The 225,571-nt window shown below is 71.0% G+C and carries 221 protein-coding genes, 1 tRNA gene and 1 pseudogene (2 of these 223 cut by a window edge); 129 read left to right on the forward strand and 94 right to left on the reverse strand.

Going from position 1 to position 225,571, the window contains the following annotated elements; genetic code table 11:
* Window positions 1-115, forward strand: partial view of a sigma-70 family RNA polymerase sigma factor gene (locus QK288_RS03720; RefSeq protein ID WP_281266463.1) — the 3' end only. The gene continues 947 nt to the left of window position 1, outside the view; 115 of the gene's 1,062 nt are visible here — the last part of the coding sequence; the start codon falls outside the window, past its left edge; the stop codon is at window positions 113-115.
* Between the two features lie 141 nt (window positions 116-256).
* On the opposite strand, the gene QK288_RS03725 is transcribed toward QK288_RS03720, so the two are convergent.
* Complete coding sequence (locus QK288_RS03725; RefSeq protein ID WP_281266464.1) at window positions 257-1,189, reverse strand: NAD(+)/NADH kinase; 933 nt, start codon at window positions 1,187-1,189, stop codon at window positions 257-259.
* Between the two features lie 71 nt (window positions 1,190-1,260).
* On the opposite strand from QK288_RS03725, the gene QK288_RS03730 reads away from it, so the two are divergent.
* Window positions 1,261-1,740 (forward strand): Clp protease N-terminal domain-containing protein, encoded by a 480-nt coding sequence (locus QK288_RS03730; protein WP_281266465.1) that lies wholly within the window; start codon window positions 1,261-1,263, stop codon window positions 1,738-1,740.
* Window positions 1,741-1,905: 165 nt separating this feature from the next.
* Window positions 1,906-4,428, forward strand: a complete 2,523-nt coding sequence (locus tag QK288_RS03735; RefSeq protein ID WP_281266466.1) for an ATP-dependent Clp protease ATP-binding subunit — start codon at window positions 1,906-1,908, stop codon at window positions 4,426-4,428.
* 72 nt (window positions 4,429-4,500) lie between these two features.
* Here QK288_RS03735 and QK288_RS03740 read toward each other — a convergent pair whose 3' ends face one another.
* Window positions 4,501-4,953: an SRPBCC family protein gene (locus QK288_RS03740; RefSeq protein WP_281266467.1), complete on the reverse strand. Its 453-nt coding sequence runs from the start codon at window positions 4,951-4,953 to the stop codon at window positions 4,501-4,503.
* A gap of 74 nt (window positions 4,954-5,027) precedes the next feature.
* On the opposite strand from QK288_RS03740, the gene QK288_RS03745 reads away from it, so the two are divergent.
* The gene (locus QK288_RS03745) at window positions 5,028-5,570 is read left to right on the forward strand and encodes an amino-acid N-acetyltransferase (RefSeq protein ID WP_281266468.1); all 543 of its coding nucleotides are present in this window, start codon (window positions 5,028-5,030) and stop codon (window positions 5,568-5,570) included.
* A 64-nt stretch (window positions 5,571-5,634) separates the two neighbouring features.
* On the forward strand, window positions 5,635-6,306 hold the full coding sequence (locus QK288_RS03750) for a hypothetical protein (RefSeq protein ID WP_281266469.1): 672 nt from the start codon (window positions 5,635-5,637) through the stop codon (window positions 6,304-6,306).
* Between the two features lie 18 nt (window positions 6,307-6,324).
* Here the strand turns inward: QK288_RS03750 and QK288_RS03755 are convergent, their stop codons facing one another.
* The gene (locus QK288_RS03755; protein WP_281266470.1) at window positions 6,325-6,753 is read right to left on the reverse strand and encodes a hypothetical protein; all 429 of its coding nucleotides are present in this window, start codon (window positions 6,751-6,753) and stop codon (window positions 6,325-6,327) included.
* 116 nt (window positions 6,754-6,869) lie between these two features.
* A complete protein-coding gene (locus QK288_RS03760) occupies window positions 6,870-7,076 on the reverse strand; it encodes a cold-shock protein (protein ID WP_056126521.1) in 207 nt (68 codons plus the stop codon).
* Between the two features lie 282 nt (window positions 7,077-7,358).
* Between QK288_RS03760 and QK288_RS03765 the strand changes: the two genes are divergently transcribed.
* Window positions 7,359-7,742 carry an SseB family protein gene (locus QK288_RS03765; RefSeq protein ID WP_281266471.1) on the forward strand — a complete coding sequence of 128 codons (384 nt, stop codon included), beginning with the start codon at window positions 7,359-7,361 and terminating at the stop codon, window positions 7,740-7,742.
* A 146-nt stretch (window positions 7,743-7,888) separates the two neighbouring features.
* Here QK288_RS03765 and radA read toward each other — a convergent pair whose 3' ends face one another.
* Both radA and QK288_RS03775 read right to left on the reverse strand, forming a co-directional pair.
* Complete coding sequence (radA, locus tag QK288_RS03770; protein ID WP_281266472.1) at window positions 7,889-9,250, reverse strand: DNA repair protein RadA; 1,362 nt, start codon at window positions 9,248-9,250, stop codon at window positions 7,889-7,891.
* Window positions 9,251-9,259: 9 nt separating this feature from the next.
* Entirely contained in the window at window positions 9,260-10,285 is a 1,026-nt protein-coding gene (locus QK288_RS03775) for an SGNH/GDSL hydrolase family protein (protein ID WP_281266473.1), read from the reverse strand.
* Window positions 10,286-10,428: 143 nt separating this feature from the next.
* Here QK288_RS03775 and QK288_RS03780 point away from each other — a divergent pair.
* Window positions 10,429-10,518 (forward strand) — tRNA-Ser (locus QK288_RS03780).
* A 499-nt stretch (window positions 10,519-11,017) separates the two neighbouring features.
* Here the strand turns inward: QK288_RS03780 and QK288_RS03785 are convergent.
* The gene (locus QK288_RS03785) at window positions 11,018-11,857 is read right to left on the reverse strand and encodes a hypothetical protein (protein WP_281266474.1); all 840 of its coding nucleotides are present in this window, start codon (window positions 11,855-11,857) and stop codon (window positions 11,018-11,020) included.
* Window positions 11,858-12,088: 231 nt separating this feature from the next.
* Between QK288_RS03785 and QK288_RS18850 the strand changes: the two are divergent.
* Window positions 12,089-12,472, forward strand: a pseudogene (locus QK288_RS18850) (barstar family protein).
* A 241-nt stretch (window positions 12,473-12,713) separates the two neighbouring features.
* Window positions 12,714-13,091, forward strand: coding sequence for a hypothetical protein (locus QK288_RS03795; protein WP_281266476.1), 378 nt, complete (start codon window positions 12,714-12,716; stop codon window positions 13,089-13,091).
* 22 nt (window positions 13,092-13,113) lie between these two features.
* Here QK288_RS03795 and QK288_RS03800 read toward each other — a convergent pair whose 3' ends face one another.
* Window positions 13,114-13,377, reverse strand: coding sequence for a hypothetical protein (locus QK288_RS03800; RefSeq protein WP_281266477.1), 264 nt, complete (start codon window positions 13,375-13,377; stop codon window positions 13,114-13,116).
* 141 nt (window positions 13,378-13,518) lie between these two features.
* On the opposite strand from QK288_RS03800, the gene QK288_RS03805 reads away from it, so the two are divergent.
* On the forward strand, window positions 13,519-14,745 hold the full coding sequence (locus QK288_RS03805; RefSeq protein WP_281266478.1) for a hypothetical protein: 1,227 nt from the start codon (window positions 13,519-13,521) through the stop codon (window positions 14,743-14,745).
* Between the two features lie 297 nt (window positions 14,746-15,042).
* On the opposite strand, the gene QK288_RS03810 is transcribed toward QK288_RS03805, so the two are convergent.
* The 4 genes from QK288_RS03810 to QK288_RS03825 all read right to left on the reverse strand — a co-directional run bounded on the left by QK288_RS03810 (window position 15,043) and on the right by QK288_RS03825 (window position 18,049).
* Window positions 15,043-15,984 carry a sce7725 family protein gene (locus QK288_RS03810; protein ID WP_281266479.1) on the reverse strand — a complete coding sequence of 314 codons (942 nt, stop codon included), beginning with the start codon at window positions 15,982-15,984 and terminating at the stop codon, window positions 15,043-15,045.
* Between the two features lie 48 nt (window positions 15,985-16,032).
* Window positions 16,033-16,917 (reverse strand): sce7726 family protein, encoded by an 885-nt coding sequence (locus QK288_RS03815; protein ID WP_281266480.1) that lies wholly within the window; start codon window positions 16,915-16,917, stop codon window positions 16,033-16,035.
* 149 nt (window positions 16,918-17,066) lie between these two features.
* Complete coding sequence (locus QK288_RS03820) at window positions 17,067-17,411, reverse strand: YciI family protein (protein ID WP_281266481.1); 345 nt, start codon at window positions 17,409-17,411, stop codon at window positions 17,067-17,069.
* A 110-nt stretch (window positions 17,412-17,521) separates the two neighbouring features.
* Window positions 17,522-18,049: a MarR family transcriptional regulator gene (locus QK288_RS03825; RefSeq protein ID WP_281266482.1), complete on the reverse strand. Its 528-nt coding sequence runs from the start codon at window positions 18,047-18,049 to the stop codon at window positions 17,522-17,524.
* 56 nt (window positions 18,050-18,105) lie between these two features.
* Between QK288_RS03825 and QK288_RS03830 the strand changes: the two genes are divergently transcribed.
* Window positions 18,106-19,302: an FAD-dependent monooxygenase gene (locus QK288_RS03830; protein ID WP_281266483.1), complete on the forward strand. Its 1,197-nt coding sequence runs from the start codon at window positions 18,106-18,108 to the stop codon at window positions 19,300-19,302.
* Between the two features lie 193 nt (window positions 19,303-19,495).
* On the opposite strand, the gene QK288_RS03835 is transcribed toward QK288_RS03830, so the two are convergent.
* Together QK288_RS03835 and QK288_RS03840 are read right to left on the reverse strand one after the other, a co-directional pair.
* Window positions 19,496-21,817 (reverse strand): fibronectin type III domain-containing protein, encoded by a 2,322-nt coding sequence (locus QK288_RS03835; RefSeq protein ID WP_281266484.1) that lies wholly within the window; start codon window positions 21,815-21,817, stop codon window positions 19,496-19,498.
* A 191-nt stretch (window positions 21,818-22,008) separates the two neighbouring features.
* Window positions 22,009-24,234 (reverse strand): helix-turn-helix domain-containing protein, encoded by a 2,226-nt coding sequence (locus tag QK288_RS03840; RefSeq protein ID WP_281266485.1) that lies wholly within the window; start codon window positions 24,232-24,234, stop codon window positions 22,009-22,011.
* A gap of 114 nt (window positions 24,235-24,348) precedes the next feature.
* Between QK288_RS03840 and QK288_RS03845 the strand changes: the two genes are divergently transcribed.
* From QK288_RS03845 to QK288_RS03870, 6 genes are all read left to right on the forward strand, one after another.
* Complete coding sequence (locus QK288_RS03845) at window positions 24,349-25,068, forward strand: alpha/beta hydrolase (protein WP_281266486.1); 720 nt, start codon at window positions 24,349-24,351, stop codon at window positions 25,066-25,068.
* A gap of 69 nt (window positions 25,069-25,137) precedes the next feature.
* Window positions 25,138-25,974: an alpha/beta hydrolase gene (locus QK288_RS03850; protein ID WP_281266487.1), complete on the forward strand. Its 837-nt coding sequence runs from the start codon at window positions 25,138-25,140 to the stop codon at window positions 25,972-25,974.
* Window positions 25,975-26,212: 238 nt separating this feature from the next.
* Window positions 26,213-26,422 carry a hypothetical protein gene (locus QK288_RS03855; RefSeq protein WP_281266488.1) on the forward strand — a complete coding sequence of 70 codons (210 nt, stop codon included), beginning with the start codon at window positions 26,213-26,215 and terminating at the stop codon, window positions 26,420-26,422.
* Window positions 26,423-26,451: 29 nt separating this feature from the next.
* Window positions 26,452-26,994 (forward strand): VanZ family protein, encoded by a 543-nt coding sequence (locus QK288_RS03860; RefSeq protein WP_281266489.1) that lies wholly within the window; start codon window positions 26,452-26,454, stop codon window positions 26,992-26,994.
* Window positions 26,995-27,106: 112 nt separating this feature from the next.
* Complete coding sequence (locus tag QK288_RS03865; RefSeq protein WP_281266490.1) at window positions 27,107-28,123, forward strand: NADPH:quinone reductase; 1,017 nt, start codon at window positions 27,107-27,109, stop codon at window positions 28,121-28,123.
* A gap of 79 nt (window positions 28,124-28,202) precedes the next feature.
* Complete coding sequence (locus QK288_RS03870) at window positions 28,203-28,850, forward strand: hypothetical protein (RefSeq protein ID WP_281266491.1); 648 nt, start codon at window positions 28,203-28,205, stop codon at window positions 28,848-28,850.
* Between the two features lie 143 nt (window positions 28,851-28,993).
* On the opposite strand, the gene QK288_RS03875 is transcribed toward QK288_RS03870, so the two are convergent.
* From QK288_RS03875 to QK288_RS03885, 3 genes are read right to left on the reverse strand one after another with little or no spacing between them, the layout of a single operon-like run.
* Window positions 28,994-29,845, reverse strand: a complete 852-nt coding sequence (locus QK288_RS03875; RefSeq protein WP_281266492.1) for an NlpC/P60 family protein — start codon at window positions 29,843-29,845, stop codon at window positions 28,994-28,996.
* 5 nt (window positions 29,846-29,850) lie between these two features.
* Complete coding sequence (gene murQ / locus QK288_RS03880) at window positions 29,851-30,813, reverse strand: N-acetylmuramic acid 6-phosphate etherase (protein WP_281266493.1); 963 nt, start codon at window positions 30,811-30,813, stop codon at window positions 29,851-29,853.
* Entirely contained in the window at window positions 30,803-31,762 is a 960-nt protein-coding gene (locus QK288_RS03885; RefSeq protein WP_281266494.1) for a BadF/BadG/BcrA/BcrD ATPase family protein, read from the reverse strand. Before QK288_RS03885 ends, murQ begins: the two co-directional genes overlap by 11 nt.
* A 105-nt stretch (window positions 31,763-31,867) precedes the next feature.
* Between QK288_RS03885 and QK288_RS03890 the strand changes: the two genes are divergently transcribed.
* The 7 genes from QK288_RS03890 (at window position 31,868) to QK288_RS03920 (ending at window position 39,254) form a co-directional block, all read left to right on the forward strand.
* A complete protein-coding gene (locus QK288_RS03890; protein ID WP_281266495.1) occupies window positions 31,868-32,767 on the forward strand; it encodes a MurR/RpiR family transcriptional regulator in 900 nt (299 codons plus the stop codon).
* Between the two features lies 1 nt (window position 32,768).
* A complete protein-coding gene (locus tag QK288_RS03895; RefSeq protein ID WP_281266496.1) occupies window positions 32,769-33,923 on the forward strand; it encodes a DUF1343 domain-containing protein in 1,155 nt (384 codons plus the stop codon).
* Complete coding sequence (locus QK288_RS03900) at window positions 33,920-35,065, forward strand: serine hydrolase domain-containing protein (RefSeq protein WP_281266497.1); 1,146 nt, start codon at window positions 33,920-33,922, stop codon at window positions 35,063-35,065. The genes QK288_RS03895 and QK288_RS03900 overlap by 4 nt, the downstream gene beginning before the upstream one ends.
* Complete coding sequence (locus QK288_RS03905; protein ID WP_281266498.1) at window positions 35,056-35,856, forward strand: serine hydrolase; 801 nt, start codon at window positions 35,056-35,058, stop codon at window positions 35,854-35,856. The genes QK288_RS03900 and QK288_RS03905 overlap by 10 nt, the downstream gene beginning before the upstream one ends.
* Before the next feature lie 83 nt (window positions 35,857-35,939).
* A complete protein-coding gene (locus QK288_RS03910) occupies window positions 35,940-36,827 on the forward strand; it encodes a carbohydrate ABC transporter permease (RefSeq protein WP_281266499.1) in 888 nt (295 codons plus the stop codon).
* A gap of 55 nt (window positions 36,828-36,882) precedes the next feature.
* A complete protein-coding gene (locus QK288_RS03915) occupies window positions 36,883-38,247 on the forward strand; it encodes an extracellular solute-binding protein (protein WP_281266500.1) in 1,365 nt (454 codons plus the stop codon).
* A gap of 98 nt (window positions 38,248-38,345) precedes the next feature.
* Window positions 38,346-39,254, forward strand: coding sequence for a sugar ABC transporter permease (locus QK288_RS03920; protein WP_281266501.1), 909 nt, complete (start codon window positions 38,346-38,348; stop codon window positions 39,252-39,254).
* Window positions 39,255-39,360: 106 nt separating this feature from the next.
* Here QK288_RS03920 and QK288_RS03925 read toward each other — a convergent pair whose 3' ends face one another.
* From QK288_RS03925 to QK288_RS03935, 3 genes are read right to left on the reverse strand one after another with little or no spacing between them, the layout of a single operon-like run.
* Entirely contained in the window at window positions 39,361-40,659 is a 1,299-nt protein-coding gene (locus QK288_RS03925) for an amidohydrolase family protein (RefSeq protein WP_281266502.1), read from the reverse strand.
* Window positions 40,660-40,716: 57 nt separating this feature from the next.
* Window positions 40,717-41,661 carry a PDR/VanB family oxidoreductase gene (locus QK288_RS03930; protein WP_281266503.1) on the reverse strand — a complete coding sequence of 315 codons (945 nt, stop codon included), beginning with the start codon at window positions 41,659-41,661 and terminating at the stop codon, window positions 40,717-40,719.
* Window positions 41,658-42,287: an XRE family transcriptional regulator gene (locus QK288_RS03935; RefSeq protein WP_281266504.1), complete on the reverse strand. Its 630-nt coding sequence runs from the start codon at window positions 42,285-42,287 to the stop codon at window positions 41,658-41,660. Before QK288_RS03935 ends, QK288_RS03930 begins: the two co-directional genes overlap by 4 nt.
* A gap of 153 nt (window positions 42,288-42,440) precedes the next feature.
* On the opposite strand from QK288_RS03935, the gene QK288_RS03940 reads away from it, so the two are divergent.
* The 7 genes from QK288_RS03940 to QK288_RS03970 all read left to right on the forward strand — a co-directional run bounded on the left by QK288_RS03940 (window position 42,441) and on the right by QK288_RS03970 (window position 49,545).
* Window positions 42,441-43,718 (forward strand): amidohydrolase family protein, encoded by a 1,278-nt coding sequence (locus tag QK288_RS03940; protein ID WP_281266505.1) that lies wholly within the window; start codon window positions 42,441-42,443, stop codon window positions 43,716-43,718.
* Between the two features lie 52 nt (window positions 43,719-43,770).
* A complete protein-coding gene (locus QK288_RS03945; protein ID WP_281266506.1) occupies window positions 43,771-44,538 on the forward strand; it encodes an ABC transporter ATP-binding protein in 768 nt (255 codons plus the stop codon).
* Window positions 44,538-45,401, forward strand: a complete 864-nt coding sequence (locus tag QK288_RS03950) for an ABC transporter permease (protein WP_281266507.1) — start codon at window positions 44,538-44,540, stop codon at window positions 45,399-45,401. Before QK288_RS03945 ends, QK288_RS03950 begins: the two co-directional genes overlap by 1 nt.
* A gap of 66 nt (window positions 45,402-45,467) precedes the next feature.
* On the forward strand, window positions 45,468-46,661 hold the full coding sequence (locus QK288_RS03955) for an ABC transporter substrate-binding protein (protein ID WP_281266508.1): 1,194 nt from the start codon (window positions 45,468-45,470) through the stop codon (window positions 46,659-46,661).
* Between the two features lie 111 nt (window positions 46,662-46,772).
* Window positions 46,773-48,134: an FAD-binding oxidoreductase gene (locus QK288_RS03960; RefSeq protein ID WP_281266509.1), complete on the forward strand. Its 1,362-nt coding sequence runs from the start codon at window positions 46,773-46,775 to the stop codon at window positions 48,132-48,134.
* Window positions 48,131-48,919 (forward strand): creatininase family protein, encoded by a 789-nt coding sequence (locus tag QK288_RS03965; RefSeq protein WP_281266510.1) that lies wholly within the window; start codon window positions 48,131-48,133, stop codon window positions 48,917-48,919. The genes QK288_RS03960 and QK288_RS03965 overlap by 4 nt, the downstream gene beginning before the upstream one ends.
* Window positions 48,916-49,545 carry a pyridoxamine 5'-phosphate oxidase family protein gene (locus QK288_RS03970; RefSeq protein WP_281266511.1) on the forward strand — a complete coding sequence of 210 codons (630 nt, stop codon included), beginning with the start codon at window positions 48,916-48,918 and terminating at the stop codon, window positions 49,543-49,545. The genes QK288_RS03965 and QK288_RS03970 overlap by 4 nt, the downstream gene beginning before the upstream one ends.
* 159 nt (window positions 49,546-49,704) lie before the next feature.
* Here QK288_RS03970 and QK288_RS03975 read toward each other — a convergent pair whose 3' ends face one another.
* The 4 genes from QK288_RS03975 to QK288_RS03990 all read right to left on the reverse strand — a co-directional run bounded on the left by QK288_RS03975 (window position 49,705) and on the right by QK288_RS03990 (window position 54,286).
* A complete protein-coding gene (locus tag QK288_RS03975; protein WP_281266512.1) occupies window positions 49,705-50,955 on the reverse strand; it encodes an MFS transporter in 1,251 nt (416 codons plus the stop codon).
* 110 nt (window positions 50,956-51,065) lie between these two features.
* A complete protein-coding gene (locus tag QK288_RS03980) occupies window positions 51,066-52,382 on the reverse strand; it encodes a sugar ABC transporter substrate-binding protein (RefSeq protein WP_281266513.1) in 1,317 nt (438 codons plus the stop codon).
* Between the two features lie 43 nt (window positions 52,383-52,425).
* Window positions 52,426-53,355, reverse strand: a complete 930-nt coding sequence (locus QK288_RS03985) for a carbohydrate ABC transporter permease (RefSeq protein WP_281266514.1) — start codon at window positions 53,353-53,355, stop codon at window positions 52,426-52,428.
* A complete protein-coding gene (locus tag QK288_RS03990) occupies window positions 53,348-54,286 on the reverse strand; it encodes a sugar ABC transporter permease (protein ID WP_281266515.1) in 939 nt (312 codons plus the stop codon). Before QK288_RS03990 ends, QK288_RS03985 begins: the two co-directional genes overlap by 8 nt.
* A 176-nt stretch (window positions 54,287-54,462) precedes the next feature.
* Here QK288_RS03990 and QK288_RS03995 point away from each other — a divergent pair, with 176 nt between their 5' ends.
* The 5 genes from QK288_RS03995 (at window position 54,463) to QK288_RS04015 (ending at window position 60,893) form a co-directional block, all read left to right on the forward strand.
* Window positions 54,463-55,515 carry a LacI family DNA-binding transcriptional regulator gene (locus QK288_RS03995; protein WP_281266516.1) on the forward strand — a complete coding sequence of 351 codons (1,053 nt, stop codon included), beginning with the start codon at window positions 54,463-54,465 and terminating at the stop codon, window positions 55,513-55,515.
* 125 nt (window positions 55,516-55,640) lie between these two features.
* Window positions 55,641-56,816, forward strand: a complete 1,176-nt coding sequence (locus QK288_RS04000; protein ID WP_281267653.1) for a Gfo/Idh/MocA family oxidoreductase — start codon at window positions 55,641-55,643, stop codon at window positions 56,814-56,816.
* Window positions 56,813-58,033, forward strand: a complete 1,221-nt coding sequence (locus QK288_RS04005) for a DUF993 family protein (protein WP_281266517.1) — start codon at window positions 56,813-56,815, stop codon at window positions 58,031-58,033. The genes QK288_RS04000 and QK288_RS04005 overlap by 4 nt, the downstream gene beginning before the upstream one ends.
* Window positions 58,030-58,938, forward strand: coding sequence for a sugar phosphate isomerase/epimerase family protein (locus tag QK288_RS04010; protein WP_281266518.1), 909 nt, complete (start codon window positions 58,030-58,032; stop codon window positions 58,936-58,938). Before QK288_RS04005 ends, QK288_RS04010 begins: the two co-directional genes overlap by 4 nt.
* The gene (locus QK288_RS04015) at window positions 58,935-60,893 is read left to right on the forward strand and encodes a DUF6807 family protein (RefSeq protein ID WP_281266519.1); all 1,959 of its coding nucleotides are present in this window, start codon (window positions 58,935-58,937) and stop codon (window positions 60,891-60,893) included. Before QK288_RS04010 ends, QK288_RS04015 begins: the two co-directional genes overlap by 4 nt.
* Window positions 60,894-60,900: 7 nt before the next feature.
* Here the strand turns inward: QK288_RS04015 and QK288_RS04020 are convergent, their stop codons facing one another.
* A complete protein-coding gene (locus QK288_RS04020) occupies window positions 60,901-61,554 on the reverse strand; it encodes a TetR/AcrR family transcriptional regulator (protein WP_281266520.1) in 654 nt (217 codons plus the stop codon).
* Between the two features lie 92 nt (window positions 61,555-61,646).
* Here QK288_RS04020 and QK288_RS04025 point away from each other — a divergent pair, with 92 nt between their 5' ends.
* Window positions 61,647-61,994, forward strand: a complete 348-nt coding sequence (locus QK288_RS04025) for a DoxX family protein (protein WP_281266521.1) — start codon at window positions 61,647-61,649, stop codon at window positions 61,992-61,994.
* A 22-nt stretch (window positions 61,995-62,016) separates the two neighbouring features.
* Here the strand turns inward: QK288_RS04025 and QK288_RS04030 are convergent, their stop codons facing one another.
* Window positions 62,017-62,580, reverse strand: a complete 564-nt coding sequence (locus tag QK288_RS04030; RefSeq protein WP_281266522.1) for a dihydrofolate reductase family protein — start codon at window positions 62,578-62,580, stop codon at window positions 62,017-62,019.
* Window positions 62,581-62,914: 334 nt separating this feature from the next.
* On the opposite strand from QK288_RS04030, the gene QK288_RS04035 reads away from it, so the two are divergent.
* From QK288_RS04035 to QK288_RS04060, 6 genes are all read left to right on the forward strand, one after another.
* On the forward strand, window positions 62,915-63,544 hold the full coding sequence (locus QK288_RS04035; protein WP_281267654.1) for an ATP-binding cassette domain-containing protein: 630 nt from the start codon (window positions 62,915-62,917) through the stop codon (window positions 63,542-63,544).
* A complete protein-coding gene (locus QK288_RS04040; RefSeq protein WP_281266523.1) occupies window positions 63,541-65,031 on the forward strand; it encodes a hypothetical protein in 1,491 nt (496 codons plus the stop codon). Before QK288_RS04035 ends, QK288_RS04040 begins: the two co-directional genes overlap by 4 nt.
* A 414-nt stretch (window positions 65,032-65,445) precedes the next feature.
* Window positions 65,446-66,747: a sensor histidine kinase gene (locus QK288_RS04045; protein ID WP_281266524.1), complete on the forward strand. Its 1,302-nt coding sequence runs from the start codon at window positions 65,446-65,448 to the stop codon at window positions 66,745-66,747.
* Window positions 66,729-67,400, forward strand: a complete 672-nt coding sequence (locus tag QK288_RS04050; RefSeq protein WP_281266525.1) for a response regulator transcription factor — start codon at window positions 66,729-66,731, stop codon at window positions 67,398-67,400. Before QK288_RS04045 ends, QK288_RS04050 begins: the two co-directional genes overlap by 19 nt.
* 153 nt (window positions 67,401-67,553) lie before the next feature.
* The gene (locus QK288_RS04055) at window positions 67,554-68,435 is read left to right on the forward strand and encodes an ATP-binding cassette domain-containing protein (protein WP_281266526.1); all 882 of its coding nucleotides are present in this window, start codon (window positions 67,554-67,556) and stop codon (window positions 68,433-68,435) included.
* Window positions 68,432-69,505 carry an ABC transporter permease gene (locus QK288_RS04060; protein WP_281266527.1) on the forward strand — a complete coding sequence of 358 codons (1,074 nt, stop codon included), beginning with the start codon at window positions 68,432-68,434 and terminating at the stop codon, window positions 69,503-69,505. The genes QK288_RS04055 and QK288_RS04060 overlap by 4 nt, the downstream gene beginning before the upstream one ends.
* Here QK288_RS04060 and QK288_RS04065 read toward each other — a convergent pair.
* The 6 genes from QK288_RS04065 to QK288_RS04090 form a co-directional block, all read right to left on the reverse strand.
* Window positions 69,477-70,553, reverse strand: a complete 1,077-nt coding sequence (locus tag QK288_RS04065) for a Gfo/Idh/MocA family oxidoreductase (protein ID WP_281266528.1) — start codon at window positions 70,551-70,553, stop codon at window positions 69,477-69,479. The genes QK288_RS04060 and QK288_RS04065 overlap by 29 nt on opposite strands.
* The gene (locus QK288_RS04070) at window positions 70,550-71,569 is read right to left on the reverse strand and encodes a Gfo/Idh/MocA family oxidoreductase (RefSeq protein WP_281266529.1); all 1,020 of its coding nucleotides are present in this window, start codon (window positions 71,567-71,569) and stop codon (window positions 70,550-70,552) included. Before QK288_RS04070 ends, QK288_RS04065 begins: the two co-directional genes overlap by 4 nt.
* Before the next feature lie 68 nt (window positions 71,570-71,637).
* A complete protein-coding gene (locus QK288_RS04075) occupies window positions 71,638-72,852 on the reverse strand; it encodes a hypothetical protein (protein ID WP_281266530.1) in 1,215 nt (404 codons plus the stop codon).
* Entirely contained in the window at window positions 72,849-73,649 is an 801-nt protein-coding gene (locus QK288_RS04080) for an HAD-IIB family hydrolase (protein WP_281266531.1), read from the reverse strand. The genes QK288_RS04075 and QK288_RS04080 overlap by 4 nt, the downstream gene beginning before the upstream one ends.
* A gap of 72 nt (window positions 73,650-73,721) precedes the next feature.
* Complete coding sequence (locus QK288_RS04085) at window positions 73,722-74,345, reverse strand: class I SAM-dependent methyltransferase (RefSeq protein ID WP_281266532.1); 624 nt, start codon at window positions 74,343-74,345, stop codon at window positions 73,722-73,724.
* Window positions 74,335-74,883: a hypothetical protein gene (locus QK288_RS04090; protein WP_281266533.1), complete on the reverse strand. Its 549-nt coding sequence runs from the start codon at window positions 74,881-74,883 to the stop codon at window positions 74,335-74,337. The genes QK288_RS04085 and QK288_RS04090 overlap by 11 nt, the downstream gene beginning before the upstream one ends.
* Before the next feature lie 163 nt (window positions 74,884-75,046).
* Between QK288_RS04090 and QK288_RS04095 the strand changes: the two genes are divergently transcribed.
* Window positions 75,047-75,577 (forward strand): nucleotidyltransferase domain-containing protein, encoded by a 531-nt coding sequence (locus tag QK288_RS04095; RefSeq protein ID WP_281266534.1) that lies wholly within the window; start codon window positions 75,047-75,049, stop codon window positions 75,575-75,577.
* Between the two features lie 20 nt (window positions 75,578-75,597).
* Window positions 75,598-76,011 carry a hypothetical protein gene (locus QK288_RS04100; protein ID WP_281266535.1) on the forward strand — a complete coding sequence of 138 codons (414 nt, stop codon included), beginning with the start codon at window positions 75,598-75,600 and terminating at the stop codon, window positions 76,009-76,011.
* Window positions 76,012-76,138: 127 nt separating this feature from the next.
* On the opposite strand, the gene QK288_RS04105 is transcribed toward QK288_RS04100, so the two are convergent.
* The 5 genes from QK288_RS04105 to QK288_RS04125 all read right to left on the reverse strand — a co-directional run bounded on the left by QK288_RS04105 (window position 76,139) and on the right by QK288_RS04125 (window position 81,717).
* The gene (locus QK288_RS04105) at window positions 76,139-77,587 is read right to left on the reverse strand and encodes an MATE family efflux transporter (protein WP_281266536.1); all 1,449 of its coding nucleotides are present in this window, start codon (window positions 77,585-77,587) and stop codon (window positions 76,139-76,141) included.
* A gap of 104 nt (window positions 77,588-77,691) precedes the next feature.
* Window positions 77,692-78,135, reverse strand: coding sequence for a MarR family transcriptional regulator (locus QK288_RS04110; RefSeq protein ID WP_281266537.1), 444 nt, complete (start codon window positions 78,133-78,135; stop codon window positions 77,692-77,694).
* A 141-nt stretch (window positions 78,136-78,276) separates the two neighbouring features.
* Entirely contained in the window at window positions 78,277-79,005 is a 729-nt protein-coding gene (locus QK288_RS04115) for a copper homeostasis protein CutC (protein ID WP_281266538.1), read from the reverse strand.
* Entirely contained in the window at window positions 79,002-80,540 is a 1,539-nt protein-coding gene (locus QK288_RS04120) for a M81 family metallopeptidase (RefSeq protein WP_281266539.1), read from the reverse strand. Before QK288_RS04120 ends, QK288_RS04115 begins: the two co-directional genes overlap by 4 nt.
* A complete protein-coding gene (locus tag QK288_RS04125; RefSeq protein ID WP_281266540.1) occupies window positions 80,533-81,717 on the reverse strand; it encodes an ROK family protein in 1,185 nt (394 codons plus the stop codon). The genes QK288_RS04120 and QK288_RS04125 overlap by 8 nt, the downstream gene beginning before the upstream one ends.
* Before the next feature lie 196 nt (window positions 81,718-81,913).
* On the opposite strand from QK288_RS04125, the gene QK288_RS04130 reads away from it, so the two are divergent.
* The 7 genes from QK288_RS04130 to QK288_RS04160 all read left to right on the forward strand — a co-directional run bounded on the left by QK288_RS04130 (window position 81,914) and on the right by QK288_RS04160 (window position 89,993).
* The gene (locus QK288_RS04130) at window positions 81,914-83,710 is read left to right on the forward strand and encodes a peptide ABC transporter substrate-binding protein (RefSeq protein ID WP_281266541.1); all 1,797 of its coding nucleotides are present in this window, start codon (window positions 81,914-81,916) and stop codon (window positions 83,708-83,710) included.
* A 97-nt stretch (window positions 83,711-83,807) separates the two neighbouring features.
* Window positions 83,808-84,767 (forward strand): ABC transporter permease, encoded by a 960-nt coding sequence (locus tag QK288_RS04135; protein WP_281266542.1) that lies wholly within the window; start codon window positions 83,808-83,810, stop codon window positions 84,765-84,767.
* Window positions 84,764-85,660 (forward strand): ABC transporter permease, encoded by an 897-nt coding sequence (locus tag QK288_RS04140; RefSeq protein WP_281266543.1) that lies wholly within the window; start codon window positions 84,764-84,766, stop codon window positions 85,658-85,660. Before QK288_RS04135 ends, QK288_RS04140 begins: the two co-directional genes overlap by 4 nt.
* A complete protein-coding gene (locus QK288_RS04145; protein ID WP_281266544.1) occupies window positions 85,657-87,354 on the forward strand; it encodes an ABC transporter ATP-binding protein in 1,698 nt (565 codons plus the stop codon). Before QK288_RS04140 ends, QK288_RS04145 begins: the two co-directional genes overlap by 4 nt.
* On the forward strand, window positions 87,351-88,274 hold the full coding sequence (locus QK288_RS04150) for an ROK family protein (protein ID WP_281266545.1): 924 nt from the start codon (window positions 87,351-87,353) through the stop codon (window positions 88,272-88,274). The genes QK288_RS04145 and QK288_RS04150 overlap by 4 nt, the downstream gene beginning before the upstream one ends.
* A 206-nt stretch (window positions 88,275-88,480) precedes the next feature.
* Entirely contained in the window at window positions 88,481-89,065 is a 585-nt protein-coding gene (locus tag QK288_RS04155) for a hypothetical protein (protein WP_281266546.1), read from the forward strand.
* 40 nt (window positions 89,066-89,105) lie between these two features.
* On the forward strand, window positions 89,106-89,993 hold the full coding sequence (locus tag QK288_RS04160; protein WP_281266547.1) for an SDR family oxidoreductase: 888 nt from the start codon (window positions 89,106-89,108) through the stop codon (window positions 89,991-89,993).
* A 101-nt stretch (window positions 89,994-90,094) separates the two neighbouring features.
* Here the strand turns inward: QK288_RS04160 and QK288_RS04165 are convergent, their stop codons facing one another.
* Window positions 90,095-90,937: a helix-turn-helix transcriptional regulator gene (locus tag QK288_RS04165; RefSeq protein ID WP_281266548.1), complete on the reverse strand. Its 843-nt coding sequence runs from the start codon at window positions 90,935-90,937 to the stop codon at window positions 90,095-90,097.
* Window positions 90,938-91,038: 101 nt separating this feature from the next.
* Between QK288_RS04165 and QK288_RS04170 the strand changes: the two genes are divergently transcribed.
* Complete coding sequence (locus tag QK288_RS04170; protein WP_281266549.1) at window positions 91,039-91,722, forward strand: SDR family NAD(P)-dependent oxidoreductase; 684 nt, start codon at window positions 91,039-91,041, stop codon at window positions 91,720-91,722.
* A 66-nt stretch (window positions 91,723-91,788) separates the two neighbouring features.
* On the opposite strand, the gene poxB is transcribed toward QK288_RS04170, so the two are convergent.
* Window positions 91,789-93,513, reverse strand: coding sequence for a ubiquinone-dependent pyruvate dehydrogenase (poxB, locus tag QK288_RS04175; RefSeq protein ID WP_281266550.1), 1,725 nt, complete (start codon window positions 93,511-93,513; stop codon window positions 91,789-91,791).
* A 100-nt stretch (window positions 93,514-93,613) separates the two neighbouring features.
* Here poxB and QK288_RS04180 point away from each other — a divergent pair, with 100 nt between their 5' ends.
* Window positions 93,614-94,372 carry a phosphatase PAP2 family protein gene (locus tag QK288_RS04180; RefSeq protein ID WP_281266551.1) on the forward strand — a complete coding sequence of 253 codons (759 nt, stop codon included), beginning with the start codon at window positions 93,614-93,616 and terminating at the stop codon, window positions 94,370-94,372.
* 61 nt (window positions 94,373-94,433) lie between these two features.
* Here the strand turns inward: QK288_RS04180 and QK288_RS04185 are convergent, their stop codons facing one another.
* A complete protein-coding gene (locus QK288_RS04185; RefSeq protein ID WP_281266552.1) occupies window positions 94,434-95,687 on the reverse strand; it encodes a multidrug effflux MFS transporter in 1,254 nt (417 codons plus the stop codon).
* Between the two features lie 68 nt (window positions 95,688-95,755).
* Here QK288_RS04185 and QK288_RS04190 point away from each other — a divergent pair, with 68 nt between their 5' ends.
* Window positions 95,756-96,193: a MarR family winged helix-turn-helix transcriptional regulator gene (locus QK288_RS04190; protein ID WP_281266553.1), complete on the forward strand. Its 438-nt coding sequence runs from the start codon at window positions 95,756-95,758 to the stop codon at window positions 96,191-96,193.
* Here the strand turns inward: QK288_RS04190 and soxR are convergent.
* Together soxR and QK288_RS04200 are read right to left on the reverse strand one after the other, a co-directional pair.
* Window positions 96,182-96,667 (reverse strand): redox-sensitive transcriptional activator SoxR, encoded by a 486-nt coding sequence (gene soxR / locus QK288_RS04195; RefSeq protein WP_281266554.1) that lies wholly within the window; start codon window positions 96,665-96,667, stop codon window positions 96,182-96,184. The genes QK288_RS04190 and soxR overlap by 12 nt on opposite strands.
* A gap of 22 nt (window positions 96,668-96,689) precedes the next feature.
* On the reverse strand, window positions 96,690-97,736 hold the full coding sequence (locus QK288_RS04200) for a YdcF family protein (RefSeq protein WP_281266555.1): 1,047 nt from the start codon (window positions 97,734-97,736) through the stop codon (window positions 96,690-96,692).
* Window positions 97,737-97,908: 172 nt separating this feature from the next.
* On the opposite strand from QK288_RS04200, the gene QK288_RS04205 reads away from it, so the two are divergent.
* On the forward strand, window positions 97,909-98,076 hold the full coding sequence (locus QK288_RS04205) for a hypothetical protein (protein ID WP_281266556.1): 168 nt from the start codon (window positions 97,909-97,911) through the stop codon (window positions 98,074-98,076).
* Between the two features lie 114 nt (window positions 98,077-98,190).
* Here QK288_RS04205 and QK288_RS04210 read toward each other — a convergent pair whose 3' ends face one another.
* Window positions 98,191-99,231 carry an aldo/keto reductase gene (locus QK288_RS04210; protein ID WP_281266557.1) on the reverse strand — a complete coding sequence of 347 codons (1,041 nt, stop codon included), beginning with the start codon at window positions 99,229-99,231 and terminating at the stop codon, window positions 98,191-98,193.
* Window positions 99,232-99,424: 193 nt separating this feature from the next.
* On the opposite strand from QK288_RS04210, the gene QK288_RS04215 reads away from it, so the two are divergent.
* From QK288_RS04215 to QK288_RS04235, 5 genes are read left to right on the forward strand one after another with little or no spacing between them, the layout of a single operon-like run.
* Window positions 99,425-101,107, forward strand: coding sequence for an ABC transporter substrate-binding protein (locus QK288_RS04215; protein ID WP_281266558.1), 1,683 nt, complete (start codon window positions 99,425-99,427; stop codon window positions 101,105-101,107).
* Window positions 101,107-102,045 carry an ABC transporter permease gene (locus QK288_RS04220; RefSeq protein ID WP_281266559.1) on the forward strand — a complete coding sequence of 313 codons (939 nt, stop codon included), beginning with the start codon at window positions 101,107-101,109 and terminating at the stop codon, window positions 102,043-102,045. Before QK288_RS04215 ends, QK288_RS04220 begins: the two co-directional genes overlap by 1 nt.
* The gene (locus QK288_RS04225; RefSeq protein WP_281266560.1) at window positions 102,042-102,950 is read left to right on the forward strand and encodes an ABC transporter permease; all 909 of its coding nucleotides are present in this window, start codon (window positions 102,042-102,044) and stop codon (window positions 102,948-102,950) included. Before QK288_RS04220 ends, QK288_RS04225 begins: the two co-directional genes overlap by 4 nt.
* A complete protein-coding gene (locus QK288_RS04230) occupies window positions 102,947-104,656 on the forward strand; it encodes an ABC transporter ATP-binding protein (protein WP_281266561.1) in 1,710 nt (569 codons plus the stop codon). Before QK288_RS04225 ends, QK288_RS04230 begins: the two co-directional genes overlap by 4 nt.
* Window positions 104,653-105,864, forward strand: a complete 1,212-nt coding sequence (locus QK288_RS04235; RefSeq protein ID WP_281266562.1) for an acyl-CoA dehydrogenase family protein — start codon at window positions 104,653-104,655, stop codon at window positions 105,862-105,864. The genes QK288_RS04230 and QK288_RS04235 overlap by 4 nt, the downstream gene beginning before the upstream one ends.
* A gap of 327 nt (window positions 105,865-106,191) precedes the next feature.
* On the opposite strand, the gene QK288_RS04240 is transcribed toward QK288_RS04235, so the two are convergent.
* Window positions 106,192-107,007, reverse strand: coding sequence for a hydrolase (locus tag QK288_RS04240; protein ID WP_281266563.1), 816 nt, complete (start codon window positions 107,005-107,007; stop codon window positions 106,192-106,194).
* 156 nt (window positions 107,008-107,163) lie between these two features.
* On the opposite strand from QK288_RS04240, the gene QK288_RS04245 reads away from it, so the two are divergent.
* The 3 genes from QK288_RS04245 to QK288_RS04255 all read left to right on the forward strand — a co-directional run bounded on the left by QK288_RS04245 (window position 107,164) and on the right by QK288_RS04255 (window position 110,857).
* Window positions 107,164-108,387, forward strand: coding sequence for an MFS transporter (locus QK288_RS04245; protein ID WP_281266564.1), 1,224 nt, complete (start codon window positions 107,164-107,166; stop codon window positions 108,385-108,387).
* Window positions 108,388-108,552: 165 nt separating this feature from the next.
* Window positions 108,553-109,641, forward strand: coding sequence for an N-formylglutamate amidohydrolase (locus QK288_RS04250; RefSeq protein ID WP_281266565.1), 1,089 nt, complete (start codon window positions 108,553-108,555; stop codon window positions 109,639-109,641).
* A 67-nt stretch (window positions 109,642-109,708) separates the two neighbouring features.
* Entirely contained in the window at window positions 109,709-110,857 is a 1,149-nt protein-coding gene (locus QK288_RS04255; protein WP_281266566.1) for an AAA family ATPase, read from the forward strand.
* Between the two features lie 21 nt (window positions 110,858-110,878).
* On the opposite strand, the gene QK288_RS04260 is transcribed toward QK288_RS04255, so the two are convergent.
* A complete protein-coding gene (locus QK288_RS04260) occupies window positions 110,879-112,222 on the reverse strand; it encodes an anaerobic C4-dicarboxylate transporter family protein (RefSeq protein ID WP_281266567.1) in 1,344 nt (447 codons plus the stop codon).
* 130 nt (window positions 112,223-112,352) lie between these two features.
* Between QK288_RS04260 and QK288_RS04265 the strand changes: the two genes are divergently transcribed.
* The 4 genes from QK288_RS04265 to QK288_RS04280 are packed head-to-tail and all read left to right on the forward strand — an operon-like array spanning window position 112,353 to window position 116,611.
* Window positions 112,353-113,036: a response regulator transcription factor gene (locus tag QK288_RS04265; RefSeq protein WP_281266568.1), complete on the forward strand. Its 684-nt coding sequence runs from the start codon at window positions 112,353-112,355 to the stop codon at window positions 113,034-113,036.
* The gene (locus QK288_RS04270; protein WP_281266569.1) at window positions 113,033-114,370 is read left to right on the forward strand and encodes a HAMP domain-containing sensor histidine kinase; all 1,338 of its coding nucleotides are present in this window, start codon (window positions 113,033-113,035) and stop codon (window positions 114,368-114,370) included. The genes QK288_RS04265 and QK288_RS04270 overlap by 4 nt, the downstream gene beginning before the upstream one ends.
* A 49-nt stretch (window positions 114,371-114,419) precedes the next feature.
* The gene (locus tag QK288_RS04275) at window positions 114,420-115,628 is read left to right on the forward strand and encodes a glycosyltransferase (RefSeq protein WP_281266570.1); all 1,209 of its coding nucleotides are present in this window, start codon (window positions 114,420-114,422) and stop codon (window positions 115,626-115,628) included.
* Entirely contained in the window at window positions 115,625-116,611 is a 987-nt protein-coding gene (locus QK288_RS04280) for an SDR family NAD(P)-dependent oxidoreductase (RefSeq protein ID WP_281266571.1), read from the forward strand. Before QK288_RS04275 ends, QK288_RS04280 begins: the two co-directional genes overlap by 4 nt.
* Here QK288_RS04280 and QK288_RS04285 read toward each other — a convergent pair.
* The 7 genes from QK288_RS04285 to QK288_RS04315 form a co-directional block, all read right to left on the reverse strand.
* Window positions 116,608-116,964 (reverse strand): monovalent cation/H(+) antiporter subunit G, encoded by a 357-nt coding sequence (locus tag QK288_RS04285; protein WP_281266572.1) that lies wholly within the window; start codon window positions 116,962-116,964, stop codon window positions 116,608-116,610. The genes QK288_RS04280 and QK288_RS04285 overlap by 4 nt on opposite strands.
* A complete protein-coding gene (locus tag QK288_RS04290) occupies window positions 116,961-117,299 on the reverse strand; it encodes a sodium:proton antiporter (RefSeq protein ID WP_281266573.1) in 339 nt (112 codons plus the stop codon). The genes QK288_RS04285 and QK288_RS04290 overlap by 4 nt, the downstream gene beginning before the upstream one ends.
* Entirely contained in the window at window positions 117,296-117,883 is a 588-nt protein-coding gene (locus QK288_RS04295; RefSeq protein ID WP_281266574.1) for a Na+/H+ antiporter subunit E, read from the reverse strand. Before QK288_RS04295 ends, QK288_RS04290 begins: the two co-directional genes overlap by 4 nt.
* Complete coding sequence (locus QK288_RS04300) at window positions 117,880-119,532, reverse strand: Na+/H+ antiporter subunit D (protein ID WP_281266575.1); 1,653 nt, start codon at window positions 119,530-119,532, stop codon at window positions 117,880-117,882. Before QK288_RS04300 ends, QK288_RS04295 begins: the two co-directional genes overlap by 4 nt.
* Window positions 119,529-119,981 (reverse strand): Na(+)/H(+) antiporter subunit C, encoded by a 453-nt coding sequence (locus QK288_RS04305; protein WP_348639037.1) that lies wholly within the window; start codon window positions 119,979-119,981, stop codon window positions 119,529-119,531. The genes QK288_RS04300 and QK288_RS04305 overlap by 4 nt, the downstream gene beginning before the upstream one ends.
* Window positions 119,978-122,878 (reverse strand): Na+/H+ antiporter subunit A, encoded by a 2,901-nt coding sequence (locus QK288_RS04310; protein ID WP_281266576.1) that lies wholly within the window; start codon window positions 122,876-122,878, stop codon window positions 119,978-119,980. Before QK288_RS04310 ends, QK288_RS04305 begins: the two co-directional genes overlap by 4 nt.
* A 110-nt stretch (window positions 122,879-122,988) precedes the next feature.
* Window positions 122,989-123,933 (reverse strand): zinc-binding alcohol dehydrogenase family protein, encoded by a 945-nt coding sequence (locus QK288_RS04315; protein ID WP_281266577.1) that lies wholly within the window; start codon window positions 123,931-123,933, stop codon window positions 122,989-122,991.
* A gap of 73 nt (window positions 123,934-124,006) precedes the next feature.
* Between QK288_RS04315 and QK288_RS04320 the strand changes: the two genes are divergently transcribed.
* The 6 genes from QK288_RS04320 to QK288_RS04345 all read left to right on the forward strand — a co-directional run bounded on the left by QK288_RS04320 (window position 124,007) and on the right by QK288_RS04345 (window position 129,877).
* Window positions 124,007-124,420 (forward strand): MarR family transcriptional regulator, encoded by a 414-nt coding sequence (locus QK288_RS04320; RefSeq protein WP_281266578.1) that lies wholly within the window; start codon window positions 124,007-124,009, stop codon window positions 124,418-124,420.
* A gap of 363 nt (window positions 124,421-124,783) precedes the next feature.
* Window positions 124,784-125,902, forward strand: a complete 1,119-nt coding sequence (locus tag QK288_RS04325; protein WP_281266579.1) for a PQQ-dependent sugar dehydrogenase — start codon at window positions 124,784-124,786, stop codon at window positions 125,900-125,902.
* 60 nt (window positions 125,903-125,962) lie between these two features.
* Window positions 125,963-126,784, forward strand: coding sequence for an aldo/keto reductase (locus QK288_RS04330; protein WP_281266580.1), 822 nt, complete (start codon window positions 125,963-125,965; stop codon window positions 126,782-126,784).
* A 54-nt stretch (window positions 126,785-126,838) separates the two neighbouring features.
* On the forward strand, window positions 126,839-127,714 hold the full coding sequence (locus tag QK288_RS04335; protein ID WP_281266581.1) for an SMP-30/gluconolactonase/LRE family protein: 876 nt from the start codon (window positions 126,839-126,841) through the stop codon (window positions 127,712-127,714).
* Between the two features lie 7 nt (window positions 127,715-127,721).
* A complete protein-coding gene (rlmC, locus tag QK288_RS04340; RefSeq protein WP_281266582.1) occupies window positions 127,722-128,873 on the forward strand; it encodes a 23S rRNA (uracil(747)-C(5))-methyltransferase RlmC in 1,152 nt (383 codons plus the stop codon).
* 338 nt (window positions 128,874-129,211) lie between these two features.
* Window positions 129,212-129,877: a transglycosylase family protein gene (locus QK288_RS04345; protein ID WP_281266583.1), complete on the forward strand. Its 666-nt coding sequence runs from the start codon at window positions 129,212-129,214 to the stop codon at window positions 129,875-129,877.
* A 67-nt stretch (window positions 129,878-129,944) separates the two neighbouring features.
* Here QK288_RS04345 and QK288_RS04350 read toward each other — a convergent pair whose 3' ends face one another.
* Complete coding sequence (locus QK288_RS04350) at window positions 129,945-130,931, reverse strand: LCP family protein (RefSeq protein ID WP_281266584.1); 987 nt, start codon at window positions 130,929-130,931, stop codon at window positions 129,945-129,947.
* Between the two features lie 42 nt (window positions 130,932-130,973).
* Window positions 130,974-131,372, reverse strand: a complete 399-nt coding sequence (locus QK288_RS04355; protein WP_281266585.1) for a MarR family transcriptional regulator — start codon at window positions 131,370-131,372, stop codon at window positions 130,974-130,976.
* A gap of 76 nt (window positions 131,373-131,448) precedes the next feature.
* Between QK288_RS04355 and QK288_RS04360 the strand changes: the two genes are divergently transcribed.
* Together QK288_RS04360 and QK288_RS04365 are read left to right on the forward strand one after the other, a co-directional pair.
* The gene (locus QK288_RS04360) at window positions 131,449-133,584 is read left to right on the forward strand and encodes an efflux RND transporter permease subunit (RefSeq protein WP_281266586.1); all 2,136 of its coding nucleotides are present in this window, start codon (window positions 131,449-131,451) and stop codon (window positions 133,582-133,584) included.
* Window positions 133,585-133,588: 4 nt separating this feature from the next.
* A complete protein-coding gene (locus tag QK288_RS04365; RefSeq protein WP_281266587.1) occupies window positions 133,589-134,239 on the forward strand; it encodes a GntR family transcriptional regulator in 651 nt (216 codons plus the stop codon).
* 52 nt (window positions 134,240-134,291) lie between these two features.
* Here the strand turns inward: QK288_RS04365 and QK288_RS04370 are convergent, their stop codons facing one another.
* From QK288_RS04370 to QK288_RS04380, 3 genes are all read right to left on the reverse strand, one after another.
* Window positions 134,292-135,068, reverse strand: coding sequence for an IclR family transcriptional regulator (locus tag QK288_RS04370; RefSeq protein ID WP_281266588.1), 777 nt, complete (start codon window positions 135,066-135,068; stop codon window positions 134,292-134,294).
* A gap of 446 nt (window positions 135,069-135,514) precedes the next feature.
* Window positions 135,515-136,957 (reverse strand): hypothetical protein, encoded by a 1,443-nt coding sequence (locus tag QK288_RS04375; protein WP_281266589.1) that lies wholly within the window; start codon window positions 136,955-136,957, stop codon window positions 135,515-135,517.
* A 39-nt stretch (window positions 136,958-136,996) separates the two neighbouring features.
* Window positions 136,997-139,258: an FAD-dependent oxidoreductase gene (locus QK288_RS04380; RefSeq protein ID WP_281266590.1), complete on the reverse strand. Its 2,262-nt coding sequence runs from the start codon at window positions 139,256-139,258 to the stop codon at window positions 136,997-136,999.
* Window positions 139,259-139,345: 87 nt separating this feature from the next.
* On the opposite strand from QK288_RS04380, the gene QK288_RS04385 reads away from it, so the two are divergent.
* The 3 genes from QK288_RS04385 to QK288_RS04395 all read left to right on the forward strand — a co-directional run bounded on the left by QK288_RS04385 (window position 139,346) and on the right by QK288_RS04395 (window position 143,124).
* A complete protein-coding gene (locus tag QK288_RS04385) occupies window positions 139,346-140,698 on the forward strand; it encodes an MFS transporter (RefSeq protein WP_281266591.1) in 1,353 nt (450 codons plus the stop codon).
* 112 nt (window positions 140,699-140,810) lie between these two features.
* Window positions 140,811-142,331 (forward strand): LCP family protein, encoded by a 1,521-nt coding sequence (locus QK288_RS04390; RefSeq protein WP_281266592.1) that lies wholly within the window; start codon window positions 140,811-140,813, stop codon window positions 142,329-142,331.
* A gap of 10 nt (window positions 142,332-142,341) precedes the next feature.
* Entirely contained in the window at window positions 142,342-143,124 is a 783-nt protein-coding gene (locus tag QK288_RS04395; protein WP_281266593.1) for an endonuclease/exonuclease/phosphatase family protein, read from the forward strand.
* 9 nt (window positions 143,125-143,133) lie between these two features.
* Here the strand turns inward: QK288_RS04395 and QK288_RS04400 are convergent, their stop codons facing one another.
* The gene (locus QK288_RS04400) at window positions 143,134-143,847 is read right to left on the reverse strand and encodes a hypothetical protein (RefSeq protein WP_281266594.1); all 714 of its coding nucleotides are present in this window, start codon (window positions 143,845-143,847) and stop codon (window positions 143,134-143,136) included.
* Window positions 143,848-143,969: 122 nt separating this feature from the next.
* On the opposite strand from QK288_RS04400, the gene QK288_RS04405 reads away from it, so the two are divergent.
* The 5 genes from QK288_RS04405 (at window position 143,970) to QK288_RS04425 (ending at window position 149,255) form a co-directional block, all read left to right on the forward strand.
* On the forward strand, window positions 143,970-144,683 hold the full coding sequence (locus QK288_RS04405; protein WP_281266595.1) for a GntR family transcriptional regulator: 714 nt from the start codon (window positions 143,970-143,972) through the stop codon (window positions 144,681-144,683).
* A complete protein-coding gene (locus QK288_RS04410) occupies window positions 144,680-145,726 on the forward strand; it encodes an ADP-ribosylglycohydrolase family protein (RefSeq protein ID WP_281266596.1) in 1,047 nt (348 codons plus the stop codon). Before QK288_RS04405 ends, QK288_RS04410 begins: the two co-directional genes overlap by 4 nt.
* Before the next feature lie 75 nt (window positions 145,727-145,801).
* Window positions 145,802-147,289, forward strand: coding sequence for a cytosine permease (locus QK288_RS04415; protein ID WP_281266597.1), 1,488 nt, complete (start codon window positions 145,802-145,804; stop codon window positions 147,287-147,289).
* Window positions 147,289-148,221, forward strand: coding sequence for a PfkB family carbohydrate kinase (locus QK288_RS04420; protein ID WP_281266598.1), 933 nt, complete (start codon window positions 147,289-147,291; stop codon window positions 148,219-148,221). Before QK288_RS04415 ends, QK288_RS04420 begins: the two co-directional genes overlap by 1 nt.
* Before the next feature lie 122 nt (window positions 148,222-148,343).
* The gene (locus QK288_RS04425; RefSeq protein WP_281266599.1) at window positions 148,344-149,255 is read left to right on the forward strand and encodes an SDR family oxidoreductase; all 912 of its coding nucleotides are present in this window, start codon (window positions 148,344-148,346) and stop codon (window positions 149,253-149,255) included.
* Between the two features lie 139 nt (window positions 149,256-149,394).
* On the opposite strand, the gene QK288_RS04430 is transcribed toward QK288_RS04425, so the two are convergent.
* A complete protein-coding gene (locus tag QK288_RS04430) occupies window positions 149,395-149,718 on the reverse strand; it encodes a hypothetical protein (RefSeq protein WP_281266600.1) in 324 nt (107 codons plus the stop codon).
* A 166-nt stretch (window positions 149,719-149,884) separates the two neighbouring features.
* On the opposite strand from QK288_RS04430, the gene QK288_RS04435 reads away from it, so the two are divergent.
* Window positions 149,885-150,559, forward strand: coding sequence for a TetR/AcrR family transcriptional regulator (locus tag QK288_RS04435; protein ID WP_281266601.1), 675 nt, complete (start codon window positions 149,885-149,887; stop codon window positions 150,557-150,559).
* 28 nt (window positions 150,560-150,587) lie between these two features.
* On the opposite strand, the gene QK288_RS04440 is transcribed toward QK288_RS04435, so the two are convergent.
* Entirely contained in the window at window positions 150,588-152,096 is a 1,509-nt protein-coding gene (locus tag QK288_RS04440; RefSeq protein ID WP_281266602.1) for a threonine/serine exporter family protein, read from the reverse strand.
* A gap of 70 nt (window positions 152,097-152,166) precedes the next feature.
* Between QK288_RS04440 and QK288_RS04445 the strand changes: the two genes are divergently transcribed.
* On the forward strand, window positions 152,167-152,871 hold the full coding sequence (locus QK288_RS04445) for a hypothetical protein (protein ID WP_281266603.1): 705 nt from the start codon (window positions 152,167-152,169) through the stop codon (window positions 152,869-152,871).
* Between the two features lie 76 nt (window positions 152,872-152,947).
* Here the strand turns inward: QK288_RS04445 and QK288_RS04450 are convergent, their stop codons facing one another.
* A complete protein-coding gene (locus tag QK288_RS04450; RefSeq protein WP_281266604.1) occupies window positions 152,948-153,388 on the reverse strand; it encodes an OsmC family peroxiredoxin in 441 nt (146 codons plus the stop codon).
* A 119-nt stretch (window positions 153,389-153,507) separates the two neighbouring features.
* Here QK288_RS04450 and QK288_RS04455 point away from each other — a divergent pair, with 119 nt between their 5' ends.
* Entirely contained in the window at window positions 153,508-154,131 is a 624-nt protein-coding gene (locus QK288_RS04455; RefSeq protein WP_281266605.1) for a DUF805 domain-containing protein, read from the forward strand.
* Here QK288_RS04455 and QK288_RS04460 read toward each other — a convergent pair.
* Window positions 154,083-154,922, reverse strand: a complete 840-nt coding sequence (locus QK288_RS04460; protein WP_281266606.1) for a sulfite exporter TauE/SafE family protein — start codon at window positions 154,920-154,922, stop codon at window positions 154,083-154,085. The two genes, QK288_RS04455 and QK288_RS04460, sit on opposite strands and share 49 nt — an antisense overlap.
* Window positions 154,923-154,999: 77 nt before the next feature.
* Here QK288_RS04460 and QK288_RS04465 point away from each other — a divergent pair, with 77 nt between their 5' ends.
* From QK288_RS04465 to QK288_RS04475, 3 genes are all read left to right on the forward strand, one after another.
* Window positions 155,000-155,755: a helix-turn-helix transcriptional regulator gene (locus QK288_RS04465; RefSeq protein ID WP_281266607.1), complete on the forward strand. Its 756-nt coding sequence runs from the start codon at window positions 155,000-155,002 to the stop codon at window positions 155,753-155,755.
* 212 nt (window positions 155,756-155,967) lie between these two features.
* Entirely contained in the window at window positions 155,968-157,128 is a 1,161-nt protein-coding gene (locus QK288_RS04470) for a peptidoglycan DD-metalloendopeptidase family protein (RefSeq protein ID WP_281266608.1), read from the forward strand.
* A 73-nt stretch (window positions 157,129-157,201) separates the two neighbouring features.
* A complete protein-coding gene (locus QK288_RS04475; RefSeq protein ID WP_281266609.1) occupies window positions 157,202-157,918 on the forward strand; it encodes an NYN domain-containing protein in 717 nt (238 codons plus the stop codon).
* Between the two features lie 72 nt (window positions 157,919-157,990).
* Here the strand turns inward: QK288_RS04475 and QK288_RS04480 are convergent, their stop codons facing one another.
* The 6 genes from QK288_RS04480 to QK288_RS04505 are packed head-to-tail and all read right to left on the reverse strand — an operon-like array spanning window position 157,991 to window position 165,714.
* The gene (locus QK288_RS04480) at window positions 157,991-158,776 is read right to left on the reverse strand and encodes a GntR family transcriptional regulator (protein ID WP_281266610.1); all 786 of its coding nucleotides are present in this window, start codon (window positions 158,774-158,776) and stop codon (window positions 157,991-157,993) included.
* Entirely contained in the window at window positions 158,736-160,388 is a 1,653-nt protein-coding gene (locus QK288_RS04485) for an ABC transporter ATP-binding protein (RefSeq protein WP_281266611.1), read from the reverse strand. The genes QK288_RS04480 and QK288_RS04485 overlap by 41 nt, the downstream gene beginning before the upstream one ends.
* On the reverse strand, window positions 160,372-162,228 hold the full coding sequence (locus QK288_RS04490) for a gamma-glutamyltransferase (protein WP_281266612.1): 1,857 nt from the start codon (window positions 162,226-162,228) through the stop codon (window positions 160,372-160,374). Before QK288_RS04490 ends, QK288_RS04485 begins: the two co-directional genes overlap by 17 nt.
* 5 nt (window positions 162,229-162,233) lie before the next feature.
* Window positions 162,234-163,109, reverse strand: a complete 876-nt coding sequence (locus QK288_RS04495; RefSeq protein WP_281266613.1) for an ABC transporter permease — start codon at window positions 163,107-163,109, stop codon at window positions 162,234-162,236.
* Window positions 163,106-164,059 carry an ABC transporter permease gene (locus tag QK288_RS04500; protein WP_281266614.1) on the reverse strand — a complete coding sequence of 318 codons (954 nt, stop codon included), beginning with the start codon at window positions 164,057-164,059 and terminating at the stop codon, window positions 163,106-163,108. The genes QK288_RS04495 and QK288_RS04500 overlap by 4 nt, the downstream gene beginning before the upstream one ends.
* Window positions 164,056-165,714 carry an ABC transporter substrate-binding protein gene (locus QK288_RS04505; RefSeq protein ID WP_281266615.1) on the reverse strand — a complete coding sequence of 553 codons (1,659 nt, stop codon included), beginning with the start codon at window positions 165,712-165,714 and terminating at the stop codon, window positions 164,056-164,058. Before QK288_RS04505 ends, QK288_RS04500 begins: the two co-directional genes overlap by 4 nt.
* 422 nt (window positions 165,715-166,136) lie before the next feature.
* Here QK288_RS04505 and QK288_RS04510 point away from each other — a divergent pair, with 422 nt between their 5' ends.
* The 3 genes from QK288_RS04510 to QK288_RS04520 all read left to right on the forward strand — a co-directional run bounded on the left by QK288_RS04510 (window position 166,137) and on the right by QK288_RS04520 (window position 167,959).
* Window positions 166,137-166,424, forward strand: coding sequence for a hypothetical protein (locus QK288_RS04510; RefSeq protein WP_281266616.1), 288 nt, complete (start codon window positions 166,137-166,139; stop codon window positions 166,422-166,424).
* A gap of 108 nt (window positions 166,425-166,532) precedes the next feature.
* Window positions 166,533-167,336 (forward strand): sulfite exporter TauE/SafE family protein, encoded by an 804-nt coding sequence (locus tag QK288_RS04515; protein WP_281266617.1) that lies wholly within the window; start codon window positions 166,533-166,535, stop codon window positions 167,334-167,336.
* Complete coding sequence (locus tag QK288_RS04520; protein WP_281266618.1) at window positions 167,333-167,959, forward strand: DNA alkylation repair protein; 627 nt, start codon at window positions 167,333-167,335, stop codon at window positions 167,957-167,959. Before QK288_RS04515 ends, QK288_RS04520 begins: the two co-directional genes overlap by 4 nt.
* Before the next feature lie 35 nt (window positions 167,960-167,994).
* On the opposite strand, the gene QK288_RS04525 is transcribed toward QK288_RS04520, so the two are convergent.
* Entirely contained in the window at window positions 167,995-168,840 is an 846-nt protein-coding gene (locus QK288_RS04525; RefSeq protein ID WP_281267655.1) for a polysaccharide deacetylase family protein, read from the reverse strand.
* Between the two features lie 95 nt (window positions 168,841-168,935).
* Between QK288_RS04525 and QK288_RS04530 the strand changes: the two genes are divergently transcribed.
* The 5 genes from QK288_RS04530 (at window position 168,936) to QK288_RS04550 (ending at window position 173,504) form a co-directional block, all read left to right on the forward strand.
* Window positions 168,936-169,823 (forward strand): aminoglycoside phosphotransferase family protein, encoded by an 888-nt coding sequence (locus QK288_RS04530; protein WP_281266619.1) that lies wholly within the window; start codon window positions 168,936-168,938, stop codon window positions 169,821-169,823.
* 166 nt (window positions 169,824-169,989) lie between these two features.
* A complete protein-coding gene (locus QK288_RS04535; RefSeq protein WP_281266620.1) occupies window positions 169,990-171,177 on the forward strand; it encodes a zinc-dependent alcohol dehydrogenase in 1,188 nt (395 codons plus the stop codon).
* A complete protein-coding gene (locus tag QK288_RS04540; RefSeq protein ID WP_281266621.1) occupies window positions 171,174-172,202 on the forward strand; it encodes an NAD-dependent epimerase/dehydratase family protein in 1,029 nt (342 codons plus the stop codon). The genes QK288_RS04535 and QK288_RS04540 overlap by 4 nt, the downstream gene beginning before the upstream one ends.
* A 157-nt stretch (window positions 172,203-172,359) precedes the next feature.
* A complete protein-coding gene (locus QK288_RS04545; RefSeq protein ID WP_281267656.1) occupies window positions 172,360-172,797 on the forward strand; it encodes a DUF6314 family protein in 438 nt (145 codons plus the stop codon).
* A 29-nt stretch (window positions 172,798-172,826) separates the two neighbouring features.
* Window positions 172,827-173,504 carry a pentapeptide repeat-containing protein gene (locus QK288_RS04550; RefSeq protein WP_281266622.1) on the forward strand — a complete coding sequence of 226 codons (678 nt, stop codon included), beginning with the start codon at window positions 172,827-172,829 and terminating at the stop codon, window positions 173,502-173,504.
* Here the strand turns inward: QK288_RS04550 and QK288_RS04555 are convergent.
* Complete coding sequence (locus QK288_RS04555) at window positions 173,489-174,478, reverse strand: NAD(P)/FAD-dependent oxidoreductase (protein WP_281266623.1); 990 nt, start codon at window positions 174,476-174,478, stop codon at window positions 173,489-173,491. The genes QK288_RS04550 and QK288_RS04555 overlap by 16 nt on opposite strands.
* A gap of 66 nt (window positions 174,479-174,544) precedes the next feature.
* Between QK288_RS04555 and QK288_RS04560 the strand changes: the two genes are divergently transcribed.
* The 4 genes from QK288_RS04560 to QK288_RS04575 all read left to right on the forward strand — a co-directional run bounded on the left by QK288_RS04560 (window position 174,545) and on the right by QK288_RS04575 (window position 176,992).
* Complete coding sequence (locus tag QK288_RS04560; RefSeq protein WP_281266624.1) at window positions 174,545-175,159, forward strand: XRE family transcriptional regulator; 615 nt, start codon at window positions 174,545-174,547, stop codon at window positions 175,157-175,159.
* A 110-nt stretch (window positions 175,160-175,269) separates the two neighbouring features.
* Window positions 175,270-175,992 (forward strand): hypothetical protein, encoded by a 723-nt coding sequence (locus QK288_RS04565; protein ID WP_281266625.1) that lies wholly within the window; start codon window positions 175,270-175,272, stop codon window positions 175,990-175,992.
* The gene (locus tag QK288_RS04570) at window positions 175,989-176,423 is read left to right on the forward strand and encodes a phage holin family protein (protein ID WP_281266626.1); all 435 of its coding nucleotides are present in this window, start codon (window positions 175,989-175,991) and stop codon (window positions 176,421-176,423) included. The genes QK288_RS04565 and QK288_RS04570 overlap by 4 nt, the downstream gene beginning before the upstream one ends.
* Window positions 176,420-176,992 carry a DUF3618 domain-containing protein gene (locus QK288_RS04575; RefSeq protein ID WP_281266627.1) on the forward strand — a complete coding sequence of 191 codons (573 nt, stop codon included), beginning with the start codon at window positions 176,420-176,422 and terminating at the stop codon, window positions 176,990-176,992. The genes QK288_RS04570 and QK288_RS04575 overlap by 4 nt, the downstream gene beginning before the upstream one ends.
* A gap of 85 nt (window positions 176,993-177,077) precedes the next feature.
* Here the strand turns inward: QK288_RS04575 and QK288_RS04580 are convergent, their stop codons facing one another.
* Window positions 177,078-177,749 (reverse strand): hypothetical protein, encoded by a 672-nt coding sequence (locus tag QK288_RS04580; RefSeq protein WP_281266628.1) that lies wholly within the window; start codon window positions 177,747-177,749, stop codon window positions 177,078-177,080.
* A 142-nt stretch (window positions 177,750-177,891) separates the two neighbouring features.
* On the opposite strand from QK288_RS04580, the gene QK288_RS04585 reads away from it, so the two are divergent.
* From QK288_RS04585 to QK288_RS04610, 6 genes are all read left to right on the forward strand, one after another.
* Window positions 177,892-178,320 (forward strand): MarR family transcriptional regulator, encoded by a 429-nt coding sequence (locus QK288_RS04585; RefSeq protein WP_281266629.1) that lies wholly within the window; start codon window positions 177,892-177,894, stop codon window positions 178,318-178,320.
* A gap of 72 nt (window positions 178,321-178,392) precedes the next feature.
* Window positions 178,393-179,094, forward strand: coding sequence for an HAD family hydrolase (locus QK288_RS04590; protein ID WP_281266630.1), 702 nt, complete (start codon window positions 178,393-178,395; stop codon window positions 179,092-179,094).
* Window positions 179,091-179,603 (forward strand): VOC family protein, encoded by a 513-nt coding sequence (locus tag QK288_RS04595; RefSeq protein WP_281266631.1) that lies wholly within the window; start codon window positions 179,091-179,093, stop codon window positions 179,601-179,603. Before QK288_RS04590 ends, QK288_RS04595 begins: the two co-directional genes overlap by 4 nt.
* A 51-nt stretch (window positions 179,604-179,654) precedes the next feature.
* Window positions 179,655-180,137, forward strand: a complete 483-nt coding sequence (locus QK288_RS04600; protein WP_281266632.1) for a GNAT family N-acetyltransferase — start codon at window positions 179,655-179,657, stop codon at window positions 180,135-180,137.
* Window positions 180,138-180,183: 46 nt separating this feature from the next.
* A complete protein-coding gene (locus QK288_RS04605) occupies window positions 180,184-180,804 on the forward strand; it encodes a TetR/AcrR family transcriptional regulator (RefSeq protein ID WP_281266633.1) in 621 nt (206 codons plus the stop codon).
* Window positions 180,801-182,498 carry an MDR family MFS transporter gene (locus QK288_RS04610; protein ID WP_281266634.1) on the forward strand — a complete coding sequence of 566 codons (1,698 nt, stop codon included), beginning with the start codon at window positions 180,801-180,803 and terminating at the stop codon, window positions 182,496-182,498. The genes QK288_RS04605 and QK288_RS04610 overlap by 4 nt, the downstream gene beginning before the upstream one ends.
* A gap of 338 nt (window positions 182,499-182,836) precedes the next feature.
* Here QK288_RS04610 and QK288_RS04615 read toward each other — a convergent pair whose 3' ends face one another.
* Window positions 182,837-183,835 carry a LacI family DNA-binding transcriptional regulator gene (locus tag QK288_RS04615; RefSeq protein WP_281266635.1) on the reverse strand — a complete coding sequence of 333 codons (999 nt, stop codon included), beginning with the start codon at window positions 183,833-183,835 and terminating at the stop codon, window positions 182,837-182,839.
* A gap of 149 nt (window positions 183,836-183,984) precedes the next feature.
* Between QK288_RS04615 and QK288_RS04620 the strand changes: the two genes are divergently transcribed.
* Genes QK288_RS04620 through QK288_RS04635 form a run of 4 tightly spaced genes read left to right on the forward strand, consistent with a single transcriptional unit; the run spans window position 183,985 to window position 188,249 of the window.
* Entirely contained in the window at window positions 183,985-184,980 is a 996-nt protein-coding gene (locus QK288_RS04620; RefSeq protein ID WP_281266636.1) for a nucleoside hydrolase, read from the forward strand.
* 5 nt (window positions 184,981-184,985) lie between these two features.
* On the forward strand, window positions 184,986-186,425 hold the full coding sequence (locus QK288_RS04625; RefSeq protein ID WP_281266637.1) for an MFS transporter: 1,440 nt from the start codon (window positions 184,986-184,988) through the stop codon (window positions 186,423-186,425).
* Entirely contained in the window at window positions 186,422-187,279 is an 858-nt protein-coding gene (locus tag QK288_RS04630; protein ID WP_281266638.1) for a ribokinase, read from the forward strand. Before QK288_RS04625 ends, QK288_RS04630 begins: the two co-directional genes overlap by 4 nt.
* A 31-nt stretch (window positions 187,280-187,310) precedes the next feature.
* Window positions 187,311-188,249, forward strand: a complete 939-nt coding sequence (locus QK288_RS04635; protein ID WP_281266639.1) for a Ppx/GppA family phosphatase — start codon at window positions 187,311-187,313, stop codon at window positions 188,247-188,249.
* Window positions 188,250-188,255: 6 nt separating this feature from the next.
* Here the strand turns inward: QK288_RS04635 and QK288_RS04640 are convergent, their stop codons facing one another.
* A complete protein-coding gene (locus tag QK288_RS04640; protein WP_281266640.1) occupies window positions 188,256-188,798 on the reverse strand; it encodes an antibiotic biosynthesis monooxygenase in 543 nt (180 codons plus the stop codon).
* Window positions 188,799-188,946: 148 nt separating this feature from the next.
* The gene (locus QK288_RS04645; protein WP_281266641.1) at window positions 188,947-189,711 is read right to left on the reverse strand and encodes an SDR family NAD(P)-dependent oxidoreductase; all 765 of its coding nucleotides are present in this window, start codon (window positions 189,709-189,711) and stop codon (window positions 188,947-188,949) included.
* Window positions 189,712-189,733: 22 nt separating this feature from the next.
* Between QK288_RS04645 and QK288_RS04650 the strand changes: the two genes are divergently transcribed.
* Window positions 189,734-190,456, forward strand: coding sequence for an SDR family NAD(P)-dependent oxidoreductase (locus QK288_RS04650; RefSeq protein WP_281266642.1), 723 nt, complete (start codon window positions 189,734-189,736; stop codon window positions 190,454-190,456).
* Window positions 190,453-191,109, forward strand: coding sequence for an FCD domain-containing protein (locus QK288_RS04655; protein WP_281266643.1), 657 nt, complete (start codon window positions 190,453-190,455; stop codon window positions 191,107-191,109). Before QK288_RS04650 ends, QK288_RS04655 begins: the two co-directional genes overlap by 4 nt.
* A gap of 84 nt (window positions 191,110-191,193) precedes the next feature.
* On the opposite strand, the gene QK288_RS04660 is transcribed toward QK288_RS04655, so the two are convergent.
* Window positions 191,194-192,147: a Ku protein gene (locus QK288_RS04660; protein ID WP_281266644.1), complete on the reverse strand. Its 954-nt coding sequence runs from the start codon at window positions 192,145-192,147 to the stop codon at window positions 191,194-191,196.
* A 62-nt stretch (window positions 192,148-192,209) separates the two neighbouring features.
* On the opposite strand from QK288_RS04660, the gene QK288_RS04665 reads away from it, so the two are divergent.
* The 6 genes from QK288_RS04665 to QK288_RS04690 all read left to right on the forward strand — a co-directional run bounded on the left by QK288_RS04665 (window position 192,210) and on the right by QK288_RS04690 (window position 197,645).
* Window positions 192,210-193,100, forward strand: coding sequence for an SDR family oxidoreductase (locus QK288_RS04665; RefSeq protein ID WP_281266645.1), 891 nt, complete (start codon window positions 192,210-192,212; stop codon window positions 193,098-193,100).
* Window positions 193,097-195,622, forward strand: coding sequence for an ATP-dependent DNA ligase (locus QK288_RS04670; protein ID WP_281266646.1), 2,526 nt, complete (start codon window positions 193,097-193,099; stop codon window positions 195,620-195,622). Before QK288_RS04665 ends, QK288_RS04670 begins: the two co-directional genes overlap by 4 nt.
* Window positions 195,623-195,770: 148 nt before the next feature.
* Window positions 195,771-195,926 carry a hypothetical protein gene (locus QK288_RS04675; protein ID WP_281266647.1) on the forward strand — a complete coding sequence of 52 codons (156 nt, stop codon included), beginning with the start codon at window positions 195,771-195,773 and terminating at the stop codon, window positions 195,924-195,926.
* Window positions 195,927-196,126: 200 nt separating this feature from the next.
* Window positions 196,127-196,741: an RNA polymerase sigma factor gene (locus QK288_RS04680; protein ID WP_281266648.1), complete on the forward strand. Its 615-nt coding sequence runs from the start codon at window positions 196,127-196,129 to the stop codon at window positions 196,739-196,741.
* The gene (locus QK288_RS04685; protein ID WP_281266649.1) at window positions 196,738-197,319 is read left to right on the forward strand and encodes a hypothetical protein; all 582 of its coding nucleotides are present in this window, start codon (window positions 196,738-196,740) and stop codon (window positions 197,317-197,319) included. The genes QK288_RS04680 and QK288_RS04685 overlap by 4 nt, the downstream gene beginning before the upstream one ends.
* A complete protein-coding gene (locus QK288_RS04690) occupies window positions 197,316-197,645 on the forward strand; it encodes a hypothetical protein (protein ID WP_281266650.1) in 330 nt (109 codons plus the stop codon). The genes QK288_RS04685 and QK288_RS04690 overlap by 4 nt, the downstream gene beginning before the upstream one ends.
* A gap of 30 nt (window positions 197,646-197,675) precedes the next feature.
* On the opposite strand, the gene QK288_RS04695 is transcribed toward QK288_RS04690, so the two are convergent.
* From QK288_RS04695 to QK288_RS04720, 6 genes are all read right to left on the reverse strand, one after another.
* Window positions 197,676-197,855 carry a hypothetical protein gene (locus tag QK288_RS04695; protein WP_281266651.1) on the reverse strand — a complete coding sequence of 60 codons (180 nt, stop codon included), beginning with the start codon at window positions 197,853-197,855 and terminating at the stop codon, window positions 197,676-197,678.
* A 10-nt stretch (window positions 197,856-197,865) separates the two neighbouring features.
* Window positions 197,866-198,813: a TIM barrel protein gene (locus QK288_RS04700; RefSeq protein WP_281266652.1), complete on the reverse strand. Its 948-nt coding sequence runs from the start codon at window positions 198,811-198,813 to the stop codon at window positions 197,866-197,868.
* A 177-nt stretch (window positions 198,814-198,990) separates the two neighbouring features.
* On the reverse strand, window positions 198,991-199,674 hold the full coding sequence (locus QK288_RS04705) for a fumarylacetoacetate hydrolase family protein (protein ID WP_281266653.1): 684 nt from the start codon (window positions 199,672-199,674) through the stop codon (window positions 198,991-198,993).
* 28 nt (window positions 199,675-199,702) lie between these two features.
* The gene (locus tag QK288_RS04710) at window positions 199,703-199,915 is read right to left on the reverse strand and encodes a hypothetical protein (RefSeq protein ID WP_281266654.1); all 213 of its coding nucleotides are present in this window, start codon (window positions 199,913-199,915) and stop codon (window positions 199,703-199,705) included.
* Window positions 199,890-200,150, reverse strand: a complete 261-nt coding sequence (locus QK288_RS04715) for a hypothetical protein (protein WP_281266655.1) — start codon at window positions 200,148-200,150, stop codon at window positions 199,890-199,892. The genes QK288_RS04710 and QK288_RS04715 overlap by 26 nt, the downstream gene beginning before the upstream one ends.
* A gap of 76 nt (window positions 200,151-200,226) precedes the next feature.
* Window positions 200,227-202,626: a phosphoketolase family protein gene (locus QK288_RS04720; RefSeq protein WP_281266656.1), complete on the reverse strand. Its 2,400-nt coding sequence runs from the start codon at window positions 202,624-202,626 to the stop codon at window positions 200,227-200,229.
* A gap of 200 nt (window positions 202,627-202,826) precedes the next feature.
* On the opposite strand from QK288_RS04720, the gene QK288_RS04725 reads away from it, so the two are divergent.
* Complete coding sequence (locus tag QK288_RS04725) at window positions 202,827-203,507, forward strand: hypothetical protein (RefSeq protein WP_281266657.1); 681 nt, start codon at window positions 202,827-202,829, stop codon at window positions 203,505-203,507.
* Window positions 203,508-203,619: 112 nt separating this feature from the next.
* Here QK288_RS04725 and QK288_RS04730 read toward each other — a convergent pair whose 3' ends face one another.
* The 5 genes from QK288_RS04730 to QK288_RS04750 form a co-directional block, all read right to left on the reverse strand.
* A complete protein-coding gene (locus QK288_RS04730) occupies window positions 203,620-204,216 on the reverse strand; it encodes a DUF1992 domain-containing protein (RefSeq protein ID WP_281266658.1) in 597 nt (198 codons plus the stop codon).
* Between the two features lie 10 nt (window positions 204,217-204,226).
* Entirely contained in the window at window positions 204,227-206,044 is a 1,818-nt protein-coding gene (locus tag QK288_RS04735) for a glycoside hydrolase family 15 protein (RefSeq protein ID WP_281266659.1), read from the reverse strand.
* Window positions 206,045-206,186: 142 nt separating this feature from the next.
* Window positions 206,187-207,050, reverse strand: coding sequence for a hypothetical protein (locus tag QK288_RS04740; RefSeq protein WP_281266660.1), 864 nt, complete (start codon window positions 207,048-207,050; stop codon window positions 206,187-206,189).
* An 88-nt stretch (window positions 207,051-207,138) separates the two neighbouring features.
* Window positions 207,139-207,804: a response regulator transcription factor gene (locus tag QK288_RS04745; RefSeq protein WP_281266661.1), complete on the reverse strand. Its 666-nt coding sequence runs from the start codon at window positions 207,802-207,804 to the stop codon at window positions 207,139-207,141.
* Window positions 207,805-207,809: 5 nt separating this feature from the next.
* Window positions 207,810-209,201: an ATP-binding protein gene (locus tag QK288_RS04750; RefSeq protein WP_281266662.1), complete on the reverse strand. Its 1,392-nt coding sequence runs from the start codon at window positions 209,199-209,201 to the stop codon at window positions 207,810-207,812.
* A 102-nt stretch (window positions 209,202-209,303) separates the two neighbouring features.
* Between QK288_RS04750 and QK288_RS04755 the strand changes: the two genes are divergently transcribed.
* On the forward strand, window positions 209,304-210,161 hold the full coding sequence (locus QK288_RS04755) for a DUF1206 domain-containing protein (RefSeq protein WP_281266663.1): 858 nt from the start codon (window positions 209,304-209,306) through the stop codon (window positions 210,159-210,161).
* Between the two features lie 116 nt (window positions 210,162-210,277).
* On the opposite strand, the gene QK288_RS04760 is transcribed toward QK288_RS04755, so the two are convergent.
* Window positions 210,278-210,850 (reverse strand): hypothetical protein, encoded by a 573-nt coding sequence (locus QK288_RS04760; RefSeq protein WP_281266664.1) that lies wholly within the window; start codon window positions 210,848-210,850, stop codon window positions 210,278-210,280.
* Window positions 210,851-210,904: 54 nt separating this feature from the next.
* On the reverse strand, window positions 210,905-212,617 hold the full coding sequence (locus QK288_RS04765; protein ID WP_281266665.1) for an alkaline phosphatase family protein: 1,713 nt from the start codon (window positions 212,615-212,617) through the stop codon (window positions 210,905-210,907).
* A gap of 119 nt (window positions 212,618-212,736) precedes the next feature.
* On the opposite strand from QK288_RS04765, the gene QK288_RS04770 reads away from it, so the two are divergent.
* Entirely contained in the window at window positions 212,737-213,819 is a 1,083-nt protein-coding gene (locus QK288_RS04770) for an alpha/beta fold hydrolase (RefSeq protein WP_281266666.1), read from the forward strand.
* A 137-nt stretch (window positions 213,820-213,956) separates the two neighbouring features.
* On the opposite strand, the gene QK288_RS04775 is transcribed toward QK288_RS04770, so the two are convergent.
* The 5 genes from QK288_RS04775 to QK288_RS04795 form a co-directional block, all read right to left on the reverse strand.
* Window positions 213,957-215,150 (reverse strand): FAD-dependent oxidoreductase, encoded by a 1,194-nt coding sequence (locus QK288_RS04775; protein WP_281266667.1) that lies wholly within the window; start codon window positions 215,148-215,150, stop codon window positions 213,957-213,959.
* Window positions 215,151-215,162: 12 nt separating this feature from the next.
* Window positions 215,163-215,963, reverse strand: coding sequence for an SDR family oxidoreductase (locus QK288_RS04780; protein WP_281266668.1), 801 nt, complete (start codon window positions 215,961-215,963; stop codon window positions 215,163-215,165).
* A 13-nt stretch (window positions 215,964-215,976) separates the two neighbouring features.
* On the reverse strand, window positions 215,977-216,483 hold the full coding sequence (locus QK288_RS04785) for a DNA starvation/stationary phase protection protein (protein ID WP_281266669.1): 507 nt from the start codon (window positions 216,481-216,483) through the stop codon (window positions 215,977-215,979).
* A gap of 130 nt (window positions 216,484-216,613) precedes the next feature.
* A complete protein-coding gene (locus QK288_RS04790; protein WP_281266670.1) occupies window positions 216,614-217,135 on the reverse strand; it encodes a MarR family transcriptional regulator in 522 nt (173 codons plus the stop codon).
* 119 nt (window positions 217,136-217,254) lie between these two features.
* Window positions 217,255-217,812, reverse strand: coding sequence for an NADPH-dependent FMN reductase (locus QK288_RS04795; RefSeq protein ID WP_281266671.1), 558 nt, complete (start codon window positions 217,810-217,812; stop codon window positions 217,255-217,257).
* Between the two features lie 108 nt (window positions 217,813-217,920).
* Between QK288_RS04795 and QK288_RS04800 the strand changes: the two genes are divergently transcribed.
* The 5 genes from QK288_RS04800 (at window position 217,921) to QK288_RS04820 (ending at window position 224,019) form a co-directional block, all read left to right on the forward strand.
* Window positions 217,921-219,558, forward strand: a complete 1,638-nt coding sequence (locus QK288_RS04800; RefSeq protein ID WP_281266672.1) for a glycoside hydrolase family 13 protein — start codon at window positions 217,921-217,923, stop codon at window positions 219,556-219,558.
* Window positions 219,559-219,654: 96 nt separating this feature from the next.
* Window positions 219,655-221,541, forward strand: coding sequence for a hypothetical protein (locus tag QK288_RS04805; RefSeq protein WP_281266673.1), 1,887 nt, complete (start codon window positions 219,655-219,657; stop codon window positions 221,539-221,541).
* Window positions 221,542-221,673: 132 nt separating this feature from the next.
* A complete protein-coding gene (locus tag QK288_RS04810; RefSeq protein ID WP_281266674.1) occupies window positions 221,674-222,315 on the forward strand; it encodes a DUF308 domain-containing protein in 642 nt (213 codons plus the stop codon).
* The gene (locus QK288_RS04815; protein WP_281266675.1) at window positions 222,312-222,575 is read left to right on the forward strand and encodes a hypothetical protein; all 264 of its coding nucleotides are present in this window, start codon (window positions 222,312-222,314) and stop codon (window positions 222,573-222,575) included. The genes QK288_RS04810 and QK288_RS04815 overlap by 4 nt, the downstream gene beginning before the upstream one ends.
* Window positions 222,576-222,606: 31 nt before the next feature.
* A complete protein-coding gene (locus tag QK288_RS04820) occupies window positions 222,607-224,019 on the forward strand; it encodes an MFS transporter (RefSeq protein WP_281267657.1) in 1,413 nt (470 codons plus the stop codon).
* Window positions 224,020-224,025: 6 nt separating this feature from the next.
* Here QK288_RS04820 and QK288_RS04825 read toward each other — a convergent pair whose 3' ends face one another.
* Window positions 224,026-224,907: a LysR family transcriptional regulator gene (locus QK288_RS04825; RefSeq protein ID WP_281266676.1), complete on the reverse strand. Its 882-nt coding sequence runs from the start codon at window positions 224,905-224,907 to the stop codon at window positions 224,026-224,028.
* Between the two features lie 82 nt (window positions 224,908-224,989).
* Here QK288_RS04825 and QK288_RS04830 point away from each other — a divergent pair, with 82 nt between their 5' ends.
* Window positions 224,990-225,571, forward strand: the start of a protein-coding gene (locus tag QK288_RS04830; protein ID WP_281266677.1) for an MFS transporter. Its footprint extends 678 nt past the window's final position; the window shows 582 of its 1,260 coding nt (coding positions 1-582); it begins with the start codon at window positions 224,990-224,992; the stop codon falls past the right edge of the window.

Here is a 225,571-nt window from a genome sequence, read left to right on the forward strand (position 1 = left end):
CTCGAAGATCGTGCACACGACGCGCCAGGCGGTCAGCCGCGTGGAGTCGCGAGCCAAGCTGCGCCTGTTCGCCAAGGCGGTCTCGCAGGACATGCAGCTCTACCTGACCGAGTAGGTCAGCAGCACTTCGGCCGACGCCCGCAACGGCGTCGGCTCGGGGAACCGGGTCGTTCTGTGGGAAGGCGATCCGGTGGGGTGATGGGACGGCCCGTTCGAGCACTGCTCGGACGGGCCACACTCATGTCGGCGGGTGTGCTCAGTCCTCGGCCTCGCGACGCAGCTTCTGCCGGAGGTCGCTCGGGATGAGCTCGACGAGCTGGTCGGGGCGGACGGGCAGGTCGAGCAGGCTGAGCTTCAGGCGCCCGGTGCGCCCGTGTCGCTCGGCGTCGAGCCGGACGACGCTCCCGGCGTCCTTCCGGAGGCGCATGTCGATCTGCGCCCCGGTGGCGACCTCGCCGACGACGAGCCCGTCGACCTCGAGCGCCGCGCTCCTGGTGCCCTCTGCGATCTCGAACCGGTAGCGCTCCCGCGCGGCGAGGACCACCGCGCGGTCGATGCCCGCCATGGGGGCGACCGGGGTCACGACGGAGCCGGAGAGCGCGGGGGAGAGGACGGGTCCGCCGGCCGCGTAGTTGTAGGCGGTGGACCCGGCCGGCGTCGCTGCCACGATGGCGTCCGCTCGGTAGTACCCGTACCCGAGCCCGCCGACACTGAGGTCCGCGGACACCTGCCCGGCTCCAGGACGCCGCACGATGGTGAGGTCGTTGAACGCCAGGTACTCGGTCCGTGCGCCGCTCCAGGACAACCGGGCCTCGAGCGCGTGGTGCGGCTCCAGCTGGTAGTCGCCGTTCGACAGCCGTTCGAGCGCCGCTTCGAGCTCCGGCGGCTCGATCTCCACGAGGAACCCGACGTTGCCGTAGTTCACGCCGAGCACCGGCACCGGGCGCTTCGCGACGAGCCGCATGGCGCCGAGCATCGTGCCGTCCCCGCCCAGTGCAACCACGAGGTCCACCGTGGCGGTGAAGTCGTCGTCCTCCACCACGTCGATCGTGCCGCCGATGCGGGCTGCGTCGATGCGCCGCGCGACGAGGCGGCCGGCACCGGAGGAGTTCCAGCGCTGCAGGGTCGTGACGGACTCCTGCACGTTCTTGGTCGGGTGGACGACGAGGCCGACGACGGGCTGCTCCATGTGCCGGATCGTACCGGGCGGACCTGATTCGAGCCCTTCTCAAGACGTCCCCAATGAGATATTCTGCATACATGCAGACCGCCGCGCTCTCCGTCGCCGTCACCGACCTCCGTCACGGTCGCGAGATCGTCCTGCTCGCCGAGCACGAGTCCCGCCAGTCCGGCTTCGGCTTCGTCGACGCCGAGCACCTGCTCGTCGCCTCGGTCGTGCTCTGCTCGGGCATGCCGCGGTTCAGCGACGTCCTCCGGCGTCACGGCGTCACGGCCGATGTCCTCCGCGACGCCATCCGTGTGTTCGTCGGCGCCGGGACCGAGCCGTACCCGTCCGAGGCCGACCGCATCACGTGCACCCCGGCCGGAGCGCGGCTCCTGGCGCATGCATCGCAGATCGCCGGCCCCCACGAGCGCGTCCGTCCGCATCACGTGCTGCTCGCCGTGCTGGACGGCATGGACGACCCGTTCATGGGTGCTGCACACGACGTCCTCGACCAGGTCGGCGTCGACCCCCGTCGCTTCCGGCGTGCCCTCCGCCGCGCCGCCCGCCGCAGCTGACGACGTGGGCCCAGCCGCTGGGCGCACCCAGGACAGCAAGGTCACGCCCACGGCGAACAGGGGCAGACCAGCCCCGATGTGCTCGTTACTCTCGAAGTACTTGGCCGGACTCACACGAGACCGGCACAGCTGTCGGCTCCGATCGCAGGGGCCAAGGGAGAGCACATGTTCGAGAGATTCACCGACCGAGCCCGTCGTGTTGTCGTCCTCGCTCAAGAAGAAGCGAAGATGCTCAACCACAACTACATCGGCACCGAGCACATCCTCCTCGGCCTCATCCACGAGGGTGAGGGCGTCGCCGCCAAGGCGCTGGAGTCGCTCGGCATCTCGCTCGATGCCGTCCGCGAGCAGGTCCAGGACATCATCGGGCAGGGCCAGCAGCAGCCGACCGGGCACATCCCGTTCACGCCGCGCGCCAAGAAGGTGCTCGAGCTGTCCCTGCGCGAGGCGCTGCAGCTCGGTCACAACTACATCGGCACCGAGCACATCCTCCTCGGCCTCATCCGTGAGGGCGAGGGTGTCGCAGCCCAGGTGCTCGTCAAGCTCGGGGCCGACCTCAACCGCGTCCGCCAGCAGGTCATCCAGCTCCTGTCCGGCTACCAGGGCAAGGAAGCGGTCGCCGTCGGCGGCGAGCAGCAGCAGAACGCCCAGCAGGGTTCGCAGGTCCTCGACCAGTTCGGTCGGAACCTCACCCAGGCCGCGCGCGACGGCAAGCTCGACCCGGTCATCGGGCGCGAGAAGGAGATGGAGCGGGTCATGCAGATCCTCTCCCGCCGCTCCAAGAACAACCCCGTCCTGATCGGTGAGCCCGGCGTCGGCAAGACCGCCGTCGTCGAGGGCCTCGCCCAGGCGATCGTCAAGGGCGACGTGCCCGAGACGCTCAAGGACAAGCAGCTCTACTCGCTCGACCTCGGCTCGCTCATCGCCGGGTCCCGCTACCGCGGTGACTTCGAGGAGCGCCTCAAGAAGGTCACGAAGGAGATCCGCACCCGCGGCGACATCATCGTCTTCATCGACGAGATCCACACCCTCGTGGGAGCCGGTGCAGCCGAGGGCGCGATCGACGCGGCCTCGATCCTCAAGCCGCTCCTCGCCCGTGGTGAGCTCCAGACCATCGGTGCCACCACGCTCGACGAGTACCGCAAGCACTTCGAGAAGGACGCCGCACTCGAGCGTCGCTTCCAGCCGGTGCAGGTCAACGAACCGTCGCTCCCGCACGCGATCAACATCCTCAAGGGCCTCCGCGACAAGTACGAGGCGTTCCACAAGGTGTCCATCACCGACGGCGCCATCGTCGCCGCGGCGAACCTCGCGGACCGCTACGTGCAGGACCGCTTCCTGCCCGACAAGGCCATCGACCTGATCGACGAGGCCGGCGCTCGCCTGCGTCTGTCGATCCTGTCGGCGCCGCCGGAGCTCCGCGAGTTCGACGAGAAGATCTCGACGGTCCGCGGGTCGAAGGAAGCCGCCATCGAGGAGCAGGACTTCGAGAAGGCAGCGAGCCTGCGCGACGAGGAGAAGAAGCTCCTCGGCGAGCGGCTCCGTCTCGAGAAGCAGTGGCGTGCCGGTGACGTCGCCGCGTCTGGCACCGTCGACGAGGGCATCATCGCCGAGGTCCTGGCGCAGGCCACCGGCATCCCGGTGTTCAAGCTCACCGAAGAGGAGACCTCGCGTCTCGTCTTCATGGAGAAGGCCCTGCACCAGCGCGTCATCGGTCAGGAAGAGGCCATCTCGGCCCTGTCCAAGACGATCCGCCGCACCCGCGCCGGTCTCAAGGACCCGAACCGCCCCTCCGGCTCGTTCATCTTCGCCGGCCCCACCGGTGTCGGGAAGACCGAGCTCGCCAAGGCGCTCGCGGAGTTCCTGTTCGACGACGAGGGCGCACTGATCTCCCTCGACATGTCGGAGTTCGGCGAGAAGCACACCGTCTCGCGCCTGTTCGGTGCCCCTCCCGGGTTCGTCGGGTTCGAAGAGGGCGGCCAGCTCACCGAGAAGGTGCGCCGCAAGCCGTTCTCCGTGGTCCTCTTCGACGAGATCGAGAAGGCCCACCCGGACATCTTCAACTCGCTGCTGCAGGTCCTCGAAGAGGGTCGACTGACCGATGGTCAGGGCCGCGTGGTCGACTTCAAGAACACCGTCATCATCATGACCACGAACCTCGGTTCGCAGGGCATCGCCGGTGGCCCGGTGGGCTTCCAGGTCGAGGGTGACTCGGGCGTCGGCTACGACCGCATGCGCTCGAAGGTGAACGAGGAGCTCAAGAAGCACTTCAAGCCCGAGTTCCTCAACCGCGTCGACGACACGATCGTGTTCCCGCAGCTCTCGCAGTCCGAGCTGCTGCAGATCGTGGACCTGTTCGTGAAGCGTCTGTCCGACCGCATGCTCGACCGCGACATGACCGTCGAGCTGACGCTGCCGGCGAAGGAGCAGCTCATCAAGGTCGGGTTCGACCCCGCCCTCGGTGCCCGCCCGCTCCGTCGTGCCATGCAGCACGAGGTCGAGGACCAGCTGTCCGAGCACATCCTGCAGGGTGAGCTCACCGCTGGCGACCACGTCAAGGTCGACTTCATCGACGGCAAGTTCGAGTTCGAGACCGGGCGTCAGCCGGGCCGCGAAGAGGTCCTCGCCGGCGCAACCGCCGTGGAGTCCGGAACGGAAGCCGCTCCGCAGGGCGAGATCGAGTCCTAGGGCCCAGCCACAGACAGACGGGAGGCCCGGTGCCAGCTGGCACCGGGCCTCCCGTCTGTCTTCGGCCGGGTCTCAGGCCTGGACGTCACCACGCCAGCCGGCGTCCGTGGGAGCCGACTCGACGTGTTCCTTGTAGTTCTGCAGGTCCTTCTTGATGGCGTGGCCACCGATGCCGACGGCGGAGCCGAGCTTCTCCAGGAAGCCGGAGGGCTGCCAGTCGATCTGCGCGGTCACGCGCGTCTCGGTGTCGGACAGCTTGTGGAACGTGACGACGCCGGCGTGGTCGGTCTCGCCGTCCTTGACCGCCCAGGCGACCCGCTCGTCGGGGTGCTGCTCGGTGATCTTCGCGCGGAACTCGCGCTCCTGGCCCGCGACCTTCACGGTCCAGTCGGTGGTGGTGTCGTCGACCTGGACGATCTTCTCCACCTCGCTGAGGAACTCGGGGAACTCCTCGAAGCGGGTCCACTGCCCGTAGGCAGCGCTGACGGGGACGTTGACGTCGATGGTCTCGATGATCTGGGGCATGTCCTGGACGGTAGGCGGCGGCGCATGTGCACGGCCCAGGGAGCCCGTACCCCGTGAGCACTATGGTTGGGGAGATGACTGAGCACGGGAAGCACGCGTTCCACGAGCGGGACGACCACGGCATCCTCGTGCGACCGGCACTGGCGTCGGACGTGCCGCACATCCAGCGCCTCATCGCCCCGTACGTCGACCGGCGCATCCTGCTCGGCAAGGAGAACGTCGCGCTCTACGGTTCGATCCAGCAGTTCCGGATCGCCGAGGGTCCCGACGGTGTGCCGATCGGCTGCGGAGCGCTCGCGGTGTTCTGGGACGACATCGCCGAGGTGCGCACGCTCGCCCTCGACGCGGACTGGATCCACAAGCGCGTCGGGCACCGGATGCTCGAAGCGCTCGAGCACGACGCCCGTGAGCTGGGTGTCGCGCGGATCTTCTGCCTGACGTTCGAGGTCGACTTCTTCACGAAGCACGGGTACCTCGAGATCGGCGAGAGCGTCGTGTCGCCGGACGTCTACGCGGAGCTCGTCCGGTCGTCGGACGAAGGCGTGGCGGAGTTCCTCGACCTCGCCAGGGTCAAGCCGAACACCCTCGGCAACACCCGCATGCTGAAGATCCTCTGACGCTTTCGGGTCCTCCTCGGCGGGGTTCCGTCGCGCCGTGCCGGGCGTTGTCTACCCTGTGCGCATGTCCTCGTTCCGTCACCCCGTCGGCCCGCAGAAGCCGGGCGTCTACTGGCGCCGCCGTGCGACCGTGGCCGGAGTGATCCTGCTCATCGTGGTCGTCATCGTGCTCATCGTCGTGGGGCGCGGGAACGGGGCGTCGTCCGCCGCTGCCCCGTCGGCGTCGCCGTCTTCGTCTCCTGCCGCATCGTCGTCGTCGTCTTCCTCGTCTGCCGGTGCGTCGTCGCCGTCAGCGTCCGCGTCCGCTTCGGCGCCTGCTTCCGCCGCCGACGGGTCGACGTGCTCGAAGGACCAGATCACGCTCAAGCCCGTCCTCGACAAGAGCGCGTACGGGCCCACCGAGGACCCCAAGATCGCGATGTCGATCGAGAACACCGGTTCGAACTCCTGCCACATGGACCTCGGGTCGTCGCAACAGGTCCTGACGATCAGCTCCGGCGAGGAGCAGTACTGGTCGTCGAAGGACTGCCAGACCGGCGGGACGAACCAGGACGTCACGATCAAGGCCGGGCAGACCCTGACCACGCCGGCGATCGCGTGGGACCGGACCCGGTCGTCGACCTCGACGTGTGATGCCTCTCGCCCGTCCGTGACCGGTGGGGGAGCGAGCTACCACCTGCAGGTCGCGGTGGGGAACATCACGGCGAAGGACTCGGCGCAGTTCATCCTGAACTGAGGCGGGCCGGCCCGGGCGTCAACCGAACTTCGGGGTCGTCGCCTTGCAGCGCACGATCTGACCGACGCCGCCGTGCTCCTCGGCGATGACCTTCTTGCCGTCGAGCAGGATGCGGCAGCTCGCCGTCCGGTCGGCCGGGGGAGTGGCCCGCACGGATGCATCGTCCTCAGCGAGCACGATCGAGTCGTGCGTCCAACTGGTGTTGTCGCCCTCGGTCGCCTTGGTCGACGTCGACCCGGCGGTGTGGGTCTCGGGGGCATCGCCACGGCTCTCGGCGCCCACGTAGCTGACGTCGTGGAGCGGGGTCGCGTCCGGAGAGTCGACGGTGACCTCGTACGTGACGGACCATGCGTCGCCGACCTGCTGCTGGATCTGCGCACACCCCGTCATGGCGATCGCGACGAGGGCGGCGGCGGAGATGGCTGCTGTTGTCCGGGTTTTCGTCATACAAACACAATCGCGGCCGGCCGATCGAACTTCGTCATGACGAAGGCTCGATCGAGTCCGACCGCGGTCGTGTTCGGGGTCAGCCGACCGGATGACGGTCAGCGTTCCCCTGGGGTTCAGCCGATGACGGTGATGTTCTCCGCCTGCGGGCCCTTGCGGCCCTCAGTGATCTCGAACTCCACCTTCTGGTTCTCTTCGAGACCGCGGTAGCCGCTGCCCGAGATCGCCGAGAAGTGCGCGAAGACGTCCGCGCTGTTGTCGTCCGGGGCGATGAACCCGAAGCCCTTTTCGTTGTTAAACCACTTGACGGTTCCAGTTGCCATGATGGCGTTTCCTTAACTGTTCTTGCTTTCCATCGCGGTATGACACGCAGACGGAGCCTCGTCGTATGTCGACGAGGATGATGCGCCACGCGGGCAGGTGCCGGCGGGACGGGTTCGGGGTCAGGCCTGAGCCAGTGACCCTGTGCAGTCCGGTCGGGGGAGTGTCACCACCCCGCCCGGACGTTGGGCGCCGCAGAAGCGGTTCCCTCAACCTACAGGGTCTTTGGCCCCACGACCAGACAGTTCGCCTCCTTGGGGCGAAATCTGATGAACTTGATGGTGATGGCAGACAAGGAACAGCGCTTCCGGAGCGAACAGCTCGAGGAAGCCCTCGCGAAGCAGGACGTGGCGGCGGTGGCGTTCGCGCTGCGGAACGACATCGTGATCGTGCCCCGGCTCGTCACGGGCAAGAAGGACATGCAGGTCCGCGTCTTCGGGCGTGAGGGGTCGGAGAAGCGCATCCTGCTGCTGTTCTCGTCGGCTGACGCGTACACGGCGATGGTGCCGGACGAGAAGATCCGGCAGGTCATGGTCTACGACGCAGCTCGTCTGGAGGAGTTCCTCGCCGCGCACCTCGACTCGCTCGAGGGCGTCTTCTTCGACATCGCCGGCCCGAACACGATGCAGGCGGACCCCGCTGATCTGTTGGATGCCCTTCGCGCCTGACCGTCCTCATCTCGGAGGGAGTGCGCTCAGCGGACAGCCCCGCGTGGCCGGGTGCTGAAGACGCGTTGCGCCCACGCCACACGGGAGGCTCGGCTCACCCCGGGTGCGCTGGTCCGGTCAGCGCGGTGACGCTTCAAGGCCGTGATTCAGAACGCTGCGTCGAGCTCGCGTTCGCGCACCGACTTCGTCAGCGAGAACGCGACGCGGAGTGCTTCGCGCAGGTGCTCTGCGTCCGCGCCGAGGACGGTCGTGAAGCCGAGACGCTTCGCTTCGTTCGCGCGCTGCTTGGCTCCGGTCGCCGGTCGGATCTCGCCAGCGAGGCTGATCTCACCGATGGCCGCGAGCGTGTGCGGGTACGGACGATCGCGAGCGGCACTGGCCAGGGCGAGGACGATCGCCAGGTCGGCTCCGGGCTCGGTGAGCTTCATCCCGCCGACGGTGGAGACGTAGACGTCGGCATCGGAGAGCTTGATGCCCGCACGGCGTTCGAGTACCGCGAGCAGCATCGCCACGCGTGAGGAGTCGACGCCGTTCACGACGCGCCTGGGCTGCGGAGCGGAACTCGGTACGACCAGCGCCTGGACCTCGACCGGCAGGGCGCGGCGGCCTTCCATCGCGACGGTGATGCACGTGCCGGAGACGGGGGCGCCGTTGCGGGACATGAACAGTCCGCTGGGATCGGGGACCTCGTGGATGCCGTCGCCCGCCATGTCGAAGCAGCCGACCTCGTCGGTGGGGCCGAAGCGGTTCTTCAGTGCACGGACGAACCGGAGCGCGGTCTGCCGGTCGCCCTCGAAGTGGCAGACGACGTCGACGAGGTGTTCGAGCAGCCGCGGACCGGCGATCGATCCGTCCTTCGTCACGTGGCCGACGATCAACACGGGCAGGTTGCGCTGCTTGGCTTCGCGGATGAGGGTCGATGCGACCTCCCGCACCTGGGACGTGCCACCCGCGATGCCGTCGACCGTGGCGGAGGAGATCGTCTGCACGGAGTCGGCGATGAGCAGGTCTGGCTGGACCTGGTCGATCTGACCGAGGATGACGCCGAGGTCGACTTCACTCGCGAGGTACAGGTCGTCGTGCATCGCCCCGGTGCGCTCGGCGCGGAGCCGGACCTGGTCGACGGACTCTTCCGCGCTGACGTAGAGCACCCGCTTGCCGGACGCGGCAGCGCGCGAGGCAACCTCGAGCAAGAGCGTCGACTTCCCCACGCCCGGCTCGCCGCTCAGCAGTACCGCGGCACCGGGGACGATCCCGCCGCCGAGGACACGGTCGAACTCGCCGATGCCGGACCGCCAGCGTGGCACTGCGCCGACCCGAGCCTGCGTGATGGGCTGCGCGACACGGGTGCCCGTCACGGCGACCGCGCTCGTGCCGCGGACGCTGGCCGTCGTGGCGGTGGTGTCCTCGACGGTGCCCCACGACTGGCATTCGCCGCAGCGCCCGACCCACTTGATGGTGGTCCAGCCGCACTCGGAGCAGCGGTAGGAAGACTGGGGGCGGGCCATGGGACGAGGTTAGGCCGCGCCGCCGACATCCCCCGGGCGGCGGTCCGGTGCGTCCGGTGCGTTCGGCCCGTCGTTCTCGCCGCGCTCGTCGTGCGCGCCGCCGGCGTACTCGCCGGGCAACGGGACGGACCCGGTCATGCGCTGCCGGAGGCGGTCGATCCGGCCCGGACGGTGCGCGTGGTCCAGATCGTCCGCCCCGCCGGTGTCCTGCTCCGCACGCGCGTTCGCGACCGCGCCGGCTTCTCGCCCCAGGTCCTCTGCTTCCCGCACCGACAAGTAGTGCCGGATCGCCGCGACGGTGTCGACCCTGGCATCGATCGCCGGCTCGAACGCGCTCGCCCAGATCTCGTACCCGCGGTCGTTCGGGTGGAACAGGTCCCCGTACGTATTGAAGAAGGTCCGGCGCAGCCCGACCCGCTTCGTGATCGCGTGCAGCGGCGCCACCGTCAGCCCGAGCTCGTCCGCGACCCGGTGCACGATCTCGTTCGCCACGGCGACCTTGCGCTCGCGGTCGGGCACGAACATGCACGGCAGCTCAGCCACGATCGCGTGCGACGGCACCGCGGCGTAGATCTCGCGGAGGTTCCGCTCGAACTTGTCGGGGTTGAAGTCGGCGATGTCGTTCGCGCCGATCGACACCGTGCAGATGTCGGGAGTGAACGTACGGAGTTCGGGGAGCTGCTGCTTCTTGGCGCCCCAAGTCGTCGCACCGGAGATGCTGAGGTTCACCACGCGGACGGTGCTGCGCGACCGGTGCTTGATCCGTCGGGCGAGGAGCCCGACGTAGCCACGGGACGGGACCGTCGCACCGACGCCCTGCGCCGCGGAGTCGCCGATCGCCAGGTACGTGATCTGTCCTTCGTGGTGGAGCCGTTCGCGCCACCAGTCCGCGTGTGTGGGGAGCATCTCGACCACGCGTTGGGCTGCCGCGCGCTGTCCCTTGACGCCGGCCCGGGCGCCGAATGCCGCGCCGCCGGCGACCGCGAGGCCGCCGGCGATCGAGGAGATCAGTGCGATGAGTGTGCGGGACTTCATGCCGCTGACGGTACGCCCGCTGGCCATGACGGATCGGAGTGGGATCTGTGGTTGTGGGAAGTGCCCCGGACGTGACCACCTGTGGAGGGTGGGCCGGCCCGCGGTGTCGCGAGGGGCCTCCCGGATCGTGTAAACTCTTCCCCGGTACCGTGTCCGAGCGGCCGAAGGATCATGTCTCGAAAACATGTGTGGGGGCAACTCCACCGTGGGTTCAAATCCCACCGGTACCGCCACACCACAGGGTTGATTGCAGGTCTGGTCTCCAGCATTTGCAGGTCCGACCCAACGAGAGAGCCCCCGGCTTCGGCCGGGGGCTTTTCTGGTTCTCGGGGGCTGTTCGGCGATCGATCGGTCATCGCCAGTTACCGTAGCGCGGCATGGTCCGCCTCAGTGCACAGCTGACCCCTTGTTCTTGGTCGCCGGTTGGGTCGCCGACTTTCATCCTCGCTGGCCCTATGCGCGGATAGCCGACGTTGATAGAAGATGCAGCGACCCCCGCTCCGCAGGACCGTCTCGATCGACGCTCAACGCGTCGTCAGGGTCCACGACGTGTTACGGCATGGCGGGACGAACGGTAACAACGCTTTGCCGGCGCGTACCTCAGACATCGACAAGAGCACGGGCAGCTCGACCTCGCCAGCTTAGACAGCGGACAGGGAAACAACGGATGGTAGCCAGCTTCGGAGTGGTCCGGCGCACGCTGCCGGCGAGTGCCGGGCGTGGTGGGCACTATCAGCGGATGGCTTCCTGTGTCAGCGTCGCCAGAGACCGATGACTGGCCCAGTCGAACCCGTCGTACCTACCGGTCGACGGGGTAGGCGCGTAGACACCGTCGACCGGTGTGTACGTGGCCACGGGCGTGTCCGCTGTTGGGCCAGTGTGGGTGTCCCGCAGCGCACGAAGCGCCGTGGCGAGGTCGCTTCGGGTCGGTGTCTGTGCGGCACCGTCTGGGAGAGCTCCGGTGCGAAGTAGGAATTGCGCGCCCCAGGTATCGTCGCCGCAGGACTCCATATGTGCCCAGAAGTCGCGCCACGCGAGCTGCGGGGCGGTCTGCAGCGCAGGGCCGACCGGGCGGAGTGCTCCGTTGGTGATCGCGCCGATGAGATGCTGCTTCTTCTTCCCCGGTGCCAGCGCAGCCATCTCGGCGTGCAGATGTTGGCGCAACGCCCAACCGGGCACAACCCGTGTCCAGTGCACAAACCACTGTTCGCCGCTCCATGACTCGTACGCCAGACGCTCCCGCCCCGTTGCGAGCCATTGGTAGCTGGATGGGTCGCCGAGCACTCCGTCCCACGGCGGAACGGGGAACACGTAATAGTCGGGGATCGGCTGCTGACCGTACGCAGCGAGCTGCGCCAGGTCGATCCGTAGTTCGTGACGGGCCTTCGTGCCGTTCCACTCCGTCGTTTTGAGCTCCAGCCAGAACCGTTTTCCCCACATCCCAGCCGGCTGCGTGATCTCGATGTCGGCGGTGACCGCCGGCCACCACATCAGCAACTTCGCCCGATACCGGTAGGTGAGATGGATGGAGCACCAATGCTCCAGCGTCTTCTCCGGGAACGACCTCGTCATCCCAGCCCCCTCTTGCTGGTCGTGCGTCGCGTCCCTATACGCGATCCCCGGCCACGCTAGCGGCGCGTGGATTGAGTCCGCGGCCCGTGTTCGGGGGGTGATGCGCCTGACTACTGTCGGATGGAACATCCGAGGATGCCGGCGACCGTCGTCCTGAGTCATTGCCGGACCGACGGCTCCGCATCAGCGGCGACGCGGCGGTAAGCTCCCAGATTTGTTCAGGTGAAAGTGATGAAAAAGCTGAAGGTCGAGATTGGCGCTCCGATCGAGCCCGTCGGGGACGTCTCCGTACGACTCGATGGGAACCGCTGCCGCTCGCGTGCCGAGTTTCTCGGGGAGATCGGCGTCGCTCTTCGGTTCCCGTCTTACTATGGCGAGAATTGAGATGCTCTTGAAGAGTGCATTCATGATCTGGAATGGTCGCCGGATGCGCAAATCAACCTGATCGTGGAGAACGCGGACCAGTTGCTCGCAAGCGAGCCTGAGCGGCAGTTGGAGATCTTCGTCGATATCCTTCGAGCCGATACGGGGCGGGAGCGGGCGCTAACGATTCGCCTCGACCGCGTTTCGGAAGGCGGCGCGTTGACGGCGTTTGCTCCGCTCGTCAAGAGGTGAGCAGGCCACAGTGGTAGGTGATGCGTACGCTCTGATAGTGCTGAGGAAGGCCCGGATTCGGTTTCCCGCTGCTCGCGCAAGTCAATGCCGACAGTGCAGCAAGCAGGGGAGACCGTTAGATGGCTGAATACTCGTTCGTACTCGCTAGCGTCGTCGGGGAACGAGACGGCATGGCCCTCGAACTGCGCGACAGCTCGGGCGACGTGGTCGCGGAGGTGTTCGAGGCGGATGCGACCGGTGCGTGCACGTTCTCGATGCAGAGCGGGGCTTCTGTGCCGGTAGCTTAGTCCGCCGTCTGCTGGCGCATCACACGCCGCGAAGCGCGCAGCGGGACGACATAGACCTGTCCACTGTGCTGGTCACCCGCTACGACGAGTCAGAATGCCTACGCTTCATGCGGCCAGCCTCATCAGACGCCGGAGGATTCAACTCCGACATGTACACGTTCGACGACCACGACGGCGTGCAGATCATCGCGTTCCTGACCTTCGATCCCGAGGGGAATATCCAGGAACTCGATCTTTGGAAAGCCGACGACACTCCGATTCTCGGTCTCGGTCTAGGTCTAGCGGGTTCAAGTAGCAGCGCCACCTTCAGCAGAAGCTGCCTCGCCCGTTAGCGTGAGCCCGGTGAGGCCCGCCCTACCGGAGCTGGACCACCGGTACGACCCACGTCCCGTCCTCGTCCCGCCGGCCGCCGGGTACCGGGCGGACAGAACGGTCGGCGAGGTGTACCGCCGCGCGCAATTCGCCGTCCGGGTCGCGGATGATTTCGCCGCATCCGACGAGGTCACCAGCTATGTCGCCGACGCCGGACGTGGTGCGGTCCGGCCGGAAGTGCCGGAAGCAGGGATCGCGATGCGGGGGAGGGGCAGGCGCGATCGCCGCCTCAGAGACGTCAGTCATCGCCTGTACGCTTCGAGCCGTCGAAGAACCTGAAAGGGGACCTTTATGGGCGGGACGGGGACGTTGAAGCCGGTGACGGTTCTTGACGCGCTTGACGGGGCGATCGGAGAGCGTCGAGGGACACGCCTCCAGAGGCTGTCCTTGCGCGAACTCGACAACATCGCAGAGCTACTCGATGCGTTCTGGTCAGCCCAGCATGAGTCGGCGCCCGACCCAACCGCGTCACGTTCGGCATTCGTTGGCGGCTGGATGGGGCCTTTCTTCAGCGAACCGATGCTCCGACACGACCTCGCGGATGCGCTCCTCTACTACCCAAAGCTGTTGGTCCTTGACCCACTCGCCGACTTTTTCAGCCGTGGGGAAGGTCTTCCGGGACTATGGACGGTCGGCTACGTCCGACCGGACCGTGAGATCAACAAGGTCGCATCTGGACCAGCGATGTGGCGGAACCACGGCAACTACGAGTCGTTCCGCAACGATGCCGAAGGCGCGGCGCGACGTTTCGCCAGCATCGTCGACAATCTCTACCTACTTGAAGGGCCAATCCGCGCCGGTGTCATCGAGGTCCGCAGCCAATGGCCGATCATCAGTGGAAGAGCTCGCCAACTGGAGACCGCGCTTCGCTTCGACGTGCGGAACGCGGCGCTTCAGGATTACCTTGCCACCGCCGACGCCAGCGGCTTGCATGTCTGGGACAGCATCACAGGGCTGCAGGTCAGCATGGATCTGCCAGTCGTGCGTCGGGACGCGCCGATGCGGGCGGCCCCGATTCTCTACTACCTTGCGAAGACCCTCGCCGTTGCTGATGCCGGCAACGCGCAATACGTCCCGACCAACGAAGCTTCGCTCGGTCTGCTCCGAACCAAGTACAACGACGCCGTTGCCCGCACCCATCCGGCTGCCATGCTGCGAGAGGTCGCACGCATCGCTGTCCCTTCGGCCGACGTCGCGCTGCGCGAGGCGGTCGCAATCCGCCAGTCATCCGACAACTTCGAAGACTGGCGGCTCAGCCTGCAGGCTCTGCACCGTGCAACTGCCTCGGATGACTCTCACACCCTCCGAGAGCGGGTGGAGGAGACGCTGGTGCCGAAAGTGCACAGCGTCGAGCGTGAACTTGGAAGCTCGTCGCTCGGGAGCTCGTTCCGAAAAGCTGGCGCCGACGTCGTCATCGACGGAGCGGTCGGAGCGGCCACAGGAGCTATCGCCGCAGGAAGCGTAGACCCAGGAGCCGCCGCGCTCCTCGGCGTCGGCGGGGCAGCCGCAGCAGGAGCGCTCAGATGGCTGCTTCGGCAGTACGCTCCCGCACCCATCGAAGGCGACCAAGCGGTCCTCGCAACCCTGATCAAGGCACAACAGATAGCCGAGTGACCGTCGCCAGTCCGCGGGCGATCCGCACCTGCGTGTGCTGCCTTCACGGTTGCTCCCGCCGTGCCTCGCTGATCAGCGATGCTCTTCGCAGCAAGCATCAGTCGTCGAGATTGCGCCACGACCTGGGCTTTCTTGAAGAAGGGGAAAATCGAGCCCACCCCAGGGGAAAAGCGGCCAACGAACCGAGCAGGAACGTCTTCGCGCTGGCGAGCTGCGTACTTGCCCGGACCTGCACCGCACGCACATGCGCGAGCTGCCGGTCCAACTCGGGAGCTGCCGATCTGCGGGTGAACGCGGTCAGAGAGCGTCGGCGACGGTGAACAGGTGGTGGCACAGCTGCTGATGTTTCGACTTCGCCAGGTTCGTCTCATGACCATCGACCCGGTACTGGTGCAGCGTCCGGAACCCCGGCGAGCTCCTGAACCGGCCAGGCGTGGTTCTTGCCTGCTCCGTATCGATGTGCGCGATCGCTTGCAGCAGCTTCACACCGACCGGCGGTGCGCCGGCGGTCCGGTCGTCGGAGAGGAAGTGCTGGACACGTAGTTCTTTCGATGCCGGATCCTGGTAAGTCATGTGTACGGCGACGGCGCCAGCAGAGCCGCCGCCGCCGGATGGGTACCGCGGCGGCTTCGGGTCGAGGATGGTGAAGTCGGCGAACCCGTCCGGACTGTACGATCGCGGGTCGAGGCTGAACGGCGATCCGGCGGGATAGAGAGCATTGGTGACCGCGGTGAACCGGGACTCGAGTGCGATGACGGGCACGCCAGTCAGCGCGGTCCTGTAGTCGGTGACGTTTGCGGCTGAGCCAACGAATACCCGCGCGGTGCGAGTGCCGAGCGCGGTCGCGAAGTCTTTCGGTGGGAGGCCGACGCCGAGGACGACGAACGCAACGTCACGGTTCGGGTAGGCGGCGAGGAACGCCGCTACGTCCGACGCGGTGGTGGTCGCGAACATGTGCATCGTCGGGGTGATCAGCGTCGGCTGCGCGACGTAGCCGGCCATCCCCGTGGTCCACGACGTCTGCGCCGCGTTCGTCTGCAAAGCACCGCGGGTCGGGTTGACGACAAGGTGTGCTCTCACCCCGGTGCTGCGGAACGTGTCGAGCAGCTTCGTCAGGTCCTTCGCCGGTGAATACGGTTCAAGAATCGGCTGCACCTTCTGCGGTCCGCCGAGGTGCGGTGCGACGTCGATCAGCGCGTCGCGTTCGGATTGACGTGCGTACAGATACGGGAAGTACAAATGGAGCCCCCAAAGTCCCTCCCATGGTTACCCGGACCCGACGGATGCTCAATCACCCCAAACTGGGGGGATAGGTTGCTGCATCCGTTTGAGAAGCCGCGCCCCGGCGGTTTTCGACAGTGCCGCGGAATACGCCAACGCTCTGGCTGATTGTGGGAGGTCTGCGTGCGCGGCAACGGTGGCCGCCTGCATGCCGCGATGGCGGAGCGCCGTGACGGCACCGGAGTGCGCCCTCGTCGAGTCCAATGCTGCGAACGCGGAGCGGAGTGCTTCCCACCGCTCGGCGGGCCCGCCAGCGGTGTCGAGCGCGGCGGCGCCAACCACGCACTCGGCTTCCGCGCGTCGCAGCATTCCGAAGATGTGATCAGACCGCAGCCGGTCACGGTTCGAGTGCGGTGGGCGGATCTGCGTGAACGAGCCGTTTCGTCGGAGTGCGAGGAGACCGACGTGCGCGGGCACGTGACGTTCCGCGGCGGATGCGCGGGCGTCGGAGACCACCACGTTCACGAACTCCACGCGGGTGCTGTAGTCGGCGACTTGTGAGTCCAGCCGCGCGAAGGAGTCCAGGTCCGTTTTGATCTCGTAGACCGTTGAGGTGCCGTTGAACACGGCGACGTCGGCGAACGAAGCGCCGACTGGGAGTTCCAGGATCGCGGACGCGGTCGTGGGACGGTGCCGACCGAACACGACCGAGGAGACGACCGCGTTCTTGAACACGTATTCGTTGCGGTAGTCGCGGCGGAGCGTCGCGTACGCGGCGTTGAACACGTCCGCCATCGTTCGTGCGCCCCCTGCTGCCGCCGCCGGGGCAATGCGCTCCAGCCGGGTCATCGCATCCAGCGGCTGCTGCGTCGAGAGGTTGCGGAACGTCGCCGATGACAGGACGGCAGCGACGTGCGTGATCTCTTGATCGACCATCACTTCCGTGCGCACCGCAGCAGCATACGCATCGAAGACGGGGTCGGTGGCTGAAGACGAGGTGGCTGACCACCAACGACTGAGTCTCGGAGCGCGCGTGCGGCGTTGTGGATTTCGCGCCAGACGCCCCGCGCACGGCCCAGTCGGCACTGATCCGCAAGCCCTCAGAGGACCGGACGGATCTCGAGCCTCCGGTTGCAAGCCTTCGACGCCTCTGCCGCCAACTGGAGGGCGACGTCGGCGTCGGGAACGTCCCAGATCCACACACCGGCGACGAATTCGGTCGTCGCGACGTACGGGCCGTCCGTGACCAAGGCGGCGTCGTCCCGGTTGTCGACGACCGTCGCGAGCTCGGGCGCCGCCAGGCCGGCGGCGAACACCCAGTGCCCGTCGGCGCGGAGCCGGTCGTTGAACGCATCGATGGCGGCCATCTCGGCGTCGGTGGCGCGCCCGGATGTCTGCCCGCCCGTGGTCGGGCTGCCGTCGAGGACGTTGACGAGGTACTGCATCGTTGTCTCCTTCGGTCGTCGACCGCTCGTGCGGTCTCACGTACACGGCATACACGGTGCTTCGCCGAAACGGACGTCTTCGGCCATCGACCTCGGCAGAGCCCCGAGTGTCACCGGCGCCGGACGGGCTCGGCGCCGGTGCGCGGCGCCGCCGGCGTCTCCCTCAGGCGCCCGGCCGCCGTGGTCGCGGCGTCGGTGATGGTGTGGAGGAACGTGGTGACCTGGCGGAGATCGTCGGCGCCTGTGCGTCGGAGGACCGTGGCGATCTCCTCGCTCGACCGTTCCGCGAACGCGCGCGCCCGGTCCTCCGCCGCGGCGGTCGGGCGGAGCGTCACGCGCCGTCGGTCGGTGTGCTCCCGGCTCCGGACGATCAAGCCCGCTCCCTCGAGGCGGTCGACCAGTACCGTGACCGACCCGGAGGTCATGCCGATCAGTTGCCCGAGCCGTGCGGGGGACAGCGGTTCCCCGGCAGAGGCCGCCCAGAGCACCTGTCCGAGCGCGTGCGCGTCGTTGGTCGGCAGGTCGAGCCAGACCGCCATCTGCTGGTTCAGCTCCGTGAAGGCCACGGCCCAGTCGCGGAGCGCCTGCATCACGTCGACTTGGGGGACAGACCAGGTCGTGTCGAAGATGTTCTCCATCAGACTCCTTCAATGTGCAGTCGCTTTACTGTAAAGACATCATCGAGGAGGAGCCCATGGAACAACGCACCGCGATCGTCTCGGGAGCCAGTATCGCCGGACTCTCGGTGGCCTACTGGCTGCGGCGCACGGGCTGGCAGGTCACGGTCGTCGAACGCGCCGACTCCTTCCGGGACGGCGGCCAGAACGTCGATGTCCGCGGCGTCGCGCGGGACGTCCTCCGTCGCATGGGCCTCTTCGATGCCGTGAAGGCGAAGAACACCACCGAGACAGGCACGGTCCTCGTCGACGCCGACGGAAAGGTGACGGCCGAACTGCCCTCGGATGGGACGGACGGCGCGACGGCGGAGCTCGAGGTGCTCCGCGGCGACCTCGCCCGGGTGGTGCTCGACCACCTGCCGGACGGCGTCGACTTCGTGTACGGACAGACCATCACCGCTGTCGAGGACCGCGGTGACGCGGTCACGGTGCGCCTCGCGGACGGCCAGGCGCTCGACGCGGACCTGCTCGTCGTCGCCGAGGGTGTTCGGTCGTCCACACGTCCGCTCCTCTTCCCTGGCGACGACGTCGAGGAGCGCGATCTCGACGTCACGATGGTCTTCGGGACGATCCCCCGGACCGACGGTGACGACGACCGCTGGCGTTGGCACAACTCCGTCGGCGGCCGGCAGGTGCATCTCCGGCCCGACCCGTACGGAACGATCCGCGCGATCCTCGCGTACTCGCCGGGCGGCGACCTCCTCGGCCTGACGCGGGCCGAGATGCTCACCGCCGTGCGGGAGCGGTACGACGGAGCGGGGTGGGAGGCACCGCGCATCCTGGAGGCGCTCGAGACGTCCGACGACGTCTACGTCGACCAGCTGCAGCAGGTGCGAATGCAGACCTGGCACCGCGGCCGGGTCGTGATGGCCGGCGACGCAGCGTGGTGCGTGACGCCGATGGGCGGTGGTGGTGCATCCCTCGCGCTCACCGCCGGGTACGTGCTCGCCGCCGAACTCGCCGGAGCACCCGACGATCAACCTGGCGCGCTCATCGCCTACGAGAGGTGGATGCGCCCACTGGTCGACGACGTCCAGCACCTGCCGCGCGGCATCACGGCCTTCGCGTACCCGCAGACGCGCGTCGGTCTCGCGGTGCGCGGGGTCGCGGACAAGGTCCTGCTCTCCCGGCCCTTCCGCCCACTCGCGGCGAAGCTGACCCAGGTCGCACAGACCGAGCGCGACCTGCCGCCGCTCCATGACGAACGACGGTGACGGCGAGGTGGTGCTCCGCGCGTTCGTCGTCGGTCTGCCGGAGCGCTCGCGCGAGTTCGAAACGTCGCCGCGCTCGGCAACCTGACCTTCACTGACGACGAGTTTGCGCCGGTGTCGAGCAGCGGTGCGTCGATGGCCTGGCGACGGCGTGCAGCGTTCCGCGCACGTCGTCGCCAGGCCGTCAGGTCAGCCCTCAGGCGCGGCGGCGCCGCACCACGATCAGGCCGACACCGAGCAGGACCGCGAGCGCAGCACCGCCGACGATCAGTGGTGAAATCGTCGCCCCGGTGAAGGCGAGTTCCGCGACGGCCTGACGAGCGACCGCGGTCGTCGTGGCGGCGACGGTGGCGGGAGCGACCGTGAACGCGTACGAGGCGGTGACGGGGTCCGCGCCGGTGCCGTCCAGCGTCAGGATCAGCTCGTGGGCACCTGCGGCAGTGCCGGCCGGGATGATCACGTCGGTGTCGAGCACGCCGTCGTCGCCGATCGTCACCGTCGCCAGGCGGACCGGCGTCGAGTGCAGGTCGATCGTCACGGTGGCACCCGCGGGCAGGTCGGTCGCACCGAGGTGGACGCGGGCACCGACGGACAGCGTGGTGCCGTCGATCGAGTCCCCGTCGATGCGCGCGGTGGGATCGAACACGAACGGCGTGGTCGAGACGCTGGCACTCGGGGTGCCCGGCCCGACGGGTGTGACGGCACGCACGCGGAACTCGTAGCGGGTCCCGTTGTCCAAACCACTGATCGTGACCGGGGAGGTCGATGCGTCGACGACGGTCCAATCCGCGCCAGCGGCACGGTACTCGACGCGGTAGCCGCCGACGGGCGCCCCGCCGTCGTCCGAGGGGGCGGTCCACGCGAGGACGGCCGCGCCGTCAGTGGGGACCACAGCCAGATCGTTCGGAGCGCTCGCGATGGTGACGGGCGTCGCGGTGGCGAGTTCGCTCCAGGGGCCGGTGCCGGCTGCGTTCACGGCGGCGACGCGGAAGGAGTACTCGGTGCCGTTGGTGAGGCCCGTGACGTGCGCGGATCCGGTGGCGGCGGCGATGGGCTCACTCCATGTGGAGCCGTCGCTGCTGTACTCGACCTGGTACCCGGTGACCGGGGCGCCGTTCGCGTTGGCCGGCGCCGACCAGGTGAGCGAGACTGACTCGTCGTCACCGGTTGCCTTGACCGCCTGCGGCGATCCGGCCACGCCGAACGGGGTGGTCGGGTTGCTCGACGCGGCGGGCCCGGTGCCCGCAGCGTTGGACGCGACGATCCGGTACTCGTAGGTGGAGCCGTTCTGCAGCCCGTCGATGACGGCGCTGGTGTCGGCCGCGGCCGGCGTGGCGACGTCGGCCCATGGTCCGCCGTCGACGCTCTGGGAGATGGTGTAGCCGGTCAGCGGGCTGAAGCCGTCGCTCGCGGGCGCTGCCCAGTTCAGCTCGACCGATCCGTCACCGGGGGTCATGCGGAAATCGAGCGGAGCGGACGGCGTCGTGTAGGGGGTCACTGCGGTGCTCGGGCCGGACGCGGCACCGGTGCCGGAGGCGCTCGTGGCGGCGACCTGGAACGTGTAGGCGGTACCAGGGGTCAGGCCGTCGATCGTCGCGCTGGTGGCGGCGGTCGTCGCCGTCACGTTGCCAGGGGTCGACGTGACGGTGTACCCGGTGACGGGGTCGTCGCCGGCGTCGGTGGGTGCCGACCATGACACCGTCGCGGAACCCGCGCCGGCGGCTGCGGTGACGTCACCCGGAGCCGACGGCACCGCCGCCGGTCGGACGACGATGGTCGAGGTGACGTCCTGCTGTCCCTTGTCGTTCGCGGAGCGGATCGTGAACGTCGAGGAGCCGACCTCGGTCGGCGTGCCGGAGAGCCGGCCGGACTGCGAGAGGGTGAGGCCCTCGGGGAGCGTGCCGTCGACGACCGAGAGTGTCGGAGCGGGGTAGCCGTTGACCGCGTAGTCGTAGGAGTAGGGGTGGTCGACGGGGGTGTTCGACGTCGGGGTGCCCGAGATCGTGCCACCGGCGACGACGTACTCGCGGAAGGCGAGGTCGTAGCTTGAGGCGTAGCTCTGGCCTTGGTAGATCGCGCCGCCGCCGGGGTAGACGTTGGTGTCGCAACCCACGTACGCGTTCGACGGGCCCTGGAACGAGATCGCGTACGAACCCCCCGCGGTGACGGGGGCGGTGGACGTGATCGGGACCGAGAACCATCCGACACTGGAGACGGTCGCCGAGCCGGTACCGAGGACCGGGCCGGTGGGGAGTCCGTTCTGCGCTGCGCGGATGGTCACGTCGTACGTGGCAGACCCGGAGATCCGCGCCTCGTACAGGTCGATGCCTGACACGAGCCCGCTGATCGCCGGCGTGAACGTCTGGCCGTTGTCGCCGTTCGACCACGGGCCGAGGCGGTACGTCTCACTCGCCTGGTCGAGCGTGCCCTGCTGGGCAGCCTGGGCGGCGCCCACGGAGAGCAGCGCCGGTGCGAGTGCTGCCGCGAGGACTGCGGCGCTCGCGATGGCCTTCCGCATCGGCCGGACGGTTCGGGTTGGAGACGGAGCGGTGCGTGCGCGCAAGAGCGTTCCTTCGGGAGAGGCTCCCTCCTGCAGGGAGCAGGCCGATCATATGAGCCCTCTTCGCTTCGTTACGCCGCGATGCTCACCCCAGTTCGGGGTCTCGAGCGACGCCCGAAGGGGGAGACCATCCCCGTCCTGGCCCTCCGCTACCTCTCGGCCCGGAGCCGCTCGACGTCCGGCAGGACGGCGAGCAACCGGTTCTCGGAGGCGATCTGCTCGGCGACGGCGAGATGGTGCTCCGCGGGTTCGGCTTCGTCGGTCTGCCGGAGTGCTCGCGCGAGTTCGAGGTGCGCCCTGGCAAGACCTTCGGCGTAGTTCGCCGCCGCGGCTTCCTCGATGACGCCCGGCATCGTCTCCAGGGCGTACGCGGGGTTGCCGGACCGGGTGAGCACATCCGCGAGCACGGTCCGTGTGCTGACACCGGTGACCAGCATGAGGTTCGGCTGGACCCGGTCGCCACGGTCGGCGAGGAGCCGGAGGATCTGCTCGTAGTGGGCGGCTGCACCGGCGAGATCGCCGGAGTGCATGAGGAAGTTCGCGGTCATCGAGAGCGTCTGTGTGACGCCCTCCTGATCACCGGCGACGGTGAGGAGTTCCATCGCCCGGCCCGCTTCACGGAGCGCCGTGTCGAAGTCGAGGAGACGGCCTCGCGTCCACGCGAGGTAGAACAGCGCCCAGCCCTGTTCCTTCACGTCGTCCGTGCGTTCGGCGGCGTCCACCGCGATGACGGCGGCGCGGTGCGCGGCATCGAACTCGTGCTGTGTGAGGTGCAACCACGCCGCGTACCCGTGGTGCACGGCGATGTCCCGGTCGGTGCCGGATCGGGTGGCAGCGCCGGCGGCGGTCAGGAAGAGGATGCGCCAGAGATCCCATGCCGGCCACGTGTCGGAGAACCAGTGCAACGCCTCAGCGACGTCGAGGACGAGCTGGTCCTCGCCGAGGGCGTACGCCTGTTGGATCGCGCTGGCCCACTGCGCGCCCTCGATACGCAGCCAGGTCTGTGCGTGGTCCGCCGAGGAGAAGTGCCGTCCGGGGGACGCTTGATCAGGCTCGCGGTCGGGCTCGAACCAGAGGCCGGCGTTCTGGGCGGTCTGCAGCACCCAGTGTCGGAGTGCTCGTCGTTGGTGCGCGACTGCCGGCTCGTCGCGTCTGGACAGGGCGGCGGCGAAGAGCCGCACCAGATCGTGGAGGTGGTAGCGGTTGCTGCCCCGGGCTTCGACGAGACCGAGGTCGGTCAGTTCGTCGAGCCGGTCGGCAGCGTCGTCGGGGTCGGTGGCGGTCGGTGCTGCGGCGAGGTGCGCATCGAAGGTGGCACCGTCGATCAGCGACAGGCTCCTGAACAGCTGTTGCGAAGCCGCGTCGATCTGGTCGTAGGAGAGCGTCAGCGCCGGCTCGACGGCGAGGTCTCCTGCGACGAGTGCGCTCAGCGGGTTGTGGCGCGCGGACATCTTGTCGAGGAAGTCACCGACCGTGGAGCGCGGCTGCGCCGCCACGCGGTTCGACGCGATCCGCAACGCGAGCGGCAGATCGCCACACGCCGCAGCGAGCGCGTCGGTGTCCCGGTCGGTGCGCTGGGCGGCTGGGACGATCCGACCGATGAGCTGCGTGCTCTCGGCACGGCTGAGGGACTCGAGCGTGATGCGTTGCACGTTCACCAGTCCGGCGAGGCTCCTGCGTGAGGTGACGATGACGACGATGTTGGTCGCCGTCAGGACCGGCCTGATCTGGTCCTCGTTCGCGGCGTTGTCGATCACGATCGCGACGCGCTGCGCATCGGTGATCCGACGCCAGTGCGCGATGGCCTCGTCCATGCTCGAGATGTCACGGATCTCGGACGTCTGCGCGATGAGTGACGCCAGCACTCCGAGCGGCGACAGCGGCAGCGAGTTCATGCCGTTGAGGTCGATGAACGCACGTCGGCAGTCGTCGTGTTCGTGGCGGCGGAGTGCCTCCAGCGCGACGGTGGTCTTCCCGACGCCGGCAGGGCCACAGATGACGAGGACCGGCGCGGCCAGACCGCCGTCGGTGCCGTGGAGGAACGCCGCGACCGACGCCATCACGTCGGGCCTTCCGGTGAAGTCCGTCACGAGCGGAGGGGCCAGCATCGCGGAACGACGAGAGCTCCCCGAGACGACACGAGGGGCGCGTGCCAGACGCAGCAGCTCCTGTTGCTCGGCGTCGTCGAGGCCGAGCGCGTCGAAGAGCGCGGTGAGGGTCCGCCGCTGTGGTGCGGCGCTGATGCCGCGTTCGATGTTGCTGATGGTCCGGTCGCTGATGCCGGATGCGTGCGCGAGGCTCTCCAAGGTGAAGCCCGACAGCAGGCGATGCCGGCGCAGCCGGTCACCCAGCGGTTCTGCGTGCGGTTTCTTCATGCTTTCTTCCTGGCGTCGGGGCACCCGGTGGCCCTTTCATGAGGGGCATCACCATGGTGCCTGACCGTCCGATCAGACGCGAGAGGACCGCACCACGGGGAAGGGGAACTGCTCATGCCGACGCCCACCATCATCCTCGTGCACGGCGCCTTCGCCGACTCCGCGAGCTGGGCTCCCGTCACCAGGGAGCTCCTCGACCGCGGTCACACCGTGCTCGTGCCGCCGGTCTACAACCGCAGTCTCGCCGAGGACGCCGCCTCCGTCCGGGCCGTCGCCGAACACGTCGACGGCCCCGTGGTCCTCGCCGGCCACTCCTACGGTGGCGCGGTCATCACGGTCGCCGGCGCCGCGGAGAACGTCGTCGGGCTGGTGTTCGTCTCCGGCTACGTCCTCGAGGTCGGTGAGAGCCTCGGGCAGCTGCAGGGCGGTTTCCCGGACTCCGACCTCGCCGCGAACCTGGTGTACACGCCGTACCCGATCGCCGGCGCAGAGGACGGCACCGACGTGTCCGTGAAGGTCGACGCGTTCCCGCCCGTGTTCGCCGACGGAGTCGACCCGAAGACCGCCGAGGTCCTCGCGGTGTCCCAGCGGCCGCTGACCGGAGCAGCGTTCGGGGAACCGGGGTCGACGGCGGCGTGGAAGACCACGCCGGGGTGGGGCATCGTCTCCACGAACGACCACACCATCAACCCCGACGTCGAACGCTTCGGGTACGAACGCGCCGGCCTCCGGGACGTCGTGGAGCTCCCCGCCCCGCACCTGGTGATGCACACCCACCCGGCCGAGGTCGCCGACGTCATCGAGACCGCCGTCCGCGAGACCACCACCGACTAGCGCCGCGCCCGACTACCGACCCACCAGCGACGACCATCCACCACCCACGACCACGTACAGGAGAACACCATGGGTTTCGTGACCACCGACGACGGTGCAGAGATCTACTTCAAGGACTGGGGCAGCCACGATGCGCAGCCGATCGTGTTCCACCACGGCTGGCCGCTGTCCTCCGATGACTGGGACGCACAGATGCTGTACTTCCTGGCCGAGGGCTACCGGGTCGTCGCGAGCGACCGTCGCGGGCACGGCCGTTCGTCGCAGATCGGCACCGGCCACGACATGGACCACTACGCCAGCGACGTGTCCGCGGTGGTCGAGCACCTGGACCTGCACGACGCGATCCACATCGGCCACTCGACCGGCGGCGGCCAGGTCGCTCGGTACGTCGCCCGGTACGGTCAGCCGCAGGGCCGCGTCGCGAAGGCCGTGCTGGTGTCCGCGGTCCCGCCACTGATGGTGAAGACCGACGCGAACCCCGACGGCACCGACATCTCGGTCTTCGACGGGTTCCGGGAGGCACTCGCGGCGAACCGCGCGGAGTTCTTCCAGGACGTCGCCGCCGGACCGTTCTACGGCTTCAACCGCGACGGCGTGACGCCGTCGGAGCCGGTGATCGCGAACTGGTGGCGGCAGGGCATGACGGGCAGCACCCTCGCGCACTACGAGGGCATCAAGGCGTTCTCGGAGACCGACCAGACCGAGGACCTGCGCGCGATCACGGTCCCCGTCCTCGTCCTGCAGGGCGACGACGACCAGGTCGTGCCGTACCGCGACGCCGCACTGAAGCAGGACGAGCTCCTCAGTGACTCGACGTTGAAGATCTACGAGGGGTACCCGCACGGCATGCTGACGACCCATGCTGACGTGATCAACCCCGACATCCTCGCGTTCATCCGCAGCTGACCGGACCTGATCGGCTCGAAGACGGTCGCCGGAGTCGTCCAGCGGTTCCGGTGGCCGACACGCGAAGCCGCGAGCATCCCGTCGGCGTGAACCGCGAGCGGCATCGCGGCGGACGAGGATCGCCCATCGGACGCGGTGGGTCGCCCGGTGTTCTCCGCCGCGTTGACGCTGTCGGCAGAGATGGAGGCGTCGCTGGCGGAGCCCACGGGATGACAGACTCGGTCCCGGAGGTTCGACGATGGTGACCGAGCAACAAGCCGAGGAGACGCAGCGCGGTTTCGTGGGTGGCGGAATCGTCATCGCGGCAGTGCTGAGTCTGGCGGCGGCGGCGGCGATGCTGCTCGGGGAGACGTGGGCCGTCTGGCCCCTCATCCCCCTGGTGGCGCTGGAGATCGTGTTCGTCGCGCTGTGGGTTCGACGTCGGCGATCGAGCGGAGCCCGTCGATGAGGTCCATCGAAGTCCCCATGCTCCCGATCGTGATTGCTCTCGGGGTCGTCATCTTCCTCGTCCTGCTCTGGACCCTCCGCGCCCGTGGCCGCGTCACACTTCCCAGGGCGAGCGTCGCCGCCGTCCTCGCGCTCTACGCCGGGGGCGTGATCGCGAACACGGTCTTCCCGATCTTCATCCACGTCGGGACCTGGCCGGATCGCGGGCCGCGCCCCCTGTCCCTCTGGCTCGTCCCGTTCGTGGACTACGGGCGCGAGGACGCGCTCATCAACGTCGCGGTGTTCGTCCCGCTCGGCGTGCTCATCCCCCTGCTCCTCGCGCGGCCGAGCTGGTGGCGGGTGACGGCGATCGTCGCCGGCGCGAGTCTCGCGATCGAACTCACGCAGATGGCCACCGCAGGGCTCGCGTTCGGCGGACACATCGCGGACATCAACGACTGGATGACCAACATCGTGGGCGGCGTCATCGGCTTCGGCTTGTTCGTCCTCGTGACACGCTCGAAGACGGTCGCCGGAGTCGTCCAGCGGTTCCGGTGGCCGACACGCGAAGCCGCGAGCTTCCCGTCGGCGTGAACCGCGAGCGGCATCGCGGCGGACGAGGATCGCCCATCGGACGCGGTGGGTCGCCCGGTACGTTTCCCCTCGGCGAGAGGACGTGGAGTCCTCGGCGAGAGGATGTGGAGTCATGAGGGCTGCTTGGTACGACGAACAAGGTCCGGCGAGCGAGGTGCTGCGAGTCGGAGAACGACCTGATCCCGCTCCCGGCGAGGGGGAGGTCCGGGTCCGGGTCGCGTTCTCCGGGGTGAACCCTGGTGACACGAAGAAGCGCGACGGGTGGCTGGGGTCGGCGATGCCCTACCCGGTGGTGATCCCGCACAGTGACGGTGCGGGCGTCGTTGACCGGGTCGGCGCGGGCGTCGACGATGGCCTGCTCGGCCGCCGCGTCGCCGTGCACGGCGCGCAGTCGTACCGGCAGTTCGGCACGGCCGCCGAGTACACCGTCGTCCCGACGGACCTCATCACCCCGCTGCCCGACACGGTCAGCGACGAGATCGGCGCGCTCCTCGGCATCCCCGGGATCACGGCTCACCGAGCTGTGTTCGGCGACGGCCCGGTGACCGGGAAGGTCGTCCTCGTGCACGGCATCCGCGGCGGTGTCAGCGGGATCGCCGCGCAGCTCGCGCAGTGGGGCGGTGCGACGGTCATCGGCACGGTCCGCCGATCGTCGGATCTCGATGCGGCAGGGCTCCCCGACGTCGATCACGTCATCGCACTCGACGACGACCCGGCGGCCGCTGTCCGACGCATCGCACCGGACGGCGTCGACCGGATCGTCGAGGTGGCGCTGGACGCCAACGGGGACCTGGACGCGTCCGTGATCGCGAACGACGGGGTGATCGCGACGTACTTCGCGCGCGGAGACCGCGTCTCGCTGCCGTTCCCACCGTTGCTCTTCGCCAACGTCACCGTCCGGTTCCTCGGCAGCGACGACTTCCCACCGGCCGCGAAGCGCGCCGCGATGGACGACCTGGTCACCGCCGTGGACGCGGGTGTGCTCCGCCTCTCGGTCGGGCAGGTGCTTCCCCTCGACCAGATCGCGCAGGCGCACGACGACGTCGATGCCGGTCGTACCGGCCGCGTCCTGGTGCGGGTCGCTCCGTCGTGGCCGGCACGCGACGGCGCGAGCATGCCGTCGGCGTGAACCGCGAGCCGCATCGCGGCGGACGAGGATCGCCGTCGTCGTCGGTGAGTACGCTGGCGACTGTGATGGGCGAGGCATCGTGAGCGACGGTCGGTCGACCCGGCTCCGTGGCGTCGATGCCGTCTCGGTCGGAGCGATGGTGTTCACCGCAGCCGGCCTGTGCACCTGCGCCACGCTCCTGATCGACGTCAGTCACGAGGTCGCGTCCACGGCGTCGCTGTTCGCCGGCCCCCTGACACTCGCCGGCCTGCTCATCCTGGGCTTCGGTGCGTCGGACGAACGTCCGTTGCGGGCGGTCCCCGCCGCGCAGGTGCTGCTCCTGGTGGCCGCGGTCGCGGGGGTGGTCCAGACGACGGCCCTGCGGGTCCGGGTACCCGACGTCTTCTCCGAGCCGTTCCTCCGGCTGGTCGTCCCGGGGATCGGTGTCGTCGGTGGCACGGCGGTGGCTGTCGCGTGCATCCTGCTCGCGCTGCACCGCGCGAGGCGCGTCGTCCCCGCCGCGGTCTTCGTCGGCCTCGGCCTCATCGCGATCTCGGCCCTGGTCACGAACGGCACGGCGATCCTCGCCGATCGCCTGCTCCTCACGGCGAGATCCGGCATCGACGTCGCGTCGATGTCGATCCACCTCTCCGTGCTCGGGAGTGGCATCGGGCTGCTCGTCATCGCCGTCGGGCTCCTCCTGTCGTCCCGGTCGGCGACACGGCAGACCGAGCGCCGTCCCGTCTGAGGACGAGTCGCGATGCCGCGCCCTGTCCGTCTCCACGGTCCGCGTCCGGCGCGCGTCCCGGTGACCCACCGCTGACGGGAGGCTCGTGGCGACCCCGCCACGAGCCTCCCGTCCGTCGTCGAGGATGCTCTGACGACGCTCGCTCAGCGGACGCGCGCCGCGGTCACCGTCTCGGTCGCCGGAACCGTGTCGAATCGCCCCGCACCGACGAGCTGCCCCGTCCGTGGTGCGTGGAAGGTCGCGCCGCCGCCGGTCGCCAGGGCGACGTGGTGGATCCCGTGCTCGTTCGCGAAGAACACCGGATCGCCGGGTCGGGCGTCCTCCGGCGCGACCGGGTCGAGTGCCGCTGCCTGGTCGTCGGCGTCACGCGGGACGACGATCCCGAGGGCGCGGTAGGACACGTGGACGAGGCCCGAGCAGTCGACACCGGCGGCCGATGACCCGGCCCAGAGGTACGGCATCCCCGTGAAGGTGCGGGCGACCGCGAGCGCATCGGCGGGGTCGACGGCTCCCGGCGAGGGCGAGGGCGAGGGCGAGCGCAGCGCCGTGACCGCGGTCGCTGCGAGGTCGTGCACGACGCCGTCGGGGCCGAGGTACCCGCCCGCTGCACGGCGGTCGAGGATCGCGCCGAGGAGCGGCCCGCTCCGCACGACGACCGGGTCGGTCCGGGGGCTCTCGAGCGGCAGGAGGTGCGCCGTCGGCAGGAATCCGGGGTACCCGGCCGGGTGCTTCGACGACGGTTGGAGCGGCAGGCGGACCTCCACCCACCCGTCGGCCTCGGCGACGACGATCACCGGCTCGCCCAGGACGGCGTGGGTGTCGGCGCGGTCGAGCAGTCCGAGCCGTGCGTCGTCGTCGAGGCCGGCTGCCCACGCGACGAGGTCCGGCGCGTCGGCCACGGCGGCGGCGTCGATCGGCCGTGGAGCGGTCGGGGCGTTCCAGAGCACCGTCGCGGGGACCCCGACGACCGTCGGGGTGGCCAGCAGGTCGAGCATGCGCGTCATCGTGCGAGGCCCGTCGAGGAGGACGCCCGGTCAAGTGCGATCCGCAGGTGCCCGTCGGCAGCGGCGAGCGCGGACGTCGCGGTGGCGGGGCTGCTGCCGGTCAGGAGTGCGAAGACCGCCTCCTTGACCGAGCCGTGCGCCGCGTCGAGTGCGGTGGCCGCCGTCGCGGTGTCGACGCCGGTGACCGAGACGACCGTGCGGCGGCTGCGGGCGACGAGCTTGGCGTTCGTCGCGCGGAGGTCGACCATGACGTTGCCGTAGGTCTTGCCGAGCCGCACCATCGTCAGGGTCGAGAGCATGTTGACCACCAGCTTCTGGGCGGTCCCGGCGTTGAGCCGGGTCGAGCCGGCGATGAACTCGGCGCCCACCGGGGCCTCGATCGCGATCGCCGCCGTCGCGCCCGTCCTGGAGTGCTCGTTGCCGGCGACCGAGACGGTGAGCGCACCGACCTCGTTCGCGGCACGGAGCGCGCCCAGCACGTACGGGGTGCGGCCGGAGGCGGAGAGTCCGACGACGGTGTCCTGCGCGGTGAGCCCGACGGCGGCGAGGTCGGCTGCTCCTGATGCCTCGTCGTCCTCGGAGCGTTCGACGGCAGAGCGGATCGCGCGCTCCCCGCCGGCGATGATCCCGACGACGAGCGACGGATCCGTCCCGAACGTCGGTGGGCACTCGCTCGCGTCGAGGACACCGAGGCGGCCGGACGTCCCCGCGCCGATGTAGATGAGCCGGCCGCCGCCGGCCATCCGCGAGCTGATCGCGTCGACGGCGCTGGCGATCGCGGGGAGCGCGGTGCCGACGGCGTCGAACGCGGCGCGGTTCCCGTCGTGCATGGCGGCGACCAGGTCGGCGGTGTCGAGGAGGTCGACGGAGCTGCGGCGCTCGTCGACGGACTCGGTGGCGAGCGTGCTGAGCTCGTCGCCGATGGCGTCGAGGAGCGCGTCGTCTGGGTCACGGGGCATCGACACGGGACACCTGCCTCTCATGGGGGAGATCGGGGTTGTCGAGGATGAGTGCGGCGCCGTCGAGGGCGTCACCGAGCGGCTCGACGACGTCGAGGTCGTCGTCGACGAGCGCTTGCCGGAGCCGCGCCGCGAACCCGTCGTGCGCGACGAGTCCACCGGTGATCGCGACCACGTGCGCCGCAGGGTCGGCTGGAGCCACCGCGCGGGCCGTCGTGACGAGGTGCCCGATCGCCCGCTCGACGATGTCCGACGCGACGGCGTCGCCGTCGGCCGCGTGCGACAGGACGACGGGCGCGAAGGCGGCCAGGGTGCGCTCGGGGGTCGCGGACCCGCCGACGACGGCGGGCAGTGCGTCGAGCGACGGCGCCAGCGACATCGCGGCCTCACGGAGGGCGGTGTCGCGTCCGCGTCCGTCGTGCGCGCGGAGGGCAGCACGCAGGCCCTGTTGTCCGATCCAGCGCCCGGACCCGTCGTCGCCGAGCCAGATGCCGGAGCCGTCCGCGCGTCGGATCCGTCCGGTCGGGTCGATCCCGATCGCGACGGCTCCGGTGCCGGCGACCAGCACGGTCCCGGGTGCGCCGCCGAGGGCACCGGCGTGCGCGGTCACGACGTCACTCGTGACGACGGCGCGCCCGCCGGAGGCCGTGGCGACACGGTCGGCCAGCTCGCGGGCACGATCGGGCACCGTCGCCGCCCCGGCTGCACCGATGGCGACACCGCCGACGAACGCGGCGAGCGACGCGGGCGCGGGTCCGGGCCGGGGTCCGGGTCCGGGTCCGGGTCGGAGCTCGGCCAGTGCGTCGGTGATCGCGGCGATCGCGTCCTCGAGCCCGTCGTGCTCCGCGAGGCCGGCGCTCCCGTGCCCCGAGGCGGACCGGTCGCCGACGCGCACACGGCACGTCGTCTTCCCCAGGTCGACGAGGGCAGCGGGCTCGGCTGGTGCCATGGTGGGTAATTTACCTGATCGTCATGCCGGATGAAAAGCATTGACGCGACGACATCCCGCTCCGTAGCATGACGACCAATCGGAACGCGTTCGGAGAGGTTGTCCATGACCGTGCTGGAATCGCCCAATAGTGTCATCAGGGTGAGCATCCGGACCTCGATCCAGTCGCGACTCGACACCTACCCTCCCTCGACGAGGCGTGTCGCCGAGGCGATCCTCGAGCGTCCGCAGATCGTGCTCGAGCAGACGATCACCGAGCTGGCCCGCAACTGTTCCACGAGCGAGACGAGCGTCGTCCGGTTCTGCCGCACGATCGGGTTCACCGGGTACGCCCCGATGCGGTTGCAGATGGCCACCGAGCTCGCGACCGAGTCCGCGCAGTTCGGCCAGGTCGGCGAGTACGGCTCCGACATCACCGACGCGGACTCCCTCGCCGAGATGATCGCGAAGATCAGCAGGTCCGAGATCGTCGGGATCCAGGAGACCGCGGCGTCGCTCGACCTCGACGTGCTGCAGTCCGTCATCGACCGGGTCGCCGCCGCGGACACCGTCATCGTGTTCGGTGTGTCCGCGAGCAACGCCGGCGCCCGCGACCTCGCGCAGAAACTCCTCCGCGTCGGTCGGACGGCGCTGTCGTTCGCGGACGCGCACGACGCGCTGGTCCCGGCGACGCTGCTCGGCCCGAACGGCGTCGCGATCGCGTTCTCGCACAGCGGCCGGACGCGCGAGGCGATCGAGTTCCTCCGCGCCGCGCACGACAGCGGCGCCGCGACGGTGGCGATCACGAACGCCGCGGACTCGCCACTCGGCGGTGTCGCGGACGCCGTGCTCCGGACCGCAGTCCGTGAGACCGCCTTCCGCTCCGGCGCGATGGCGAGCCGGATCGCGCAGCTCACCGTCGTCGACTACCTCTTCGTCGGGGTCGCCCGCGCCGACCACGACCGGAGCGTCGCCGCCATCCGGCGCACCCACTCGGCCGTCCGACCGCTCCGCGACGGTGCGTGACGTGGCGGTCGCCGCGATCGACCGACTGCTCGCCGACCCCGGGCTCCGCGCGTCCGTGATCGGGGACGCCCGCGTCGGCCTGGTCACGAACGACACCGCCGTCACCGCGGGCTTCGAGCGCACCGCCGACGCCCTGCAGCGCATCGGTGTGCGTCTCGCCCTGTTGTTCGGACCGGAGCACGGCATGCACGGCACCGGGCAGGCGGGGGAGTCCGAGGCCCTCGAGCACGACCGCGCAACCGGCCTGCCCGTCGTCGACACGTACGAGCTCGACCCCGATCGACTGGCCGAACGGATGGCCGCGTCGGGCATCGACCTCCTGCTCGTCGACCTGCCGGACGTCGGGACGCGGTTCTGGACGTACCCGTGGACGATGATCGACTGCCTCGTCGCCGCGGACCGCGCCGGCGTCCCGGTGGTCGTGCTCGACCGCCCGAACCCGATCGGCGGGACCCTCGTCGAGGGTCCAGGTCTCGATCCGGCGTTCGCGAGCTTCGTCGGCCGGGTGGACGTCCCGATCCGGCACGGGCTGACCCTGGGCGAGCTCGCCAGGACGGCGGTCGCCACGGGCACCGGCGGCCTCCGGACGACCACGGCGCTCGAGGTCGTCGAGGTCGCGGAGTGGGACGACCGCGCACCGTGGCCGCTCGACGGTGGGCCCTGGGTCACGCCGTCGCCGAACCTGCCGACACCGGACACCGCGTTCGTCTACCCGGGCACCGGGCTCGTCGAGGGCACCAACCTCAGCGAGGGGCGCGGGACGACCCGACCGTTCGAGACCGTCGGCGCGCCGTGGCTCGACGACCGGTTCGTGCCGGCACTCCGCGAACTCGAGCTCCCCGGCGTCCGCTTCCGCGAGACCCGCTTCCGTCCGACGTTCCACAAGTACGCAGGGGAGGTCGTGCGCGGGGTTGTCCTCCACGTCACGGACCGCGACCGATTCCGGCCGGTCCGGACCGGCCTCGCGATCATCGGGACCGCCGCGCGGCTGCACCCGGACGCGTTCGCCGTGCGGCCACAGCCCGCGGACGCCCCGCCGGAGCCCGGCTGCCCGCTCGACCGCCTCTGGGGGTCCGACCGGCTGCGGCTCGCGCTCACCGCGGGTGACGACGTGGTCGGGTTCGCGGACGCGACTGACGACCGGGTGACCGCATGAGCCTGGAGGCTCGGCTCACCACGCTCCTCGACGTCGCGGTGGACGGCGGGGTCGCCTCCGCAGCGGCCGCCGTCGTGGTCGTCGACGGGAGCGTCGCGGCGCGGAGCGTCCGTGGCACGGTCGCGACCGTCGACGACGACGGCGCCGCGATCCCCGCCGAGGCGCGCACCGCGGTCGCCGACGGAGCGCGCTTCGACCTGGCGTCCGTGACGAAGACGTACTCGGCGTACACGCTCCTCCGGCTCGTGGAGTCCGGTGTGCTCGGCCTCGACGACCCGATCGCGGAACACCTGCCGGACTACCGGACCGACCCGGACCGACGTGCCGTCACCCTCCGTCACCTGCTGACCCACACCTCCGGGCTGCCGGCGACCTGGGGCGGCTGGCGGGCTCCCTTCGATGCGGCGCTCGCCGCGCTGCCGGACGGCGCTCCGACCTTCCGGGCGTCGCCGCTGTCGGACCGGGCCGCTCTCCGGGCGGACCTGGCGCGCACGACGCTCACCGAGCCTCCCGGCCGGCACTGGGAGTACGCGTGCACCGGGTTCAACACGGCCATGCTCGTGGCGGAGGCCGCGACCGGCGAGCCGTGGGCCGACCTCGTCTCGCGCGAGACGCTCGTCCCGCTCGGGCTCGCGGACACGCGCTACCGACCGAACGATGCCGGGCCGCGGGACGACGTCGTCGCGACCGAGTACCAGCCGGAGCTGCACCGCGGCGTCGTGCGCGGCGACGTGCACGACGAGTCGTCGTGGTCACTCGGCGGCGCGACCGCGAACGCGGGGCTCTTCGCTGACGTCGACGACGTCGCGCGCTTCGGCGAGGTGCTCCGTCGTGGCGAGACCGAGGTCACCGCGCGGTGGATGTGGGACGACCAGTTGCCCACGGTGACCGGACGGCCGGATCCACGCGGCGACGGGACGGGAGCCAGTCTCGGGCTCCGCGTCGGCGAGACGTCGTGGATGGGCGCCTCCGGCGCGGCCTCGCGCGGGCACACCGGGTTCACGGGCACGTCGGTCCAGGTCGACCGGGATGCCGGACTGACGATCGTGCTGCTGACGAACCGGGTGCACCCCACACGGCACGGCTCGGGTGTCACGGCGCTGCGTCGCGACGTCGCCGACCTGGCGTTCGCGTGCCGGTGAGCGTGGCCGGTGACGGCGGACCGCTCGTCACCTGGGTGCTCCTCGACCCCACCGGTGGCACGGTGTCCGAACGGGACGCCGACGTGGTGCTGCCAGCGGCCTCCACCATCAAGCTCGTCGTGCTCCTCGCCCTGCTCCTGGAGGTCGACGACGGCACGATCGCGCTGGACCGATCGGTCACGGTGTCCTCGACCACGGCGTCGGCGGCGGGCGGCGGCATCGTCGTCCGACCGGATCCCGAGGACGCCGACCCGGAGTTCCCGCCGGACGGCGCGGAGGCGACCGTCGCGGCGCTCGCCGGGATGATGATCGAACGGTCCTCGAACGAGGCGACCAACGTGCTCCTGGACCTGCTCGGTCCCGAACGGATCGCGGAGACCATCCGTGCGGCGGAGCTCGGCCGCACGGTCCTCGCCCGCAAGCTCGGCGACGTGCCGGCGCAGCGTGCGGGGCTCGAGAACCGGTCGTCCGCGTCCGACCTCGCCCGCACGATGCACCTGCTCGTGTCCGGTCGCATGCTCGCCGCGTCGAGCGCCGCGTTCGCGCGTGCGGTGCTCGCACGACAGCGTTTTCCGCACATCGCGCGCGAGCTGCCACCCGGTCGGTGGTGGGGGTCGAAGAGCGGGTGGGTCCCGGGGGTCGTGCACGACGTCGCCGCGTTCGCGACCACTGCGGACGCCGATGACGCGTCCGTCCTGGCGGTCTGCACGCGCGGCTTCGACGAGGCGCAGGGCGATGCGGTCATCCGGTCCGTGGGGAGCGTGTTGCGATCGTGTTTCCTGATCACGTAAACCATTGACGCAATTGCGTCGCGCTAGGTAACCTTCCGACAACTTCGCTCCCGAGACGAAGAACCACGGAAAGGATGCCGCTCATGACCGCCATCCCCACTCGGCCCGCTCGCCCCGCAGGAGCAGCACCGACGCGGCACCGCGGCCGGCGGGCCGGCGCCGCTCCGGTCGTGAGCCACGTCGTCCTCGTCATCGCGTCGATCGTCGTGCTGCTGCCGCTGCTGTTCGTCGTGTTCCTGTCGTTCAAGGACATCCCCGGCATCCTCGGCACCCCGCTGTCGTGGCCGGACGTCTTCCACGTCGAGAATTACCCGAACGCCTGGAACGAGGGCGACATCGGGCGCTTCCTGGCCAACACGATCATCGTCGCGTGCGTCACCGTCGCCGCGATCCTCGCGTTCTCGTCGCTCGCCGCGTTCGTGATCGCGCGCTACCGGTTCACGGGCAACCAGCTGCTGTACCTGTTCTTCGTGTCCGGTCTCGCGCTGCCGATCCAGATCATCGCGCTGCCGATCTTCATCCTCATCAAGAACCTGCACCTGCTGAACACGCTCACGTCGCTGGTCATCGTGTTCGCGTCCGGTGGGATCTCGTACAGCGTGTTCATCCTCGTCAACTTCATGCGGACGATCCCCTTCGAGCTGCAGGAGGCCGCGGTGATGGACGGTGCCGGCCCGCTGCGGATCTACTGGCACATCGTGCTGCCGCTGATCCGCCCGGCGCTCGGCATCGTCGCGATCTTCCAGTTCCTGTCGGCGTGGAAGGAGTTCTTCCTCCCGCTGCTCCTCGTGCAGGACCCGTCGAGCATGACCGTGCCCGTCGGCATCCTCTCCTTCGTCGGCGAGCACTCCACGGAGTGGCAACTCCTCCTCGCCGGGCTCGTCATCATCAGCCTGCCGACCCTCATCGGGTTCCTGCTCGTCGCGAAACAGTTCCGACGGAACCTCGTCGGCGGCGGCGTCAAGGCCTGACCGCTTCCCCGACCGACCCCGAAAGCCGACCGACCCCGAAAGGACGTCCGGAGCCATGCAACGAACGCACACCACCCGACACCGTCGCGGCAGGACCCTCGCGGTCGTCGGCGCCGTCGCCGCAGCCGCCATCGCCCTCGCCGGGTGTTCAGCGGGCGGGTCCGCCGCCGGTGCCGACAGCGGGGACTCGAGCGGGCCGACCGTGTCCGTCTGGTCGTGGCGCTCCCAGGACAAGCCCCTGTGGGAGAGCGTCCAGAAGAACCTCCGCGCCGAGGGCACCGACCTCACGATCAAGTTCCGGTCCATCTCCGCGACGTCCTACGACTCCGTGCTGAAGACCGCGATGAACGGTGGGAGCGGGCCGGACATCTTCTACGACCGCGCCGGCAACGGCACCCAGACGTACGCGGCGGCGGGGCTCGTCAAGCCGATCGACGACGTCGCCGACACCTCCGGCATGAAGCCGGCGTCGCTCGCGGCCGCGCAGTACCAGGGCAAGACGTACGGCGTCCCCTTCGCGGTCCAGACGATGTCGATGTTCTACAACAAGAAGATCCTCAAGGACGCCGGCATCGAGAAGCCGACCACGTGGAAGCAGTTCATCGCCGCGATGAAGAAGCTCAAGTCCAAGGGCACGACCCCGATGTACACGATGGGCGTCCAGCAGTGGCTGATGTCGCTCCAGCTGCAGGCGGTCGGCGCGTCCACGGTGAGCAACACCACCGCGCAGGCGATCACGGACAAGAAGTCGGACTACACGGACCCGGAGTTCGTGCAGTCGCTCGCCGCGTTCCAGGACCTCGCACCGTACCTGCAGGACAACTGGCAGGCGACGGGTTCGGCCGGCAACGAGCAGGAGACGGCCTTCGCGCTCGGCAAGGCGGCGTTCATCATCGACGGCATCTTCGACACGGCGACGATCGACCAGGTGAACCCCGACCTCGACTACGGGCAGATGCTCGTCCCGTCGCCGAACGGCCAGAAGCCGAAGATCACCTGGTACGTCGACGGCAACATCTCGATGAACGCGAAGATCGGTGACTCGGCCGTGGAGAAGGCGTCCGAGAAGGTCATCGCCTACACGGCGACGAAGAAGTTCGGCAACGCGTTCTCGGACGTCGCGGGTGAGATCTCCCCGATCGCCGGCGTGACGATCCCGAAGAAGTACCCGCTCAGCCGACAGGCCGCGGCGTGGTTCGACAGCCAGGCGGCGAACCCGATCATCGGGATCCGCTCGCCGATGGACACGCCGGACCCCGACCCGACGTCGCTCTCGAAGAAGAAGACGGTGTCGACGACCTCGGGCGTGTACACGGCCGAGCAGGACGTCGTCGTGCCGCTCCTCGAGGGCAAGACGACCCCGCAGGAAGCCGCCGAGCACATCAACGGCAAGCTCGACTGGTACTTCGGGGCCAAGTGACCATGGCCACCATCACCGATTCCGGGAGGCGGGGCGGCACGCCGGCCCCGTCTCCCGCGGCTCCCTCGGACCAGCCAGCACCGCGGGTTCCCCGCGGGATGCCGAAGCGCCAGGTCGCGATCCTCGCCGCCTTCGTCGCCCCGGCGTTCCTGCTCTTCGCGGTCTTCGTGGTGTTCCCGCTGCTCGACGGCGTCCGGTACAGCTTCTACAACTGGAACGGCACCGGCCCGCTGTCGAACTTCATCGGCCTCGGGAACTACACGTTCACGCTCTTCGACCCCTCGTTCGCCCCGGAGTTCTGGCGGGCGGTCGGCCACAACCTGTACTTCTTCGCCATCTCGATGGTCCTGACGCTCGTGTTCGGCATCGGGCTCGCGTACATGATGATGATCGTCAACGAGCGGGCGTCGCAGCGCTACTCGATCATCATGATGCTGCCGTTCACGCTGCCCCCGGTCGCGATCGCGTACATCTGGACGATCTACCTCGAACCGAACAGCGGCGTGCTGTACTCCGTGCTGCACGCGCTCCACCTCGACGCCCTCGCGCTGCCGTTCCTCGGATCGACGACGCTCGCGCTCCCGACGATCGCCGTCATCACGGCGTGGGTCGGCATGGGCTTCCCGGTGCTGGTGTTCCTCGCGTCGCTGACCGAGGTGCCGCAGGACACGATGGACGCCGCAGCGCTCGATGGTGCCGGGCGGTTCCGGATCCTGTGGTCGGTCCTCATCCCGGCGATCCGGCCGACGATCCTGCTCATCACGACGATGAACTTCATCGGCGCCTTCGGGACGTTCGACCTGATCTACATCATGCAGGGGAGCCAGGCCGGGCCGAGCGGCTCGACGGACGTCCTCGGCACGCTGTTCTACCGGACCGGCTTCGGTGGGTTCGGGACGACGGCGCAGTCGATGGGGCTCGCGACGGCGCTCGCCGTCGTCGGGTTCGTCATCGTGGTCGGCGTCTCGGCGGTCTTCCTCCGGCTGCAGAAGCGGTTCGCGGACTGAGCCGACTGCGCGGACTGACCCGACTGCGCGGACTGAGCCGACTGCGCGGACTGACCCACCACTGGACGGGAGGCTCGTGGCGGCACCGCCACGAGCCTCCCGTCCGTCACGTCGTGACCGGCGTCCGTGCCAACCGGTCCCGCAGCCGGGTCGCGAGCTCGCGCTCGTCGGCGGCCACGAGCGCGAAGTCCCTCACCACCACGCGCCCACCGACGACGACGTGCCGGGGCCGGCGCCCCGGTGACGCCCACAGCAGGCCGGCCACCGGGTCGTCGACACCGGCGTCGGCGACCCCGGACACGTCCCACACGCAGAGGTCCCCGGCGGAACCGGCACCGAGGTGGCCGAGTTCCGGTCGGCCGAGTCCGAGGGCGGAGCCCTCCGTCGCCATCCCGAGCACCTGCCGGGCCGGGAGCTGCGGTCCGACCAGTGCCGACACCTGCATCGCGAGCCGGGCGTCCGCGAGCAGGTGCCCGGCGTCGTTGCTGCCGCCACCGCTCGTCCCGAGTCCGACCCTGATCCCGGCGTCCGTGAGCCGTGCGACCGGGGCGATGCCCCACCCCATCGGCACGTCGCACCCCGGCGCGTGCGTCGCGGTCACGCCGGCGGCGGCGAGCCGGGCGATCTCGTCGTCGGTCACGTCGCACAGGTGCGCGATGGTCACGTCCGGCGCGAGCCAGCCCCAGTCCTCGAGCAGGTCGATCGGCCGTCGGCCGTACCGCTCGAGCGCGATGGCGGTGTCGACCTGCTCGTTCGCCTGCGTCCGGCGGCGGAGCCCGTGGCGTGTGGCCACGTCGCCGAGCGCCCGGAACGTCGCTTCACCGTCGGAGTGCACGCCCGCCGGTCCGACCGCGACCTGGAGCAGACCGTCGGGGTCGACACCACCGACGGCGTCGGGGTGGAGCAGACCGGTCACGATCGCCTCGGCCGACGCGGCCGCGCGGTCCGGGTCGTCCCGCGCGGAGCCGCGGACGAACGCCAGGCGGCCACCGAGCGCTCGGACCGCCCCGGCCGTCGCGGCCGCCAGCGCGACCGTGTCGTCCGCGGACGCCGCGGCCGGCCAGTTCAGGTGGTGGTCGGCGATCGTGGTGACCCCGGACAGGAGGCCCTCCGCGGCTCCGACGGTCGCGGCGAGTCCGTAGAGCTCGGGATCGTGGCCGACCCGGCCGTACGCATCGGCCATCGTCGGCAACCACGCCGACATGGGCACGCCACGCGTGCCCGGGAGGGTCCGGAAGGCCGTCTGCAGCAGGTGGTGGTGGGCGTTGACGAGGCCGGGGGTGACGACGCAGCCGGAGGCGTCGAGGGTCGCGCGGTCCGGCGAGCCGTCGTCGACGAGGACGTCTCCGTCCCGTTCGGTCCTGGGGTCGACGAGGACGCGGCGTGCGCCGGAGACGGTGAGCATGGACCGGTTCTAGCAGCGGTGCGTTTCGGGGCGGTTTCGGGTGCGGGCCGTTTCGGGCTAGAGGTCGAGGACCAGGCGCGGGCAGCCCCGTGCCGCGCGGGACACGCAGATCATCATGGTGTGGTCGCCGGCCTGTTCCGCGGCGCTCAGCACGGCGTCGCGGTGGTCGACCGAGCCCTCGAGCACCGGCGTCTCGCAGGTGCCGCACGTGCCCTCGCGGCAGGACGACAGGACGAACACCCCGGCGTCCTCGGCGACCTCGAGCAGCGTCCGGTCCGCCGGCACGGTCAGGGTCATCCCGGACACGGCCAGTTCGGCCTCGAACTCCGTGCCGGGGAGCGTGGCGGCGTCGGACGCCTCGAACCGTTCGACCCGGACGCTGCCGTCCGGCCAGTGCGCCGCCGCCGCCTCGACCGCGTCCATCAGGCGCCGCGGGCCGCAGCAGTACACGACCGCGTCACGTGGCGCGGCGAGCAGTGCCTCGACGTCGAGTCGTGTGCCCTCGTCGGCGACGGCGAGCGACACCCGGCCCGGGTGGTCGGCCACGAGGTCCTCGGCGAAGGCCATCGCGTCCCGCCGGCGACCCGCGTAGTGCAGCTCCCACGGGGTCCCACGGAGCTCGGCCTCGGCGATCATCGCGGCGATCGGGGTGATGCCGATGCCGCCGGCGACGAACACCGCGGGTCGATCGGGATCGAAGGCGAAGTGGTTGCGCGGGCCGCCGACCGTCACGGTGCTCCCGACCTCGAGCGTGTCGTGGACGGCCACCGAGCCACCGCGGCCGCCGTGCTCGCGGAGGACGGCCACCCGCCAGTGCCCGTCGTCCGTGGTGGTGACGAGCGAGTACTGCCGCTCGACGCCGGGTGCGACCTCGACGTCGAGGTGTGCGCCCGGCTGCCAGGTGGGGAGCGGCTCGGGGCCGACAGCGGCGAGGTCGATCGCGACGACGTCCGCCGCGACGGTCCGGCGGGCGGCGATCCGGAGGGGGAACCGAGCGCTCATGCGCCGCCCTCCACGCCGACCGGGCTCTGCTTGACCACGACGAGCTGGAACCGGTCGCCGTCCGGGCTGCACCACCGGTGCGGTGTGCCGCCGCGGTAGTACGCGGAGTCGCCCGGTTCCAGGTGCTGCACGCCGGAGCTGCCGAGGTCGAGGAGCAGGGAACCGGACAGCACGTAGAGGAACTCGTCCTCGCGGTGCTCGTAGTACTCGCCGGGGTCGGTGTTCATGCCGGTGAACTCGAGCGGTTCGAACGCGTGCCGGCCACCGTGCACGAGCAGGCGCGCCTCGCCCTTCGAGAACGGACCGCGGGCACCGTCGGCGGCACGCAGGACGTCGGGGGAGCGGTCGTCGGGTTCGCGGTGCTGCGCGTCCCCGGCCGCGAGCAGCTCGACCTGGCTCGTGCCCAACGCGATCGCGATCTTCTCGAGCGAGACCATGCTGGCGCGGGAGTGCCCGCGTTCGAGCTGGCTGAGGAACGGGTGCGACAGCCCGGTGCGTTCGGCGAGCTGGACGAGGGTCTGGCCGTGCGACCGGCGCAGCGCGCGGATGTGCTCGCCGGTGCGGAGCGCCTGCTCGTCGACGACGCGGGTGTTCGTCGAGCCGGGCTCGATGAGGTCGGTGGGCACTGTTCCTCCGTCGGTCGGTCACGGGCGGGGTTTCACCGGGACGCGACCGTCACACATGGCAACCGCCGCGAAATACGTGGGAAACGTGGTCCTCATAGCATCACCAATGTTGATGCGATCAACATTCTGACACACGATCGAGAGGGCGTTCCGATGCGGCCATCCCTGCCGAACGCACTTGCCCTGCTGCGCGGAGCGACACTGCCGGACGGGCGCACCGTCGACGTCCGGATCGACGGCGAGACCGTCGTCGAGGTCGCTGCGGCCGGCTCCCTCACCGCCGACGCAGCGGCGACGTTCGACCTGCAGGGCCGGCTCCTGCTCACCGCGCCCGCCGAACCGCACGCGCACCTCGACAAGGCCCTGAGCTTCGACCGCATCCAGCCGCCGCTCGGCGACCTCGGGTCCGCGATCGAGGCGTGGGTCGACCACGCCGACGACATGACCGTGGCCGACATCGCGGATCGGGCACGGACGCAGGCCCTCGCGATGCTCGCTGCCGGGACGACCTCCATCCGGACCCACGTCGACGTGTTGAGCGCCCGCGGGACCGCCGACGCGCAGGCGGCCACCCGTGGTGCGCGGGCGCTCGTGCAGGTCCGTCGCGAGCTCGCCGGGCTCGTCGACCTGGAGCTCGTCGCGCTCGCCGGACACCACGCGCCGGACGAACACGTCGAGGCGGTCCTCGACCTCGGCGTCGACCTGGTCGGTGGTGCCCCGCACCTCGCCGACGACCCGGAGGCCGACCTCGTCCGGCTCCTCGCCATCGCCGAGCGGCGGGGCCTCGGCGTCGACCTGCACGCGGACGAGAGCCTGGACGGCCCCGTCACCCTCGACCGGTATGCGCAGATCGTGCGCGACTGGCCCCGCGACCGCCAGTACTCCGCTGGGCACTGCGTCCGGCTCGGCACGCTCGAACCCGGCCGTCTCGCCGAGGTCGTCGCGGACGTGCTCGCCGCCGACATCGGGGTGATCTCCCTCCCGATCACGAACCTGTACCTGCAGGGCTGGCAGCACCCGGTGTCGACGCCCCGCGGACTCACCGCCCTGCGCGCCCTGCTCGACGCCGGCGTCCGCGTCGCCGCCGGCGCGGACAACGTCCGCGACCCGTTCAACCCCGTCGGCCGGTCCGACGCGTTCGAGACGGCATCGCTCCTGGTCAGTGCCGGGCACCTGACGCCGGACGAGGCGTACGCGCTCGTCAGCGACGGCGCTCGCAGCGTGATGGGCCTGCCCGTCGCCGGCGTCGTGCCAGGAGCGCGCGCGGACCTCATCGCGGTGGACGCGACGAGCGTCGTCGACGCCGTGGCGAACGCCCCCGCCGACCGGGTGGTCATCGCGCACGGCCGACTCGTCGCCGTCACCGAGGTCCACCGCAGCGTCGCGGCACCCGCGCTCGGAGCGCCCGTCGCCCCCGAGCTCGTCCCCTGACCGGGCTCCCCGGCACGACCCGCCCGCCCCACCCCACCGAAACGAGGTACACGTGACCACCACCGCACCAGCGCCCGTCACGTCGACGGACACGCTGCTCGACTTCGGCAACGTCGAGATGACGTTCCCGAACGGCACCGTCGCCCTGCAGGGAGTCGACCTCACCGTGGACCGCGGCGAGTTCGTCTCCGTCGTCGGCCCCTCCGGCTGCGGCAAGTCGACCCTGCTCCGTATCGCCTCCGGCCTCGAGACCGCCTCGGACGGGACCGCCCAGGTCACCGCGGACCGGATCGGCTACGTCTTCCAGGACGCCACGCTGCTGCCGTGGCGTTCGGTGCAGGGCAACGTCGAGCTGCTCGCCGAGCTGCAGCACGCACCGAAGGCCGACCGGGCCGAGAAGGCACGACGGGCGATCGACCTCGTCGGGCTCAACGGCTTCGAGTCGAACCTGCCGAAGCAGCTCTCCGGCGGCATGCGGATGCGCGTCTCGCTCGCCAGGTCGCTCACCCTCGACCCGCAGCTGTTCCTGTTCGACGAGCCGTTCGGCGCCCTCGACGAGATCACCCGCGAGCGCCTCAACGACGAGCTCCTCCGGCTCTTCGTCGCGCAGCGCTTCGCGGGGCTGTTCATCACGCACTCGGTGTCCGAGGCCGTGTACCTGTCCACCAAGGTCATCGTGATGTCCGGTCGCCCCGGCAGCATCGTCGGCCGCTTCGACGTCCCGTTCCCGATGCCACGCGACCCCGACATCCGGTTCACCCCCGAGTTCGCCGAACTGGTCGGCGAGGTCTCCCACGCACTCCGAGAGGGGCACCGCTGATGGCGACCCTGCAGCAGGCCACCGAGGCCAGGGCGGCGAGACTCGCCACCCGCCGCTCCCGACCGCGTCGCGCCGTCACGTGGTGGCAGCCGGTCGTCGTCTTCGCCGTCCTGATCGGCGTCTGGTACGCGGCCGCCGCCTACTACGACCACGTCAGGAACCTCGCGTTCCTGGTGCCGTACCCGCACCTCGTGCTCAAGGCGATCGTCTGGGACACCGGCGTGAACGGTGCCCCCACGACGTTCGACAGCGACCTGTGGAAGGCGCTCGGTCGCACGTCGGTCGTGTCGCTCACCGGGCTCGCGTTCGCGATCGTGATCGGCGTCGTCTGGGCGATGCTGATGGCGCAGGCGAAGTGGCTCGAGAACTCGCTCTACCCGTACGCCGTCGTCCTGCAGTGCGTGCCGATCCTGGCGCTGGTGCCGCTCATCGGCGCCCTGTTCGGCTACGAGTTCACCAGCCGGGTCATCGTCACGGTGATGATCGCCCTGTTCCCGATGGTCTCCAACACGCTCTTCGGACTGCAGTCCGCCGACCGGGCGCAACGCGAGCTCTTCCGCCTGCAGCGGGCCGGGCGCGGCGCGCAGCTCGTGAAGCTCCAGGTCCCCGCCGCGCTGCCGTCGATCTTCGTCGGTCTGCGGACCTCCGCGGGGCTGTCGGTCATCGGCGCGATCGTCGGCGACCAGTTCTTCCAGCGCGGCAACCCCGGGCTCGGCGTCCTCATCCAGGTCACCGCCTCACGCCTGATGGGCCCGGAGCTCTACGCGACCATCATCATCGCCTCGCTCTACGGCGTCGCCGTCTTCCTGCTCTTCGGCCTGATCGGTCGCCTCGCCGTCGGGCGCTGGCACGACTTCGGCTGAGCCCCCCCGACCATTCCTCCCATCATCCCGACGCACCACGTGAACAGCACCACGAACGGAGCACCCATGCGCATCAAGACCCGCCTCGGCATCGCGACCGCCGCCCTCGGCGTCACCGCGATCGCCCTCACCGGCTGTGCGAGCGGATCCGGCGCCGCGACCGGCGACAGCACGTCGACCGCATCCACGGCGAGCGGCCCGGCCGTCGACCTGTCGGACGTCTGCCCGGCGACCGTCGTCGTCCAGACCGACTGGAACCCCGAGGCCGACCACGGCCACCTGTACCAGATGCTCGGACCGAACCCGAAGATCGACGCGAGCGGGAAGTCCGTCACCGGCGACCTGTACGCCAACGGCAAGTCGACCGGCGTGCAGCTCGAGGTCCGTGCAGGCGGCCCGGCGATCGGCTACTCGACCGTCAGTTCGCAGATGTACCAGGACAAGGACATCACCCTCGGCTACGTCTCCACCGACGAGGCCGTGCAGTTCTCCGACAACCTGCCGACCACCGCGGTGTTCGCCGAGAACGACCAGTCGCCGATGGTGCTCATGTGGGACCCGTCGAAGTACAAAGACGTCGACTCGATCAAGTCGCTCGGCAAGGCGCTCGAGAAGAACGACGGCGTCGTGCGCTACTTCAGCGGCGCCGCGTACATGACCTACCTCGAGCAGTCCGGCAACCTGCCGAAGAGCGTCCTCGACGGCAGCTACGACGGCACCCCGTCGAAGTTCGTCTCGGCCGGCGGCAAGGACGCCCAGCAGGGCTTCGCCACCGCCGAGCCGTACATCTACCAGAACGAGGTCGCCGCCTGGGGCAAGAAGGTGGACTACTCGCTCATCTCCAGCACCGGGTGGAACCCGTACCCCGAGACCATGTCGGTCCGCAGTGGTGACCTCGAGAAGCTGAGCCCGTGCCTCGAGAAGCTCGTGCCGGTGATGCAGCAGGCCGACGTCGACTACTTCAAGGACCCGACGCCGACGAACGACCTGATCGACCAGCTCGTCCAGCAGTACAACAACGGCTGGACCTACGACGCCCAGGTCGGCGCGTTCGCCGTCAAGCAGATGAAGAAGCTGAAGGTCGCGACCGACGGCGACAACGCCTACGTCGGCGACATGGACGCCGACCGGATGACGGACTTCATCGCGAAGGCGAAGCCGATCTTCGACGCATCCGGCGGACACGTGAAGGCCGACCTCACGGCCGACGACCTCTACACCAACAAGTTCCTCGACGACAAGATCGGGTTCGGCTTCTAGCCGGCCACGGGGCCGGCCGCCATCGCGGTGGTCGGCCCCACCCACCGTTCTGGAGGCTCGGTGCCGGACCGTCACCGAGCCTCCCGTCCGACCACCCCACAGGAGCCCCCAATGCCCGCCACCCAGGAATCCCTCGACACCCTGCGGGTCGCGCTCGTCGACCTGCTCGGCGACCGCGGCGTCAGCACCGACCAGCGGACGCGCGAACGCGCGTCCGTGGACGAGGCGACGATGAGCCCGATCCTCACCGAACAGCTCCCCCTCGGCCTCGCCGACCTGGTCGCGTACCCCGCGAGCGCCGACGAGATCGCCGCCGTCCTGCAGCTCGCGGCGCGGCACGGCGTCCCCGTCACCACCCGGGGCAAGGGAACCGGCAACTACGGCCAGGGCATCCCCCTGCACGGCGGTGTGGTGCTCGACACCTCGCGGGCCCGCGCCGTCGTCGAGGTCGGCGACGGGTACGTCACGGCAGAGGCCGGCGCCTCGATGGTCTCGCTCGAACAGGCCGCAGCGGCCGCCGGGCAGCAGCTCTGGATGTACCCGTCCACCGCGCAGTCGACGATCGGCGGCTTCCTGTCCGGCGGCTCCGGCGGCACCGGATCGATCTCGCACGGATCGAACTGGGAGGGCTTCGTCACCGCGCTCGACATCGCGCTGCCCGGCGAGGACGGACTGCTGCACGTCGAAGGTGCCGAAGCGCAGACGTTCGTGCACACCTACGGCACCGCCGGGGTCATCGCGCGCGCCACCGTGCGGCTCGAGCCCCTGCAGGACTGGCGGGCCGTGTACGCGACGTTCCCCACCTTCGAGCAGGCGCTCACCGCGGTCCGCACGCTCCGAGGGACGACCCCGGCACCACGCCTCGTGAGCGCCGACCGAGCCGAGATCGCGGCGAAGCTGCCGAAGGACCCCGCCATCGCCGTCGACCGGGCGAGCCTGCGCGGGATCATCGACGGCGTCGTGCTCGAGGAGTCGCGGGACCTCATCGAGGCAGCGGGTGGCACCGTCGAGGACGTCCGCGAGGGCCTCCAGCAGACGACCAAGGTCTCGATGCTGTCCTACAACCACCCGATCTGGTGGCTCAAGCGGAACTCGCCGGACACCGTCTGGTTCCACGTCGAGGTCGGCGGCGAGGCGCTGATCGACCGCATCGCCGAGGTCGAGGCGGTGTACCCGGGCGCCTTGCTGCACATCGAGGCGGCGCACATCGGGCCGATCGGCATGCTGACCGCGCCGTACACCGGCGCCGAGGACGTCTACGCCGGCTACCCGGCACTCCGCGACCTCGGCGTCCGCGTGCACAGCCCCCACCAGTACTACGTCGACCACGGCGTCGAGGAACTCGTCGCGCTCAAGCAGCGCACCGACCCCGCCGGATTGCTGAACCCCGGGCACGTGATCGACCCCGCGCTGGTCGAGTCCGGCGGGTCCACGGCGTCGGCGCAGCCGAGCATCCCGGGATTCGGCAAGTGAGCGGGACGAGGAACCTCGCCGAGCTGTCCGGCCCCGAGGTCGCGGCACGGTTCACGCCCGACACGATCGTCGTCCAGCCCACCGGCGCCGTCGAGCACCACGGACCGCACCTGCCGCTCCTGACCGACTTCCTGCTCGCGGACCACATCGGCGGCGCGGCCGTCGAGCGCGCGGCGACCGAGGGGCTCGACGTGTGGCGGCTCCCGACCCTGGCGTTCACGAAGTCGGACGAGCACAGCTGGGCGCCGGGGACCGTGTGGCTCGACGAGGCGACGATGTTCGACACCGTCGTGCAGGTCGGCCGCGCCGTCGCCCTCACCGGTGCCGGCACGCTGGTGTTCGCCAACGGGCACGGCGGGAACGTCGCGCTGCTGCAGGTCGCCCTGCGCGAGATCCGGAAGCGGTTCGGGCTGAAGACGTTCCTGATGCCGACCCTGGCGCGCGTGCCTGGGCCCGGTGGCGAGGACGCCGACGAGCGCGGCCTCGGGATCCACGGCGGTGCGGCGGAGACCTCGATGATCCTGCACCTGCGTCCGGACCTCGTCGACATGACGAAGGCCGAACGGTGGGTGCCGGACCACCTCGCCGAGTTCGAGCGCATCCGGTTCAACGGCGGCCCGGTCAGCTTCGGGTGGCTGTCGAACGACTTCGGGACGCCGGGTGTCATCGGGGACGCGAGCCGCGCGACGGCGGAGTACGGCAAGGCGCTGTGGGACGTCTCGCTCGACGAGGCGGTCGCGTCGCTCCACGAGATCGCACGGTTCGACCCCGCCGTCCGGCGGTGACGTCGGTGCTGCCGGGCGAGGTCACCGCGGACGGTTCCGGTTCCGGTTCTGCTTCTGCGGCGCCGGCGGACCCCCTGGCGCTCGCCGCGTCGTGGCTCCCGGGCACGGGTGCGCCGGTGACGATGACGCTGTCGACGATCGGTCTCGACGGCTACCCGTCGGCGAGGACCGTGCTGCTCTCCGCGTTCGACGGGGAGCGCCTGCACTTCCACACCGACTCCAGGAGCCGGAAGGCCGCCGAGGTCGCGGCGGTCCCCAGGGCGACCGCCACGATCGTCTGGCCGGAGACCGCGCGGCAGCTCGTCGTCACCGGGGACGTCGCGCCGGTCACCGACCAGGAAGCTCGGGCCGCCTACGCCGCGAGGACCCATTACCTGCAGGTGCTCGCCTGGGTCAACGACCACCCGCTCGCCGCTGCGGAGGACGACGTGCGGCGCGCGACCTGGGCGGCGTTCATCGCGGAGCACGAGGACGCCGTACTCGATCCGCCGGACACCTGGGTCGGGTACGCGATCACGCCGGTGCGGATGCTGTTCTGGCGTGGTGCGACGGACGCGCCGAGCAACCGGCTCGCGTTCGAACGGGACGGGGACGGCACGTGGACCTCGGAGCGCTGGCCGGGCTGACGGGCCGACCACGACCCTCCCGTCCGTCGTCACCCCGCTCGCGCGGAGCGAGTGCGCAGACGATGCGTTCTCGGGAGCGATCTGCTCGCCGTTTCCGCGCACTCGATGCGGCGGGCGGAGGGCGGCGGGCGGCGACCGCGCGCGATGGGCGCGGCCGGGTCAGGCCCCGGTCGGGCAGACGGTCTGGACGGGGCCGGTCGACTCGGGCGCGACGTCGACGACCACCGCAGACGGCTCCACCGGCACCGCGTTCCCACGGCGCAGCCCGAGGCCGACCAGCACGACGGCCCCGACGACCGCGATGCCACCGGCGAACCAGAAGTCCGCGGCGATCCCGAACGACGTCACGGCGACGCCGCCGAGGACCGATCCCGCGGCGATCGCGAGCTGGATCGTGGTGACGAAGAGCGCGAGACCGGTCTCCGAACCGCCGGGTGACGCGGTGGACATCCAGGTCTGCATCCCGAGCGGGAGTGCGCCCCACACGAGGCCCCAGACGACGAGCAGGGCGAACACCCCCACGACCGAGTGGGCGAGCAGCGGCAGCGCGATCACGGCTGCAGCCAGGACGATCTTGGACGCCCCGATCGTGCCGAGCACGTTCCGGCTCAGCGTGACCCCCGCCACGAAGTTGCCGACGATGCCGGCCACGCCGAACACCAGGAGCGCGAGGGTGATCGTCTCCGGCCCGACGCCGACGAGCTCCTGCAGGTACGGCGCGACGTAGGTGTACGCCGCGAACTGCGCCGCGAAGACGAACGCGGCGCCGATGAGCCCGACCCGGGCCCTCGGCACGCGGAGCAGTGCGCCGAGCGTGGCGAACCGCACCCGCTGCACCGCCGGGATGCTCGGCAGCATCGCCAGCTGGAGCACCAGCGCGACCAGCCCGAGCGCGCCGCCGATCACGAACCCGAGGCGCCAGCTGCCGAGCGCGGAGACGAACGCGCCGAGCGGCAGGCTGACCACGGTGGCGACCGAGACGCCCGCGGTGATGAAGGAGGTCGCGCGGATGACCGACGGGGCCGGGACGAGCCTCCCGGCGATCCCGGCACCGATCGCCCAGAAGCCACCGATCCCGACCCCGAGCAGCATGCGTGCGGCGAGGAGGACCGCGAACGTCGGCGCGACGGCTGCCAGGCCGTCGGCGACGACCAGCAGCACCGTCAAGGCGACGAGGACCACACGACGGTCGAGGCGCGAGGTCGCGACCGTCACGACGGGGGCGGCGACGGCACCGACGAGTCCGGTCGCGACGACCATCAGGCCGGCGGTCCCGACCGGGACGTCGAGGTCGGCGGCGATCGCGGGGAGGAGCCCGATGGGCAGGAACTCGGAGAGGACGAGCACGAAGGAACCGAGTGCGACGGAGAGGACGCTGAGCCACCCACGGCGCTGGGCTGACGATGTCATGGAGGGGTCAAACCCGGGGACGCGGGTTCCATTCCCGCGGTCGGCAGTGTGACGGACGGGAGGCACGGTGCCAGCTGGCACCGTGCCTCCCGTCCGGTCTGCGGTCGCGCCTACTGCGCGTCCTGGATGGCCTTCTTCAGCTGCGACACGTACTGCTCGGCCCCCGCCTTCGGCGTGGTCTTGCCGAACTGGACGTTCTGCCAGATCTGGGCCAGCAGCGTGTCCGCGTCCTGTGCGCCGACCGGCGTGATCGGTGCTGGCGGACCGGACTCCGCGGTGACCTGCTTCACGTAGTCCATGACGATCTTGTCCGAGCCGCTGAGGTCCGGCGTGATCTGCTTCTGGAACACGGGGTTCGCGGGCATGCCGCGTTCGGCGCCGAAGATCTTGCCGACCTTCGGGCTGGTCGTCAGGAAGTCGATGAGCTCCGCCGCTTCCGCCGGGTGCTTCGACTTGCTCGAGATCGACCAGTACATCGAGGACTTGAGGTACTGCCAGCCCTTCTTCGCATCGGCGGCTGCCGGCATCGGGAGCATGTCGAGCTTCTGCGACGGCGCTGCGACCTGGTACGCGCTCAGGTTGGAGGGGATGAACGTCATCGCGACCTTGCCGGTGGCGATGTCGGACTGGTCGAGCGCGGCGTTCGTGCCCTCGGCGAGCTGCGACGGACTCGGCGTGACCCCGGCGTCGATCTGGTCGAGCGCGTACTGCCAGTAGTCGGCGAGCATGGACGGCTTCAGGACGACCTTGCCCTTGTCGTCGAAGACCGCGCCGCCGTGCTGGCGGGCCCAGAGCGTCAGCGACGGGGTGTCGCCGCCGAACGGGTCGAGGCCCTTGACCTTGCCGCCGGACTTCTCGGTGACCTCCTTCGCGACCGTGTTCATCTCGTCCCACGTCCACCCCTTCGCGGAGGGCATGTCGATGCCGTACTCGTCGAGGACGGTCCGGTTCACGGCGACGCCGATCGAGTTCAGCCCGATCGGGACGGCGTAGAGCTTGCCGTCGTACTGGCCGGTGTCGCGGACGTTCTTCGTGAGGTCCGAGGTGTCGAGGTACTTGCTGTACTGCCCGAGGTCGGCGATCGCGCCGCGCTGGGCGTACGAGGCGACGTAGATCTGGTCGAACTGCATGACGTCCGGCGCGCTGCCGCCAGCGACGGTGGTGGCGAGCTTGTCCCAGTAGCTGCCCCAGTCGGTGGACTGGGTCTTCACGGTGATGTTGGGGTGCTCCTTCTCGAAGGCCTTCACCGCCTCTTCGGTGGCGGTGACGCGGGCCCCGGCGCCCCACCAGTTCAGGGAGATGGTGACGGGGTCCTTGCTCAGCTCGGCTCCACCGCCGTTCGAGTTGCCGACGGCGCAGCCGCCGACGGCGAGGACGGAGGCGGTGGCGATCGCGACGGCGCCGATGACGCGTGATCTCAGGTGCATGGTCTTCCTTGCTCTGGTGAGTGGATCGATCGGGTGGGGCGGTTCACTTGCCGCCGGTGGTCGCGATGCCCCTGAGGAGGAACCGCTGGCCGAAGAGGAACGCGAGGAACACGGGGACGAGCGTGACGACGCTCATCGCGAAGAGGGCGCCGAAGTCGGACTGCCCGGTCGGGTCGATGAACTGGCGGAGGGCGACGGACGCCGTGTACTTGTCCGGTGCGGTGACGAACACGAGCTGGCTGAAGAAGTCGTTCCACGTCCAGATGAAGGTGAAGATCGCCGCCGTCGCCAGCGCTGGCTTCATGAGCGGCAGGATCACCTGGAAGAAGATCCGTGCGTGCCCTGCGCCGTCGATGCGCGCGGCCTCGTCGAGCTCCCGCGGGATCCCGCGGATGAACTGGACCATCAGGAAGACGAAGAAGCCGTCCGTGGCGAGGAACTTCGGCACGATGAGCGGCAGGAACGTGTTGATCCAGCCGAGCTGCGAGTAGATGACGTACTGCGGGATGATGAGCACCTGGATGGGCAGCATCATCGTCACGAGCATCGCGCCGAACGCGAGCCGCTTGTACCGGAAGCTCAGCCGGGCGAACGCGTAGGCCGCGAGGGAGCAGCTCACGAGGTTGCCGATGATGGCGCCGATCACGATGATCGCCGAGTTCGCCAGGTACACGCCGAACGGGCGTTGCAGTGCGCTCCAGCCCGTCGTGTAGTTCTCGGTGTCGAAGGTGTTGAGCACGAGGCTCGGGTTGTCGAAGATGTGTCCGTCGGGGCGGAGCGAACTCACCACCATCCAGAGCACCGGGTAGAGCATCACGAGGCTCAGCAGGATGAGGACGGTGTGCTTGGCGATGCTGCCGGCGCGTGAGCCGCGGGCCTTCGCGACGCGGACCGTCTCGGGTCGGGGATCGGGTCGGCGGTCCGCCGGGGGCGTCGCCGGTGCTGGACGCAGCGCGGTCGAGTGATCAGTCATCGTAGAAGACCCAGTACTTCGAGGCCCAGAAGTTGAGCGCGGTGGCGGCGCCGACGATGAGCAGGAGGAGCCACGCGATCGCGGAGGCGTATCCCATCTGCAGGCTGCCGAACGCCTTCTGGTAGAGGTAGAGCGTGATGAAGAGGGTCGAGTTCGTCGGCCCTCCTGTGCCGTTCGAGATCACGTAGGCCTGCGTGAACGACTGGAAGGCCCCGATGATCCCGAGCACCAGGTTGAAGAACACGATCGGGCTGAGCAGCGGCAGCGTGATCGACCGGAACTGCCGCCAGCGGGTCGCCCCGTCGGTGGAGGCCGCCTCGTAGTACTGCCGGGGGATCTGCCGGAGCCCGGCGAGGAAGATCACCATCGGCGCCCCGAACGTCCAGACGTGCAGGATGATCAGCGTCCCGAGGGCCGTGTTCGGGGACCCGATCCAGGACTGTCCCTGGATGCCGAAGACCGCCAGGAGTGCGTTGAGCAGTCCGTCGCCGCCGAACACCAGACGCCAGAGCACCGCGATCGCGACACTGCCGCCGAGCAGGGACGGCAGGTAGAGGACCGACCGGTAGAAGGACAGCCCCCGCATCCCGCGGTCGAGCAGCACGGCGACGAGGAGGGCGGCCGCGAGCTGCAGCGGCACGGAGACCACCGTGTAGACGAGCGTCACCACGAGCGAGCTGCCGAGGTTGGTGTCCTCGACCATCCGCTGGATGTTGGTCAGGCCGGTGAACGTCGGGTTCTGCAGGAGGTTGTAGTTGGTGAAGGACAGGTAGAGCGAGGCGAGGATCGGGCCGAGGGTGATCCCGACCATGCCGATCAGCCACGGGGCGAGGAAGACGGCCGCGGCCTTGTCGTCCCGCCGGGAAGCGGGGATGCGTTTCCCCTGGGCGTCTCGTGCGCGGAGTGCACGGAGTTCGCCGAGCGCACTCACCGGGAGCTCGCCGTCATGGAGTTGCTGCGTTGCACGATTCCCATCTCCTTTGATGGTGGTGTCGGTGACTGGGCGCCACCGTAATCGTTGTAACGGACCTTGGCAAGCGCTTTCCGCAAGTGTGCCGGTGGCCTGCCGGGGCCGGTGTGGACGGCAACGCCTGGCATGCTGTGACCGTGTCCGCGAACGCGCGGCCGGGACGGAGCGTCGAGGTGGTCGAGCGCAGCAGTGCGACCCTGGAGGACGTCGCCCGTGCGGCCGGCGTCTCGCTCGCGACGGCGTCCCGAGCGCTCAACGGCAGCACCCGCCGCGTGCGTCCCGAGTACGTCGAGCGGGTGGAGGCGGCGGCGCGGGAGCTCCGGTACATGCCCAACGTGCAGGCGCAGGCCGTCGCGCGTGGGGCGACGACGGTGGTGTCGCTCGTCGTGGGTGAGATCACGGACCCGTACTTCGCACAGATCGCCGCGGGGGCGATGCGGGCGGCCGACCGGGCCGGCCTCGTGCTCGTGATCACCTCCACCGCGGGGGACGCGGAGCGCGAGGCGTCGGTGTTGCAGAGCGTCGCGGGACTCCGGCCGCGCGCGGTCGTCCTCGCTGTGAGTCGCAGGACCAGCAGCGCGGTCGGAGCGGGCGTGGAGCTCCTGCGCGGTGGTGGCGCCTCGGTCGTCGCCCTGGTGTCGGACGAGGGTGCCGCGTCGCCGACCGCCGTCATCCCGCTCGTGATCGGGAACCGCGCGGGAGCGGCTGCGCTCGCCGAGGCGCTCGTCGACGAGGGGCACCGGGACTTCGCGGTGCTCGCCGGCGAGCCGGACGTCGTCACCGCCAGGGCACGGGCGACGGGCTTCGTCGACGGGCTCGCGGGTCGGGGGATCCGTCTGGCGGACGACCGGGTGGTCGCCGGGGTGTTCACGCGTGACGGTGGCCACGCCGCGATGACGCAGCTGCTCGAGGCCGGGGTCCGTCCCGGGTGCGTCTTCGCGGTCAACGACGTCAGTGCGGTCGGGGCGCTCGCCGCGATCCGCGACCACGGGCTCGAACCGGGACGGGACATCGCGGTCGCGGGCTTCGACGACGTCGGCACGCTGGCTGACGTGGTCCCCGCGCTGTCGACCGTGCACCTGCCGCTCGAGACGATCGGGGAGTTCGCCGTCCAGGCGGCCCTCGGCGAGGACGTGCCTGCGGTGGTCGCCGGCGAGGTCGTCCTCCGGGCGAGCACCAGACTCGGCTGAGGACGGGGCTTCCCCGAGCGGATGCATCCGTGTACCGTTTGGTAAGCGCTTTCCGCACGGAATCCGTGCGAGATCACCGACGATCACCGGAGGACTCCGTGTCACGACCACCACTCGGCATCATCATGAACGGCGTCTCCGGCCGGATGGGGTACCGGCAGCACCTCGTCCGCTCGATCCTCGCCATCCGGGAGCAGGGCGGCGTGCTGCTGTCCGACGGTTCCCGCGTGCAGGTCGAGCCGCTGCTCGTCGGGCGCTCCGATCCGAAGCTCGCCGAGATCGCGCACCGGCACGGCATCGAGCACTGGACGACCGACCTCGACGCCGCGCTGTCCGACCCGCGCTGGGACGTCTACGCCGACTTCCTCGTGACGAGTGCCCGCGTCCCCGCACTCCGCCGCGCGATCGCCGCCGGCAAGGCGGTCTACACCGAGAAGCCCACCGCGGAGACCCTCGACGACGCCCTCGACCTCGCCCGCGCGGCCCGCGACGCCGGGGTCAAGAACGGCGTCGTGCACGACAAGCTGTTCCTCCCGGGGCTCCGGAAGCTCCGCCGGGTGCTGGCGTCCGGCGCCCTCGGACGGGTCCTCAGTGTCCGCGGGGAGTTCGGCTACTGGGTCTTCGAGGGCGACTGGCAGGCCGCGCAGCGCCCGAGCTGGAACTACCGCGCCGAGGACGGCGGTGGCATCGTTGTCGACATGTTCCCGCACTGGAACTACGTCATGGAGGACCTGTTCGGCCGGGTCGAGTCCGTCTCCGCCCGTGCGGTCACCCACATCCCGGAGCGGGTGGACGAGCACGGGCACCGGTACCGGGCCACCGCGGACGACGCGGCGTACGGCATCTTCGACCTGGCCGGCGGGATCACTGCGCAGATCAACTCGAGCTGGACGGTGCGCGTCGACCGCGACGAGCTCGTCGAGTTCCAGGTCGACGGTACCGACGGCAGCGCCGTCGCCGGGCTCTTCGGCTGCCGGGTCCAGCACCGGAGCACCACGCCGAAGCCGGTCTGGAACCCCGACATCCGCGACGAGAACGACTACCGCGCCGGCTGGCAGGAGGTCCCGGACAACGAGGTCTTCGAGAACGGCTTCAAGGTCCAGTGGGAGCAGTTCGTGCGCCACGTCGTCGAGGACGCGCCGCACCCGTACGACCTGCTCTCCGGTGCGCGCGGGGTGGCGCTGGCGGAAGCCGGTCTGCGGTCGAACCGCGAGGGGCGACGGATCGACCTGCCGGACCTGCGGCTCGGCGACGGAGCCGCACCGAGCCTCCAGGCCGACGACGCCCGGGTGACCGCATGACGGACCTGACGCTCCTCGCGCCGGACGGCACCACGGCCAGCGTCCCGCTCCGCGAGGCCCCGATGTGGACGAAGCCGCGCGGACCGCTCACCAGCCGGGTCGTCTACGCGGCGGCCCACGTCGTCCCGCGCGTCGCGGGCGACAACACCCCCGGTGCCGCAGCGGACGTCGACTGGGACGCGACCCTCGCGTTCCGGCACCACCTGTGGTCGTGGGGGCTCGGCGTGGCGGACGCGATGGACACCGCGCAGCGCAACGCGGGCCTCGACCCGGTCGCGATGCGGGAACTCGTCCGGCGCAGTGCGGCAGAGGCCCGTTCCGTCGGCGGACGCATCGCGGTCGGCGTGAACACCGACGACATCGCGTCCGAGGGTGCCACCCTCGACGAGATCGTCGACGCGTACGTCGCGCAGCTCCGGCACGCCGAGGAGCACGGTGCGGTCGCCGTCGTGATGGCGAGTCGGCACCTGGCGCGCGCGGCCCGGACGGCCGACGACTACCGACACGTGTACGAGCGGGTGATCGCCGCTGCGACGCAGCCGGTGGTCCTGCATTGGCTCGGCGCCGCGTTCGACCCGGTGCTCGAGGGGTACTTCGGTTCCGCGTCAGTACCGGAAGCCACGAACACCGTCATCCGGATCATCGCGGATGCCGGTGAACGGGTCGCCGGCATCAAGATGAGCCTGCTCGACGGGGACGCCGAGGTCGCGCTCCGCTCGCGGCTCCCGGGGAGCGCCCGGATGTTCACGGGGGACGACTTCCACTACGTCGACCTGATGTCCGAGCAGGCCGGTCGGCACTCCGACGCGCTGCTCGGGGCGTTCGCCGCGATCGCGCCGATCGCGTCGTCGGCGGTGCAGGCGCTCGACCGCGGCGACGCGCACGGGTTCCGCAGCGTCCTCGGTCCGACGGAGGCGCTCGCTCGGCAGGTCTTCGCCGCGCCGACCTGGCACTACAAGACCGGGATCGCCTTCCTGTCCTGGCTGAACGGCCACCAGCCCGCCTTCACGATGGTCGGTGGCATGCACGCGGCGCGCAGTCTGCCGCAGCTGTCCGAGACCGTCCGCCTCGCGAACGCCTGCGGCGCGCTCGAGGACCCGGACCTCGCCGCGTCGCGCTGGCACGGCCTGCTCACGTCGGCGGGGGTGCCGGTCGGGACGGCCGGGAGGCTCGGTGCCGGTCCGCGCGGCGGCTCCAGGAACGCGGTGGTGGCGTGAGCAGCGTGGCGGGGCGCGCGGGGGCGCGTGTGGGTGGGCGCGCCGGGGCGCACCCGCGCTTGTCGCTCAACCAGGCGACGGTGAAGTCCGCGTCGCTCGCCGAGGCGATCGCCGCCACGCGGTCCGCCGGCATCGGTGCGATCGGGACGTGGCGTGAGCCGGTGCAGGAGGTCGGACTCGACGAGGCCGCGCGGATGCTCGCCGACTCCGGGCTCCGGGTGTCGTCGCACTGCCGCGGCGGGTTCTTCACGCCCGTCGAGGGCACGGTCCGACGGGCGGCGATCGACGACAACCGGCGGGCGATCGAGGAGACGGCGGCACTGGTGGCTGCGGGAGCCCCGGGATCGCGAGCGGTGCTGGTGCTCGTCGCCGGGGGACTCCCGTCGGGATCGACGGACCTGGTCGGGGCGCGGGGCAGGGTCGCCGACGCGCTCGCCGAACTCGAACCGACGGCGGCCGCAGCGGGCGTGCAGCTCGCGATCGAGCCGCTCCACCCGATGTACGCGGCCGACCGGGCCGTCGTGTCGACGCTCGCGCAGGCCCTCGACCTCGCCGCGCCGTTCGACCCGGCCGTCGTCGGCGTCGTGGTGGACACCTTCCACGTCTGGTGGGACCCTGCTCTGCCCGGATCGGTCGCGCGAGCCGGGAGGGAGCGCCGGATCGCGTCCTACCAGGTGAGCGACTGGGTCACGCCGATCGCCGCGGACCCGCTGCTGTCGCGCGGCCTGATGGGGGACGGGCACATCGACTTCGGCCCGGTCTCCGAGGCCGTCGACGCGGCCGGGTACACCGGGGACGTCGAGGTCGAGGTGTTCAACCAGGACGTCTGGGACACGCCGGCCGACGTCGTCGCCGAACGGGTGGTCGCGGCGTTCGACGCGTGCGTTCCCGTGGCTCGCCGATGACCGGGGCGTCGGTCGTGCTCGTCGGGGTGCGCGGCTTCGGAGCCGTGCACCTGGCAAACCTGCGGCGGTTGCAGGCGGCGGGCGCGGTCCGGTTGATCGCGCTGGTCGACCCGCTCGTGGTTGATGTCGATCCCGTCGGCGCTCCGCTCTTCCCGTCACTCGGCGACGCCTTGGCGGGTGTCGGCGTCCCGGACGTCGTGATCGCCGCGGTACCCATCCCCGTGCACGCGACCGTCGCTGCCGAGGCGCTCCGTGCCGGTGCCGACGTCCTGCTCGAGAAGCCGCCCTTCGCCCGGATGGCGGACTTCGAGACCCTGCTCGCCGTGCAGCGCGAGACCGGCCGGGTCGTGCAGGTGGGGTTCCAGAGCCTCGGGTCGCACGTGCTCGACGACCTCGATGTCGACCGGCTCGGCATCGGTCCGGTCCGGCAGGTGCGGGCGATGGGGACGTGGGTGCGTCGCGCGGCGTACTGGAAGCGCTCGCCCTGGGCCGGCAGGCGCTCGCTCGACGGCGTCGACGTCGTGGACGGGGTCGTCACGAACCCGCTCGCCCACGCTGTGGCGACGGCGCTCCGCATCGCCGGGGTCCAGCGTGTCGAGGACGTGGAGCGTGTCGACGTCGATGCCTACCGGGCGAACGCGATCGACGCGGACGACACCACGGCGCTCCGGATCGTGCCCGCTTCGCTCGACGCCGAGCAACCGACCGTCTCCGCTGCCCTGACCCTGGCGGCGTCGGGCTCGGCGGATGCGGCACCGGTCGTCGAGGTCGTCGGCGACCGCGGTACCGTCTCCTTCCGGTACACGACGGACGAGGTCGTCGGTCCGGACGGCGCGGTGACCTCGGGTACGAGGACCGACCTGCTCGAGAACCTCCTGGCCCACCGCGCCGACGGCGTCCCGCTGCTGGTGCCACTCGACTCGACCGGTGCGTTCATGCGGGTCGTCGAGGCGATGCGCACCGCACCGGAGCCCACCAGGATCGAACCCCGTTTCGTCGAGGTCGTCGGGACCGGCGACGACGCGCACCCGGTCGTGCAGGACGTCGAGCGCTGGGTCCGGGCGGCCGCGGACCTCGACGGGACCTTCGTCGATGCCGGCGCCCCGTGGGCGTCAGCCGCTCGGGACGCCGTGGTGGCCACCGCCGGTGCAGGACCGCTCCTCGTGCTGCAGGACGGCGCCGGGACCACGCCGTCCTCGTCCCCTCGCCCGTTCCTGCACCCTGTCCGGACACTCGGCGGCGTCGAGCTCACCGCCCGTCGACCGGCTGACCACGACTGGCACCTCGGGCTGGGGTTCACCGTCGCCGATGTCGACGGGACGAACACCTGGGGCGGCGGGACGTACGTGCACGGGCGCGGGTACGTCGACCAGGACGACCACGGGCGGCAGCGGTTGGACGACCTCGAGGGGGACGCCGACTCGATCACGGCATCCCTGACGTGGGTCGATCGCGACGGTGCCGACCAGCTCCGCGAGGTCCGCACGATGCGGTCCCGACCGCTCGACGATGACTGCTGGCTGCTGGAGCTGTCCACGTCGCTCGAACCCGTGGAGGACCGGCCGGTGACGCTCGGCAGCCCCGGGGCGAACGGTCGGGTGCGCGCCGGGTACGGTGGGTGGTTCTGGCGCTTCCCGCCGTGCTCCGGCATCGAGGTCTCCGCGGCCGACGCCGACGGGGAGGACGCCGTGCTCGGCACCCGGGCACCGTGGGTCAGATGGGCGGCGGACTTCGCCGGGACCCCGGGTGCGACCGGGCCGGCGACGATCCTGCTGACGTCTTCGGCGCCTGACCCGTGGTTCGTCCGGGCAACCGACTACCCGGGCATCGGTACCGCGGTCGCGTGGGAGCAGCCCGTCACCGTCTCGCCGGGTGCCCCGTTCGTCCGCTCTCTCCGTGGGGTCGTCGCCGACGGGCGTCGTCCCGCCGCTGCGCTGCTCCGGCACCTGGCTTGACCGGAGCTCACCGCCGTCGCATCACCGCACGCCAGATGTGGTTCGGCCGGAGGGGTGGCCCACCGAGTGGCTCTCGTTCCGCTCCCGGTGCTCGGAGGGCATCGAGGAGCAGGTCGACCCATCGTCTGTGGAGCTGTGGGGCCACCTCGCCGAAGGCCGCGATCGTGCTCGACATCGAGAGCTGCAGGACGGCCACGTCCTCGAGCGCTGCGTCGGGCCGGATCGAGCCGGAGTCCTGCGCGCGACGGAACAGCGACTCGAGGCCGGTCTGGATCTCCGCACGCATGGCGAGGAGCGTCGGCGCGCCCGTGAACCGAGTGGTCATCAGGTCGCTGAAGCCCTCGCGCCGCGCCTCGATCTCGGCGGTCCGGCGGATGAAGGTGGCGAAGCCGCTCCACGGATCCCCCTCGGACAGGGCGTCGCACTCGTGCACCAGGTCGAGGACCTCCTGCAACGGTGCCAGGAGGACCTCCTCCCACAGGGCAGCGCGCTCGGGGAAGTGCCGGTAGAGCGTCGCGTTGCCGACTCCTGCGGCCGCGGCGATCGGTTCGAGCGGGGCGTCGAGTCCCCGCTCCGCGAAGGCCGTGCACGCCGACTCGACGATCGCTGCTCGGTTGCGGAGGGCGTCCTTCCGAGGTGCTCTCGCGGGGGTCTCGCTCACGATCGGAGTGTACGACGGCGATCCGGGAATACGGACAGTGGTGTCCGGATTGAATCGGACACCACTGTCCGTTTCATCACCTGGAGCATCCCGTGCACATCGCAGCCGTCATCCTGTCCCTCGTCCTCGCCGCCGCCATGCTCGGGTCCGGTGTCATGAAGCTCGTCGGCGCGGCGCCCATGCGAGCGAACATGGCGTCGGTGCACGTGACCCCGTCGCAGATGCGCGTGCTCGGGGTGCTCGAGGTCCTCGCCACGATCGGCCTCGTCGCGGGGCTGTGGATCCCGGCGCTCGGCATCGCTGCCGCCATCGGCTCGATCGTGTACTTCGTCGGCGCGATCGTCGCGCACGTGCGGGCGCACGACAAGGGCCTGCAGGGCGCAGCTGCACTCCTCGTGCTGTCGGTCGCGACCCTGGTGGTCCTGCTGCTCGCGCTCTGAACGCGGGCTGAGCCGCGTCCGCTCAGCGCGTGACGCGGTGGCGGAGGAACACCGACCCGGCCTCGAAGACGCGGGCCTCGACGAGTTCGAGCTGCCGGTGCGCGCCGGCGTGCGCGAAGTACGGCGTCCCGCCGCCGACGAGCACCGGAGCGACCACGAGCTGGTACTCGTCGATCAGGTCGAGGCCGGCGACCTGGGCTGCGAGCTCGGGGCCACCGATCGCGATGTCGCCGTCGCCGGGGGCCGTGCGCAGCCGGGCGACCTCTTCCTCGATGCCGTCCGTCGCCAGGCGTGCGTTGCCCTCCACCGACGTCAAGGTGCGCGAGAACACCACCTTCGGCAGCGCCTTCCAGATCGTCGTCCACTCGCGTTCGGCGTCGCTCAGACCTGGCACGTCGTCCGCGGTCTCCCAGAACAGCATCGTCTCGTAGAGCTTCCGCCCCATGAGGTGCACGTCGACGCCGCGGAGCTGGTCGAGGAAGACCCGGAAGACCTCGTCGTCCGGTTCGCTCCAGTCGAAGCGTCCGTCGGTGTCCATCGTGAACCCGTCGAGGGACGCCGTCATCGAGTACGTGACCTTGTGCATGCGCGACCTCCTCGTCGGCGTTGCCCGGTGGCTCGCAGCGTAGCCCGAACGTGAGCGGCGCGGGTCGGCGCGCGCGGGTGGTCCGGCGCGAGCGACTCGGAACGACAGTGTCGATGTCGCACGACATCGACGTTGTCGCCGCCACGCGCGTACAACAGTTGCGAGCGCTCGGTACCGACAACGCGGGTGTCGTACGACAGCGACCCTGTCGCTCGTTGCGGGCGCAACCATCGCGGATGCAACGGTCGGACGCGGCCCGGACCACGGTGGAGTGATGCTCACCGAGGACTCGTGCTCGCGTCGCGGTACGACGACAGGGCAGGCTGGGCCCGTGATGATCTCCGTGGACGACCTCGTGGTAGCGGCCGACGACGTGACCCTGTTGCCCGCGACGACCGTCCGGTGCGACGCGGGGCAGGCCCTCATCGTGCGCGGACACAACGGCGCCGGCAAGTCGACACTGCTCCGCGTGCTCGCCGGGATGCGGTCGCCGAGCACAGGGACCGCCACCATCGCGGGGGCGCGGATCTCCCGTCGTGACCCGGCCTTCCGGCGCCGGGTCGCCTCGATGATCGGACTGCCACCGATGGCGAGCGACCTGACCGTCCAGGACCACGTCCGACTCGTCGCCGCGACCTGGTTCGACGACCGCGAGACCGCCGAGACGCTGGCCACGGAGACACTCGGTGCGCTCGGACTGGACACGCTGGTGCGGCGGTTCCCGCACGAGCTGTCGACCGGGCAGCAACAGCTGGTCGGACTGGCGCTCGTGCTCGCGCGGCCGTTCGACGTGCTCCTGCTCGACGAGCCCGAACAACGACTCGACCAGGAACGCCTCGAGATGGTGAGCGCCGTGCTCGGCCGTCGGCGAGACGCCGGCGCGTCCCTCGTCGTCGCGACGCACAGCGACCTCCTCACCGAGCAGCTCGCCGACCGCGTCGTCGACCTGGGCGCCCACCGGTGAGCGCACGCCTCGCTGCCGCCACCGGCGTGTGGCGCGACCGTCAGGTCCGGGACCTGGGGGACCGGGCCTACCTCGCGTACACGCTCGTGCTCGCCGCGCTCATCGTCGGGGCCCCGATCGGCCGGACCGTGTGGCTGCGGATCACCACGGAGACCAGCTCGTCCGCGCTGGCGTCGTCGGCCGCAGGGACGATCGCCGGGACCGTCGTGCTCGGCATCTGGGCGGCGGCGCTCCTGATCGGCAGGAGCCGTGGGCCGGTGGTCGCCCCGCCGTTCCTCGTCCACGCGCTGACCGGGAGCGATCTCCGCCGACGGACCGTGTTCCGATCGCGGGTCCTCACCGCGGCGGCCGTCGCGGTGGTCGTCGGCGGCGGGATCGCGGCGTTCATCGGACTCGCGCTCGGCTCGCTCGGGCTGGTGTCCGCGCCCGCCGTGCTGGACTTCGCGCTGCGCGGGGCGCTCGTCGGCGTGGTCGCGGTCGTGTGCTGGCTCATCGGTGAGTCGTTCCCCCGCGTCGCCGGGGCGCTCGCCGTGGTCCTGCTCCTCCTCGCGGTGGCGGTGCAGGTCGTGTCCGCTGAACCGTTCGGTCGATGGGCATGGGTGAGCAGCGCCGGACCGGTCGTCGCCGCCGACGTGGTGCTGCTCGTCCTCGCCGTCGCCGGACTCGTGGCGGTGCCGTGGCTGCTCGACCGGATCGACGACGCGACGCTCACGGCGCAGGCGGCGAACTGGGACGTGGCGATCGCCCACGCCGTCAGCCTCGACTTCACCTCCGTCGCCGAGTCCTACCAGGCGCTCCCGACGGTCGGGCGGCGGATCGACGGGGTGCGCCGCAGCGCACGCCTCGGGCTGGTCTTCGTCGTCCGCGACCTGGTCGGGGCGGTCCGGACGCCGGCACGGCTCGCGACCGGGGTCGTGACGGTCGCCGGGGCCGGAGCGTTCCTGGTGCTCGCAGCGGTCGCACCCGCTGGCGGCTTCCTCCTCGGAGCCCTCGCCGCGGTCCTGCTGTACACCGGCGTCGGCGCGTTCAGCCGCGGGCTGCACCACGCCGCGCAGGTCACGACGGACCTCCCGCTGTACGGCGTCGGTGACGGGCGGCTGCTCCTCCTCCACAGCATCGTGCCGACCGGAGCGACGCTGCTCCTGACCGGCGGGACAGCGATCGCGCTCGGTGCCGTCGTCGCGCCGGCATCGGTGCCCGTGCTCGTCTGGGGAGGCATCGCGCTGCCGATCGTCGTGGTCGCGGCACATCTCAGCAACGCCCTCCGCGGGCCTGCGCCGCTCTTCCTGATGACGCCGGCGCCCTCCGCGGTCGGCGACCCGATGCCGGTCATCCGGGTCCTCTGGGCGATGGACGCCCCGGCCCTGGCGGTGCTCGCCGGTGTGGCCGTGTCGGCCGGAGCGGCGGGGATCGGCGGGTTCGTGGCCGTGGCCGTCGTGCTCGGGTTGTTCCTGCTGGTCCGGTGGTCGCGCCGCACGGAGCACTAGCGTCGCCGGAACGAGCGCGTCGGGTCGCTCCGCTCCACGTGCCGACTCGGAACGACGAAGTCGCTGTCGTACGACAACGACGATGTCGTCACCGCGCGCGTGCAACCGTTGCGCGCGCTGGGTAGCGACGAAGTCGCTGTCGTACGACAGCGCAGCTGTCGCACGTTGCGGACGCAACGACCGTGCGGTGGACGGTCACCCCGACGGACGGGAGGCGCGGTGCCAGCCCGCACCGTGCCTCCCGTCCTGCTGCGCGACCGCCCAGAGCACCCACAACGCCCGCAATGGAAAGCGGGATCGCGCGTAGGAGGTCGGAAAAACCGACCTCCTACGCGCGATTCGACCTCCTACGCGCGAATCGACCCCCTCCGCCGCGACCCCCTGGAGCGCACCCGGGCCGCTAGCGTTGACGGCATGGACGCAACGGGGGCGACGACGAGCGAATGGTCGCGGCTGCCCGTCGGTCGTGCGGAGTACCGGCAGGACACGATCCTCGCGGCGGTGCTCGCCGTCGCGATGGGCATCTCGACGATCCTCTACGGCTCGACCGGCTTCTACGACGAGCTCGCACCGTGGTGGCTGTCCGTCCTGCTCGTCGTGGCGAACGCCGGACCCCTCGCGTTCCGCCGCCGCTTCCCGATGACCGTCGCGGTGGTCGTGGCGGCGACGTTCGCGGCGATGCAGATCCTGCACGTGCCCGAGCTGTTCTTCAACAACTTCACGCTCTTCATCGCGCTGTACACGGTGGGGGCGTGGTGTTCCGACCGTGTCCGCGCCGAGGTGGTGCGCTGGATCGTCATCGTCGGCATGTTCGCCTGGCTGTTCATCGCCCTGTCGTTCAGCTGGTCGGTGCCGAGCGCCCTGCCGAAGACGGGCGACGGACCGGTCTCGCCGTTCATCGCGAACTCGCTGATGTCGATCATCATCAACCTCGTCTACTTCGGCGCCGCCTGGTACTCCGGCAACCGTGCATGGGCGTCGGCGGTCGCGAAGCACGAGCTCGCCGAACGCACCGCCGAGCTCGCGGTCGAGCGCGAGCGGACCGCGGCACAGGCCGTCACGCTCGAACGCGTCCGGATCGCGCGGGAACTGCACGACGTCGTGGCCCACCACGTCTCGCTCATGGGTGTCCAGGCGGGCGCTGCCCGACGGGTGCTCGACCGCGACCCGGACCAGGCGGCGACGTCGCTCGGCGTCGTCGAGGACAGCGCGCGGACCGCGGTGGAGGAACTCCGGAAGATGCTCGGCACCCTGCGGGAGACGGACCGCGTCGACCGGGACACCGTCCCCGATGCCCCCAGCACCGAGGGGATGGCCCGGCTCGGTGAACTCGCCGAGTCGGCCAGGACTGCAGGACACCCCACGCAGTACACGGTGGTCGGCGACGAGCGCGCGGTGCCGCCGACGGTCGCCGTCGTCGCCTTCCGCATCGCGCAAGAGGCCGTGACCAACGTCCTGAAGCACGCCGGACCGGACGCACACGCGGACCTGCGACTCCGGTACCTGCCGGACGCGGTGGAGATCGAGGTGACGGACACCGGGATCGGGAGTCGAGCCTCCAGTCCGGCGGCGAGGGCCGAGGCGGACGGCACCGGGCGGGGCGGACTCGGCCACGTCGGGATGCGTGAGCGGGTCGCCGCCGTCGGCGGTCGCATCGAGATCGGGCCACGCGCCCGGGGAGGGTACCTGGTGCGCGCATGGCTGCCGACGACGTGACCGTGCGGGTGGTGCTGGCCGATGACCAGGACCTGGTGCGCGCCGGCTTCCGGGTCATCCTCGAGTCGGAGCCGGGCATCACGGTCGTGGGCGAGGCGGCCGACGGAGCCACGGCGGTCGACGCCGTCACCATGCTCCGGCCGGACGTGGTCTGCCTCGACGTGCAGATGCCTGGCGTGGACGGGCTCGAAGCGGCGCGGCGCATCACGGCGCTGGACGATCCGCCCGCCGTCCTGATCCTGACCACCTTCGACAACGACGACACCCTGTTCGCCGCGTTGGACGCGGGAGCGAGCGGGTTCCTGCTGAAGAACGCCTCGCCGGAGAAGCTCATCGACGCGGTGCTGACGGTCGCGTCCGGCGACGCGCTGCTGGCCCCGGACGTCACCCGTCGGGTGATCAGCCGCGCGACGGGATCCGCACCGGCCGGGGTCTCGGACGGCGCCGTCCCCGGACTCACCGAGCGCGAGGCCGAGGTCCTGCGGCTGCTCGCGCAGGGCATGAGCAACGGTGAGATCGCGGAGCGACTGTACGTGGGGGAGGCGACCGTGAAGACGCACGTGTCGAACGTGCTGCAGAAGCTGCAGCTCCGGGACCGCGTGCAGGCGGTGGTCTGGGCGTACGAGCACGGGGTGGCCCGGTCCGGCGGGTAGCTCCCGTCCCGCCCCGCCCGGTCCGGCGGGTAGGTCCCCCCCTCCGTCTCGGGACGGAGGCTCGGAACCCGTCCGGCGTGGGAGGTGCGGTCCGCGGGTCCTTGCGTAGCGTCGGTGGTGCGGTGGATCCACCACCGCACGAGAGGGGACACGATGCTCAGTGTCGAGGGAGTGACGAAGCACTTCGGAGACCGCCTGGTGCTCGACGACGTGGCGTTCACGGTCGGCCGGGGTCGGCTCACCGGGTTCGTCGGCGGCAACGGCGCCGGCAAGACCACCACCATGCGCATCATGCTCGGCGTGCTCGACGCCGACAGCGGATCGGTGTCGATCGACGGCCAGGCCATCGGGCCCGCCGACCGCCGCCGCTTCGGCTACATGCCCGAAGAACGCGGCCTGTACCCGAAGATGCCCGTCGCCGAGCAGGTCACCTACCTGGCGCGGCTGCACGGGGTCGACCGTCGCGCGGCCGCCGCTCGCACCGCCGAACTGCTCGAGCGCCTCGAACTGACGCAGCACGCCGACGACCCGGTCGAGAAGCTCTCCCTCGGCAACCAGCAGCGCGTGCAGGTCGCCGCGGCGCTCGCCCACCGGCCGGAGGTGCTCGTGCTCGACGAGCCGTTCTCCGGCCTCGACCCGATGGCCGTCGACACCGTGCTCGGCGTCCTGCGCGAGGCCGCGGCCGACGGGGCCCCCGTCCTGTTCTCCAGCCACCAGCTCGACGTGGTCGAGCGGCTCTGCGACGACGTCGTGGTCATCGCCGACGGCCGGATCCGTGCTGCGGGCCCGCAGGAGGAACTCCGCCGTGCGGCAGGTCCGGCGGCGTGGGAGCTGCTGGTCGACGGGGACGTCGCCTGGCTCCGCGAGGAGCCGGACGTGCACGTCCGCGAGTTCGACGGCGGCTACGCGGTCTTCGAGGCGTCCGAGCCCGTGGCGCAGCGCGTCCTGCAGCGGGCGGTCACCACGGGGACGGTGGGGTCGTTCGGGCCCCGGGTCGCCCGGCTCAGCGAGGTCTTCCGGGAGGTCGTCCGATGAACTCGTTCGGTCAGGCGGTCCGTCTCGTCTCCATCCGTGAGATCCAGGCACGGCTCCGCAGCAAGGCCTTCGTCGTCTCGGCGCTGATCCTGCTCCTGATGGTCGTCGCGTCGATCGTGGTCGGCGGCATCGTCGGCAAGTCGAGCGGTGACAGCACCACGCCCGTCGCGGTCGTGGACGGTGTCAGCCTGCCGTCGACCGGGGGGCTCGACGTCACCCGGGTCGACGACCGTGCCGCGGCCGAGCGACTCGTCCGGAGCGGTGACGTCGACGCCGCGATCGTGCCGGAGTCCGGCCCGATCGGGTTCGGTGTCGTCGGCCTCGACAGCGCGCCGACCGACGTCGTCCAGGCGCTCAGCGTCTCGCCGAAGGTGGAGCTGCTCGACCCGGACGCGATGGCGCCGGGGCTCATCTCCCTCGTCGGGATCGCGTTCGGCATCGTGTTCTTCGCCGCGGCGGTCACGTTCGGGCAGTCGATCGCGCAGAGCGTCGTCGAGGAGAAGGCGACCCGCGTGGTCGAGATCCTGATGGCGGCGATCCCGGCCAGGGCCCTGCTCGCGGGCAAGGTGATCGGGAACAGCGTCATGGCCCTCGGACAGATCGTGGCGATCGCGATCGCAGCGGCGGTGACGCTCGCCGTGACCGGGCAGGACAACCTGTTCACGCTGCTCGGGCCGAGCATGCTCTGGTTCGTCGTGTTCTTCGCGTTCGGGTTCGTGCTCATCGCGGCGCTGTTCGCGGCGTCGGCGGCACTCGTGTCCCGACAGGAGGACGTCGGCAGCGTCACCACCCCGGTGATGATGCTCGTGATGATCCCGTACTTCCTGATCATCTTCGCCGCGGACAACCCCACCGTGCTCGGGATCATGTCCTACGTGCCGTTCAGCGCCCCGATCGGGATGCCGATGCGGATCTTCCTCGGGACCGCCGAGTGGTGGGAGCCGATCGTGTCGCTCCTCGTGGTCATCGCCTCCGCCGCGCTCGTCGTGGTGATCGGTGCCCGGGTCTACGAGAACGCCCTGCTCCGCACCGGTGGACGGGTCAAGCTGACGGAGGCGCTGCAGCGCTGACGTCGTCCGGGCCGGCGGTGGCGGTCACGGAGTCGACCGCCACCGTCCGCCCGGTCCGCACGGACTCCTGTGCTGCCAGCACGATCGACAGCGTCCGCAGCCCCACCCGCACGTCGGGCTGGGGCTGCACCCCTGTCCGGACGGCGTCGACGAAGGTGGCGAGCATCGCCTCGTCGAGGTCGGCGCCGTACCTGGCCTCGATCGGCAAGCCCGTCTCCGCGGCGATCCCCCGAGCGGCGGGGCCGAAGAAGTCGAGCGACACGGTCCCGCCGGTTCCCGCGACGTCGAGCGTCAGCCCGCCCCACACCGCGGACGTGTCCGCCTTGCTCCACGAGCAGTCGATCGCGGCGATCACCCCGTTGTCGTAGGTGATCGTCACGAGCCCGGCGGTCTCGGCCCGCGCCCGCCCGGCGTGCAGCGTGCGGTTCGCCACGGCCGTGACGGTCTCCGGCGCTGCACCCATGAGCCCCTCGAGCATGTCGGCGATGTGCACGACGTGGTCGACGATCGCGCCGCCACCGGACAGCGCCGGGTCGGTGAACCAGTCGCGGGTGCGTGGCAGCATGCCGTTGTTCGTCCCACGGATCGCGAACAGCTGCCCGAGCGCACCGGCGTCGTGCGCTGCACGGAGCTTCGCGAACGCCGACGAGAACCGCACCGGGAACGCCACCATGAGCAGCACCCCGGCGCGTTCGACGGCGTCCCGGATGGCGAGGCCGTCCTCCCACGACGTGGCGAGCGGCTTCTCGCACAGCACGTGCGCGCCGGCCGCTGCGGCGAGTTCGACGAGCTCGCGGTGCCGCGCGTTCTCGCTCGTGACGACGACGGCGTCCGGCTGCCACGCCAGCAGCTCGTCGTGGGTGTCGGCGTAGGCGACCCCGAGCGCCTCGGCGAGGTCGCGGCCGCGCAGCGCACCGACGGACGGCCCGATGCTCATGCCGTCCGGATCCGAGCCCCTGACCTCGACGCCGTCCATCGCCTGCAGGGCGCTGAGGTACCCGATCGCGTGCGTGTGCGCGAACGACATCACGCCGATCCTGATGGTCACGCGCCACCTCCCAGCGTCACGGGCTGCCCGGTCTCGATCGACTCGAGCGCGGCGTTCGCGATGCGGACCGCTGCTGCTCCGTCCGCCGCCGTGACGCGGGGCTCGGGCTTCGCCGGATCCAGCACGGCCCCGAAGAACTCCGCGAGCTCCAGCCCGTACGGATCGTCGGCCGGATCGACCTCAGGCAGGAACCCGTCGACGGCCTCCGGCACCGCCAGGTCCGCGACGTAGTCGACCTCGTCGCGCGATCGGTGCGACAGGCTGCCGAGCGTGCCGGTCACCGAGTACTCCGTCGTGAACGGCAGGTGCTGCGGTCCCCAGATCCCCGCCACGTGGCTGATCGCCCCCGACGCGTGGGTCAGCAGGACGTGCGCCGCCTCGACCGGCTCGGCGTCGGTCCCGGAGCGCACACCGACCGCCGACACCGTCGTCACCTCGCCGGCCACCCAGCGCGCGATGTCGAGGTCGTGGATCATCTGGTCCATCACGATCCCGCCGGACAGGGCACGGTCCGCGAACCACGGGGTGCGGATCGGGAAGGCGCCGGAGCGGACGAACCGCAAGACCGCCAGGTCGCCCAGGAGGCCCGTGGTCACGGCCTCCTGCAGGCGCACGTACGCAGGGAAGAAGCGCACCACGTGGGCCGGGAAGAGCCGCCGGCCCGCGTCCCGTGCGCACTGCACCAGGTCCGACGCGTCGGCGTCGGTCCGCGCCAGGGGCTTCTCCGAGACGACGTCCTTGCCCGCCGCGAGGGCCGCTCGGACCACCTCGGCGTGGGCGAACGTCGGGGTGACCACGTCCACCACGTCGACCGCTTCGAGCAGGGCGTCGAGCGAGTCCACGACCGTGACGGACGATCCGGCTGCGGCCGCTGCCGATGCCCACGCAGCTGCGAACTCCGGCGCACCGTCCTTCGCGTACACGGTCACGGACCCGAGCCGCAGCAACCCGGGCATGTGGGCGTGCGCGATCCCACCGGCCCCGACGAGGCCGATGCGGAGCGGGGTCGCGGGCATCTCGAACTCCTTGACTGCCGGCCGGTTCGACGGTGACGCCGGTCGCCGTCAGCCTATCCAGCCGGTGCTCAGTCCTGCTGGTCCGCCTCGACCGCGGCGCTCAGCCGGTCCAGGACGTCGGGGACCGCAGAGCGCACGCGGCTCCAGCTCGGGATGAACGCCCGGTCGTTCGGGCGGGCGGTGAAGGCCCCGCCGGCGTCGAGGATCGCCTTCGTGAAGAGCTCGACCGCCGCTTCCTCCGCGTGCTGGTCGAACCCGAGCCCGTTCATCTGGGCTTCGTGCCGGTAGATCTCCACGATGTCGAGTGCGTTCCGGTAGTACGTCGCCTTGAGGACCCGGAACGAGTCCGAGGTGAGCGGGACGCCCATCGTCGCGAGCTTCCGGAACAGCGACTGCACGATGTCGTTCCCCATGCGCGCCAGCCCGCCGGTGCCGTCGGCCTCGGCGAGGGGCTGGTGCTTGTGATCGTACGCGTCGGCGATCTCCACCTGGCAGACCTGGCGGGTGGCGTAGTCGCGGTACACCTCGGACAGCATCCCGATCTCCAGGCCCCAGTCGCCCGGGATCTTCAGCCCGTTCAGGACGTGCGCGCGCATCGCGAACTCGCCGGACAGCGGGTAGCGGAAGCTGCTGAGGTACTCCAGGTACCCGGACTCCCCGTAGACCTGGCGGAGCGACCGGAGCAGCGGACCGACGAGCAGGCGGCCGACCCTGCCGTTGATCCGGCCGTCGGCGACGCGGGCGTAGTAGCCCTTCGAGAACTCGTAGTCGAACGCCGGGTTCGCGAGCGGGTAGAGCATCCGAGCGAGCATGCCCCGCTCGTACGTGGTGATGTCGCTGTCGTGCAGCGCGATGCACTCGGCCCGCTCGGACGCCAACGCGTACCCGGTGCAGTACCAGACGTTGCGGCCCTTGCCGGGTTCACCCGGTGCCAGTCCTGCTGCGTCGAGGTCGGCGTCGAGTGCCCTGAGGCGCGGGCCGTCGTTCCACAGGATCCGGTGGCGCTGCGGCAGACGCGCGAAGAACTCACGGGCGTGCTCGAACTGCGACCGGTCGGCGCGGTCGAGCCCGATCACGATCTCGCTGAGCCAGTCGGCCTCGGCGAGCTCGTCGACGATGCGGGTCAGCGCGGGCCGTTCGAGCTCCGAGTACAGTGCCGGCAGGATCAGGCTCATCGGGCGCTTCTCGGCGAACCCGCGCAGGTCGTCCTCGATGCTCGCGGTGCTGCGGCGGCTGAGGTCGTGGAACGTCGTGATGACGCCGTTCTGGTGGAAGTCGCTCATCGGTCGCTCCTCAGGAAGTGGGTCAGGCCCTCGGCCCAGCCGTGCGGGCCGGGGGCGGTCGTTCGGTACACGCGTTCGCGTCGGTCGTCGACGAACGGTCCCGGCGCCGGGCCGTGGCCACGGACGACGACGGCGAGGTCGACGGCATCGAGCAGGTCGGTGTCGTTCGGGCCGTCGCCGAGGCCGATCGTGCACGGCGTCCGGCCGGTCCGGCGCTCGTGGTCGGCGAGGAGCATCCGCACCGCAGCGCCCTTGCCGAACCCGGTCGGCAGGACGTGCCAGAACCGGCCACCGCGCACCAGGTCGAGGCCCGACGCTGCGAGCCCAGCGCGGAAGTCGTCGGCGCGGTCGTCGTCCTCGGTGCGCCAGAGCAGGACCTCGGACGCCGCACGTCGACGCGCTGCGGACGCGGCGACGACATCGAGCCCGGTCCACGTCGCGACGATCTCGTCGGAGACGGACGAGAACGTCGCGAAGTGCAGGTCGAGTGCGTCGCGCAGATCGTCGAGCACGTCCTGCAGCCGCCCGAGGCTGCCGTCCGCCGGTCCGGCGAGGACGGTTCCGCCACGGCCGACGACGACCGCGCCGTTCTCCGCGACGAACGCCTCGCCGGTCAGCCCGGTGCGCTCCTGCAGTGCCGCGATCTCGGCCGTCGTCTTGCTGCTGCAGAACACCACCGGGACGCCGTCGGATCGCAGACGATCGAGCATGGGGAGCGCCGCCGCGAACGAGTAGTCGTGGTGGTCGAGGAACGTACCGTCGAGGTCGGTGACGACCATCAGGTCGGGTACTGGCATCGGTCTCCGCTCGCGGCTGGCTGGGCTGCGGGCGGCGACGCCCGGACCCACCATGCCATGCGCATGCGACGGTCAGGTTAACGACGGTGCGTCGTCCCGGCGCCGCGCGACGATCGCCCCGTGCGGCCGTGGACCATCCGCGGACCCGGTGCGCGTGTGGGTCTCGAGCACGTCGAACCCGGCGGAGCGCAGTGCTGCCGACAGGGCCTCGGGAGACCAGCGGTAGGCGGTGACGACCGCGTGGTCGAAGGCCTCCACCCGCTGGCCGACGAAGAACCCGACGAGCAGCCCGCCGCCGGGGCGGACGACGCGGGCGAACTCGCCGAGCGGTCGGCGGATCGTGGCCGGTTCGTGGTGGATGAGCGAGTACCAGGCGAGCACACCGGCGTGGCTGCCCTCGGCATCGGGAAGCGCGTCGATGCTGCCGACGCCGAACATCGGTCCCGGATGTGCTGCCCGGGCGTGCGTGATGAACCCGGGGACCTGGTCGACCCCGCGCACGTCGCAGCCGCGCTCGGCGAGGTGGGCGGTCCAGTGTCCGGGGCCACACCCGGCGTCGATGATCGGGCCGTCGACGCCGCGCGCCCACGTCGTCACGAGGTGCTCGTCGGCGGGATGCACCGACGTCATCGACCCGAGCCGCCCGATGTACTCGGCCGCCCTGCCCGCGTACGACTCCTCCACGTCAGACGACATCGTGCACCGTCGAGTCGAAGTGCGCGACGACCGCCCGAGCGACCTCGGCCGGGGTCGTGCAGTCCGTCGCGAGCACCACCTCGTCGAGGTCTGCCCGAGCCTGTCGTTCCTGGAGCTCGGCGTACCGCTCGAGGTGCCAGGACAGTGCGTGGTCCTGATCAGCGTCGTACCGTCGGCGCAACCGGGTCTCGACGGTCGGGGGCTCCGCGACGAGCCGGATCGCCCGGACCGGCATCCCGACCGCGTCCTCGTACCGGTGGAGGTCCGTCCGGCTCGCGATCACACCGCTCAGGACGAGCTGCCGCGGACCGGCAGCGCGGTAGGACGCCCACACGGCGGCGATGTTCTGCGCCTCGATCACGGTGTTGTCGGGGTCGTGGTCCGCCACCGGCCACGATCGGTGGAACCAGTCGACGTCCATCAGGGCGAACGGGCGCCCGGCCGCTGCGAGGAGGTCCCCGACGTGGTCGAGCGTCGCGGTCTTCCCGACGCCGTACGAGCCGTTGAGGAAGATCGCGTACGCGTCGCTGCCGGTCACGTTCCGACCCTAGGGCGTCCCCACGGAACGGCCACATCAATGACCACGAATCCGGGTCACTTGACCCGGATTCGTGTACATTGATCTTCGGAGGACCTCAGACATGCAACTCGCATCACCCCTCGCAACGCTGGTCGGTGGGCAGCAGGCGGCTGCCCTGGGGGTGCTCGCGCGGACCGATGCGGGCATGACCGGTCGGCAGGTTGCACGTGTCGCTCAATCGGGGAACACCGCCATCAAGCGAGCCCTGGACAGACTCGAACACGCCGGTCTCGTGACGGTGGACCGCGGTCTGCACAGTTCGAGCTACCGCGTGAACGAAGAGCACGTGCTCTGGCCGGCGCTCCGCCTCGCGCTGGACGCACCTCGGGTACTCGATGAGCGCATCAGGCAGTTCGTGGACGAGTCAGACGTCCCGGTCACGTCGGTGGCGGTGTTCGGATCGGTCGCCCGCGGGGAGGCCACCGATGACTCGGATGTGGATCTCGTCGTGATCTACCCGGGCGAGCCCGTGGTCGACTTGTCCGTCGCGCTGGGGTCGGCCGTCGAGCGATGGACCGGCAACGAGTGCCAGGTGTTCGACGCGTCTCGAGCAGAGCTGCGGCGGATGGTCGCCGACGGCGATCCACTCGTGGGCTCCTGGCGGCGGGATGCGCGGACCATTGTCGGCGACGATCTGCGAGGCCTGCTCTGATGGCAGGCAGAATGCGTGCGATGACGCCCGCTGATGTGCGGGCGCGCGCCGCGGAGGCGAAAGCGTACCTCGAGGACGCGCAGCTGAACATCGAGTCGAACGACCCGACCTACTGGAAGATCGCCGGTTCGAGCGCCGTCCTCGGGGGAATCGCGGCGTCAGATGCGATCTGCGGGAAGGTACTCGGCGAGCGCTACAACGGTGAGCAGCACGGCGAGGCGAGGAAGCAGCTCGACAAGGCGACATCGCCGGACACGACTCCCGGCGTCAACTTCAAGCGGCTGACGGATGAGAAGACGAACTGCCAGTACTCGTCCTCGCGACCGACGCAGACGAACACGAGAGGGCTGATCAAGGCGCTCGAGCGCCTCATCGAGAGGATGGACGCCGTCCTCGGGTTCGATCGAGCCGACATGGGACCGTCCGGCAGGTGAGCGACGGTCGGACGGGAGGCTCGGTGCCAGCTGGCACCGTCCCTCCAGGCACGGCCGTCACGCCGCTGGCGCGTCGTGCCGGTACCGGCTGGTGGGGCCCACCTCCCGTCCGCCTCGGGGTACGTGATCAGGCGGCCGCTTCTTCCAGGACGGCTTCCGCCCGCTCTGCGCTGCCCTCGGCGAGGCCGCGGTCGATCCGACCGCGCGATGCCAGCCAGATGACGACCCCGGCGAGGAAGACCAGGATCTCCGTGATCGTCAGCGCCCAGATGATGCCGGCGAGGCCGAACCACAGGTTGCCGAGCAGGACGATCGGGATGAACAGGATGCCCTGCGCCATCGACATCGCGATCGCCGGGGTGGCGAGGCCCGCTGCCTGGAACAGCGAGGTGAACAGGCCGGTGAAGCCGTTCACGATCGTGGCGACGAGCTGGGCGACCAGGATCGTCAGACCGATCGCCAGCACGGAGTGGTCGGAGGAGAAGATCGTGAAGACCTGCTCGCGGAAGACGAACACCGTGCCGGAGAAGATCAGCACGATCGCGCCGACGGTGAGTGCCGATGCCTTGAGTGCCGAGTTCAGGCGGGTCCTGTCGCCCTTGCCGTAGGCGTACGCGAGGAGCGGCAGGACACCGATCGTGACGCCCATCACCAGGAACTCCGGGACCTGGGCGATGCGGACCGCGACACCCATCGCGGCGAGTGGGTCGTCGCCGTACTGCGCGGCGAGGTTGTTGAGGACGAGGGTCGTCACGATGAGGAACCCGGCCTGCAGCAGCTCGCTGACGCCGATGCCGAACACCGGCCCCAGGACGGCGGGGCGGAGCGTGAACCAGCGGAGCGACAGGGAGACGTTCTCGCTGTGCTTGCCGAGCCACATCACCCAGTAGACGATGCTGACGGCGTTGGCGAGACCGACCGCGAGTGCGGCGCCGGCGACGCCCCAGTGCAGGACCAGGATGAACAGCACGTCGAAGACGAGGTTCCCGATCGTCGACAGGATGAGGCCGATCATGGCCTGGCGTGCCGCACCCTCTGCCCGGACCATCTGCTCGAGGCAGAACGCCGCGGCGAGTACGGGGACGAACGCGAGCATGACGGCGACGTAGGCGCTCGTGGCGGGCACGGCCGCCGCGTCCGCGCCGAGCACGCCGACGAGGGGCTGCAGGAGGAGCAGACCGATCCCGCCGAGCACGATGCCCGTGATGACCGAGCCCCACACCGCGAAGGACGCGACGTGCTTGATCTCGCCGGCCTTCGCGGGGTCGTTCTCGGACGCCCCGAGCAGGCGGGACATCAGCGAGCTGCCGCCGACGCCGAACACGCCGCCGATCGCCATGATCAGGCCGAGGAGCGGGGTGCCGAAGGTGATCGCGGCGAGGAGCGAGGTGTCGTGCTGCGAGCCGATGAAGCCCGCGTTGATGACGTTGTAGAGGGCGCTGACGACCATCGCGGCGGCCATCGGCACGCAGAGGTGGACGAGGGCGCGGGCGATGGGGGCGGCGGAGAGGTACCAGCGGTTCTTCTCCGCTGCGGTCCGTTCCACGGCGGAGGCGGATGCGGTTTCGGTGCTCATGGTGTGCTCCTTCCCTCCCGGTTCCGGGCAGGGTCGAGCGCGCGCCGACGGACGCCGGCACGGCGTGGTGTGAGTGGAAGTGGGAGCGCCCTGGCGGGCGTGGTCTACCGGGTGGGCTCGTCGAGCTCTGCGGTGACCTTCAGCAGCAGGGTGCGGAGGGTGGCGCGCTCGTCCGGGGTGAGCGGTGCGAGCAGGGTGTCGTCGAGTGCGAGCATCGCGTCCTCGAACCCGGCGATCAGGTCGATGCCGGTCGGTGTGGCGTACACGAGCTTCGTCCGGGCGTTGCCGGCCTCTGCTCGTCGTTCGATCAGCCCGCGCTTCTCGAGGCCCTGCAGGAGACTCGAGACACTCGCGGCGCTGGTCCGGGTCATCTCGGCGATGTCACGCTGGATGGCCCCGGGGTTCTGCTGCAGGTAGCCGAGCACGAAGCTCTGTTCGTGGGTGAGCTCGCGCTCGCGTACCCACTCTTCTGCGGCCTTGCGCTGGGCCCACCCGATCCAGCGCATGAGCTGGAGCGGGGTGTCGAAGTGTGGTGCGCGCTGCGTCATGATCAGAACTCTAAGTGTTAGAACTCGAACTGTCAATCTTCGAACTGACTAGGTTCCGCTCACCCGTCGAGACACCGCACAACACCCGAGGCGCCGCAGTTTTCGGCGGCGTCTGGCGCGGAAGGAGGCGTTTCGGCGGGATCAGTGCGCGGCGGCGCGAGCGGCCCGCACGACGTCGGCGTCGGTCACGAAGTGCGCGGAACCGTCGTCGGAGCCGCCCATCGGGACGCCGTCGTGGGCGCTCCCCGCGGCCGCGCGCTTCGCGGAGAGGTGCACGGCGGCGGCCCCCGTCGCGAGGAGGGCCGGGACGTCAGCGGGAGTGACCCCTGCGCCCGCCATGACCTGCACGGGCCCGGCGGCATCGACCATGCGGGCGATCGTCGTGGCACCGGCGACCGCGGTGGGCTTGCCGCCGGACGTCAGCACGCGGGTGAACCCGATGTCGGCGAGGAGCGCGACGGCTGCGACGGGGTCGGCGGCGTGGTCGATCGCGCGGTGCAGGGTGACCTCTGCCGTGTCGCGGACCTCCTTCGCGGTCGCCACGAAGCGCCGGAGGACGTCCACGTCGAGCGAGTGGTCCGGACGCAGCGCCCCGACCACGACACCGGCGGCGCCGGAGCGCAGCACGGCCCGGAGTTCCCGTTCCATGAGGTCGATCTCGGCAGCGTCGAACACGAACCCGCCCGGCCGGCTGCGGATGAGCGCGTGCGCCGGGATGCCGGTCTCGTGCACGGCCTCGACGAGGGCCTGCGACGGGGTGAGCCCGCCGAGCTCCAGCCCGACGCAGAGCTCGACACGGTCGGCACCGCCGTCGCGGGCGGTCGCGGCACCGGCCGGCGAGGTGACGGCGATCTCGAGGGCAACGGTCACAGCACGGCTCCGAGGGGTTCGTTCGACGAGGGGATGATCCGCGCGGTCAGGTCGGGCTCCGACGGGAACACTCGATCGTAGGGGAACATCGGCCGCTCGATCCTGTGGTGCCCGAGCCGCTCGAGGTCCTGGTCGACGCCCCCCGGGGTGAGCGCGAGCATCCAGTCGGCGGACATGTCGAAGAGCTCTGGTTCGAGGTAGCCGATCTTCACGATGACGACGTCGGCGCTGCGCGGGTCGAGGTCGAGGTCGGTGAAGTCGTGCTCGTGGTGGTACGGCTTCCTGGTCTTGGTCAGGATCGCGTAGACGCTGCCGACCTGCAGCACGACCTCGATCTCGGCGTCTCGGTCGCCGTGCTTGATCGCGTGCACCCGGCCGGTCATCGTGATCGGGCCCGCGTGCACGGCGTCGACCGTGGCGCCGGCGGTCACGGTGACGGTCGCACCGACTCCGGCGTCGACGGCGGTGGCGACGGCATCGGCGCCGGGCACGCTCGCGTAGATGACCACCGGGCCGGACGGGTCGGTGAACGCGGGATGCGCGAGCACCTGGGTCAGCCCCCACGTCATGTCGCCGGAGCCGCCCGCGGTCGGGTTGTCGCCGGAGTCGGAGATGAAGTACGGGTGTGCGGCGCCGGGAGCCAGCGCAGCGGCGAGGCATTCGTCGAAGGTGCCCGTCGGCGCGACGAACACGAAGTCCTCGCGGACGTCCCAGAAGGCCTGCGCCAGCCGTTCGGCACCCGCGGCAACCGCGTCCCTCGACCACCCGGTGACGACGGTGACGGCACGGTCTCGGGGTTGATCGGCCCAGGCGTACCCGACCCAGATCGCGGCGTCGAGGACACCCTCGGTCGCCTCGACCTCCGGCACCTGCGCGTACAGCGACGCCGCGGGCTCGATGCGCGTCGAGGTCTGCTCGCCGGGGAGGAGCACGGGGATCGGGATCCACGCCTTCACCGGACGACGCGCACCGACGGGTCGGGTGGTGAGCACGTCGACGAGGTTCCGGACGGCGCGCTCCTTCGTCTCCATGGCGTCCTCGTGCGGGGCCATCCGGTAGCAGGTGACGAGGTCGACCTGGTGCGCGAGGTCCGCGGTGACGTTGCCGTGCAGGTCCATCGATGCCGAGACGACCACGTCGGGGCCGATCACCGCGCGGATGCGTCCGAGCAGGTCGGCCTCGGCGTCGTCCAGCCCCTCGACGACCATCGCCCCGTGGATGTCGTACCAGAGCCCGTCGACGGACGTCGACGCCACGATCGCGGTCAGGCGCGCCACGATCTCGGACGCGAGCTCCTCGTAGGACGCGCGGTCGACGATGCCCCCCGGCAGCGCGTGCCCGATGAGCGCCCCACGGAAGTCGGCGTCCAGCGACGCGAGGAACGGGTACCGCGCAACGACCTCGTCCCCGCGATCCGGGTGGAACGCCGGCGCGAGGGTCCGCGTCGGCGTGAACGTCGACGTCTCGATGGCGAGCCCGGCGATGGCGATGACGGGACGGTGGCCGGCGGTCGTGGTGCTGGTCGTGTCAGACACGGACGCTCCTGTTCCTGGTGGTCGACTGGGGGATCGGCGTCGACAGGTCCTGCAGTGACGCGGCGAGACCGCGCTGCAGGGCGAACTGTCCGGCACCGACGAGACCCGCGTCCGCGCCGAGCGAGGCGCGCTCGATGACGAGGTGCTGCGTCATGAGGGGGTGGCAGCTCTCGTAGAGCTGGCTGCGCACAGCCGCGACGAACGGGTCGAGGGTGGACAGGATGCCGCCGAGGTACACCGCATCCGGGTTGAAGAAGTTCACGTTGGCGGCGAGCACCTCGCCGAGGTACCGACCGGCGAGCCGCACGGCACGGGTCGCCTCGGGGTCGGCGTCGGATGCGAGTCGCACGACGTCGGCCGTCGAGGTGACCGGCACCCCTGCGGCGCTGAGGATCCGGACGAGCGCCGCGCCGGACGCCACAGTCTCGAGGCACCCGGTGTTGCCGCAGGAGCACGGGGTGTCCCCGGCCGCGTCGATCCGCACGTGCGTGATGTCCCCGGCGGAACCGGTGGCGCCCCGGTAGAGCCGGCCGTCGATGACGATCCCGGCACCGATCGCCGAGCCGGCCTTGATCGTGATGGCCTGTCGCCGCGATGCGGGTTGCACGATCTGCTCACCGGCGGCCATGCAGTTCGCGTCGTTGTCGACCGCCGCCGGCACCCCGAACCGCTCGGTGAGCCACGACGCGACGGGGAACCCGTTCCACCCGGGCATCCGGCTCGGCAGGTCGACGACACCGGCCTCGACGTCGACCGGACCGGGAAGGCTCAGCCCGACGCCGCGGAGTCCGGCCGCTCCGCGCGACTCGATCAGCTCCTCCAGCAGCGACGCCAGTCGCTGGAGCCCGGCGGTGGGGCCGTCGGATAGCGCGAACGGTACGTTCGCGACCGACTCGAGCGAGCCTCCTGGCAGCACGATGCCGACCCGCGCGTGACCGCCGCCGACGTCGGCGGCGACCGCGTACTCGTCCACCCCACCGATCCGGAGCACCTTGCGGGGACGACCGCCGGTCGAGGCATCGGTGCCCTCCTCGGCGAGCAACCCGTGTGACAGGAGCTGCGACACGACGTGCGACACGGTCGAGGGAGCGGCGGCGAGCAGCCCGGCGATCTCGGTCCGGCTGGTCGCCTGACCGGATGCGACGAGCTCCAGCACTCGGGAGCTGAGGTCCGGCACGACTTTCTCCAATACAACGAAAACACCTGGCAACAACGACGCATCGCCGACTCTAACGGGCAGACAGCAAGGTCGACCCTTTCGACCGAACCGCAGAAACGAAGTATTTACAAACAAATGTTTGTTTTTCCAACGGCTTTGGTCGTTGACTGTCCCCACGCTCCACCTCCCGAATCCCACGCACTAGGAGATCCGCATGACCAAGCCCCGTCGCTGGGCCCTCCTCACCGGGGCGGCGATCGCGGTGAGCGCGCTGCTCGCCGGCTGTTCCGGTGGTGGCACAGCCGCCACGAACACCAACTCGGACGAGATCAACTACGCGCTGCCGGCGAACTTCACGCCGAACTGGATCCTGCCGATCGGCACCGCAGCGCACCTCAACACGAACAACGGCTCGATCGCGCAGTCGCTGTACGAGCCCCTGATCGCGTACGACGGCTCGACCGGCAAGATCGCCTGGAACAAGAAGGGGTCGGTCGCGACGGCCGCGGACTTCGCGAGCGACGGCAAGAGCGTCACGGTGACCCTGGGCGACCGGCACTGGTCCGACGGCAAGCCGATCACGAGCCGCGACGTCGAGTTCTGGTTCAACCTGATCAAGGCGAACAAGGCCCAGTGGGGGTCCTACTCCGAGGGCAAGGTCCCGGACAACTGGACCTCGTTCAAGGCCGACGACGACACGCACTTCACGATCACGTTCGACAAGGCGTACAACTCCGACTGGATGCTCGCCAACCAGCTGAGCCTCGTCGTCCCGCTGCCGCAGCACGCGTGGGACAAGACGAGCGCCTCGGCATCGGTGTCGGACGCCGACCGCACGACCGACGGTGCGAAGGCGGTCTGGAAGACCATCAACACCGCCGCAGGCAAGATCGCCGACTACGACTCCGACCCGCTCTGGAAGACGATCTCCGGCCCGTACGGCGTGAAGTCGTTCACCACCGCCGGCAAGGTCCAGCTGGTCGCCAACAGCAAGTACGACGGCGGCCAGAAGGCGCAGATCACGACGGTCAACCTGCTCCCGTTCACCACCGCCGACGCCGAGGCGAACGCGGTCCGCTCCGGCGAGGTCGACTACGGCTACATCCAGGCGACCGACCTCGACCAGAAGGACTCCTTCACGTCGAAGGGCTACGACGTGAAGCCGTGGACCGGCTGGGCGATCACGTACATGCCGTACAACTTCAACAACCCGACCATGGGCGCTGTGTTCAAGCAGGACTACGCCCGCCAGGCCGTGCAGATGTCGATCGACCAGAAGAGCCTGTCGAAGGTGGTCTTCAACGGCACCGCGACGCCGACCTACGGCCCGGTCCCGCAGGCGCAGGAGTCCGACTACGTGTCGAGTGCCCAGAAGGACAACCCGTACCCGTTCAGCACGTCCAAGGCCAAGGCCCTGCTCACCAGCCACGGCTGGACCGAGCAGGGCGGCACGATGGTCTGCTCCGACGCGGGTTCCGGCGCCAGCCAGTGCGGCGAGGGCGTCGCGGCCGGCACGAAGTTCACGATGCAGGTGCTGTCGCAGTCCGGTTCGTCCGTGACCGACAACATGATGAGCGCGATCCAGTCCTCGCTCGCGAAGACGGGCATCGGCTTCACCATCAAGACGGCCCCGGTGTCGAGCGTCCTGTCGCAGACCCCGACGTGCACCTCGGACGAGGACAGCTGCGACTGGGACCTGTCGTTCTTCGGCACCGCGGGCAGCTGGTACTTCCCGGCCTACCCGACCGGTGAGGCGCTGTTCTCCACGGGCGGCTCGGCGAACTTCGGCAGCTACTCGAACAAGCAGGTCGACGACCTGGTCAACGCGACCACCACCTCGACCGACTCCAGCGCGGTGCAGGACTACAGCGCAGCGGTCGCGAAGGACCTGCCGGTGATCTGGCTGCCGAGCCCGGACTACCAGATCTCGGTGGTCAAGCAGGGCCTGACCGGGTTCGACCAGGACTCCCTGGCGAACTTCCACCCGGCCCAGTGGAAGTGGAGCAAGTAGGTCGCTGACGCGACCACCGGACTGGAGGCTCGGTGCGCGCCCGGCGCACACCGAGCCTCCCGTCCCGCTCACGTAGGAACCGACCAACGGAAGCCGCATGACCACAGTCCTCTACCTCACCCGGCGGGTGCTCCAGGCGCTCGCGGTGATCCTCATCGTCACGATCGTCGTGTTCTGCCTGCTGCACGCGCTGCCCGGCGGCCCCGCGAGGGGCGTGCTCGGCGTCTCCGCGACACCCGTCCAGATCGCCGCCTTCAACCAGGCGCAGGGGCTCGACCAGCCGCTGCCCGTGCAGTACCTCCGGTTCCTCGGGCGGCTGCTCACCGGCGACCTCGGCACCTCGTACACGCTCAACGAGCCGGTTTCCCAGCTCATCCAGGAGCGCCTGCCGAAGACCCTGGTGCTGACCGGGCTCTCCGCGGTCCTCGGCCTCGTCGTCGCGATCCCGATCGGCATGTGGCAGGCCGCCCGCCGCAACGGCGCGGTGGACTACACGGTCACGGCACTCGCGTTCGTCTTCTACTCGACGCCCGCGTTCTTCCTCGGCCTCGTCCTCATCGTGGTGTTCAGCCAGCAGCTGCCGTGGTTGCCGTCGCAGGCGCCCAGCGGCAACACCCTCGCCGAGGTCTTCCAGGACCCGGCAGGACTCGTGCTGCCGGTGCTCACCGGGGCGCTCGCGATGATCGCGGTGTTCAGCCGGTACATGCGGGCATCGACGCTCGAGAACCTGCAGGAGGACTACGTGCGCACCGCCCGCGCCGGCGGATCGTCGACGATGACGATCCTGCGGCGGCACGTGTTCCGGAACTCGCTGACGCCGATCGTCGCGATGCTCGGGTACTACCTGCCGGTGCTGTTCGGCGGCGCGCTCGTCACCGAGCAGCTGTTCAACTACCCGGGAATGGGGCTGCTGTTCTGGAACGCGGCGCAGTCCTCGGACTACCCGACGCTCCTCGGCTGTGTCCTCGTCATCTCGGTCGCGACGGTGATCGGCACGCTGCTCGCCGACGTCGCCCAGTCGCTCATCGATCCTCGTGTGAAGGCGGACCGCGCATGACCACCGTCCAGATGGCCCCGGAAGCACCGGGCACACCCGTCACCGTCGCCGCGACCGGCTTCCGCCTCGCCGCCCGCCGGTTCTCGCACAACACCCTCGCCGTGATCGGCCTCGCCGTGATCGTCGTCATCGTGCTGTTCTGCTTCGTCGGTCCGTTCCTGTACCCGACCGACCAGACGCACACGCAGCTGTCGCAGGCCAACCTCGGCCCGAGCGCCGCACACTGGCTCGGCACGGACGCCGTCGGGCACGACGTCCTCGGCCGCCTGATGTACGGCGGCAAGGTGTCGCTCATGGTCGGCATCGCGGCCGGCATCCTCGCCACGGTCGTCGGCACGCTGTGGGGATCGATCGCCGGGTACGTCGGCGGCTGGGTGGACGCGGTGATGATGCGCATCGTCGACGCGGGCATCGCGATCCCCGCACTGTTCATCCTGCTCGTCATCTCCGCGATCACAACGCCGGGGGTCGGCGGGCTCATCGTGATCCTCGGCCTGGTGTCGTGGCTGGTCCCCTCCCGCCTGATCCGCGCCGAGACGCTCACGCTGAAGAACCGCGACTACGTCCTCACCCTCCGGGCCATCGGCGGCTCGCACGCCCGCGCCATCGGGAAGCACCTGCTACCGAACTCGGTGTCCACGATCGTCGTCGCCGCCACGTTCCAGGTCGCCGACGCGATCCTCCTCGTGGCGTACGTCTCGTACCTCGGCCTCGGGGTCCAGGCGCCGGCGACGGACTGGGGTGGGATGCTCTCGGCGGGACTGACCGCCGCGTACTCGGGGCGGTGGTGGCTGATCGTGCCGCCGGGTCTCGCCGTGATCCTGGTCGTCTGCGCGTTCAACGCCGTGGGCGACGGGCTCCGGGACGCTTTCGACGTGAGGGGCCGGGGATGACCGACACCATTCTGCAGACGACCGACCTCGGGGTCTCGTTCAGCACCGAGTCCGGCACGGTCGACGCCGTCCGCGGAGTCTCCCTGTCAGTGGCGCCCGGGGAGACCCTGGCGATCGTCGGGGAGTCCGGCTCGGGCAAGTCCACCGTCGCGCTCGCCGCGATGGGGCTCCTCTCCGGCAACGCGACGTCGTCGGGCAGCGCGGTCGTCGCCGGGCACGAGGTGATCGGTGCCACCGAGCCGGCGCTCCGTGGGCTCCGTGGGAAGACCGTGTCGATGGTCTTCCAGGAGCCGGCGACCGCCCTCGACCCGCTGACCCGCGTGGGGGAGCAGATCGCCGAGGTCATCAGGAACCACCGCTCCGTCCCCGCCGCTGCCGCACGGTCAGAGGCCGTCGAGCTCCTCGGCAAGGTCGGCATCCCCGACCCGTCCACGCGCGCCCGTGCCTTCCCGTTCGAGCTCTCCGGCGGCCAGCGGCAGCGTGTCGTCATCGCGATGGCGATCGCGAACAACCCGGCGCTCCTCATCGCCGACGAACCCACCACGGCACTGGACGTCACCGTGCAGGCCGAGATCCTCGAGCTGCTCCGAGCGCTCGCGGTGGACAGCGGCACCGGTGTGCTCCTCGTCACGCACAACATGGGCGTCGTCGCGGACTTCGCGGATCGCGTGGCCGTGATGCTGCAAGGCGAGATCGTCGAGACGGGCCCGGTCGAGGACGTCCTGCTCCGCCCGCAGCACGAGTACACGAAGCGGCTGCTCGCCGCGGTGCCGCGGCTCGACACGCCTGAGTCGGTCGCGGCCCGGGACCGAGCAGCGGCCCCGGTCGTCGAGGTGATCGAGGACACGGACGGGAGGCTCCGCTCGGCTCCGGTGGTCGACCTGCGGGACGTCTCGGTGACGTTCGGGCGCGGGGCGCGGGCGGTCCATGCCCTGAGCGGCATCGACATCGCGGTGCACGCCGGTGAGACCGTCGGCCTGGTCGGCGAGTCCGGCTCCGGCAAGTCGACGGCAGCGCGGGTCGCGCTCGGCCTCATCAAGCCGACCGCCGGCGCCGTGCACCTGTTCGGCGAGGACCTCCGGCGCACGCGTGGGCGGGACCGGCGTGCGCTGCGGTCGGGGATCGGCGTCGTCCTGCAGGACCCCGTCGCCTCGCTCGACGCCCGCATGTCCGTCGGGGAATGCATCGCGGAACCGCTCGCGGTGCACCGTCGCGGGATGTCGACCGGGGAGCGGCGGAAGCGCGTCGACGAGGTGCTCGACGCCGTCCGGCTGCCCCGTGCCCTGGCGAATCGTGCTCCGCGGGAACTCTCGGGTGGCCAGCGGCAGCGAGTCAGCCTTGCCCGTGCGCTCGTGCTCGACCCGCGTTTGCTCGTCGCCGACGAACCAACATCCGCGCTGGACGTCAGCGTGCAGGAGGCAGTGCTCGAGGTCCTGACCGAACTGCAGGGCGAGCTCGGGTTCGCGTGTCTGTTCGTGTCGCACGACCTCGCCGTCGTGCAGCACTTCGCCGAGCGCGTCGTCGTGATGCGCCGCGGCGTGATCGAGGAGCAGGGCACGACGGGCACCACGCTCCTGCACCCGACGACGGACTACACGCGTCGGCTGCTCGCGGCGGTCCCGGTCCCGGACCCTGTGCTGCAACGGCAGCGTCGAACCGAGCGGCTCGCGACCCTCGCGGCGGTGGAGTCGTGAGCGCGGTCTTCGCCGGCGTCGACGTCGGTGGGACGAACACCAAGGTGCTCATCGCGACACCGTCCCTCGAGGTGATCGACCGTGTCGATCTGCCGACGCCCGCGCACGCGGGTGGGGCGGCGATCGTGGCGGCGGCGCTCGGCGCGGTGACGGACCTGCTCGACCGGCACCGAGCCTCCCTTGCGGGTGTCGGCGTCGGCGCTGCCGGTGTCGTGGACCCGGCCACGGGGACCGTGCTCGTGACCGGGAACTCGTTCACCGGCTGGGCCGGTTACGGCGTGACCAACGCGGTGTCTGCGGCGCTCGGTGTCCCCGCGACGCTCGACAACGACGTGAACGCGTTCCTGCTCGGCGAGATCGCGGCCGGTGCCGTCGTGGGGGAGCGCGACGTGCTCGGGATGACCCTCGGGACCGGGGTCGGCGGTGCCCTCGTGCTCGACGGGTCCCTGTTCGGCGGCCCGCGGGGTGCCGCTGGCGAGATCGGGCACGTGCCGGGGTTCGGCGACGAGCTCTGCACGTGCGGCCAGCACGGACACCTCGAGACGATCGCGGCGGCGCGCGGGATGGCATCGCGCTACGAAGCCCGGACCGGGCAGCGCCTGCCCGTGCACGCCATCGCGGACGCTGCCCGCGCCGGCGACGTCGATGCCCGCGCGGTGTTCGACGACGCCGGGTGGGGGATCGCCAGGGGGATCCTGCTGACGGCGGGCATCCTCGACGTGACGACGGTCGTCATCGGGGGCGGGGTGGCACGGTCGTGGGACCTGCTCGCCCCGACGATCTCCGCCGCGATCGCTGCCGAGCCCCCGGTGTCCGGGGCGGCCATCCGCGTGGAGCAGTCAACGCTCGGGTCCGACGCCGTCGCCCTCGGCGCGGCGGCGCAGGTGCGGGCGCTCGTCCGCGATGCGGAGCTCGCGTAGGGACCGCGCCGCCAGGCGTCGTCGTCCGTGGTCGTCCGTGGTCGTCTTTCGTTGTCCGCTGGATTGCGCCCGCCTGCGAACATCGCGCCCCGTCACGGCGGGGCGCGATGTTCGTGCGGAGGTGCGATATGGACGGGCCGCGCCGCCCCTCCGACGTACCCCAGGCCCCCAGGGGCGTGAGGAGATCTCGGGAGTAGGTTCTCGCCATGGTCGTGTGGATCGTCATCGGAGCCGTTCTGCTCGTGTCCGTCGTGCTCATCGCCGTCGAAGGCCGCATCATGCACAAGCCCGAGTCCGAGCGGAGCGACCGAGAACGTCGCTTCATGCGGGCGGACCGGGCCGTCGGGCGCGCGAACCAGTCGTACGCGCGCAGCATCGCACCGTGGTTGGTCGTCGGGCTGGCTGTCGTGGGGCTCGCCATCACGATCCCGTTCTGGGCGGAGGGGAAGACCGGCGCGGCCGCGGGGCTGACCGCGTTCTTCCTCGTCTTCGGCGTGGGGGCGGTCGTCTTCTGGGCGCTCGTGCTCCGGAAGCGCGGTCCCGGCAGCGCCTGGCGCGAGGACCAGGACCGGCAGCAGCGCGAGGCCGACGCTGCCGGCCGACCGCGCTGGTTCGTCAGCGTCAAGGCCGGGTGGCTGCTCGGCGGCATGTTCACCGCGATCGGCGTCGTGGCGCTCGTCACGTCGCTGATCAGCGGTGGCGGGTTCGTCACCGCGTCGATCCTCCTCGCCGTCGGCATCCTGTTCCTCGTCATGGTCGTGATGCAGCAGCAGGCCGAGGCGAAGCGCTGACCTGAGTGGCCGTCCGGGCCGGGATGAGCACGCTGGACTCATGAGCCAGTACGACAAGCGCGACCCGAACACCCTCTACCCCGCACCGCCGTACCCGAAGCAGGAACAGTCCCTGCCCGGTGCCGCGTGGAAGATGGACCCGAAGCCCGACCACGGCGAGGAGAGCTACGTCGGGCGGGAACGCCTGACCGGGTACCGCGGCATCGTCACCGGCGCGGACTCCGGGATCGGCCGTGCCGCGGCGATCGCGCTCTCGCGTGAGGGCGCCGACCTCGTGCTGTCGTACCTCCCCGACGAGCAGGAGGACGCCGAAGAGGTCCGCGACCTGCTCGAGGGCGAGGGACGTCGCGCCGTGCTCTTCCCCGGTGACATCGCCGACGAGCAGTACTGCATCGACCTCGTCCAGAAGGGCGTCGACGAGCTCGGCGGTCTCGACACCCTCGTGATGGTCGCCGGCCGCATGGACAGCAACGACGACATCCTGACGCTCGACACGTCGATGTTCGACTCGACGTTCAAGACGAACATCTACTCGCTGTTCTGGCTGACCAAGGCCGCTGTGCCGCACCTCGAGCCGGGGTCGACGATCGTCACGACCGGGTCGATCCAGGCATCGACGCCGTCGGCCGACAAGATCGACTACGCGGTGTCGAAGGGCGCGATCAAGCTCTTCACCGAGGCCGTCGCGCAGCAGCTCGCGCCGAAGGGCATCCGCGTGAACTCCGTCGCACCGGGACCGGTGTGGACGCCGCTGCAGCCCGGGTCGGACGACGCCGAGACCGTGTCGCACTTCGGCGAGGGCTCGCCGTTCGGCCGCCCGGGGCAGCCCGCGGAGCTCGGTGCCGCGTACGTGCACCTCGTCAGCCCGGAGTCGAGCTACCAGTCGGGCTCCACGATCACGATCGCCGGGGGCACGCCCGCGTTCTGACCCGCGAACACCTCGCACCCCGTCACGAACATCGCGCCCTGTCACGGCGGGGTGCGATGTTCGCCTCGGGGTGCAAGCGCTGACGACGGGATTCCCCCGCGTCACTCGACGAGCGACTGCGTCCCGAGCACGACGGCCAGCGCGAGCCGCTCGGCGTCGACCGTCCCCGGTTCGGCCGTGTACGCCAGGATGCAGAGGTCCTCTGGCGCGACGACGAGCGCATCGCAGTCGAGCGTGATCCGACCGACGAGCGGGTGCTCGATCACCTTCCGCCGCCCTTGCGCGGCCGGTGTCCCCGACACCGACGCCCACAGCTCCACGAACCGCGGGCTCACCGCCCGGAGGTCCCGCACGAGCTGCTGCAGCTGCCGGTCGAGCGGGTACCGAGCCACCGTCATCCGGAGCCCGGCCACGAGCGACTCCTCGAACGCCGCCTGTTCGGCATCGGTGTGCACCGCGCGGCTGCCCGGTCCGACGAGGTGCCGCCACGTGGTGTTCCGCTCGTGCCCGGTGTACGCCGCGATCGACCCCATCAACGCGTCGTGCGGGGCGTTCGCGACGAGCAGGTTGCCCGCGGCGTCGAGGACCGCGACCGGGGTGTCGGCGAGCCGGTCGAGCAGCCGTTGCACGCTCGGCGGGATCCGGGTCGGGACGACGTCCGCGCCGGGCGCGGCGTGCCCGGCGAGGCGGTAGAGCAACTCCCGGTCGGCGTCGGCCACCCGCAGCGCGCGGACCAGCGCCTCGACGACCTGCGCGGACGGGGAGGTCGCACGCCCCTGCTCGAGTCGGGTCAGGTAGTCGGCGGAGATCCCGGCGAGGCCGGCGAGCTCCTCGCGCCGGAGCCCCACCGCACGACGCCGCGGTCCCACCGTCACGCCGACCGCATCGGGAGCGACGTGGTCCCGCAGTCGTCGGAGCGTGCTCCCGAAGTCGTTCTCGTCCACGACACCAGTCTGCGCGTGTCGCGCCCGCGAGTCCTGGTCCTGGCAGTCCTACGACAACCGGACGACTCCCTCGGAAGGACGCGCCGACCGACGCTGGGGGCATGACAACGACACTCGTGACCGGAGCCACCCGTGGCCTCGGCAAGGAAACCGCCCGCCAGCTCGTCGAAGCCGGACACACCGTCTGGATCGGCGCCAGGAACGCCGAGCAGGGGGAGGCCGTCGCCGCCGAGATCGGCGCCCGGTCCGTCCAGCTCGACGTGACCGACGACGCCTCGGTCGCCGCGGCGTTCGCGCAGGTCGACGCCGACGGCGGGCTCGACGTGCTGGTGAACAACGCCGGCATCGCGATGTGGGGGCTGAACGGTCCCGATGCACTCCGGGTGTTCGACACGAACGCCGTCGGCATCGTCCGCACCACCGAGGCAGCGCTCCCGATCCTCCGCCGCTCGGCCAACCCGCTCGTGGTGAACATCTCGAGCGCCCTCGGCTCGTTCACCGCGGTGCACGACCCGGAGAGCGCCGCGTCGACCGTGCAGGCAGCGGTCTACGGCGCGAGCAAGTCCGCCGTGACGATGCTCACCGTCCAGTACGCCCGGATGGCTCCAGAGGTGCACTTCGTCGCGCTCGAGCCCGGCTACACCGCGACGGAGCTCGGCGGGATGCCGAACCCGCACGGGCGACCCGTCGAGGTCAGCGCCGCCACGGTGGTGGCAGCCGCCAGCGCGGGCCCGGAGGGCCCGACCGGCGTCCTGCTGGAGGACGGCCACCCGCTCGGTTGGTGACCCGATGGCGGACGGGAGGCTCGGTGCCAGCTGGCACCGAGCCTCCCGTCCGCCTCGTGGTGACGACTAGAGCAGCTGACGGAAGTTCGTGGAGGCCAGGTCCAGCAACTCGTCTCCGCGACCCGACATGACGGTCCGGATCGCGTAGAGCGTGAAGCCCTTCGCCTGCTCCATCGTCACCGCCGGCGGCATCGACAGCTCCTGCCGGTCCACCTTCACGCTGACCAGCGCCGGACCGTCGTGGGCGAGTGCTGCTGCCATCGCGTCCTCGAACTCGTCGGACGTGTCGACGCGGAAGCCCTTGATGCCGACCGCTTCTGCGACCGCCGCGAAGTCCGGGTTCTGCAGCTCGGTGCCGTACGTGACGAACCCGGCGGCCTTCATCTCGAGCTCGACGAAGTTCAGCGACGAGTTGTCGAACACGACGACCTTCACCGGCAGCTTGTTCTGCACGATCGTGATGAGCTCGCCGAGGAGCATCGCCAGGCCACCGTCGCCCGCGAGGGCGATCACCTGCCGGTCCGGGAACGCCGCCTGCGCGCCGATCGCCTGCGGGACCGCGTTCGCCATCGTGCCGTGCACGAACGAGCCGATCAGCCGGCGACCGCCGTTCATCGTGAGGTAGCGCGACGCCCACACGACGGGGGAGCCGACGTCGGGGATGAACACGGCGTCATCGGCCGCCAGCTGGTCGAGCACCCTCGCGACGTACTGCGGGTGCAGGGGCTTCTTCTTGCCGGCCGGGACCGCGAGGTCGTCGAGTCGCTCGCGGGTCTTGCGGTAGTGCTTCAGCGCGTCCTGCAGGTGCTTCGTCGGCTTCGAGCCGTCGAGCATCGGGATGAGGGCGAGCGCCGTGTCCTTGACCGTCCCGACGAGCCCGATGTCGACGGGGTGCCGGCGGCCGAGCTGCGATCCGCGGACGTCGACCTGCACGTGCTTCGCCTTGGCGGGGAAGAACTGCTGGTACGGGAAGTCGGTGCCGAGCATCAGCACGACGTCGGCGTCCTCCATCGCGCGGTACCCGGACGCGAAGCCGAGCAGCCCGGTCATCCCGACGTCGTAGGGGTTGTCGTACTCGATGTGCTCCTTGCCGCGGAGCGCGTGCACGATCGGTGCCTGCAGGCGTTCGGCGAGGGCGACGACCTCGTCGTGGGCACCGGCGACGCCCGCGCCGGCCAGGATCGTGACCTTGTCGGCGCCGTTGAGGAGCTCGGCGGTGCGCTGGAGCTCCGCCTCGGTCGGGATGATGCGCGGCGTGGTGGCCTCGATGCGGGTCTCGCGCGTGCCGACCGCCTCGGCGAGGAGCACGTCGCCCGGGATGACGAGGACGGCGACGCCGCGCTTCTCGATCGCCTCGCGCATCGCGATCTCGAGCAGACGGGGCATCTGCGTCGGGTCGGCGACGTACTCGACGTAGACGGAGCACTCGCGGAAGAGTTCCTGCGGGTGCGTCTCCTGGAAGTAGCCGGAGCCGATCTCGGCGGTCGGGATGTGTGCGGCGATCGCGAGGACGGGAACGCGGGACCGGTTCGCGTCGTAGAGGCCGTTGACGAGGTGCAGGTTGCCGGGGCCGCAGCTGCCGGCACACACGGCGATGTTCCCCGTGAGTGCGGCTTCGGCGCTCGCGGCGAACGCGGCCGCCTCCTCGTGCCGGACGTGCTCCCACCGGATGGAGCCGTCCTTGCGGAGCGCGTCGGTGAACCCGTTGAGGGAGTCGCCTGGGAGGCCGTAGACCCGCTCGACGTCGTTCTTGCGGAGGGTGGCGACGATGTTCTCGGCAACGGTTGGCATGTCTCCTGTGTAGTCCTCCGGGCCTGCGCCTTTCCGTGCGCTGAACGCTTTCTGATGGTGTTGGCGGCTGGTCGGCAACGAGGGATGTCACGATGGACGGATGATCGACGATGCGCCGCCGCTCCGCCCACGACGCCGGGAGCCCGACGCGAACGGCATCCTCCTGCGGTCGACGTACCCGCTGACGACCCTCGCGATCGCCGTCGGCGCCGTCGTCGTCATCACGGTCATCGGGTTCTTCCTCGGCACCGTCGACATCGGGATCGCCCGCGCGCTCAACTCGTTGCACGTCGGGTTCCTCGGCGCGATCACGGACGGGGTCTACCACGCGATCAGCCCCGGCCCCGCGATCGTCGTGACCGCGATCGTCACCGGGCTGATCTGGGCGCTCCAGCGGAACATCCGGCCGGCGGCGGCGTTCGCCGGGGTCGTCGCGATCACCTGGATCCCGTCGGACCTGGCGAAGGAGATCGTGCACCGCGCGCGGCCGTCGGTCGACGTGCTGCCGCACCCGTTCCCCGTGCAGCCGGACCCCGGGTACCCGAGCGGGCACACGGTGTTCATGGTGGCGTTCACGATCGCGCTGTGCTGGGTGCTGCGGGACACCAGGTGGCACCGGCTCGCGGTGGTGCTCGGGACGGTCGCGGTCGTCGTCGTGTGGTTCTCGGTGACGATCGACGCCGTGCACTACCCGACGGACGCGCTGGCCTCGGTCGCGTGGGCGCTCGCCGTGGCGCCGGCGGCACGCCTGGTGTGGGTGGACTGGCTGATGCCGCGCATCCCGTACCTGCGCCCCGCGCGCCCGGCCGGCGGCGGCGCGACGGGTGCGGGCTCGGGCGGAGGCCGAGTCTCGGGCTGAGCGACGCCTCTCGCGCCCGGGAGCGCGAGAACTGTCGCTCAGGCCGAGTCTCGGCCCAGCGTCAGGCCTCGCGCCGCCCGCGTGCGACGAGCAGCGCGAGCACCGCGACGACCGCGGCAGCGAGCATCACGATCGCCAGGGGTACCGCGGTGGTCGAGCCGCCGACGCTCACGAGCGGGGACACCAGCGCGGCGAGCCCGAACTGCAGCGCGCCGAGCACCGCGGACGCACTCCCGGCCGCGGACGGGACCGCACCGAGCGCCAGGGCCGTCGCGTTCCCGAGCACGAGCCCGAGGCTGCCGACCGCGGTGAAGAGCGGCACGGCGAGGAAGACCACCGGCGCGGACGTGACGACCAGCACCGCGAACGCCACCGTCGACGCGAGCACCAGCACGATGCCGAGCGCCAGCACGCCGACGACCGAACGCGTCTCGGTGAGCTTGGCGGACAGGATGCTCACCCCCATCAACGCGAACGCGTTGATGCCGAACGCGATGCCGTAGCCGACCGTGCCGAAGCCGATCATGTCCTGGTACAGGAACGGTGACGCCGAGATGTACGCCATCATCACCGCGAACGCGAAGCCGAACACCGCGGTGTAGCCGAGGAACGTCCGCGAGCGCAGTGCCCGGACAGGCGAACCAGACGACGTCCGTGCCGCACGCAGCGCTGCACGGTGCGACCGGAGGTGGGTCTCGCGGATCACGGCGAGCACCGCCACGAGCATGACGACCGACAGGCCGAGCACGACGGTGAGCAGCCCGCGCCATCCGATCGGCCCGGTGAGCAGCCCACCGAGGAGCGGCGCGACGACCGGGGCGACGCCGCCGACGATCATCATGAGCGAGAACGCCTTCGCCGCGGGCTTGCCGGTGGCCAGGTCGGAGATGACCGCACGGCCGATCACCATGCCGGCCGCACCGCCGAGGCCCTGCAGGAGCCGGGCCACGATGAGCACGCCGACGTTCGGCGCGAGCACGGCTGCCGCACTGGCGAGCACGCAGAGCACCGCCCCGGCGATCAGCGGCGGCACCCGGCCGAACCGGTCGGAGAGCGGCCCGAAGACGAGCTGGCCCGCGGTGACCCCGACCAGGAAGGCCGTGAGGGTGAGCTGGACGGTCGTGGCGGAGGTCTGCAGCTCGACCGTCATCTCGGGGAACGCCGGCAGGTACAGGTCGGTGGCGAACGGGGCCACCGCGCTGAGCAGTCCGAGCACGAGCAGCAGCGCCGTGGTGATGCCCTGCTGTCGGGGCGCGGCCGCTGCCGTCGTGGGTGTCGCGTCGTGCGCGCGGATGGATCCGGTGTCCGTCGTCATGATTATGAAATCATAACCCAATGGTTGTGAATGCATAACCCTGGTCGGCCGGCGCTACAGTGCTCCCCATGGGACGACCGGTGACCGACGACGTGCTCGCGGAGCTGGCCGAGGCCGTGCTCCGGATCTCCCGCGAGATCGACCCGCACGGCACGCCGGCGCTCGACATCGTGCCGCTCACCGGGACCGAGGCCCTCGTGATGCGCTGGGTCGACATGCACCCGGGTACCTCACCGAGCGCGACCGCCGAGGCGACCGCACTCCACCGGAGCAACCTCAGCGCTGCCCTTCGATCCCTCGTCGCGAAGGGCATGGTCGATCGTCGCGCGGATCCGGCCGACGCACGTCTGGTCCAGCTGTTCCCGACCGAGCGGGCGGCGGAGAACATCGCGATCCTGCGCGGCCACTGGGCAGCCAAGCTGCGGAACGCCCTCGATGGCGACGACGAGGGCGTGCGGGATGCCCTCGCCCTGCTCACCCGGCTCGACGGCGGACTACGGGGCTGACGGCTCCTCGTCCTCGATCGGCAGGAGCCGACGGGCGCCGTGGCCCTCGGCAGCGAGCGCGTCGCCCGGGTTCATCACCAGGCAGGCGTTCAGCGAGACGCAGCCGCACCCGATGCACTGCGTCATCTCCTGCTGCAGGCGTTCGAGCTCCAGCTGGCGGGCCCGGAGTCGTGCACGCCACCGTTCGTTCAGCCGGTTCCAGTCCCGGAGCGACGGCATCCGGTCCTCCGGCAGGGTCGCGAACTGCTCGGCGACCTCGCTCAGCGGGATGCCGAGCCGTTTCGCCACCTGGATGATCGCGATCCGTCGTTCCACGTGTCGCGGGTACAGCCGGGTCCCGCCGTCGGTCCGCTCCGGGTGGATCAGGCCCTTGCGTTCGTAGAAGTGCAGCGCGGACGCCGCGACCCCGGTGCGCGCGACGACCTCGCCGATCGTCAGCAGGTCGGTGGGCTTGGGATGCGCGATCTCGACCATGGTCGAGATCCTACGGGTGCGGTCATCGCTGTTGGAACGACTCCCAGAGCAGGAAGGCGGTGAAGAGGACGAACGGTGCGCAGGCGATGAGGTTCAACCACCGGTGCTCGACGATGACGGCGACGAACTCTCTGAGGAAAGCGCTCGGAACGTAGTAGGTGGCGGTCGGTGACCCCACCACCTGTGCAGGGAGGTCGAGCTGCCGCGCGAGCACCGCGGCGCGGAGGACGTGGTAGTTGTTCGTCACGATGACGATCGGTCCGTCGCGGCCAGCTCCGGTCTGCACGTCCCGAGAGAACCGCAGGTTCTCGAGGGTGCTCCGCGAATCGGTCTCGGGTAGGACGTCAGCGGGATCGGCTCCGTTCGCGACCAGGTACTCGGCCATCGCCGTCCCTTCCGGACGCGGTTCGTCCGCTCCTTGGCCGCCGGATGGGATCAGCGCCGGGTGCCTCCCCGCTGCTCGTTCCGCGCGGTACAGGGCAAGGCCCCGGTCGAGTCGGCTGCGGAGGAGTGGAGGGACCTCGCCGCGGATGAGCCCCGACCCGAGCACGACGACGGCGGCCGGTTCGATCCGGTGACGAATCCGTCCGTACACGATCGAGTAGACCGCGAACGCGACGAAGGCCACCGCGAAGTAGCCGCAGACGAAGACCATGAGGACGGCGACCGCCACGCCGACGACGTTCCACGTCGTCGTCCGGGGTCCGGTCGACAGCGCGAACAGTGTGATCGCGACCGCAGGGAGCACGAAGACCAGCACGCCGGCGACGAGCGAGAGCAGGTTGCCGAGGCTGTGCCCCTCGGCGCGCAGCATCTGCACGCCGTTCGCGATCAGTGCGATGCCCAGCGCCACCACCGCCACCGGGATCAACAGCAGTGCCAGGCCCACGGCCACGCCGAACCCCGGGACGACCGCGCTCAGCACGGACACCACCGTCACCATCGCGAAGAACGCCGCTCCGGTCAGGAACACGCCGTTCCGGAGCATCCGCGGGTCGTGTCGTCGGCAGATGACGTACAGGAAGAGGAACAGCGCGGCGAAGACCGGAGCGGCTCCGATGGTCAGCACGCTGCGGCCGAGCAGGGTGACGAGGTCATGCGGTCGAGGTTACCGACGCTCGCGACCGAGGTCCTCCTCGTTGCTCGGATCCATTTCGCATAACACTTGACCGGCTATGCAGTATCCAATATGTTGTGTGTATCCGGGTTCGCCAGGGAGCCCGCACCACGAGGAGCCCCCCATGACCGCAGTCACCGCGACCATCCGACCCGCCGCCGCCACCGCTGCAGGGATGCCGCTCGACGCGGTCCTCGGCGGACTCGAGCGTGCCGCGGCGCGTCTGCCGCATGCAGTGGCACTGCCGGTCATGGTGGCGCATGCCGCACTGTCGACCGTCGCCTACCGCTGACCCGGCGGGCGTTCCTGCCCACAACGCCCGCGATGGGAAGTCGAATCGCGCGTAGAAGGTCCGAAAAAGCGACCCTCTACGCGCGAATCGACCCCCTACGCGCGAATCGACCCCCTACGCGCGAATCGACCGCGAGACCACGCGGCCACGGAGCCGCTCGCGCGTGAGCGCCGGCAGCGGGAACCCCGTGTCCCGCTCGAGCACGTGCGTCCCCGGCGGCACGATCGCGTCCACCGCGTCGAGCACGTCGTCATCGAGCACGACCTCGGCCGCCTGCGCGTAGGCGTCCACGTGCGACACGGTCCGCGGCCCGACCACCACCGAGGCCACGTCCGGATGCGTCAGCGCGAACCCGATCGACAGCTCGAGGAGCGTCAACCCGGCCTCGTCCGCCAGGGTCCCGAGCCGATCGGCGACCGCGAGCTTCCGCCGGTTCTGCGGCGACCCGATGTCGTACACGTCGGGCTGCTCGACGGCGTGCGGCGACCGGGGTTGCACGGTGCCGTCCCGGTAGGCGCCGGCGAGCCACCCGCCGGCGAGCGGCGCCCCCGCGAGCACCCCGAGCCCGAAGCGCCTGGCGACGGGGAACACGGTGCGCTCCGCCGTCCTGGTCAGGATCGAGTAGGGCACGTGCGTCGCGGTCGCACTCTTCGCGCCGGAGCGGAGCCACTGCGCCTCGACGAGTTCCTCCGCGGGGAACCCGGGGATGCCGAAGCTGCGGATCTTGCCCTGCGTGACGAGGTCGGCGAGCGCGTCGAGGGTCTCGTCGAGCGATGTCGTCGGGTCGGGCCGCGCGGGCTGGTACAGGTCGATGACGTCGGTGCCGAGCCGTTCGAGGCTCCGCTCGACCGCGCGGAACATCCACCGGCGCCCGGATCCCCGGTGCGCGGAGTCATCGTCGACGGGGTCGCCGAACCGCACCGACACGAAGACGTCGTCGCGACGTCCGGCGAGCGCGGCACCGACGACGGACTCCGCGAGCCCCGAGCCGTGTGCGTCCGACACGTCGATCGCGGTGACGCCACGGCCGAGGGACTCGACCACCAGGTCGACCGCGTCGTCCACGTCGCGCTCCGCGACGCCCGCGACGGCCCGTGTGCCGAGCGTCAGCGCACTGACGGGCGCACCCGTCCGCCCCATGGTCCGCTGCTCCATGGCCGACACGATATGGGTGACCACGTCCCGACGTGACGCGGGTGACGAACCGTGACGAGCCTCCCCTTCGGGTCCCGTGTACGTGACGTTCCGTGACACGCGCTCCCGCGGTCCGCGACGCCGTGTGACGGTCCGTTGCGACGGAAGACGGGAGGCTCGACCCGACCCCGCCCTGCTGCCTACGGTCCTCGACATGACCCGATCCGACACTGCACGGCGCGTGTTCCACCGCCGCGTGACCGCGGCGCTCGCCGCTGCCGCCGCGACCGTGGTGCTCCTCGCCGGCTGCTCCGCCGGCGCTGCCTCGGCGACCCGCGACACCGGACCGGTGCGCGGCGGGAACCTCGTGTACGCGACGGACCGTGAGCCGACGTGCCTCGATCCCCACAACTCCGGGGACATGCCGCAGACGTACATCGCCCGGCAGTACCTCGACTCGCTCGTGTCGCTGCAGAAGGACGGCTCCGTCAAGCCGTGGCTCGCGTCGAGCTGGACGATCTCGGACGACGGCACGCAGTACGACTTCACGCTCGAGCAGGGCGTGGAGTTCACCGACGGCACCCCGTTCGACGCCCAGGCCGTCGTGGACAACTTCACGCAGATCCTCGACCCGGCGACGCAGTCCTCGACCGACCTGCTCTACCTGACCGGGTACTTCGACAAGGCCACCGCCGTCAGCGACCACGTCGTGCGGATCACCCTGAAGCGGCCGTACTCGCCGCTCCTCGCCGCCCTGTCGCAGGCGTTCTTCGGCATGGAGTCGCCGAAGGCCATGGCGCGGGGGCTCGCCGCGAACTGCGAGTCGCCGGTCGGGACGGGGCCGTTCAAGGTCGCGGCGTGGAACCACGAGCGGGACGTCGAGCTCGTCCGGAACGATGCGTACAACAGCGCCCCGGCTGATGCGAAGCACCAGGGCCCTGCCTACCTCGACGGCATCACGTGGAAGTTCCTCAAGGACAACACCACGCGGTACGGCGCGCTCAGCTCGGGCGAAGCGGACGTCATCTTCAACGTCCCGCCGGAGAGCGAGGGCCTGGCGAAGTCGGACCCCTCGATCGAGCTGCAGTCGTTCGTGCACTCGGGAGCGCCGTTCAGCCTCGACATCAACACGAAGAGCACGGTCTTCAGCGACATCCGGGTGCGGAAGGCGTTCGTGCACGCCTCGGACGCGAAGGAAGCGGTGGAGAGCGCCTACAACGGGGTGTTCCCGTACGAGGGCAACAACGTCTCCTCGGGGACGCCGCACTACGACGCGGCGTACCACGAGCCCTTCCCGTACGACCCGGCCGAGGCGAAGCGGCTCCTCGACGAGGCCGGCTGGACCGGACGTGACGCGGACGGCTACCGGACCAAGGACGGTGAGACGCTGACCGTGAAACTGCCGTACAACGCCGACTCCGCGGAGACCCCGCCGGCCGACGTCACGATCCTGCAGGACATCCAGGCGATGGAGAAGCGCGTCGGGATCAAGGTCGTGCTGCAGGCGCTCGACTCGTCCTCGATGAACGCGGTGTGGGGCAACCCGAAGGCGTACGACCTGCTCGGGAACTACTGGAACAGCCCGACCCCGCACGTGATGTACATCAAGTACTCGAAGGCGACCTACGACGTCGACAACGGCCAGAACTCGGCGTTCGCGTACGACGACGAGCTCGACCGGCTGCTCATCGCGGGCACGGCGACCACCGACCCGGCGCAGCAGGAGGTCTTCTACGACAAGGCCCAGGAGCTGCTGTCGTCGCAGGCCTGGACGCTGCCGCTCTACCCGATCCAGACCCGCCTCGGCATCTCCGATCGCGTCGGCGGCGTGTGGATCGAACCCAGCGAGGGCGAACCCGTCCTCTCCGACGCCTACCTGATCGACGGAGGCAAGTGATGGTCATCCGAGTCACACGACGCATCGTCGAGGCGGTGGTCCTGCTCCTCGCCGTCGGCACGATCGTGTTCTTCCTCGAGCACGCCGTGCCTGGTGACCCCGCCGTCGCGATCCTCGGCGGCGCCGCTGCACACCCCACGAAGGAAGCGGTCGCCGCGGTCACCGAGCAGTACGGCTTCGACCGACCCCTCATCGCGCAGTACGGCGACTTCCTCGGCGGGCTGTTCCGGCTCGACTTCGGGGAGTCCTACACGCTGAAGCAGTCCGTCACGAGCGTCATCGCGGGGCAGATCGGCCCGACCCTGGCGCTGACGGTGTCCGCGCTCGTCATCGCATGGCTGCTCTCGATCGCGTCGACCCTCCTCACCGCCGGTCGCCCGGGCATCGTCGGACGCCTCGGCTCCGTCGTCGAGACCGTCGCCGCGGGGCTCCCGCAGTTCTGGCTCGGCCTCGTGCTGCTCCTGGTCTTCGCCGTGCAGCTGCACTGGTTCCCGGTCATCGGCTCCGGTCCGCTCGGCATCGTCCTGCCCGCCCTGACGCTGGCGATCCCGCTCGCCGGGTTCCTCGGGCAGGTCACCCGCGACGAGTTCGAGGACAAGCAGCAGCAGCCGTTCGTCCTCTCCGCCCGCAGTCGGGGCCTCTCCGAGCGCGCCATCCGCGGGAAGTACGTGCTCCGGCACGCGGCGCTCCCCGGCGTCACGCTGTCCGGCTGGGGCCTCGGCTCGCTCGTCTCCGGCGCCGTCATCGCCGAGGTCGTCTTCGCCCGCCAGGGCATCGGGCAGGTCCTGGTCACGGCCGTGAGCGCGCAGGACCTGCCGCTCGTGATCGGCATCACCTTCGTCGTGGCACTCGTCTACGTCGTGGCGAACATCCTCACCGACATCGCGTACGTCGTCATCGACCCACGACTGCGCCGCACGACGGGAGCCGCAGCATGACCACCGCAACGATCGCACCCATTGAACCCGACGTCCTGGACCCGGCCCCGGCACCCGCCGCGGCCGGCGTCCGGAAGGTGCGCCGGGCCTCCCACCCGTTGCGCCGCGTCTCGTTCTGGGTGGCCGCAGCGTTCATCGCGCTCGTCGCGGTGGCGGCCCTCTGGCCGTCCCTGCTCGCGCCGCAGGACCCGCTCGCCATCGACCTCGGCAAGAGCTTCGACGCACCCAGTGCGCAGCACGTGTTCGGGACCGACCAGTCCGGGCGCGACGTCTACTCGCGGGTCGTGCACGGCGCCGGCCAGTCGGTCCTGATCGGGGTCGGCGCGACCGCGCTCGGGCTCGCGGGGGCCGTGCTGCTCGGGGTCCTCGGCGGGCTCGGCGGCCGTGCCGTCGACGCCGTCGTGACCCGCGTGATCGAGGTGCTGTACGCGTTCCCGGGCATCCTGCTCGCGCTCATCCTGATCGCCGTGTTCGGGTCGAGTGCGGGGACGCAGATCCTCGCCGTCGGCATCGCGACCATCCCCGGGTACGCACGGATGGTCCGTGGCCAGGTGCTCGCCGTCCGTGGTGCACCGTACGTGCAGGCGGAGCGGGCGCTCGGGCACTCGTCGGCGCACGTGCTGTTCCGGACGCTGCTGCCGAACGCGTTCCGGCCGCTCACCGTCCTGGTCACGCTCGGCATCGGGCAGGCGATCGTCTGGGCGTCGGCGCTCGGGTTCCTCGGCATGGGCGTGCAACCGCCCGCACCGGAGTGGGGCGCGATGCTCAACGCCGGCCGCAACTACCTGCAACAGGCCTGGTGGCTCGACTTCTGGCCCGGTGTCGTGATCGTGCTGCTCGCCCTGTCGCTGACCGCCGTCGGTCGCGCCGTGCAGACCCTGACCCAGCCTGGAGGCCCCCGGTGACCACCGCAGACTCGCTCACGTCCGCCACGTCAGTCGTCCAGGGCCCAGCCCCGGTCGTCGACGTCCGGAACCTGTCCGTCGCCTTCGGCGACCGCACCGTCGTGCAGGACGTCTCCTTCACGCTCGACGCCGGCCGCTGCGTGGCGATCGTCGGCGAGTCCGGCTCCGGCAAGAGCGTCACCGCCCGGTCGTTTCTCGGGCTGAACGGGACCACTGCGACGACCACGGCCTCGGCCCTGTCGCTCGGCGGCCAGGACCTCCGCGACCTGTCCGACGGCGCATGGCGGAAGGTCCGCGGCAAGCAGGTCGGCTACGTGCTGCAGGACGCACTGGTCTCGCTCGACCCGCTCCGGAAGGTCGGGGCGTCCGTCGCCGATGCCCTGCGTGAGCACGGCGTCGGGCCCCGCTCCGTCCGGGAGCAGCAGGTGCTCTCGCTGCTCTCGCGCGTCGGTGTGCCGTCACCCGCGCTCCGTGCTCGTCAGCTGCCGTCGGAGCTGTCCGGCGGGCTCCGGCAGCGTGCGCTCATCGCCGCCGCGATCGCCCTCGACCCGGCCGTGCTCATCGCCGACGAGCCGACGACCGCGCTCGACACCACCGTGCAGGCGCAGATCCTGGCGCTCCTCGACGAGCTCCGTGCGGGCGGGACCGGGCTCGTGCTCATCAGTCACGACCTCGGCGTCGTCGAGCAGCTCGCGGACGACGTCGTCGTGATGCAGCACGGGGTCGTCGTCGAGCAGGGGCCCGTCGGCGCCGTGCTCGGCGACCCGCAGCACCCGTACACGAAGCGTCTGCTCGCGGCGATCCCGTCCGCACACGCACCGGGAGCCCGGCTGTCGGACGCTCCCCGTGCGACCCTCGCCCCGCGGCCGGCATCACGTCCGGTGCCCGTCGCCGGCTCCGTCGTGCTGTCGGTGTCGCACGTGACCAAGCGGTACCGGGGGCCCGACCGGGTCACGCGGACCGTGGTCGACGACGTGTCGTTCGAGCTCCGCGCGGGCGAGACGCTCGGCATCGTGGGGGAGTCCGGCTCCGGGAAGTCCACGACCGCGGCGATCGCCCTCGCACTGACCCCGCCCTCGTCGGGGACGGTCACGTTCGAGGGCCGCCCGTGGTCGGACCTGTCCGAGCGGGCTCGTCGCGGCGATCGTCCGCGCATCGCCACGGTGTCGCAGGACCCGCTGTCCTCGTTCGACCCCCGTCGGACGGTCGGCGACCTCATCCGCTCCGCCCTGACGGGTGCGCGCGCCGCGCGAAGGTCATCCGACGACGGTCGTTCCGACTCCGCTCGCGTGGAGGAACTCCTCACGGGCGTCGGGCTCGACGTGGGGATCGCCCGCCGGCACCCCTCGACGCTGTCCGGCGGGCAGCGCCAGCGCGTGGCCATCGCCCGAGCGCTCGCCACCGACCCCGACGTGCTCGTCCTCGACGAGGCCGTCAGCGCGCTCGACGTCTCCGTCCAGGCGCAGGTGCTCGACCTCCTCGCGGACATCCGCCAGGAGTACGGCACCGCCGCGCTCTTCATCTCGCACGACCTCGGGGTGATCCACCACGTCAGCGACCGCGTGCTCGTGCTGCGCGACGGTCGTGTCGTCGAGGAGGGGCCGGCCGACCAGGTCTTCCGCTCCCCGCGCGACCCGTACACGCAGGGGCTGCTCGACGCGGTCCCCGGCGTCAGCATCCACCGGAACCCGCAGGAGGAACCATGACCGTCACCACACTCCCCACCCGGGACTCGCTGCTGGAGCGCTTCGCCCCGGTGTTCGCCCGGATCGCGGACGGCGCCGTGGACCGCGAGCAGCACCGCACGCTGCCGCACGAGCAGGTCAGGTGGCTCGCGGACGCGGGGTTCACGGCCGTCACCGTCCCGGTCGCCGCGGGCGGTGCCGGCGCTTCGGCATCGGACCTGTTCACCCTGCTCATCCGGCTCGCCGAGGCCGACTCGAACATCCCACAACTGCTCCGCGCGCACTTCGCCTTCGTCGAGGAACTGCTGCTCGACCCGGACGTCGTCCGCCGCGACGAGTGGTTCACGCGGATCGCCGCGGGCGAGGTGTTCGGGAACGCCAGTCACGAGCGCTCCACCGCGGCCGTCGGCTCCCTGTCGACGCACATCGTCCCAGACGGCGACGGCTGGCGTCTGCACGGCCAGAAGCACTACAGCACCGGCACGATCTTCGCGGACTGGACCACCGTCACCGCGCAGACGCCGGACGGCCACACCGTCGGGGTCACCGTGCGGGTGGACGACCCGGACGTCGAGGTCCACGACGACTGGAACGGCTTCGGACAGCGCCTGACCGGCAGCGGCACCACGACGTTCGACGGGGTCCGCGTCGAGCTCTGGCAGCTCCGACCCGAGCGTGCCGAGCGACGCACGGTGCTGCCGGCGTTCCTGCAGACCGTGCTGCTCGCCTCGCTCGCGGGGGTCGGCGCGGCCGCAGCCCGCGACGCCGCCGCGTTCGTGCGGTCCCGGACCCGGCACTACCAGCACGGGGTCGGCCGGACCGCGGCGTCCGACCCGCTCGTGCAGTCCGTCGTCGGCCGGATCGCATCGGACGCCGTCGCCGCAGAGGCCCTCGTGCTGAACGCCGCCGCCGCCATCGACACCGCACACGACGCGATCGTGGACGGCGAGGACGGCCCCGAGCTCGACGCGGTCATCGACGCCGCCGAGCTCCGGACGATCGCCGTGCAGGGGACCGTCGTCGAGGTCGTCCTGCGTGCGACGACGACCCTGTTCGAGGTCGGCGGTGCGAGTGCGACCGACCGCGACCGTGCACTCGACCGGCACTGGCGGAACGCCCGGACGCTGTCGTCGCACAACCCCGTCGTGTTCCAGCAGCGGGTGATCGGCGACCACCTGGTGAACGGCGCTCCCCTGACCTACTTCTGGGCCACGGGCGAGACCCGCTGAGCGCCTGTCGACTCGCATCCGGCACGGGCTCTGAGTGGGGTGAAATCTGGCATGGAAGCAGATATCGTGGGGTCGTGGACTTCATCGGGACGGCACTACAAGGCGGCCTCGTAGTGCTCGCAGCCCTGTTCGCGGTCGTCGTCGTCGTCGCTGTCGTCCAGCTGGGTCGGCTAGCGCGCGGTCAGCGCCGAAGCCGCGCGGATCGCCACGTGCATGATGTTCTCCGAGCCGAGGGGTACACCGAAGACGAGATCAGTCAGGCTCAACGGGACTATCAGTAAGGGGCGCGACTCCGGCGCGTGACGCCCCTCACTGCTGACCAGGACGTCACTCGGGGAAGTCGCCCCGCAGCCAGCCGACGTACCGCTCGAGCGACGACTCGACGATCCCCGATGCGTCGGCGGAGAGCTCGCCGAAGGCGCTGTAGAGCCGATCGAACGCGAACCCCCGCGCCACGCCCTGCACCCGACGAACCGCGCGCTCGGGCAGCGGGATGTTGTTCACGAAGCTCCGCATCACGTTCGCCGACCGCCGGTCGCCGCCGACCGCGATCGTGTCGCCCGTGAGCAGCACGCCGCGTCCGTCGGAACCGGCTGCCCAGTGCACGACGCTGCTCCCCGCGAAGTGCCCGCCTGCCTCGACCATGACGAGCCCGGGCAGCAGCTCGACCCGGTCCCGCCACAGCGCGATCACCGGGTCCGGCCGGCGGATCCAGTGCCCGTCCTTCTCGTTGACCAGGACGGGGACCCGGTCGAAGGCGTGGCTCCACTGGATCGACGACCCGGTCAGGTGCGGGTGGCTCGAGGCGATCACCGCGACGCCACCGAGGGCACGCACGGCTGCGACCCCGGCCGCGTCGATGAACCCCGGCGGCTCGAACAGCAGGTTCCCGCCCTCGGTCTGCACGAGGAGTCCACGCTGGTTGATGCCGAGCGCGGGCTCGGTCGTGATCGCGTGCAGGCCCGGTTCGATCTCGGTGACGACGATCCGGAGGCCCTCGTCGGCGAGGGTGTCCCGGGTCGTCCATCGCTGTCCGCCCACCGGGACGAACTGCCGTTCGTCCGAGCAGATCTCGCAGCGGACGGGTGGTTCGTCGGTGTCGGCGTGCTCGATGGCGCACGTGGCGCAGGTCCAGACGGTCATGGCATCCAGTGAACGACCTCAACCAAGGTGGAGATCAAGCCCTTTGGTACCATCAGGGAACGCAGTGTGTATCTACCGGCCGTCGCACCTCGACGGACAACGGCGGCACCCGATGGGTCCGCCGGACAGACGCGGGCCGAGAAGGCACACCTCGACATGCTCCAACCGCGTTCTTCCGACGCATCGCTGATCGCCCACGCCGGACGGTCCTACTTCCCGATCGCGTTCATCGCCCGGCTCCCCTTCGCGATGATGGTCGTCGGCGTCCTGACCCTCGTCGTCGCATCCCGTGACTCCGTCGCCCTCGGTGGCATCAACTCCGCCTTCGTCGGCATCGGCTCGGCGGTCTTCGGCCCGATGGTGGGCGCAGCGGCCGACCGGCTCGGCCAGCGGAAGGTGCTGGTCCCCGTCGGCCTGGCGAACGGTGGGCTGCTGGGCGTCCTGCCGTTCGTCGTGCAGAGCGCCGCTCCGGACCTCGCCGTGCTGGCGATGTCGTTCCTCATCGGCGCGACGGCACCCCAGGTCGCGCCGATGTCCCGCACGCGGCTCGTCGCGATCATCCGGCAGCGCATGTCGGGGGACCGTCGCGAGCGGGTGCTCAGCGGCACGATGGCGTACGAGTCCGCCGCCGACGAGACGGTGTTCATCATCGGCCCGTTCCTGGTCGGGCTGCTCGCGAGCGCGATCGCCCCGTGGGTGGCCGTCGCGGGCGCGTCCGTGCTGACATTCGTGTTCGTGACGGCGTTCGCGCTGCACCCGACCGGCAAGCTGTCCGCCGGGCAGCACGCCGTGGTCGCCCAGGCGCCGGCTCGGGAGCTCCTGCGCCCGCGGCTCGTCGTCGTGGTCGCCGGGATCCTCGGCATCGGCTTCTTCTTCGGTTCGACCCTGACCTCGCTGACCGCGTTCATGGAGATCCACGGCGAGTCCTCGCAGGCCGGGCTCCTCTACGGCCTGATGGGGATCGGCTCCGCGGGACTCGCGCTCGGTTCGGCGGCGTTCCCGAAGACGTTCGGCATCGGGTGGCGGTGGCTCGTCTTCGGTCTCGTGCTCCTCGGCGGGGCCGTCGCGTTCGCCTCCGCGGACTCGGTGCTCGCGGTCGGGATCGTCCTCGCGATCATGGGGGTCGGCATCGGCCCGACGCTGGTCGCGCAGTACAGCCTCGGCTCGGACCGGTCGCCCGTCGGGCGCTCGGCGACGACCATGACGATCCTCGGCTCCGCCGTGATCGTCGGCCAGTCGCTCACCTCGGCGGTCGTCGGCGAGGTCGCGGAACGATCCGGCACCGAAGCCGCGATGCTCTTCCCGGCCCTGTCCGCCGCCCTCGTGGTGCTCGCGGCCGTCGTCAACCTGGTCCTGTCGCGTCGCGACCAGCGGGGCTGACGCGACCACGGGACGGACGGGAGGCTCCCCACCGGTCACGGCCGACCCGCCGCTGGCGCGTCGGTCCGGAACCGGCCGGTGTGGGCCCAGGTGCCAGCCCGCACCGAGCCTCCCGTCCGTCCCCCCGTCCGTCCACCGGTCGCGTCCTGCGGATACGTTCGGTCCATGGACGAAGCGAGTCGCGACCTCATCCCCGCCGGCACCACGTTCACGGCCGACGACGTCACCTGGTGGGCCGGGAAGGGCGAGCGGTCCCTCGACCAGGCGATCGCCGAGGCCGACGTCCTCGTCAGTGCTCCGCATGCCGGAGCAGCGATCCCGGAGGAGCTCGACCGGTTCCTCGCGCCGGAGTTCACGCGGCGGCTGCAGTACGACTACACCGACGTGTCGACGAGCGCCGTCGTGCGTCGCTGGGCCGAGATCGATCCCCGCGTCGTCGTCGTCGAGAACCCGCACCCCCGCATGGTGCGCGACCCGAACCGTGCACGTCCGGCGAGCCTCGTCGACGACCTGCGCGAGGCGTTCGACCGCGTCCGCACGGCCGGCCGCGGGAACCGCGTGGACCTCGGCGGTGTCGACGCGATCCGCCCGGTGACGTTCTCGTTCTTCCCGCTCATCGAGCCGCCGACCTCGGACGCGGCGCTCGTGGACCTGGCCGCGGCGTTCGAAGACGTCGCCGACCGCGGGCTCGGCGTGTACGAACGGACCCGCGACGAACTCATCGAGCGTTTCGTGACGCGCACCATGGCCGGCGGCGGCACGTTCACCACGCTCTCCTTCCACGACACGATGAACACCACCACGAGGATCGACGGCGCGGTCGACGTTCCCCGGGAGCCGGCGGACCGGCTCCCGGGGATGGTGGCGCTCTCGAACCGCGGCGACGCGAACGGTGACCGGCGTGGGGACGACGCCGTGACGATGGACCCGGCGCGACTGCGGTCTCTGGCGGCGGCGCACCGGATGGCGTTCGGGGTGCCGGACGGCGCCGTGCAGTGCAACCAGCCGTACCTCGGCAGCCAGGAGATCATCCGCGCCGGAGCCCGGTTCGCGCAGCTGGCGAACGACGCCGCCGTGCACGGGGCGACGTTCGACGCGGTGCAGGCCGAGTTCCTGCGGGAGTTCCTGCTCGGCGACGCGAACACGGCGGTGCTCCGTGCGCCGGGGACCGGGTGGGTCACGCCGGATGCCGCGCACGTGGACCGCATCGCGCACGCGTGCCGAGACGCCTGGGACGCGTACCGAGCTGCCTGATGTCAGCCGTCCCTGCGATGATTTGTTATGAAGTCGACCTTTCATAACACTTCGTCGGAGGAACGCCGTGCAACCGAGTCCCTACACGCCTGGTGAGGTCGCGCGCGCGGTCCCCGGGCGCGCCGCGCAGGTCGCCGACGTGGACGAGCGATTGTCCGTACTGGTCGATCTCCGCCGACTGGTCGGCCGGATCCGTGTCGACCACGCGCCCCGCGGCTTCGGGAAGACCTCGCTGCTCCGAGAGTACGAGCGACGGGCTCGCGCGCGAGGGGTGGTGACTGTGTGGGTCACGGCCGGCGAGGAGCAAGGCCTCATCGAGCAGATCTGCAATGCGGTCGACAAGGCCACCGAGGAGTTCGGTGCCGTCACTCGGCGGAAGATCCGAGATCGAGTCGACTCGGTACGGATGACCGTCGGTGCTCCCGGACTCGCGCAGGTCTCCGGCACGGTGCGAGCGCCGGAGCGTTCAGCAGAGCCGAACGGTTCTCGTGCGTTCGAACGAGTGATCCGTGCCGCTGCTGAGGACACCGTGGGCATCGTGATCCTCGTCGACGAGATCCAGGCCGCCGACCCCGCTGGTCTCCGGACCCTGGTCTACGCCTGGCAGCACCTGCAAGCCGAGGCGCAGGACCTGCCGGTGGCACTCTTCGCAGCGGGCCTCCCGAACGCGCCAGAGGTGATCGCGTCGATCGTGACCTTCAGCGAACGCATCGCGTATCGCCCCCTTGGCCCTCTCGAGCGTGAGGCCGAGGAAGTCGCGCTCGTCGGGCCCGCACGAGCACTTGGAGTCTCTTGGACGCCACGGGCCGTCGACTTGGCGTTGGCCATCGCGCAGGGCTACCCGTACGCCGTGCAGCTCATCGCGGATGCTGCATGGGCGGCCACGGGCAGGCCTGATCCCGGTGGTGTGATCGACCTGGGCGGAGTGGAGCGAGGGCGCATCGCGATGCGAGCAGACCTCGACGCGCTGTTCCGCGCACGGTGGGCGAGCTGCTCACCGCTCGAACGCCGGATGGTCGTGGCGATGGCCGAGAACGGTGACGGCCCGGTCGCTCGAGCGACGATCGCATCGGACCTGGGTACCTCGACGAACCAACTGTCGACACCCCGTGCGCGGCTGATCGACAAGGGTCTCGTTCAGCCAGCCGACCGCGGGATGCTCCAGTTCACGATCCCCGGATTCGCGGAGTTCGTCCGCTCACTCGAAGGGGAGTGAGGAGGCCGCCTGGCCGCGGGGTCAGCCCCAGAGCAGGCCGAACACCGCGCCGAACACGATCGTCGTCGCCGCGAGCACGAGCGTCGGGATGAAGAACGAGTGGTCGACGAGCTTCGTGCCGAGCTTCGTGCTGCCCGTCGGGTCGAAGTTCGCCGCCGCGATCTGCGACCCGTTCGTCGGCAACAGGTAGATGCCCGCGAACGCGCCCGCCCACATGCCGCTGAGCAGCCCGAGCGGGATGCCCGCAGCGAGCCCGATCGGCACGATCGTCCTGGTCGCCGTCGACTGGCTCGTGGTGAGCACACAGACCAGGAAGACACCGAGGGCGAAGATCCACGGCGCAGCGGTCACGAGGCCGCCGATCGACGTCGAGATCTCCTCGGTGTAGTGCGACAGGAAGGTGTCGGTCAGCCAGGCGAGCCCGAAGAGCGCCACGGCGGAGACCATGCCGGCGCGGAACACCGTCGCCGTCGGGACCTCGGACGCCTTCGGCCGGCTGATCAGGATGATGAGCGTGCCGACGACGAACATCACGATCTCGATGATCGGCGTCATGCTCACCGGCACCCCCTCGGCGTCGAGCGGGCGGAGGCCCCGGAAGAGCCCGAACACCACGATCGCGACGACGCCGAGCAGGAACACGATCGCCGCGTTGCGTCCGCCGGAGGTCACGGTGACCTCGGCCTTCGCCGCGTCGGCCGCCGCGGACCCCGGCGCAGGGATGGTCCCGGCGGCGATGCGCGCCTGGATGTCGGGGTCGTGCGCGATGTCATTGCCGAGCCGTCCGACCACGAACGACGACACGACGATGCCCGCGATCGCCGCCGGGATCGTCACCTTGAGGATGTCGACGAGCTCGTACCCGTACGGCGGCACCTCGGTCAGTGTCACCATCGCCGCCATGGCTGCCGAGACCGGGCTGCAGGCGAGGGCGACGCCGGTGGCCACCACCGAGAGTGACAGGGGCCGCGAGGGTCGGATGCCGTTCCGGTAGGACAGGTCCTGGATGACGGGCAGCAGCGGGTAGAGGATGTTCGAGGTCCCCGCGCCGACGGAGAACAGGAACGCGACGAGCGGGGCGATCAGGGTGATCTGCTTCGGGAAGCGCGAGATGATCTTCGCCGCGACCGACACCATCCAGTCGATGCCGCCGGCGACCTGCATGATCGACGAGGCGACGACGACCGAGATCACGATGAGCAGCGCGTCGATCGGCGGCGACCCCGGCGGCAACCGGAAGACGAACACCAGGATCGCGACACCGAAGCCGCCCCAGAGCCCCAGCCCGACGCCGCTCGACCGGGTGCCCATGACGATGCACCCGAGCACGACCAGCAGTTCCACGATGAACAGCACGACGTCCATGCCGGACCCCTCCGTGTCAGCGCCCCGGCCCCTGTCCGGCGCGTCGAGCGCGAGCCTATCCAGGAAGCGCAGAGCCGGTTCGGTGCTGCATGAGGCGAAGGTGAAGCGGTTCCGTGCCAGCATGACGGGCATGGCACGGCAGACGACGGTCCTCGTGGTGGACGACGACCCGAACGTGCTGCTCGGCATCCGTGTCGCCCTCGAGACCGACGGCCACGCGGTCGTGACCGCTCCCGACGGTCGGCAGGCACTCGCCGCGGTCGTGTCGGACGACCCCGACGCCGTCGTGCTCGACCTGGCGATGCCCTTCCTCGACGGCCTCGGCGTGTGCCGGGCCCTGCGTGCCGCCGGCGACGCCGTCCCGGTGATGATGCTCACCGCGCACGACCGACCCCGCGAACGCGTGGACGGACTCGACGCCGGTGCGGACGACTACCTCGGCAAGCCGTTCGACGTCGACGAGCTCCGGGCACGGGTGCGTGCGCTCGTCCGACGAGGTGGCCAGACCACGGGGACGGACCAGCCCACCTGGCGCGGGAACGGTCTCGACGCCGAGCAGCAGCGCCTCCTGACGGCAGCCGGCCCCGTCGACCTCACGCGCACCGAGACCGTCGTCGCCGAGCTGCTCTTCCGGGACCCTGCCCGCGTGCGCACCCGCGACGAGCTCGGCGAGGCGGTGTGGCCCGACGGATCCGTGCCCACGTCGAACGCCCTCGACGTCGCGGTGAGCTCCCTGCGACGGAAGCTCGTCGCCGCGACCGACGGCCCCGCGATCACGGCCGTCCGCGGTCTCGGCTACCGGCTCGAGTCATGAGGACGCGGACCGGATCCCTCCGCCGTCGCCTGGCCGCCGTCGTGGCCGGAGCCGTCGCGGTCGCCGTCGTCCTGGTGGCCGTCCTGACGTGGTTCGTCGTCGCCTCGCAGCTGCACAGCGCGCTCGACACCTCCCTCGACCGCGAGGCCACCCGCGTCCAACGTCTGATCCAGGCGAACGCCGACTGGACCGGCGAGGGGAGTGGCGGGTGCGCGTACGCCGTGGAGCCCGCGTGCGTCCGGCGCATCGACACGAGCGAGCCGGTGGGGGCTGGGAGCGGGCCGCTCACCGTCACCGAGCAGGCGCACGCGGTCGCCACCCGGGAATCGGCACGCGCGCGGTACACGGCCGACGGGGTCCGGGTCGCCGTGGTCCCGACCCGTACGGGCGAGGCCGTGATGGTCGGCGTCCCCACCCGCCAGACCGAGACGGCGCTCACGCGCACGGCCATCGCGCTCGCCGTCGCCGGTGCGATCGGGATCGTGCTCGCCGCGGCCCTCGGGTACGTCGTCGCCACCGTGGGGCTCCGGCCCGTGCGCGCGCTCGACACCGCGGTGCGACGGGTCCGGGACACCGCCGATCCGCACGAGCGCGTCGACGTGCACCGCAACGACGAACTCGGGCGGCTCGCCGGCGCCTTCGACGAGATGCTCGCCGAGCTCGCGGCCGCCAGCGACGCGCAGCGGGACTTCGTCGCCGACGCGTCGCACGAACTCCGGACCCCGCTGACGACCCTGCGCACGAACCTCCAGCTCCTCACCGACGACCGGCCGCTCGACGAGGCCACCCGCGCCGCCCTGCGCGCAGCGGTCACCGAGGAGATCACCGCGATGCAGGCGACGATCGACGACCTCGCAGAACTCGCGCGCGGGGACCGTCCCGGCGCCGACACCCTGACGACGGTGAACCTGGTCAGTGTCGTCCGGTCGTCGGCGGCCACGGCGGCCCGTCGTTGGGGCGTGTCGTTCCGGGTGCAGTTCCCGTCGTCGGACGTCCCGGTCCGCGTCGCCGACGGACGGCTCCCGCGCCTGCTGGACGTCGTGCTCGACAACGCCGGCAAGTACGGCGCAGGCGAAGCGGTCGACATCGAGGTCCTCGACGGGCGGCCGGTCCTCGTGTCGATCCGGGACCGAGGGATCGGCATCCCGCCGGAGGACCGCGCACACGTCTTCGACCGCTTCCACCGGGCCGCGTCCGCGCGCGGGCTCCCCGGGTCCGGGCTCGGGCTGGCGATCGCGGCGCAGATCGTCGCCGCGTCCGGCGGGACGATCACGGCTGCCGCTCGCGGCGACGGCCCCGGCACCGAGATCGTCATCACCCTGCCGGCTGGCTGAGGCCCCTCGACCTCACGTTCGGCTCACGACCGCGTCGCACCCTTGCGGCATGGTCATGCTGCACTCGAACCGCACGTCGCGCTCCATCGCCGACGGTGCGCCGCTCCGCGTCGTCATCGCCGCCGGCGGCACCGGCGGACACGTCTTCCCCGGCCTCGCGGTCGCCGCCGCGATCGAACGACTCGTGCCCGGCGCGTCCGTCACGTTCTCGGGAACGCCGGACCGCCTGGAGGCCCGGCTCGTCCCCGCCGCCGGGTACCGTCTCGACACCACACGGATGGTGCCGTTCCCGCGTCGCGTGGACCGGCGCGCGTTCGGCTTCCCCGCACGGTTCATCCGGTGCGTCCTGCGCGCCCGCCGGCAACTCCGCGACCGACGGGCGGACGTCGTCGTCGGCGTCGGCGGGTACCCGAGCGTGCCGGCGATCGTCGCCGCGTGGACGCTCCGCATCCCGGTGCTCGTGCACGAGTCGAACGCGACGCCGGGGCTCGCCAACGTCCTCGCCGCGCGGCTGGCCGGGAAGGTCGCGTGCGCGTTCGACCCCGACCGTGCCGGGTTCGCGTCGAGCGCCGAGGTCCGGCGGGTCGGCATCCCGATCCTCCCGGGGCTGGCGTCCTGCGACCGCTCGGTGATGCGGGAACGTGCCAGGGCGGTGTTCGGCATCGCCGCCGAGGAGCGCTTCGTGGTCGTGTCCGGCGGGAGCCTCGGCGCGGTGTCGCTCGACCGGGCCGCCGTCGACCTGGCGTGTGCCCGGTCGTGGGACGGTCGGCTCCGCATGCTGGTCAAGGCGAGCGGCTCGCACGCCGCGGAGCTCGGACAGCGACTCCGCGACGGCGGAGGAGACGCGGTCGCCACGATCGTGCCGCACATCGACGACATGGCCGCCGCGTACGCCGCGGCCGACGTCGTGGTCGTCCGGGCCGGAGCCTCGACCGTCGCCGAGGTCGAGCACCTCGGTGTCCCCGCCGTCCTCGTGCCGCTGCCCGGTGCCACCGCCGACCACCAGACCGCGAACGCCCGAGCCCTCGCGGCGTCCGGCGCCCGTGTCGTGGTGCTGGCCGACTCGGAACTGGACGCCCGTGCCCTGGACCGGGCCGTCTCGGAACTCGCCGGACCCGTCGGAGCCGGACCGGGCCTCCCGGTCGCACCGATCAGCCACGCGCACCACGCGACCTCACCCCATGCGGCGGCGGCCGACGCCGTCGCCGACTGGGCGATCGAACTCGCCCGTACCTCCACGGAAAGGACCGCACGATGAACGACACGTACTGGGAGGGCCGCAGCGTCCTCGTGACCGGCGCCGAGGGCTTCATCGGCTCGACGCTCGTCGACGCCCTCGTCGAACGGGGCGCCCGTGTCCGCGCGCTCTGCCACTACAAGCCGTACGGATCTGCTGGGTGGCTCGCCCGGTACGCCGAGGACGACCGCGTCGAGGTCCTCGCGGGCGACGTGCGCGACCCGTTCCTCGTCGACTCCGCGGTCGCGGGCACGGACACCGTGTTCCACCTGGCGGCCCTCATCGGGATCCCGTACTCCTACGTCGCGCCGGAGTCGTACGTGCAGACGAACGTCGTCGGCTCGCACAACGTCGTCGCCGCGTGCCGACGCCACGGTTCCCGGATGGTGCACACCTCGACGTCGGAGACCTACGGCAGCGCGTTGCGGGTGCCGATGGACGAGACGCACCCGGCGCAGCCGCAGTCGCCGTACTCCGCGTCGAAGATCGCCGCGGACGCGATGGTGCTGTCGTACCACGCGGCCTTCGGCACGCCGGTCGCGGTCTGCCGCCCGTTCAACACGTACGGACCCCGGCAGAGTGCCCGCGCGGTGATCCCGGCGGTCCTCGGGCAGCTCGCCGCGGGGTCTGACGTCATCCGGCTCGGCTCGACGACACCCACGCGGGACTTCACGTACGTGACCGACACGGTCGCGGGGTTCCTGGCGATCGGGGCCTCGGACGCGGCGGTCGGACGCACGTGCAACCTCGGGACCGGGAGCGAGGTGTCCATCGGGGACCTCGCGGCGATGCTCGTGCGGGTGAGCGGCCGTCGGGCGCGGATCGTGGTGGACGAGTCGCGCCTGCGCCCGGAGGCCAGCGAGGTCGATCGACTGCTGTCGGACAACACGCTCGTCCGGTCGCTCACCGGGTGGGCACCGCAGGTGTCGCTCGAGGACGGTCTCGCCCGCACGTGGGAGTCGGTGCGTGCGGCGTCCGGCCTGGGCACCGCCTACGTCGTCTAGGACTCGGTGTCGTCGACGAGGAGCGCCTGGTGGTCGTAGTCGCCGGAACGGACCCCGGCCCGGGCGATCATGTGCGTCGACACCGGCACCAGGAAGAGCTGGAACACCATGATCGGCAGGACGACCCAGAGCGCGGTCCACGTCCACACCGCGACGACGATCGCCGCGAGCCCGAACGCCAGCCCGAGGACCTGCGGCTTCGCCATCGCGTGCAGCCGGACGAGCGGGTCGGGGAAGCGCACGATCCCGACGCCGGCGCCGAGCGAGAGCAGCGACCCGACGAGCAGCAGCCCGACGGCGATCCAGGCTCGGATGCCGGCGCCGTCGATGAAGGACTCGATGATCTCGATCACGACTCGCCTCCTTGTCGTCGCTCCGGTGTGGTGACGTCCGCCCCGTCGTCGGAGGGGTCCGAGGACGGCGTCACGGCACGGGCCACGGCGATGGTCGCGAAGACGCTCGTCGCGGCGATCACCACCAGCACCGGGATCCCTGCGAGGTCCTGCCGGATCACCATGGCCGCGGCGATCACCACGAGGACGGTGGTGAGCACCATGTCGGAGCCGATCATCCGATCGAGGATGGTCGGGCCGCGGACGATGCGGAACACGGCGAGGAGCAGGGTGGCCCCGAGCAGGGCGAGGACCACGGCGATGAGGATCCCCATCACGACGACTCCGGCACTCATCGGGTCACCTCCGGCAGGGGTTCGGACAGTTCGGAGAGGTCCTGCTTCGACCCGAGCGCCCGGATCACCATCGTCTCGATGCCGAGTGCCTCGCGCTTGGCGTGCTCGACCTGTTCACCCCGTTCGGTGTCGAGCACGTGGAGCAGGAGCCGACGGCGGCGGAGGTCGACGTCCGCGACGTACGAGCCCGGCACGAGCGACACCGCGAGGGTCGCGAGGGTGAACGTCATCTCGGACGTCGTGTGCATCTGCACGAGCACGATCGAGCTGCGTCGGACACCCCGCGGCCGGAACGCCACCCACGCGACCCGGAACGACGCGGCGACGACGAGGCCGGACCAGACGACGAGGAACCAGACGAAGTGCAGCGGGGAGAACCGGGAGGACAGCGGGACGGCCGGCAGGGGGAGGGCCTGCGTCACGAGGAGCGCGACGACGATCCCGCACAGCAGGGTCAGCGGCGTCCACGACCCCCACAGCAGCGCCCACAGCACCGTGAGTCCGAGCACGAGCGGCACGTCGTAGCGCCACGCGACGGCGATCCGTCGGGCGTTCGCGATGCGTCGGGTCCTGGCGTCGGTCACGGTCGTGCCCCCAGGACTGCCTCGACGTACTGCTGGGGGGACTCGAGCGACTCGGCCGCCCTGGTGGCGTACCCGTACAGTGGGCCGGCGACGACGGTCAGCGCGACGGAGCCGAGCACGGCGACCGTGGTGACGCCGACCAGCATGCGCGGCAGGCGGGTGCGGCCGGAGACGTGGTGCATGCTCCCGGTGACCGGGTCCGTGACCGTCACCGAGCCTCCCGACAGGACCGAGCCGTCCGCTTCGGACCGGGTGACGGGTGCCGGCTCCGGAGCGCGCAGCGACTCGTGCGGCTCCGCCACCGCGACGTGCGGGGCCGCTGCCTCGGCGGCGGGCTTCGGCCGCCAGAAGGCGGCATCCCACACGCGCATCAGCGCGTAGAGGGTGAGGAGCGAGGTCACGATCCCGGCGGCGATGGTCATGTACGCCAGCGGACTGCCGTCGATCGCCGCGGCGCGGAAGAGTCCGAGCTTGCCGATGAACCCGGAGAAGGGTGGGATCCCGCCGAGGTTGAACGCCGGGATCAAGTACAGGGCGGCCAGGAACGGTGCGGCCTTGAGCAGACCGCCGAGCGACCTGGTCGACGTGGTCCCGCCGACGCGTTCCATCAGGCCAGACACCAGGAACAGGGTCGTCTGCACGACGATGTGGTGCACCGTGTAGAACACCGCAGCTGCCGTGCCGACGACCGATCCGAGCCCGACGCCCATCACCATGAACCCGATGTGGCTGATCAGCGTGAACGACAGCAGTCGCTTCACGTCGGTCTGCGACACGGCGCCGAGCACGCCGACGATCATCGTCAGTGCGGCGACCACGAGCAGGACGGTGTTGAGCTGCGGGCGCGGGAACATGATCGTCTCGAGGCGGATGATCGCGTAGATGCCCACCTTGGTCAGCAGGCCGGCGAACACCGCCGTGACCGGTGCCGGTGCGGTCGGGTACGAATCAGGGAGCCAGAACGCCAGCGGGAACACCGCCGCCTTGATGCCGAAGCCGATGAGCAGCATCGTGTGGATGAGCAGCTGCACGTGATCAGGCAGCGCGGCCATCCGCTCGCTGATCTGGGCGATGTTGACCGTGCCCGTCGCGCCGTAGACCAGCCCGATCGCGGAGAGGAAGATCGCCGACGCGATGAGGCTCGTCACGATGTACGTCGTGCCGGCCCGCACGCGCTGCTCGCTGCCGCCGAGGGTGATCAGCACGTAGCTCGCGACGAGGAGCATCTCGAACGCCACGTAGAGGTTGAAGAGGTCGCCGGCGATGAAGGAGTCGAGGACGCCCGCCGCGAGGACGAGGTACGTCGGGTAGAAGATCGTGACCGGGGCCTCGCCGTCGTCCGCGGCCAGACCCTGCCCGATCGAGAACAGCAGGACGATGAGCAGCACGCTCGCGGACACCGTGAGGAGCAACGCGCTCAACCGGTCGACGACGAGCGAGATGCCGTAGGGGGCGTCCCAGCCACCGACCTGCACGACGATGGTGCCGTGGTGGTCGACCAGCACCATCAGCGTCGCGGCGACGGCCAGCGCGATGACGAGCACGGCCACGGTGATCGCGCGCTGGATGCGCTGGTGCCGGAGCAGCCCGAGGGCGACGGCCGCGCCGAGGAGCGGGACGAGGACGAGGAGCGGGACGAGGAAGGTCATCGGTGGGCCTCGTCCTGGGTCTGGTCTTCGTGGTGGCGTTCGTGGTCGGTGTCGGCTTCCGGGTCCGTGTCGGTCTCCGGGTCGTCCTCGGCCGGGGCGTCCCGTTCGTGCCGGATCGCGACGTCGGCCTCGTCCACCTCGACCTCGTCCGCGCGGGACAGCGTCCAGGAGCGGTGGATGAGGGCGAGCAGGAACGCGCTGACGGCGAAGGTGATCACGATGGCGGTCAGGGCGAACGCCTGGGGCAGCGGGTCGGTGATGCCGTCCGACGACTTGCCGATCGGCGGGTTCCCGGCGGCTCCGGACATCACGAGCAGCAGCAGGTTGAGGGCGTTGCCGACGAGCAGGAACCCGAGCAGCATCCGCGTGAGCGAGCGTTCGAGCAGCAGGTAGACCCCGCAGGCGAAGAGCACGGCCATCGCGATGACGAGGACGAGGGTGATGGTCATGCGGTCACCTCTTGCTGTTCGTGGTCGCCTGGGTTGCCCTCGATCGAGTCGGACGTCGGGGTGTTCGTGTCCTCGAGCCGCTGCCGGTCGACCTCTGCGCCGAGGCTCCGCAGGACGTCGAGCACCAGGCCGACGACGACGAGGTACACACCGATGTCGAAGAACGTCGCCGTGACGAACTCGATGTGCCCGAGGATCGGGACCGTGGCCTCGAAGAACTCCGAGTACAGGGCTTCCCGGCCGAAGAACAGCGGCACGATCGCGGTGATCGCGGCCGTCGCGACCCCCAGGCCGAGCAGCCGGCCGGCACGGATCGGAGCGGCGGCGCCGAGCTCGGCGGGGCCACCGGCCAGGTAGCGGGCCGCGAGCGCGATGCCCGCGACGAGGCCGCCGGCGAACCCGCCACCGGCGGCGTTGTGCCCGGCGAACAGCAGGTACACGGACAGGACGATGAGCCCGTGGAACAGCAGTCGGACGACGACGTCCAGCAGCGCGGAGCGACCGGTCGGGAGCGCGGCGCTCGTCGGCAGCCAAGCGCGGGGCTCGCCGTCCGGGCGGTGCTTGTCGCTCGCGATGACACTCGGCAGGTCGCGGAGTCGGGGGAGCGTGTCCTCGCGCGAGTTCACGAAGATCAGGCTCGCGACACCGGTGGCCGCGGCGACGACCACGGTGAGCTCACCGAGCGTGTCCCAGCCACGGAGGTCGACGAGCGCGACGTTCACCACGTTCAGTCCGTGTCCGAACGAGCTCGTCAGCGCGGGGAGGTCCGGCCAGATCGGCCTGGCCGACCGAGCAGAGGCGGCGACGATGACGACGACCGCCAGGGTGGCGCCCGCGAGTGCTGCGAACAGGGCGCGGAGCACCCGGAAGCGCGAGGGGTTCGCCGTCGCGATCCGCGGGGGGAGGCGGCGGAGCACCAGGACGAAGGCGATGAGCGTCACCGTCTCGACGACGAGCTGCGTGAGGGCGAGGTCCACGGCGCCGTGCAGGACGAACAGCACCGACATGCCGTAGCCCGTGACGCCGACGAGCACGGCCGCGGCGAACCGGGTCTTCGCGGTGAGGACGGCGATCGCGGCGATCGACATCACGATCACGACCGGGATCTGGCCCCACGAGTCGGCGAAGCGCACGTGGAACTCCCACGGCCCGCCGAGCGCCAGGTTGACGAGGGCACCGGCGACGAACACCGACAGGATGACCGTCAGGTAGTAGGGGAGCGAGCCCCGCTGGAGGGCGGCGGTGACACCGGTGGCGGCCCGGTCGAGCCCGCGCATGAGGTGTCGGTAGGTGTTCGCCGCGCTCGGGAACCCGGCGAGGCGGTGCTGCAGCGACTCGACCCTCGTGCGCGCGGCGAAGAGCGCCAGGCCGCCGAGGAGCGTGATCGCGGAGATGCCGAGCGCCGGCTCGAGCCCGTGCCAGAGCGCCAGGTGCGGCACGGCTTCCCCGGACATCGACGCGGCGGCAGCGGCCGGTTCGAGCCCGTGCGCCACGACCGGCGTGAGGAGTCCGAGCGCGAGGCCCGTGAGCCCGAGGATCGACGGGACCACCCCGAGACCGTGCAGTGCGTGCGGCTCGGTCTGCTCCACGCCGGGCTTGCGGGCGAAGGCGCCCCAGAGGAAGCGCAGCGAGTAGGCGACGGTGAGGACGGACCCGACGGTGACACCGACGAGTGCGAACCACGCCCACCCGGACCCCGGGCCGTGCAGCGCTTCGACGAGTCCGGTGAGGACGGCTTCCTTCGCCACGAACCCGATCATCGGCGGGATGCCGGCCATCGACAGGAGTGCCAGGACGGCGACGGTCGCGAGCCACGGGAGCTTCCGGCCGAGCCCGGACAGATTGCCGAGGTCCCGGGTGCCGGTGACGTGGTCGATCGTCCCGACGACCAGGAACAGCGTCGACTTGAACGCGGCGTGGGCGACGAGCAGCGCGACCCCGCCGAGGGCGATCGCGGGCGTGCCCCAGCCGGCGGCGAGCACGAGGAACCCGAGCTGGGCGACCGTGCCGTACGCGAGCAGCAGCTTGAGGTCGGTCTGGCGGAGGGCCCGGTACCCGCCGATCACCATGCCGAGCACGCCGAGCAGGGTGATCGTCTCGCGCCAGCCTTCGAGCAGCGCGAACGCCGGGGCGAGCCGGGCGACGAGGTAGATGCCGGCCTTGACCATCGCCGCGGCGTGTAGGTACGCGCTCACCGGGGTCGGCGCGGCCATCGCGGCCGGGAGCCAGAAGTGGAAGGGGACGATCGCGGACTTCGTCAGGGCACCGGCGAGGATCAGCACGACCGACACCGTGACGATCGTGCCGGTCGGGGCCTGCGCGACGATGGCGGACAGCTGCGTCGTGCCGGCCGTGACGGACAGGATGACGAGGCCGGCGAGCATCGCCAGGCCGCCGGCCGTGGTGACGACGAGCGCCTGCATCGCAGCGGCGCGGCTCGCCCGCTTGACGGCGTCGTGGCCGATGAGCAGGTAGGAGAAGACGGTGGTCGCTTCCCACAGGACGAACAGCACGATGACGTCGTCGGCGATCACCAGGCCGTACATCGACCCGGCGAACGCGGTGAGGACGCCGGCGAAGCGCCCGAGCCCCGGCTCCTTCGGGCCGAAGTACGACGCGCAGTACACGAGCACGAGCGCGCCGACGACGGACACCACGAGCGCGAGGACCCACGACAGTGCGTCGACCCGGAGCGCGATCGACAGGTCGAGCTGCGGGATCCACGGCACCGTCGAACTGATGCCCCCGTGCAGTGCCCGGTCGGTCTGCGCGATCGTCAGGACCGCTGCGGCCGCCGGCGCGAGTGCGGCGACGTAGAAGACACGGCGCCCGAGCAGGGGTGTCAGCGCGGGGACGAGGAGTGCGACGACTCCGAACGCGACGAGGACGGTGACCATGGGGCGCCTCCTCGGGGTCGGGCGTGCAAGTCCGGCTCTGGGTGGCTCTCAGGCTACCGAGAGCCGGATGGGGAGAACCTGAACGACCGGACAGGATGACCCGCCGAGGATCAGACTACGAGCACCACTCTGCTCGTCCCGGCGTCGACCTGTCCGGCCCATGCGTCCGCGACGGCGTGCATCGGCAGCGCGGTCGCGTCGACCGCGATGGTGCCGTCCGCGATGGCGCCGACGATGCCCGGGAGCTCGGCGACGAACCCGGACGTCCCCACCGATCCCTGCCCGCTGCCGACGATGGTGAGGCCGGACGCGCGGAGCGCTGCGGACGGGATCGGAGCCTCCTGGCCGGCCGTCGACCCGATCGCGATCCAGTCGAGGCGCGCGCCGCGGGCCTCGCGGGCGGTGACGAGCGTCCGCATGACCGCGGCGGCGGGCGCACCCCAGACGTAGTCGATGACGACGTCCACGTCGGATGCCGCGCGGCCGATCGCCTCGACGTCGTCGAGCGGGACGACGACGTCCGCGCCGAGCGCCGGGAGTTCGGCGAGTCGCTCCGGGTTGCGCCCGCTCGCGACGACGTGGGACGCCCCGAGGTGCTTCGCGACCTGCACGGCGGCACGGCCGGATGCCCCGGTGGCGCCGAGCACGAGCACCCGCGCGCCGTCCGGGAACGCGATGCGCCGACGGAGCGCCACCCACGACGACATCACCGGGTTGACGCCGGCCGCGATCCGGGCGGGGTCGGCGCCGTCCGGCAGCACGACGCTCGCGCGGGGGTCCACCGCGGTGCGTTCGGCCATCGATCCCCGGGTGTCCGACTGCACGGCGAAGTAGCGGAGCGTGCCGTCCGGGAACCGTCCGACGCCGTCGACGCCCGGGACCAGGGGGAGCGCGCCGTCGCTCGTGTAGTGCGACCCGTCCGCCTGTGACCGGACGCGGGGGTGCAGGCCGGCGGCGACGACGTCGACCACGACCTCCTCGCCGCGGGGTTCGGGCTCCGGGAACTCGGTCCACGTGGGTGCCGAGTCGAAGTGTGTGACGACCGATGCGTGCATGACTGCCTCCAATTGGTTCGTGTTACGAATCAAAGTAGTTCGCACCACGAAGTTCGTCAAGTAGGCTCGGACCATGGACACCATCGAGCAGGACCGCCTCGTCGACGCCCTCGGCCACGCTGCGTTCACGACCATGGGCTCGCTGACCGGGCTGGCGGCCGACGCCGGGTTGTCCCTGACGCAGCTCCGGGTGCTCGCGATCCTGCGTGACCGCCGCCTGCGGATCGGCGACCTGGCCGAGTACCTCGGGCTCGAGAAGTCGACGATGACCGGGCTCGTCGCCCGTGCCGAGAAGAAGGAACTGCTCGCGCGCGTCCCGAACGCGGACGACGCGCGCGCGGTCGACGTGGTGCTCACCGACCGCGGGCACGAGGTGGCCGCCGCGCTCGAGGCAGCCATGCGTGACGCGCTCCTGCCGCTCACCGAGCGGCTGCCGTCGGCGGACCGCCGTCGGCTCCGCGAGCTGCTGGAGCGCATGCTGCGCTGACGTGCGCGGGTCCGGCAGGTGCTCTGGTCGCGCCCACCGCCGGACGGGAGGCTCGTGCCGGGGCCGCCACGAGCCTCCCGTCCGGTGGCCGGCCGCGTCGATCGCCGTGGGACGCGCGCACGTGTCGTTGCGTCTGCAAGGAGCGACAGGGTCGCTGTCGTACGACAGCGACCCTGTCGCTCCCACGCGCCTGCAACTGTTGCGGACGCGTGGGGACGACAAGACCGATGTCGTACGACACCGACGCTGTCGTTCCGAGTCGGGTCGAGGGAACGCGGGTGCGGGGGCGGGGACGGGTGCGGGGGTGCGGGAGGGGGGACGCGAGCACGCGGGCTCGCAACCGCGGCGCGTACCGTGCGCGCCATGCGCACCCGGACCGCAGCACCGATCGCGTCGTTCGCCCTGCTCGTCCTGGCGCTCGCCGGGTGCACCGCCGGGTCGGACGCCGACGAGTCGACCACACGCCGCAGCGCCACCGCGGGGCCGGCGCCGACCGACCTGGCCACCGGCGAGGTCGCACCCACCGGAGCCGTCTCGGACGTCGCGACGGACCTCGACGCCCCGTGGTCGGTGGTGCTCACCGACGACGACGTCCCGCTCGTCAGCCTGCGCGACTCCGGGGACGTGCTCGAAGTCGGGGACGACGGCGACACCCGCACGGTCGGCACGATCGAGGGTGTCCGGCACGGCGGCGAGGGTGGGCTGCTCGGCCTCGCGCTGCACGACGACGACCTGTACGTCTACTCGACGGGCGACGACGGCAACCGCGTCGAGCGCTACGCCCTCACCGGCAGCGCGGGGTCGTACGCCCTCGGCGACGCGGCGACGGTCATCGACGACCTGCCCGCGAACAGCTTCCACAACGGCGGGCGCATCGCGTTCGGCCCCGACGACATGCTCTACGTGACGGTCGGCGACGCCGGCAACCGGTCGGAGGCGCAGGACCGGGACTCACTCGCCGGCAAGATCCTGCGGCTCACGCCGACAGGGGAGGTCCCTGCCGACAACCCGTTCGACGGCTCCCCGGTGTGGTCGCTCGGGCACCGGAACGTGCAGGGGCTCGGGTGGGCATCCGACGGCACGATGTTCGCGTCCGAGTTCGGCGAGAACACCTGGGACGAGCTCAACGTCATCGAACCCGGTGCCGACTACGGCTGGCCCGAGGTCGAGGGCACCGGGGGTGTCGATCAGGGTTTCGTCGATCCGGTGCAGCAGTGGCGGACCTCCGACGCCAGCCCGTCCGGCCTCGCGGTGGTCGATGACACCGTGTTCATCGCGAACCTCCGCGGCGAGGTGCTGCGGTCGGTGCCCGTGTCCGACCCGTCGACGTCGCGGGAGTGGTTCGCCGGGACGTACGGGCGGCTGCGCACGGTGCTCGCCGGCCCCGGCGACACGCTCTGGTTCGTGACGAACAACACCGACGGCCGCGGCAGCACCGGGACCGGCGACGACCGGATCCTGTCGGTCGCACTGACCGACTGACAGGCTGACCGACTGATCGGGTGGCGGACCGACGCACGGCGCGCGCGTACCGTCTGGGCCATGCCTGCTCTCACCGACACGTTCGTCATGTCCAACGGCCTCCACATCCCGAAGATCGGGTTCGGCACCTGGCAGATCCCACCGGGCTCCGAGGCCTACGACGCCACCCGCGTCGCGCTCGACGCCGGCTACCGCCACATCGACACCGCGGCCGCGTACGGCAACGAGGCCAGCGTCGGCGAGGCCGTCCGCGACAGCGGCGTCCCGCGTGACGAGGTCTTCATCACCACGAAGCTCCCGGCCGAGATCAAGACCGCGGCAGGCGCCCGTGAGGCCTTCGCGGCCTCGACGGCGGCGCTCGACCTCGGCGTCGTCGACCTGTACCTGATCCACGCGCCGTGGCCGTGGAGTGACATGGGCAGCGACCACCGCGCGGGCAACGTCGAGGTGTGGAAGGTCTTCGAGGAGCTCTACGACGCCGGCAAGACGAAGTCGATCGGTGTCTCGAACTTCGTCGTCGCGGACCTCGAGCACCTCCTCGCGAACACCGACGTCACCCCGCACGCCGACCAGATCCGCTGGTTCATCGGCAACACCCAGGACGACACGACGGCCTTCAGCGCCGAGCACGACATCCTCGTCGAGGGGTACTCGCCGCTCGCCACCGGCGGCCTGCTGTCGAACGCCGCGATCGAGGAGATCGCCCGGAAGTACGACAAGACCGTCGCACAGGTCGCCATCCGCTACCTGCTCGAGAAGGACGTCCTGCCGCTGCCGAAGTCCACGACCCCGTCCCGCATCGCGGAGAACGCCGACGTCGACTTCGTCCTGGCGCCGGAGGACGTCGCGACCCTCGACGCGCTGGAGGACACCACGGCGTGACCGCGAGTGGCGCCGGGCCGGGGCCGTAGGCTCGTGGTGTTCGAAGGAGAACCCATGACGTCGATCACCGACCTCGTCCCGGACCCCGCCGCGCTCGAGCGCATCGCGACCGGCAGCACCTGGGCAGAGGGGCCGTGCTGGATCCCCGCCACCCGGACGCTGCGATGGTCGGACATCCCGGGCGACCGGATCCTGCAGTGGCACGCGGACACCGGTGCGACCGACGAGTACGCCACCGCCGTCGAGTTCACGAACGGCCGGACACTCGACCGCGACGGCAGCGTCGTGCAGTGCTCGCACGGGAACCGCCGCGTCGAGCGCGATCGGGACGGCGTCGTCGATGTCATCGCCGATGGGTGGAACGGCGTCCGGCTGAACTCCCCGAACGACGTCGTCGTCTCGCGGGACGGTGCCGTCTGGTTCACCGACCCGGCGTACGGCATCACCCAGCCGCGCGAGGGGCACCCGGGCGAGCGCGAGTACGGCGACCACTGGGTGTTCCGCTGCGGCCCCGACGGCGCTGACCTGCGTCCGGTGGTGCTCGACGCCGACGAGCCGAACGGGCTGGCGTTCGACCCGTCCGAGCGTGTGCTCTACCTCGCGAGCTCGTCCGGCGAGCGTCCGGTCATCCGCGCGTACGACGTCGACGGACACCGCGTGAAGAACGGCCGGGTCTTCGCCACACTCGGGCCAGGTGAAGGCGCACCGGACGGCATCCGCGTGGACACCGACGGCAACGTGTGGTCGTCGTCGCACGCGGGCATCGTCGTGTACGCCCCCGACGGAACCCGCATCGGCGAGGTCCCCGTCCCCGAGGTCGTCGCGAACCTCTGCTTCGGCGGCGACGACGGGACGACACTCTTCATCGCGGCGACCACCTCGATCTACCGCATCGCCACACGGGCGAGGGACGCCGCTGCCGTATCCTGACCGGGCCATGCAGTGCGACTACTTCGACCGCGGGGTGTGCCGCTCGTGCACGCTCATGGGGCAGCCGTACGCCGAGCAGGTCCTCGACAAGGAGCTCCGGACGCGCGAGCTCCTGCACGACGCGGTCGAGGCCGCCGGGGGTCCCGGCAGCGTCGAGTGGCTCCCCGCGGTCACCAGTCCGGAATCCGGGTACCGGAACAAGGCGAAGATGGTCGTCGGCGGGTCGACCGAGCACCCCACGATCGGGATCCTCGACCACCGGCAGCGCGGGGTCGACATCCGGCACTGCGGGATCTGCACGTCTGGCATCCGGCAGGCGCTCCCCGTCCTCGCGGAGTTCGTCACGTCCGCCGGACTGATCCCGTACGACGTCGCCGCACGGCGGGGTGAGCTCAAGTACGTCCTCGTCACCGAGTCGCCGGACGGCGAGCTCATGGTCCGGTTCGTCCTGCGCTCCGAGGGGCAGCTCGCACGACTCCGCTCGCGGCTCGGCGACCTGCTGCTGGCACTGCCGAACGCGGTGGTCGTCACCGCCAACCTGCTGCCGGAGCACAAGGCCGTCACCGAGGGGGACCGCGAGATCGTCCTCACCGAGCAGGAGACGCTCCCCATGCGCTTCGGCGACGTGACGATGCACCTGCGCCCGCAGAGCTTCTTCCAGACCAACGCGCACGTCGCGTCCGCGCTGTACATGCAGGCGTCGGCATGGATCGACGAGGTCGCACCGGCGTCGATGTGGGACCTCTACTGCGGTGTCGGTGGCTTCGCCCTGCACGCCGCCCGCCCTGGTCGTGCCGTGACCGGCATCGAGACCAGCGTCGAGGCCGTCCGGTCCGCGAAGCAGTCGGCACGAGAAGCCGGGCTGGTGGACCTCCGGTTCGCAGCGGACGACGCGACCGAGCACGCGCTCCGGTCCCGACCCGACCTGATGCCTGAGCTGGTCGTGGTCAACCCGCCACGACGGGGCATCGGTCAGGCGCTGTCGGAGTGGATCGAGACGTCCGACGTCGAGCACGTCGTGTACTCCAGCTGCAACCCGGTGACCCTCGCGAAGGACCTCGCGCGGATGCCGTCACTGCGGCTGCGCCGCGCGCGAGTCCTCGACATGTTCCCGCAGACCGGCCACCTCGAGGCGGTCACCCTCCTCTCCCGCGTCTGACCGGATCCGGTCCGGACCACGGCCGGACGGGAGGCACGGGTCGGTGTCGCCACGAGCCTCCAGTCCGGCCTTGCCAGGGGATTCGGATGTTCGTGTACCCGGGGACAGCGGATCGCCGCGTCCGCGGCGATCGGCGCGTACAGGTTCGGCGGAGGGGGACGACCGCCGATGGGTAGAACCATTTGTCTCAGTTTGATAACGACGCGGAGTTTCCTATGGTGGCCGACCGTGACGCCGGCGCGAACCGCTGCCCCCGGCGACACCTCAACAGACCGCGATCGGTCGGGGTGGGCAGCGAGGACGCCGGAAACGGCGGGCGGCCCCGGTGGAGCAACAACATGAAGAAGACCACTCGTACCCGCGCCGTCCTCGGCGGACTCGCCTTCGCTGGCATCGCCGCGGCAGGCGTCGGGCTCTCGGCCCCGGCCAACGCGGCCGACGGATCCACGTGGGACGCCCTCGCGCAGTGCGAGTCCGGCGGCAACTGGGCCATCAACACCGGCAACGGCTACTACGGTGGCCTGCAGTTCACGCAGGGCACCTGGGCCGCGAACGGCGGCACCGGCAGCCCGGCGAACGCCAGCCGCGAGACACAGATCGCCGTCGCCGAGCACGTCCTCGCCTCGCAGGGTTGGGGCGCATGGCCCGCCTGCTCCGCGAAGCTCGGGCTGAGCGGCACGACCGGAGCCGCCCCCGGCGCGATCCCCCAGCAGCAGGCGGCACCGGCACCGGCTGCGCCCGCTCCTGCGGCCCCGGCGCAGAAGGCCGCACCGTCGACCACGAGCACTGCTCCGAAGGTCACGGCCCCGGCCGCGCCGTCGAAGCCGGCCGCCGTGCCCACCAGCGGCAAGACCTACCAGGTCGTCTCCGGTGACACGCTCGACTCGATCGCCACGAAGCTGGGCATCGACGGCGGCTACAACAAGCTGTGGGCCGCGAACACGACCACGATCGACAACGCGAACCTGATCTACGCGGGTCAGACGCTGCAGCTCCCGGCCTGATCCCGGTCGACCGATCACCACGCGAACGCCCCCGTGACACTTGTCGCGGGGGCGTTCGGTGCTCCGGTCAGTGCGGGTTGTCCTGCAGCCAGCGGCCGAGGTCGTCGGAGCGGAGCGCCGACGAGAGTGACTGCACCGCGCCGGCGTTGACCGCGACGTACGACTGGCCGTCAGCGGACGTCCCACCGCCGGCGGTGGGCAACGTGAACGTCTGCAGGTCGCTCGGACGGACGTCCCGGAGTGACCAGCCGAGCCCCACGAGGGTCTGGAAGTCCAGGCCGGCATCCACCGACAGGTACTTGCTCGTCGCCGTGACGAAGTCCTGGACGCGTCCGGGGTTCGTGATCGTGCCCTTCGAGAGCACCCCGTCGATGATGCCGCGCATGAACGCCTGCTGGTTCTCCACGCGGGTGTGGTCGGCATCGGCAAATGCGTGCCGTTCGCGGACGAACGTCAGCGCCTGGGCTCCGTCGAGCCGGTTGGTTCCGGCGACGAAGTGCTGCCCGCGGACGGTGAAGTCCTTCGGTGACTGCACCGTGACGCCGCCGAGCGCGTCGGTCATCCCCTCGAAGCCGGCGAAGTCGATCTCGGCGACGTGGTCGATGCGGACGTCGAGGAGCTGCTCCACCGTCTGCACCGTCAGCGGGACGCCACCCCACGAGGAGGCGGCGTTGATCTTCGCGGTGCCGTGGCCGGGGACGTCGACCCACGAGTCCCGCATGATCGACATCAGGTACACGGCCTTCCGGTCGGCCGGGACGTGGGCGAGCATCAGGGTGTCCGACCGGCCGCCGCTCGCGGTGCCTGCGCCGCTCCTGGAGTCGGACCCGATCAGGAGGATGTTCTCCGCGCCGGTGCTGGGTGCTGGACGGTCGGCCGTCGGGAACGGGTCGGCGATGGTCTCCGAGTTGCGGTCGTAGCTGCGCGCGAGGACGCCGATGAACACGCTCGCGACCACGGCGATGACCGCCGCGATGCCGACGAGTGCGCCGACGGTCGCGATGAGGGCGACGAGGAAGGGGCGGCGACGACGGGCAGTGCGGCGACGAGGCATGCCACCGATGCTACGGCATGTGGTATGTCACGTGTGATGTGGTCAGGATCTGTGGAGGATCCGCCCCAGCGCTGCGCGCAGATCGGGATCGTCCGGCAGGACCTCACGCTCGATGTGCCGTGCGGTGTCCCACATCGTGCGCCCGTGCTCCGTGACGGTGACGACCCGGCGACGACGGTCGGCTGGGTGTGGGCCGCGCTCGATCATGCCGTCGCGCTCGAGGCGCTCGAGCGTCCGCGACATCGTCTGCGGTTGGACCCTGGCCGTGCGGGCGAGGGTGTCCGCCCCCGTCGGCCCTGTGCGGATGACGATGTCGAGTGCGATCAGCGCGGCGTGCGGCAGTCCGATCGCCCGGAGTCGCTCGTCCCAGTCGCGTTCGACCGAGCGGGCCGCGGCGGCGAGCAACCGGCCCAGGGGCCACTCGGCGGGGGCGTCGTCCATGGTCGGAGTCTACGGTTCGTGCTGATGTGGTTCTTCTAGTAATCAGCATGCTGACTATTGGAGTACGCTCATCGACGTGCCCCGCTTCCTCCGCATCACCATCCCCGCGGTCGTCATCGTCGCCTGGCTCGTCATCGCGTCGATCGGCGGTCCCTTCTTCGGGAAGATCTCTGAGGTCTCGACCAACGACCAGACCTCGTTCCTGCCGGCGTCCGCCGACGCGACCAAGGTGCAGGAGCGCACTGCGGACTTCCGGGACCCGTCCGGAGCGCCTGCCGTGATCGTGCTCGAGCGCTCGAGCGGGTTCTCGGCAACCGACACCGCTGTGGCCGCTGACCTCGTCGGACGGCTCGGCGACCGCTCCGAGGTCCAGTCGGTCAGCCCCGCGATCCCGAGCCACGACGGCGACGCCGTGGAGATCGTCGCCACGCTGATGACCGCGGCGGACACCGGGGACGCGGTCGAGGCGATCCGCGCGGACGTCGACGACGCGGTGCCCACGGGGATGCGCGGGTACGTCACGGGGCCTGCCGGGTTCACGGCTGACCTCACGGAGGCCTTCGCCGGGATCGACGGCATCCTGCTCGGCGTCGCGCTCGCAGCCGTCCTCGTCATCCTCATCGTCGTCTACCGCTCGCCGCTGCTGCCGTTCCTGGTGCTCGGGACCGCGACGTTCGCGCTGACCGCGTCGATCCTCGTCGTGTGGGCCCTGGCGAAGGCCGGTGTCGTCACCGTCAACGGGCAGGTGCAGGGCATCCTGTCGATCCTCGTCATCGGTGCGGCCACCGACTACGCGCTGCTGTACGTGTCCCGGTACCGCGAGGCCCTGCGCGACCACCGCACCGGCTGGGAAGCGACGAAGGCCGCGCTTCGTGGGAGTCTCGAGCCGATCCTGGCCTCCGGCGGCACCGTCATCGTGGGCGTGCTCTGCCTGCTGCTGTCCGACCTCAACTCGAACAAGGCGCTGGGTCCCGTCGCGGCCATCGGCATCGCGTTCAGCCTCCTCGCCGCGCTCACGCTGCTGCCCGCGCTGCTCCTCGCCTTCCGGCGCGCGGCGTTCTGGCCGCTCCGCCCCGTCCACGGCAGCGCGCACCCCGTCGTCACCGGGCCGGACGCCAGGGGGCTCTGGGCGCGCGTCGGCCGGCTCGTCGCGCGGCGCTCACGGGTCGTCTGGATCGTCTGCACCGTCGGGCTGCTCGCCATGGGGACCGGGCTCATCGGACTCAAGGCGGACGGGGTCCCGCAGAGCGACCTCGTGATCGGGCAGTCGCAGGCCAGGGACGGTCAGGATGTGCTCGCCGATCACTTCCCGGCGGGGTCGGGAAGCCCGGCGCAGGTGATCGGTTCGGCGGACCGGATCGATCGGCTGGCATCGGCGATCCGCGGTGTGGACGGTGTCGGCGAGGTCGTCGCGGTGTCGAAGGACTCCCCGTCCGGCACCGTGTCGATCGGGTCGTCGGACTCGCCGACGGTGTCGGACGGTGACGTCCTGCTGCAGGCCACGCTCACCTCCGCGGCCGACTCGGACGCCGCGGAGCAGACGATCAGGGACATGCGGACCGCGGTGGAACGCGTCGACCCGTCCGCGATCGTCGGCGGCGTGACCGCGACCGCCGTCGACACGAACGACACCGGCATCCGGGACCGGTCGGTGATCATCCCGGTCGTGCTCGTCGTCATCCTGCTGATCCTGATGCTGCTGCTCAGGAGCATCGTCGCGCCGCTCGTCCTGATCGGCAGCGTGATCGTGTCGTTCGCGGCGGCGCTCGGCGTCGGGGCGCTCGTGTTCGACCACGTGTTCCACTTCCCCGGCGCCGACCCGTCCGTGCCGCTGTACTCGTTCGTGTTCCTCGTGGCGCTCGGGGTCGACTACAACATCTTCCTCATGACCCGGGTGCGCGAGGAGACGATCCGGTTCGGTCCGCACGAGGGCGTCCTCCGCGGGCTCGGCGTCACCGGCGGCGTGATCACGTCCGCCGGCGTGGTCCTCGCGGCGACGTTCGCGGCCCTCGGGGTGATCCCCATCCTGTTCCTCGTGCAGATCGCGTTCGTGGTCGCGTTCGGCGTGCTGCTCGACACGATCGTGGTCCGTTCGCTGCTCGTCCCGGCGCTGGCGTACGACCTCGGGCGGCACGCGTGGTGGCCGTCGCGGCTGTCGCGTCGAACTGCCGACGATCCTGTCGCGGCGACGAGCCGACATGTGACACGCTGAGCGCATGCCAGTTCCCTCGACGCAGCCCGCAGCAGAGCGCAAGCTCCTCCGTGACACGGTGCAGGACAAGATCCGCGACGCGATCATGGACGGCACGCTCGAGCCGGGGGAGCGCCTGAACGACGACGACCTCATCGCGTGGCTCGGCGTCTCGCGCACCCCGATCCGCGAGGCCCTCGCGGAGCTCGCCCGCTCCGGCCTGATCGAGATGGCGCCGAACCGGTACACCCGGGTCGCCGCTCCGGCCAAGGACGAGCTCCTCGACGCCTACCGGACGCTCGGCGTCATCTACGGCGGTGTCGTCCGGCTCGCGGTCCCGCGGTTCACCGACGCCGAGCGCAAGAAGATCGTGAAGATGCTCGACGACGTCGCCTCGCGCGTCCGCAAGGAAGAGCAGTCCGAGGTCGCGCACGACGGAGCCGACCTCTACGCGATGTGGGCGGATGCCTGCGGGAACCCCTCGCTCGAGCAGCTCTGCAAGTCGACGACCGACGGGCTCGCGTTCAAGCTCCGCGTTCCCGAGTTCGCCGAACTCGTGCCGGCTGACGTCATCCTGCCGGAGCTCAGGAAGCTGCAGGACGCGGTCGTGGCAAAGGACCCGATCGCCGCCGAGCTCGCGATGGAGGCCGTGCACCTGCTGCCGTCGCGCGGCTGACGAAGCCGTCGAGCCCCCGCGCCGAGCGACGCTGAGGGGTCGCGTGCGGCGGTCAGTGCGCGACGGCGCTGATCATCCCCAGCCCGACGCTGATGCGGTCGGCCACCTCGATGAGGTCCTCGGCGAGGGAGTCCATGTCGCGGTCGCGGAGCTGCGTGACCCGGCCGGAGATCGACAGTGCTGCAGCGATCCGACCGGAGGCGTTCCGGATCGGCGCCGCGATGCAGAACCGACCGAGCGCGAGCTCCTGGTTCTCGACGCACCACCCGCGCGACGCCGACGCTGCGAGGTCCGCGGACAGGGCGTCGTGCGTCGTGATGGTGTGGTCGGTGTAGCGGGGGAGCTCCGGGAGCAGCGCCTGCCGCTGCGCCTCGGTCAGGTCGAGCATCAGTGCCTTGCCGAGCGCCGACGCGTGCAACGGCTGCCGCATGCCGATCATCGTGTGCGACTTGGGCGCGAGCGACCCCTCGAAGTGACACAGGTAGATCGCCCACGCGTCGTCGAGGACACCGACGTTGGCGGTCAGGCCGATGCGGTGCGCGAGCTCCTGTGCCGCTGCACGGGACTCGCGGTGGACCGGGTTGTGGTTCAGGCCCTGGCTGGCGAGTTCGAGCACGGCGCGACCGACGGAGTACCCCTGTGTCTCCGGGTCGCGGCGCACGTACTCGAGCGACTCCAGCGTCGCGAGGAGCCGGCCGGTCGTCGAGGTACCGAGCCCGATGGCCCTGGCGATGTCCGACGCGCGGACGCTCCCGTTCTCGGAGGCGCCGAGCGCACCGAGGACCGCGGCGGCGCGTTCGATGCTCTGATTCGGAGGGGTGGTGGCCATGTGCCCATTCTGCTGGTCGGACGGGCACCCCGCGCCGATCCCGACGCGGGGTGCCCTGGGTTCTCAGCCCTTGCGCCACAGGTCGACGAGGAGCCTGCCGAGGTTCACGAGCAAGCCCGCGACCCCCAACCAGAACACCTGACGCCCGGGCTTGGAGTCGTTGTCCTGGGACATCGATCCACCTTCCGGTGTCTGCGCCGGCGGACACGAGAAGCGCAGGCCAAGGGGCTTGCAGCTCGCCGGGTGGGGCGGCTACAATGGTGCGAGTTTGTGAGCTCGGGACGCTGGTTGTCCCTTGGCCATCCACTCGGAGGGCCGACCGAAGCCGACCATCGTTGTCGCGGTGGTGGGCTTCAACTCTGCCCGGGCCGCGCGCTCCGGCGGTGACGCGGACCCGGCGCCAGCCTAGGTCCTCCGTACCGTCGGATCCGCGTATTCCACATGCCTCAGGCGACGGTGACACCAGACACGAAGGCATTCGCGTGCACTTGCGACAAGGTCAGCGGCACCCCGCTGAGGACCACACCCTCGAATGACACGTCGGACACCGAGTGTGCGGCATCCCAGCCGGACAGCGTCACCGGGTCGGCGGTCACGCTCGTGAAGTCCCGGATCGTGATGCCCGTGATGTGACCGCGCTCGTCGCGGTACCCCGTGTCGTTCGAGTACGGCCCCTTGAGGACCTGCATCACGATCGACTGCTTGCTGACCGGCTGCGACTCCACGTGGTATCCGTCGATCGTCACGTCGGAGAGCGTCACCCAGTCCTGCACGTCGAGCTTCAGCGCCACCTCCTTCGCGCGGAGCACGTACGAGCGGGTGATCGACACGTCCGTGAACAGCGACGTCTCCATCGACGACCCGAAACGCACCGGGTTGCCGCCGGTCACGTTCCAGAACGTGGTGTCGTCCGCGCGCAGCCCGCGGGTCTCCGGCTCGCCGTTGGTCGCGGCGTCGAGGGCGTGCCAGCCGAAGCCGTCGTCGCCGCTCATCACGAAGTTGTGGGAGACAGTCATGTCCTGCACGCCGTCGGTGTCGATGCCGTCGTTGTTGATGAGCGTGCCCATCAGGTTCATCCACGAGACGTCGATGCCCGACGAGCGGATGTAGAGCGTCTGCCACCACTGGGCGTTGCGGACGCCGATGCCCTGCACGGTGATGTCCGAGCTGTCGTGGAAGCGGATGGCCATCGTCTTGCCCGTCCGCGACGTGTCGTCGCCGGCGTCGAGGATCCCGCGGCCGAGCACCCGCACCCCGGTCACACCGTCACCGTCGATACGGCCGTGGACGAGTGCGCCAGGTGCGAGGTAGACGGTCTGCCCGGACGACGGGCGGATGACACCGGCGTCGTGCACCCCCGGCCCGAAGTAGCGCACGTTCGGGTCGGACGCCGAGGGGACGTCCGTCTCGGCGGGCGTCACGTACAGGAACAGCGCTCGGACGCCGGGGGTCTCGATGACGAGCGGATGCGCGTCACGGATCGTGAACGTGACGGTGTCGCCGGACCGCTCGGTCTGGATGCCGAAGGTCCTGGGCGTGACGACGGGCGTCGCGGACGTGGCGAGCCCCGGCATCGTGACGCTGACCGCCGCCGTGCCCGACCCCTTCGCGAACATGGCGACGTCGTGGGACGTGCCGCTAACGGACTCGGCCTTTACCGGTACGGCGGTGCCGTTGACCGAGACACTGTGCGCGGTCGCCACCGGCGAGGTCGGGTTGCCGGGGTTCACCTGAACGGTGGCGGTGCCGGCGGCGGTCCCCACGGCCGTGGCGGCGACCGCCCGTGGGGCGGGAGGCGCGCTGGCGGCGTGCGCCGTGCCTCCCGTCAGGACCGCGCCGACCGTGACGGCGGCGACCGTGGATGCAGTGAGCAGTGCGCGCAGGCGCATGGCGATCTCCCTTGATCGTCGGATGGGTGGAGCATGGGGTCAGGACACCTTCACGGCGCTCGCTGTGACGAACGGCGATCCGTTGGTCGCGGTCACGACGACGCGCAGCGACGACGTCCGCACCGGCTCGACGTCGTGGACGCGGTGCCGGTGGCGGTTGCCCTCCACCGCCGCCACCGTGCGCCAGTCGCCGTCGACGCACGCCTCGACCCGGTAGTCGCGAGCGAGATCGGGGACGGCGTCCCAGTGCGTGCGGTGGTGGTGCAGGTTGATGAGGTCCGCGTCGACGTCGTCGTTCCAGACGATGCGGACCTGGTGGACGTCGACGGGCTCCGCCCAGTCGAGCGTCAGCGCTGCCGTCCCGACCGCGTCGGACGACCACATGTGCGGGCCGCCGAAGGGGCGCTGGTAGCCGTCCACCACCCTGGAGGCTCGCCACGCGTCCGTCTCGCCGCTCACACTGAACGCGAAGCCGGTTCCACGCAGGGCGCGGGCCTCCCAGTCGGTGACCGGTTGGTCGGCCTCCTCGGGGATGTGGTCGTCGAACGCCTCGTCCTCGGCGGATCGGGCACGGAGTGCCATCACGCCGTACGGGTGGGCGGTCGTCCGGAAGAGGCGGACGCCGGGGGCTGCCCGGACGACGACGACCGCGTTGCACGGCTCGTCCGGCGTGAACGCGAGGTCGACCACCGCGTCGCCGACACCGGCGGCCACGTGCGCCGCGTGCGTGGCGACGTGGACGATCGGGGCGTAGTTCTGCGGCTTGCCGGTGGTCCAGAGCTCGACGGTCAGGTCGGTGGCGTGGTCGGCTGCGGTGCGGATGGCGATCGTGCCGAGCGTCGGGTCCACCGGGAGGACGATCGCGGCGTCCCGGTCGAGGGCGAAGGTCTCCTCGCTGAGCCAGGGCGTGGTGTCGATCGTGGTCAGCTCCGAGCTCGCCGAGAGACGGGCGCTGCGTGCCAGGTCGGCGCCGTCGATCGCCCGGACGCCGATGAGCGGGGCGTCCTCGCGGAGGAGCGTCTGCTGGAGCATCGCGACGTGGTCGGTGCCGAGCTCCCGCGGCGTCGTCCCGTGCCGCGCGACGAGGTGTGCGGCGGTCCCGGCGGCCTGTCCCTGGCCGGAGCACGTGGCCATCACCCGCGTCGACCCGAAGGCGATGTGCGACGCGGAGATGTTCCGGCCGGCGAAGAGCAGGTTCGCGACGTTCGCCGAGTAGAGGGAGCGGAACGGGATGTCGTACGTGCCGTCGGTGTAGCGCTGCTGGGCGCCGGCCGTCTCCGCGTAGACACCCTCGACGGGGTGCAGGTCGATCGACCAGCCGCCGAACGCCACGGTGTCGGGGAAGGTCCGCTGCGACAGCAGGTCGTGCTGCGTGAGGGTGTGGTCGCCCACGAACCGCCGGTACTCGCGCTTGCCGGGGATCGCGCCGACCCAGTCGAGCGTCAGGGTGTCGGCGTCGAACTGCCCGGAGTTCTTGATGTGGTCCCAGATGCCGTAGACGACGCCCCAGAGTTCGTCGCGGATGTGTTCGTTGTCGGTCACGGTGTCGAGCTCGCCGCCCCACTCGATCCACCAGTAGTTGCAGCCGCTGTCGCCCGTCTTGATGGCGCGGTTCACGAGGATCGGGGTCGTCGACAGGTCGACGGCGATGGACGGTGCGACGAACTTCTCGGGCTTCCCGGTGTCGTGCGTGGAGAAGAAGATCGAGCTGCCGAGGAGCTCGTCGTCGGCCTGCTCCGGTGCCCAGTCCTCGCCGTACTCGTCGCGCCCTTCGCGGCCGATGCGGTACTCGGCGCCGGCGAGGGCACCGACGAGTCCGTCGCCCGTGCAGTCGAGGAACACCGGCGCGGTGAAGGTCGTCTCGATCTCGCTGCCCATCGTCCACCCGGTGACGCTCGTGATCCGGTGCGCCCCGTCGTCGTCGGACGTCGTGACCGTGCGGACGTCGGTGTTGAGGTGCAGGTGCACGTTCGGCTCGGCGCGGACGAGGTCGAGCACGACCTGGTCCCAGTAGATCGCGTTGCCCTGCGGGTTCCGGTACTGGTTCTCGAGGAACAGTTCACCCATGATCCCGGTCTCGCGGGCGAACCGCTGCGTGCCGTGCGCGGTGGCGCCGACGACCCACACACGGATCTCGCTCGACGAGTTCCCGCCGAGGACGGGACGGTTGGTGACGAGGGCGACGCTGGAGCCGAGGCGGGCGGCGGCGACGGCGGCGCTCACACCGGCGAGACCGCCGCCGACGACCACGACGTCGTGGTGCTGTTTCCGGAACTGCATGGCAGCGAACGTATCACTCATTGGCGTTTCTTTCCCACTGTGTGGCAAAGTGTGCCCGGCCGATGCTATGGTCAAGCAACTCTCGACAACGAAGTGTGAGGTTCCCACATGAGCGACGTAACCCGAGCGCCTGCAGCGCCGGACGCTGCCACCACCCCAGATCTGAACGCCGCGCTGGGTGACGACGCTCGTCGCACCGGCATGCGGAAGGTCATCGTCGCCGCCGGTGTCGGCCACTTCGTCGAGTGGTTCGACTTCGGCCTCTACGGCACGCTCGCGACGGTCATCTCCGTGCACTTCTTCAAGCAGGGTGACCCGCAAGTCGCGCTGCTGTCGGCGTTCGCCGTGTTCGGCGCCGGGTTCGTGATGCGTCCGCTCGGCGGGCTCTTCTGGGGATCGCTCGGCGACCGGGTCGGCCGCAAGACGACGCTCGCCACGGTCATCCTCATCACGAGCGGTGCGACCGCGCTGATGGGCATCCTGCCGACGTACGAGAACGTCGGACTGTGGGCACCGCTGCTGCTCGTCGTCGTGCGACTCGTGCAGGGCTTCGCGGCCGGTGGCGAGGGAGCGGGGGCGACGACGCTGCTGGCGGAGTACGCCCCGTCGAACCGGCGCGGGTTCGTCACGAGCTTCATCGACGTCTTCGGGTTCGTCGCCTTCATCGTCGGCGGCGGCCTGGTGTTCCTGTTCACCGCGATCGCCGGCGGGGACGCACTCGGGTCGTGGGGTTGGCGCGTCCTGTTCCTGATCGCGGTGCCGCTCGGTCTCGTCGGGCTCTACCTCCGCACGAAGCTCGAGGACACCCCGGAGTTCCGGGCGCTCAAGGCGAAGGGCGAGGTCGCGGCGAACCCGCTGCGCCGCTCGATCCGCAGCTCGTGGAAGGCGCTGCTGTTCTGCGTCGGGTTCGTCGTGATCAAGGCCGTCGGTCACTGGATCCTGCAGACGTTCATGCCGTCCTACCTGCAGACCGACCTCGGGTACTCCCCGCTGGTGTCCTACGGCGCCGTCGTCCTCGGGTTCATCGTGATCGCCGCCCTGGTGCCGTTCTTCGGGCTGCTGTCGGACAAGATCGGCCGGAAGCCCGTCATGCTGGCCGGTTGCGCGGGGTTCGTCGTGTTGACCTACCCGACGCTCATGCTCATGAACGCCGGCAACTTCTGGGCGGCGGCCGGGGCGATGATGCTCCTCGGGTTGTTCATGGCCGCGTTCGACGGTGCCGTGAGTGCCGCGATGGCCGAGCTCTTCCCGACGAACATCCGCTACGGCTCGATGGGCATCGCCTACAACATCAGCGTGGCCGTCTTCGGTGGGATCACCCCGTACTTCGCCACCTGGCTGATCGCCTCCACGGGCAACACGTTCGCACCGGCCTTCTACGTGATGGCCGCCGCGCTGATCAGCGGCATCGCGGTCCTGCGGGCCCGCGAGACCAACAAGGCCTCGTTGCGTCCGGAGTGACGCGGCGACCCGGAGCCGGTCTGGAGGTCCGTGGCGGGGGTGCCACGGGCCTCCAGGCCGTTTTGCAGGGCGGTTTCATGCTCGACTCACGGTCCGCCGCTATCGTGCTCACGTGAGTTCGCAACCCGATGAGACGACTGTGCGCCGCGGACGCGGCGCCGTGCCGCCCCGGCACGGCCGCCAGAAGCGCGGTTTCGGCGTGGTGCTGCCCGCCGTCGCCGGTGTGCTCACGATGGCCCTGCTGCTCGGCGGCGGCTACGCGGCGTACGCGTACAACCGCCTGGCGTCCAGCGTCACCAAGGTCGACGCGATCACCGGTTCGACGGACAAGAAGGACGACGTCGACGGCAAGGCGATGAACATCCTGCTGGTCGGGGACGACCACCGGCCGGACAACGCCACACCCGAGCAGATGGCGGAACTCAGCACCGAGTCGGACGGCGGTGCGACGAACACCGACACGATGATCGTGTTGCACATCTCCGCGGACGGCAAGGACGCGACGATGATCTCGTTCCCGCGCGACTCCTACGTCGCGATCCCCGGCGTCGGCAAGGGCAAGCTCAACAGTGCCTTCTACTACGGCACCCTCAACGGCGGTGGTGCCGCCGGCGGTGCACAGCTGCTCATCAAGACGATCGAGGGGCTCAGCGGGCTGTCGATCGACCACTACGTGCGCGTCTCCCTGCTCGGGTTCTACGAGATCGTCAAGCAACTGGGACCGGTCTCGGTCTGCCTCAAGGAGCCGGCCAAGGACAGCTACTCGGGCGTCGACCTGCCGGCCGGCACGTCCGAGCTCGACGCCAAGCAGGCGCTGTCGTTCGTGCGGCAGCGGCACGGACTGCCGAACGGCGACCTCGACCGCCAGGTCCGTCAGCAGTACTTCCTGTCGCAGGAAGCGCGGAAGATCCTGTCGGCGGGCACCCTGCTCAACCCCGTGAAGACGACGAACATCATCGATGCCATCGGCGGGTCCATCGAGACCGACCAGGGGCTCGACATGCTCTCGCTCGCCACCCAGCTGCGGAACCTGCGGCCGGCGAACATCAAGTCGGCGACGATCCCGATCCTCGGCACCCCCACGATCTACGTCGGCGGCTCCGCCCTGTCGATCGTGGAGGTCGACACCGCCGGCATGCCCGCCTTCGTCCAGAGCCTCGTCGGACAGCCGGAGGCGTACACGAAGGCCACGGCGGCCGACCCGGCGAGCGTCGCGGTGACCGTGCTCAACGGCAGCGGCGTGACGGGCGCGGCAGGTGCCGCCGCCACGGTGCTCGCCGGACGGTCGTTCCAGGTCGGCGCACCGGGATCGTCGGACACCACCGCGACGACGATGGTGCAGTACCCCGCGGGCATGGAAGCGCAGGCCAAGGCCGTCGCCGCCGCGGTCCCCGGCGCGGTCGCCGTGCAGACCTCCTCGGTGCAGGGCGTGACGCTCGTCCTCGGCACGGACGGCAAGACGGCGGTCGCGGCCGAGCAGCCGGCCGACCCGGCGGCACCGTCGGACGCGGCGTCCCCGTCGGACCAGGCGTCGTCGGACTCTGGCTCGTCGGACTCGGGATCGTCGTCCGAGCCGAGCCCGACGTCCACCGCCGTGCACAACTACGGCTCGGCGGACGCCTGCATCTACTAGGTTCGAGGGTGTGGACAACGCATCGCGTCCGATCACCCTGATGACCTACAACATCAAGAACCCGGATCCGGCGCACGACTGGCCGGCCAGGCTCCCCGTCCTGCTCGACATCGTGCGGCGCCACGACCCGGACGTCCTGTGCGTGCAAGAGGCCTTCGACCACCAGATGGACGACCTCCGGCAGGGGCTCGGCGGCTACACGGCCGTCGGACAGGGGCGCGAGGGCGGCAGCGCGGGGGAGCACGCCGCGGTCTTCTTCCGACATGACCGCCTCCGCCCGATCGAGGACGGGTCGTTCTGGCTGTCGGACACCCCGGACGAGCCGGTGTCGAACACGTGGGGCAGCCTGTTCCCCCGCATCGCGAACCACGTCCGCTTCCTGGACGTCGACGGGGCAGCGTTCACCCTGCTGACCACGCACCTGGACCACGAGGCGAACGAGCACGGGGACGAGATCCGCGGCAAGAGTGCTGCGCTCATCGTCGAGCGGCTCGCGGGTGTGGACGGCCCCGTCGTCGTCGCGGGGGACTGCAACGAACCGGCCGGCGCGGGGACGGCGTCGCGCGTCTTCGCCGACGGTGGGTACGTCGACACGTGGACGGTCGCGGGGGACCTGGACGACCGGACCGCGACGTTCAACGACTGGCTGCCACCGGTGGAGTCGGGGGAGCGGATCGACTGGGTCCTGACGAAGGACGTGACCGGGGTGGACCGTGTCGTGATCGACCACGACGGTCCGGAGACCTGGTTCGCGAGCGATCACTTCCCGGTGGTCGCGACGATCCGGATGTGACCCGGGGGGTCAGCAGCTCTTCGTCGCGTTGACCGGCATCGGCGATCCGATCACGGTCACGGTGGTGTCGTCGGTCAACGCCGAGACGCCGTTCGTCCCCGCGCCCGGGCGGTCGGAAGCCCATCCCTCGGCGAGGAGCAGCTGCCAGGCTTCGGCGTCCCCCGACCCCAGGGACTCGCGGTCGCGCTTCGGGGTGTCGTGGATCAGGTCCGAGACGTCGTCGCCGACCTGGACGCCGTCGGGTCCGCTCAGCTCGACGATGCCGCCCGTGCGTGAACGGACCTCGTCGCGGAGCACGCGGACCTCGAGCGAGTTGCCGAGGTCGGACGGCTCGGAGAGCGCGGCGACACGGAGGGACCCGCCCCAGGTGTAGGTCGTCCCCGCCGGCAGGCAGCGTCCGCCGTCACCCTCGGCGGTGAGGGTGCGCGACGGGGTGCCGAACAGCCGGTCGAGGAGCTCCACGGTCGCGGAACCGTTCCGCATCGACGCGACGGCCACGGTGCGGTCGCCGCGGCGGAGCGTGATGGACTCGGCACCCAGCTCGAGTCCGTCGACACGCTTCAGCTTGGCGTTCGAGACCGGAGACGGCGTGGTCGCCGGTGTCACCTCTGCTGCTGCGGCCCGGTCGTCAGCGGCCGCACCGGTCGTCAGATCGACGCTCGTGGTGCCGGCCACGAGGGCGAGCACGACGGCACCGGTCGCGAGCAGGGTCCGTGTGGTCACCATTCGACGGTAGGGCCGACGGGCTCGTTGCACGACGTGTGTTACCGAATCGGGGCCTGGCCGAAACCGGACCGTGACCTTGTGGTGGACTGGACAGGTCTTGTACATGTACCATCACCGTCATGCCCGTCTCATCGAAGCGACGCCTCGTCGCCGACGCCCTCCGCGACGCGATCGCGACGGGCCGGTACGTCTCCGGCGAACGACTCCCGGGGGAGCACGACCTCGCCGAGCGCTTCGCGGTCAGCCGCGGCACCGTCCGTGCAGCGCTCGCCGACCTTGCCGACGACGAGTACATCGCCACGCACGGCGGCATCGGTTCGGTCGTCACCTTCGACGGTGCTGCGCTCGACCCGCGTGCCGGGTGGGCACGGTCCATCGCCGGGAGCGGCACCGAGGTCCGGGCGTCCACGCTGCGGATCGAACGGATCGAGGACGCCGAACTCGCGAGCCTTGTCGACGCCGAACCGGCCTTCGTCGCCGTTGACCGGGTGCGCTCCGTGGTCGACGGTCCGCACGTCTCCTACGAGCGCAGCGTCGTGCCGCGCATCGGCCGGCTCGACCGTGCCGTCGAGGACGGACTCGTCGAGGGGTCGTTGAGCGCGACGATCGAGGCGGCCGGCCTCGTCCCGGCGCGAGCGGAGCAGTGGATCGACGTCCGCCCGCTCGACGACGCCGAGGCCGCGGTCCTCGACCGCACCCCTGGTACCCCCTTCCTGCACAGCCGTCGGGTCTCCCGCACCGCGGGCGGTGCCTTCGTCGAGGCCGTCGACAGCCTGCTCGACCCCGAGCGCTTCCGCATCCACATGCGCTTCGGACAAGGAGACCCCCGATGACCCGCACGACCACCTCCGACCACGCGCTCGCTGCCTTCCGGGGCCTCGCGATCGGTGACGCCCTCGGCATGCCGACGCAGTCGATGTCCCTCGGGGAGATCCGCGAGGACCACGGACGCATCACCGGGTTCGTCGACGCCGGCCCCCGGCAGCGCATCGCGCACGGCATGCCCGCCGCGAGCATCACCGACGACACCGAGCAGGCCGTGCTCGTCGCACGGCTGCTCGTCGAGGGCGACGGCCGGCTCGACCCGACCCGGTTCGCCGAGGCGCTCATCGACTGGGAGCGCGGGATGGCGGCGAAGGGATCCCTCGACCTGCTCGGCCCGAGCACGAAGACCGCGGTGCAGCGCATCCTCGACGGCGTCCCCGCGTCCGAAGCCGGTTCCACGGGCACCACCAACGGTGCGGCGATGCGGATCACGCCGGTCGGCATCACCACGACCGCTGACGACCTCGACGCGCTCGTCGACGCCGTGCAGGACGCCTCCCGCGTCACCCACGACACCGGGCTCGGCATCGGCGGCGCGGCCGCGATCGCCGCTGCCGTCAGTGCCGGCATCGACGGAGCGTCGCGTGCCGAGGCGCTGGACGTCGCGGTCGCCGCCGCCCGGATCGGGGAGCGACGGGGCCACTGGATCGCCGGGGCGTCGATCGCCGACAAGACCGCCTGGGCGCGGGAGTGGCTCCCGACCGTGCCGTCGTCCGACCGGATCGCCGCCATCGACGGCGTGATCGGCACGAGCGTCGCCAGTCAGGAGTCCGTCGTCGCCGCACTCGCCCTCGTGTCGCTCGACCTCGACCCGTGGGAGACGCTCTGCACCGCCGCGAGCATCGGTGGCGACACCGACACGATCGCCGCGATGGCCGGCGCGGTGCTCGGCGCCGTGCACGGTGCCGGCGCGTGGTCGCCCGAGACCGTCGACCAGGTCGAGTCCGTGAACGACATCCGCTTCGCCGACGTCGTGACCCCCCTGCTGCAGCTCCGCGCGAGCCGCGTGGAGCGCGTGGACCGCGCCCGCACCGCGAGCAGCACCTCCTAGCCCCCGGTCGGTGGCATCCCCCACGAGCCACCGCCCGGTCCCACCCCAAGCCCTTCCGACGACGTAAGAGGAACCATGGCAGACACCCCGAGCTCGGGAACCCTCACCAGCATCGAGCAGCGCGGCATCGAACCGGTGCCCGCCGCCGAGCGCACCGGGAACGCCGGCGCGCTGTTCTGGGTGTGGTTCGCCGCCAACATCTCCATCCTCGGTCTGCCCCTCGGCGCGACCCTGGTGGCGTTCCAGCACCTGAACATCTGGCAGGCGCTCCTCGTCGCCGTGATCGGCGCCGCGGGGTCGTTCGCCGTGGTCGGTGTGATCTCGATCGCCGGGCGCCGTGGTGGCGCACCCGGCCTGACCCTGAGCCGCGCGGTCTTCGGCGTCCGCGGCAACATCGGCCCGACGTTCGTCTCGCTGCTGTCCCGCCTGGGCTGGGAGACGGTGAACACCACGACCGCGGCCTTCGTGCTGCTGTCGCTGTTCACGATCCTCTTCGGCACGGACGGGGACGCCAAGCACAACCCGGTCCTGACGATCGTCGCGATCCTGGTCTTCGTCGTCGCGACCGTGCTCATCTCCGGCCTGGGCCACGCCTTCATCGTCGCCGTGCAGAAGTGGGCCACGTGGGTCTTCGGCGCGCTGAACGTCTTCGTCGCCGTGTTCCTGGTCGTCCGCGTGGACTGGCACGTCGTCGGCAGCGCCCCCGCCGGGCCCGTCGCAGCGATGGTGATCGGCATCGGGACCATCGCCGCCGGCACCGGCATCGGGTGGGCGACCGCCGGTGCGGACATCGCCCGCTACTCGAAGACGAGCGTCCGCGCGGCCAAGCTGGTCAGCGCGAGCGCAGCCGGTGCCGGCATCCCGCTCGTCGTGCTCGTCGGCCTGGGCGCGCTGGTCTCCGCTGGCGATCCGACGCTGGCGCAGGCGGGCGACCCCGTCGCCGCGATCCGTGACCTGCTGCCCGGCTGGATGGCGGTGCCGTACCTCATCGCGGCGTTCGGCGGGCTGCTCCTCTCGAACCACCTGTCCGTGTACTCGGCGAGCCTCACGACGCTCACGCTCGGCATCAAGGTGCCCCGGGTCTGGGCGGTCACCGTGGACGTCGTGGTCACGTTCCTCGGGGCGATGTACTTCATGCTCGTCGCGGACGGCTTCTACGCGCCGTTCATCACCTTCATCTCGGTGCTCGCCGTGCCGATCACCGCCTGGCTCGGCGTCTTCATCGCCGACATCCTCCGTCGCACCTGGTACGACCCGGTGGCCCTGCTCGACCTCCGCGCCGGCGGCCGGTACTGGTACTCGGGCGGCATCGCGTGGCGCGCCGTCATCGCGTGGGCCGTCGCGATCGTCGTCGGCTTCCTGTTCACGAGCGTGCAGGTCGGCGACGCGGACCCGGTCTTCGTCGGCGCGTTCTCGAGCACCTGGATCGGCGCCAACGGACTCGGTTGGATCGTCACCTTCTTCGTCGCCGCAGCCGTGTACGTGCTCACGGGCGGCCCGAAGGGCGTGCTCCACGAGCCGGTCGACGAGTCCGCGCCGATGCACGTGACGGAGCACGCCTGATGCCGCGGCTCGTCTCCGTCGGCAACGTCATCGTCGACATCGTGATGCGCGTCGGGGAACTGCCGGAGCCCGGTGGCGACGTGATCGCGTCGTCGTCGGACATCACGGCCGGTGGCGGCCTGAACACGATGGTCGCCGCTCGGCGTGACGGCCTCGAGGTCGTGTTCGCCGGGCAGTACGGCACCGGCCCGTTCGGCGACGTGGTCCGCGCCGCGCTCGCCGCTGCCGACGTCGAGGTCCTGCAGCCCGGGGTTCCCGACCAGGACAGCGGGTACTGCGTCGCGCTGGTGGACGCCTCAACCGAGCGCACCTTCGTCACGAGTGTCGGCGCGGAGGGGCGTCTCGGGACCGCCGAGCTGGACCGCGTCGACCTCCGGGACGACGACACCCTGTTCGTGTCCGGGTACGGGCTCGCCCACCCGGTGAACGGGCGTGCGATCGCGTCCTGGATCACGACGATCCCGGCATCGGTACGGGTCGTGTTCGACCCGTCGCCACTCGTCGCGACGCTGGACCCGCAGGTGGTCGCGCCCGTGACGGCGCGTACCGACGTCCTGTCCACGAACGCCCGGGAGGCCCGGCTCATGTCGCCGGGATCGGCCGACCTCCGGCAGGCGGTCACCGCCATGGCCGCGGTCGCGCGGGGCGCGGTGCTGGTGCGTGACGGCGGGGCCGGGTGCTGGATCGCGGACGATTCGCTCCCCGACGGGCCCGTCCTGGTGCCGGGGTTCACGGTCGCAGCCGTGGACACGAACGGAGCCGGCGACGCCCACGGTGGCGTCCTGGTCGCGGCGCTGTCCCGTGGTGCGCCGCTCCTCGACGCCGTGCGGCGTGCCAACGCCGCGGCGGCGATCGCCGTCTCGCGCCTCGGTCCCGCGACCGCGCCCACCCGGGCCGAGACCGACGCGTTCCTCGCCGCCCACCCGGCGTAGGCCGACCGCCGGGGCCGCACCGGGCCTCCCGTCCGGCGAGCACCCGCCGGCCTGGCCGCTGCGCGCATCGGGGGACAGCCTCCTGGAGCGGTCCTGACGGCGGCCTGCGTACCGTCGGCGGCATGACGGACCAGCAGATCGACCAGTACACGATGCAGGACCCGACGAAGCTCTACGCCGACAAGCAGCCCGACGAGCAGTACCTCGAGGGTGCTGGCACCGACGAGGAGATGGCGAAGAACGTCCCGGCCGACCACGGCGAGGAGACGTACCGCGGCTCCGGGCGCCTGCAGGGCCGGAAGGCGCTCGTCACCGGCGGCGACTCCGGGATCGGCGCGGCGGTCGCGATCGCCTACGCCCGCGAGGGTGCCGACGTCGCGATCGGCTACCTGCCGGAGGAGCAGGAGGACGCCGACCGGATCGTCTCGCTCATCGAGGCCGCCGGCCGCAAGGCCGTCGCGATCCCGGGTGACATCACGTCGCTCGCGTTCTGCGAGGAGCTCGTCGCGACCGCCGTGCAGGAGCTCGGTGGGCTCGACATCCTCGTGAACAACGCCGGCAAGCAGCAGAACGTGTCCTCGATCGAGGACATCTCGGACGAGGAGTTCGACGAGACCTTCAAGACGAACGTCTACGCGACGTTCCGGATCACGAAGGCGGCCGTGCCGCACCTGCAGCCGGGATCGACGATCATCAACACGACCTCGATCCAGGCCTACGCGCCGTCGCCGCACCTGGTGCACTACGCGGCGACCAAGTCGACCGTGAACAACCTGGCCAAGGGCCTCGCGGCGCAGCTCGCGCCGAAGGGCATCCGCGTGAACGCGGTCGCGCCGGGTCCGATCTGGACGCCGCTGCAGCCCGCCGGTGGGCAGCCGCCTGAGGCCCTGCCGACCGCGGGTGAGCAGACGTACCTCGGCCGCTGGGGGCAGCCGGCCGAGCTCGCGCCGGCGTACGTGTTCCTCGCGAGCGGGGAGTCGTCCTACGTGGTCGGCGAGACGCTGCACGTCGACGGCGGCATGCCGACGCCGTAGCGCGCCAGCGCCCGGCCGGCCGGGAGCCCGCCGCTCGCACAACCGAAAGCACCCCGCACCACGTGTTCGCGTGGCGCGGGGTGCTTTCGGTTGTGCGCAGAGCTGCGGCGAGTCGGCGAGCCGGCGAGTTGCCGGCCGGTCAGCTCGCGACGCCGCAGGACCTCGCCATGCGCTCGAGGAGCTCACGCGCGGACAGTGCGGCCGCGAGTTCGACCTCGACCGGGTTGATGCCGAACGCCCGCTCGAGCCTGCGACGACGGGCCTGGTCGGCCACGGGCACCTCCGGACGCTGCGGCAGCACCGCGATCGCCTGAGCCGCCGCCTCGAACGCGCCGTCCGGCCGACCGACCTGCTCCCACATCGCGCGGACGTCGTGGGCGACCTGATCGGCGTCGCCGCCGAACTCGAAGCCGGCGGAGGCCATGGTCGCCAAGCCCTGTGCGGTGGGGTCGTTCGGGGTCATCCCGGCATCGTCACACAGCTCGCCGGGAACCCGCCAGGAGTCCGTGACCGCCAGCACCTCGACGTTCTGTCCCCCATCATGCCGACCCCCGGAACGGGGATTCTGTCGCACCCCGGAATCCGTTTGGATGGACGTGCGGACAGGACGTCCGCAGACGGAGGGCACGATGCTCGAGGACACCAGCGCGGACACCCAGGCAGCTGCAGCCGCAGCAGCGACCCTGCACCTGCGGATCACCATCGTCGGCGCGACCGTGGACCTGCTCCGCGACGTCCCGTTCCACGAGGCCCGTCCCGAGGCCGTCGCCGAGCGCCTGGACATCAGCGTCGCCGAGCTCCGTCAACACTTCCCGTCGTGGGACGGTCTCGTGCTCGCCGCACTCGACCGCTGGAACGGCGGCCGCATGGACGAGGTCACGCGCGAGGTCGGTGACGGCAGCACGGTCGAGCTGCTCCGTGCGATCGTCGCCTCGAACGCCGAGGACCCGGCCCTGATGCGGCTCCTCGTCGCCCTGCTGTCCGTCGCGGGCAACCCGGCGCACCCGATGTCGACGTACCTCCGCTCGCGCTACCAGCTCTTCTACTCGCAGATCCGGCGCGGGCTGGAGCACGACGTCGCCGTCGGCCGCGCCCCGCACACGATGGACCCGCGCCGCGGCGCCGAGCAGCTCATCGCGCTCTACGAGGGGCTCCAGCTGCAGGCCCTGTTGCGCAGCGATCTCGACCTGGTGCCCGCGTTCGACCGTGCGGTCGCGCGGATGGAGCGCGGCTGGATGGAACGGTACGAGCCGCAGGCGCAGCGTCGGCTGTCCACCTGGTCGGACGGCGGCTGGGACATCTAGCCCGCCGCGGTCACCTGGGTCACCTGGGTCATCGCGTGCGGGAACCGCGGGGGACCGAGCCGTTGCCCGGGTCGTAGCCCGTGTCGCGCAGCACCGGGATCGCCGTCGTGTCGTTGTGCACCGAGTGCACCACCACGCGGCGGGTCCGCCGGAGCGCACGCCGAGCCCCCGGGGTCGCGAACAGGCCGCCGAGCACGAGCCCCGCGCCGATCCCGAGCGCGACCGAGACCGCTGCGACGAAGTCGAGCGCGGCGCTCGACGACCCCGACATGAAGTTCAGCAGCGCGTTCGACACCGCGACACCGGGCAGGAGCGCGCCGCAGAACGCCGGGACCGCGATCGCCGCGACCGCCGTGCGCATCCGGACGGCGGCGTACGTGGACAGGACGCCGAGGAGCACGGCGGCGATGAACGTCGCGCCGAGCAGCGGGAGACCGAGCTGGCGCAGCCCCCACAGCGAGGCAGCCGCCGCGACCGAGAACACCACCGCGACCGGGATCACCCGGGCGCTGGCCTGCTGCACGAAGCAGTTCGCACCCGCCGACACGACCGTCAGCGCGAGCGAGGCCCACAGGGGTAGGGCCTGGGTGACGATGCCGGACGGGTCGACCTCGAGGTGGAGCCACTTCGTCAGCGCGATGCCCGCCGGGACCCCGACCACGATCGCCGCGATGACCAGCCCGATGTAGAACGCGCGGGCGACGGCCATCGCCCGGAAACCGGAGATCGCGTCCTGCGCCCATGTGACGAGCGACACGTGGGGCAGGAGCAGCACCACCAGGGCCGCCACCATCGTCGCGGCGCCTGCCGGGTGCAGGATCCCGATGCCGATCGCCAGGGTGCCGATCACGGACGCCACCGCCCCCTGCGCACCGGAGACGAAGAACTGGGGGTAGCCCCTGCCCGTCAGCCAGCGCCCGGAGACGATGATGCCGAGCATGAGCACGAACGCCCCGATGCCCGCGCGCCAGCCCCCGCCGGCCTGCATCGCGATCGACGTGCCCAGGATGGACAGGCCGACGTCGGCGGTCCACATCGGCCACCGGGAGGGCATCCGCAGGACGGCCACGAGCGCGCTCACCGCCGACGACATGTCCCGCTCGTCGTGGATGACGTCGTCGACGATCTGGTTCGCCCACGCGAGCCGGTTCAGGTCGGAGCCGTCCGAGCGGATCGTCCGCATCTTGACGAGCATCGGCGCGTCCGACGGCGCGTACTGGATCGTGACCGAGCTGCCCGTGAAGTCGAGTTCGAGGGGTGCGAGGTTCCACTTGGTCGCCACGGCGACCAGGGCGATCTCGACGCTGCGGGTGTCGGCGCCCGAGGCCAGCATCACCTCGGCGAGGTCGAGACAGAAGTCGACGATCTGCTGCGCGGAGTACTGCTCGCGCCGGGACCGGGTGTCCGGCTCGACGTGCTCGTAGATCGTGCCGCGGAGCCGGGCACGGATGTCGCGGAGGTCGTGCTGGGCGACGCTGCGGGCCCGCGGACGGTGCGGACGACCGGGCCGGGCGCCGGGGAGGAGCGGTTCGGCCATCGCTCCATTGTGCCTGCCACGTCCACCCGAGTCCGGACGTCCGCTGAACGCCACGACTACCGTGCTGCCCATGGCGACCACCGACGGAGATCCCTGGGCGACGGTCCTCGACGTGCTGCCCGACGGTGCCACGCACCACGACGCCGACCGCGCCCTCCGAGCCGCCGGCTGGACCGACTGCGGCACCGGTGACTGGGCATGGGCCCTCCGCGCTCCCGACGGCCGGTCCGTTGCACGGATCAGCCCGTTCGACCCCGCCGCTCCGTACTCGGCAGCGCTCTACCGGGAGGCGTCGGACACCAGGCAGGTGCCCGTGCTGTTCGGGCACCGGGTCCTGGACGGCGGCGGTGACCTCACGCTGATGGAGGCCCTGGAGCCCGTCGCGGAACCCGAGGCCGCGGCGTTCCACCGATCGCTCGCAGCCGGGGACCCCGAGGTCGCGACACTCGTCCGGCACATCCGGACCGTGCACGCGCAGGGAGCGGACGAGCAGCCGTGGTGGGGCCCGCTCGACGACAACCCGGCGAACGTGATGCGCGGTGCCGATGGTCGGTTGGTGGTCGCCGACCTCTACTACGCCGACGGGCCGAACCTGTACCGCACCGTGCTCGAGGACCCCGATCGCGTCGTCCGCGCGTTCCCCGAGGAGCGTCGCCGGTTCATGACGGAGCTGCCGCTCGCGAGCTCGGGCGGCTGGCCGGACGGCGAGGCCGAACGGATGCGGGCCGCGCTCGCCGCAGCCGATGCCCGGCTCCGCGTCGCCGACGCGCGGTGACGCTCCGAGGGTGACCAGGAGACGGACTGGAGGCTCGTGGCGGGATCGCCACGAGCCTCCAGTCAGGTGGTGCCGACTACTGCTCGAACGTCGCGTTCAGCGTGATGTCGACCCCGGTGAGCGCCTTGCTGACGGGGCAGGTCGCCTTGGCGTCCTCTGCCGCCTTGAGGAAGGTCGCCTCGTCGATGCCGGACACCTCGCCGCTCACGGTGAGGGCGATGCCGGTGAACTTGAACCCGCCGGCCGAGTCCGGGCCGAGCGAGACGTCGGCCTTGACGTCGAGGGCCTCGACGGTGCCGCCGGCCTCGCCGAGGACCGCGGAGAACTGCATCGCGTAGCAGGCGGAGTGCGCTGCGGCGATGAGTTCCTCGGGGCTGGTCGTGCCGTCGGCGTCCTCGGCGGCGCGCTTCGGGAACGAGACGTCGTACGTGCCGACCTTCGAGCTGGAGAGTTCGACCTGGCCGGAGCCGTCCTGGAGGCCGCCGTTCCAGGCGGTGCGTGCGGTGCGCGTGGGCATGGCCGCTCCTTTCGTGTGGGGTGCGGTCCCGAGCGGGAGCCGCGGTGCCGAGTCAATCGGAGAACGCACGTTCTCGCAAGGGGTTCCCGGCGAAGACGCAGGTCGGTAGGGTCGAACGCATGGGGGATCGATCGTCGTTCCGTTCGCGCGCGCTCCGGCAGGGGCCGCTGCGCGACGCCGGCCCGCTCGAGGCCTGGGTCCGGTTCTGGACACAGGGCTGGCGGTTCTCCGGTCGGGCGAGCCGGTCCGAGTTCTTCTGGCCGATGGGGTTCGAGCTGGTCGTCGTGGTGCTCGCGGTGGGGATCCCGGTGTGGTCCGGGACACCGTGGCGGTGGGACTCGTACGCGGACCCGTTCGGGATCGTCCCGACGCCGGCCGTGCACTTCCACCTGTTCGGCAGCCCGACGTGGTGGTGGGGGTACGGCGACGGCGCGGACGTCCCGCCGAACCCGTGGGACGTGGTGCTGCTCCTGTGGGTCGCGGTGACGGCGATCCCGCGCTGGACCCTGCTGGTCCGGCGGCTGCACGACCGAGACCACACCGGGCTCTGGGTGCTGCTGCTCGCGCTCACCGGGCCCTTCGGGTGGTTGGTCGTGACCGCCATGGTCGTGCGTCGGCCTCGTGCGGCGGGCGTGCGGTTTGACCGCACGATGTGGGACGCCTACAAGCCGAGCGCCACCTTGCCGCCCGAGCCTCACGACACGGCGACGGCGACCCCTGCGGCGCCGAGCAGCACCACGTAGCCCCATGCGTGCACCGCCTCGGGGATGCGCGGGGGGCGTCGGCGGAGCAGCACGATCACCGGCATCGCGCCGAGCAGCAGCGCGACCGCGGCCGGGACGTCCACGGCGCCGACGAGGCGGGGCGCATCGGGCACCTGCCCGTGCACGAGCAGTGTGACGAGGACCGCCGGCGCGGCGATCGCGAGCGTCAGCGGGTTCGCCAGGGCGGTCGCCACCGGCATGGACGCACCGGCCCGGCGCATCACCGGGACGGTCATGACGCTGCCACCGACACCCAGGAACGCCGCGACCGCGCCGACCGGGAGGCCGAACACCGTCCGCATGCCGCGTCCGTCCGGCGTGCTGCCGGACGCCACGGCCGTCGGGCGCGTCCCGATGGACGGCTCGCGTCGGGGCCGGGGACCAGCCTCGCGTCGGAAGAACCCGGGGCGGACGAGCAGGTCGACGACAGTGGCCCCGACGTACGCGACGAAGCCCCACCGCAACAGCGCGTCGGGCGCGAACCGAGCGGCTGCGGCGCCGACCGCACCGCCGAGGACGAGCAGCGCGAAGAGCCCGGTGCGTCCGCGGAGTCCCCGGAGGACGACGCGCTTCGTGGACGCCGTCGCGACCGCGGCGTTCACGAGCATCACGAGCGCCGAGGTCGCCGTCGCCACGCGGACCGCATCGCCTCCGAGTGCGGCATCGGCGACCGTGATGATCGGGACCGTCACGAATCCGCCGCCGAAGCCGAACAACACGGTCGTCAGCCCGACGAGGACCCCGATGAGCACCAGCACGAAGAACGTCATGGCATCCAGTCCAGCGCCGACCGTCGCGGCGAGCAATCGATGGTCGGTCGCAGACCTTCGAGGGTTAGCCTCGAAGGGTGCGCAACGTCCGGGTCGAGGACCACGACCACCTGCCGCTCGACGTCCTGCCCATCGGGACCGAGTACCCGCCCGACTTCCTGCTCGCCCGGCACGCCCACCGGCGTGCTCAGGTGCTCTACGGGGCCAGCGGGACGATGCTCGTCGAGACGGACGAGGGGTCGTGGACGGTGCCGACCGACCGTGCCGTCCTGATCCCTCCGGGAGTCGAGCACGAGGTCAGGATGCTCGACGTCACCACGTGGAGCCTCTACATCGAGCCGGACGCGGTGCCGTGGTGGCCGACCTCGTGCACGGTCGTCGAGGTCGGGCCGCTCCTGCGTGAACTGCTCCGCGCGGCGTTCGACCTGCCGCTCGACCTCGACGTCCACGGACGTGACGGCGCGGTGCTCGACCTCGCGCTGCACGAACTCCAGCGCGTGGCGCCCGTCCCGCTGTCCATCCGACTGCCGGCGGAGGGCGTCCTCCGCGACCTGTGCCGCGCGTACCTCGCCGACCCCGACGTGCACGTGACGAACGCGGACTGGGCGATCCGGGCCTCCGTGAGCGGCCGGACGCTCGATCGGCGGTTCCGGGCGGCCACGGGGGTGGGGCCTGCGGTCTGGCGGGTGCGTGCGCGACTGCTGGCGAGCCTCCCGTCGCTCCGCACGGCGTCCGTGACGGACGTCGCCGGCCGGCTCGGCTACGCGACCCCTGCCGCGTTCACCGCGGCGTTCACCCGGGCGTTCGGGGTGCCGCCGTCGCGGTTCCGCTGAGGCCTTGACGGATGCTGCTCGCGGGCCGTCCTGATCGGCGTCTGCACAGGTTCGCTCGGGCGTACAGCCCCCACGACTGGGGCTGTGTCGGTCCGGCACCCCTCGGTGACCATCGTTCGGCGGCCTGTACAGGGCGGGCCGCCGAACGACTCGGGAGCCGAGTCGCCGCACGGCTCGTTGAGAGCGAGCCGCCGAACCAGGGGATCCACCACTTGCAGAGCTCACTCACCGCGCGGCTCGCCGCGATCACCACAGCCGTGCTCGTCACGGTGCTCGGCGGCGTCGTGCTCGCCGCTCCCGCCCACGCAGCCACCACCTACAAGGGCGTCCTGCCCGCCGGGACCACCATGGTCGCCGGTGACCAGCTCACCTCGGACAACGGGCAGTTCCGCCTCGTCATGCAGGGCGACGGGAACCTCGTCGAGTACGGCATCGGGAACGTCGTGCTGTACGCGTCGAACACGACGGACAAGCCCGGCGCGACCGCGGTCTACGGGACGAACGGCGTGCTGACCCTGCGATCCGGCGGCAAGGCGTTCAAGCAGTGGGGATCGGGTGCCAACCGCGGGCTCGGCCTCATCCTCGAGTCGGACGGATCGATCCACTCCGTGGACACCGCGGTCCGTGTGCTCTGGGGGATCGAGTCCTTCCAGAACACGGTGCGCTCCGGGACGAACATCATGCCCGGCACCGTCCTCCGCTCGGATGCGAGCAAGAGCCGCACCTTCACGATGCAGGCCGACGGCAACCTCGTGCAGTACGTCAACGGCCGGGCGACCTGGTCGACGCACACCAACCGGAACCCGGGAGCGTGGGCTGCGGTGCAGGCCGACGGGAACATCGTGGTCTACGCGCCGGACAAGCGGGTCCTCTGGGCATCGAGCACCAGCCGCGCCGGCGCGGGCTCCTTGATCGTGCAGCTCGACGCGAACGTCGTGTTCTACGGCAAGAGCGACACGCGTGCCTGGTCGACGCAGAAGGTCACGGGACTGCTGTGGCCGGTCGCGAGCCGGAGCATCACCGGCCGCTACGGTGACGACCGCGGGGCCGGACACACCCCGCGCTACCACCAGGGCACGGACGCCGGGGTGAAGACGGGCACGCCGGTGTACGCCTCGGGTGCTGGATCGGTGACGAGCACCGTGGCGAACGACAAGACGTTCGGCAACTACGTCGTCGTGAAGTACGGCCTGACGACCGTGCTCACCGCGCACCTCTCCGCGATCGAGGTCTCGAAGGGGCAGCTCGTGTCGCCGGGGACGGAGATCGCGAAGTCGGGCAACACCGGGCAGTCGACGGGGCCGCACGTGCACGTGGAGACGCGGGTGAACGGGACGCTGAAGGACCCGCTGACGATCCTCTCCTTCCGCTGACGCGCGCCGGGCGCCGGGCGCCGGACATGCAACATGTTCGGCACCCGCGCCCCGGATCGCCGATCATCGGCGGATGCCCACCCTGACCTCCACTGCCGGGAAGCCGACGGCCGCCGTGTACGTCGACGGCTTCAACCTCTTCCGCCGTGCCCTCCATGGTCGTGGCGACCTCAAGTGGCTCGACCTCGAACTGCTCTGCAGCCATCTCCTGCCGACCTACGACGTCGGCCAGATCCGTTACTTCACGGCGAGGGTGCGCCACGTCGAGGGAAGGAATCCAAGCGGGCCGCAGAACCAGGAGGCGTACCTCCGAGCACTCGCCACCCTGCCGTCCGTCTCGTTGCACTTCGGGACGTTCCGTGCGGACAAGCGCTGGATGGCGCTGTCCCCGCTCGAGCGCGATGCCGCCGGGGAGCCGAGGCGGGTCCGCGTGCGGAAGATCGAGGAGAAGGGGACGGACGTGAGTCTCGCGTCGCACATGGTGTGCGACGCGATGCACGACCTGGTCGACACGTACTTCCTGCTCTCGAACGACTCCGACTTCGCGGAGGCACTGCGGCTCGTGCGATCACGTGCCCGTCGACAGGTCGGGCTCATCGTTCCGGCGGGGGCGGCGGCGCGGGAGCTGCTCCGGCTCGAACCGGACGAGATCCGTGTCGTTCGGGAAGGAAATCTGCGGGAAAGTCAGTTCCCCGACCGGATCGTCGACGAGCTCGGCGGGTTCTCGCGCCCGAAGGCCTGGAGAGAAGCAGGGGCCCCGTTCCGTGGAACAGGGCCCCGCGCCGGTTAGCCGTTTGCGGCACCCCGGGTTGCGTGACGAGCGTAACCTGACTGGTCGCCGCCCGCAACTGCAGTATCACATTCAGATCGCGGGGCCTGCTGACCGCAGGGCCTCGGCGCGGTCGGGCGACGAACGCGCCGCGTACCCGATCCGGCTCTCGCGGACGTGCCACCCCATCCGCTCAGCCGCCGCATCCACGTCGCCGGCGTCGATCGCCGCGAGGATGCGTCGGTGCTCGGGCCACAGCCGCTTGCCACGGGAGAACGTGTCCGTGGCGTACAACCACTCGATCTTCCGGGACAACTGCCGGAGCAGCGTCGCGAGCGTCGCACTGCCGGAGAGTTCGGCGACCAGGAAGTGGAAGCGGTCGTTGAGGTCGACGAGCAGGTCGAGTTCGTCCCGCTCGACCGCGTCGTCACCGGCGTCCAGGACCGCGCCGAGCTCGCGCCGGATCCGCCACCAGTCCTCGGGCGGGGCGTCACCGTCGAAGAGCGTGCGCGCCCGGGTGGCCGCACGCCTGGCGGTGGCGATCTCGAGCGACTCCCGCACGGCGAACAGGTCGTCGGCCTCGTCGAACGGGATCGCCGCGATCCTGGAGCCCACGTTCGGCTGCGACACGACGAAGCCCTCGCCCTCGAGGCCGCGCAACGCCTCGCGCACCGGGACCCGGGAGACGCCGTACCGCTCCGCGAGGAACGCCTCCGTCACCCGGGTCCCGGGCAGCAGCGCGCCGGCGACGATGTCGCGGCGGATCGCGTCGAGGACGCCGGCACCGTTCAGCACGGTCACGATCGTCTCACGCGGACGACCGCCCACGGCGAGTGCGTCACGCGGCGTGCTCCGCCAGTGCCCTGCCGGGGATCGCATCGAGCAGGTCCCGCGTGTACTGCTCGGCGGGGGCGTCGAACACCTGCGCGACCGAACCGTGCTCCACGACCTTCCCGCGGCGCATCACCACGACGTCGTCCGCGATCCGCCTGACCACCCCGAGGTCGTGCGTGATGAACAGGTAGCTCAGGCCCAGGCGGTCCTGCAGGTCGTCGAGCAATGCCAGGATCTGCTCCTGCACGAGGACGTCGAGCGCGGAGACCGCCTCGTCGAGGATGAGCAGCTCCGGCTCGAGGGCGAGCGCGCGGGCGATCGCGACGCGCTGCCGCTGCCCGCCGGACAACTCGTTCGGACGGAGCTGCGCGACCGTGCGTGGCAGAGCGACCTGGTCGAGCAGCGTCGCGACCCGCTCGGTGCGGGACGCCCGGTCACCGATCCCGAACACGCGCAGGGGCTCGTCGATGATCCGTTCGATCGTCGACGTCGGGTCGAGCGAGCCGTACGGGTCCTGGAAGACCGGCTGCACCCGACGACGGACGCTCCGCCGTTCGGCGCCGCGGGCGGTCCCGATCGAGAGCCCGTCGACGAGCGCGCTGCCCGACGTCGGCGTCTCGAGCCCCAGGACGATCCTGGCGACCGTCGTCTTGCCCGACCCGGACTCCCCGACGACCGCGGTGGTGGTGCCGCGTCGGACGGTGAACGAGACGCCGTCGGACGCCCGGAGGGTGCCGGCGCCGCGCCCGCGGAGCTTGTACTCCTTGACCAGCTCCGACACGACGAGGATCGGTTCACCGGCAGCCACCGGCTCCGGAGCGACGCCCGTCAGCGCGGGTGCCGCCGCGATGAGCCGCTTCGTGTACTCGTGCTGCGGGTTCCGGAGGATGTCCTCCGGCGCGCCCTGCTCGACGATCGCACCGTCGAGCATCACGACGACGCGATCGGTCCGGTCCGCCGCGACCCCGAGGTCGTGCGTCACGAAGAGCAGTGTGGTGCCGTGCTGGTCCACCAGCGTCTGCAGGTGGTCGAGGATCTGCCGCTGCACCGTCACGTCGAGCGCGCTGGTCGGCTCGTCGGCGATGAGCAGTTCCGGCTGGCGGGCGAGCGCGATGGCGATGAGGATGCGCTGCCGCATGCCGCCGGAGAACTCGTGCGGGTACTGGTCCGCCCGTCGCGCGGCTTCCGGGATCCCGGCCTCGGTCATGAGCTCCACGACGCGCTGCCGGACCGCCGCGCGGCCGCGGAGCCCCCCGGCGCGGAGCGAGTCAGCGATCTGCGCGCCGACCTTCATCGCTGGGTTGAGGTTGGTCGACGGGTCCTGCGGCACGAGTCCGATGCGTCCGCCGCGGACCGGGCGCATGGTGGCCTCGTCCGCGCCGGAGACGTCGAGGTCGCCGAGGCGGATCGATCCGCCCGTGATCCGTCCGGCCCCGGGCAACAGCCGGAGCACCGCCGCGATCAGCGTCGACTTGCCGGATCCGGACTGGCCGACGATCGCGACGCGCTCGCCGCGACGGACGTCGAGGTCGACGCCGTGCAACACCTCGGTGCCGCCGAACGCGACGCGCAGGTCGCGGATGGTCAGCAAGGGGGCGGACGGGAGGCTCGGGTCGGCTCCGGTGGGCATCGTGCGGTCCTCAGCGTCCTGCGGCATGTCCCTGTGCTCCTCTCGGGTTGGCTGCGGCGCCCATGACGCCGGTTGCGGGGTCGCGCGTCACGCACGACAGGCGGCCGAGCGCCCAGTCGCCGGCTCGGGTGACGACGTGGCCGAGTTCCTCGAGGCCGGCGATCACGTCCTCGCCGAGCCGGTCCTCGACGACGAGGCCGCCCGGGGTCCAGGTCCGCGGCCAGAACGACCCGGGGAACGAGGTCGTGTGCAGCGCGGGCGCGTCGATGGCCTGCTGCGGGGAGTACCCGCCGACGATCGTGCGGAGCAGGAAGAGCAGCTGCCACTGGTCCTGCTGGTCGCCGCCGGGGGACCCGAGCGCCACGACGGGCTCGCCGTCACGGAGCACGAGCGTCGGGGTCAGTGTCGTCCGAGGGCGCTCGCCGGGGCGGAGCGTCGACGCGGTGCCCTCCTCGAGCCAGGTCATCTGCATGCGGGTGCCGAGGCAGAACCCGAGCTCGGGGATCGTCGGGGAGGACTGCAGCCATCCGCCGGACGGCGTCGCGCTGATGATGTTGCCCCAGCGGTCGACGACGTCGATGTGGACCGTGTCGCCGCGGGTCTCGCCGGTCGCCATCACGATCGGCTCACCTCGGTCCTCGACGGGTGCCGGGACGGTCGGTTCGCCGACGCCGGCGATGGGTTCGCCGCCCGGTGTGTACGTCTCGCGGAGCGGCGGGAGCGTGCTCGGGCCGTCGGCGGTCGTCCCCGGGCGGAACTCGTGGGACGCGTGGTCGCCGATCAGCGCACGACGGGCGTCGGTGTACGCGTCGCTCAGCAGCGCGTCCATCGGGACGTCGTGGTCGCCGTAGTACGCCTCGCGGTCGGCCATGGCGAGCTTCTGCGCCTCGACGATGGTGTGTGCGCCGTCGACCGTCGACGGGTCGAGCTGGGCGTCGTCGAAGGGCTCGAGCAACCGCAGGGTCTGCAGCAGTGCGGGTCCCTGCCCCCACGGGCCGGTCTTCGCGACCGTGTACCCGCGGAACTCGGCGGTCGTCGCGGGCTCGTAGGACGCCCGGAACGCGGCCATGTCGCTCGCGCGGATGACGCCGGCGTGGTCGGTGCCCGAGGCGTGCCGGTGCGGGGCGCGCACGAACCGGTCGATCGCCTCCGCGACGAACCCGCTCGACCACGCATCGCGCGCAGCGTCGATGCGGGCGACCCGGTCGTCCGCGCTGCCGCCCGTGTGCGCAGAGCCGGCGTCGACGAGCCGGTCGAGCACTGCAGCCCACGTCTCGTTGCGGATGACGGTCCCGGGGACCGGCACCCAGCCTCCCGGCATCCACCGAGCAGCGGAGGACGGCCAGTGATCCCGGAACAGGTCCTGGACCGTGCTGATCGTGGCGACCACGCGGGGCGCGACCGGGTGGCCGTCGCGCGCGTAGCCGATGGCGAAGGCGAGGACGTCGGCCAGTTCCCACGTGCCGTGGTCTCGGAGGAGCATGAGCCAGGCGTCGACGGCACCGGGCACGGCGGCCGCGAGTGCGCCGGCGCCGGGGACCAGGTCGAGGCCCTCGGCCCGGAAGTGTTCCGGGGTGGCGCCCGCCGGTGCCGGACCCTGGCCGACCAGCACCGTCGGTGTCTTGTCGTCGGCGGTGGCGAAGACGGCGGTCATGTCGCCGCCTGGACCGTTCAGGTGCGGTTCGACGACGTGCAGGACGAATGCGCCGGCGACGGCGGCGTCGAATGCGTTGCCGCCGCGTTCCAGGACGGCCTGCGCGCTCGCGGTGGCGATCCAGTGCGTGGCGGCGGCCATGCCGAACGTGCCCTGCAGGTCGGGACGTGTGGTGTGGGCGGTCGGCTGGACGAAGGCGGGGTTGGTGCTCATGGTGCTCACTTGCGGTCCGATGCGGTCGGGTCGAGGGCGTCGCGCAGGGCGTCCCCGAACAGGTTGAAGCCGAGGCAGATCACGGCGATGGCGATGCCGGGGACCACTGCGGCCCACGGTGCCTGACCGAGGTACTGCTGCGCGTCCGAGAGCATGATGCCGAGGCTCGGGGTCGGCGGCTGGATGCCCAGACCGAGGAACGACAGCAGCGCTTCGCCGATCACCGCGACCGGCATGATCACCGTCGCCTGCACGATGATCGCGGAGACGCAGTTCGGCAGGACGTGCTGCGCGATGATCCGGGCACCACCGGCGTCGAGGGTCTTCGCGCTCGTCACGAAGTCGGCGCTCGTGATGCGCAGCGTCTCACCGCGCACGATGCGGATCATCGCCGGGACGTGCGAGACGCCGATGGCGATGACGGCGTTCGACAGGCTGGGGCCGCTGATCGCGGCGAGGCCGACCGCGATGATGAGGAACGGGAACGCCAGGGCGACGTCGGTCAGGCGCGAGATGATCGCGTCGAGCCACTTCCAGTAGCCAGCGAGGAGCCCGAGCGGGGTCCCGACGACGACGGCGACGAGCACGGAGAGTGCGCCGACCACGAGTGAGACCTGCACGCCGTAGAGCGTGCGGGACAGGATGTCGCGACCGAGGTCGTCGGTACCGAGGCCGAAGCCGACGGTGAACGGCACCTGGAACGGCAGGTCGAAGTGCGTCTGCGTGGGGTCGTGCGGCGCGACGAGCGGAGCGGTCAGCGCGGCGAGCACGACGACCGCGAGCATGACGCCGCCGGTGAGCCCGAGGCGGTTCGCCCTGACCTGCTTCCAGACGCGGCCGCGGCTGGAGCCGAGGTCGAACGTGGGTGTCACGGTGGTCATCGGGTGCCTCCCACGCGGATCTTCGGGTTGATGACCGAGTACAGGACGTCCACGGCCAGGTTGATCACGACGTAGCCGACCGTGATGACGAGCACGACCGCCTGGATCACCGGGTAGTCGCGGGTGAACACCGAGTCGAGCGTCAGCTTGCCGAACCCGGGGAGCGCGAAGATGCGCTCGGTGACGACGGCGCCCGAGATGAGCCCGCCGAGCTGCAGCCCGACGATGGTGACGACCACGATCATCGAGTTGCGGAGCCCGTACCGGAACAGCACCCGGCCGCGGCCGAGCCCCTTCGCCCGTGCGGTCCGGACGAAGTCGGTCTTCATCGTCTCGATCATCGACGCACGGGTCTGCCGCATGATCACGGCCGCGAGCGAGGTGCCGAGGATGAGTGCCGGCAGGGTCAGGTGGTAGAGCGCACTGAGCGGGTTCGACGTCATCGGGACGTACCCGGACGCCGGGAACCAGCCGAGGCCTGCCGCCAGCCACACGATCGCCAGGATGCCGAGCCAGAAGTTCGGGACGCTGAGGCCGACGAGCGCAGCGGCGTTCGCCATCCACTCCGGCCACTGCCCGCGGTAGCGCTCGGCCAGGGTGCCGAGGGCGACCCCGACGAGCACGGCGACGACGATGGCGTAGAGCGCGAGCCACAGTGTGACCGGGAGCGTCGAACCGATGAGCTCGGTCACCGGGGTGCCCGTGCGGGTCGAGCGGCCGAAGTCGCCCTGGAACGCGTTCACCAGGAAGCGCCAGTACTGCACGACGATCGAGTCGTCGAGGCCGAGCTGCGCCCGGACCGCGGCGAGCCGTGCAGGGCTCGCCTCCTCGCCGGCCAGCGCGAGCGCCGGGTCGCCCGGGAGCTGCCGGACCCCGAAGAACACGACGATCGACGCGAGCACCAGCGTGATCGCCGACTGCCAGATGCGGGTGCTGACGTAGCGGATCACTTCGTCGCTCCTTCCACGAACGCGGCCTTGCTCAGCCGCACGACGCCGTCCGCGTACGTTGAGACGCCCGCGATCGTGTTCCCGACGCCGGTGATGCTCCGGGTCCGGTAGAGGTAGATGATCGGGTCGTCTCGTTGGACGATCTTCGTCATCTCGCCGTAGAGGTCGGCTCGCTCCTGCTCGTCGGTCGACTGCGCGGCGCGGGTGATGAGGTCGTCGACCTCGGCGTTGCTGTAGCCGGCGTAGTTGTTGCCGCCACCCGTCGTCAGGAAGCCGCCGATGTTGCCGTGCGGGTCGACGCGGCCGGACCAACCGAGCTGCAGCGCCTGGAAGTCGCCGCGGGTCTGGTCGTCGAGCAGTGTCGTGTACTCGACCGGGGTGATCGTGATCGCGAAGCCGCCACTGCGGGCCTGCGCCTGCAGTGCCTGGGCGAACCGCACGGTGTCGGGGGTGTTCGTCACCTCCATCTCGATCGGGAACGGCTGCTGGACGCCCGCATTCTCGAGGATCTTCTTCGCGGCGGCCGGGTCGTACTCCGGGCACGCCTTGCTCGCCGTGCTGGCGAACACGCTCGTGTCCGGCACGGGCGAGCACGCGACGTCGGCCCAACCGTGGAACACGCTCTGCACGAGTTCCGCCCGGTTGATCGACATCGACAGGGCCCGGCGGACGTCCGCGCGCTTCGCCAGCGGGGTGTCGATCTGCTTCGGGTCCGTGCCGACGCCGTCCTGGTTGCCGATGTTCACGGTGATGCCCTGGTAGCCGAGGGAACCCGTCCGCAGGATGGACAGGTCCTTGCGCTTCCGCAGGTCGTCGACGTCCTGCGTGGAGATCGTGTCCGCCACCTGGACGTCGCCGGAGCGGAGGTTCGCCGCCCGGATGCTGGCGTCGGTGATGATCCGGTAGGTGATCGTGTCGAAGTGCGCCGACGACGGGTCGTAGTACTCCGGGTCCTTCTCGACCTGGATCGAGGTCTGCGGGACGCGCTTCACGAACTTGTACGGGCCGACGCACACCGGGGAGTCGCCGAAGTCGTCGCCCTTCTCCGCGAGCGCCGTCGGCGACATCACCATGCCCGCGCGGTCCGCGAGCGCCGCGGTGAGCGGGGCGAACGGGGTGTCGTAGTGGAGCCGCACGGTGTGGTCGTCCACCGCCTCGACGTCGGACACCGGGCCGAGCTCGCTCTTCCGGCTGGAGTCCGCCTTCGTCAGGTTCCGCTCGAGCGTCGTCACGACCGCGTCGGCGTCGAACGGCGTGCCGTCGGCGAACCGCACGCCGGTCTTGACCGGGAACGTGACGGTCTTGCCGCCGTCGCTCACCGTCGGGAGCTCCGTCGCGAGCATCGGGACGAGGGTGCCCTCGGCGTCGATGTCGTAGAGCTTCTGGCACATCGTCTCCATGACGTACCGGGTGTACAGCGACGACGAGGTGGTCGGGTCGAGGCGGTCGGGCTCTGCCGAGAGCGCCATCACCAGGTCACCGCCCTCCTTGATCTGCTGGTCGCCGATCGGGGCGGTGGTGACGGTGCCGGCGGTGGTGCCGCCGGCCTTCGAGCGTTGGACGGGGACGCAGGCGGTGAGTGCGAGCGTCGCGGCGATGAGGACGGCGGGCAGCGCGATGAGCGTGCGTCGTCGTCGGGGGCTGATCGGGGACATGCGGTTCCTGATGCTGGGGAGGTGCGTGGCGTCCCTTGTGGGGTCGCGCTCAGGATCGGGGTTGATTGCATACAATCACACGCGTTGGCTGTCGCTTGTATACATTTCGTTTCGGTTGTGTAAAACCGTTTCCGGACTTCGAGCTGGTTCCCTTCGATCGAGTGCGCAGAAGTGGCGGCCGCCCGCGCGCTCGAGACCCCACGTCAGCGCACTCGATCCGCGTGTCGAGGGGAAGGGCCCGCGTGAGCCGCCGGACCGGGAGTGGTACCTCCGGGCGCTCGCCACGCTGCCTCCGGTCTCGGTGCAAGCAGAGGTGTTCCTGGCACCGGCGCACGGAGTCCGCTCGAGGTCAGGTCTGATCGCATGGGCATGCCAAGGAGGCGGCGCTCCGCGAGAACCGACGCGATGGCGGGACCTTCGACGTGTCCTTCCTGTTGTCGAACGACTCCGACTTCGTCGACGCCCTCCGCATCGTGCGGGAGCGCGCGCGGAAGGAGATCGGCCTCATCGTGCCGAATGAGTCTGCGCCAGCTCGGAGTCTGCGCGAGGTCAGGCCGGGCCACATCCGGTACATCAAGCAGAGCGCGCTCCGCGGAAGTCAGTTCCCGGCGCGGGTGGTCGACGAGTTGGGCACCTTCGGGTGGCCGAGCGCTTGGGAGATGCAGAAGCCCCTCTCGATGGAGAGGGGCTTCTGGCCGGTTAGCCGTTGACGTGGCACCCCGGGGGGTGATCTCAGCGTAGAGCCACCCACGCACCCGCCGCAACTGTCATGTCGTATTTGAATCCACGGTGCCGTGCGCGGCCGTACTCTGGACAGGATGAGATCCCGCGCCGCGCAACTGACCGTGCTCGTCGCGATCGGGATCGTCGCCGGGGTGCTCTCCGGCCTGTTCGGTGTCGGCGGCGGCGTGATCGTCGTCCCCGCACTCATGGCCTTCCTGCACATGGACCAGCGCGGCGCCTCCGCGAGCTCCCTCGTGGCGATCGCTCCCGCGGCGGTCGTCGGTGCGATCACCTACGCCGTGCAGGGCGAGGTGCACTGGCTCGCGGCGCTGACCCTGGCGATCGGCAGTGTCGTCGGAGCGCCCATCGGCTCCAGGCTCCTGCGAGCGATCCCGCTTCGGGTGCTCCCGTGGATCTTCGTCGGCTTCATCGTCGTCGTCCTCGTCTCCCTGTTCACCAACGTGCCCACCCGTGAGGGTGACGTGCACTTCGGCCCGATCGAGGCGGTCGTGCTGCTCGGGATCGGGCTGCTGGCCGGCGTCCTCTCCGGCCTGATCGGTGTCGGCGGCGGGGTGGTGATCGTGCCCGGGATGGAACTCGCACTGGGTGCGGGTGACCTGCTCGCGAAGGGGACGTCGCTGCTCACGATGGTGCCAACGTCGGTCTCCGGCACGGTGGCGAACCTGCGCCGTGGCGTCGTGGACATCCGCGTGGGACTGACGGTGGGCATCACGGCGGCGGTCTGCTCACCGATCGGGGCGTTCATCGCAGGGGTCGTCGACCCGCAGGTCGGGACGTGGATGTTCGCCGGGTTCTTGGTCGTGGTGGCGGTGATCGTGCTGCGACGCGGACTCAGGAAGGCGAGCAAGCCCGATCCGCAGGTCGGAGAGGTCGCGTGACGGTCACCGCCGAGGACGTCCTCGCCGCGTTCGCGAAGACGCCGGGCGACGTCGCGGGTGCCCGGCGGGTGGCCCGGGCGCACCGGGACCTCGACGAGGGCGAACGGTCCGCGCTGCTGTGGAGCGAGGACCCCGGCGGACGGCTCGTCGCCGTCGTGCTGCTCGTGCAGGCGATGCGGGAGCGCGCCGATCCCGAACTCACCGAGGAGTACCTGTCGGCGGCACGCGCCGAGCGGATCGACCGCGCAGAACTCGTCGACATCGCTGCCGAGGAGCTCGTCGGCGCGCCGATGCTCGACGGCTCGACCGGTCCACTGTTCGCGCTCGCGAAGTCGGACGTCGCGTGGGTCAGGCGCATCGCGGTGGTCGCGACGCTGGCGTTCGCCAAACAGGGCGACGCGGACGTGCCGCTCGCGGTGGCCGGCCGACTCGTCCGTGAGCGCGGGGACACCGTGCAGTCGGCCCTCGGCTGGGTGCTTCGAGAGGTCGGCAAGCGGGCGTCCGAGCCGGCACTCGTCGCGTTCCTCGAGCGACAGGGGCGGTTCCTCAGCCGGAGCGCGCTCGAGACCGCGACCGAGCACCTGCCGGCGGCCGAGCGCGACCGCCTCCGCCAGACCAGCTGAACGCGAGAGCTGCCGAACGCGAGACCGCCTGCGCGCTACCGTTCGAACACGTCGTCCAACGTGAACGTCGACAACTTCCGCTCCTGCAACAGCGCGTGCAACCGCGGCAGCGCTCCGATGGTCCCCCGGAAGTTCGCGTGCCCGATCACGATGTGCGCCGGCTGGAACCACTGCTCCGCGAACCCGACGATCTGGTCCGACGTGATGTCACCGGAGTCGGCCAGCGACCCGTACCAGAGCAGCGGCGTCGTGTAACCGGCACGCGCGGCTGCGGCGTCGACCCGGGCGTCGTGGTACCCGAACGGCGGCCGGAAGTACGGCTTCGCGTCCACGCCGTAGGTGTCCTGGATGAAGTCGTGGTTCCGGGTGAGCTGGTCGATGATGCCCTGGTCGGAGAGCTTCGTGAGCGCCGGGTGGTCCCACGTGTGGTTCCCGAGCTGCACCTGCCCGGAGGTCACCAACGGTCGCAGCAGGTCGGCGTGCTCGGTCCACGCGGGGCGCACCCCGTTCACGAAGAACGTCAGGCGGGTCCCGGTCTCGGCGGCGAACCGGGCGTAGGCCTCGACCACCTCGCTCGACGCTCCGTCGTCGACGGTCCAGGCGATCCCGGGCGTCCCCTCCGGCAGCCCGGTGATCGTCCCAGCGGGGAGCGGCTGTCGTTGCAGGGCGACCGGCGGAACAGTCGCGGTCGCCGTCGCAGTCGCAGTCGCGGATGACGAAGCAGAAGGGGACGGCGACGCGGAAGCCGGAGAAGTCGGCGAACCCGTCGGCCGTGACGACGGCCCGGCCGAACACGCGGCGAGCGCCCCCGTCAGCACGGTCCCACCGACCCCGGCCAACAGTGCGCGACGGGACGGACGGGAAGGAGCGCGGTGGTTCATCGCCGTCCAGCGTCCCCGCGCGGTGCACTGCCGCGCATCAGTCACCAGGACGATCCCCGATGGCCGATCGGCCACCGATGCGGCACGATGACCCCATGCCGCACACCGAGGTGCCCGTCATCGACGCCGATCTCGTCCGACGCCTCGTCGCCGAGCAGTTCCCCGCATGGTCGGACCTGCTCGTCACCGAGGTCGACCCGCAGGGCTGGGACAACCGCACCTACCGGCTCGGCGACGCACTGTCGGTCCGGCTGCCGAGCGCGGAGGGCTACGTCGCAGCCGTCGAGAAGGAGCAGCGCGTCCTGCCGTTCCTGGCGCCGTCCCTCGATGTCCCGGTTCCCGAGCCCGTCGGACTCGGACGCGCTGGCTGCGGCTACCCGTTCCCGTGGTCGGTGCGTCGCTGGCTCGACGGCACGGTGGCAGCACGCGCCGATCCGGACCGGTCGGCGCTCGCCGCGGACGTCGGCCGGGTCCTCCGGCAGCTCCGGGCCGTCCCGGCCGACGGCGGTCCGGCCGCCGGGGCGCACTCGTTCCACCGCGGCGCGCACCCGACGTTCTACGACCACGAGGTCCGCGACGCACTCGACCGGCTCGGCGACGACATCGACCGGGCGGCCTGCGAGGCGGTCTGGGACACGGCGTGCGCCACGGCCTGGGAGCGACCCGCCGTGTGGTTCCACGGCGACGTCGCCCCGACGAACCTGCTCGTGGGCGACGACGGCCGGCTCACGGCACTCATCGACTTCGGCACGTGCGGCGTCGGCGATCCGGCGTGCGACCTGGTGCTGGCGTGGACGTTCCTCGACCCGGCGGCGCGGCAGGTGTTCCGCGATGCGGTCGGTCTGGACGACGCGACCTGGGCCAGGGGTCGTGGGTGGGTCCTCTGGAAGTCCCTCATCATGCTGGCCGGCAGTGCCGGCCCCGGCGACCGCGCAGGCCACCAGGCGGTCCTGGCCGCCGCCCTGGACGACGCGGTCGCTTGACTGGCGCGGACCGCTCAGCGGTGACGCGCCAGCGGCACGCGGGCCGCGCCGACCGAGCCTGCGAGGGAGGGGTGGCGGCGCCGCCACGAGCCTCCCGTCCGACCCGCGCTGAGAAGGCGCGCCGGTGCATCCGGGTACACGGGAGGTACCGACGATAGGAGCGTTCATGCGCGCACTCACCTGGCAGGGCACGGAGAAGGTCTCGGTCGAGACCGTCCCGGACCCGACCATCCACGAGCCCACCGACGCGATCGTGCGGATCACCTCCACCGCGATCTGTGGCTCCGACCTGCACCTGTACCGCGTGCTCGGCCCCTACATCGACAGGGGCGACGTGCTCGGTCACGAGCCGATGGGCATCGTCGAGGCGGTCGGCAGCGCCGTCACGAACCTGAAGGTCGGCGACCGCGTCGTCGTCCCCTTCAACATCTCCTGCGGCCACTGCTGGATGTGCCAGCGAGGCCTGCAGTCGCAGTGCGAGACCACCCAGGTCACCGAGTACGGCAGCGGAGCGGCGCTGTTCGGCTACACGAAGATGTACGGCCAGGTCCCCGGTGGCCAGGCCGAGTACCTCCGCGTCCCGCACGCCGACTACGGACCCATCGTCATCCCCGACGACGGCACCCCCGACGACCGCTGGCTGTTCCTCAGCGACATCCTCCCGACGGCGTGGCAGGCCGTGCAGTACGCCGACGTGCCGGAGGGCGGGACCCTGGCGGTCCTCGGTCTCGGACCGGTCGGGCAGTTCGCCGCTCGGATCGGCAGACACCTCGGCTACCGCGTCCTCGCGGTCGACCCGGAGCAGGTCCGCCGCGACCTCGGGTCGCGCCACGACGTGGAGACGTTCGACCTGACGAAGGACGTCGTCGCCCAGCTGGTCGACCTGACCGACGGTCGCGGGCCGGACGGCGTCGTGGACGCGGTCGGCATGGAGGCGCACGGCAACCCCCTCGCCGGTTTCGCCCAGCGCGCTGCCGGACTGTTGCCCGACGCCCTCGCGCAGAAGGCGATCGAGACCGCCGGGGTCGATCGGCTCGCTGCCGTGCACGCCGCGATCGACCTGGTCCGCCGCGGTGGCACCGTCTCGCTGAGCGGGGTCTACGGGGGCATGGCGGATCCGATGCCGATGATGACGCTCTTCGACAAGCAGATCACCGTCCGCGAAGGCCAGTGCAACGTGAAGCGCTGGATCGACGACATCATGCCGCTCGTGTCCGACCCGGCCGACCCGCTCGGCACACTCGACCTGGTCACGCACCGGGTCCCGCTCGAGGACGCCCCGCACATGTACGAGGTCTTCCAGAAGAAGCAGGACGGCTGCGTCAAGGTCGTCCTGGAACCGGCCACGGCGTGACCCGCATCGTGGTCGTCGGCGCGACCGGCAACGTCGGCACCGCCGTCGTCCGCCGGCTCGCTGCCGAGCCCGACGTGCAGGTCGTCGGGGTCGCCCGGCGGCTGCCCGACGTGCACACCGCGCCGTACGGCGATGCCGTCTGGCACGCGGTGGACGTCGGTGCCTCCGACGCCGTCGACCAGCTCGCTGCCGTGTTCCGCGGCGCGGACGCCGTGATCCACCTGGCGTGGGCACTGCAGCCGACGCACGACATCCCGGTGCAGTACCGCACGAACGTGACCGGGACGGCGAACGTGCTCGCCGCCGTGGCCCGGGTGTCGGTCCCGCAGGTCGTCGTGGCGTCGTCGGTGGGGACCTACCGCGGGGTCGATGCAGCAGGCAAGCGCTTGCGCGTCGACGAGTCGTGGCCGGTGGACGGCATCCCGACCGCGACCTACTCGATCCACAAGGCCGAGAACGAGCGGGCGATGGACGCCTTCGCGCAGGCGAACCCGGACGTCGTGGTGACGCGACTCCGACCGGGGCTGATCTTCCAACGGGCGGCTGCTGCCGAGATCCGTGGGCTGTTCCTCGGTCCGCTGGTGCCGATGCAGATCGTGCGCTGGGTGCAGTGGGCGGTGCTGCCGCTGCCGTACCCGTTCGTGTTCCAGGCCGTGCACGCCGACGACGTCGCCGACGCGTACTGGCGTGCGGTGGACCGGCGGGCGGCAGGAGCGTTCAACATCGCCGCGGCGCCCGTGCTCACCCCGCCCCGGATCGCGGCGGTGCTCGGGATGCGTGGGGCCGTCCGGATCCCGCTCCGACTGCTCCGCGGGCTGGTCACCCTGACCTGGCGGCTCCGGATCCAGCCGACGGACGCCGGGTGGATCGACATCGCCGCGTCCGTCCCGATCATGCGGACGGACCGTGCGCGCACGGAACTCGGGTGGGAGGCTCGGCACACCTCCGAAGACGCGTTGCGTGATCTCGTGTCCGGGTTCGCGGACGGTGCGAACGTCGAGGGGTCGGGCCCTCTCCGCGGGTAGCGGTCGGTCGGCGGCGCTGGGTGTGGTCGGGCGGGTTGTTTCGCGCGTAGGGGGTCGAATCGCGCGTAGGCGGTCGAGTTTCCGTGACTCCTACGCGCGAAACCGCATCCCAGGGCGGGCGTGATGGGAAAGTTCGGGCGGGTACGCTCGCCCCGTGATGCCGGACCAGCTGCTCGGGGAGTGGGCGCTCGAGCGAGCCGTGGTCGATCGTCGTGCAGGCGTGCGGGGCACCGTCCGAGGGACCACGACGCTGACGCTCGAACACGCCGGGCTCGTGCGGTGGGAAGAGTCCGGCACGATGGTGCTCGCGGGCCGCTCGACACCGGTGTCCCGGACGCTCATCGTGCGGCGGGACGACGACGGCGCCTGGACGGTGTGCTTCGCCGACGGCCGCCTGTTCCACGACTGGGTCTGGGGCGTGTCCGTGGTGCATGACTGTGCGCCGGACGAGTACACCGGCGAGCTCGACGGCGACGCATCGCGCTGGACCGTGCGGTGGGACGCGGTCGGTCCGGCGAAGGACTACCGGCTCGACAGCGTCCTGACCCCGCTCGACCTGCGGCTCGACCTCCCGCTCGGCCTCCCGCTCGTGTGAGCGTCGGCGGGGCGCGGCAGACTGGATGCATGGCCCGCACCTCCGGCAAGTCCTCCGGCACCGACGCCCCTCGGATCACCCTGACCGAACCCGCCGACCTCGACGACTGGGCCCCGGCACCAGGCGACGTGCTCTCCGGTGACCGCATCGACGGCAAGCGCATCGCGTCGCTCGACATCGCGGGCGAGCGTCTCCCCGACCTCGAGATCGAGGAGTGCGTCATCGAGGAACTCCGTGCCGACGGCGCCGACCTCCGCGGGGTGCGCGTGCACGACACCGTGATCGATGCCCTCGACGCCCCGGTCCTGCGGGCATCGAGCAGCTCGTGGCGCGAGGTCCGGATCGGCGGCGGCCGGGTCGGCTCCGCGGAGCTCTACGACGCGGGGCTGAACGGCGTCGAGTTCGTCGGGATGAAGCTCGGGTTCGTGAACCTCCGCGGGGCGACGGTCACCGACGTGGTGTTCCGCGACTGCGTCATCGACGAGCTTGACATCGCCGACGCCAAGCTCCTGCGGGTGTCCTTCGAGGGGACCCGCATCCGTGCTGCCGAGGGCTCGAACACCCGGATCGAGCACGTGGACCTGCGCGGCGCCGACCTCGACCGGGTCGAGCGGCTCGAGGGTTTCCGCGGTGCGACGATCGCGGCTGACCAGCTCTACACGCTCGCACCGCTGCTGGCGGCGCAGGCGGGCTACCGCGTGGACTGACCCGCTCGCGTGGTCACGCCGGCCAGCGCCGCGGCCAGGTCGGCCTGCACGAGGTCCCCGTGCACCGCGGCACCCGCCTGGGTCCCCGCCGCCGACGAGGCGATGACGGTGGCCATCGGCGACGCCACGTTGCCCGCGGCGTAGACTCCGCGCGCGGACGTCTTCCCCATGCCGTCGACGGTGACCGCACCCGCGATCCGCACGTCGCCCATCAGGACATCCTCCGCGACGATCCCGAGTCCCTCGAGGCCGTCGATGCGCGCCTCGGCCGAGCTCGCGGCAGCCAGGGCATCGAGTGCGACCGTCGTGCCGTCGGCGAGCTCGACGCCCGTCAGGACATCGCCGTCGGACAGCACCCGGGTCACCGGGCCGTCGTGGACCGTGATCCCGCGGGCGTCGAAACCAGCACGGGCGGTGTCGTCGACGAGCGCGGGGTCGGTCGCGAACACGGTGACGTGCTCGCTCAGCGCGCGCCAGAGCAGCGCCTGATGCGCGCCGAACGGTGTCGTGACGAGCACGCCGATCCGTTGGTCGCGGATCTCCCACCCGTGGCAGAACGGACAATGCACGACCCCGCGGCCCCACTGTTCCGCGAGACCCGGCACGTCCGGCAGGACGTCCACGGCGCCGGAGGCGACGACCACGCGACGGGCCGTCACCCGCGCGCCGGAGTCGAGGGTGGCGGTGAAGGCGACCTCGTCGGCATCGCTCGCCGGCGCGGGGGACGCGGCCACGAGCCTCCCGGCCGTGATGTCGACCCCGTACCGGGCGACCTCCGCACGACCGGTCCGGGTCAGCTCGAGCGGTCGCGTGCCCTCCTGTCCGAGGTAGTTGTGGACGCCCGCCGCCGGGGCGTTGCGGGGGTCGCCCGCGTCCACCACCAGCACGGAACGGCGAGAGCGGCCGAGGATGAGAGCGGCGGCGAGTCCGGCGGCTCCGCCGCCGATGACGATCACGTCGTAGGTGTCACGCATGCCGACATCGTGCGGCACCGCCCATGACCTGGCAACGAACCTTGCCGCTCTGGCAACATGGTCGGCATGGACCACGGACAGGAGGCTCGGCCCACCTCGCGGACGACGGCTGAGGTCGTCGACGGGGTCGGGCCCCGGCTGCGCACGTTGCGTCAGCGACGTGACGTCACGTTGGCTGCGCTGGCGACGGAGACCGGGATCTCGGTGAGCACGCTCTCGCGGCTGGAGTCGGGGCAGCGCAAGCCGACGCTGGAGCTGCTGCTGCCGCTGGCCCGGGCGTACCAGGTGCCGCTCGACGACCTCGTGGGGGCGCCGCAGACCGGCGATCCGCGGGTGCACATGAAGCCCGAGATGCACGGTGGGCGGGTCGTCGTGCCGCTCACCCGGCGGACCGGGGGAGTGCGGTCGTTCAAGCAGCTCTTCCCGCCGCACTCGCCCGGTGGTGAACCGTCCCCGAAGACGCACGAGGGCTACGAGTGGCTCTACGTGCTGTCCGGTCGGCTGCGGCTGGTGCTCGGCGAACACGACTTCGACCTCGGGCCGGGTGAGGTCGTCGAGTTCGACACGCACACGCCGCACTGGATCGGGAACGTGACGGACCACGTGACCGAGGTGCTCTGCCTGTACGGGCCGCAGGGCGAGCGGGCGCACGTGCGGTCGCGGCCGGTGTCGGCCGGCTGAGGCGCCGATGCGGTTTGCGACCTTCCTGTGTCGGAGCGCATCGGCGGCCGCGCAGCGTTGCACGGGCACGTCGTCCGCAGTTCGTGGGCCGTGCACGCGGGAGGCCGCTCATGAACACCAACCGATCCGAGGACGACCTCGGGACCCCGATCCACGACCGCACGGCGGCTGCTGAAGGCCACGAGGTGCACCCGGGAGTGACGGTGCCGTCGTGGTCGAACGCCACGCCGGTGCCGCCCGCTGCCACTCCGACTCCTGTTCCGGCTCCTGCTGGTGCTGCTTCTGGTGGTGCTGCTTCTGGCGGGGGCACTTCTGGCGGGGGCGCTTCCGGCGCCGGGGACGCCGCGAAGGACGTGGCTGGGGATGCGAAGGAGAAGGCCGGTGACGTCGCCGGTACGGCGAAGGAGCAGGCGTCGAAGGTCGCCTCCGAGGCCGCCGACCACGCCAAGGAGCTCTACGGACAGGCATCCGAGAACCTCAAGGAGCAGGCGTCGCAGCAGCAGCAGCGTGCCGCAGGCGGCCTCCGGAGTCTCGGCGAACAGCTCGGGCACATGGCCGAGAAGGACGACGAGCAGGGCATCGCGGCGAAGGTCGTCCGTGACCTGGCCGGGAGGGCGACCTCGGTCGCCGGGTACCTCGACGACCGTGACCCCGGTTCCCTCCTCGGCGAGGTGAAGTCGTTCGCCGCCAAGCGTCCTGCGACCTTCATCGCGATCGCGGCAGGCGCGGGGATCCTCGCGGGCCGCCTGACGAAGGCGCTCACCGCGGACGCGAAGCACACCCACGAGGCGGAAGCAGCACGCCACGACCCGACGACGGGGCCGACGGCATGAGCCACTCCGGTGCGCTCCCGACCGACGAGCCGTCTCCGGGGGAACGCGCGGCGAGCACGCCGCTCGGCACGCTGCTGTCCGACGCCACCCGCGACCTGTCGGAGCTGTTCCGGCAGGAGGTCGCTCTGGCCAAGGCCGAACTCACCGAGTCCGGGAAGAAGGCGGCCAAGGGTGCCGGCCTGCTGAGCGGTGCCGGCGTGGCCGGTCTGTTCGCGCTCCTGTTCCTGACGATCGCGGCCTGGTGGGGCCTCGGGTACCTGATCGGCAACGCCTGGTCGGGCCTCGTCGTCGCCGTCGTCTACGCGATCGTCGCCGCCGTGCTGGCGCTGCGGGGACGCAAGGAACTGAAGACCATCACGGGCGCGCCGCAGACGGTCGCCACCGCCAAGGAAGTCCCCGAAGCACTGAAGCCCAACCGGAGGAAGCCATGAGCACCCCAGACGAGATCCGCGCCGAGATCGAGCGCACCAGAGGGGACCTCGGCTCCGACGTCGACGCCCTCGCCGACAAGGTCAGCCCGTCGTCGATCGCCCACCGACAGTCCGAGAAGGTGAAGACGCGTTTCCAGGGCGTCCGCGACTCGGTGATGGGGGCTGCCGACTCCGCTCGGTCGAGTGCGTCCGAGAGTGCCTCCGGCGCTGCCGACTCGGCGAAGGGAGCCGTGCGCCAGGCTTCCGGCACGGCGAAGGGCAACCCGCTCGCCGTCGGGCTCATCGCCTTCGGGGCCGGGTGGCTCGTCTCGGCGCTGCTGCCGTCGACGGACCGCGAGGAGGAGCTCGCGAGCGAGGTCAAGGAACGCTCCAAGCCGCTCGTCGACGAGGTGAAGGAGCAGGCGCAGGACGCCGGCTCGCAGCTCGGTGACGCGGCGAAGGGGCACGTGTCGGACCTGAAGGACTCTGCGCAGCACGCGGCGCAGACGGTGAAGGACGAGGCGCAGGGGGCGGCGTCCGACGTGCGCGACCACGCGCAGTCGGCCACTGAGGACGTGCGCGGGGCCTGACGGTCTCGTTGCGGGCGGACGGTGTCGTGCCGGCCGCCAGGATGGCGGTCGGCGTGGTGCCGGCCGCCTTCCGCGTACGTTCGGGTCAGAACACGTGTGCCATGACGTCGTCCAGGAGTCCCGACGTGGGGACGTTCGCCTGGCTGATGTGGATCGCGATGTCACCACGGGTGAAGTAGGTCACACCCGTCTCGACGCCGTACTGGTTGTCGGTGCTGATCCGTTGGCACCGGTAGCCCTCGGCGAGGTGCTCGCACTGGAAGCCCTGCAGGCCCTGCAGCACGGCGAACGCCTTCGACGAGTCGACCACCTGCACGGCGATCGTCACGTTCGTGATGTCCGCTCGGGGGTCGCGCCAGACGCAGTAGAGGCGCTTGCCGTCGGGCTGCAGCACCGGCGTGAACACCGACTTCGGGATCTCGACGGGATCGCCGACGACCGCGGGGTCGTTGAGCGGCGCGCGGAGGAACGAGTCCTTCCACTTGCTCGTGGTGATGAGTCCGTCGCACGTGTCCGGGACCGTGCCGCCGTCGTAGTCGACCCCCGGGACCGGCGTGATCGTCGAGGTCGGGCGCGGGGTGGTGCTCGTGCTCGGACCCGGTGTCGTGCTAGTGCTGGGGGCCGGTGTCGTGCTCGGTGTCGTACTCGCGCTCGGCGTCGGGTCCGGGGTGGTGTTCCCGGTGCAGCCGCTGAGCAGCGTCGCCGTCACTGCCAGCGCGATCGCGATCCCCGCGGCGCGCCGTCGTGCGTTCCCCATCGTGTGCTCCCCTCCGCTCCCCGAATCTACGGACGTCGCGCCTGGTGTGCGGTTGCTGTTCGATCACGATGCGGTCCTCGACGTGGTGGTCGCCGGCACGACGCCCCGGAGGGTGTTCGGCGCCAGGCGATACGGTCGGGGCATGGACTCGCCCGATGACCTCGCCGACGAACTCCGGGAGTCGATCGGGCGGATCGTCCGTGCGACCCGCGGCAAGGTCGACACGATCCCGCCGGCGCACTCGGCGACGCTCGGGCTGCTCGACCGGCAGGGTGCCATGACGATCGCCGACCTCGCCCGCAAGCGCGGGGTGAAGCACCAGGGGCAGTCCCGCACGATCGGCGAGCTCGAGGAACGCGGGCTGGTCGTACGGGAGACCTCGGCCGAGGACCGCCGGGTGTCGGTGATCGGCATCACCCCGACCGGACGCGACGTGGTGCTGCGGGACCGACGGGCGCGGGCGGACTGGCTCGCCACGGCGATCGCGGAGGACCTGTCGGCCGACGAACGGGAGATGCTCGCCCGGATGCCGCCGTTGCTCCACCGGATCGCCCGGCGCGTCGAGGAGTGACGACCACGGCGCACCGGTGACACGTCGTCGCGGACTGAGCCGGTGCAGAGGCGGGCAGAGTTGCCTGGGCTGATGTCTGCCGACCCCAGCACCGCTGTCCTGTTCGACATCGACGGGACGCTCGTCGACTCGAACTACGCCCATGTCGACGCGTGGTGGCGGGCGTTCCGCGCCGTCGACGAGTCCGTCGACGCCTGGCGCATCCACCGCGCGATCGGCATGGACTCCTCCCGCCTGCTCGGGTCGTTGCTCCCCGACGCACCCGACGACGTCCGCGCGACCGCGAAGCAGTACCACTCCGCGTACTACGCCGAGCAGATGCCACGGTTGCGCACACTGCCCGGAGCCGGCGAACTGTTGCGGGCCGTCGGCTCCCTGGGGCATGCGGTGGTGCTCGCCACGAGTGCTCCCGCTTCCGAGCTCGTCCGGCTGCGGGAAGTCCTCGACGCCGAGGAGTGGATCACCGCGGTGACCAGCTCCGAGGACGTCGACGAGGCGAAGCCGGCGCCCGGGATCGTCCAGGTCGCGCTCGACCGGGTCGGGGTCGTCGCGGAGCGGGCGGTCATGGTCGGGGACGCGATGTGGGACGTCGAGGCGTCGGCGAGGGTCGGCGTGCCGTGCGTCTCCGTGATGACGGGCGGCATCGGTGGCGACGAACTGCGGCAGGCCGGAGCCGCTGCCGTGTACGACGACGCGGCAGCGGTCCTGGCGGATCTCGACGGCGGCCCGATCGGCGCGCTCGGATCGCCCGGGTCGATCGGCGGGCGCTCGTGACGGTGCGCGGCGTCGACCACGTCGGGCTCACCGTGCCGGACGTCGACGCGGCGACGACCTTCCTCGTCGAGGCCTTCGACGCGGTCGTGCTCTACGACACGCTCCCCGCCGACGCGCCGCCGAAGGGCGGCCACGAGACGGACGAGCGACTCGGCGTACCGGACGGTGCCCGCGAGGTCCGCGTCCGGATGCTCGCCCTGCCCGGCGGGCCCGGCATCGAGCTGTTCGCGTTCGACGGTGCTGCGCAAGGGGCCCCAGCGGTGCCGACGGACCTCGGATGGCAGCACGTCGCGCTGTACGTCGACGACCTCGACGTGACACTCGACCGGGTCGTGCGTGCCGGCGCCGTCGCGCTCGGTGTACCCCGCCCGCTCCCGGGGCCCGAGGAGGGTGCCCGGAACCGGTTCGTCTACGTCCGGACACCGTGGGGGAGCACCGTCGAGCTGCTGACGTACCCCGATCCGCAGCCGTACGAGGCGCACACGGACCGTCGTCGCTGGCACCCCTGACCCCGAACCCGCGTTCGGCGGTGTCGTCCGTGCGTGTCAGGATGGTCGATCGTGATCACGATCGAACGCGTCGCCTGGGAAGACCCCCGCGGAGTCGTCCTCCGCGCCCGCATGGACGAGGAGATGCACGAGCGCTACGGGTCGGCAGCCGCCGACGAGGACCCCGCCGTCACCGCCGAGCGCGACCGGTCGCTCGCCGTCGATCCGGCCACGGTCATCACCTCGGTGCTCGCGATCGACGAGGACGGCGAGGCCGTCGGGCACATCGCGGTCCGTCGGCTCCGTGACGAGGTCGAGCTCAAGCGCCTCATCGTGCTGTCGTCCGCTCGCGGCAAGGGTGCGGCGACGGCGCTGCTCGACGAATGTGAACACATCGGTCGCGAACACGGTGCACGGCGGTTGATCCTGCAGACCGGCAATCGGCAGCCCGACGCCGTCGCCCTGTACGAGAAGACCGGATGGCGCTCGATCCCCGTGTACGAGCCGTACGCGGCGACGATGCCGTGGTCGTTCTGCTTCGACAAGGCGTTGTAGCACCTCCCGTATTGCACTTTTGCGCCATGAGTGCAATTCTTGTCCGGTGAGCACAGCCGAACGCACCCGCACGCTGCGTCGACGCATGATCGTCGAGGCACGTCGGTCGACCGTCGAGAGCGGTCTGCACGGCTTCACGATCGAGCAGCTCTGCGAGACGGTCGGGGTGTCCCGACGCACGTTCTTCAACCACTTCGCGTCGAAGGAAGACGTCGTCCTCGGCATCGAGCTCAACGCGGACGAGAACCTGCTCGTGGCGTACGCCCGCGGGCAGGTCGTCCCGGCGACGCTCGACCCCCTGAGCTCGATCGTCGCGCTCGCGATCGAGCAGGTCCACGTCGTGGGGCTCGACCGTTCCGACGAAGCGCTCGTGCGCAAGGTCTTCGACCGAGAACCCGCACTCGTCGCACGGTTCCTCTCGGCGACGGACGTGCAACTCGCGAAGGTCGCCGACGCCGTGCGGGAACGCTTCGGGTGGACCGTCCCGGACGACCCTCGCGCTCGGCTCGTGACCGAGTCGGCGGCAGGGCTGCTCAAGGTCACCGCCGCCGGCTACTTCGACGACGACTTCGACGAGTCGACGGGCCCGTCGTTCGACGACCTGCTCACCACGAACCTCCGCCTCATGCGGGCGGCCATCACCACCGGACAGGAAGACACCGAATGAGCACCTCAGCGCCGCGCACCGCCAAGCGCGCACGCCCCGGGAGCGACGGGCCGCTGCTCCTCACCCAGCGTCGGATCTGGATCATCTTCTCCGCGCTGATCGCCGGCATGCTGCTGTCGAGTCTCGACCAGACGATCGTCTCGACCGCGATGCCGACCATCGTCGGCGACCTCGGCGGCGTCGCCCACCAGGCGTGGATCACGACCGGCTACCTGCTGGCATCGACCATCGTGATGCCGATCTACGGCAAGTTCGGTGACGTCATCGGCCGCCGCAACCTGTTCCTCATCGCGATCGCGCTGTTCACGCTGGCATCGCTGGGGTGTGCGATGTCGACCGACTTCTGGCAGTTCGTGGTCTTCCGTGCCCTCCAGGGCCTCGGCGGCGGTGGCCTCATGATCCTGTCGCAGGCGATCATCGCGGACATCGTCCCGGCGTCCGAGCGCGGTAAGTACCTCGGGCCGCTCGGCGCCATCTTCGGCCTCTCCGCCGTCGGAGGCCCGCTGCTCGGCGGGTTCTTCGTCGACCACATGACCTGGCACTGGGCGTTCTGGATCAACATCCCCGTCGGCATCGCGGCGTTCTTCGTGGCCTGGTTCGCGTTGACCCTGCCGAGCAAGAAGGCGACGAAGCGCATCGACGTCCTCGGCGTCGCGCTGCTCTCCGCGACCACCGCCTGCCTGGTGTTCTTCACCGAGTTCGGCGGCAACAAGCAGCACGGGTGGGGTGCGCTCGAGACCTGGGCCTGGGGCGCCGGGTTCATCGTCGCTGCCGCGCTGTTCGTCCTCACCGAGTCCCGGGCCGACGACCCGATCATCCCGCTGTCGTTCTTCCGGAACCGCACGTTCGTCACCGCGACGGCGATCGGCTTCGTGCTCGGCCTCGGGATGTTCGCCGCGATCGGCTTCGTCCCGACGTTCCTGCAGATGGCGTCCGGCACGTCGGCCGCCGTCTCCGGTCTGCTGATGCTCCCGATGATGGTCGGGCTCATGGGGACGTCGATCCTCTCCGGCACGCTCATCACCAAGACGGGCCGGTACCGCGCGTTCCCGATCATCGGCACGATCATCGTCGGCATCGCGATGCTCGGCATGACGACCCTCGCTGCGGCGACCCCGATCTGGCTGATCTGCGTGTACCTGTTCGTGTTCGGTGCCGGCCTCGGCCTCATCATGCAGGTCGTCGTGCTCGTCGCGCAGAACGCCGTCCCGCCGGAGCACGTCGGCACGGCGACCTCGACGAACAACTACTTCCGTGAGGTCGGCGCCTCCCTCGGTGTCGCCGTGTTCGGTGCGATCTTCACCTCCCGCCTCACGGAGTCGCTGACGGACGTCTTCACGAGCGCCGGCGGAAGTGCCTCGCAGGCGGCGAGTGCGAGCGCGAGCATCGACCCGACGCAGCTCGCGAAACTGCCCGAAGCGGTGCAGGACGGCATCGTGAACGCCTACGCCGACTCGCTGTCGCCGGTGTTCTGGTACCTGCTCCCGTTCATCGCGGTGGCCCTCGTGCTGGCCCTGTTCATCCCGCAGATGAAGCTCGCGGACGTGGCCGGCATGGTCGCCCGCGGCGAGGCGGTCGGCGGTGCCGAGGCGGACGAACTCGAGCGCGCGCAGCGCGCTTCGGGCGCGGAGCGTCCGGCCGAGTCGGTCGGCTCCGGAACGGGGTCGGTCCCGACGGCGCGTCACGACGAGTAGACGCCCACCCCACGACGGACGGGAGGCACGGTGCCAGCTGGCACCGTGCCTCCCGTCCGTCGTGGGGTGCGTTCCGGGCCGTGCGCCGGTCCGCGTGCTTGTTGCGCGTGCAAGTAGCCCTGGTTCCCGCACTTGTTGCGTGTGCAAGGAGCGACACTGTCGATGTCGTACGACAGCGACGCTGTCGCTCCCGGGCGCGTGCAACTGTTGCGCGTGCAAGGGGCGACAGGATCGTTGTCGTACGACAGCGAGCATGTCGTTCCGAGTCGGCAACCGCTCCCGCCTCCCGCCTCCCGCCGCCCGCCGCCCGCTGCCCGCCAGCCCTGCACCCGCCCGCGTCAGCCGCCCGTACTCGCGCGCGGTACCAGGCGCGTCGGGAGTGACGGGGCCGGCGCCTCCGTGCCGTCGAGCGTCGCGAGCAGCCGGAGCGCTGCGGCACGTCCGAGTTCCGCCCCCGGCAGTGCCACGCTCGTGAGCGCGGGCGCGGTGACCGAGGACGACGGCAGGTCGTCGAAGCCCGCGACGGCGAGTGTGCCCGGGACTGCGACGCCACGGGACGCAGCGACCCGCAGCACCCCGTACGCCAGCGTGTCGGCTGCGGCCACGACGGCCGTCACGCCGGAGTCGAGCCACGCGTCGAGGACGCCGGACACCGCGGTCGTGGCGGCCTCGATCGTCAGGTCGGCACTCGCGGGGAGGTCCGACACGGTGATGCCCGCGGCGGCGCACGCGTCCTCGAACAGGGTGCGGCGCACGGCGAAGGTCGTCGCGCGCGAGGTGCCGTCGAGGTAACCGACACGCCGGTGCCCCGCGTCGGCGAGGTGCGAGACGAGCGCCGAGACCCCGGGGGACAGGTCGTAGTTGACGGCTCCTGGGCCTCCCGGCGCGTCGAGGAGCACGACGGGCACACCGGCCGACATCGACTCGCCGGCTGCCGGGGCGTCGACGAGGATCCCCGCTGGCCGGAGCCGCTCGAAGCGCCGGACATCGGCGTCGACGGGTTGCTCGCCGCGCTCGGTCACCGACAGCACGAGCTGGAACCGGTCGCCGATGGTGTCCCGGACGCCGCGGATGACCTCGGCGAAGAACGGGTTCGACAGGTCGGGGGCGATGAGCACGACGAGGTCGCCGCTGCCTCGCGCGAGGGAGCTGGCGGCGTGGTCGACGACGTACCCGAGCTCCTCGACGGCATCGCGGACCCTGGTGGCGATCGGCACGGAGACACGGCCGCGGTCCTTGCCGTTCACGACGAGCGACACCGTGGCGATGCTGGTGCCGGCGCGTTCGGCGACCATCGCGGCGGTGACGCGACGAGGGGTCCCGGAGGATGCTGGCACCCGTCGATGCTACCGACCGAGCCCTGCTCGACTTGACGTCAAGCGTTTGATGAGGTGTGATGTCAAACGCTTGACGCGGAGTGCATGGCCGCGTCGAGCCACAGCCACCGCCGGCGAGCCCGGCATCCCCGACGAAGTGGAGCGCACACGTGCCGAACGCGACCAAGCAGAAGATCATCCTCGACTGCGACCCCGGCCACGACGACGCCGTCGCCATCCTGCTGGCACACGGCAACCCCGACATCGAGCTGCTCGCCGTGACGACCGTCGTGGGCAACCAGACGCTGCCGAAGGTCACCCGCAACGCCCTCGCTGTCGCCCGCATCGCGGGGATCACCGGCGTGCCGTTCGCCGCCGGTGCCGACCGGCCGATCCTCCGCGAGATCGAGGTCGCGCAGGACATCCACGGCGAGAGCGGCCTCGACGGGCCGATGCTGCCCGAGCCCTCGTTCGACCTGGACGAGCGGCATGCGGTCGACCTCATCATCGAGACCGTCATGGCGCACGAGCCGGGCACCGTCACCCTCGTGCCGACCGGCGGCCTGACGAACATCGCGCTCGCAGCCCGCAAGGAGCCCCGCATCGTCGAGCGCGTCAAGCAGGTCGTGCTGATGGGCGGCGGCGTGCACGTCGGCAACTGGAGCCCGGTCGCCGAGTTCAACATCGTCATCGACCCCGAGGCCGCGTCGATCGTCTTCGACGCCGGCTGGGACGTCGTGATGGTCGGGCTCGACCTCACCCACCAGGCCCTGGCGACGCCCGAGGTCGCTGCCCGGATCAGCGAGGTCGGCACCGGACCCGCCGCCTTCGTCGGGGAGCTGCTCGACTTCTTCGGCCAGACCTACAAGGACGCGCAGGGCTTCGACTCCCCGCCGGTCCACGACCCCTGCGCCGTCGCGTACGTCATCGACCCGACGATCGTGCGGGCCGTGAAGGTCCCGATCCACGTCGAGACCCAGGGCACGCTGACCCTCGGCATGACCGTCGCCGACTTCCGCGCCCCCGCGCCGGAGGACTGCCGCACGAGCGCCGCGATGGAGCTCGACCACGGCCGCTTCTGGGACCTCGTCGTCGACGCCCTCGAGCGCATCGGCGAGACACCGGACACCGGCTGGACCCCGCGAACCGAGACCCAGAAGGCCTGACCCCCATGACCCCCACACCGACGACGATGTCGAAGAAGTCCATCGGCGCCCTCACCGCGGCGCTCCTCGCAGCATGCATCGCGTTCCAGCTGAACGCGAGCATGCTCAGCCCGGCCCTCGTCACCATGGCACGGGAGCTGCACACCGACGACGCGACGATCGGCCTCTCGCAGACGCTGTACTTCACCCTCGCCGCGCTGTTCTCGCTGTTCCTGCCCCGCCTGTCCGACATCGTCGGCCGCAAGCGCGTGCTGATCGGCATGCTCGCCGTGATGCTCATCGGCAGTGTCGTCGCCGCCCTCGCGGTGAACGTGCCGATGCTCTTCGCCGGCCGCATCATCCAGGGCGTCACCGGCCCCGTCGTCCCGATCTGCCTGCTCGTGCTCCGCAACGAGATCGCCGACCCGAAGCGCTACGGCGCCGCGCTCGGCCTCCTCACCGCGGTGAACGGCGGCATCGCCGGGATCGACTCCCTCGCCGGCGGTTGGATCGCCACGAACTTCGGGTTCCGCGGGATCTTCTGGGTCATCGCCGTCGTCACCGTGGTCGCGCTCGCGCTGGTCACCGTGTGGGGCGTGGAGTCCCACCCGTCCAAGGGCACCCGCATGGACTGGATCGGTGTCGTGCCCCTCGTGGTGAGCGTCGGCGCCCTGCTGACCGCCTTCAACGAGGCCGGCAAGCTCGGCGCCGCGAACCCGGTCCTCGTCATCGGCGGGATCGTCGTCGCGCTCGCTGCCTTCGCCGTGTTCTGGGCGGTCGAGTCCCGCGTGAAGGAACCACTCGTCGAGACGCGGTTCCTGAAGCGCCGTGCGACGTGGGCGCTCCTCGCCACGACGTTCCTCACCATGACGGGCGTCTTCGCCGTCGTGAACGGACTCGTCACGAGCCTCGCGCAGAACCACGACGCCGGCTTCGGGATGGAGGCGGACCTCGCCTCCCTCGTGTTCCTCACGCCGTACGCGCTCGTCGGATGGATCGTCGGACCGTTCGCCGGACGCCTCGCCCCGACCCTCGGCTACCGGGCGATCCTGCGCGTCGGACTCGTCGGCAGCATCGTCGCGACGCTCCTGATGGCGTTCGTCGGCGTGCACTCCCTGCCGGTGCTCATCGCCGCGACCGTGCTCATCGGCATCACCTACGCCGGCATCGCGAACATCATCCTGAACGGGCTCGGCATCGTGTTGTCGCCGGACTCGAACCCCGGGTTCCTGCCCGGCCTCAACGCGGGCGCGTTCAACCTCGGTGCCGGTGTGAGCTTCGCCGTCCTGCCCGCGCTGCAGATCGCCCTCGGGGTCGGCGGGTCCGCCGGGACCGCCGGCTACTCCGGTGGGATGCTGCTCGGTGCCGTCATCACGATCGCCGCCCTCGCGACGTCGTTCCTCATCCCGCGCCCGTCGAGCGCCGAGACGACGTCCGTCGCCCCGCAGAAGGAGACCGTCCGTTGAACACCATCGTCGTCGTCGGGTCGCTGAACGCGGACCTGGTGGTCCGCACCGAGCGCTTCCCGAAGCCGGGGGAGACCCTGCACGGTTCCGACCTCGCGATCCTGCCGGGCGGCAAGTCCGCCAACCAGGCGGTGGCAGCCGGGAGGCTCGGGGGCACGGTGCGCATGATCGGTGCGGTCGGCGACGACGGGAACGGTGCGCTGCTCCGCGACTCCGTCGCGGCGGCGGGTGCGGACACGACGCACGTCGCCGTCCGGGAGGGCGTGGCCACCGGCACCGCCGTCATCACGGTCGACGCGCACGGGGAGAACACCATCGTGATCTCCGGCGGCGCGAACGCCACGCTGACACCGGACGACGTCCCTGCCGATGCCCTCGACGGGGCCGCGGTGCTCGGGCTCTGCCTCGAGGTCTCGATCGACGTCGTCCTCGCAGCCGCACGGGCCGCGCACGAGGCCGGCGTGACCGTCCTCACGAACCTGTCCCCGTTCGGCGACGTGCCGCGCGAGCTCCTCGACCTCACCGACGTGCTGCTGGTGAACGAGCACGAGGCGGAACTGCTCGGCGACCACGGCGTCGCCCGGTCGATCGTCACGCGGGGTGGCGACGGGTCGATCGTGCACGACGGCGACGCCGCGCCCGTCGAGGTCCCCGCGATCCCCGTCGAGGCCGTCGACACCACGGGCTGCGGCGACGCGTTCATGGGTGCCGTGGCGCTCCGACTCGCCGCAGGCGACGACCTCGCGGACGCCGCGCGGTTCGCCGCCGCGGTCGGGGCGTACGCCGCGACCGGAGCCGGGGCACAGGCGTCCTACCCGACCACGGAGCAGCTGGAGGCGTTCCTGCGGTCGTAGGACGAGCCTCCCGGGCCGGTACGGTTTTCGCATGCGCGTGGGAGTCCTCGACATCGGGTCCAACACCGGTCACCTGCTGGTGGTCGACGCCCACGGCGGCGCTGCGCCGCTGCCGGCCTCGTCGTTCAAGCAGCCGCTGCGGCTCGCCGAGCACCTCGACGACCGGGGCGCCGTCACGCAGGTCGGCATCGACGCGCTGACCGGCTTCGTCGCGGACTCGGTGCGCGTGGCCGAGGAGCGCGGCTGCGAGGACATGCTCGGATTCGCGACCTCGGCGGTCCGTGACGCCGTGAACTCCGAGGCCGTCCTCGCCCACGTCGAGGAGCGCACCGGCGTTGAGCTCGCCGTGCTGTCCGGCTCCGACGAGGCGCGACTCACCTTCCTGGCCGTCCGCCGCTGGTTCGGCTGGTCCGCCGGGCGGCTCGCGGTGTTCGACATCGGCGGCGGCTCGCTCGAGATCGCCGGCGGTGCGGACGAGGCACCGGACGTCGCGTGGTCGATGCCGATCGGCGCCGCCCGGCTCGCGCGGTCGTTCTTCGCGGCGGGCACCCCGACCGAGGACGACGTCCGCCGGATCCGGCACGAGATCCGCGTCGAGATCGCCCGGGATGCCGGCAAGCTGCTCCGCTCGGGTGCGCCGGATCGTGCCGTGGCGACCTCGAAGACGTTCCGCTCGATCGCACGGATCTGCGGGGCCGCACCGTCCGGGGCCGGTCCGCTCGTGCCGCGCTCGCTCGACGGTGCGACCCTGCGGGCGAAGCTGCCGTCCCTGCTGCAGATGTCCGTCGCCGAACTCGCCACGCTTCCGGGGGTCTCCGCGAGCCGGGCGCACCAGGTCGTCCCGGGAGCGCTCGTCGCCGAGGCGTGCCTGGACATCTTCGACCTGCCAGCACTCGAGATCTGCCCGTGGGCACTCCGCGAGGGCGTGATCCTCGAGCGGCTCGACCAGCTGTCCGTGCTCGGGGCGTAGGGCTCGCTAGTGCCCCCGTGGCGGCGCGAGGAGCCACGGGCGGATCAACTTCGTCACGAAGGGCAGCACCCAGAACGTCATGATCGGTGTGAGCACCAGCGTCGTGATGAGGACCCGGGGCAGTGCTGCGAGCCCGGCGAAGGACGGCACGAGCACGCCGACGAGGATCGTGAACGCCAGGTTCACCGGGAAGAACCCGAGCCAGATGCTCACCGCCTGCTTCCACCGCGGGGGAGCACTCGACGCTGGGGTGTCGGACGGGGCGTCGAACCAGCCCTCGATCCCGGTGCGCTTCTCGACGCGGGACTCCACCACGAGGTCACGGCCCAGGTCGAGCCACCGCAGCCGGTCGTCGGAGTTCTCCCACGTCGCCAGGGAGTCGTGGTCGGCGAAGCGGTAGAGCATGTGCCACTCGCGGGACTGCGCTCGGGAGCGGACCCATCCGGAGCCGAGGAATCCCGGGTACCGGTTGGCGAGGTTCACGCCGGACTGCACCCAGTGGGTGACCTCGGGGATGCGGTCGGGGTCGACGAGACGGGTGATGGACACGGTGACGGGCGGGCCAGCGGTCTCGGATGACGACGGGGCCCCCGTCGCCGGTTCCCGACCGACGCGCCAGCGGCGGGCGGGCCGTGCCGATGGGGAAAGGCTCCCTGGCTCTTGTGGAGTCATGGCACCAGTGTCCCCGACCCGTGTTTCACGCTCGTGACGGGTACGCCCTCGACGGGATCTGCGTCGCCAGCTTGCCGCCCGACACGTCGTGCAGCGTCCCCGTGATGTACCCGGCCTGGTCGCTCGCCAGGAACAGCAGCAGGTTCGACACGTCGTCCGCCGTCTCCCACCGGCGCAGCGACAGCGTGTCGAGCAGCACGTCCTGCTCCTCCTGCGGGCGCGTTGCGAACCCGTTCATCGCCGTCGGCACCATCCCCGGCGCGTAGGCGTTCACGGTGATGCCCCACGGGCCGAGCTCCGACGCGAGCACGCGGGTGAACGACACGACGGCGGCCTTCGATGCCGCGTAGGCCGCGCTGCCGACGCTCGGGATGATCGCCGCGAACGACGCCGCGTTGATGATCCGTCCGCGGCCGGCGCGCTGCATCACCGGTGCCACGGCCTGGCTCATGAGGAACACCCCGCCCAGGTTGACGTCCATGCACCGCTGCCAGTCGGTCCACCGGAGCTCGGCGACCGGTCCGTCGACGTTGATCCCGGCGTTGTTGACGAGGACGTCGATCGTGCCGTGCCGCTCGACGACGGTGTCGATGGCGGTGCGGACGGAGTCCGGATCGGCGACGTTGCAGGTCACGGTGTCCGCCGAGTCCGTCGGCGCTCCGTCCGGGAACGCCAGGTCGAGCGCGACGACCCGCGCTCCGTCGTCGGCGAACCGCTCGGCGATCGTGCGACCGATCCCGCGACCGGCTCCGGTGATGACGACCACGCGGCCGGTGATGTCGAGTTTCATGCAATGAGCATACTATTGAGCCATGACGACGGAACGTGTGCTCTGGATCACCGGCGGCGGCAGCGGCATGGGGGCCGCCAGCGCGACAGCCGCCGCCCGTTCCGGCTGGACCGTCGTGCTGAGCGGCCGCCGTGCCGAGCAGCTCGACGCAGTGGCGGACGGCATCCGCGCCGAGGGCGGAACCGCGCACGTGCTCCCGCTCGACGTGACCGATCCGGACGCGGTGCGAGCCGCAAGGGACACCGTCATCGCCGAGCACGGTCGGCTCGACGGACTCGTGCTCGCAGCCGGGCTCAACGCACCCGCCCGACGGTGGGACGACCAGACGATGGACTCCTTCCGGAGCATCGTCGACACGAACCTCACCGCCGTGGCGACCGTCACGGACGCGGCCCTCCCCGCCCTGCGGGAGACCGGCGGCGTCGTCGTGGTGATCTCCTCGTACGCCGGGTGGTCGTTCCAGCCCGGTGCCGGGGTCGCCTACTCCGCGAGCAAGACCGCGCTCGGCGCCCTCACGAGGTCGCTCAACCAGCAGGAAGCGCAGCACGGCGTCCGGGCGACGCACCTCTGCCCCGGTGACGTCGCGACGGACTTCCTCGAGCAGCGACCGTCGGTACCGGATGCTGCGGCTCGTGCGGTCATGCTCACACCGGAGGACATCGGCCGCACCGTCGCATTCGTCCTCGACGCCCCAGCACACGTCCGGATCGACGAGCTCGTCATCTCCCCGGTGTCGCAGCGGTGATCTTCGACCGGGTGCTCGACGAGCTCGGCACCGCGATCGTCCGCGGCGACCTGCCCGTCGGGCACGCCGACAGCGTCGAGGGTTTCGTCGCCCGCACGGGCGCCTCGAGGAGCATCGTCCGCGAGGCCACCCGCGTCCTCGTCTCCCTCGGCATGCTCAGTGCTGGCCGACGCGTCGGGCTCCGGGTCCTGCCCGCCGAGCAGTGGGACGTGATCGACCCGCACGTGGTCCGGTGGCGCCTCGACGGCCCCGACCGAGCGGTCGCGCTGGCCGAACTCCGCGCCCTCCGTCGTGCCGTCGAGCCCGCGGCTGCTGCGGCAGCCGCCCGCGCGGTCGCGTCCGGAGCGCACGACCGATCCGACCTGGAGGCCCTGCTCGCCTCCGCCGAACGCCTCGCCTCCGCCGCCAGTGCGGCGGACCCGGCCCCGATCCTCCCGGCCGACCGCGCGTTCCACGGACGGTTGCTGGCCCTGTCGGGCAACGCGATGTTCGCGCGCCTGCAGCGTGTGGTCGAGCGAGCGCTCGAGGAGCGCGCGGACGTCGAGCCGGACGCCCACGACGTGGCGCTGCACCGGACGCTCGCGGACGCGGTCGCCGCCGGCGACGCCGAACTCGCTGCGGCCGCGATGCGGGAGATCGTCGACCGCACCTGACCGCCGCCCGCGTCGCACCCCCACACGGACATCGCGCCCCGTCGCGGCAGGGCGCGATGTCCGCGCGTGGGCGCGATCTCCGGCCTAGCTGGCCTTCTTCTTCGCGGCGGGCTTCTTCGCCGGGGACTTCTTGGCCGGTGCGCGCTTCGCCGGGGCCTTCTTCGCCGGCGCCTTCTTCTCCGGTGTCTTGTCGGCAGTGGAGCTGCCGGACGACGAGCGCGACCCGGACGACGAGCGCGACCCCGAGCCTCCCGTCCGCTTCTTGTCCACGGACGCACGGAGGGCGGCCATCAGGTCGATGACGTCACCGCCCTCGTCGTCGGACGACTCCTGCTCCCCGAACGTCTCGGACGTGTCGACGTCGTCGCCGGACTCCAACTTCGCGTCGATGAGCTGCTGCAGCTCGGCTTGGTACTCGTCGGTGTAGCGCTCCGGATCGAAGTCGGTCGACATGCTCTCCACGAGCGACGACGACATCTTCAGCTCGTTGGCGCTGACCTTCACCGAGGTGTCGAGTGCCGTGAAGTCGGCTGCACGGACCTCGTCGCCCCAGAGGAGCCCCTGCAGGAGCAGGACGTCGTCGTGCACGCGCAGGACACCGAGCCGGGTCTTCTGGCGGAGCGTGAACTGCACGATCGCCAGGCGGTCGGTCTCCTCGAGCGTCCGGCGGAGCAGCACGTAGGCCTTGGGGGAGCGGGAGTCCGGTTCGAGGTAGTACGTCTTCTCGAACATCATCGGGTCGACCTGGTCGACGGGCACGAACTCGAGGACCTCGATCTCGTGCGACTGCTCCTGGGGGAGCTTCTTGAAGTCGTCGGCGGTGAGCACGACGGTCTTCTCGCCGTCGTCGTAGGCGCGCTCGATGTCGGCGAACTCGACCTCGTGCCCCAGCTCGCATACGCGCTTGTACCGGATGCGGGCCTTGTCCTCGTCGTGGACCTGGTGCAGGGACACGTCGTGGGTCTCGGTGGCGGCGTAGACCTTGATGGGCACGTTGACGAGCCCGAACGCGATGGAGCCCTTCCAGATCGACCTCATGCGCTCATGATGCCCGTGCCGAGGCTGGAGCGCCCGGAGTTCGCAGGGAGCACGATGGGCTGATGAGCCAGCTGGACAAGGACGACCCGCGGACGAAGTACGCGCGGCCGCCGTTCCCCGCGCAGACCCAGCAGGGATCGGGGAGCGCGAGTGCGATGGACCCGCAGCCCGACAACGGGGAGACGAGCTACCTCGGCACGGGGCGGATGCCCGGCTACCGGGTGCTCGTGACGGGGGCGGACTCGGGCATCGGCCGCGCTGCCGCGATCGCCATGGCGAAGGAGGGTGCCGACGTCGCGCTGAACGCCCTGCCCGAGGAGCTCGACGACCTCACCGAGGTCCGCGACCTGATCGCCGACCTCGGCCGGAACGCCGTGATGCTCCCGGGGGACCTCACCGACGAGGCGTTCTGCGACGAACTCGTGCGGACCGCCGTCAGCGAGCTCGGCGGGCTCGACGCACTCGTCCTCGTCGCCGGGCACCAGCGCGTGCACGAGGACGTCACCGAGCAGTCCACGGAGGACTTCGACCGCACGATGAAGGTCAACGTCTACGCGATGTTCTGGCTCGTCCGTGCGGCGGTCCCGCACATGGCCCCGGGGAGCTCGATCGTCACGACGAGCTCGGTGTCGGCGTACCAGCCGCAGGACCGGATGATCGACTACGCGGCGACGAAGGCGGCGATCATCGCGTACACGAACGGGCTCGCGCGGCAGCTCGCGGCGAAGGGCATCCGTGCGAACACCGTGGTGCCCGGGCCGGTGTGGACGCCGCTCCAACCGATCAGCTACCCGGGCGACGAGATCGCGCACTACGGCGAGGGCACGCCGTTCGGACGGCCGGCGCAGCCCGTCGAGCTCGGCAGCGCCTACGTGTACCTGGCCGGGCCGGAGTCGTCCTACACGTCCGGGTCCACGCTCACGGTGGCCGGAGCAACCGGGGTCGCGTTGTGAGTCCGGTTTCCCGGAAGACCACGGTCCTCGTCGGGGACCGCCGCATCGCCCTCACGAACCTCGACAAGGTGATGTACCCGGAGACCGGCACCACGAAGGGCCGCGTGATCGAGTACTACACGCGGGTCGCGCCGTGGATGATCCCGCACGTCAAGGACCGCCCGGTGACCAGGAAGCGCTGGGCGAACGGCGTCGACGGCAAGGTGTTCTTCGAGAAGAACCTGCCGGACTCCGCGCCCGACTGGGTCAAGCACCACACCATCGAGCACACCGAGCACGACAACGAGTACCCGATCGTGGACGACCTGCCGACGCTCGTCTGGATGGCGCAGCAGGCCGCGCTCGAGCTGCACGTGCCGCAGTGGCGGTTCGGTCCCCGCGGCGGGCAGCAGCACCCCGACCGGCTGGTGCTCGACCTCGACCCCGGCGATGGCGTCGGGCTGCCGGAGTGCGTCGAGGTCGCGGTCGCGGCTCGGGAGATCCTGCAGGGCATGGGCCTCGAGCCGTACCCGGTGACGTCCGGGTCGAAGGGCATCCACCTGTACGCGGCACTCGACGGGAAGGCCGCCACCAAGCACGTCTCCGAGGTCGCCCACGAACTCGCCAAGGCCCTCGAACAGGACCTCCCCGACCTGGTGCTGTCCTCGATGAGCCGTGCGGAGCGGAAGGGCAAGGTCTTCGTCGACTGGTCGCAGAACAACGGCAACAAGACGACGATCGCCCCGTACTCGTTGCGCGGCCGGTCGCAGCCGACCGTCGCCGCGCCGCGGACGTGGAAGGAACTCACCGAGAAGGGGCTGGCCCAGCTGACGCTGGACCAGGTGCTCGAACGACTGGAGGACCGTGGCGACCCCCTGCACCCGGTCGCCGCCGCCTCGTTGGCGGTCGGTCGCGCCGACCACGGTCACTGGGACAGCGACCGGACCCAGCAGGCGAACGACGCGGAACGGACGGGAGGCTCGGGGAACGACCGCCTGTCGGCCTACCGTGCGAAGCGGGACGCGTCCAAGACGCCGGAGCCGGTTCCGGAAGGAGCGCCGACGGTCCGGCAGGACGGCACCCCGACGTTCGTCATCCAGGAGCACCACGCCACCAGGGACCACTACGACTTCCGGCTGGAGCACGACGGCGTGCTCGTCAGCTGGGCGCTGCCGAAGGGGGAGCCGACCGATCCGGGGAAGAACCACCTCGCCGTGATGACCGAGGACCACCCGCTCGAGTACGGCGGCTTCGAGGGGACGATCCCGAAGGACGAGTACGGCGGCGGGACGGTCACAATCTGGGACGAGGGCACGTACGACCTCGAGAAGTGGCGCGAGGGCGAGGAGGTCATCGTCACGCTGCACGGCCGGACGAACGGCAACCGACGCCTCGCGATCCTGCACACCCGGGGACGCGGGCGCGGCCGCGAGGGCGACGAGAAGAACTGGCTCATCCACCGCACCAAGGACCAGCCCGACCCGACGGCGGACGGGACCGGCGGGGCGGAGGCGAGCCGAGCCTCCCGGCCCCACAGGCACGACGACGGCCGTGAGCGGATCGACGGGGCCGCCGCGTCGGAGACCGAGCCGGTGGAACGGCGGACGATGCAGGCGACCCTGGCGAAGGGCGAACCCCGGCTCGATCCGACCGAGTGGGCGTTCGAGCTGAAGTGGGACGGCGTGCGCGCCCTGGCCACCGTCCGTGACGGCGAGGTCACGCTGCGGAGTCGGAACGGCAACGACCTCACGGCGCAGTACCCGGAACTGCGGGAACTCGGCGAGCGGGCGGGCGTGGACGGGGTGTTCGACGGGGAGATCGTGGCGCTCGACGAGCGTGGGCGGCCGTCCTTCCAGCTCCTGCAGAACCGGATGGGCCTGACGAAGCCGCGCGAGGTCGAGGCCGCACGGAAGGCCACCCCGGTGCGCTTCCTGCTGTTCGACGTGCTCGAGGCGGACGGTCACGAGCTGACACGCCTGGCGTACACCAACCGACGAGAGGCGCTGTCGACGGTCGTCGATGCCGGCGGTGTCATCGAGGTGCCGCCCGCGCACGACGGTGACCTCGACCAGGCGATGCGCGATTCCCGGAAAGCCGGGCTCGAGGGGGTCGTGGCGAAGAAGCGCGGGTCGAAGTACGCCGAGGGTCGTCGGTCAGAGGCCTGGCTCAAGCTGAAGCACCACGCGACACAGGAGGTCGTCGTCGGCGGGTGGAAGCCCGGGAACGGTCGGCGCGCCGGCGGCGTGGGCTCGCTGCTGCTCGGGATCCCCGGCACGGACGGACTGGAGTACGTCGGCAAGGTCGGGACGGGATTCAGCGATCGTGACCTCGACGAGATCGCCGCGGTGCTCGGCCGGCTGGAACGCGGGACGCCCCCGTTCACGGACGTCCCTCGGCCGGATGCACGCGACGCGCACTGGGTGACCCCCGAGCGCGTCGGCGAGGTCGAGTTCGCGGAGTGGACCGGCGACGGGCGACTCCGGCAGCCGTCGTGGCGTGGCTGGCGGATCGACAAGTCGGCGGGTGACGTCGTCCGAGAGTGAGCGGGTGTGCGATCAGATACGTGCGCATGGGGTCCGCTGCGGGCGAACTTCCGTCCCCCGTCGGCCCCCGTTGTGGGGGACGAAATCATCACGACCGCTGGCATGAACGTGCCGGGCTGTTACGTTCCTCGGGACGAAGGGAGCGGCGATGAGCGCGTCCAACTACCTGCCACCGTTCACCACGGAGGAGCGCGTCGCCATGTCGGGGGACCAGCCGCTGCGGAAGCCGGTGGACCCGGCAGCGGCGGTGACGGACCCGGAGGTGACCTACGCGGACTTCCTCGGCGACGAGGTCGACGACTGACGCGTCGCGGGGTGTCCCCGACGTCCCGGACCCGGGGTGTCGCCGACCACCCCGTCCTGGGAGAAGACGGCCCGTGCGCCGGATCAGGGAACGCACGGGCCGCCGCAGAAGCGCCGTGACCGGTCGTTCAGGGATGACCGGCCACGGCGCGCTCGAGACCATCAGCACGCAGGCGCCGATGGTAGGCACGTACTGAAGACGTGCCGAACCCCGAATTCGTCACGCGAGAACCGAAACCCGATCCGAGAGGCCCGACCCTGACCGAGGACACGCAGCTGTCGTCCCTGTCGGACGGGTCGCTCGTCGAACGTTCCGCGGACGGTGACGCCGCCGCGTTCGGCGTGCTGATCCACCGGTACGGGCCGCTCATGCGCGCCTACGCCGCGCGCATCCTCGGGCACGGCGACGGCGAAGCGGACGATGCCGTGCAGGAGGCGTCGCTGCTGGCCTGGCAACGGATCGACACCGTCGAGGAACCGGACCGGGTGCGGACGTGGCTGTTCCGTATCGCGGCGAACAAGGCGCTCGACCGACTTCGCCGCCGCCACCCGCACCTCGACCTCGAGGCGTTGCCAGAGGCCTCGGAGGACCGCCCGGTCGACGAGGTCGTGGCGACACGCATGCAGGTCGACGCGCTGGCCGTGGTCGTCCAGAACCTCCCGGATGCGCAGCGAGCAGTGTGGGTGCTGCGCGAGATCGGTGGCGCGTCCTACGCCGAGATCGCCGAGCAGACCGGCCTGTCGGCGGCGAGCGTGCGCGGCCTGCTCGCACGTGCGCGCCGGACCGTGCTCGAGCAGATGGAGGGGTGGCGATGAACGACGACGACGTCGACGACCGTTTCGGCGCCTTCACGCTCGACGAGCTCTCGGACTACCTCGACTCCGGCCGGGATCCCGTGCGGGACGACATCGAGTCGGACGCGGCTGCCCGCGCGGCGCTCGTGCGTCTCGGCGAGTTGCGAGCGGCGTCGTCGGAGATGCTCGATGCGGACGTTCGCGCTGCCGACGGCGCCGACGAGGGGTGGATCGCCGGTGTCCTGGCCTCGATCCGCACCACCGCGCACGCCGGCCGGGACATCCCGGTGCCCGACGACGATCCGTCCAGCACACTCGTCGTGACCGAGGGGGCGATCCGGGGCTTGGTCCGTGCGCTCGGTGACACGCTCCCCGGCGTCCTCGTCCGTCGGACCCGGTTCACGGGCGACCTGTCGATCCCCGGCGGACCGGTCGACGTCGAGGTCGCGATCGTGGTCGATCCCGCCGCCCCGATCCGCAGCCGTGCCGACGAGCTCCGCACGATCGTGGCCGCCGCCCTCGCGGAGCACGCGCCGTTCGAGGTGCGCTCCCTCACCGTCCGAGTCGCCGACCTGCTCGCCCCCGGGAGGAACCCGTGACCGCTGACACCCGCGCACTCTCCCGCGCAGCCACCGAAGCCGTGCTCGCCGTCCCCGGGGTGCGGTCGGTGATCCCGCCGGGGCCGGGTCTCGCCGTGCTCGTCCGCGACGTCCGGTCGGTGCTCGACCTGCCGCGGGACGGCGGAGCGGTGCTCGTGGACGACCAGGGCGAGGGGCTCCGGGTGCGCGTCGTCGTCGCCGTCGATGCGGGGACGTCGGCCATCGGGCGCGCCAAGGCCGTCCGAGACGTCGTGGTCCGACGCGTCGAGGACGTCGCCGGTCGTCGACCCACCGACGTCACCGTCCGCGTGGTCGAGATCGTCTGACGCCCGGGTCGCCCGGGTCGCCGGGGTCGGTCAGGACGCCGGAGCGGGGCCGTCGGACGGCTCGGCGTCGTCCGCGACCGGCAGACCCTCGTCGATGAGTTCGTCCTCGTCCGGCTCGACGACGTCGGCCGCTGCGGCCTTGGCGTCGTCGATCGCCTGCTGCGACTCGCGCAGGAGTGCTTCGTCCGCGTTGGGTGCCTGATCGCTCATGCCGGCGACGCTACGCGGGCGTCCCTGAACCGGTCTCCCGACGCGGACGGTGCTGCGGCTCGTAGTCGACCGCCGAGGTCGGGGCAGGAGACGTCGGCATCGCGGGCGCGGCTGGAGCGCCGTACGCATCGGCGGCGTCCAGCACCGCGCGGGTCGCTGCGGCAGCCGTCCGCAGCGCGTCGGCGATGGGGAGCGCTCGGTGCGCAGGGGTCCGGACCTCGACACCCCACGGGTCGTCGTACCCGAGTTCCCGAGCGACGCGGATGAACCCGGGGATGTCCCAGGCGCCAGCGCCCGGGAGGTACCGGCCGTCGCGCGACTCGTCCGCGAGCGTCATCCCGCTCGGGGTGGAGAGCAGTCCGTCGCTGAGCTCGACCGCGGCCAGGGTCGACGGGGCGATGCCCTGCCGGATCGACGCGAGCGTGGAGCCACCGCGCAGCGCGTGCATCGCGTCGAGCAGCAGGCCGCTGTTCTGGTGTCCGGCGGCCGCGACGAAGCGGGATGCCCGCTCGACCGTCGGCAGGTTCGACCACGGTTCCGGTTCGAGCACGAGCTGCGCGCCGACGCTCTCGGCCTGGGTCGCGAGCACCACCCAGTCGTCGAGCATTGCCGCGGGGGAGACGCCGGGGAGCGTGACGTCGGCGCGCGCCACCACCTGCCACGCGCGGAGGGACGCCGCCGCCTCGAGGAGGACCCCGCGGTCGGCGTCCTCGCCGGTGGTGCGGCTCGTGCAGGTCCACCAGTTGCCGAGCGTACCGAGCTGGATCCACACGATGCCGGCGTCGTCGAGCATGCGTCGGAGCGTGGCGAAGCCGATGGTTGCGCGGACCTCGTGCAGGTCGTCCAGCGCGAGGGAGATGCCGGCGAACCCGGCGTCACCGACCGCACGGACCCGTTCGTCGATGGGCTCGTCGCCGTCCCACGTCCAGGACGTCGCGAGCAGGTCGTGTTCGATCACGTCGCCACCTTCCGTCTCCGGGCGCGCGGTGGCCGTCCTGACCGTGCTCGGTCCCGCTGTCCCTGTCGATGAGAACCACGACGCCGGTTCCCGACACGGCGTCAACGACAGTGATACGCTCCGCGGCTCGGAGTGCTCCCAGGTCACCGTGACACGCAGGAAACGCGACCGTCGTCGTCAGACGATGCGGGTCGACACCGTCCCCACGCCGTCGATCGTCCCGTGGAGCACGGCGCCGCGGTCGATCGCCCCGACGCCGTCCGGGGTGCCCGTCATCACGACGTCGCCCGGCGCGAGTGCCACGAACCGGGAGAGCGTCGCGATGACCTCGGCGACGGACCAGATCTGGTCGGCGAGGTCGCCGTGCTGCCGCGATGCGCCGTCGACGTCGAGTGCGATCGAGCCGCGGGTCGGGTCCACCGTCGCTGCCGGGACGAGCACGCCGATGGGCGCGGATGCGTCGAACCCCTTCGCGAGGTCCCACGGGCGCCCGAGTCGTTTCGCCTCCGCCTGGAGGTCGCGCCGGGTCAGGTCGAGCCCGACGGCGTAGCCCCAGACGTGGTCGAGCGCGGACTCGACGGGGATGTCCGCCCCGCCGATGCCGATGGCCGCCACGAGTTCGACCTCGTGCTCCAGCTGCCCGGTCATCGTCGGGTACGGGGTGTCCGCGCCGTCGACCACGATCGCGTCGGCCGGCTTCGTGAAGAAGAACGGTGGCTCGCGGTCCGGGTCGTGGCCCATCTCGCGGGCGTGTGCGGCGTAGTTCCTCCCGACGCAGAACACCCGCCGCACCGGGAAGCGCTCGCCGGTGGACGTCGGGACGGTGGGGACGGGCGGGGCCGGGATCACGAGGTCGGACACCCGTCCAGCGTGGCACGGCGCCCGGTAGTCAGTCGGCGAACGACGCGTCGTCCTTGAGCTTGCGCGCCCGGGCCCGCTCCTGTCGCTCCCGCCACTCGGCACGGAGTTCCGCGAGTTCGACGTCCCTGCCCTTCGCGATCATGATCGGGCGGTAGTACTCGCTCTCGAGGAGTCGCGGGATGCAGAGTTCGGCGTCGTCGAGGCGGCGCTTGAACTCACGGTCGCTGAGCTTGGAGATCATCGTCTTCCTCCGGGTTCGGGCCGGGGCTGCGCCCGCGGACCACATCGAACATGTAGGTGTCGTCGTCGGTCGTCCAGTCGCGCGTTGCGAGCGCCTCCGCCATGATCGACGCCGCGGCTCGATCACGTGCCGTCATCGAGAACGCCCGGTCGACGACCCACGACCAACGCTTCCACCACTGGTCGCGGTGTGCCGAGAACTCCGTATTTCGCCGGAGCGCTCGACCTTCGCGCATGGTGACGGCCAGCGAAGCGAGCGCCCCGCAGGCGCTCACCACCGCGACGAGTGCGCTCGTCCACGTGATCCGGAGGTCAGGCGTCGTCCTGCGGCCACCCCGAGAAGTGCCAGTCGGCGACGGACGGGTGGTCCTCGCCGTTCGTGTAGGCGTACGAGCGTGCCGCGTCCCGGGCCTCGGTCAGTCGCGCCAGCAGCGGCGCGAACCGGTCGGACCCGTCCGCCACCCGCGTCAGCGCGTCGTGCGCGAGCGCGAACCGGTCCATCTCGTTCCGGATCAGCATGTCGAACGGGGACGTCGTGGTGCCCTGCTCCAGGAAGCCGTGCACGTGCAGGTCGTCGTGCCCGTGTCGGCGGTAGGTGAGTTGGTGCACGAGCGCCGGGTACCCGTGGAACGCGAACACCGCCGGTGTGCCGGGCAGGAAGAGCTCGTCGTACCGTTCGTCCGACAGGGCGTGCGTGTGCTTCCGCGGATCGCCGAGCGACAGCAGGTCGACGACGTTCACGACCCGCACCCCGACGTCTGGAGCGTGCTGGCGGATGAGGTCGGCTGCGGCGACGGTCTCCACGGTCGGGACGTCACCGGCCGAGACGAGCACGACGTCCGCGTGCCCGACCGCGTCCTCGGTCCCGGCCCAGTCCCAGACGCCCGACCCGGCGGCGGCGTGCGCGACGGCGTCGTCGATCGACAGGAACACCGGCTCCTGGTGCTTCCCCGCGACGATCACCTCGATGCGGTCGGTCGTCTCCATCGCGTGCGAGGCGACGGCGAGCAGGGTGTTGGCGTCGGCGGGGAGCTTGATCCGGACCAGGTCCTGCTGCTTCGACGCGACGACGTCGAGGAACCCGGGGTCCTGGTGCGAGAACCCGTTGTGGTCCTGGCGCCAGACGTGCGACGACAGCAGGATCGTGAGGTTCGACACCGGCGCGCGCCAATCGATCTCCGCCGAGGACTCCAGCCACTTCGTGTACTGCCCGGCCATCGAGTCGATGATGTGCGCGAACGCCTCGTACGTGTTCAGGATGCCGTGCCGCCCGGACAGGACGTACCCCTCGAGCATCCCCTCGAGCAGGTGCTCGGACAGGATCTCGATCACTCGGCCGGTCGGCGCGAGGTGTTCGTCGTCCGGACCGTTGCCGGCACGCCAGACGCGGTTCGTCACGTCGAAGACCGCGTCGAGCTTGTTCGAGATCGTCTCGTCCGGCCCGAACAGGCGGAACGACGACGGGTTCCGTGCCGTCAGGGCCGCGACCCACGGGCCGAGGGTGCTGGTGGAGGACGCCGGGGACCCGGCCGGCACCCCGAAGTCGGTCACGGGCGGACGGCCGAGAGCGGTCCGGATGCGCCCGCCGTTGGCGTGCGGGGTCGCGCTCATCCGCAGGTCGCCGGACGGACGGATCGCCTCGAGCAGACCGATGCCCTCTCCGTCCGCGGAGAGCAGCTCGTCGGGACGGTAGGACTCCATCCACTCCTGCAGCTGCGCCCGGTGCCCGTCGTCGGTGCGGACGGCTGACAGCGGGACCTGGTGCGCGCGGAAGGTGCCCTCGACCTTCTGTCCGTCGACCTCCTTCGGCCCGGTCCACCCCTTCGGCGTCCGGAGGATGATCATCGGCCAGCGCGGTCGGAGGTCCGCTGCACCGGCCATCTCACCGGCCGCCGCGCGTGCCGCCTGTCCACGCGCAGCGGCCTGGATGTCGTCGATCGTCGCGAGTGCTCGGCGCAGTGCCCCGTCGAACAGGGCGTGCACCGCGAAGGGGTCGTCGTCGACGCGGGCGGAGTCCACGACGATCGGGTCGTACCCGAGCCCGCGGAAGTACGCCGTCAGGTCTTCGCCGGGGATGCGGGCGAGGACCGTCGGGTTCGCGATCTTCCACCCGTTGAGGTTGAGGATCGGCAGCACTGCACCGTCCGCGACCGGGTCGATGAACGTGTGCGCCTGCCAGGACCCGGCGAGCGGACCGGTCTCCGCCTCGCCGTCACCGACCACGCACGTGACGACGAGGTCCGGGTTGTCGAGGGCCGCTCCGTACGCGTGCGCCAGGGAGTAGCCGAGCTCGCCGCCCTCGTTGATCGACCCGGGGGTCTCCGGCGCGGCGTGCGACGGGATGCCGCCGGGGAACGAGAACTGCCGGAAGAACTGCTGCAGCGTCGTGCCCGGGTACAGCTCCTGCCAGGTGCCGTCGAGCCAGGCGTTCGCGTTCATCGCGGGTCCGCCGTGCCCAGGGCCGCACACGTAGAGCATCTGCCGGTCCGACGATGCGATGAGCGCGTTGCAGTGCGCGTAGACGAGGTTGAGCGCCGGCGAGGTGCCCCAGTGCCCGAGCAGGCGTGGCTTGACGTCCTCCGGCTCGATCGGACGGGACAGCAGCGGGTTGTCCATCAGGTAGATCTGCCCGACGGTCAGGTAGTTCGCGGCCCGCCACCACGCGTCGATCGCCCGGATGCGTTCCGTGCTCTGCAGCTGCTCTGTCGCCATTCCTCCACGGTACGGACCGCCCCGCCGAAAGGGATCAAGAAACTCGTCCAATCCGATCCCGGAGGGGTGCCGAATCATCTGCACAGGGCAAATGCCCAGGGCGCTCTCCGGTCGAGTTCGGCCGGCGATCTGAATACACACAGCCGGCGTACGCACAGGAGCGTGCCGGAGGAGCCCACCACAGCAAAGGATCAACCCTCATGCGCAAGTCCCTCAAGACCACCATCACCCTCGCCACGACGGGTGCCCTCGTCCTCGGCGGTGCCGCGTTCGGTGTCTCCGCCGCGAACGCCTCCACCCCGGCGATCCACACCGTCGCGTCGTCGTCGTCGAAGATCCCCGCACCGGTCGCGTCGGTTCCCGAGGTCCTCGGTGGCGACACCTCCGTCGCGCTGGACTCCGGCTTCACCGACGCCCTCACCTCGCTGGGCCTGACCCCGGGTGTGTCCGGCAACGCCAAGCTCGCCGACGGCGCCGTGTCGTTCCCGATCACCTCCGGCTCGGTCACCTACTGGAGCCCGGATGGCAAGTACCGTCCGTACGTGCAGGGCCTGCTGAACCACGACGACTCGGGTCTGACCCTGAAGGCCGGGGACACGACGGTGACGTTGGAGAACTTCGTGGTGAACCCGGGTTCGTCCAAGCTCTACGGTGACGTCCTGGTCAACGGGCAGGTCGCCGCAGCGAACGCGTACCTGTTCAGCCTGCACGGTGGGACGCTCAAGCCGCTGCAGCTCGAGGGTGACAACGCGATCCTCACCGGCACCACCGTCCACGTCTCCGCGGACGCCGCGAAGCTGCTCAACAGCACCTTCAAGACCGACGCCGTCAAGAGCGGCCTCCTGGTCGGCACCGCCACGATCACGGCCAAGATCAAGTAAGCACGTCGCCTTACTCGAGACACCGTTCTCGACGCGAAACGCCTCCGGAAACGGAGGCGTTTCGTCGTCGAAGCGGTGGTTCGGCGTTCCGGAGGCGCCGGGCGGGACGGGGTCAGCCGCGCCGGCGCCACCAGCGCCGTGGCCGGGACTCGAGCCGCAGCTGTTCCGCAGCCTGCGCTGCGGACGCGAGACGGGCCTCCCGTCGCTCCGCCCACCGCTGGATCTCGGCGTCCACGTCCCGGAGCGGCGTCACGACCGGTGGCCCGCCGAGGAGCTGCCGACGGGCCTCCTTCACGCGGGCGTTGAAGTCCACGAGGACATCGCGCACGTCGGACTCCACCGAGAGCGCGTCGAGGGCGTCGTCGAGCTCGGCGTCCTCGGTGCGGAGCGCGAGGGCAGGCGGGGCGATCCCACGGATGTCCTCGCGTTCGATCTTCGACTTGATCCACCAGTCCGGATCGTGCTGCCCGTCGTTCCCCGGCAGGGGCTTGCCGTGGTACGGGTTGCCCTCGAACACCCCGCGGCGTTCGGCCTCCTCAATCTGGGCCCTCGCGTGCGCGGCGACGTCGGCCGCCTTGAGCAGCCGCCGTTCCTCACGCACCTCGTCCGGATCGAGGGAGCCCCGCTCGATCTCACTCTCCACGAGCTGCTGGTACCGGTAGCGAGCGGCCCTCCTGAGCCGGTCCATCCGTGCGTCGACGTCGTTCATCGTCAGACCATCATGCGCCTGACAACTCCTCGATCGTCAAGGCCGCCTGGATGAGCGCGAGGTGGGACAGGCCCTGCGGCAGGTTGCCCATGAAGTCGCCGTCCACCGCGCTGAGCATCTCGCTGAACAGCCCGACGTCGTTCGCCTGGTCGACCATCTCGTCCATGAGCGCGGTCGCGTCGTCGACCCGGCCGGTGCACGCGAGCGCCGCGGCGAGCCAGAACGAGCACGCGACGAACGGGGACTCCTCGTCCTCCAGCCCGGAGTACCGGTACACGAGCGGTCCGTGCTGCAGCTGCGCCTGGATCGCGTCGATCGTCGCGGCCATCCGGGGACCGCGGTCGAACCCCGACATCGCGTGGATGAGGATCGAGGCGTCGAGGGCATCGGTGTCCGGGTGCATCACGTAGTGGCCGAGTTCCTCGTTCCACCCGTGCTCGGCGACCCAGTCCGCGATGAGCCCGCGGTTCTTCTCCCACATGTCGCGGGACCCGTCGATCTGCCCCTTCTCGTGCAGTTCGATGGCAGCGTCGAGCGCCTGCCAGCACCCGATCTTGCTCGTCGTGTAGTGCTGGGTGTCCTCGAGCTCCCACATGCCCGCGTCCGGCTTCTCCCACTGCTTGCACGCGTCGTCGGCGAGTCCCTCGAGCACCGCAGCGGTCTTGCGGTCGAGGACGTTGCCCTGCCGGACGTACTGCCGCATGATCTCGAAGACGTCGCCCCAGACGCCGAGCTGCATCTGTCCAGAGGCCCGGTTGCCCTCGGTCACCGGTCCGATGCCGTTCCACCCCGGGACGTCGCGCTCTTCGACCTCGTCGCTGACCTCGCCCTCGAGCGTGTAGAAGATCGGCATGCCGTCGTCGTGCTTCGCGATCGTGCGCATCACCCACGACACCGCGGCGTGGGTCTCCTCCCGCAGCCCGAACCGGTCCAGCGCGTGCACGGTGTACGACAGGTCGCGGACCCAGGCGAACCGGTAGTCCCAGTTCTTCCCGCCGGTCCGGTCCTCGGGGAGGCTCGTCGTCGGCGCAGCGGCGATCGCTCCGGTCGGGGAGAAGATCAGGAGCTTCAGCGCGAGGGCACTCCGCTGCACGGCGTCCGCCCACGGACCGTCGTAGTTGAACTCCCTCGACCAGGTCGCCCAGTTCTCGATGGTCCGGTCGATGCCCTGCATGGTCAGCTCGGGTTCCGGCAGGAAGATCGGTTCGTCGAGCGTGCCGACGATCGTCAGGATGTGCTTCGAGCCCTCGGCCGTGCTGAACCGGCCGGAGAAGCGCGGGCCGTCCTCGTGCACCGGGTCGAAGCCCTTCTCGACGATCGCGATCGTCACACCGTCGACGCCGATCACCGAGCCGTTGACGGTGTCCAGCCGCTTCGGTTCCGCGGTGTTGAGCAGCGTGCCGGGGACCACGGCCCACTCGAGCTCCACCGTCCCCTCGACGCCCTGCACGCAGCGCCCGATCTCGGCCCACGGCAGGCGTCCAGCGACACCGGTGACCATCGCGTCGGTCACGGTGCAGCGACCGGTGTCGGTCGTCCACGTCGTGACGAGGACGTTCGTCCCCGGGAGGTACTCCCGCTCCACGTGCGCGTCGAGGTCGACCGGGCGCAGCGCGAGGTGTCCGCCGTCCTCGGCGTCGAGGATGCTCGCGAACACGGGCGGCGAGTCCATCGACGGGATCGGGAGCCAGTCGATCCGGCCGTCCCGGGCGATGAGCGCCACGGTGCGGCCGTCCCCGATCGCCGCGTAGGACCGGAGCGGGGCGTACCCGTCGGTCCGCTCCGCGGTCCGGTCGACGTCGGGGGTGTCTCGGGTGCGTTGCGACATGCACCCATGCTGCCCGCGGTGCCTGAGGCGAGCCGCTCCGGCCGTACCCCGGCTGCGCGCAGCGGCCAGGACGACGGGAGGCTCGGTGCCAGCTGACACCGAGCCTCCCGTCCGTCGCCAGGTCGAGACCGGACGTGTCCGCTCAGCCGAGCGGGGTCGGGTCCACCGGGTCCGGCGGACCCGGCAGCGATCCGCGGATCTGGTTCTGTGCCTGGCACTGGCTGGTGCAGTTCGTCGCACCGGCGCTCAGTTCGACCGCGTCCTCGCCCAGGACGCCACCGAGGCGACCACCGGGCTGGACCGTCCACGTGGTCGTCGTCGCGGTCTGCGAGGTCTTCGTCGCGACCTGCGGCGAGTCCTTGCCGAGGAGCATCTGGTGCGAGCCCGAGCCCGAGGTGACGGCCGGGGTGCCGTCACCGAAGTTGATCTTGCCGGTGTACGGGTTCGTGAAGTAGAACAGGCCGGCGCCGAGCGTGTGCGTGAAGGTGACGGGGCCGGCGAACTCGGTCTCCATCTGGAAGATGCCGCCCTGTGCGCCGTCCTTCGCCTGGATCTTGAACTTCCCGGCACCCGTGGCGAAGATCGCGGTCAGGGTGTCGTCGCGCACCTCGAGCTGGGACAGCTTCGTGCCGGACAGCTGCGCCGCGGTCAGCGAGGGGATCTTCGAGGCGAACACCACGGTCGGCTTCGTCACCATGCGCTGCGTGTCCGGGGCGCCGGTGAGCGTGTAGTCGTACACGCCGAGGTCGGCGACGCGGATGTCGAACCCGTTGTGGATCCCGCGGACCTTGATCGTGCCGGAGACCGCGAGGTCCTTCGCCTTGAAGTCCTTGCCGCTCGCCGGGTTCGTGGTGGTGCCGTTGATCGTGACGGCGTAGTCGCCGCCGGTCGACGTCTTGCCGGACGCGCTGGCGGGCGCGACGCCCACCAGGGCGACGGCCGCGATCGTGACCGCTGCGACGGCGGCGGCGATGCCGGCGACACGACGGGTGGGTGCGGTGGACATGGGGACCTCCAGGGGGCCGTGCGGGCGACCGTCGCCCGCGCTGTCGATCCTCCGGTGCGCCTCTCCGCGGCGCCATCGGACCTTCGGGCTAGTACCCGTGGTCGCGGGCCCAGAGCGCGGCGCTCGTCCGGTCGGTGACGCCGATCCGTCGGAACACGTTGCCGAGGTGGGCCTTGACGGTGCGTTCCGCGATGCCGAGGGCCGTCCCGATCTGCTTGTTCGACATGCCACGGGCGACGAGGACGAGGACGTCGCGTTCCCGTGGCGGGATGTCGGGGCCCGAGGCGCTCGTGCGCGGGTCGCTCGTGCTGGTGTTCCCGTCGCTGCGGCCGACGTCGCTCGTGTCGACGTCGCGCATGCGCGGGAGGAGCGAGCGGGCCACCCGCGGATCGATCGGCACCTCGTCGCGCCCTGCCGCACGGACCGCTCGCACGACGTCGTCGGGGGTCGCGTCCTTCAGCAGGTACCCCGTCGCACCCGCCGACAGCGCAGCGCGGACGCGATCGTCGTCGGCGAAGGTCGTCAGCACGAGCACCCGGAGCCCCGGGAACCGCGCGCGGAGTTCCGCGGTCGCGGCGACCCCGCCGATGCCCGGCATCGACAGGTCCATCACGACGACGTCCGGCGCGACCTCGGCGGCGACGTCGAGCGCCTCCTCGCCCGTTCCGGCCTCGCCGACGACCGTGCAGTCGTCCGTCGTGCCGAGCACTGCGCGGAGACCACTGCGGACGAGCGCGTGGTCGTCGACGACCATGACCCTCATGCGATCGCCTCGGTGTCCGTCGGCACGCGGAGCTCCCATGTCGTGCCCGCACCCGGGGCGGTCCGGAGGGTCAGCGATCCGCCGACGTCGATCGCGTGCTGCCGCAGGATCGTCGTGCCGAGGTGGCCGTCCCGCTGCTGCGCGAGGATGCCGTCCGCCTCGAACCCGACGCCGTCGTCCGAGACCGCGACGACCAACTCGACGGGGGTCGTCGTGATCGTCACCCTGACCGTCGTCGCCCGGGCGTGCACGACCGTGTTCGCGACGGCTTCGCGCACGAATCGCACGACGGTGTGCAGCGCGGCCGGGCTCGCCGTGACCGGGTCCGGAACCCGGAGGACGGTCTGGAGCCCGGCGCTCCTGGCTCGGGCGCAGGCATCGTCGAGCGCCCTGCCGAGGCCGTCCTGCTCCGGCGCTGCCGGTCGGATCGCGGAGAGCGACGAGCGCAGCGAGGAGACGGCGCCTCGCAGGGTGCCGGCGGCCTCGCGGAGAGCCGGGTCCCCGGCCGCTCCGAGGGACATGGCCAGACCGGCGACGTCCTGCACGGCGCCGTCGTGCAGTTCCGCGGCGAGCCGCCGGCGTTCCTCGGCCTGGGCGTCGAGGGCACGGACGAGCAACCGCTCCCGTTCGCGCTGGCCGTCCCGGATCCGGACGAGCAGCCAGAGCAGCACCGGCACGAGGAGCACCAGGACGACTCCGACCGTCCCGAACGCCAGCCCCGCGAAGGCGGAGCGCAGACGACTGGCGCTCGCCAGGACGTCGTCGTAGCGGTAGTAGACCTCGAACAGCAGCGGACGGCCCGACGGGGTGTGCACCGCCTGGTAGGCCTCCAGCAACGGTCCATCGCCGCGTTCGTACCGGTTCTCGGGCTCGTCGAGGTCGGACACCTCGGCGTCCGACTCGTCGGTGAGCAGCGCGTCGAGGTCGTCGCCCGACAGCGTGAAGCGCTCGCCGACCAAGCGCGGCTCGTCCGACCAGAGGATCGTGCCGTCCCGGTCCCAGACCTTCACCCGCACCGCCGTGTCACCGGGGAGCGCGTGGTCCACCGCGGTGGCCATCCGGTCCCGCGCGGCCGTCCGTTCGGCGGCATCCGCCGTCTCGTCGGCGATCGCGTCGTCCAGTGCCGGTTCGATGACCGCGCGAGCGAGCGTCGCGGTGTCCGTGGTCGCGTTCCGCACCGCGAGCCACTCGGCGATCCGCTGCGAGACCAGGGTCCCGGCCGTCGCGACGAGCAGCCCGCCGACCACCGCGGCGACGACGACGCCGGTCAGGACACGTCGCCACGGGACATCAGCGCGACGCGGCCGGCGGCGTGGATCGGCGCGGACGACCACGACCGTGCCGTCGGCGGTCGGCGCCGCGTTGCTCGACACCCGTCGTCTCTGCACGCCCGCCACGCTAGTCGTCGCATGTCGTACGCCGACGACGACGCGGCGACGTGTCCGCTCGTCTGCCGGACACGTCCAGCGCCGACGGGCAGTGTCGTTGGCATGAGCGACACCGCCGAGCACGCTGCCCGTGAGACCGGACGACAGGCGAGACGCGCCGCCGACAGCCGCTGGTTCGAGCTGCTGGCGCGCGGCGGGTTCGTCGGGAGCGGTGTCGTGCACCTGCTCATCGGGTACCTGGCGATCCTGCTCGGGATCGGCGACGCCGCGGCCGGGAGCGGCTCGCAGGGGTCGCAGTCCGGCGAGACCGACCAGTCGGGAGCACTGGCGCAGCTCGCCGCGGTCCCCGGGGGCGTCGTGCTGCTCTGGATCGTCGCGGTCGGCACCGCGGCCCTGTGTCTGCGCCTCGTGCTCGAAGCGGTCATCGGCGGCCGCACGGACACCACCCGGGCCTGGCTGAACCGGGCGAAGAACATCGGCAAGGCCGTCGTCTACGGCGTCATCGGGTACTCGGCCGGGTCGTACGCGCTCGGTGCCGGCAAGAGCTCGTCCGGGTCGACGAAGAGCGCCGCCGCGCAGGCGTTGGCGACACCGGGTGGGGTGTTCCTGCTGCTGCTCGTCGCCGCGATCGCCATCGCGATCGGGATCGGCCTCGTCGTCATCGGCATCCGCCGCTCGTACCGGAAGCAGCTCGTCACCCCGCCGAAGTCCGTCGAGCGGCCACTGACCGTCGTCGCCGTGGTCGGTTACGTCGCGAAGGGCGTCGCGGTCGTCATCGTCGGCGTGCTCGTCGCCGTCGCCGCCTTCCGGAGCGACCCCGACCAGGCAACAGGGCTCGACGGGGCCTTCGACGCCCTGCACCGGATGCCCGGCGGGGTGTTCGTCCTGATCGCGATCGGGATCGGGTTCCTGGCGTTCGGCGTCTACAGCTTCTTCCGCGCGAAGTACGCGAAGCTCTGATATATTGGGGACGCTCGCTCCCTGCTGGGAGAGGAGAAGTCGGAGCCGGTGCATCTGGGGTATACCAGGTCCCGGCTCTTGCGCTGTGCGGAGTGCGGAGTGCGCTGTCCTGAGTATCAGGGCCGCACGTGCACGGAGTCGAGCGCGGAGCCCAGGGCAGCGACGAAACGCCCGTCGCCGGAGAGGGCGGCGCCCGCTGCGCCGAGGACCTGGTCGGGTAGCCACAGCATCGGATCGAGCCCGGGGTCTCCGTGCTCGACGCGGAACGTGGACGGGGCGACCATGCGCCCTTTCAGCCCGCGGACGGTCCTGATGTCCCGGGCCATCAACGGCCGAGGGCGTGCCTCGAGCGTCAGGTGACGCACGTCTTGTCGCGCGAGTTCCCAGACCAGCCGCTCGAGACACACCGCTCGTGCGCGCTCTTCGCGCCGCAGGTCGGCGGGCGTGGCGACGACCACGAGGTGCAACGCCTCGAGCGCGCCGATGGTCTCGGAGACGTCTCGTCGATCGCGATCGTTGAGATCGTGCCAGTGCAGCTTCCCTCGGGTCGGGCGCAGCGACCGGAGGATGCGCCGGGTGGTCTCGACGTCATCGGTGTCGACGATCGAGGCGCCGAGCAGGTACGCGGGCGCATCGAGGCCGTGGGACCGGATGCTCTCGTCGCCCCAGGCGTGCAACGGGCAGATCATCGGGCCACGCTCGCACAGCGACCGGTCCGAGCGAGAACTGCGTGTATTTCGCGGTCAGTCGCGGTCGCCGAACAAGCCCATGCCGTGCTTCGTGAGCACGTCGTAGGCGTCGCCGAACGTCTGCGGCTCCGGCGCGTCCGGCTCGTACTTCGCCAGCAGCAGCCCGAGCAGCCCCTTGCCCGGCGCCGTCAACGGCCGTCGGCGCTCCCGGTCGCCCGGCCCCGTCCGCGAACGCTCCGGGTTCCGCGGGACGTACGGCTTCGCGACGTCCGGCCAGAGCTGCGGCTGCCGGGGGACCTTCCGGTTCAGGACGTTCTGGATGCCGTGGGTATCCGCGTCCCGGTGCGTGACCGGCTCGAGCCCGTGCTGTTGCGTCAGCGTGTGCACGATCGCGGCGTGGTGCATCGGGTCGTTCACGATCGTTCCGGGCTCCGTGTACGCGGACACGACGAACGTCGGCACGCGGCCACCGAGCCGGTCGAAGGTGAACCCCATCTCACCGGGGTCCGGCTTCCCCGAAGGCGGGACGGCCCCCGGCGGCGGGACGTGGTCGTAGATCCCGCCGTGCTCGTCGAACGTCACGACGAGTGCGGTGTTGACCGCGTTCGAGCCCCGCGTCGACCGGCCGCCGCGAACCGCACCGTAGACCTCGGCGAGCAGGGCCTCCGCGGCCCGGACGTCGGACATCGCGCTGTCGAACGGCTCCTCGCCCGGGACCTCGACGACCTTCGGCCGGTTCTGCGGCGGGTGCATGTCGTTGTGGTCGAACACCATCCGAGGCTCGACGAACGCGTAGTCGGGCAGGTCGCCGTTCGCCGCGTCCGCGTGGAACTGCTCCATGCTGCGGAAGTTCGTCTTCCAGTACCGCTCGATCGACGGCGCGTGCAGGAACCCCGTCAGGGAGACGACCTGCTCGGCGTCGAAGTACACGCGCCAGGACTTCCCCGCGTCCTCGAGCCGGTTGAAGATCGTCGGCACGTCCGGGGCGTCGAGCCACTTCTGCGGACCGCCGTCCCGGGTGTTCGTGACGAACCCGTGCGACGTGCTGGCGTGGAAGAACGACCGGTTGCAGAACGTCTGGGACGGGACCGCGCAGTGCCAGTGGTCGTACACCGCGAACGACTTCGCGAGCGTCGAGAACACCGGCAGCATCTCGGGCGAGAAGCCGCCCATCACGCGCGAGTACTCGGCGACCGTGGGCTCCCGCCCCCGTTCGATGCGGTAGTTGACGACGTAGTCGTGGACGAAACCCGACATCGGCGGGGCACTCGTGTCCGACGGTGCGTTGTACGGCGCCGCGTACCCGTGCTGCTCGGGTCGCTCGTTGGACGCCGGATCGACCACACCGAACCACTGCGTGTTGACGTGCGGGTAGAACTCGCCGGGGTCGGGGTCCGGCTGCGACATGACGTCGTCGGTCGACCCCTCGTAGACGTGCGCGGGGACGACGGTGCCGTCCGGGGCCGTGTTCGCGTACGTCCCGGACTGCAGCCCCTCGAACGACTGCCCGTCGCCGAGCTCGTCGTCGGTGTACAGCCGGCCGAGCACGTGGTCGAAGCTGCGGTTCTCGAACATCAGGACGACGACGTGGTCGAAGCCGGGTTCACGACGTTCCGGCAGCGGGGTGAACCCGTACCGCTCGTCCTGGACGTGCCGGTCGTACGCCGCCGCCGCGCCGACCGCACCCGCACCGACGGCGGCACCGGCGGCACCGATCCCGGCGCGGCGGAGGAACGCCCGGCGTGAGTGCTGCTCGTCTGGCGACATGACGGCAGTGTGCCGCACCGCGCCCTCGGGAGCAACGAGGATCCTCACACGCCGATGTCCCGCGAACGGGGAACTGCCGGGGTAGCCTGGGCGACTGCCCGACCCACGAGGAGAGACCAGTGAACGACGAGACCCCGCGCCACGCCGACCAGCTGGAGCACGCGGAGAACGCCGACGTCGTGGTCAAGGTCGACCGGATCGAGGTCGACGGCACGAACGTCCGGGTCAGCTCCATCGGCGACACCGGGGTCCGCCCCTTCGTGCTCGTCGCCGGCCTCGGCATCGCGTCGACCTACTACGAACGGCTCGCCCCGAACCTCAACGAGTTCGGACCCGTGCACGCCCTCGACCTGCCCGGGTTCGCCGGCGTCCCGAAGTTCCGCGGCGCGGTGTCGATCGAGCGGTACGCCGACGCCGTCGAGCGCGTCCTCGACGAACTCGGGCTCGAGGACCCGGTCCTCGTCGGCCACTCGATGGGCACGCAGATCGTCACCGAGGTCGCCGCGCGCCGCCCGCAGATCAGCGACCTGGTCCTCATCAGCCCGGTGATGGACTCGAATGCCAGGACCATCAGCGAATCAGCGGTCCGCTTCGTGCGGTCAGCCGTGCACGAGCCGGCGGCGGTCCGCTGGCACGCCGTCACCGCGTACGCGCTCTGCGGCTGGCACTGGTTCCGGAAGGTGCTGCCGAAGATGGTCGCGTTCCGGATCGAGGACCGCGCCCCGCAGGTGCGGGCGCGCACGCTCATCGTCCGCGGCGAGCACGACGCCCTCGTGCCCCGCGACTGGATCCGCCGGCTGGCCAGGGTGTTCCCGTACGCCGTCCTCCGCGAGGTCGTCGACGGCGCGCACTCGGTGATGCACGCGCAGGCCGACGCCGTCGCGGCGCTCGCCGTGGCGCACGTCCGCGGAGACCTGCCCGATCGCGGGGTGTCGTCGTTGCAGCGCGTGCGGGACGACTCGACCGCGTCGGACCTCGCTCGGCTCAGCCCGGGGGACGCCTGGCTCGTCCTGAAGGCGCGGTTCCTGGAGCTGTTCGGGATGGCGAAGGGCGACGACGAGGTCCTCGAGGCCGGCAAGTCGGCCCACGCCGTCGCGATGGCGGACGAGGGAGACGCCCCGGTGGCGCCGGAGGACCGCGCAGCGGTCGTCGACGCGGCCGCCCCGGAACTGGACGACCGCAGCCAGCGCAAGGCCGGCTAGCGACGCGACGCACTGGAGGCCCGGTGCCGGTCCGACGGACCGGCACCGGGCCTCTCCCCACGAGCTCGGCCGTCACACCGCTCCGCAAGCTCCGCGGTGCGCCGGAACCGGCTCGCGTGGGCCCAAACCGGCCGCGATCAGGGCGTGATGCGGCCCGGCAGCATGTCGGGCGTGAGCGCGTGCGCCTCGGCGAGGACCTTCCGGGCCTCGTCGGTCTTGTCCCACACGTTCCAGAGCAGGACGCCGCGGACGAGCTCGTCGTCGTCGAGGTAGTAGACGACGCCGGTGGTGTTCGGTTCCTGCCAGTCCTCGACGGTCCGGAGGGACGTCGTGACCTGGCCGACCGCCTCGTACCCGACGTCGAAGACGTCCGAGTAGAACATCGGCGTGTGGTCGTAGGTCTCGTCGGCGTCGGCGAGGTTCCGCCCCGCCTGTCGTCCCTGCTGCTGCGCGTTGTCGACGTGCTCGACGCGGCGGGTGCCGAGGATCCGGTCCGGGTACTCGGCGACGTCACCGGCGGCGAACACCGCCGGGTCGTCCGTGACGAGCGTCGAGGACACCACGATGCCGTCGTTCACGGTGAGACCGGCTGCTGCGGCGAGCTCGGTCGCGGGCTCGATGCCGAGACCGGCGACGACCGCGTCCGCCTCGACGACCGAGCCGTCGTCGAGGGTGAGCGTCACGCCGTCGTCGTGTTCGGCGCCGGATGCGACACGTCGGCCGAGCCGGAGCTCCACGCCGTGGTCCAGGAACCGCTGCTGGAACGCGGCGGCGAGCCCGTCGGGGAACATGTTCCCGCCGACGACCTCGTCCGGGTCGACGAGCGTGACGCGGGCGCCGTTCTGCACGACGCCCGACGCGATCTCGGTGCCGATGTAGCCGCCGCCGACGACGACCACGTGGGCTCCCGCATCGGCGAACCCGCGGAGCTTCCGGTAGTCGGCGGCACTGCGGTAGTCGAGGACACGGTCGGACGGCTCGAGTCCGGGAAGCCCGCGGGGGTGTCCACCGGTGGCGATGAGCAGCTGCTGGTAGCCGAACGTGCCGCCGTCGGCGGTCGTCACGGTCTTGCCGTCGCGGTCGATCGACGTCACCACGGTCCCGAGCACGAACTCCGCGCCCGTCTCCTCCGTGTGCAGGTCGACCTTGTCGTCCCAGCTGAAGTCCGGGTCGGTCCAGAGCTTCTTCGACAGGGCCGGCCGGGCGTACGGGCGGTCGACGTCCTCGCTGATGATGCCGATCGAGCCGTCGGCATCGATCTCCCGGATGCCCCGTGCCGCCGAGTCGGCGACCATCCCGCCGCCGACGATGAGGTAGCGGTAGTCGGTCATGTGTGCGTCCTCCTAGATGGTGGCGACCGAGCCGGAGTCGACCCGGTAGTTGGCGCCGTTGACGAAGCTCGCGAGGTCGGAGCACAGGAACGCGATCACGTTGGCGACCTCTTCCGGCTCCCCGCGGCGCTGCAGCTCCATGTACGGACGCTCCTCGTCGAGGAAGCTCGTGATCGCCTCGTCGACGGTGGTTCCGAGCTGTTCCGCGCGCCGTTTCATCATCGCGTCGGTCATCGGCGTGTGGATGAAGGCAGGGGAGACCGTGTTCACGAGCAGACCCTCTTTCGCGTAGCTGCGCGAGAGCCCCTTCGCGAACGAGAGCACCCCGGCCTTGGCGGCGCAGTACGGCAGTTCGTCGTCGTACGGCTGCGACGCGTCCTCGGACACGAGGTACACGATGCGACCCCACCCGCCGTTCCGCAGGTCGCCGATGAACTCGCGGGTGATCCGCACCGGCCCCATCAGGTCGACGTCGAGCGTCGACGTCCAGCCGTCCTCGTCGATCTCGTGGAAGAGCCCCTGGGCACCGGTGACGCCGGAGGACTGCACGAGGATGTCGATCTCGCCGACGGCCTCGCGGACCCTGGTGTGCAGGTGCGCGAGGCTCGACGCGCTGGTCACGTCAGCGGCGAACGCGTGGAGCCTGCCGTACGGCGCTTCGAGCTGATCGGCCGAGTTGTCCAGCTGCGACTGGTCGAGGTCGCTGACGACCACCGTCGCACCCTCGGCGAGGAGGATGCGCGCGGTGTTCCAGCCGATGCCGGAGTCCGCGCCGAAGACGAGCGCGGTCTTGCCCTGGATCCCGAGGTCCACGTGGTGGTCCGCGCTACGCGTGGGCCGAGGCGTCGGCGACCGCGGGCGTCGTCGCGCTCGCGAGCGGGGTGCTCGGCGCGCGGTTCTCGGCACTGACCATCCATGCGAGCTGTTCGAGGCGCTCGATGAAGCCGTGCAGCAGGTCCGCGGTCGTCGGGTCCTCGTCGTCCACCTCGTCGTGCACGTCGCGCATGGTCCCGGTGGCCTGGTAGAGGCGCAGCGTGACCTGGTCGATCGCGTCGTGCGTGGTGATCTCGCCCTCGGGGAACTGGTCGAGGTGGCTCGTCGCCGCGACGGTGCTCGAGCGGCCGTCCGGCACGGCGTAGAGCGCACGCATGCGCTCCGCGGTGTCGTCGGCGAACTCGCGTGCGGCGTCGACGATCTCGTCGAGCTGCAGGTGCAGGTCGCGGAAGTTCGTGCCGAGGATGTTCCAGTGGGCCTGCTTGCCCTGGACGTGCAGGTCGATGAGGTCGACGAGGACGGCCTGCAGGTTGGCGGCCATCTTTTCCGATGCGTGCATGATCGGCTCCTTCAGCAGTGTTCGCGGTTGGTGACCGTTCCGGTCTACGCGGTGCGTCGGAGTCGTTTCACAGTGCACGGGGAGGGTCGTGTCCCCCCGCCGCGCTCAGCGGACAGGCCGGACGCCCCGGTCAGTGCCCAGGAGTCGTCGCAGCTGGGTCGATCTGGTCGACGGCGTCGCGCATCTGCTCGAGGAACACCGCCACGACACGGGCGTCGGCTGGCGGCAGGCCCTCGGCGATGGACATCATCCGACGGTGCATCACACCGAGCGTCGCGCGGACCTCGTCGTCGGTCTCGGTCGTGGGGGTGATCACGAGCGCGCGTCGATCGGTGGGGTGCGGCTCGCGCCGGACGTGGTTGCTCCGCACCAGGCGGTCGATGAGGATCGTCGTCGACGCCGAGGAGATCTTCAGGTAGGCGGCGAGGTCCTTCGGACTGACCTTGCGGCCGGACCGCTGCGCCTGCAGGAGGTAGCGGACGGCGAGCAGGTCCGTCTCGCCCATGCCCATCGAGTCGCGGGTGCGCCGTCGCATCGCGGTCTCGGCGGCCCGGTAGCGACGCAGGGCGTTGAGGACCGCGACGCCGCGTTGGGTCGCGTCGTCATCCGGGAACCAGTATCCGGATGCTTCCGTGATCTCCTGCGTGGACATGGGGATCAGGGTAACCCGTCTCGTTGCTAGACGGTCTAGCGGCTTCCGTACCCCGGAACGGACGGGAGGCCCGTGGCGGATCCGCCACGAGCCTCCCGTCCGTCCTGGGGGTACGGTCCCTACGCGGCGGCGGGCTCCGCGGTCGCCTCGGCGAGCGCGGTCAGCGCGCCCTGCACGAGCTGGGTGACCTCGTCGTCCTCGCGCGGGTGGGTCTCCGCGAAGCGGACGACCGACTGCGGGATGGCGACCTTGACGTCCTCGAGGACCTTGGCACCGGCGATGCCGGCGGCCTTGCGGGCGTCGTCGTGCGCCCAGACGCCGCCGTACTGGCCGAAGGCGGAACCGATGACCGCGACGGGCTTGCCGGAGATGGGGGAGGCGCCGAACGGACGCGATGCCCAGTCGATCGCGTTCTTCAGCACCGCGGGGAGGGTGCCGTTGTACTCGGGCGTCACGAGCAGCACGCCATCGGCGTCGGCGAGGGCCTTGCGGAAGGCGACGGCGGAAGCGGGCGGGGTGTCCCCGTCGATGTCCTCGTTGTAGAACGGCAGGTCGACGATGCCCTCGTAGACGGAGGGGGCGATGCCCTCCGGTGCGTGGTGGATCGCTGCTTCGGCGAGCTTGCGGTTGATGGAGTCGGCGCGGAGGCTGCCGACGAGGACGACGACGTTCGTCATGGGGATCCTTCTGAGCTCGTAGTTCTGGGACGGAAAGGTGTCAGAGACAACCAATACGTTCGCACGCGGCGCTATTCCCGAACTGTGCGTCGTCGGTACGGTGGCGGGGTGACCGACCCCAGGACGCCCGCCAGCACCCCTGCGACCCCCGACGCGGACTGGTGGCGCGACGCCGTCGTCTACCAGGTCTACCCACGGAGCTTCGCCGACTCGGACGCCGACGGCCTCGGGGACGTCGCCGGCATCACGAGCCGGGTGCCGTACCTGGCGGGACTCGGTGTCGACGCGATCTGGCTGTCGCCGTTCTTCCCGTCCCCGCTCGCCGACGGCGGGTACGACGTCGCCGACTACCGCGACGTCGATCCGCGGCTCGGCACGCTCGACGACTTCGACGCCCTGGTCCGTGCGGCACACGCGCACGACATCCGGGTGATCGTGGACGTGGTTCCGAACCACACGTCGTCCGGACACGCGTGGTTCGAGGCCGCGCTCGCCGCCGCGCCGGGGTCACCCGAACGGGCGCGGTACGTGTTCCGGGACGGCACCGGTGACGCCGGGGAGCTCCCGCCGAGCGACTGGGTGTCGAACTTCGGCGGCAGTGCGTGGACCCGCGTGCCCGACGGCCAGTGGTACCTGCACCTGTTCGCCCCGGAGCAGCCCGACCTCGACTGGTCGAACCCGGCGGTGCGTGCGGACTTCGAGGACACGCTCCGCTTCTGGTCCGACCGCGGGGTCGACGGGTTCCGCGTGGACGTCGCGCACGGGCTCGCGAAGGACCTGTCGACGCCGTACCGCCCCTCGAACGAGCACGACCTGCCGCTCGACGGGTCCGACCCGCTGTACGACCGCGACGAGGTGCACGAGATCTTCGCCGCCTGGCGGCACGTCCTCGACGAGTACGACCCACCGCGCGCGGCCGTCGCCGAGGCCTGGGCCCCTGCACCTCGACGGGTCCTGTACGCCCGGCCGACGGAGCTCGGGCAGGCGTTCAACTTCGACCTGCTCGAGTCGCCGTTCGACGCGTCGGCGTTCCGGCAGGTCATCGAGCGGAACCTCGCCATGTCCGAGCAGTCGGGGGCGTCGAGCACGTGGGTGCTGTCGAACCACGACGTGGTGCGGCACGCGACGCGGTACGCACTCCCTGCCGGCACCGACACGGACGCCTGGCTGATGACCGACGGGGTCTCGCCCACTCCTGACCGTGACCGGGGGCTCCGACGTGCCCGGGCGGCGTCGTTGCTGCAGTTCGCGCTCCCGGGATCGTCGTACGTCTACCAGGGCGAGGAGCTCGGGCTGCACGAGGCCGCGGGGATCCCCCGCGACCTGCTGCAGGACCCGAAGTGGGTCCGGTCGGGGCACACCGTCAAGGGCCGGGACGGCTGCCGCGTGCCGATCCCGTGGACCGAGTCGGGGCCGTCGTTCGGGTTCGGCGACGTCGCACCCTTCCTGCCCCAGCCGGCGGACTTCGGCGCGTGCTCGGTCTCGGCGGAGGACGGCGACCCGACCTCGACGCTGTCGCTCTACCGGGCGGCGCTCGCTGCCCGGCGCCGACTGCAGTCAGGTGAGTCGCTCACGTGGCTGGAGGCGCCAGCCGGGGTCGTCGCGTTCGCGCGGCACGACGGGTGGCACTCGGTCACGAACTTCGGCACCGACCCGGTGCCGCTCCCGGCCGGGCACGTGGAGGTGGCATCGGGACCGCTGAGCGACGGCGTGCTGCCGGGCGAGACGACGGTCTGGCTCTCGTAGGCAGCGGCTCCTCCACACCCGGGAGGCTCGTGGCTGCGATCCACGGATCGTCGTACCGCCGCCTCTCGGTCGCGCCCCGATCGCGACGATCGGGGCATGACAGAACGCATCCACACACCGCCGCGAGCAGCCCGCCGGGTGCTCGCCGTCGCCGTGTCGCTGGCCGCCCTCGCGGTCCTGGCGATCCCCGCGCTGCAGACCCCGTCGGCATCCGCCGCCGACCTCACGTTCCCCTACGACAACGCGTTCGACACCGGCCAGGGTGGTGTCCTGAGCGGCGATGCGCGGATCGTCGATGGGCGACTCCGCCTGACGGACGACTCCCGCGGACAGGCCGGCTCGTGGTCGACCGCCGACACGTTCCCCTCGACGCTCGGGCTCGACATCGAGTTCGAGTACGCGATGTACTCGGACGACCCGCGCGCCGGTGCGGACGGCCTGCTCGTGTACCTCGCCGACGGTGCGGCCGAGCCGGGCATCGGCGGGACCGGGGCAGCGCTCGGGTACGCCTGCCGTCCCGAGAGCACGCAGGGCCAGGGGCCGTGCGACACCGCGGGCATCCCGGGTGGGTTCGCGGCGATCGCGCTCGACCGCTACGGCAACTTCTCGCTGCCGATCAACGACAGTGGTCCGGGGGTCACACCGGACGCCGTCGTGGTCCGCGGCTCCGGTGACGGGACGGACGGCTACCGGTTCGTCGCCAACGCCGTCGCGCCCGGCCGGGTCGAGACCGACGGTCCGACGACGCGCACCGTCCGGGTGCAGCTGCTGCCGGGCGACGACGGCGAGCTCGCTGTCAGCGTGCAGCTCGAAGCCGGCGGGGGCATGCGGACGGTCCTCGACGGCGTCCCGCTGCACGGCGCAGGCCAGGCGGCGCTCCCACCCACGCTGCGGCTGGGCTTCGCGGGGGCGACCGGTGCCCACGTCAACGTGCACGAGATCGACTCGCTCAGCGTCCGGCAGCCGGCGGACCTCCGCGTCGAGCACGACCTCCCGCGCGTGGCCGCCGGGGAACACGTCCGGTACTCGGTCACCGCGTCGAACGTCGGTCGGAACGCATCGGACCCGAGTCCGTTGACGGTGGACGTCCCGGACGCACTGCACGACGTGACGTGGGCGTGTGCGGCATCGGACGGTGGCGCGTGCTCCGCGGCCGACGGGACCGGCGACGTCGGCGTGGACCTCGCGCTCGACCGCGGAGCCTCGGCGACCGTCACGATCGAAGGCACCCTCGATCCCGGTGCCACGGGTGAGCTGGTGAGCGTCGCGACGATCGCGCCGGCGCCGCACCTGGCGGACGCGGACGAGACCGACAACACCTCGCGAGCGACCGCGGTCGTGACCGCGTCGGCGCAGCTCGAGACCGACAAGTCCGTCGAACCCGCGACTGGGGTCCGTCCTGGTGACCACGTCGAGTACCAGGTCGTCGCACGGAACCGGGGGCCGGCGACCGCCAGGGACGTCTCCGTCGTCGACGACCTGCCGGCGGCGCTCGTGTTCGTCGATTCCGCGGACGCCTGCGCCGCGGCCGGACAGCGGGTGACCTGTGGCGACGGGACGGACCTCGCGCCGGGCGAGGAACGGGCCTTCCGGTTCCGGGCGTTGCTCGGCGAGGACTACCGCGGTGACGGCTCGGACGTCGTGAACGTGGCGACCGCTGCCTCGCCGACCGACCCCGACGGCGGAGATCCCTCGCCCGGTGTCGCGATCGAGGTGGTGGATCCCGACGCTCCGGGCGACGCCACGGTGCCGCCGGGGCCGAGCGCTCCCGCCGCGAGCGTGCCGGAGCGCTCGACCGCTCCCGCCGCCGACCGGGGTGGGACCTCGAACCCACGCGGCGGTGCGCTGGCCTACACCGGCACCGACGACCTCGGGATCGTCGCGGCGATCGGGGGCGTGCTGGTGGCGGCAGGAGCGGGCTGCTGGTGGGTGGCACGACGTCGCCTCCGTGCCGACCGCCACGAGGACCCCGCGGGCGACTGATCGAGCAACCGAGGGTGCTCCGGCCCGTCGCAGGTCGGAGCATCCTCAGCTCGGGTGCGGCCCACACGGACGGGGCACATCCCGGTCGGCGGTAGGATCGTTCGAACGATCCACATGCCCGAAAGAGGTCTCGTGTCCGACTCCGTCGCCGACGCACACCAGCGCGCGCGGTACTGGCCGATCCCCATCCTCCGGGCCGTCCCCGCTGCGATCGTCGCCATCGTCATCACCTTCTCGTCCAACCACGCGGCCGGCTACGGCCTGCTGCTGTTCGGCGCCTTCGCGGTCGTCGAGGGAGTCGTTCTCGGCGTCGGCAGCCTCACACGACTCCGCGAGGACGGTCGGTCGCGGCGCACCGCCGTCGCCCAAGCCGTCGTCACGGTCCTCGCGGGCGTCGCCGGGATCGCGTGCAACGGCCTCGGGCTGCCGGCCTTCATCACGATCGTCGTGGCGTTCGCCGTCCTGACCGGCGCGCTCGAGCTCACCCAGGGCATCCGCGCTCGCCGCAACTCGCCCTTCGCCAGGGACTGGATGACGATCGGCGGGCTGACCCTGCTGCTGGCGATCGGGTTCCTCGTGACCCCGCCGGACTACTCGCAGCAGCTCGGCGGCATCGAGCAGGTCAGCGGCGTCCTCGACGCGTCGATCGTCCTCGTCGGCCTGCTCGGCGCGTACCTCGCCATCACGGCGGTCTTCCACGTGATCGCCGGCCTCTCGCACAAGTGGGGGACGACTGCACCAGCGGCGTCCCCGAACGGAGCTCCACACGCATGACCACCCCCAGCCGTCGTGACCGCCTGCGCCCGGTCGAGCTCCTCGGGATCTCCGCGATCATCGCGGTGTTCACCGGGCTCGTCGTGCTCATCTCGACGAGGGAGGTCACGCTCGCGCTGATCTTCCTCGGCATCGCGTTCATCGTGGTCGTGGTGGTCCTCGCGATGCTCCAGCTCGCGTCGACGAGCGACCAGGACGACAACGACATGCTCGGCGGGCACAAGACCCCGGGCGAAGGAGACGGCGACGGCTTCCACTGAGGTCCGACGACCCGAGCAGGGTGCTCCTGACCTGCCCGGCCGGTACCGCCACCGGTACCTGATCCTCGCGGTCTGCTGCATGAGCCTGTTCATCGTCTCGATGGACGCCACCGTGGTGAACGTCGCGCTGCCGTCGATCGGCCGCGAGCTCCACAGCACGATCTCCGGACTGCAGTGGACGATCGACGCCTACACGCTCGTGCTCGCGAGCCTGCTCATGCTGTCCGGCTCGACCGCTGACCGGATCGGGCGGCGCCGGACCTTCCAGATCGGGCTCGCGCTCTTCAGCGTCGGGTCGCTGCTCTGCTCGCTCGCACCCACGGTCGGATGGCTCGTGGTGTTCCGCATGGTCCAGGCGGTCGGCGGATCGATGATGAACCCGGTGGCGATGTCGATCATCACGGCCACGTTCGACGACGCCAAGGAGCGTGCGCGGGCAGTCGGTGTGTGGGGTGCCGTCGTCGGGGTCTCGATGGGCGTCGGGCCGCTCGTCGGCGGAGCACTCACGGACACGGTCGGGTGGCGGGCGATCTTCTGGATCAACGTGCCGATCGGCATCGCCGCGATCGTCCTGACGTTCCTGTTCGTCCCGGAGTCCCGCGCCCCGCGTCCGCGTCGACTCGACCCGCTCGGGCAGGGGCTCGTCATCGTGCTCCTGGCGACGCTGGTGGGCGGACTCATCGAGGGCCCGCGGCTGGGGTGGACCTCGCCGGCGGCCCTCGGGCTCTTCGTCGTCGCGGCTGCAGCCCTGGTCGCACTCGTCGGGGTCGAACGGCGCACCGCCGAGCCCCTCATCGACGTCCGGTTCTTCCGGAGCATCCCGTTCTCGTCCGCGGTGCTGACCGCGATCGCCGCGTTCGGTGCGAACGGCGCGTTTCTCTTCCTGAACGCGCTCTACCTGCAGGAGGTCAGGGGCATGTCCCCGTTCGAGGCCGGACTGTGGACGCTGCCGGCGGCTGTCGGGACGATGCTCGCCTCGCCCCTGTCCGGCCGACTCGTGGGTTCGGTGGGCACCCGTGTCCCGCTCGTGCTCGCCGGGATCGGCATCGGTGGCGCCGGTGTGGTGCTCACGACGATCGACGCGCACACCCCGATGTGGGTTCTCGTCTCCGCGTTCGTGCTCTTCGGACTCGGGTTCGGCATGGTGAACGCCCCGATCACGAACACCGCGGTCTCGGGCATGCCACGGGCGCAGTCGGGTTCCGCGGCCGCCGTCGCCTCGACGAGCCGCCAGACCGGGGTGTCGCTCGGAGTCGCCCTCGCGGGGACCGTCACCGGCGCGAGTGCGGTCGCCAGCGTCGGTGCAGGGTTCGCGGTCGCCACGCACGCGATGTGGTGGATCGTCGTCGGCATCGGAGCGGGCATCGTCGTCGTCGGGTTCGTGTCGTCATCGGCTGCGGCTCGGCGGTCGGTGTCGGGCATCGCCCACCTGCTCGAGGGCTGAGCCGCATCACCGCCGCGCGGCGACGATGTCCTGCGCGAGCGCCAGCACCGCTCGGTTCGGTTCTGGTGCCGTCCGCATCGCCAGACCCACCCGGAGCGGTTCGACCGGGTCCTCGAGGTCGAGGACCACGCCGTCGTGCGGGACCCCGGAGTCCGGCACCACGCCGACCCCGAGTCCAGCGGCCGCGAACCGGATGACCGCGGGCATGTCGTTCATCTCCGCGACGATGCGCCGCCGGATGCCGAGTCGGTCGAGCGCCTGGTCGAGGATGATCCGGTTGCCGAACCCGTGCGCCGTGTCGATGAACGACTCGTCGGCGAGTTCTGTCAGCGACACCGAGGTGCGTCCGCTCCGTGCGAGCGGGTGGTCCGCGGCGACGAACACCCGGAACTGCATCTCGCGGAGGGGCTCGACGACGACGCCGGCGGGCACCGACGGCAGGCCGCAGTAGGCCAGGTCGAGCCGTCCAGCCACCAGGTCCTGCACGAGCCCGGTGGTCCCGGACGGGGACGTCATGAGCTCCACGGCGACGAGCGGGTGGCGCTGCCGGAACGTGCGGAGCACCCCGGTCAGGTCGACGATGTCCATGCTCGTGAAGATCCCGAGCCGGACCCGCCCGCGGAGTTCGGCGTCCGACGCGGTGGCGAGGTCGCGCATCCGGTCGAGCGAGTCGAGCACGGCCCTGGCGTGCGGGAGGAGGTCCTCGCCGGCCGTGGTGAGCACGAGCTGCCGGCCGGTGCGCTCGAACAACCGGACACCGAACGAGCGCTCGAGGCTCGCGATCCCCGCCGAGACGGTCGACTGCGCTGCCCAGAGCCGTTCCGCAGCGCGGGTGACGCTGCCCTCGGCGGCGACGGTGACGAACTGTTCGAGCAGTCGGGTCTCCATGCACCCCATCATCGATCAGATCGATGGAAACCATCAAGATGATCCGTTTGACCCGATGATGCTGTGGCGGGAGCATCGGAGCATGACAACCGTCCTCGAAGAACCCTCCACCGGATCCGTCACCGCCCCTCCGGTGCCGCGCGGTCGGCGCGCGCACAGCCGTCGCCGTCACGGTGCGGGGTTCTGGGCCGTGGCGTTCGCGTTCCTCGCGGTGATGGCATTCGCGACGGTCCCGGCGCCGCTGTACGTGATCTACCAGGCGCGCGACGGCTTCCCCACGTTCACCACGACGATCATCTTCGCCGCGTACGGCCTCGGCGTCGTCGGGTCGCTGTACTCCGCGGGGCACCTGAGCGACGTCCTCGGGCGGAAGCCGCTCATCCTCGTGTCGATCGCCCTCGAGCTCGTCGCGGCGGTGCTGTTCCTCGTCTGGAACGACGTCAGCGGACTGATCGTCGCGCGGCTCGTCACGGGCTTCGGCGTCGGGACGCTGACGGCGACGGCGACGGCGCACCTCGGGGAACTCCGGGTCCGCGCCACCGGCCGCGAGGCGTCCGCGAAGGGTGCCAGCGTCGCGGCCGGTGTCGTGAACCTCGGCGGTCTCTCCCTCGGCGCCCTCGTCGGCGGAGCGCTGGCGGAGTTCGTCGGACAGCCGCTGATGACG

Origin of the sequence: Curtobacterium sp. 9128 (assembly GCF_900086645.1) — a bacterium.
GTDB lineage: Bacteria > Actinomycetota > Actinomycetes > Actinomycetales > Microbacteriaceae > Curtobacterium.

Excerpts from the sequence above, each read along its gene's own strand:
- QK288_RS04320 (WP_281266578.1), top strand. The coding sequence starts at position 124,007 with ATGGACACCATCGAGCAGGACCGCCTCGTCGACGCCCTCGGCCACGCT.
- QK288_RS03830 (WP_281266483.1), top strand. The coding sequence starts at position 18,106 with ATGGAACAACGCACCGCGATCGTCTCGGGAGCCAGTATCGCCGGACTC.
- QK288_RS04565 (WP_281266625.1), top strand. The coding sequence starts at position 175,270 with ATGAACACCAACCGATCCGAGGACGACCTCGGGACCCCGATCCACGAC.
- QK288_RS04515 (WP_281266617.1), top strand. The coding sequence starts at position 166,533 with ATGAGATCCCGCGCCGCGCAACTGACCGTGCTCGTCGCGATCGGGATC.
- QK288_RS04490 (WP_281266612.1), bottom strand. The coding sequence starts at position 162,228 with ATGAGCACCAACCCCGCCTTCGTCCAGCCGACCGCCCACACCACACGT.
- QK288_RS04335 (WP_281266581.1), top strand. The coding sequence starts at position 126,839 with ATGACGTCGATCACCGACCTCGTCCCGGACCCCGCCGCGCTCGAGCGC.
- QK288_RS04760 (WP_281266664.1), bottom strand. The coding sequence starts at position 210,850 with ATGATCTGCCCGTTGCACGCCTGGGGCGACGAGAGCATCCGGTCCCAC.
- QK288_RS04225 (WP_281266560.1), top strand. The coding sequence starts at position 102,042 with ATGACCACCGCAACGATCGCACCCATTGAACCCGACGTCCTGGACCCG.
- QK288_RS04765 (WP_281266665.1), bottom strand. The coding sequence starts at position 212,617 with ATGTCGCCAGACGAGCAGCACTCACGCCGGGCGTTCCTCCGCCGCGCC.
- QK288_RS04350 (WP_281266584.1), bottom strand. The coding sequence starts at position 130,931 with ATGCCTCGTCGCCGCACTGCCCGTCGTCGCCGCCCCTTCCTCGTCGCC.
- QK288_RS04085 (WP_281266532.1), bottom strand. The coding sequence starts at position 74,345 with ATGTCGTCTGACGTGGAGGAGTCGTACGCGGGCAGGGCGGCCGAGTAC.
- QK288_RS04000 (WP_281267653.1), top strand. The coding sequence starts at position 55,641 with ATGAACGGCGTCTCCGGCCGGATGGGGTACCGGCAGCACCTCGTCCGC.
- QK288_RS04475 (WP_281266609.1), top strand. The coding sequence starts at position 157,202 with ATGCCCACCCTGACCTCCACTGCCGGGAAGCCGACGGCCGCCGTGTAC.
- QK288_RS03940 (WP_281266505.1), top strand. The coding sequence starts at position 42,441 with ATGCGGCCATCCCTGCCGAACGCACTTGCCCTGCTGCGCGGAGCGACA.
- QK288_RS04815 (WP_281266675.1), top strand. The coding sequence starts at position 222,312 with ATGACCACCCCCAGCCGTCGTGACCGCCTGCGCCCGGTCGAGCTCCTC.
- QK288_RS04290 (WP_281266573.1), bottom strand. The coding sequence starts at position 117,299 with ATGAGTGCCGGAGTCGTCGTGATGGGGATCCTCATCGCCGTGGTCCTC.
- QK288_RS04145 (WP_281266544.1), top strand. The coding sequence starts at position 85,657 with ATGACCGACACCATTCTGCAGACGACCGACCTCGGGGTCTCGTTCAGC.
- QK288_RS04075 (WP_281266530.1), bottom strand. The coding sequence starts at position 72,852 with ATGAGCGACTTCCACCAGAACGGCGTCATCACGACGTTCCACGACCTC.
- QK288_RS04080 (WP_281266531.1), bottom strand. The coding sequence starts at position 73,649 with ATGCCAGTACCCGACCTGATGGTCGTCACCGACCTCGACGGTACGTTC.
- QK288_RS04825 (WP_281266676.1), bottom strand. The coding sequence starts at position 224,907 with ATGGAGACCCGACTGCTCGAACAGTTCGTCACCGTCGCCGCCGAGGGC.
- QK288_RS04170 (WP_281266549.1), top strand. The coding sequence starts at position 91,039 with ATGACAACGACACTCGTGACCGGAGCCACCCGTGGCCTCGGCAAGGAA.
- QK288_RS04580 (WP_281266628.1), bottom strand. The coding sequence starts at position 177,749 with ATGGGGAACGCACGACGGCGCGCCGCGGGGATCGCGATCGCGCTGGCA.
- QK288_RS04185 (WP_281266552.1), bottom strand. The coding sequence starts at position 95,687 with ATGACGACGGACACCGGATCCATCCGCGCGCACGACGCGACACCCACG.
- QK288_RS03825 (WP_281266482.1), bottom strand. The coding sequence starts at position 18,049 with ATGGAGAACATCTTCGACACGACCTGGTCTGTCCCCCAAGTCGACGTG.
- QK288_RS03820 (WP_281266481.1), bottom strand. The coding sequence starts at position 17,411 with ATGCAGTACCTCGTCAACGTCCTCGACGGCAGCCCGACCACGGGCGGG.
- QK288_RS04450 (WP_281266604.1), bottom strand. The coding sequence starts at position 153,388 with ATGCCCACGCGCACCGCACGCACCGCCTGGAACGGCGGCCTCCAGGAC.
- QK288_RS04070 (WP_281266529.1), bottom strand. The coding sequence starts at position 71,569 with ATGCCCGCGACCCCGCTCCGCATCGGCCTCGTCGGGGCCGGTGGGATC.
- QK288_RS04435 (WP_281266601.1), top strand. The coding sequence starts at position 149,885 with ATGCTCGAGGACACCAGCGCGGACACCCAGGCAGCTGCAGCCGCAGCA.
- QK288_RS03735 (WP_281266466.1), top strand. The coding sequence starts at position 1,906 with ATGTTCGAGAGATTCACCGACCGAGCCCGTCGTGTTGTCGTCCTCGCT.
- murQ (WP_281266493.1), bottom strand. The coding sequence starts at position 30,813 with ATGCCCCGTGACCCAGACGACGCGCTCCTCGACGCCATCGGCGACGAG.
- QK288_RS04265 (WP_281266568.1), top strand. The coding sequence starts at position 112,353 with ATGGCACGGCAGACGACGGTCCTCGTGGTGGACGACGACCCGAACGTG.
- QK288_RS03985 (WP_281266514.1), bottom strand. The coding sequence starts at position 53,355 with ATGACTGATCACTCGACCGCGCTGCGTCCAGCACCGGCGACGCCCCCG.
- QK288_RS04035 (WP_281267654.1), top strand. The coding sequence starts at position 62,915 with ATGATCTCCGTGGACGACCTCGTGGTAGCGGCCGACGACGTGACCCTG.
- QK288_RS04735 (WP_281266659.1), bottom strand. The coding sequence starts at position 206,044 with ATGTCGCAACGCACCCGAGACACCCCCGACGTCGACCGGACCGCGGAG.
- QK288_RS04410 (WP_281266596.1), top strand. The coding sequence starts at position 144,680 with ATGACCCGCACGACCACCTCCGACCACGCGCTCGCTGCCTTCCGGGGC.
- QK288_RS04260 (WP_281266567.1), bottom strand. The coding sequence starts at position 112,222 with ATGGACGTCGTGCTGTTCATCGTGGAACTGCTGGTCGTGCTCGGGTGC.
- QK288_RS04685 (WP_281266649.1), top strand. The coding sequence starts at position 196,738 with ATGAACGACGACGACGTCGACGACCGTTTCGGCGCCTTCACGCTCGAC.
- QK288_RS04305 (WP_348639037.1), bottom strand. The coding sequence starts at position 119,981 with ATGACCATCACCCTCGTCCTCGTCATCGCGATGGCCGTGCTCTTCGCC.
- QK288_RS04110 (WP_281266537.1), bottom strand. The coding sequence starts at position 78,135 with ATGACGCAGCGCGCACCACACTTCGACACCCCGCTCCAGCTCATGCGC.
- QK288_RS04235 (WP_281266562.1), top strand. The coding sequence starts at position 104,653 with ATGACCGTCACCACACTCCCCACCCGGGACTCGCTGCTGGAGCGCTTC.
- QK288_RS04430 (WP_281266600.1), bottom strand. The coding sequence starts at position 149,718 with ATGACCCCGAACGACCCCACCGCACAGGGCTTGGCGACCATGGCCTCC.
- QK288_RS03910 (WP_281266499.1), top strand. The coding sequence starts at position 35,940 with ATGACCGCCATCCCCACTCGGCCCGCTCGCCCCGCAGGAGCAGCACCG.
- QK288_RS04795 (WP_281266671.1), bottom strand. The coding sequence starts at position 217,812 with ATGACGAACGTCGTCGTCCTCGTCGGCAGCCTCCGCGCCGACTCCATC.
- QK288_RS03925 (WP_281266502.1), bottom strand. The coding sequence starts at position 40,659 with ATGCTCACCGTCTCCGGCGCACGCCGCGTCCTCGTCGACCCCAGGACC.
- QK288_RS03835 (WP_281266484.1), bottom strand. The coding sequence starts at position 21,817 with ATGCGGAAGGCCATCGCGAGCGCCGCAGTCCTCGCGGCAGCACTCGCA.
- QK288_RS03740 (WP_281266467.1), bottom strand. The coding sequence starts at position 4,953 with ATGCCCCAGATCATCGAGACCATCGACGTCAACGTCCCCGTCAGCGCT.
- QK288_RS04135 (WP_281266542.1), top strand. The coding sequence starts at position 83,808 with ATGACCACAGTCCTCTACCTCACCCGGCGGGTGCTCCAGGCGCTCGCG.
- QK288_RS04045 (WP_281266524.1), top strand. The coding sequence starts at position 65,446 with ATGGACGCAACGGGGGCGACGACGAGCGAATGGTCGCGGCTGCCCGTC.
- QK288_RS03875 (WP_281266492.1), bottom strand. The coding sequence starts at position 29,845 with ATGCTCGACCTGCTGGCCACCCCGACGGTCGTCGGGGTCCCCGCGACG.
- QK288_RS04710 (WP_281266654.1), bottom strand. The coding sequence starts at position 199,915 with ATGATCTCCAAGCTCAGCGACCGTGAGTTCAAGCGCCGCCTCGACGAC.
- QK288_RS03865 (WP_281266490.1), top strand. The coding sequence starts at position 27,107 with ATGAGGGCTGCTTGGTACGACGAACAAGGTCCGGCGAGCGAGGTGCTG.
- QK288_RS04205 (WP_281266556.1), top strand. The coding sequence starts at position 97,909 with ATGACCGCAGTCACCGCGACCATCCGACCCGCCGCCGCCACCGCTGCA.
- QK288_RS03960 (WP_281266509.1), top strand. The coding sequence starts at position 46,773 with ATGCCCGCCACCCAGGAATCCCTCGACACCCTGCGGGTCGCGCTCGTC.
- QK288_RS04380 (WP_281266590.1), bottom strand. The coding sequence starts at position 139,258 with ATGAGTGATACGTTCGCTGCCATGCAGTTCCGGAAACAGCACCACGAC.
- QK288_RS04300 (WP_281266575.1), bottom strand. The coding sequence starts at position 119,532 with ATGACCTTCCTCGTCCCGCTCCTCGTCCTCGTCCCGCTCCTCGGCGCG.
- QK288_RS03755 (WP_281266470.1), bottom strand. The coding sequence starts at position 6,753 with ATGACGAAAACCCGGACAACAGCAGCCATCTCCGCCGCCGCCCTCGTC.
- QK288_RS04525 (WP_281267655.1), bottom strand. The coding sequence starts at position 168,840 with ATGAACCACCGCGCTCCTTCCCGTCCGTCCCGTCGCGCACTGTTGGCC.
- QK288_RS04715 (WP_281266655.1), bottom strand. The coding sequence starts at position 200,150 with ATGCGCGAAGGTCGAGCGCTCCGGCGAAATACGGAGTTCTCGGCACAC.
- QK288_RS04725 (WP_281266657.1), top strand. The coding sequence starts at position 202,827 with ATGCGCAAGTCCCTCAAGACCACCATCACCCTCGCCACGACGGGTGCC.
- QK288_RS04315 (WP_281266577.1), bottom strand. The coding sequence starts at position 123,933 with ATGCACGCATCGGTCGTCACACACTTCGACTCGGCACCCACGTGGACC.
- QK288_RS03725 (WP_281266464.1), bottom strand. The coding sequence starts at position 1,189 with ATGGAGCAGCCCGTCGTCGGCCTCGTCGTCCACCCGACCAAGAACGTG.
- QK288_RS03890 (WP_281266495.1), top strand. The coding sequence starts at position 31,868 with ATGACCGTGCTGGAATCGCCCAATAGTGTCATCAGGGTGAGCATCCGG.
- QK288_RS04530 (WP_281266619.1), top strand. The coding sequence starts at position 168,936 with ATGCCGCACACCGAGGTGCCCGTCATCGACGCCGATCTCGTCCGACGC.
- QK288_RS04280 (WP_281266571.1), top strand. The coding sequence starts at position 115,625 with ATGAACGACACGTACTGGGAGGGCCGCAGCGTCCTCGTGACCGGCGCC.
- QK288_RS04460 (WP_281266606.1), bottom strand. The coding sequence starts at position 154,922 with ATGACGTTCTTCGTGCTGGTGCTCATCGGGGTCCTCGTCGGGCTGACG.
- QK288_RS03975 (WP_281266512.1), bottom strand. The coding sequence starts at position 50,955 with ATGACATCGTCAGCCCAGCGCCGTGGGTGGCTCAGCGTCCTCTCCGTC.
- QK288_RS03915 (WP_281266500.1), top strand. The coding sequence starts at position 36,883 with ATGCAACGAACGCACACCACCCGACACCGTCGCGGCAGGACCCTCGCG.
- QK288_RS04100 (WP_281266535.1), top strand. The coding sequence starts at position 75,598 with ATGACGCCCGCTGATGTGCGGGCGCGCGCCGCGGAGGCGAAAGCGTAC.
- QK288_RS03920 (WP_281266501.1), top strand. The coding sequence starts at position 38,346 with ATGCCGAAGCGCCAGGTCGCGATCCTCGCCGCCTTCGTCGCCCCGGCG.
- QK288_RS04240 (WP_281266563.1), bottom strand. The coding sequence starts at position 107,007 with ATGACCGTCTGGACCTGCGCCACGTGCGCCATCGAGCACGCCGACACC.
- QK288_RS04155 (WP_281266546.1), top strand. The coding sequence starts at position 88,481 with ATGGTCGTGTGGATCGTCATCGGAGCCGTTCTGCTCGTGTCCGTCGTG.
- QK288_RS03750 (WP_281266469.1), top strand. The coding sequence starts at position 5,635 with ATGTCCTCGTTCCGTCACCCCGTCGGCCCGCAGAAGCCGGGCGTCTAC.
- QK288_RS04645 (WP_281266641.1), bottom strand. The coding sequence starts at position 189,711 with ATGAAACTCGACATCACCGGCCGCGTGGTCGTCATCACCGGAGCCGGT.
- QK288_RS04805 (WP_281266673.1), top strand. The coding sequence starts at position 219,655 with ATGACAGAACGCATCCACACACCGCCGCGAGCAGCCCGCCGGGTGCTC.
- QK288_RS04385 (WP_281266591.1), top strand. The coding sequence starts at position 139,346 with ATGAGCGACGTAACCCGAGCGCCTGCAGCGCCGGACGCTGCCACCACC.
- QK288_RS03745 (WP_281266468.1), top strand. The coding sequence starts at position 5,028 with ATGACTGAGCACGGGAAGCACGCGTTCCACGAGCGGGACGACCACGGC.
- QK288_RS04310 (WP_281266576.1), bottom strand. The coding sequence starts at position 122,878 with ATGGTCACCGTCCTCGTCGCGTTCGGAGTCGTCGCACTCCTCGTCCCC.
- QK288_RS04675 (WP_281266647.1), top strand. The coding sequence starts at position 195,771 with ATGAGCGCGTCCAACTACCTGCCACCGTTCACCACGGAGGAGCGCGTC.
- QK288_RS04695 (WP_281266651.1), bottom strand. The coding sequence starts at position 197,855 with ATGAGCGATCAGGCACCCAACGCGGACGAAGCACTCCTGCGCGAGTCG.
- QK288_RS04575 (WP_281266627.1), top strand. The coding sequence starts at position 176,420 with ATGAGCACCCCAGACGAGATCCGCGCCGAGATCGAGCGCACCAGAGGG.
- QK288_RS04545 (WP_281267656.1), top strand. The coding sequence starts at position 172,360 with ATGCCGGACCAGCTGCTCGGGGAGTGGGCGCTCGAGCGAGCCGTGGTC.
- QK288_RS04355 (WP_281266585.1), bottom strand. The coding sequence starts at position 131,372 with ATGGACGACGCCCCCGCCGAGTGGCCCCTGGGCCGGTTGCTCGCCGCC.
- QK288_RS04060 (WP_281266527.1), top strand. The coding sequence starts at position 68,432 with ATGAACTCGTTCGGTCAGGCGGTCCGTCTCGTCTCCATCCGTGAGATC.
- soxR (WP_281266554.1), bottom strand. The coding sequence starts at position 96,667 with ATGGTCGAGATCGCGCATCCCAAGCCCACCGACCTGCTGACGATCGGC.
- QK288_RS04455 (WP_281266605.1), top strand. The coding sequence starts at position 153,508 with ATGGGGGATCGATCGTCGTTCCGTTCGCGCGCGCTCCGGCAGGGGCCG.
- QK288_RS04720 (WP_281266656.1), bottom strand. The coding sequence starts at position 202,626 with ATGGCGACAGAGCAGCTGCAGAGCACGGAACGCATCCGGGCGATCGAC.
- QK288_RS04105 (WP_281266536.1), bottom strand. The coding sequence starts at position 77,587 with ATGAGCACCGAAACCGCATCCGCCTCCGCCGTGGAACGGACCGCAGCG.
- QK288_RS04610 (WP_281266634.1), top strand. The coding sequence starts at position 180,801 with ATGAGCACCTCAGCGCCGCGCACCGCCAAGCGCGCACGCCCCGGGAGC.
- QK288_RS04625 (WP_281266637.1), top strand. The coding sequence starts at position 184,986 with ATGACCCCCACACCGACGACGATGTCGAAGAAGTCCATCGGCGCCCTC.
- QK288_RS03845 (WP_281266486.1), top strand. The coding sequence starts at position 24,349 with ATGCCGACGCCCACCATCATCCTCGTGCACGGCGCCTTCGCCGACTCC.
- QK288_RS04635 (WP_281266639.1), top strand. The coding sequence starts at position 187,311 with ATGCGCGTGGGAGTCCTCGACATCGGGTCCAACACCGGTCACCTGCTG.
- QK288_RS04485 (WP_281266611.1), bottom strand. The coding sequence starts at position 160,388 with ATGCCGCAGGACGCTGAGGACCGCACGATGCCCACCGGAGCCGACCCG.
- QK288_RS04220 (WP_281266559.1), top strand. The coding sequence starts at position 101,107 with ATGGTCATCCGAGTCACACGACGCATCGTCGAGGCGGTGGTCCTGCTC.
- rlmC (WP_281266582.1), top strand. The coding sequence starts at position 127,722 with ATGCAGTGCGACTACTTCGACCGCGGGGTGTGCCGCTCGTGCACGCTC.
- QK288_RS04550 (WP_281266622.1), top strand. The coding sequence starts at position 172,827 with ATGGCCCGCACCTCCGGCAAGTCCTCCGGCACCGACGCCCCTCGGATC.
- QK288_RS04425 (WP_281266599.1), top strand. The coding sequence starts at position 148,344 with ATGACGGACCAGCAGATCGACCAGTACACGATGCAGGACCCGACGAAG.
- QK288_RS04140 (WP_281266543.1), top strand. The coding sequence starts at position 84,764 with ATGACCACCGTCCAGATGGCCCCGGAAGCACCGGGCACACCCGTCACC.
- QK288_RS04740 (WP_281266660.1), bottom strand. The coding sequence starts at position 207,050 with ATGTCCACCGCACCCACCCGTCGTGTCGCCGGCATCGCCGCCGCCGTC.
- QK288_RS04005 (WP_281266517.1), top strand. The coding sequence starts at position 56,813 with ATGACGGACCTGACGCTCCTCGCGCCGGACGGCACCACGGCCAGCGTC.
- poxB (WP_281266550.1), bottom strand. The coding sequence starts at position 93,513 with ATGCCAACCGTTGCCGAGAACATCGTCGCCACCCTCCGCAAGAACGAC.
- QK288_RS04330 (WP_281266580.1), top strand. The coding sequence starts at position 125,963 with ATGCCTGCTCTCACCGACACGTTCGTCATGTCCAACGGCCTCCACATC.
- QK288_RS04505 (WP_281266615.1), bottom strand. The coding sequence starts at position 165,714 with ATGTCCCCGATCAGCCCCCGACGACGACGCACGCTCATCGCGCTGCCC.
- QK288_RS04250 (WP_281266565.1), top strand. The coding sequence starts at position 108,553 with ATGGACGAAGCGAGTCGCGACCTCATCCCCGCCGGCACCACGTTCACG.
- QK288_RS03900 (WP_281266497.1), top strand. The coding sequence starts at position 33,920 with ATGAGCCTGGAGGCTCGGCTCACCACGCTCCTCGACGTCGCGGTGGAC.
- QK288_RS04745 (WP_281266661.1), bottom strand. The coding sequence starts at position 207,804 with ATGGTCGTCGACGACCACGCGCTCGTCCGCAGTGGTCTCCGCGCAGTG.
- QK288_RS03785 (WP_281266474.1), bottom strand. The coding sequence starts at position 11,857 with ATGACGAGGTCGTTCCCGGAGAAGACGCTGGAGCATTGGTGCTCCATC.
- QK288_RS03885 (WP_281266494.1), bottom strand. The coding sequence starts at position 31,762 with ATGGCACCAGCCGAGCCCGCTGCCCTCGTCGACCTGGGGAAGACGACG.
- QK288_RS04130 (WP_281266541.1), top strand. The coding sequence starts at position 81,914 with ATGACCAAGCCCCGTCGCTGGGCCCTCCTCACCGGGGCGGCGATCGCG.
- QK288_RS04050 (WP_281266525.1), top strand. The coding sequence starts at position 66,729 with ATGGCTGCCGACGACGTGACCGTGCGGGTGGTGCTGGCCGATGACCAG.
- QK288_RS04365 (WP_281266587.1), top strand. The coding sequence starts at position 133,589 with ATGCCAGTTCCCTCGACGCAGCCCGCAGCAGAGCGCAAGCTCCTCCGT.
- QK288_RS04775 (WP_281266667.1), bottom strand. The coding sequence starts at position 215,150 with ATGACCGACTACCGCTACCTCATCGTCGGCGGCGGGATGGTCGCCGAC.
- radA (WP_281266472.1), bottom strand. The coding sequence starts at position 9,250 with ATGGCCCGCCCCCAGTCTTCCTACCGCTGCTCCGAGTGCGGCTGGACC.
- QK288_RS04480 (WP_281266610.1), bottom strand. The coding sequence starts at position 158,776 with ATGCGATCCCCGGCAGGGCACTGGCGGAGCACGCCGCGTGACGCACTC.
- QK288_RS04585 (WP_281266629.1), top strand. The coding sequence starts at position 177,892 with ATGGACTCGCCCGATGACCTCGCCGACGAACTCCGGGAGTCGATCGGG.
- QK288_RS03800 (WP_281266477.1), bottom strand. The coding sequence starts at position 13,377 with ATGACTGACGTCTCTGAGGCGGCGATCGCGCCTGCCCCTCCCCCGCAT.
- QK288_RS04055 (WP_281266526.1), top strand. The coding sequence starts at position 67,554 with ATGCTCAGTGTCGAGGGAGTGACGAAGCACTTCGGAGACCGCCTGGTG.
- QK288_RS04420 (WP_281266598.1), top strand. The coding sequence starts at position 147,289 with ATGCCGCGGCTCGTCTCCGTCGGCAACGTCATCGTCGACATCGTGATG.
- QK288_RS03840 (WP_281266485.1), bottom strand. The coding sequence starts at position 24,234 with ATGAAGAAACCGCACGCAGAACCGCTGGGTGACCGGCTGCGCCGGCAT.
- QK288_RS03855 (WP_281266488.1), top strand. The coding sequence starts at position 26,213 with ATGGTGACCGAGCAACAAGCCGAGGAGACGCAGCGCGGTTTCGTGGGT.
- QK288_RS04375 (WP_281266589.1), bottom strand. The coding sequence starts at position 136,957 with ATGCGCCTGCGCGCACTGCTCACTGCATCCACGGTCGCCGCCGTCACG.
- QK288_RS03955 (WP_281266508.1), top strand. The coding sequence starts at position 45,468 with ATGCGCATCAAGACCCGCCTCGGCATCGCGACCGCCGCCCTCGGCGTC.
- QK288_RS04755 (WP_281266663.1), top strand. The coding sequence starts at position 209,304 with ATGAGCGACACCGCCGAGCACGCTGCCCGTGAGACCGGACGACAGGCG.
- QK288_RS03765 (WP_281266471.1), top strand. The coding sequence starts at position 7,359 with ATGGCAGACAAGGAACAGCGCTTCCGGAGCGAACAGCTCGAGGAAGCC.
- QK288_RS04665 (WP_281266645.1), top strand. The coding sequence starts at position 192,210 with ATGAGCCAGCTGGACAAGGACGACCCGCGGACGAAGTACGCGCGGCCG.
- QK288_RS04730 (WP_281266658.1), bottom strand. The coding sequence starts at position 204,216 with ATGAACGACGTCGACGCACGGATGGACCGGCTCAGGAGGGCCGCTCGC.
- QK288_RS04650 (WP_281266642.1), top strand. The coding sequence starts at position 189,734 with ATGACGACGGAACGTGTGCTCTGGATCACCGGCGGCGGCAGCGGCATG.
- QK288_RS03760 (WP_056126521.1), bottom strand. The coding sequence starts at position 7,076 with ATGGCAACTGGAACCGTCAAGTGGTTTAACAACGAAAAGGGCTTCGGG.
- QK288_RS04560 (WP_281266624.1), top strand. The coding sequence starts at position 174,545 with ATGGACCACGGACAGGAGGCTCGGCCCACCTCGCGGACGACGGCTGAG.
- QK288_RS04270 (WP_281266569.1), top strand. The coding sequence starts at position 113,033 with ATGAGGACGCGGACCGGATCCCTCCGCCGTCGCCTGGCCGCCGTCGTG.
- QK288_RS04785 (WP_281266669.1), bottom strand. The coding sequence starts at position 216,483 with ATGCACGCATCGGAAAAGATGGCCGCCAACCTGCAGGCCGTCCTCGTC.
- QK288_RS03775 (WP_281266473.1), bottom strand. The coding sequence starts at position 10,285 with ATGAAGTCCCGCACACTCATCGCACTGATCTCCTCGATCGCCGGCGGC.
- QK288_RS04325 (WP_281266579.1), top strand. The coding sequence starts at position 124,784 with ATGCGCACCCGGACCGCAGCACCGATCGCGTCGTTCGCCCTGCTCGTC.
- QK288_RS04555 (WP_281266623.1), bottom strand. The coding sequence starts at position 174,478 with ATGCGTGACACCTACGACGTGATCGTCATCGGCGGCGGAGCCGCCGGA.
- QK288_RS03980 (WP_281266513.1), bottom strand. The coding sequence starts at position 52,382 with ATGCACCTGAGATCACGCGTCATCGGCGCCGTCGCGATCGCCACCGCC.
- QK288_RS04190 (WP_281266553.1), top strand. The coding sequence starts at position 95,756 with ATGGGACGACCGGTGACCGACGACGTGCTCGCGGAGCTGGCCGAGGCC.
- QK288_RS04440 (WP_281266602.1), bottom strand. The coding sequence starts at position 152,096 with ATGGCCGAACCGCTCCTCCCCGGCGCCCGGCCCGGTCGTCCGCACCGT.
- QK288_RS04030 (WP_281266522.1), bottom strand. The coding sequence starts at position 62,580 with ATGCACAAGGTCACGTACTCGATGACGGCGTCCCTCGACGGGTTCACG.
- QK288_RS03850 (WP_281266487.1), top strand. The coding sequence starts at position 25,138 with ATGGGTTTCGTGACCACCGACGACGGTGCAGAGATCTACTTCAAGGAC.
- QK288_RS04405 (WP_281266595.1), top strand. The coding sequence starts at position 143,970 with ATGCCCGTCTCATCGAAGCGACGCCTCGTCGCCGACGCCCTCCGCGAC.
- QK288_RS04275 (WP_281266570.1), top strand. The coding sequence starts at position 114,420 with ATGGTCATGCTGCACTCGAACCGCACGTCGCGCTCCATCGCCGACGGT.
- QK288_RS04215 (WP_281266558.1), top strand. The coding sequence starts at position 99,425 with ATGACCCGATCCGACACTGCACGGCGCGTGTTCCACCGCCGCGTGACC.
- QK288_RS04370 (WP_281266588.1), bottom strand. The coding sequence starts at position 135,068 with ATGGCCACCACCCCTCCGAATCAGAGCATCGAACGCGCCGCCGCGGTC.
- QK288_RS04160 (WP_281266547.1), top strand. The coding sequence starts at position 89,106 with ATGAGCCAGTACGACAAGCGCGACCCGAACACCCTCTACCCCGCACCG.
- QK288_RS04790 (WP_281266670.1), bottom strand. The coding sequence starts at position 217,135 with ATGTCCACGCAGGAGATCACGGAAGCATCCGGATACTGGTTCCCGGAT.
- QK288_RS04345 (WP_281266583.1), top strand. The coding sequence starts at position 129,212 with ATGAAGAAGACCACTCGTACCCGCGCCGTCCTCGGCGGACTCGCCTTC.
- QK288_RS04415 (WP_281266597.1), top strand. The coding sequence starts at position 145,802 with ATGGCAGACACCCCGAGCTCGGGAACCCTCACCAGCATCGAGCAGCGC.
- QK288_RS04445 (WP_281266603.1), top strand. The coding sequence starts at position 152,167 with ATGGCGACCACCGACGGAGATCCCTGGGCGACGGTCCTCGACGTGCTG.
- QK288_RS04180 (WP_281266551.1), top strand. The coding sequence starts at position 93,614 with ATGATCGACGATGCGCCGCCGCTCCGCCCACGACGCCGGGAGCCCGAC.
- QK288_RS04570 (WP_281266626.1), top strand. The coding sequence starts at position 175,989 with ATGAGCCACTCCGGTGCGCTCCCGACCGACGAGCCGTCTCCGGGGGAA.
- QK288_RS04245 (WP_281266564.1), top strand. The coding sequence starts at position 107,164 with ATGCTCCAACCGCGTTCTTCCGACGCATCGCTGATCGCCCACGCCGGA.
- QK288_RS04660 (WP_281266644.1), bottom strand. The coding sequence starts at position 192,147 with ATGAGGTCGATCTGGAAGGGCTCCATCGCGTTCGGGCTCGTCAACGTG.
- QK288_RS04495 (WP_281266613.1), bottom strand. The coding sequence starts at position 163,109 with ATGACCACCGTGACACCCACGTTCGACCTCGGCTCCAGCCGCGGCCGC.
- QK288_RS04590 (WP_281266630.1), top strand. The coding sequence starts at position 178,393 with ATGTCTGCCGACCCCAGCACCGCTGTCCTGTTCGACATCGACGGGACG.
- QK288_RS03730 (WP_281266465.1), top strand. The coding sequence starts at position 1,261 with ATGCAGACCGCCGCGCTCTCCGTCGCCGTCACCGACCTCCGTCACGGT.
- QK288_RS04535 (WP_281266620.1), top strand. The coding sequence starts at position 169,990 with ATGCGCGCACTCACCTGGCAGGGCACGGAGAAGGTCTCGGTCGAGACC.
- QK288_RS03950 (WP_281266507.1), top strand. The coding sequence starts at position 44,538 with ATGGCGACCCTGCAGCAGGCCACCGAGGCCAGGGCGGCGAGACTCGCC.
- QK288_RS03930 (WP_281266503.1), bottom strand. The coding sequence starts at position 41,661 with ATGAGCGCTCGGTTCCCCCTCCGGATCGCCGCCCGCCGGACCGTCGCG.
- QK288_RS04210 (WP_281266557.1), bottom strand. The coding sequence starts at position 99,231 with ATGGAGCAGCGGACCATGGGGCGGACGGGTGCGCCCGTCAGTGCGCTG.
- QK288_RS04015 (WP_281266519.1), top strand. The coding sequence starts at position 58,935 with ATGACCGGGGCGTCGGTCGTGCTCGTCGGGGTGCGCGGCTTCGGAGCC.